The sequence below is a fragment of the Pseudomonas sp. PDM02 genome (assembly GCF_014852285.1).
In the GTDB taxonomy this organism is placed as follows: Bacteria; Pseudomonadota; Gammaproteobacteria; order Pseudomonadales; family Pseudomonadaceae; genus Aquipseudomonas; species Aquipseudomonas migulae.
In genome coordinates this window covers 112427-343112 of the sequence record NZ_JACVBL010000003.1, presented here as the reverse complement: position 1 = coordinate 343112, position 230686 = coordinate 112427, and the positions used below count along the sequence as shown (strand labels likewise).

At 59.1% G+C, this 230686-nt stretch carries 193 protein-coding genes and 4 pseudogenes (2 of these 197 cut by a window edge); 85 read left to right on the top strand and 112 right to left on the bottom strand.

Translation table 11 applies throughout. The features are described 5' to 3' along the window. Positions 1-184, bottom strand: partial view of an argininosuccinate lyase gene (gene argH / locus IB245_RS07900; protein WP_192227226.1) — the start only. 1244 nt of this gene lie to the left of the window's left edge; the window shows 184 of its 1428 coding nt (coding positions 1-184); the start codon lies at positions 182-184; its stop codon lies off the left edge, out of view. A gap of 296 nt (positions 185-480) precedes the next feature. On the opposite strand from argH, the gene IB245_RS07895 reads away from it, so the two are divergent. Continuing rightward, positions 481-1449, top strand: coding sequence for a LysR family transcriptional regulator (locus tag IB245_RS07895; RefSeq protein ID WP_192227225.1), 969 nt, complete (start codon positions 481-483; stop codon positions 1447-1449). Positions 1450-1582: 133 nt separating this feature from the next. On the opposite strand, the gene IB245_RS07890 is transcribed toward IB245_RS07895, so the two are convergent. The 8 genes from IB245_RS07890 to arnB are packed head-to-tail and all read right to left on the bottom strand — an operon-like array spanning position 1583 to position 10380. Continuing rightward, positions 1583-2962 (bottom strand): UDP-glucose dehydrogenase family protein, encoded by a 1380-nt coding sequence (locus tag IB245_RS07890; protein WP_008038398.1) that lies wholly within the window; start codon positions 2960-2962, stop codon positions 1583-1585. Then, on the bottom strand, positions 2959-3360 hold the full coding sequence (arnF, locus tag IB245_RS07885) for a 4-amino-4-deoxy-L-arabinose-phosphoundecaprenol flippase subunit ArnF (RefSeq protein ID WP_008026471.1): 402 nt from the start codon (positions 3358-3360) through the stop codon (positions 2959-2961). The genes IB245_RS07890 and arnF overlap by 4 nt, the downstream gene beginning before the upstream one ends. Next, complete coding sequence (gene arnE, locus IB245_RS07880) at positions 3357-3701, bottom strand: 4-amino-4-deoxy-L-arabinose-phosphoundecaprenol flippase subunit ArnE (protein WP_192227224.1); 345 nt, start codon at positions 3699-3701, stop codon at positions 3357-3359. Before arnE ends, arnF begins: the two co-directional genes overlap by 4 nt. Further along, on the bottom strand, positions 3698-5347 hold the full coding sequence (gene arnT / locus IB245_RS07875) for a lipid IV(A) 4-amino-4-deoxy-L-arabinosyltransferase (protein ID WP_192227223.1): 1650 nt from the start codon (positions 5345-5347) through the stop codon (positions 3698-3700). The genes arnE and arnT overlap by 4 nt, the downstream gene beginning before the upstream one ends. Next, positions 5344-6228 (bottom strand): 4-deoxy-4-formamido-L-arabinose-phosphoundecaprenol deformylase, encoded by an 885-nt coding sequence (gene arnD, locus IB245_RS07870; protein ID WP_192227222.1) that lies wholly within the window; start codon positions 6226-6228, stop codon positions 5344-5346. The genes arnT and arnD overlap by 4 nt, the downstream gene beginning before the upstream one ends. Then, positions 6228-8219, bottom strand: coding sequence for a bifunctional UDP-4-amino-4-deoxy-L-arabinose formyltransferase/UDP-glucuronic acid oxidase ArnA (gene arnA, locus IB245_RS07865; protein ID WP_192227221.1), 1992 nt, complete (start codon positions 8217-8219; stop codon positions 6228-6230). The genes arnD and arnA overlap by 1 nt, the downstream gene beginning before the upstream one ends. After that, positions 8216-9235 (bottom strand): undecaprenyl-phosphate 4-deoxy-4-formamido-L-arabinose transferase, encoded by a 1020-nt coding sequence (arnC, locus tag IB245_RS07860; protein WP_192227220.1) that lies wholly within the window; start codon positions 9233-9235, stop codon positions 8216-8218. Before arnC ends, arnA begins: the two co-directional genes overlap by 4 nt. Then, positions 9232-10380, bottom strand: coding sequence for a UDP-4-amino-4-deoxy-L-arabinose aminotransferase (gene arnB, locus IB245_RS07855; protein WP_192227219.1), 1149 nt, complete (start codon positions 10378-10380; stop codon positions 9232-9234). The genes arnC and arnB overlap by 4 nt, the downstream gene beginning before the upstream one ends. A 433-nt stretch (positions 10381-10813) precedes the next feature. Between arnB and xerC the strand changes: the two genes are divergently transcribed. Further along, entirely contained in the window at positions 10814-11704 is an 891-nt protein-coding gene (gene xerC, locus IB245_RS07850) for a tyrosine recombinase XerC (protein WP_008038408.1), read from the top strand. Here the strand turns inward: xerC and IB245_RS07845 are convergent. The 17 genes from IB245_RS07845 to IB245_RS07765 form a co-directional block, all read right to left on the bottom strand. Continuing rightward, the gene (locus tag IB245_RS07845) at positions 11701-12771 is read right to left on the bottom strand and encodes an ABC transporter ATP-binding protein (RefSeq protein WP_192227218.1); all 1071 of its coding nucleotides are present in this window, start codon (positions 12769-12771) and stop codon (positions 11701-11703) included. The genes xerC and IB245_RS07845 overlap by 4 nt on opposite strands. Then, positions 12768-14366 (bottom strand): ABC transporter permease, encoded by a 1599-nt coding sequence (locus IB245_RS07840; protein WP_192227298.1) that lies wholly within the window; start codon positions 14364-14366, stop codon positions 12768-12770. The genes IB245_RS07845 and IB245_RS07840 overlap by 4 nt, the downstream gene beginning before the upstream one ends. Positions 14367-14369: 3 nt before the next feature. Continuing rightward, entirely contained in the window at positions 14370-15383 is a 1014-nt protein-coding gene (locus IB245_RS07835; RefSeq protein ID WP_008026448.1) for an iron ABC transporter substrate-binding protein, read from the bottom strand. 192 nt (positions 15384-15575) lie between these two features. After that, entirely contained in the window at positions 15576-16331 is a 756-nt protein-coding gene (locus IB245_RS07830) for an ABC transporter ATP-binding protein (RefSeq protein WP_192227217.1), read from the bottom strand. Next, positions 16325-17386: a FecCD family ABC transporter permease gene (locus IB245_RS07825; RefSeq protein ID WP_192227216.1), complete on the bottom strand. Its 1062-nt coding sequence runs from the start codon at positions 17384-17386 to the stop codon at positions 16325-16327. Before IB245_RS07825 ends, IB245_RS07830 begins: the two co-directional genes overlap by 7 nt. Next, positions 17383-18570 (bottom strand): ABC transporter substrate-binding protein, encoded by a 1188-nt coding sequence (locus IB245_RS07820; RefSeq protein ID WP_192227215.1) that lies wholly within the window; start codon positions 18568-18570, stop codon positions 17383-17385. Before IB245_RS07820 ends, IB245_RS07825 begins: the two co-directional genes overlap by 4 nt. Before the next feature lie 65 nt (positions 18571-18635). Further along, positions 18636-21065 carry a TonB-dependent receptor gene (locus IB245_RS07815; protein ID WP_192227214.1) on the bottom strand — a complete coding sequence of 810 codons (2430 nt, stop codon included), beginning with the start codon at positions 21063-21065 and terminating at the stop codon, positions 18636-18638. A gap of 102 nt (positions 21066-21167) precedes the next feature. Continuing rightward, positions 21168-22145 carry a FecR domain-containing protein gene (locus IB245_RS07810; protein WP_192227213.1) on the bottom strand — a complete coding sequence of 326 codons (978 nt, stop codon included), beginning with the start codon at positions 22143-22145 and terminating at the stop codon, positions 21168-21170. Next, positions 22146-22661 (bottom strand): sigma-70 family RNA polymerase sigma factor, encoded by a 516-nt coding sequence (locus tag IB245_RS07805; protein WP_008026436.1) that lies wholly within the window; start codon positions 22659-22661, stop codon positions 22146-22148. Positions 22662-22738: 77 nt separating this feature from the next. Beyond that, positions 22739-23983, bottom strand: coding sequence for an MFS transporter (locus IB245_RS07800; protein WP_192227212.1), 1245 nt, complete (start codon positions 23981-23983; stop codon positions 22739-22741). Positions 23984-24062: 79 nt separating this feature from the next. Further along, positions 24063-24623, bottom strand: a complete 561-nt coding sequence (locus IB245_RS07795; RefSeq protein ID WP_192227211.1) for a membrane integrity-associated transporter subunit PqiC — start codon at positions 24621-24623, stop codon at positions 24063-24065. A 17-nt stretch (positions 24624-24640) separates the two neighbouring features. Beyond that, positions 24641-26296 (bottom strand): intermembrane transport protein PqiB, encoded by a 1656-nt coding sequence (locus IB245_RS07790; protein ID WP_008038427.1) that lies wholly within the window; start codon positions 26294-26296, stop codon positions 24641-24643. Then, positions 26277-26927, bottom strand: coding sequence for a paraquat-inducible protein A (locus IB245_RS07785; protein WP_192227210.1), 651 nt, complete (start codon positions 26925-26927; stop codon positions 26277-26279). The genes IB245_RS07790 and IB245_RS07785 overlap by 20 nt, the downstream gene beginning before the upstream one ends. Then, on the bottom strand, positions 26924-27520 hold the full coding sequence (locus tag IB245_RS07780; protein WP_192227209.1) for a paraquat-inducible protein A: 597 nt from the start codon (positions 27518-27520) through the stop codon (positions 26924-26926). The genes IB245_RS07785 and IB245_RS07780 overlap by 4 nt, the downstream gene beginning before the upstream one ends. A 413-nt stretch (positions 27521-27933) precedes the next feature. After that, a complete protein-coding gene (locus IB245_RS07775; RefSeq protein WP_192227208.1) occupies positions 27934-29235 on the bottom strand; it encodes an NAD(P)/FAD-dependent oxidoreductase in 1302 nt (433 codons plus the stop codon). Further along, positions 29232-30320, bottom strand: coding sequence for a polyamine ABC transporter substrate-binding protein (locus IB245_RS07770; RefSeq protein ID WP_008026423.1), 1089 nt, complete (start codon positions 30318-30320; stop codon positions 29232-29234). The genes IB245_RS07775 and IB245_RS07770 overlap by 4 nt, the downstream gene beginning before the upstream one ends. 144 nt (positions 30321-30464) lie before the next feature. Further along, positions 30465-31823, bottom strand: coding sequence for a glutamine synthetase family protein (locus tag IB245_RS07765; protein ID WP_192227207.1), 1359 nt, complete (start codon positions 31821-31823; stop codon positions 30465-30467). A gap of 161 nt (positions 31824-31984) precedes the next feature. Here IB245_RS07765 and IB245_RS07760 point away from each other — a divergent pair, with 161 nt between their 5' ends. After that, entirely contained in the window at positions 31985-32905 is a 921-nt protein-coding gene (locus IB245_RS07760) for a helix-turn-helix domain-containing protein (protein ID WP_192227206.1), read from the top strand. A 12-nt stretch (positions 32906-32917) separates the two neighbouring features. Here the strand turns inward: IB245_RS07760 and IB245_RS07755 are convergent, their stop codons facing one another. The 6 genes from IB245_RS07755 to IB245_RS07730 all read right to left on the bottom strand — a co-directional run bounded on the left by IB245_RS07755 (position 32918) and on the right by IB245_RS07730 (position 38134). Then, complete coding sequence (locus IB245_RS07755; protein ID WP_008041565.1) at positions 32918-33838, bottom strand: MurR/RpiR family transcriptional regulator; 921 nt, start codon at positions 33836-33838, stop codon at positions 32918-32920. A gap of 120 nt (positions 33839-33958) precedes the next feature. Then, a complete protein-coding gene (locus IB245_RS07750; protein WP_008026415.1) occupies positions 33959-34723 on the bottom strand; it encodes an ABC transporter ATP-binding protein in 765 nt (254 codons plus the stop codon). Positions 34724-34741: 18 nt separating this feature from the next. Then, positions 34742-35854, bottom strand: coding sequence for a succinylglutamate desuccinylase/aspartoacylase family protein (locus IB245_RS07745; protein WP_008026414.1), 1113 nt, complete (start codon positions 35852-35854; stop codon positions 34742-34744). Positions 35855-35863: 9 nt separating this feature from the next. Continuing rightward, positions 35864-36562 (bottom strand): ABC transporter permease, encoded by a 699-nt coding sequence (locus tag IB245_RS07740; RefSeq protein WP_008026413.1) that lies wholly within the window; start codon positions 36560-36562, stop codon positions 35864-35866. Between the two features lie 13 nt (positions 36563-36575). Next, complete coding sequence (locus tag IB245_RS07735; RefSeq protein WP_008041551.1) at positions 36576-37265, bottom strand: ABC transporter permease; 690 nt, start codon at positions 37263-37265, stop codon at positions 36576-36578. Positions 37266-37357: 92 nt separating this feature from the next. Further along, complete coding sequence (locus tag IB245_RS07730; protein WP_192227205.1) at positions 37358-38134, bottom strand: ABC transporter substrate-binding protein; 777 nt, start codon at positions 38132-38134, stop codon at positions 37358-37360. A 276-nt stretch (positions 38135-38410) separates the two neighbouring features. Between IB245_RS07730 and IB245_RS07725 the strand changes: the two genes are divergently transcribed. Then, positions 38411-38863 carry a YMGG-like glycine zipper-containing protein gene (locus tag IB245_RS07725; RefSeq protein WP_192227204.1) on the top strand — a complete coding sequence of 151 codons (453 nt, stop codon included), beginning with the start codon at positions 38411-38413 and terminating at the stop codon, positions 38861-38863. Here IB245_RS07725 and IB245_RS07720 read toward each other — a convergent pair. The 3 genes from IB245_RS07720 to IB245_RS07710 are packed head-to-tail and all read right to left on the bottom strand — an operon-like array spanning position 38848 to position 42516. Next, positions 38848-39873 carry a DUF2955 domain-containing protein gene (locus tag IB245_RS07720; RefSeq protein ID WP_192227203.1) on the bottom strand — a complete coding sequence of 342 codons (1026 nt, stop codon included), beginning with the start codon at positions 39871-39873 and terminating at the stop codon, positions 38848-38850. The two genes, IB245_RS07725 and IB245_RS07720, sit on opposite strands and share 16 nt — an antisense overlap. Then, entirely contained in the window at positions 39863-41002 is a 1140-nt protein-coding gene (locus IB245_RS07715) for an HlyD family secretion protein (RefSeq protein ID WP_192227202.1), read from the bottom strand. The genes IB245_RS07720 and IB245_RS07715 overlap by 11 nt, the downstream gene beginning before the upstream one ends. Beyond that, entirely contained in the window at positions 40999-42516 is a 1518-nt protein-coding gene (locus IB245_RS07710; protein WP_192227201.1) for an efflux transporter outer membrane subunit, read from the bottom strand. The genes IB245_RS07715 and IB245_RS07710 overlap by 4 nt, the downstream gene beginning before the upstream one ends. Positions 42517-42620: 104 nt before the next feature. Here IB245_RS07710 and IB245_RS07705 point away from each other — a divergent pair, with 104 nt between their 5' ends. From IB245_RS07705 to IB245_RS07695, 3 genes and pseudogenes are all read left to right on the top strand, one after another. Then, positions 42621-43127, top strand: a complete 507-nt coding sequence (locus tag IB245_RS07705; protein ID WP_008041543.1) for a transporter suffix domain-containing protein — start codon at positions 42621-42623, stop codon at positions 43125-43127. A 68-nt stretch (positions 43128-43195) separates the two neighbouring features. Beyond that, complete coding sequence (locus IB245_RS07700) at positions 43196-43696, top strand: cupin domain-containing protein (RefSeq protein ID WP_192227200.1); 501 nt, start codon at positions 43196-43198, stop codon at positions 43694-43696. A gap of 220 nt (positions 43697-43916) precedes the next feature. Continuing rightward, positions 43917-44834 (top strand): annotated as a pseudogene (locus IB245_RS07695) (site-specific integrase); the annotation flags it as partial. 806 nt (positions 44835-45640) lie between these two features. Here the strand turns inward: IB245_RS07695 and IB245_RS07690 are convergent. Beyond that, positions 45641-45919 carry a hypothetical protein gene (locus IB245_RS07690; RefSeq protein WP_192227199.1) on the bottom strand — a complete coding sequence of 93 codons (279 nt, stop codon included), beginning with the start codon at positions 45917-45919 and terminating at the stop codon, positions 45641-45643. A gap of 264 nt (positions 45920-46183) precedes the next feature. Here IB245_RS07690 and IB245_RS07685 point away from each other — a divergent pair, with 264 nt between their 5' ends. Further along, complete coding sequence (locus IB245_RS07685) at positions 46184-47083, top strand: DUF4238 domain-containing protein (protein WP_192227198.1); 900 nt, start codon at positions 46184-46186, stop codon at positions 47081-47083. A 309-nt stretch (positions 47084-47392) separates the two neighbouring features. On the opposite strand, the gene IB245_RS07680 is transcribed toward IB245_RS07685, so the two are convergent. Further along, positions 47393-48001 (bottom strand): dTMP kinase, encoded by a 609-nt coding sequence (locus tag IB245_RS07680; RefSeq protein ID WP_192227197.1) that lies wholly within the window; start codon positions 47999-48001, stop codon positions 47393-47395. A gap of 395 nt (positions 48002-48396) precedes the next feature. On the opposite strand from IB245_RS07680, the gene IB245_RS07675 reads away from it, so the two are divergent. After that, on the top strand, positions 48397-54012 hold the full coding sequence (locus IB245_RS07675; protein WP_192227196.1) for a putative Ig domain-containing protein: 5616 nt from the start codon (positions 48397-48399) through the stop codon (positions 54010-54012). Positions 54013-54223: 211 nt separating this feature from the next. Here the strand turns inward: IB245_RS07675 and IB245_RS07670 are convergent, their stop codons facing one another. Continuing rightward, positions 54224-55594, bottom strand: a complete 1371-nt coding sequence (locus IB245_RS07670) for an HlyD family type I secretion periplasmic adaptor subunit (protein WP_192227195.1) — start codon at positions 55592-55594, stop codon at positions 54224-54226. Then, positions 55587-57308 (bottom strand): type I secretion system permease/ATPase, encoded by a 1722-nt coding sequence (locus IB245_RS07665; protein WP_192227194.1) that lies wholly within the window; start codon positions 57306-57308, stop codon positions 55587-55589. Before IB245_RS07665 ends, IB245_RS07670 begins: the two co-directional genes overlap by 8 nt. 370 nt (positions 57309-57678) lie before the next feature. On the opposite strand from IB245_RS07665, the gene IB245_RS07660 reads away from it, so the two are divergent. The 7 genes from IB245_RS07660 (at position 57679) to IB245_RS07630 (ending at position 64080) form a co-directional block, all read left to right on the top strand. After that, on the top strand, positions 57679-58491 hold the full coding sequence (locus tag IB245_RS07660) for an AraC family transcriptional regulator (RefSeq protein ID WP_008041536.1): 813 nt from the start codon (positions 57679-57681) through the stop codon (positions 58489-58491). A 114-nt stretch (positions 58492-58605) separates the two neighbouring features. Further along, a complete protein-coding gene (locus IB245_RS07655) occupies positions 58606-59424 on the top strand; it encodes an ABC transporter ATP-binding protein (RefSeq protein WP_192227193.1) in 819 nt (272 codons plus the stop codon). Then, entirely contained in the window at positions 59421-60185 is a 765-nt protein-coding gene (locus IB245_RS07650; protein WP_192227192.1) for an ABC transporter permease, read from the top strand. Before IB245_RS07655 ends, IB245_RS07650 begins: the two co-directional genes overlap by 4 nt. Positions 60186-60219: 34 nt before the next feature. Then, the gene (locus IB245_RS07645; protein ID WP_192227191.1) at positions 60220-61266 is read left to right on the top strand and encodes an ABC transporter substrate-binding protein; all 1047 of its coding nucleotides are present in this window, start codon (positions 60220-60222) and stop codon (positions 61264-61266) included. Next, positions 61263-62147: a PhzF family phenazine biosynthesis protein gene (locus tag IB245_RS07640; protein ID WP_192227190.1), complete on the top strand. Its 885-nt coding sequence runs from the start codon at positions 61263-61265 to the stop codon at positions 62145-62147. The genes IB245_RS07645 and IB245_RS07640 overlap by 4 nt, the downstream gene beginning before the upstream one ends. Then, on the top strand, positions 62144-62599 hold the full coding sequence (locus tag IB245_RS07635; RefSeq protein WP_192227189.1) for a RidA family protein: 456 nt from the start codon (positions 62144-62146) through the stop codon (positions 62597-62599). The genes IB245_RS07640 and IB245_RS07635 overlap by 4 nt, the downstream gene beginning before the upstream one ends. A gap of 218 nt (positions 62600-62817) precedes the next feature. Next, complete coding sequence (locus IB245_RS07630) at positions 62818-64080, top strand: serine hydrolase domain-containing protein (protein ID WP_192227188.1); 1263 nt, start codon at positions 62818-62820, stop codon at positions 64078-64080. 72 nt (positions 64081-64152) lie between these two features. On the opposite strand, the gene IB245_RS07625 is transcribed toward IB245_RS07630, so the two are convergent. From IB245_RS07625 to gabP, 3 genes are all read right to left on the bottom strand, one after another. Next, positions 64153-64440, bottom strand: coding sequence for a hypothetical protein (locus IB245_RS07625; protein WP_192227187.1), 288 nt, complete (start codon positions 64438-64440; stop codon positions 64153-64155). Between the two features lie 94 nt (positions 64441-64534). After that, positions 64535-65620: a GlxA family transcriptional regulator gene (locus IB245_RS07620; RefSeq protein ID WP_192227186.1), complete on the bottom strand. Its 1086-nt coding sequence runs from the start codon at positions 65618-65620 to the stop codon at positions 64535-64537. A gap of 109 nt (positions 65621-65729) precedes the next feature. After that, positions 65730-67136, bottom strand: a complete 1407-nt coding sequence (gene gabP / locus IB245_RS07615) for a GABA permease (RefSeq protein ID WP_192227185.1) — start codon at positions 67134-67136, stop codon at positions 65730-65732. Positions 67137-67564: 428 nt separating this feature from the next. Between gabP and IB245_RS07610 the strand changes: the two are divergent. After that, a pseudogene (locus IB245_RS07610) lies at positions 67565-68432 on the top strand (patatin-like phospholipase family protein). Between the two features lie 55 nt (positions 68433-68487). Here the strand turns inward: IB245_RS07610 and IB245_RS29345 are convergent. The 6 genes and pseudogenes from IB245_RS29345 to IB245_RS07585 all read right to left on the bottom strand — a co-directional run bounded on the left by IB245_RS29345 (position 68488) and on the right by IB245_RS07585 (position 75493). Then, positions 68488-69243, bottom strand: a complete 756-nt coding sequence (locus IB245_RS29345; RefSeq protein ID WP_411737426.1) for a methyl-accepting chemotaxis protein — start codon at positions 69241-69243, stop codon at positions 68488-68490. Positions 69244-69345: 102 nt separating this feature from the next. After that, a pseudogene (locus IB245_RS29340) lies at positions 69346-70116 on the bottom strand (cache domain-containing protein); the annotation flags it as partial. 125 nt (positions 70117-70241) lie between these two features. Further along, positions 70242-71495, bottom strand: a complete 1254-nt coding sequence (locus IB245_RS07600; protein WP_192227182.1) for an OprD family porin — start codon at positions 71493-71495, stop codon at positions 70242-70244. A gap of 93 nt (positions 71496-71588) precedes the next feature. After that, positions 71589-72893, bottom strand: coding sequence for a CitMHS family transporter (locus tag IB245_RS07595; RefSeq protein WP_008041516.1), 1305 nt, complete (start codon positions 72891-72893; stop codon positions 71589-71591). 141 nt (positions 72894-73034) lie between these two features. Further along, positions 73035-74366 carry a dicarboxylate/amino acid:cation symporter gene (locus IB245_RS07590; protein WP_192227181.1) on the bottom strand — a complete coding sequence of 444 codons (1332 nt, stop codon included), beginning with the start codon at positions 74364-74366 and terminating at the stop codon, positions 73035-73037. A gap of 44 nt (positions 74367-74410) precedes the next feature. Further along, positions 74411-75493 (bottom strand): 4-oxalomesaconate tautomerase, encoded by a 1083-nt coding sequence (locus IB245_RS07585; RefSeq protein ID WP_008026398.1) that lies wholly within the window; start codon positions 75491-75493, stop codon positions 74411-74413. Between the two features lie 167 nt (positions 75494-75660). Between IB245_RS07585 and IB245_RS07580 the strand changes: the two genes are divergently transcribed. The 5 genes from IB245_RS07580 (at position 75661) to IB245_RS07560 (ending at position 81923) form a co-directional block, all read left to right on the top strand. Continuing rightward, the gene (locus IB245_RS07580; protein ID WP_032832639.1) at positions 75661-76551 is read left to right on the top strand and encodes a LysR family transcriptional regulator; all 891 of its coding nucleotides are present in this window, start codon (positions 75661-75663) and stop codon (positions 76549-76551) included. A 183-nt stretch (positions 76552-76734) separates the two neighbouring features. Then, the gene (locus tag IB245_RS07575; RefSeq protein ID WP_192227180.1) at positions 76735-77637 is read left to right on the top strand and encodes a universal stress protein; all 903 of its coding nucleotides are present in this window, start codon (positions 76735-76737) and stop codon (positions 77635-77637) included. Between the two features lie 307 nt (positions 77638-77944). Continuing rightward, positions 77945-79243, top strand: a complete 1299-nt coding sequence (locus IB245_RS07570) for a sialidase family protein (RefSeq protein ID WP_192227179.1) — start codon at positions 77945-77947, stop codon at positions 79241-79243. Next, positions 79240-79854, top strand: coding sequence for a hypothetical protein (locus IB245_RS07565; protein ID WP_192227178.1), 615 nt, complete (start codon positions 79240-79242; stop codon positions 79852-79854). The genes IB245_RS07570 and IB245_RS07565 overlap by 4 nt, the downstream gene beginning before the upstream one ends. Before the next feature lie 32 nt (positions 79855-79886). Beyond that, positions 79887-81923 (top strand): LTA synthase family protein, encoded by a 2037-nt coding sequence (locus IB245_RS07560; protein ID WP_192227177.1) that lies wholly within the window; start codon positions 79887-79889, stop codon positions 81921-81923. 54 nt (positions 81924-81977) lie between these two features. On the opposite strand, the gene IB245_RS07555 is transcribed toward IB245_RS07560, so the two are convergent. Continuing rightward, positions 81978-83765: a SulP family inorganic anion transporter gene (locus IB245_RS07555; RefSeq protein WP_192227176.1), complete on the bottom strand. Its 1788-nt coding sequence runs from the start codon at positions 83763-83765 to the stop codon at positions 81978-81980. A gap of 296 nt (positions 83766-84061) precedes the next feature. On the opposite strand from IB245_RS07555, the gene IB245_RS07550 reads away from it, so the two are divergent. Together IB245_RS07550 and gfa are read left to right on the top strand one after the other, a co-directional pair. Further along, positions 84062-85684, top strand: a complete 1623-nt coding sequence (locus IB245_RS07550) for a methyl-accepting chemotaxis protein (RefSeq protein ID WP_192227175.1) — start codon at positions 84062-84064, stop codon at positions 85682-85684. Between the two features lie 153 nt (positions 85685-85837). Then, positions 85838-86416, top strand: a complete 579-nt coding sequence (gfa, locus tag IB245_RS07545) for an S-(hydroxymethyl)glutathione synthase (protein WP_192227174.1) — start codon at positions 85838-85840, stop codon at positions 86414-86416. Positions 86417-86519: 103 nt separating this feature from the next. Here gfa and IB245_RS07540 read toward each other — a convergent pair whose 3' ends face one another. The 5 genes from IB245_RS07540 to IB245_RS07520 form a co-directional block, all read right to left on the bottom strand. Further along, positions 86520-86984 (bottom strand): MaoC family dehydratase, encoded by a 465-nt coding sequence (locus tag IB245_RS07540; protein WP_008026361.1) that lies wholly within the window; start codon positions 86982-86984, stop codon positions 86520-86522. Between the two features lie 21 nt (positions 86985-87005). Beyond that, entirely contained in the window at positions 87006-87737 is a 732-nt protein-coding gene (locus IB245_RS07535; RefSeq protein ID WP_192227173.1) for a hypothetical protein, read from the bottom strand. Next, entirely contained in the window at positions 87734-88828 is a 1095-nt protein-coding gene (locus IB245_RS07530) for an AI-2E family transporter (RefSeq protein ID WP_008041498.1), read from the bottom strand. The genes IB245_RS07535 and IB245_RS07530 overlap by 4 nt, the downstream gene beginning before the upstream one ends. Before the next feature lie 74 nt (positions 88829-88902). Then, positions 88903-89538, bottom strand: coding sequence for a response regulator transcription factor (locus tag IB245_RS07525; protein WP_008026356.1), 636 nt, complete (start codon positions 89536-89538; stop codon positions 88903-88905). A gap of 4 nt (positions 89539-89542) precedes the next feature. Then, complete coding sequence (locus tag IB245_RS07520) at positions 89543-91819, bottom strand: PAS domain S-box protein (RefSeq protein WP_192227172.1); 2277 nt, start codon at positions 91817-91819, stop codon at positions 89543-89545. 230 nt (positions 91820-92049) lie between these two features. On the opposite strand from IB245_RS07520, the gene IB245_RS07515 reads away from it, so the two are divergent. From IB245_RS07515 to IB245_RS07480, 8 genes are all read left to right on the top strand, one after another. Further along, a complete protein-coding gene (locus tag IB245_RS07515; protein WP_192227171.1) occupies positions 92050-93672 on the top strand; it encodes an acyl-CoA synthetase in 1623 nt (540 codons plus the stop codon). A gap of 122 nt (positions 93673-93794) precedes the next feature. Continuing rightward, entirely contained in the window at positions 93795-94121 is a 327-nt protein-coding gene (locus IB245_RS07510; protein WP_192227170.1) for a DUF485 domain-containing protein, read from the top strand. Further along, positions 94121-95782, top strand: a complete 1662-nt coding sequence (locus IB245_RS07505; protein ID WP_192227169.1) for a cation acetate symporter — start codon at positions 94121-94123, stop codon at positions 95780-95782. The genes IB245_RS07510 and IB245_RS07505 overlap by 1 nt, the downstream gene beginning before the upstream one ends. 60 nt (positions 95783-95842) lie before the next feature. Next, positions 95843-97615 carry an acyl-CoA dehydrogenase C-terminal domain-containing protein gene (locus IB245_RS07500; RefSeq protein ID WP_192227168.1) on the top strand — a complete coding sequence of 591 codons (1773 nt, stop codon included), beginning with the start codon at positions 95843-95845 and terminating at the stop codon, positions 97613-97615. A 127-nt stretch (positions 97616-97742) separates the two neighbouring features. Continuing rightward, positions 97743-99011, top strand: a complete 1269-nt coding sequence (locus IB245_RS07495; protein ID WP_008041484.1) for an OprD family porin — start codon at positions 97743-97745, stop codon at positions 99009-99011. Between the two features lie 186 nt (positions 99012-99197). Further along, positions 99198-99851: a hydrolase gene (locus IB245_RS07490; protein ID WP_008041483.1), complete on the top strand. Its 654-nt coding sequence runs from the start codon at positions 99198-99200 to the stop codon at positions 99849-99851. A 55-nt stretch (positions 99852-99906) separates the two neighbouring features. Continuing rightward, the gene (locus IB245_RS07485; protein ID WP_192227167.1) at positions 99907-101226 is read left to right on the top strand and encodes an OprD family porin; all 1320 of its coding nucleotides are present in this window, start codon (positions 99907-99909) and stop codon (positions 101224-101226) included. Between the two features lie 104 nt (positions 101227-101330). Further along, entirely contained in the window at positions 101331-102479 is a 1149-nt protein-coding gene (locus tag IB245_RS07480; protein ID WP_192227166.1) for a MalY/PatB family protein, read from the top strand. A gap of 503 nt (positions 102480-102982) precedes the next feature. Here IB245_RS07480 and IB245_RS07475 read toward each other — a convergent pair. The 4 genes from IB245_RS07475 to IB245_RS07460 form a co-directional block, all read right to left on the bottom strand. After that, a complete protein-coding gene (locus tag IB245_RS07475) occupies positions 102983-104902 on the bottom strand; it encodes a PAS domain-containing sensor histidine kinase (protein ID WP_192227165.1) in 1920 nt (639 codons plus the stop codon). A gap of 87 nt (positions 104903-104989) precedes the next feature. Next, on the bottom strand, positions 104990-105898 hold the full coding sequence (locus IB245_RS07470; RefSeq protein WP_192227164.1) for a zeta toxin family protein: 909 nt from the start codon (positions 105896-105898) through the stop codon (positions 104990-104992). Positions 105899-106026: 128 nt separating this feature from the next. Further along, the gene (locus tag IB245_RS07465) at positions 106027-108306 is read right to left on the bottom strand and encodes an ATP-dependent DNA helicase (protein WP_192227163.1); all 2280 of its coding nucleotides are present in this window, start codon (positions 108304-108306) and stop codon (positions 106027-106029) included. Beyond that, positions 108303-109955 (bottom strand): VRR-NUC domain-containing protein, encoded by a 1653-nt coding sequence (locus tag IB245_RS07460; protein WP_192227162.1) that lies wholly within the window; start codon positions 109953-109955, stop codon positions 108303-108305. The genes IB245_RS07465 and IB245_RS07460 overlap by 4 nt, the downstream gene beginning before the upstream one ends. A 221-nt stretch (positions 109956-110176) precedes the next feature. On the opposite strand from IB245_RS07460, the gene IB245_RS07455 reads away from it, so the two are divergent. After that, positions 110177-110401, top strand: a complete 225-nt coding sequence (locus IB245_RS07455) for a YgdI/YgdR family lipoprotein (RefSeq protein WP_008026328.1) — start codon at positions 110177-110179, stop codon at positions 110399-110401. Between the two features lie 126 nt (positions 110402-110527). Here the strand turns inward: IB245_RS07455 and IB245_RS07450 are convergent, their stop codons facing one another. The 6 genes from IB245_RS07450 to IB245_RS07425 form a co-directional block, all read right to left on the bottom strand. Then, positions 110528-112375 (bottom strand): polyurethanase, encoded by a 1848-nt coding sequence (locus IB245_RS07450; RefSeq protein WP_192227161.1) that lies wholly within the window; start codon positions 112373-112375, stop codon positions 110528-110530. Positions 112376-112402: 27 nt separating this feature from the next. Further along, a complete protein-coding gene (locus IB245_RS07445; RefSeq protein WP_192227160.1) occupies positions 112403-113779 on the bottom strand; it encodes a TolC family outer membrane protein in 1377 nt (458 codons plus the stop codon). Between the two features lie 2 nt (positions 113780-113781). Then, positions 113782-115116, bottom strand: a complete 1335-nt coding sequence (locus IB245_RS07440; RefSeq protein ID WP_192227159.1) for an HlyD family type I secretion periplasmic adaptor subunit — start codon at positions 115114-115116, stop codon at positions 113782-113784. Beyond that, positions 115113-116879 (bottom strand): type I secretion system permease/ATPase, encoded by a 1767-nt coding sequence (locus IB245_RS07435; protein ID WP_192227158.1) that lies wholly within the window; start codon positions 116877-116879, stop codon positions 115113-115115. Before IB245_RS07435 ends, IB245_RS07440 begins: the two co-directional genes overlap by 4 nt. An 80-nt stretch (positions 116880-116959) precedes the next feature. Next, complete coding sequence (locus IB245_RS07430) at positions 116960-117346, bottom strand: AprI/Inh family metalloprotease inhibitor (RefSeq protein ID WP_192227157.1); 387 nt, start codon at positions 117344-117346, stop codon at positions 116960-116962. A 73-nt stretch (positions 117347-117419) separates the two neighbouring features. Next, entirely contained in the window at positions 117420-118877 is a 1458-nt protein-coding gene (locus IB245_RS07425) for a serralysin family metalloprotease (RefSeq protein ID WP_192227156.1), read from the bottom strand. A 411-nt stretch (positions 118878-119288) separates the two neighbouring features. Here IB245_RS07425 and IB245_RS07420 point away from each other — a divergent pair, with 411 nt between their 5' ends. Beyond that, the gene (locus IB245_RS07420; RefSeq protein ID WP_192227155.1) at positions 119289-119945 is read left to right on the top strand and encodes a lysozyme inhibitor LprI family protein; all 657 of its coding nucleotides are present in this window, start codon (positions 119289-119291) and stop codon (positions 119943-119945) included. A gap of 43 nt (positions 119946-119988) precedes the next feature. On the opposite strand, the gene IB245_RS07415 is transcribed toward IB245_RS07420, so the two are convergent. Genes IB245_RS07415 through IB245_RS07400 form a run of 4 tightly spaced genes read right to left on the bottom strand, consistent with a single transcriptional unit; the run spans position 119989 to position 123763 of the window. After that, on the bottom strand, positions 119989-121074 hold the full coding sequence (locus tag IB245_RS07415) for a polyamine ABC transporter substrate-binding protein (RefSeq protein ID WP_192227154.1): 1086 nt from the start codon (positions 121072-121074) through the stop codon (positions 119989-119991). A 44-nt stretch (positions 121075-121118) separates the two neighbouring features. Next, complete coding sequence (locus tag IB245_RS07410) at positions 121119-121460, bottom strand: cupin domain-containing protein (protein WP_192227153.1); 342 nt, start codon at positions 121458-121460, stop codon at positions 121119-121121. Between the two features lie 30 nt (positions 121461-121490). Further along, complete coding sequence (locus IB245_RS07405; protein ID WP_192227152.1) at positions 121491-122897, bottom strand: NAD(P)/FAD-dependent oxidoreductase; 1407 nt, start codon at positions 122895-122897, stop codon at positions 121491-121493. A 50-nt stretch (positions 122898-122947) separates the two neighbouring features. Continuing rightward, positions 122948-123763, bottom strand: coding sequence for a helix-turn-helix transcriptional regulator (locus tag IB245_RS07400; protein ID WP_192227151.1), 816 nt, complete (start codon positions 123761-123763; stop codon positions 122948-122950). A gap of 262 nt (positions 123764-124025) precedes the next feature. Between IB245_RS07400 and IB245_RS07395 the strand changes: the two genes are divergently transcribed. Further along, on the top strand, positions 124026-124298 hold the full coding sequence (locus IB245_RS07395; protein ID WP_192227150.1) for a DUF1652 domain-containing protein: 273 nt from the start codon (positions 124026-124028) through the stop codon (positions 124296-124298). A 63-nt stretch (positions 124299-124361) separates the two neighbouring features. Here IB245_RS07395 and IB245_RS07390 read toward each other — a convergent pair whose 3' ends face one another. Continuing rightward, a complete protein-coding gene (locus IB245_RS07390; protein ID WP_192227149.1) occupies positions 124362-126833 on the bottom strand; it encodes a UvrD-helicase domain-containing protein in 2472 nt (823 codons plus the stop codon). Positions 126834-127071: 238 nt separating this feature from the next. Between IB245_RS07390 and IB245_RS07385 the strand changes: the two genes are divergently transcribed. Beyond that, on the top strand, positions 127072-127767 hold the full coding sequence (locus IB245_RS07385; protein ID WP_008044296.1) for a pirin family protein: 696 nt from the start codon (positions 127072-127074) through the stop codon (positions 127765-127767). Between the two features lie 162 nt (positions 127768-127929). Here IB245_RS07385 and pgm read toward each other — a convergent pair whose 3' ends face one another. The 4 genes from pgm to IB245_RS07365 form a co-directional block, all read right to left on the bottom strand. Further along, positions 127930-129576, bottom strand: a complete 1647-nt coding sequence (pgm, locus tag IB245_RS07380; RefSeq protein ID WP_192227148.1) for a phosphoglucomutase (alpha-D-glucose-1,6-bisphosphate-dependent) — start codon at positions 129574-129576, stop codon at positions 127930-127932. A 110-nt stretch (positions 129577-129686) separates the two neighbouring features. Beyond that, positions 129687-131087, bottom strand: a complete 1401-nt coding sequence (locus tag IB245_RS07375; protein WP_192227147.1) for a PLP-dependent aminotransferase family protein — start codon at positions 131085-131087, stop codon at positions 129687-129689. Further along, complete coding sequence (locus tag IB245_RS07370) at positions 131084-132574, bottom strand: hypothetical protein (RefSeq protein WP_192227146.1); 1491 nt, start codon at positions 132572-132574, stop codon at positions 131084-131086. Before IB245_RS07370 ends, IB245_RS07375 begins: the two co-directional genes overlap by 4 nt. A 563-nt stretch (positions 132575-133137) precedes the next feature. After that, complete coding sequence (locus IB245_RS07365; protein WP_008044290.1) at positions 133138-134160, bottom strand: zinc-dependent alcohol dehydrogenase family protein; 1023 nt, start codon at positions 134158-134160, stop codon at positions 133138-133140. A 269-nt stretch (positions 134161-134429) separates the two neighbouring features. Here IB245_RS07365 and IB245_RS07360 point away from each other — a divergent pair, with 269 nt between their 5' ends. Next, entirely contained in the window at positions 134430-135344 is a 915-nt protein-coding gene (locus IB245_RS07360) for a LysR family transcriptional regulator (RefSeq protein WP_223451505.1), read from the top strand. Between the two features lie 326 nt (positions 135345-135670). Here the strand turns inward: IB245_RS07360 and IB245_RS07355 are convergent, their stop codons facing one another. The 3 genes from IB245_RS07355 to IB245_RS07345 are packed head-to-tail and all read right to left on the bottom strand — an operon-like array spanning position 135671 to position 137330. Beyond that, positions 135671-136654, bottom strand: a complete 984-nt coding sequence (locus IB245_RS07355; RefSeq protein WP_225609822.1) for a Wadjet anti-phage system protein JetD domain-containing protein — start codon at positions 136652-136654, stop codon at positions 135671-135673. A 2-nt stretch (positions 136655-136656) separates the two neighbouring features. After that, positions 136657-136953 (bottom strand): hypothetical protein, encoded by a 297-nt coding sequence (locus IB245_RS07350; RefSeq protein WP_192227145.1) that lies wholly within the window; start codon positions 136951-136953, stop codon positions 136657-136659. Further along, positions 136929-137330 carry a hypothetical protein gene (locus tag IB245_RS07345; RefSeq protein ID WP_192227144.1) on the bottom strand — a complete coding sequence of 134 codons (402 nt, stop codon included), beginning with the start codon at positions 137328-137330 and terminating at the stop codon, positions 136929-136931. The genes IB245_RS07350 and IB245_RS07345 overlap by 25 nt, the downstream gene beginning before the upstream one ends. Positions 137331-137460: 130 nt before the next feature. Here IB245_RS07345 and IB245_RS07340 point away from each other — a divergent pair, with 130 nt between their 5' ends. Then, positions 137461-138351, top strand: coding sequence for a helix-turn-helix transcriptional regulator (locus tag IB245_RS07340; protein ID WP_192227143.1), 891 nt, complete (start codon positions 137461-137463; stop codon positions 138349-138351). A 248-nt stretch (positions 138352-138599) separates the two neighbouring features. Here the strand turns inward: IB245_RS07340 and IB245_RS07335 are convergent, their stop codons facing one another. From IB245_RS07335 to IB245_RS07325, 3 genes are all read right to left on the bottom strand, one after another. Continuing rightward, positions 138600-139457, bottom strand: coding sequence for an HNH endonuclease (locus IB245_RS07335; protein ID WP_224794831.1), 858 nt, complete (start codon positions 139455-139457; stop codon positions 138600-138602). Beyond that, complete coding sequence (locus tag IB245_RS07330) at positions 139454-141013, bottom strand: AAA family ATPase (protein ID WP_192227142.1); 1560 nt, start codon at positions 141011-141013, stop codon at positions 139454-139456. Before IB245_RS07330 ends, IB245_RS07335 begins: the two co-directional genes overlap by 4 nt. Before the next feature lie 147 nt (positions 141014-141160). Further along, positions 141161-141328 carry a hypothetical protein gene (locus IB245_RS07325; RefSeq protein ID WP_192227141.1) on the bottom strand — a complete coding sequence of 56 codons (168 nt, stop codon included), beginning with the start codon at positions 141326-141328 and terminating at the stop codon, positions 141161-141163. Between the two features lie 678 nt (positions 141329-142006). Here IB245_RS07325 and IB245_RS07320 point away from each other — a divergent pair. The 5 genes from IB245_RS07320 to IB245_RS07300 all read left to right on the top strand — a co-directional run bounded on the left by IB245_RS07320 (position 142007) and on the right by IB245_RS07300 (position 148945). After that, positions 142007-142177, top strand: a complete 171-nt coding sequence (locus IB245_RS07320) for a YhfG family protein (protein ID WP_192227140.1) — start codon at positions 142007-142009, stop codon at positions 142175-142177. Continuing rightward, positions 142174-142611 carry a Fic/DOC family protein gene (locus IB245_RS07315; protein WP_318652957.1) on the top strand — a complete coding sequence of 146 codons (438 nt, stop codon included), beginning with the start codon at positions 142174-142176 and terminating at the stop codon, positions 142609-142611. Before IB245_RS07320 ends, IB245_RS07315 begins: the two co-directional genes overlap by 4 nt. Before the next feature lie 467 nt (positions 142612-143078). Beyond that, a complete protein-coding gene (mexE, locus tag IB245_RS07310) occupies positions 143079-144332 on the top strand; it encodes a multidrug efflux RND transporter periplasmic adaptor subunit MexE (protein WP_008026285.1) in 1254 nt (417 codons plus the stop codon). A 15-nt stretch (positions 144333-144347) separates the two neighbouring features. Next, positions 144348-147527 (top strand): efflux RND transporter permease subunit, encoded by a 3180-nt coding sequence (locus tag IB245_RS07305; protein ID WP_192227139.1) that lies wholly within the window; start codon positions 144348-144350, stop codon positions 147525-147527. Then, positions 147524-148945: an efflux transporter outer membrane subunit gene (locus IB245_RS07300; RefSeq protein ID WP_192227138.1), complete on the top strand. Its 1422-nt coding sequence runs from the start codon at positions 147524-147526 to the stop codon at positions 148943-148945. The genes IB245_RS07305 and IB245_RS07300 overlap by 4 nt, the downstream gene beginning before the upstream one ends. A gap of 230 nt (positions 148946-149175) precedes the next feature. Here the strand turns inward: IB245_RS07300 and IB245_RS07295 are convergent, their stop codons facing one another. The 3 genes from IB245_RS07295 to IB245_RS07285 are packed head-to-tail and all read right to left on the bottom strand — an operon-like array spanning position 149176 to position 152483. After that, positions 149176-150141 (bottom strand): HlyD family secretion protein, encoded by a 966-nt coding sequence (locus IB245_RS07295; RefSeq protein WP_192227137.1) that lies wholly within the window; start codon positions 150139-150141, stop codon positions 149176-149178. 4 nt (positions 150142-150145) lie between these two features. After that, positions 150146-150346: a DUF1656 domain-containing protein gene (locus tag IB245_RS07290; RefSeq protein ID WP_008026537.1), complete on the bottom strand. Its 201-nt coding sequence runs from the start codon at positions 150344-150346 to the stop codon at positions 150146-150148. Continuing rightward, a complete protein-coding gene (locus IB245_RS07285) occupies positions 150336-152483 on the bottom strand; it encodes an FUSC family protein (RefSeq protein WP_192227136.1) in 2148 nt (715 codons plus the stop codon). The genes IB245_RS07290 and IB245_RS07285 overlap by 11 nt, the downstream gene beginning before the upstream one ends. A 179-nt stretch (positions 152484-152662) precedes the next feature. Here IB245_RS07285 and IB245_RS07280 point away from each other — a divergent pair, with 179 nt between their 5' ends. After that, positions 152663-153718, top strand: a complete 1056-nt coding sequence (locus IB245_RS07280) for a tetratricopeptide repeat protein (protein WP_192227135.1) — start codon at positions 152663-152665, stop codon at positions 153716-153718. A 181-nt stretch (positions 153719-153899) separates the two neighbouring features. Here the strand turns inward: IB245_RS07280 and IB245_RS07275 are convergent, their stop codons facing one another. From IB245_RS07275 to IB245_RS07255, 5 genes are all read right to left on the bottom strand, one after another. After that, positions 153900-154277 carry a response regulator gene (locus IB245_RS07275; RefSeq protein ID WP_008026542.1) on the bottom strand — a complete coding sequence of 126 codons (378 nt, stop codon included), beginning with the start codon at positions 154275-154277 and terminating at the stop codon, positions 153900-153902. Positions 154278-154354: 77 nt separating this feature from the next. Next, positions 154355-155536, bottom strand: a complete 1182-nt coding sequence (locus tag IB245_RS07270; RefSeq protein ID WP_192227134.1) for a hybrid sensor histidine kinase/response regulator — start codon at positions 155534-155536, stop codon at positions 154355-154357. Next, on the bottom strand, positions 155530-156123 hold the full coding sequence (locus IB245_RS07265; protein WP_192227133.1) for a chemotaxis protein CheB: 594 nt from the start codon (positions 156121-156123) through the stop codon (positions 155530-155532). Before IB245_RS07265 ends, IB245_RS07270 begins: the two co-directional genes overlap by 7 nt. Next, a complete protein-coding gene (locus tag IB245_RS07260; RefSeq protein WP_008044275.1) occupies positions 156120-156953 on the bottom strand; it encodes a CheR family methyltransferase in 834 nt (277 codons plus the stop codon). Before IB245_RS07260 ends, IB245_RS07265 begins: the two co-directional genes overlap by 4 nt. Beyond that, positions 156953-160444: a response regulator gene (locus IB245_RS07255; RefSeq protein ID WP_192227132.1), complete on the bottom strand. Its 3492-nt coding sequence runs from the start codon at positions 160442-160444 to the stop codon at positions 156953-156955. Before IB245_RS07255 ends, IB245_RS07260 begins: the two co-directional genes overlap by 1 nt. A 262-nt stretch (positions 160445-160706) precedes the next feature. Between IB245_RS07255 and IB245_RS07250 the strand changes: the two genes are divergently transcribed. The 12 genes from IB245_RS07250 (at position 160707) to IB245_RS07195 (ending at position 174353) form a co-directional block, all read left to right on the top strand. Beyond that, a complete protein-coding gene (locus IB245_RS07250; RefSeq protein WP_192227131.1) occupies positions 160707-161072 on the top strand; it encodes a response regulator in 366 nt (121 codons plus the stop codon). Between the two features lie 91 nt (positions 161073-161163). After that, positions 161164-162465 (top strand): glycosyltransferase, encoded by a 1302-nt coding sequence (locus tag IB245_RS07245; protein WP_192227130.1) that lies wholly within the window; start codon positions 161164-161166, stop codon positions 162463-162465. Positions 162466-162515: 50 nt separating this feature from the next. After that, positions 162516-163409, top strand: a complete 894-nt coding sequence (locus IB245_RS07240; RefSeq protein ID WP_192227129.1) for a phospholipase — start codon at positions 162516-162518, stop codon at positions 163407-163409. A gap of 119 nt (positions 163410-163528) precedes the next feature. Then, the gene (locus IB245_RS07235) at positions 163529-164404 is read left to right on the top strand and encodes a phospholipase (RefSeq protein ID WP_192227128.1); all 876 of its coding nucleotides are present in this window, start codon (positions 163529-163531) and stop codon (positions 164402-164404) included. Between the two features lie 95 nt (positions 164405-164499). Continuing rightward, positions 164500-165405 (top strand): AraC family transcriptional regulator, encoded by a 906-nt coding sequence (locus IB245_RS07230; protein ID WP_008026553.1) that lies wholly within the window; start codon positions 164500-164502, stop codon positions 165403-165405. A 328-nt stretch (positions 165406-165733) separates the two neighbouring features. Continuing rightward, the gene (locus tag IB245_RS07225; protein WP_192227127.1) at positions 165734-167044 is read left to right on the top strand and encodes an ABC transporter substrate-binding protein; all 1311 of its coding nucleotides are present in this window, start codon (positions 165734-165736) and stop codon (positions 167042-167044) included. A 165-nt stretch (positions 167045-167209) separates the two neighbouring features. Beyond that, positions 167210-168136, top strand: coding sequence for a carbohydrate ABC transporter permease (locus IB245_RS07220; protein ID WP_032828623.1), 927 nt, complete (start codon positions 167210-167212; stop codon positions 168134-168136). Between the two features lie 10 nt (positions 168137-168146). After that, entirely contained in the window at positions 168147-168977 is an 831-nt protein-coding gene (locus tag IB245_RS07215; RefSeq protein ID WP_008026557.1) for a carbohydrate ABC transporter permease, read from the top strand. A 169-nt stretch (positions 168978-169146) separates the two neighbouring features. Then, the gene (locus IB245_RS07210) at positions 169147-170250 is read left to right on the top strand and encodes an ABC transporter ATP-binding protein (protein WP_008044257.1); all 1104 of its coding nucleotides are present in this window, start codon (positions 169147-169149) and stop codon (positions 170248-170250) included. A 16-nt stretch (positions 170251-170266) separates the two neighbouring features. After that, complete coding sequence (locus tag IB245_RS07205) at positions 170267-171739, top strand: mannitol dehydrogenase family protein (RefSeq protein WP_192227126.1); 1473 nt, start codon at positions 170267-170269, stop codon at positions 171737-171739. Positions 171740-171898: 159 nt separating this feature from the next. Further along, on the top strand, positions 171899-173395 hold the full coding sequence (xylB, locus tag IB245_RS07200; protein WP_192227125.1) for a xylulokinase: 1497 nt from the start codon (positions 171899-171901) through the stop codon (positions 173393-173395). A 13-nt stretch (positions 173396-173408) separates the two neighbouring features. Next, the gene (locus IB245_RS07195; RefSeq protein ID WP_192227124.1) at positions 173409-174353 is read left to right on the top strand and encodes a carbohydrate kinase family protein; all 945 of its coding nucleotides are present in this window, start codon (positions 173409-173411) and stop codon (positions 174351-174353) included. 100 nt (positions 174354-174453) lie between these two features. Here the strand turns inward: IB245_RS07195 and IB245_RS07190 are convergent, their stop codons facing one another. Then, positions 174454-175755: an OprD family porin gene (locus IB245_RS07190; protein WP_192227123.1), complete on the bottom strand. Its 1302-nt coding sequence runs from the start codon at positions 175753-175755 to the stop codon at positions 174454-174456. Between the two features lie 372 nt (positions 175756-176127). On the opposite strand from IB245_RS07190, the gene IB245_RS07185 reads away from it, so the two are divergent. Beyond that, on the top strand, positions 176128-178104 hold the full coding sequence (locus IB245_RS07185) for a type VI secretion system tip protein VgrG (protein WP_192227122.1): 1977 nt from the start codon (positions 176128-176130) through the stop codon (positions 178102-178104). Positions 178105-178198: 94 nt separating this feature from the next. On the opposite strand, the gene IB245_RS07180 is transcribed toward IB245_RS07185, so the two are convergent. Further along, positions 178199-178495: a hypothetical protein gene (locus IB245_RS07180; RefSeq protein WP_192227121.1), complete on the bottom strand. Its 297-nt coding sequence runs from the start codon at positions 178493-178495 to the stop codon at positions 178199-178201. Positions 178496-179010: 515 nt separating this feature from the next. Here IB245_RS07180 and IB245_RS07175 point away from each other — a divergent pair. After that, complete coding sequence (locus tag IB245_RS07175) at positions 179011-179277, top strand: DUF2790 domain-containing protein (protein WP_008044241.1); 267 nt, start codon at positions 179011-179013, stop codon at positions 179275-179277. Between the two features lie 60 nt (positions 179278-179337). Here IB245_RS07175 and IB245_RS07170 read toward each other — a convergent pair whose 3' ends face one another. Continuing rightward, complete coding sequence (locus IB245_RS07170; protein ID WP_192227120.1) at positions 179338-179607, bottom strand: DUF1652 domain-containing protein; 270 nt, start codon at positions 179605-179607, stop codon at positions 179338-179340. A gap of 304 nt (positions 179608-179911) precedes the next feature. On the opposite strand from IB245_RS07170, the gene eco reads away from it, so the two are divergent. Next, entirely contained in the window at positions 179912-180394 is a 483-nt protein-coding gene (gene eco / locus IB245_RS07165; protein ID WP_192227119.1) for a serine protease inhibitor ecotin, read from the top strand. Positions 180395-180541: 147 nt separating this feature from the next. Here the strand turns inward: eco and ilvA are convergent. Further along, positions 180542-181543, bottom strand: a pseudogene (ilvA, locus tag IB245_RS07160) (threonine ammonia-lyase, biosynthetic); the annotation flags it as partial. Positions 181544-181790: 247 nt separating this feature from the next. On the opposite strand from ilvA, the gene IB245_RS07155 reads away from it, so the two are divergent. Beyond that, a complete protein-coding gene (locus tag IB245_RS07155) occupies positions 181791-182126 on the top strand; it encodes a DUF2834 domain-containing protein (RefSeq protein ID WP_192227117.1) in 336 nt (111 codons plus the stop codon). 143 nt (positions 182127-182269) lie between these two features. Here the strand turns inward: IB245_RS07155 and IB245_RS07150 are convergent, their stop codons facing one another. Both IB245_RS07150 and IB245_RS07145 read right to left on the bottom strand, forming a co-directional pair. Next, positions 182270-183193, bottom strand: coding sequence for a magnesium transporter CorA family protein (locus tag IB245_RS07150; RefSeq protein ID WP_008044231.1), 924 nt, complete (start codon positions 183191-183193; stop codon positions 182270-182272). A 7-nt stretch (positions 183194-183200) separates the two neighbouring features. Continuing rightward, positions 183201-184775, bottom strand: a complete 1575-nt coding sequence (locus IB245_RS07145; RefSeq protein ID WP_223434350.1) for a RimK family protein — start codon at positions 184773-184775, stop codon at positions 183201-183203. Between the two features lie 92 nt (positions 184776-184867). On the opposite strand from IB245_RS07145, the gene rimI reads away from it, so the two are divergent. Beyond that, the gene (rimI, locus tag IB245_RS07140; RefSeq protein WP_192227116.1) at positions 184868-185965 is read left to right on the top strand and encodes a ribosomal protein S18-alanine N-acetyltransferase; all 1098 of its coding nucleotides are present in this window, start codon (positions 184868-184870) and stop codon (positions 185963-185965) included. Positions 185966-186074: 109 nt separating this feature from the next. On the opposite strand, the gene IB245_RS07135 is transcribed toward rimI, so the two are convergent. The 3 genes from IB245_RS07135 to lpxO form a co-directional block, all read right to left on the bottom strand. Then, complete coding sequence (locus IB245_RS07135) at positions 186075-187226, bottom strand: PQQ-dependent sugar dehydrogenase (RefSeq protein ID WP_192227115.1); 1152 nt, start codon at positions 187224-187226, stop codon at positions 186075-186077. 51 nt (positions 187227-187277) lie between these two features. Further along, positions 187278-187634, bottom strand: a complete 357-nt coding sequence (locus IB245_RS07130) for a hypothetical protein (protein WP_192227114.1) — start codon at positions 187632-187634, stop codon at positions 187278-187280. Positions 187635-187794: 160 nt separating this feature from the next. Continuing rightward, the gene (gene lpxO / locus IB245_RS07125; RefSeq protein WP_192227113.1) at positions 187795-188694 is read right to left on the bottom strand and encodes a lipid A hydroxylase LpxO; all 900 of its coding nucleotides are present in this window, start codon (positions 188692-188694) and stop codon (positions 187795-187797) included. Between the two features lie 494 nt (positions 188695-189188). Here lpxO and IB245_RS07120 point away from each other — a divergent pair, with 494 nt between their 5' ends. Both IB245_RS07120 and IB245_RS07115 read left to right on the top strand, forming a co-directional pair. After that, positions 189189-190778, top strand: coding sequence for an ABC-F family ATPase (locus tag IB245_RS07120; RefSeq protein WP_008026595.1), 1590 nt, complete (start codon positions 189189-189191; stop codon positions 190776-190778). Positions 190779-191069: 291 nt separating this feature from the next. After that, on the top strand, positions 191070-192257 hold the full coding sequence (locus tag IB245_RS07115) for an MFS transporter (protein WP_192227112.1): 1188 nt from the start codon (positions 191070-191072) through the stop codon (positions 192255-192257). A 401-nt stretch (positions 192258-192658) separates the two neighbouring features. On the opposite strand, the gene IB245_RS07110 is transcribed toward IB245_RS07115, so the two are convergent. Then, complete coding sequence (locus IB245_RS07110) at positions 192659-193696, bottom strand: alpha/beta hydrolase family protein (RefSeq protein ID WP_192227111.1); 1038 nt, start codon at positions 193694-193696, stop codon at positions 192659-192661. Positions 193697-193953: 257 nt separating this feature from the next. Beyond that, positions 193954-194565 (bottom strand): FMN-dependent NADH-azoreductase, encoded by a 612-nt coding sequence (locus tag IB245_RS07105; RefSeq protein WP_192227110.1) that lies wholly within the window; start codon positions 194563-194565, stop codon positions 193954-193956. 129 nt (positions 194566-194694) lie between these two features. Between IB245_RS07105 and IB245_RS07100 the strand changes: the two genes are divergently transcribed. Next, on the top strand, positions 194695-195603 hold the full coding sequence (locus IB245_RS07100) for a LysR substrate-binding domain-containing protein (protein ID WP_008029879.1): 909 nt from the start codon (positions 194695-194697) through the stop codon (positions 195601-195603). Continuing rightward, positions 195600-195959, top strand: coding sequence for an MmcQ/YjbR family DNA-binding protein (locus IB245_RS07095; RefSeq protein WP_192227109.1), 360 nt, complete (start codon positions 195600-195602; stop codon positions 195957-195959). Before IB245_RS07100 ends, IB245_RS07095 begins: the two co-directional genes overlap by 4 nt. Here IB245_RS07095 and IB245_RS07090 read toward each other — a convergent pair. Both IB245_RS07090 and IB245_RS07085 read right to left on the bottom strand, forming a co-directional pair. Then, complete coding sequence (locus tag IB245_RS07090; protein ID WP_192227108.1) at positions 195956-196381, bottom strand: DUF1294 domain-containing protein; 426 nt, start codon at positions 196379-196381, stop codon at positions 195956-195958. The genes IB245_RS07095 and IB245_RS07090 overlap by 4 nt on opposite strands. Beyond that, the gene (locus IB245_RS07085; RefSeq protein WP_008043777.1) at positions 196378-197208 is read right to left on the bottom strand and encodes an undecaprenyl-diphosphate phosphatase; all 831 of its coding nucleotides are present in this window, start codon (positions 197206-197208) and stop codon (positions 196378-196380) included. The genes IB245_RS07090 and IB245_RS07085 overlap by 4 nt, the downstream gene beginning before the upstream one ends. A gap of 293 nt (positions 197209-197501) precedes the next feature. Here IB245_RS07085 and IB245_RS07080 point away from each other — a divergent pair, with 293 nt between their 5' ends. The 9 genes from IB245_RS07080 to IB245_RS07040 all read left to right on the top strand — a co-directional run bounded on the left by IB245_RS07080 (position 197502) and on the right by IB245_RS07040 (position 206163). After that, entirely contained in the window at positions 197502-199136 is a 1635-nt protein-coding gene (locus tag IB245_RS07080; protein WP_008043778.1) for a methyl-accepting chemotaxis protein, read from the top strand. Positions 199137-199506: 370 nt separating this feature from the next. After that, entirely contained in the window at positions 199507-200070 is a 564-nt protein-coding gene (gene pnuC / locus IB245_RS07075) for a nicotinamide riboside transporter PnuC (protein WP_192227107.1), read from the top strand. After that, positions 200067-200591 carry an AAA family ATPase gene (locus tag IB245_RS07070; protein ID WP_192227106.1) on the top strand — a complete coding sequence of 175 codons (525 nt, stop codon included), beginning with the start codon at positions 200067-200069 and terminating at the stop codon, positions 200589-200591. Before pnuC ends, IB245_RS07070 begins: the two co-directional genes overlap by 4 nt. A gap of 357 nt (positions 200592-200948) precedes the next feature. After that, positions 200949-201383: a hypothetical protein gene (locus tag IB245_RS07065; protein WP_008040279.1), complete on the top strand. Its 435-nt coding sequence runs from the start codon at positions 200949-200951 to the stop codon at positions 201381-201383. Between the two features lies 1 nt (position 201384). Further along, complete coding sequence (locus IB245_RS07060; RefSeq protein ID WP_192227105.1) at positions 201385-201957, top strand: adhesin; 573 nt, start codon at positions 201385-201387, stop codon at positions 201955-201957. A gap of 51 nt (positions 201958-202008) precedes the next feature. After that, positions 202009-203319 (top strand): hypothetical protein, encoded by a 1311-nt coding sequence (locus tag IB245_RS07055; protein WP_008040269.1) that lies wholly within the window; start codon positions 202009-202011, stop codon positions 203317-203319. A 62-nt stretch (positions 203320-203381) separates the two neighbouring features. Beyond that, on the top strand, positions 203382-204062 hold the full coding sequence (locus tag IB245_RS07050) for a C39 family peptidase (RefSeq protein WP_192227104.1): 681 nt from the start codon (positions 203382-203384) through the stop codon (positions 204060-204062). Between the two features lie 33 nt (positions 204063-204095). Beyond that, the gene (locus tag IB245_RS07045; RefSeq protein ID WP_008040265.1) at positions 204096-204836 is read left to right on the top strand and encodes a hypothetical protein; all 741 of its coding nucleotides are present in this window, start codon (positions 204096-204098) and stop codon (positions 204834-204836) included. Between the two features lie 46 nt (positions 204837-204882). Further along, entirely contained in the window at positions 204883-206163 is a 1281-nt protein-coding gene (locus tag IB245_RS07040) for a transporter (RefSeq protein WP_008040263.1), read from the top strand. Positions 206164-206232: 69 nt separating this feature from the next. Here the strand turns inward: IB245_RS07040 and IB245_RS07035 are convergent, their stop codons facing one another. Further along, positions 206233-207558: a sigma-54 dependent transcriptional regulator gene (locus IB245_RS07035; protein ID WP_008040261.1), complete on the bottom strand. Its 1326-nt coding sequence runs from the start codon at positions 207556-207558 to the stop codon at positions 206233-206235. 343 nt (positions 207559-207901) lie between these two features. Here IB245_RS07035 and IB245_RS07030 point away from each other — a divergent pair, with 343 nt between their 5' ends. The 3 genes from IB245_RS07030 (at position 207902) to nhaB (ending at position 211317) form a co-directional block, all read left to right on the top strand. Then, complete coding sequence (locus tag IB245_RS07030) at positions 207902-208165, top strand: hypothetical protein (RefSeq protein WP_008040259.1); 264 nt, start codon at positions 207902-207904, stop codon at positions 208163-208165. 281 nt (positions 208166-208446) lie between these two features. Next, positions 208447-209736 (top strand): hypothetical protein, encoded by a 1290-nt coding sequence (locus IB245_RS07025; RefSeq protein WP_192227103.1) that lies wholly within the window; start codon positions 208447-208449, stop codon positions 209734-209736. A gap of 78 nt (positions 209737-209814) precedes the next feature. Then, entirely contained in the window at positions 209815-211317 is a 1503-nt protein-coding gene (gene nhaB, locus IB245_RS07020; protein WP_008029909.1) for a sodium/proton antiporter NhaB, read from the top strand. A 97-nt stretch (positions 211318-211414) separates the two neighbouring features. On the opposite strand, the gene IB245_RS07015 is transcribed toward nhaB, so the two are convergent. The 3 genes from IB245_RS07015 to gnd are packed head-to-tail and all read right to left on the bottom strand — an operon-like array spanning position 211415 to position 214736. Beyond that, positions 211415-212239 carry an HAD family hydrolase gene (locus tag IB245_RS07015; RefSeq protein WP_192227102.1) on the bottom strand — a complete coding sequence of 275 codons (825 nt, stop codon included), beginning with the start codon at positions 212237-212239 and terminating at the stop codon, positions 211415-211417. Next, positions 212236-213759 carry a glucose-6-phosphate dehydrogenase gene (gene zwf, locus IB245_RS07010; protein WP_008029913.1) on the bottom strand — a complete coding sequence of 508 codons (1524 nt, stop codon included), beginning with the start codon at positions 213757-213759 and terminating at the stop codon, positions 212236-212238. The genes IB245_RS07015 and zwf overlap by 4 nt, the downstream gene beginning before the upstream one ends. After that, the gene (gnd, locus tag IB245_RS07005) at positions 213756-214736 is read right to left on the bottom strand and encodes a phosphogluconate dehydrogenase (NAD(+)-dependent, decarboxylating) (RefSeq protein WP_192227101.1); all 981 of its coding nucleotides are present in this window, start codon (positions 214734-214736) and stop codon (positions 213756-213758) included. Before gnd ends, zwf begins: the two co-directional genes overlap by 4 nt. 272 nt (positions 214737-215008) lie before the next feature. Between gnd and IB245_RS07000 the strand changes: the two genes are divergently transcribed. The 4 genes from IB245_RS07000 to IB245_RS06985 all read left to right on the top strand — a co-directional run bounded on the left by IB245_RS07000 (position 215009) and on the right by IB245_RS06985 (position 219870). Next, positions 215009-215191 carry a DUF6026 family protein gene (locus IB245_RS07000; RefSeq protein ID WP_008029917.1) on the top strand — a complete coding sequence of 61 codons (183 nt, stop codon included), beginning with the start codon at positions 215009-215011 and terminating at the stop codon, positions 215189-215191. A 200-nt stretch (positions 215192-215391) separates the two neighbouring features. After that, positions 215392-217134, top strand: coding sequence for a phosphoethanolamine transferase CptA (locus IB245_RS06995; RefSeq protein ID WP_192227100.1), 1743 nt, complete (start codon positions 215392-215394; stop codon positions 217132-217134). Positions 217135-217336: 202 nt separating this feature from the next. Further along, on the top strand, positions 217337-219571 hold the full coding sequence (locus IB245_RS06990) for a TonB-dependent siderophore receptor (RefSeq protein WP_192227099.1): 2235 nt from the start codon (positions 217337-217339) through the stop codon (positions 219569-219571). A 98-nt stretch (positions 219572-219669) separates the two neighbouring features. Continuing rightward, complete coding sequence (locus tag IB245_RS06985; protein ID WP_192227098.1) at positions 219670-219870, top strand: hypothetical protein; 201 nt, start codon at positions 219670-219672, stop codon at positions 219868-219870. Between the two features lie 81 nt (positions 219871-219951). Here IB245_RS06985 and IB245_RS06980 read toward each other — a convergent pair whose 3' ends face one another. The 5 genes from IB245_RS06980 to IB245_RS06960 all read right to left on the bottom strand — a co-directional run bounded on the left by IB245_RS06980 (position 219952) and on the right by IB245_RS06960 (position 223401). Then, positions 219952-220443 (bottom strand): GNAT family N-acetyltransferase, encoded by a 492-nt coding sequence (locus tag IB245_RS06980; protein WP_192227097.1) that lies wholly within the window; start codon positions 220441-220443, stop codon positions 219952-219954. 92 nt (positions 220444-220535) lie between these two features. Continuing rightward, positions 220536-221123 carry a DinB family protein gene (locus IB245_RS06975; RefSeq protein ID WP_192227096.1) on the bottom strand — a complete coding sequence of 196 codons (588 nt, stop codon included), beginning with the start codon at positions 221121-221123 and terminating at the stop codon, positions 220536-220538. 18 nt (positions 221124-221141) lie between these two features. Next, positions 221142-222260, bottom strand: a complete 1119-nt coding sequence (gene zapE / locus IB245_RS06970) for a cell division protein ZapE (protein WP_192227095.1) — start codon at positions 222258-222260, stop codon at positions 221142-221144. A gap of 30 nt (positions 222261-222290) precedes the next feature. Next, the gene (locus tag IB245_RS06965) at positions 222291-222632 is read right to left on the bottom strand and encodes a nuclear transport factor 2 family protein (RefSeq protein ID WP_008040238.1); all 342 of its coding nucleotides are present in this window, start codon (positions 222630-222632) and stop codon (positions 222291-222293) included. A gap of 52 nt (positions 222633-222684) precedes the next feature. Next, complete coding sequence (locus tag IB245_RS06960) at positions 222685-223401, bottom strand: helix-turn-helix transcriptional regulator (protein WP_192227094.1); 717 nt, start codon at positions 223399-223401, stop codon at positions 222685-222687. 191 nt (positions 223402-223592) lie between these two features. On the opposite strand from IB245_RS06960, the gene IB245_RS06955 reads away from it, so the two are divergent. Beyond that, the gene (locus IB245_RS06955; RefSeq protein ID WP_192227093.1) at positions 223593-224645 is read left to right on the top strand and encodes an aldo/keto reductase; all 1053 of its coding nucleotides are present in this window, start codon (positions 223593-223595) and stop codon (positions 224643-224645) included. Positions 224646-224742: 97 nt separating this feature from the next. On the opposite strand, the gene speB is transcribed toward IB245_RS06955, so the two are convergent. After that, positions 224743-225702: an agmatinase gene (gene speB / locus IB245_RS06950; RefSeq protein ID WP_192227092.1), complete on the bottom strand. Its 960-nt coding sequence runs from the start codon at positions 225700-225702 to the stop codon at positions 224743-224745. Between the two features lie 21 nt (positions 225703-225723). Beyond that, positions 225724-226815, bottom strand: coding sequence for a polyamine ABC transporter substrate-binding protein (locus IB245_RS06945; RefSeq protein WP_192227091.1), 1092 nt, complete (start codon positions 226813-226815; stop codon positions 225724-225726). 101 nt (positions 226816-226916) lie between these two features. Between IB245_RS06945 and IB245_RS06940 the strand changes: the two genes are divergently transcribed. Then, complete coding sequence (locus IB245_RS06940; RefSeq protein ID WP_192227090.1) at positions 226917-227810, top strand: LysR family transcriptional regulator; 894 nt, start codon at positions 226917-226919, stop codon at positions 227808-227810. 190 nt (positions 227811-228000) lie between these two features. Further along, a complete protein-coding gene (locus IB245_RS06935; RefSeq protein ID WP_192227089.1) occupies positions 228001-229434 on the top strand; it encodes a nucleobase:cation symporter-2 family protein in 1434 nt (477 codons plus the stop codon). A 102-nt stretch (positions 229435-229536) separates the two neighbouring features. Here IB245_RS06935 and IB245_RS06930 read toward each other — a convergent pair whose 3' ends face one another. After that, on the bottom strand, positions 229537-230457 hold the full coding sequence (locus tag IB245_RS06930) for a carbon-nitrogen hydrolase family protein (RefSeq protein ID WP_192227088.1): 921 nt from the start codon (positions 230455-230457) through the stop codon (positions 229537-229539). A gap of 84 nt (positions 230458-230541) precedes the next feature. On the opposite strand from IB245_RS06930, the gene IB245_RS06925 reads away from it, so the two are divergent. Then, positions 230542-230686, top strand: the beginning of a protein-coding gene (locus IB245_RS06925) for a LysR family transcriptional regulator (protein WP_192227087.1). Its footprint extends 764 nt past the window's final position; only the first 145 of its 909 coding nucleotides appear in the window; it begins with the start codon at positions 230542-230544; its stop codon lies off the right edge, out of view.

Sequence of the window (230686 nt, the reverse complement as noted above, 5' to 3'; positions counted from 1 at the left end):
TGTGGGTTTCCTGCTCGCTCAACAGCCCGGCGCGCTGCAGTTCTCGGGCATGGGCCTTGGAACCGGCGAGGTCATACGGGGTCAGGCGAAAGTAGCGCTCGGGGCAACGGGACAGGGCCGCCAGGGCTTCGGATGGGCCGCTTTTGAAGCGGGCACCCCAGAGACGGTCGGTGGTTTGAGACATTGTTGTTTTCCTCGTCGGTAAAGCGAACTGAAATTGATGCGCAGAGCCGGGAAGACCCGCCGGAAATAATTCGGGCGTGGTTCGGCCTAAGCAGTTTTCAAGAGGGCAGTTGCAGCGTTGCGAGAGCTGATCGAAGTGTCAGCTTTTAGTAGTTCGAAATCAGTGAGTTGGCACTGAAGTACGGGGATTATTAGCGGTTGCCAAGCCTGGTTTTCTGTGTTCATTATTATTGGCCAGCTATGTTTTTGTTGTTGGGCACAGGTTGTTGAATAGCGCGCCAGAGGTAAATAAGCATTATGGAAACCCCACTTTCCAATTCCGGAAACCCGGCGCCAAAAACGGCGCATCGGGCGCCACTGGCCCTCAGCGGGCTGGATTTCAAACTGCTCAAAGTGTTCAAGGCCGTGGTCGAGGCCGGTGGTTTCAGTGCGGCGCAGAACGAGCTGAATGTGGGGCTGGCGGCCATCAGCAAACAGATCTCCGACCTTGAAATTCGTATCGGTATGCGCTTGTGCACCCGAGGTCGCGAGGGCTTTCATCTGACCGAAGAAGGCCGGCTGGTGTATCAGGCGTCGATTGATTTATTTGCCTCGGTCGACAACTTTCGCGACCGGCTTAGTTCGGCGCAGAACGAACTTATTGGCGACTTGGGCGTGGGCGTTATTGATAACACTATTTCCGATCTTAATTCGCCGTTAGTTGCAGCGCTTAGAAGGATAAATGAAGAGTCGCCGAAAGTAAGGTTTCAACTTCAGGCGTCACAACTGGATGAGATTGAAAGAGGGGTCGTAGAGGGGCGCCTGGTGGCCGGTATCGTGCCGGTTTATCAGAAACGCGAAGAGTTCGACTATTACACGCTGTATGAAGAACGCTCGCAGGTTTACTGCGCGATCGGCCACCCGTTGTTCTCGGTGCCGGACGCAGAAATCGGCAGCAACGTACTCAAGGATTACGAGTGCATCAACCACCGCTACGCGATCCATCGCGACAAACTGAATTTTGCCCGGTACGACAGTTTTTCCGCCTCGGCGACCCAGGTGGAAGCCGTGGCGCTGCTGATCAAGACCGGGCGTTTCGTGGGTTTTCTACCGCAGCATTACGCCGCGTCAATGGTCGCCCAAGGGCAGTTTCGCGCGGTGCGGCCGGACCTCATTCACATCAGCACGCCGTTCAATCTGATCCTGCGTCACAACACCGTGCGCAGTCCGTTGGTGAAGGCGTTTGCCCAAGCGTTGGGCGTTGATTTGAAGGTGCCTGTTTGTTAATCAAACTTTACTGACACCATCAAACTGTAGGAGCTGGCTTGCCAGCGATAGCAATCAAAAGATCACCACAAAGTCCAAGGTCCTCATCGCCGGCAAGCCGGCTCCTACAGTGTTTTGAGTAGGCCTCTGTCAATCACGCAACAACTGAAGCCACTGGCCATTGTTGATGCGGAATCGGTAACTTGCGCGAGTCGCCTCGCCCCATCGGAAAGTACATAAACCCGCTGCGCGCCAACCGGTCTGCGTCATACAGATTGCGTCCATCGAATATCACCGGCGCTTTCAATCGTTGCTGGATCAGATTGAAATCCGGCGCCTTGAACTGCTGCCATTCGGTGCAGATGATCAACGCATCGGCGCCGGCCAGCACCGATTCCGGGGTGCCCATGAGCATCAGCTTCGCTTCGTCGGGATACAAATGCTGGGTTTCCTGCATCGCCTCCGGGTCGAACGCCCGCACGCTGGCACCGGCGGCCCACAGCGATTCCAGAAGTACCCGACTCGGCGCGTCGCGCATGTCGTCGGTGTTGGGCTTGAACGCCAGGCCCCACACAGCAAACGTCTTGCCGCGCAAATCGCCTTTGTAGAATGCGTTGATGCGCTCGAACAGTTTGTGTTTCTGCCGCTGGTTGATGGCTTCCACCGCTTGCAGCAGGTCGCTGGAGCAATGCGCTTCCTCGGCGCTGTGGATCAAGGCGCGCATGTCTTTGGGGAAACACGAACCGCCATAACCGCAGCCGGGGTAGATGAAGTGGTAGCCGATGCGCGAATCGGCGCCGATGCCCAGCCGCACAGATTCGATGTCGGCACCGAGGTGTTCGGCCAGTTCGGCGATCTGGTTGATGAAGCTGATCTTGGTCGCCAGCATGCAGTTGGCGGCGTACTTGGTCAGCTCGGCGCTGCGCAGGTCCATGAACATGATCCGGTCATGGTTGCGGTTGAACGGTGCGTAGAGGTCGCGCATGACATCGCGCACGTCATCGTTTTCGCAACCGATGATGATACGGTCCGGGCGCCGACAATCGGCGACAGCCGAACCTTCTTTCAAGAACTCCGGATTGGAGACGATATCGAACTGCAGTAACCGGCCGACCTTGATCAGGCACTTGTCGATGTGCGTGCGCAAGGTATCGCCGGTGCCCACGGGGACGGTGGATTTCTCCACCAGAATCACCGGCTGCTCGCGGTGGCGGGCCACCGCTTCACCCACCGACAGCACGTAGCGCAAATCCGCGGAACCATCGTCCCGGGACGGCGTGCCCACCGCAATGAACAACACCTGACCGTGTTGCACCGCGAATTTTTCATCAGTGGTGAACTGCAACCGCTTGGCCTCCAGGCTTTCGCGCACCAGGCTGGCCAGCCCCGGCTCGAAAATGCTCACGTGGCCTTGCTGCAGCAACTCGACTTTTTTCTCGTCGATGTCCATGCAAACCACGTCGTGGCCGACTTCAGCCAGGACAGCGGCCTGCACCAGGCCGACGTAACCGCTACCAAATACACTGATTTTCATAGGTCACTCCTGAGTGTGGACGCGTGAGCAGGTCGAGCGTTGATGGTGATGACGCCCAGAATGACCAGGGCCACCCCGAGGCTTTTGGAAAGGCTGAAGTCTTCGTTGAACACTGGCAGGACGGCGGCCAGCAGGTACACCAGCGCGTAGCTGATGCTCAGCAGCGAGTAAGCCCGGCCCAGCGGCACATCGCGCAGGGCCACGAGCCAGCTGAGCATCGACAGGGCGTAAGCGAGGATGGCGGCCAGCACCACGGCGACGGCGCTCGGGTCGAGGCTGGCGGTCAGCAAGTGCTCCGGTGACGGCAGGCGCGTCATGCTCCAGCGCATGCCCAACTGCGCGGCACTGCCGAGCAGCACGCTGCCCAGGGCGAAGGCGATGCCCCGGCGCAGGCTCATGCGTTCAACCCCAGCAAAATCACGCCGCCGATCACCAGCGCTACGCCCAACCAGTGGCGGCGGTCGATGGTTTCGTGGAAGACAAAGCGAGCGATCAGGGTGATCAGCACAAAATTCAGGCTCAACATCGGATAGGCGACGCCGACTTCAAGTCGCTGCAACACCAGCAGCCACACCAGCAAACCCGCGCCCAGCGCGGCGAGGGCCAGCCACAGCCATGGCGAGCGCAGTTTTTCGCCCCAGCCCGACGTCTTGCCGCGCCAGTTCTCCACGGCGTATTTCTGGGCGATCTGACCCAGGCAGGTCAGCAGGCAGGCCGCCAATACCAGCAACAGGCTCATGTCGCACCCTGAGGGAATATCAAAATCACAAGGTTGCCTTGTTCATAGCGTTTGCCATCCTTGGGCAAGCGGTCGATTTCACGCAGCTCGTCTTCACCCTTGACCCGCATCAGCACGCCTACCGAGCCACGCTGACGGGCGTCGTGCATCCACTGTTGCACGCGATCAGGGTCGACGCGTTGCGACGCGCCGTCAGGATAAGCGAGGCCATATTTCAGTTCGCCTATCGTGTTGTACAACGCCACGTCCGGGCGTTTCAGGCGCCAGGCCAGGGCCGAAGCGGCGCCCAGATCGTTGCTCAACAAACTGGCGGTCTCGCCGAGCTCCCGGGCATGCTCAAGGACAAACTGGTCGGGCATTTTGTTCGCCACCACCGATTCGGGTATGGCCGCCGGCAAGACCCCGACCAGCAGCAGGCTGCCGAAGGCCGGCGCCGCCCAGCATTGCAAGGGCCGGAACGCTTGCAGCAGGTTGGCCATGATCCAGCCGATCAGGCCGATGAACACCAGCACCAGGTTGTGCAACTCGTGGTCGTACAGCGGTTTTTTCAGTTGCAGGTACACCAGCGTGAAGAGGGTGGTCAGGCCCAGCATGAGATTGAGCAAACCATTGAGGCCCAGTACCCGGCCTTGCTCCAGCCGCAAGCGATCCGCCAGCGCATGCCCCAGCAGCAAGGCCAGTGGCAGCAGGCACGGCATGATGTAGGTGGGCAACTTGCCGTTGCTCAGGCTGAAAAACAGCAGCGGCATCAGCAACCACAACAGCAGGAAAGCGATGTTTGCCTGCCTGCGGGTTTGCCATGCCTGACGAAGTGCAGACGGCAGCAGCACCACCCACGGCAGACTGAACGCCACCAGCAACGGCAGATAAAACCACCACGGCGCGTCATGCTGCGCGTCCTCACTGGCGAACCGGCGGATGTGCTCGTGCCAGAAGAAAAACCGCCAGTAATCGGGCTCCTGCGCGTGCACCGCCAAGGCCCAGGGCAGGCTCACGGCGATGGCCACGGCAATTGCCAGCGGGCCGTAGATCAACAGTTCACGCCAGCGTTTTTGCCAGAGCATCCAGGGCAGGGCGATCAGCACCGGCAGCAGCCAGGCGAGAAAGCCCTTGGTCAGGAAGCCCATGCCACAGGCCAGGCCCAGTGTTGCCCAGGCAATCAGGCGTCGGGCGTGGGTGGCGCTATCCAACGCAAACCACAAGGCGACCAGGCTCAGGTTGACCCAGAAAGTGAACTGCGGATCGAGATTGGCGTAGCCGGCTTGCCCGGCGACCACGGTGAAACTCATGTACAGCAACGCGCAGGCAAAGCTTTTGCGTGGCTCGTTCCACAGCCGGCGAGCGATCAAGTAACACAGCATCACACTGAGCCCGGTACTGATGGCCGAAGCAATCCGCACCCCGAACAGATTGTCGCCAAACAGTGCCTGGCCAAGGGCGATCATCCAGTACCCGGCCACCGGTTTTTCGAAATAGCGCAGGCTCATGAAATGCGGCGAGATCCAATTGCCGCTCAAGAGCATGTCCTGGCTGATCTGCGCGTAACGGGTTTCATCGGGAATCCACAGACCGTGGGTGCCCATTGGCAGCAGGTAGCCCAGCAGGAAAAGTCCCAGCAGCAGCGGCAGTACCCAGCGTTTACTCATGCACCTTGCACTCCCAGCCAGCCTTCACGGCCGTCGAGCGTGCCGCGCAGTACGCGACCGGTCGGCAAGGTGCCTGGCGCCTTGGGCAGCCATTCGCCCAAGGGTTGAAAACGGATACCTCGCTGGCGCGCAGCGGCCAGCAGTTGACGAAAATCGTTGGCCATCAGAATCCCTTCTACTTCGGCGTGGATCGTATAGACGTTGAGTTTTTCCGGGGAGAATCGATCGAGAATGAACCCGTTGAAGTCCTTGGCCGCGAGCGTTGGGCCAACCACTTCATCGAAGGTCGGCAGGTCCACCGGAATCTGCGGCGCGCCCAGATCACCCTCGGCCAATATCGGGCGGAACAGACTGTGGCCACGGCAATCGCTGTTGTAGCGAAAGCCGAAAGCCTGCTTGGCCTCGATCACGCGCTCGTCCGCGCGCCAACCGGCGGCTGCCGAACATTCGATTTTTTGCCCGAGGATGTCGCCGAGCGTGTCCACGCCCTGGCGGATCTGCTCGATCAACTGCGCGTCGCTCCAGCGCCCGGCATTGGCCTGCCAGCCGTGGTGATCCCAGGCATGCAGGCCGACTTCATGACCTGCATCCCGGGCCTGGCGCATCAAGTGCCCGAGGTCGCGGCCAATGGGTTTGCCCGGCCATGCGGTGCCGGCCAGCAGGATGTCCCAGCCGTACAGCCCGGCGGCGTTGGAGCGCAGCATCTTCCACAGGAACTGCGGACGGATCAGGCGCCACAAGTGGCGCCCCATGTTGTCCGGCCCGACGCTGAAGAAAAAAGTCGCTTTGACCTGGGCTTCATCGAGCATCTCCAGCAGCCGGGGCACTCCTTCCCGAGTACCCCGGTAGGTGTCGACATCAATCCGGAGGCCTGCCTGCATCAGCGCTTGTCCGCGATTTCGAGCATCGCTTCACGCAAGAAGAAATCCAGGGTGTTGCCGATGGTTTCGCTCATCTGCACGGTCGGCGCCCAGTCCAAAAGACGCTTGGCGTTGTCGATGCTCGGTTTGCGGTGGGACACGTCCTGGTAACCGGTGCCGTAGAACGCCTTGCTTTCAACGTCGCGGAAGCCGGCGAACGGCGGGAAGTTGTCGCGCAGCGGGTGGGCTTCGAACTGGCGCAGCAGCTCTTCGCCCAACTGACGGATGCTGGCTTCGTTGTCCGGGTTGCCGATGTTGATGATCTGGCCGTTGCAGGCATCGTTGTCGTTATCGATGATCCGCGCCAACGCTTCGACGCCGTCTGCAATGTCGGTGAAGCAGCGTTTTTGCTCACCACCATCGAACAGGCGAATCGGCGTGCCTTCCACCAGGTTGAGGATCAGTTGCGTGATCGCCCGGGAGCTGCCGATGCGTGCCGAGTCCAGTCGATCGAGGCGCGGGCCCATCCAGTTGAAGGGGCGGAACAGGGTGAAGTTCAGGCCTTTCTGGCCGTAGGCCCAGATCACCCGATCGAGCAATTGCTTGGAGATCGAGTAGATCCAGCGTTGCTTGTTGATCGGCCCGACCACGAGGTTGGACGTGTCTTCGTCGAACTTGGCGTCCTGGCACATGCCGTAGACTTCCGAGGTCGACGGGAAGATCACGCGCTTGTTGTATTTGACGCAGTAGCGCACCAGTTTCAGGTTTTCTTCGAAGTCCAGTTCGAACACGCGCAGCGGGTTGCGGGTGTACTCGATCGGCGTGGCGATCGCCACCAGCGGCAGGACCACGTCGCACTTCTTGATGTGGTACTCGATCCACTCGGAGTGGATGCTGATGTCGCCTTCGACGAAGTGGAAATGCGGATGGCTGCGCAGGCGTTCGATGGCGTCCGAGCCGATATCCAGGCCGTAGACCTCGTAGCGGTCGTCACGCAGCAGACGCTCTGACAGGTGATTGCCGATGAAGCCGTTGACGCCGAGGATCAGCACGCGGGTGCGACGTGGCGCGCGCCCTGATTCGGCACCGCGCAGCACCGAACCGTCGACCAGCCCCAGTTCGTTGGCCAGTTGCGAGCCGCTCAGGTACAAACCGTTGTCGTTGCGTTGACCGGCAGTGATCACCAGCGAGTCTTCGCCGCAGGCAATGCGCAGCGGATCGACGCTGATGACCCGGCCCGGTGCCTGACCTTCGTTGCCCTGGGCGACTTCGGCGCTCCACACAATCAGTTTGTGCTCACCCACCGCGCAGAACGCGCCGGGATAAGGCTGGGTCACGGCGCGTACCAGATTGAACAGTTCTTCGGCCGGTTTTTGCCACATCAACTTGCCGTCGGCAGGCGTGCGGCGACCAAACACCGTGGCTTCCGATTCGTCCTGCGGGGTCTCGCTGACTTTCCCGGCGAGCAACGCTGGCAGCGTGTCGCGCAGCAGGTCGGTGGCGGCCACGCGCAACTTGCCGTGCAGGCTCAGCGCCGTGTCGCTGCGCTCTATCGCGACTTTTTTCTGGGCGAGAATCGCGCCGGCATCGGCCCGTTTGACCATGCGGTGCAGGGTCACGCCGGTTTCGCTTTCGCCATTGACCAGCACCCAGTTGGCCGGCGCACGACCGCGATAGCGCGGCAGCAACGAACCGTGCAGGTTGAACGCGCCCTTAGTGGCCGTGGCCAGCAACGGCTCGCTGAGCAGGTGGCGGTAATAAAACGAGAACAGGTAATCGGGGTTGAGCTTGGCGATGCGTTCGATCCACAGCGGATGATTGACGTCTTCCGGCGCGTGCACCGGGATCCCCTGACGGGCGCACAGTTGCGCAACCGAGCCGTAGAAGGCGTTTTCCTGCGGATCATCGGCATGGGTGAACACGGCGGCAATCTCGTAACCGCTGGCGAGCAGGGTTTCGAGGCCGGCACAGCCAATATCGTGATAGGCGAAGACAACAGCTTTTGCGCTCATGAGAGAACCTGATCTGAAGAGGTGGAAGTGAGGCCGTCGACGGTGACCACAGGCGCCGGGGTGGCCGGCTGGCCGCGCAGGACTTTTTCGATGAAGAACCGCGGACGGGCGCGAACGTCGCTGTACATGCGCCCGAGGTACTCGCCCAAAAGACCCATGCCGATGAACTGGCCGCCGGTGAACACGAACAGCACGGCGAACAGCACGAACGTACCGTCACCGGCCCAACTGGCGCCGAACACCAGTCGCAGGACGATCAGCGCCATGGCGAATGCCACGCCCAGTCCGGCCATGGCGAAGCCGACAATGCTCAGCAACCGCAGCGGCGTGGTGGTCATGCACGTGATCAGGTCGAACATCAGATTGATCAGGCGCATGGGGCTGTACTTCGATTCGCCGTGTTCGCGCTCGGCGTGGGTCACCAGGATTTCCGTGGTGTGCCGGGCAAAGCTGTTGGCCAGGATCGGAATGAACGTGCTGCGTTCACGGCAGGCGAGCATGGCGTCGACAATGGTCCGGCGGTAAGCCCGGAGCATGCAGCCGTAGTCGCTCATGGCGACGCCCGTGGAGCGCTGCACGGCGAGGTTGATCAGCTTCGACGGCCAACGGCGCAGGGCCGAGTCCTGGCGGTTGTTGCGCACCGTGGCGACCACGTCATAGCCGAGTTCGGCCTGAGCCACCAACCGTGGAATTTCTTCGGGCGGGTTTTGCAGATCGGCATCGAGGGTGATGACGACATCGCCCTTGCACTGCTCGAAACCGGCCATGATTGCCGCGTGCTGGCCGTAATTGCGGTTGAGAATGACCGCCACCACCGGGCTGCACTCGCGACTGGCGGCTTCTTCAAGTATCTGCGCCGAGTGGTCGCGGCTGCCGTCGTCGACCAATACGATTTCATAGTCATGGTGCAATTGCTGGCACGCCGCCTCGGTGCGCCTGAGCAGTTCGGGCAGGCTGTCCTGTTCGTTGTAGACCGGGATGACAATTGACACACAACGGATCGGATAAGGTTTCACAGGCGTCTGTCCACAGTGTTTTCGATGGCGCTGACCACACGGTCGACGTCGTCGTGGGTCATGTCGGGGAACAACGGGATCGAACACAGGCGCGCCGAGTTCCATTCGGTGTTGGGCAGGTAGATGTTGGGGAATCGCCGGCGGTAGTAGGTGTGCAGGTGAGTGGCGATGAAGTGAATGCCGGTGCCGATGTTTTGTTCCTGCAGGGCTTTCATGAACGCCTCACGGTCCAGCCCGCAGCGTTCGGTATCGATGCGCAGGATGAACAGGTGCCAGGCGTGCTGCTGCGGGTAGGCCGGAATCGCCAGTGGTTGCACCGGTGAGCCTTCCAGCCGTTGCAGGTAAGTCTTGGCCAGTTCGGTGCGCTTGGCGTTGATCTGGTCCAAGCGCTCCAGTTGCACCAAAGCAATGGCGGCATTGGTGTCGGCCAGGTTGTATTTGAACCCCGGCTCGATCACTTGGGCCTGGGGTTTGCGGCCGTGGGTCAGGCGGTCGTAGGCATCGACGCCGAGGCCGTGAAACTTGAGCATGCGCACTCGACTGGCCAGCGCTTCATCATCCGTGACGAACATCGCGCCCTCGGCGCAGGTCATGTTCTTGATCGCGTGGAACGAGAAGATCGCCGTGCCTTTCGCGCCGACGTGACGATTTCTGTAGAGGGTTCCGGCGGCGTGGGCGGCGTCTTCAATAACGGGGATGCCGTGTTTGTCGGCCAACGCATAGAGCGGGTCGAGATCGAACGCGGCGCCGGCATAATGCACCGGAATGATTGCCCGGGTGCGCGGGGTGATGGCCGCTTCAATGTGCTCCATGTTGCTCATCAGCGTGTCGCGGTCAACGTCGACGAACACCGGTGTCGCGCCCAGCAGGCAGATCATGTTGGCGGTGGAGACCCAGGTCTGGGACGGGGTGATCACTTCATCGCCGGGACCAATGCCCAAGGCCAGTAATGTGACGTGCATGGCGCCGGTCGCCGAGGAAAGTGCCACGGCATGACGGCAGCCCACGTAGTTGGCGAAGTGTTCTTCCAGTTGCTGGTTTTTCGGTCCGGTAGTGATCCAGCCGGAGCGCAATACTTGCTCTACGGCAGCCATTTCTTCATCGCCGATACTGGGGCGGGAGAAGGGGAGAAAAGCCTGACTCATGGGCACCTCAAGGCTGTTGGCTTAGTGGTGTGGCTCTAGATAGTTATTGGATCCAATTTCAGCGTAGCCGAATAATCTAAAGCTGCATCAATGAGTTGACTCATCATGCTGACAATCCGCTTTCATTGACTTTTCCTGCCTGGACCGGCAGGTTGGGAGCCCCTTGCGGCTCACCGTATTCATAAGAGGTTAGGCGCGTTTTTGTGAAAGGAACATGAAAAACCAGTCGGCGAATCGTTTTTCTGACAGCTATTAAGCCCGTGTTCAGACTACTGCCGTTCATCGCGTTTTTAGTAGAAAGGTCCTACAGAAGTGTTCCGCTTTATATGAAGGATGTTTCAATCCTTAGTTGTTTTAATGATCTGTTTCCACTCAAGGCCGTTTTGTTTTGATTGACTTACCTGTTGCTGATTCAACTGCTGCAAAGAGCCCGATGACCGTGTATCTGGCGCGACTGGCGCCGTCCAGCCAACTGACCATGCGTTATGTGTTGCAGGATGCCGCCGACCGTCTGGGCTTCGAAGACATGAACGTCGAGGAAATTCCCTGGCACGAGCTTCAGCCCGAGGATGTGATCGCGCTGGTCGCGGCACTGCGTGAGGATGGCTACGCGCCGAATACGTCGTCGCTGTACGTCAACGCTGTGCGCGGGGTGATGAACGAAGCGTGGCGCATGAGCCTGATCAGCCAGGAACACTTGCTGAAAATGCGTTCGGTCAAGGGGATTGCCGGAACGCGGCTGTCCCAAGGGCGCAACCTGCGACGCTCGCTGATTCAGGAAATGATGGCGGTCTGTGCCGCGGACCCACGGCCACAGGGCCTGCGAGACGCGGCGATCATCGGGATTCTGTATGGCTCGGGCATGCGTAAATCGGAATCGGTGAACCTGGACCTCGATCAGGTGGATTTCACCGAGCGCAGCCTGCGGGTGACCGCCAAAGGCAACAAGCAATTGATCAAATACGCACCGGCCTGGGCATTCGCCAAACTGGATGCCTGGCTGGAGCTGCGCCGTTCGCAGCTCAAGGAAGGCGAAGTGGACGATCCGTTCCTGTTCAATCGCATTCGCCGTGGCAGCCACATCACCCGTGAGCGCATCACCAAGCACGCGATCTATTACATCGCCCGCCAGCGCGGTGCGCAGGTCGGGGTGAAGATCATGCCCCACGATTTTCGCCGCTCGTTCATTACCCGGGTGATCGAGGAACACGACTTGTCGATCGCGCAGAAACTCGCCCATCACAGCAATATCCAGACAACCGCCAACTACGACGTGCGGGATGATAACGAGCGGCGACGGGCCGTGGATCGTTTCGACCTTTAAGCTTCGCTCAACACGTGGGCGTGACCGATGGTCGAGACGTGCACCGCACTGCCGGTGGGTGGCGCGTACAGGCCCGAACTGCGCACCATGAGCGTGCGACCGGGCTGTTCGGCGGATGGCGGCGACTCCAGTTCCACGGTCAAGGTGCAGGTATTGCCGCTGAAATCCCGTTCGGTCACCACCGCGCGGCACCCAGTGGCCTCCACCGCGCTCGGCACGATGCCGACCACTTGCAGCTGCTCGGGCCGCAGCATGATCTGCGCGCAACGGTTGTTGCGATGGTTGTTGACCGGGATCCGCCCCAGATCACAATGCGCCCAGCCAGCCTCGATCCTGGCGGGCATGACCACCGCATCGCCGAGGAACAGCGCGGTTTGTTCGTCACCGGGGTAGCGGTAGAGGTCCAGTGGATGACCTGACTGCACCAGTTGGCCATCGCGCATGACCGCCAGTTGATCGGCAAACGACAGCGCCTCACTTTGATCATGGGTCACCAGGATGGTGGTGACCCCGGCGTCTGCCAGCAACCGCGCGACCAGTTTGCGCATGGCCGCGCGCAAGCCGGTGTCGAGCGCGGAAAACGGCTCATCAAGCAACATCAGGCGTGGCTGTTGCGCCAGTGCCCGCGCCAGAGCCACACGTTGTTGCTGGCCGCCGGAAAGCTCGTGGGGCCAACGATTGGCCATGCTGGAATCCAGTGCCACGCTGTCCATCAGTTCAGCAATACGCTCCTGTTTTTGCGCACCCTTGATCGACAAGCCGAAACCGATGTTGGCGGCCACGGTCATGTGCGGGAACAGGGCGCCGTCCTGCGGGACATAACCTATCTGGCGTTGGTGCGCCGGGACCTCGAGGGTGTCGTCCACCAACGTCTGGCCGTTGAGTGTCAGGCGACCCCAGTCCGGAAACTCGAAACCGGCGATCATGCGCAACAAGGTGGTTTTGCCCGAACCGGAAGGCCCGACGATCACCGTACGGCTGCCCGTTGGCACCGACAGGCTGATGTTTTCCAGGGCGCGTTGCGAGCCATAGGATTTGCAGATCGAATGCAGTTCAAGAGCGTTCATCGGCCAGCCGTTTTTTTGGATTGGTGATAGAGGAGCCCGGTCAACGGAAGTGACAGCAGGATCATCAGCAAGGCATAAGGCGCGGCAGCGGCGTAGTCGATCTCGCTGGTCAACGCCCAGAACCCGGTCGCCAGCGTGCGCGTGCCGTTCGGTGCGAGCAGCAAGGTGGCGGTCAATTCATTGGTGATCGCCAGAAACACCAGCGCGGCACCCGCGGCTGCACCGGGCGCGGCGAGGCGCAGGGTGATCAGCCACAGTGCGCGGCCGGGCGAGCGACCGAGACTGCGCGCGATGTTCTCCAGCTCCACCGGCGCCTGGGCGATACCCGCCCGCAAGCTGACCAGCGCACGGGGTAAAAACATCAGCAGATACGCCAGCAGTACGGTGATCGTGGTCTGATAAATCGGCCGGGCGAAATGTACCGTGACGGTCACCAAGGCCAGGGCGACCACAATGCCCGGCAATGAGCTGGTGATGTAGTTGCAGCTTTCGAGGACCCGTTGTAGCCGCCCCGGCGAGCGGATCGACAGCCAGGCAATCGGAATCGCCGCGCAGGTGGTGAGAGCCGCACCCGCAATCCCCAGCAGCAGCGTCTGTTGCAGTGCCGGCATCAAATCGGCCATCTGCCAGACGTGCACACCACCGGCGATCAGCCACTTGCCCAAGGTGATCAACGGCACCCCGAGCGCGAGGGCGCAGGTCACGATTTGCAAGGTCAGCGCGAGTACCGTGGGCACCTTTTTCAGGCGCACGAGCTGCTGCTCCCGGGCGCTTCCGGAACCGACGCGGGCATAACGCGCATTGCCACGCGCTGTCGATTCAACGGTAAGCATCGCCAGGCAGCACAGCGCGAGAACACTGGCCAGCATGTTCGCGGCAGGTCCGTTGAAGGTGGATTTGAACTGATCGAAGATCGCCGTGGTGAAGGTGTCGAAGCGGATCATCGCGTACAGGCCATATTCGGCCAGCAGGTGCAGCCCCACCAACAAGGCGCCGCCGCAAATGGCCAGGCGCAACTGCGGCAGCACGACGCGAAAAAACACGGCCCAGGGCTTGAGCCCCATTGATTGCGCGACATCTTCAATGGCCGGATCGAGCCGACGCAAAGTCGCCGCAATCGGCAAGTAGAGGAAGGGGAAGTAGGCGATGACCGACACCAGAACCCCGGCAAACAGCCCGTGAATCGGCGGCACCAGGCTGACCCAGGCATAGCTGTGGACGAATGCCGGGACCGCCAGCGGCGCGGTCGCCAGTAACGACCACCAGCGTCGCCCCGGCAGATCGCTGCGCTCGGTCAGCCAGGCCAGTGTCACGCCCAGCGCGATGCACAAGGGGATCGTGATCAACACCAGCAACACCGTATTGATCAACAGCTCGCCAACCCGTGGCCGGAACACCAGTGCCAGCAAGGTCGACCAGCCAGTTTGCACGGACACGCCGATGACAAAGGCGATGGGCAGCAGCGCGAGCAGAGAAACCAGCACCGACAAACCGATCACCCACGCACCGCCGCGACCCACGAACAATCCGCGGGAGCGGCGGCGTAAAGTTGCGGGAATCGCCTCAGCGACGCCCGCCGGTAATGTTTCAGGTATCAATTAGAGCAGTCCGGCCTGAGTCATCAGCTCCACGGCTTTTTTACTGTCGAGTTTCGAGGCGTCGACTTTCGGCGCGTCGAGCTGCTGCAGCGGCACCAGTTTGGGGTTGGATTCAGCGTTCTTGCCTACAGCGTATTCATAGGAGTTGCCAGTCTTGAGGATCGCCTGGCCGTCTTTGCCGGTGACCCACTTCAGGAACGCCTGGGCTTGATCCTTGTGTTGGCTGGACGCCAGGACACCGCCACCGGAAATACTCACAAACGCGCCCGGGTCTTTGTGCTTGAAGTAGTGCAGGGCGGTGTTCTTGCTGTTCTCGCCGGTCTTGGCCTGATCACCGAAGCGGTAATAGTGATAAATCACGCCGCTGTCAATTTGCCCGGCGTTGACCGCTTTGAGCACCGAGCTGTTGCCCCGGTACGCGGTAAAGTTGTTTTTCATGCCCTTCAGCCACTCAAGCGTGGCGGCTTCGCCCTTGAGCTCCAGCACGGCGGCGACAATCGCCTGGAAGTCGGCACCAGCCGGGGAGGCCGCCCAACGGCCTTTCCACTTGGCGTCGGCGAGGTCCATCAGCGACTTCGGCAATTCGGCTTCGGGCAGTTTGCCCGGGTTATAGACAAACACCGTGGAGCGCGCCGCGATCCCGACCCATTTGCCATGGGCCGGACGGTAGGCTGCGTCGACTTGCTCCAGGGTGGTCGGCGCCACTGGCGCAAACAGCCCGGCGTTGTCCACCAGCACCATGGCCGGGGAGTTTTCGGTCAGGAACACGTCAGCCGGGGAGGCCGCGCCTTCCTGCACGATCTGATTGCCCATTTCCGTGTCGTCGCCATTGCGTATCGTGACCTTGATCCCGGTCTCCTTGGTAAAACCTTCGACCCAGGCTTTGGTCAGGCTTTCGTGCTGGGCGTTGTAGACCACGATACCGTCGGCATCGGCGGCGTAGACGTGGCCGGCGCTCAGCAGGGCAGTGGCCAGCAGGGCTTTTTTCAGGAAAGAGGGGATATGGCGATTCATGCTTCGGGCAGCTCCTGTTTTTTTGGGCGTCATGCGCAGGAATTCGCGGTTCAACCAATGCGAATCATTTGCATGTTTCGGATCGCTGGAATGTAGTGGGTACAATGAGAAAAAAACGTTAAATAAACCGTTAATACATGTCATTTTCATTCAGATTAGCAGTGACTCAGCGCCTTGCGCGGTCGATCTGATTCAAACGATGTCGTCGATCAGGATATGGCGCTGGCCACGGCTGCAAATCTCGATTCTGGCTTCGACCTCGTAGACCTCGCGCAGCATCTGTTCGGTGATCACTTCATCGCTGGGGCCGCTCCCCCGGGAGGTTCCATTGGCAATCACCAATACCTGATCGGCAAAGCGTAGCGCTTGATTCAGGTCATGGATGGCAATAAATACAATGACTTCGCGTTTGCGTGCCAGTGCGCGCATGAAGTTCAGCACTTGCACCTGCCGATGCATGTCCAGCGCGCTGGTCGGTTCGTCCATCAGCAGGATTTCCGGTTCGCGCACCAGCGTTTGTGCGATCGATACCAATTGCTGCTGCCCGCCACTGAGTTCACCGAGGTTGCGAAAGGATAGTTCGGTGATGCCGAGCGCGTCGAGAATCTGGTCCACGAGTTTCAGCTCGTCGTCGTGAACGACCCATCCCGGCGTCAGTTGTTTGCGGGCCAGCAGCACGGATTCGTAGACGGTCAGCCGGGCACTGGCATTCAAGCCCTGAGGCATGTAGCTGATGCCCTGTGGCCCCTTTTTCGAGCCCTGCAAGTTGACCTGTCCCGGGCCGTCAATCAGCCCGGCCATGCGTTTGAACAGGGTGGATTTACCCGCTGCATTGGGCCCGACCACTGCGACCACCTGGCCACCGATAAACGTTGCCGTGGTCACGCCGCTAATGATTTCGCGCTGGCCATAGCGGGCGCCAAGGTTTTCAAGCTGGAGCTTCACCATGTGTTTTTCTTCCCGCCAAGGATCAAAGAGATGAAGAACGGCACGCCGATCAGCGAAGTGACCACGCCAATAGGGAAAATCGCGCCGGGGATCAGGGTTTTGCTGACCACCGAACTGGCGGACAGAATCAGCGCACCGGTCAGCAATGACGCCGGCAAAAAGAACCGTTGATCTTCACCAATCAGCATCCGGGCAATGTGCGGGCCGACCAGCCCGATAAAACCGATGGTGCCGACGAAGGCCACCGGAAACGAGGCGAGCAGGCTGACCATGATCAGCGTCTGGAAGCGCAAGCTGCGCACGTTGATCCCGAAGCTCGCGGCTTTGTCATCGCCTAAGCGCAGGGCCGTCAGGGCCCAGGCCCGTTTGGCGAAAATCGGCAGGGTTATGAGGATCACCGCGCAAATCACCCCGAGTTTTGGCCAGGTGGCTTTGGTCAGGCTGCCCATGGTCCAGAACACTACGGCCGCCACCGCTTGCTCGGTGGCAAAAAACTGCACCAGTGCCAACAACGCGTTAAACGTAAACACCAGGGCAATGCCGAGCAACACGATGGTTTCGGCGGTTACGCCGCGACGCATGCTCAGAAAGTGGATCAGCAGCGCGCAAAGCATGGCCATGATGAACGCGTTCAGCGGCACCATGTACTGCGCCGCCAGCGGGAACAGCGCCACCCCGAAAGCCAGTCCCATTGCCGCGCCAAAACTGGCGGCAGCAGAAAGGCCCAGGGTGAACGGGCTGGCCAGCGGGTTGTTGAGGATTGTCTGCATCTGCGCACCGGCCAGCGACAGCGCCGCGCCGACCGCAACCGCCATCAGCGCGACCGGCAAGCGGATGTCCCACATCACCACCCGCACTTGCGCCGACGCCGTGTCCGGTGAAAACAGGGCGCCAAGCACTTCCTTCAGGCTGTAACTGGCCGGACCCAGCGCCAGATCGAGCAGCACGCTGAACACCAGCAACACCGCCAGCGCCACCAGGATCAGCCGTTTTCGCAGGACTCGTTGACGGTACGTCACGCTCTGCGCAATAGGCAGTTCACCTAGCGAACTCATGGCTTGCCCCCGGTTTTCTCAAGGCTGACGAAGTAGCCCGGCTGGTAGGGCACGGGCAGGAAGCGCTCGTGGAGTTCGCGAAACGCGGCGTCGGGATCCAGATCGGCAAACAGCGCCGGATGAAACCACTTGGCCAATTGCTGGATGGCCACAAACTGGTAGGGGCTGTTGTAGAACTGGTGCCAGATGGCATGAAACGCTTGATCGTTCTGCGCCTTGATACCGGCGTAGGCCGGGCGTTGGGTGTACCAGGCCAGTTTGTGTCGCGCTTGTGTCAGGTCCGCGCCCGGTCCGACGCCTACCCAGCGACCGCCGGGCGCAAAGGCTTCCCAGTTGGCGCTGGTGACGACCACTTGATCCGGGTTGGCGACGATCACCTGTTCGGGGTTCAACTGGCCAAAGGTGTTCGCAATGATGCTTTTGGCGATGTTGTTGCCTCCGGCCATGTCGACAAACAGGCCGAAATTCTCGTTGCCGAAACTCAGGCAACAATCGTCGGTGTACCCACCGATTCGCTCGATGAACACCGTGGGCCGCGCAGGGTGTTTGGCCTCGATGACGTCGGTGACACGACGGATCTGTTGATTGCGAAAATCGATAAACGCCTCGGCGCGCTCTTCCTTGCCAAACAACTGGCCGAACAGGCGCATGGTCGGCTCGGTGTTTTGCATCGGGTTGTTGCGAAAATCGACGTAGACCACCGGGATTCCCAGCGCGTCGAGCTTCTCGATGTAGCGCGCATCTTCGGTGGCGTGCTGCGCTTCGATGTTCAGGACGATGACGTCCGGTTGTTGCGAGATCGCTTGCTCGATGTCGAAGGTGCCGTCTTCAAAGCCGCCGAAGGTGGGAATCCTGGCGATGTCGGGGAACTTGCGCAGGTAGGCGCCGTAAGTATCCGGGTCGGACTGAATCAAGTCCTTGCGCCAACCGACGATGCGCTCGATGGGGTTTTGCGTATCCAGCGCGGCGACCAGGTACAACTGGCGCCCCTCGCCGAGAATCACCCGCCTGACCGGGAGGTGAACCTTGACCTTGCGGCCCAGCAGGTCAGTGACCGTGACGGCGGCGGGATCCGGATTCGCCGCGAGCGCGGTGCGCGGCGCCAGGGAAAACCACACCACGCCCAGCAGTCCCGCCAATAGCAGGGCCGCGAAGGCGTGGCGGCGTGGATGAACAGATGCCATGGTTGAAACCTTTACAGGTAGCCAGACCGGGCAACGGCTCAGGCCGTTGCCCGGGGCTGAACGTTTCAGAAGTCGACGGTGGCCGACAGTTGCAGGGTGCGCGGCGAACCTTGTGAGAAGGCGCCATAGGACGCGACACCGGACCAGTACTCACGGTCGAAAACGTTCTGCACCGTGGCCCGGAATGTGGTCGGACGCTCCGCGATGCGCGTGGCGTAACGTGCGCCAACATCGAAGCGGGTCCATGGGTCGAGTTCCTGGGTGTTGGCCTGGTTAACGTATTGGCTGCCGGTGTAGATCGCGCCGCTGGTCAGCGTCAAACCTTCGATCCACGGCGTATCCCACTCGGCCCACAAGTTGGCCTGGACCTCGGGCACGCCCACCGGTTTGTTGCCGCGATTGGCAACGGTTCCGGTCTTGGTCAGTTCAGCGTCGAGGACGGTGACGCCACCGAGCAGGCGAGTGCCTTGGGCGATCTCGCCAAACACGTTCAACTCCACGCCCCGGTTGCGCTGTTCACCTTGTACCGAGAACACGCCGGAGGCCAGCTCGCCGCTGGGTTTCTTGATCTGGAACAGGCTCAGCGTGGAGGTGAAGGTGCCGTAGTCGACCTTGACCCCGACTTCCTGCTGGCGGGAAATGTATGGCGCGAAGATCTCGCCGGAGTTCGACGCGGTGGCCGGGGCGATGTCGCCCTTGCTCAAGCCTTCGATGTAGTTGTAGTAGAACGACACGTGGTCCCAGGGCTTGACCACCACCCCGAACAGCGGCGTGGTCTCGCTTTCGTCATAAGACGTGGTGACGGCGCCGGCCGCGTTGAAGTTGTCGGATTCGATGTTCTGCTTGCGCAGGCCGACAGTGACCTGCAAGCGCTCATCCAGTACCGAAAGGGTGTCGGCCAACGCCACGCCCGACAGTTCTGTCTCGGAAACTTTGAGGGCATCCGGTTCGGCAATGGACGGTTTCGGACGGTCGATCGGGTGGTACATGTTCGACAGCACGGCCGGGCCGGAAATGATGCCGCGTTTCAGTTCGTCGCGGTAACGGGTGACCTGCAACGTGGTGCTGTGGCTGATCGGGCCGGTGTCGAAGCGCAGGCGGGCACCGGCGTCGACGGTGTAGCGCTCGACTTCGAATTTGTAGTAGCCCGGGATTGAAGAGGTGTCACCCGCGTTGTTGAGAATGGTCGGGGTCTGATCAGACATCCGCTTCACGTCCGACCGGCCGCCACCGGCGTGGGCGAACACGGTCAAGGTGTCGTTGAGGTCGTACTCGGCACCGAGCAGGGCCGATTTATCGCGGGTTTCGGCCCATCCCCAGTCCTGGCTCACGTTGGTGCGGCCGTTGGCGGCGGAGGGAATCTCCACGCCCGAGGCGATGAGAAACGGACGGGACGCGGCGTCGAATTGTTCTTTCTGGCTGATCAGGTCCAGGGTGGTTCGCAGGCGATCACCCTGATAGTCCAGGGAGATGGCACCGATGTCGACGTCCCGGGATTGATCGTCGATGGCCGTGTCACCTTGCTGGGTGCTGCCGTTGACGCGCACACCGAAGCGGCGTTCTTCGCCGAAGCGCCGGCTGACATCGACGTGGCCGCCGATCTGCGAATCCATGGCGTAGCTGGCGGTGAAACGGGTCAGGTCCTCATCGAGAGAACGCTTGGGGACTACGTTGATCACGCCACCGACACCGCTGTTGGGCGACATGCCGTACAGCAGGGCGCCGGGGCCCTTGATCACTTCGATACGCTCGGCGTATTCGGTGAAGACCCGGTAGTTGGGCGCAACGCCGTACACCCCGTCGAACGCCAGTTCGCCGAGGTTGCCTTCGCCCACCGGGAAGCCGCGAATGAAGAAGGAATCGACAATGCCGCCGGTCTGGCCAGTGGAGCGTACCGAGGAGTCGCGCTCCAGCACATCGGCCACTGTCACGGCCTGCTGATCTTTCATTAATGTCGAGGTGTAGTTGCTGACGCTGAACGGCGCGTCCATCACGTCCTTGTTGCCCAGCATGCCGAGACGCCCGCCACGGGCGACCTGACCGCCCGGGTAGGCTGGCGGCAAGCTGCCCTTGCGACCGTCGGTGCCGTTGATCGTGGTTTCGGCAAGGGTCAGATCCCCCTCGCTGTTGGCCGGGACCGGCGCCAGGGTGTAGCTGCCATCAGTGCGCGGCACTATTTGCAGGCCGCTGCCGGACAACAGTCGGGTGATCGCTTCCTGGGTCGAGTACGTGCCGGAAAGCCCCGGGCTCATCAGGCCCTCGGTCATCGATGGCTGGAATGACAGCGCAATGCCGGCGTCCACAGCGAACTTCGACAAGGTTGCCCCCAGCGGGCCGGGGGCAATGCTGTAGGCGCGGGTCGCAGTGGCATCCAGTGACGCTGGCGCGGCAAGGGCAACGGGGCAGGCGACGCCGGTCAGGGCAAGGCTTAGCAACGCGCTGCGGATAGCCAGCTTGAGTGAGCGATCCGAACGCAGAGGGCGTGCAACGAACATGGAGTGATGACCCTTTCGACGAGGTTGAGAAGTTCTTCCTTTCCTTGCCAGTCGAGATCAAAAAAAGTATCACCCGCTCAGCCATTTTTTTTTGCGCGAGGTTCAGGCGGGGGAGAGCGTCACCCAATAACCGCTCAAGTGGCCGGTTGCGAGCACCGGGTAGGTTTGCACCAGCATGTTCAAGGTGCGTTGGGTATCGCTGATGGGGAACGCGCCAGAAATGCGCAGATCGGCAATCGCCGGATCACAACGCACGAAGCCTTTGCGATAACGCGCCAGTTCCGCGATGAAGTCGGCCAGACGCATGTTGTCGGCCATCAGCATGCCTTGGGTCCAGGCGCTGACGGAGCGATCCACCGGGTTCAGCAGGCCGAAAGCCTGCGATGAAAAGTCGGTGCGTTGCCCGGCATTGACGATCAAGGGCGTTACGCCGTTGCCACCAGGCAGTTCAACCCTGACAGCGCCGTCCAGTACCGCGAGCTGAGTGCGGGTTTGCAGTTCGCGCACCGTAAACCGCGTGCCCAATGCCTGCATTCGCCCCTGACGGGTGGTCACCAGAAACGGTCGGGACTGGGGGGCTACATCCGGCGCGGTCTGCACCAGGATTTCACCTTCACGCAAATTGATCAGCCGTTGACGGGCGTCGAACAGCACATCGATTGCCGAGTCGGTATTGAGTGTAATGCGCGAGCCATCGGCCAGCGTCAACTCGCGTCGCTGGCCCACGGCAGTCCGGTAGTCGGCCGACCATTGTCGGGATTCGACCAGCTTCCAACTGCCCCAACCGGCGGGTAACACGGCCAGCATTATCGCCAGTTTGCCGAGGGCCACGCGGCGCTCGGGATTGCTCGGGCGATCCAGCGCCGACATCGCCAATGAAGGGGGCAGGCCGCCCAGTTTGCTTTGCAGCAGTTGGGCGCGGCCCCAGGCGCGGCTGCGTTCAGGGCTGCTGACACGCCAGCATTCCCACTCGGCGCGCTCGGCATCGTCAAGGTCGCCTTCGCTGATGCGCATCAGCCACTCGGCCGCTTCGTCGAGTACTTGCGGATCAATCTGAGTGGGCGTGGCGTAGGTCGACATTCATTCCACCAGCATCAGGCATTGAACGAAGGCCTGTTTCATGTAGCGCTTCACGGTGATCAGCGACACGTCCAGTTGCGTGGCGATGTCGTCGTATTTCAGCCCGCTGATCTGCGACAGCAGGAATGCGCGTTTGACCAGCGGCGGCAGGGCGTCGAGCATCGCGTCGATTTCGTGCAGGGTTTCCAGCACGATGAAACGCAATTCGGGCGAGGGCGCTTCAGGGGCAGGCAACAGCGCGAGGGCATCCAGATAGGCGCGTTCAAGCGCCTTGCGCTGATACCAATTGACCAGAATGCCCTTGGCCACACAGCTCAGGTAGGCCCGGGGTTGTTCAATGACCGCGACCCTGGAAGCCAGTATGCGTGTGAAGGTGTCTTGCGCCAGGTCCGCCGCATCCATGGCGTTGCCCAGTTTTTTGCGCAGCGTGGCGTACAACCAGCCGTGATGGCCGGTATAGAGGGCCTCGATCGCGCGCAGATGATTGTGATGAGTCGCGGGCAGGGTATCGCTCATGGATGATAATTTTTAGCGATTGAGAAGTATTCACAATCCTAAGTGACTGCGCCCCTGCGGCGCAAGGGGGAGGCTGATCAGTCGCAGCGTGGCGCTTCGTCCGGTTGCAACAGTACTGATCGATAACGCAAGGCGACAATGAGCACCAAGGCCATTGCGTAGGCGAGGCAAACGATCAGATAGGTGTATTGCAGGCCGTAGACCTGGCTGAGCAAACCGCCCAGGGAAATACCTGCGATGGAGGCCAGTTGCGCCGTGCTCTGAGCCACTCCCAGTACGTAACCCTGTTGTGAACTGTCGACCGTCTTGGAAATCAGCGCCATCAGCACCGGCGTCGTGGCGCCCAGCAGCACGCCCCACAGGAAGTAGGCCATGACAAACACGGCCGGGTTTCGGGTAAGGCCGGCGACGCCGGTCAGGCCGATGCAGCCAATGACAACCCAGGACATTCGCTGCAGGGTTTGCTGTTGCGTCCGGTGTTCGAAGTAGCGCGCCCAGCGTGTCGCCGAAAGGATGAAGCCCAGTGCCAGCAAGCCGTAACACAGGCCCGTGACCGAATTGCCGACCTCAAACACCGAGCTGACGTACAACGAAAACGATGTCTGCGGCAGCATCCGCGCCAACAGCAGAATGCCCATGACGCCCAGCAGCGACATCAGGGGCGAGCCCTGCCACACGCCGCGTGCCCGACCCGGCTGCGGCGCAGCATCCACCACCGGCGTTTTTTTCACGGGAGGCACATCCGGCAACGTCACGGCCGCCACCACGGTGCACACCGCGCAGAGCGCCGAAGCGATGAGATTGATCCAGAAAAAAGTCGCGTAATCGAGAATCAGACCGCCGACCACTGCGCCGAGCAACGAGCCGACGTTGGTGGAGATTTGCAGGATCGCAAACAGGCGGGCCCGCCGTGAGGGCGCCTCGATACTGACCCCGTAAGCCTGGGCTGGCGCGATATACCCGGCAAAGGCGCCTTGCAGGAAGCGCAGCAGCAGAATCACCCAGATATCACTGCACAGTGCCAACCCCAACTGAGTCAACGACAAACCGGCCAAGGCACGAATCATCATCAACTTGTGACCATAACGGTCGCCGATTCGGCCCCAGAAGGCGCTGGTCAGCATGATGCCCAGCATCGGGCCAACATACACGGCGATGCTGGCGAAACTGAACAGCGATTCCGACGTGGTCAGCCCGCGCAGGTAGACCGGCCAGAACGGGCCGCTCATTTCCATCGCACCCATGGAGATGAGCTGGATCGTGAACAGAAGATAAATCAGGATTCTGACGCTGGAACCCTGAAAAGTGCCTGAATGGAGCATCGGTCAGCCTCGGTGGTTGGCCGGCATCCTACGTGCTTTGCCATCGAGGGAAAACCATATCGGGCGTTCTGTATCGGTGTCAGTTGGCAGACGGACAGCCTCGCTGCGCAGTGGTTGCCGCCTGGCTGATCAACGCGGCCAGGCGTTTGACGTTGTTTTGCTGGGCCACCACCAAGTCATCAATGGAGGGGCCTGAAGGCGTCTGCAAGGTGCTGCGACAGGTAATCAGCGTGTTATCGCCTTCGCCGGGATTGCGCAGGCGCCATTTGACGTCGATCAAACCGTACTGCCCGGGAATCGAGTCAAAGCGTTGCACATCCAGACGTACCGATACTCTTCGCTGCGGACTGCTGTTGGCCAGTTGATCCACCAGAGCACTGCGCAACTCGTCCACCAGACTCGCAGCCCACCATTGGGTTTCGAGAATTGCCACACCGCTGTTGCCTTGGCGAATGACGATCTGCGGGCGATCGACCTGGGCCGGCACGCTGAGGCTTTCGATCTGGATTTCCCCGCCGTTGCCTCGTGCGGTGCCGCTCAATTGTGCCGGGGTCAGGGTGTGGAACTGAATCGGGTCACTGCGGCAGGCGGCGAGCAGTAGACACGCAGTGACCAAGGTAATCTTCAGCGGAAAAGCCATGGGTGTTGCTCCTGTGGTCAGTTGCGCGGTGGGCCCTGTAGGTCCGTCGGTGCTGCGTTATTGGGACGACCGCGAATCAGCGACTCTGGATGCCGGCCCAGGTAATCCGAGAGCTCACGCAGGGAGCGCGACATGCGCCCGAGTTCTTCCAGGGTCTGGGTCAATTGCTCGCGTTGCGGCGAGTCTTCGGCAAGGGTCGAGCTGGCCGATTGCAGGGTTTTGCTGACATCTGCCAGGGTGGTTTGCACGCCAGGCAGGGTCTTGGCGTTGAATTGCGCGAGGCCCTTGCGCAGCTCTACGAGGTTGCTGTCGAGGTTGCCGGCGATGCGCTCGATGGGCAGTTGGTTGATCTTGGTGACCATGCCTTCGAGTTTTTCCTGCAACTGTTCGAGGCTGCCAGGAATGGTGGGAATGCTGACAGGGCGGGCGGTCGGGTCGAACACGACTTTCTCCGCTTTGGGGTAGAAGTCGAGTGCGATGTACAACTGGCCGGTTAACAGATTGCCGCTGCGGGCCTGGGCCCGCAGGCCGTTTTCGATGAAGCTGCCCATCAACCGTACGCCGGCGGCTTCGTCATTGGGGTCATGCTTCAACGCTTCAAGCATTCTGGCGTGGGCCTGGCCGAGCCGTTGTGGGTAGATCACGATGCCGACGTTGACCGGAAAGCTGCGTTTTTTCGGGTCGAAATCCAGATTGACCGATACGACCCTGCCGAACTCGATGCCGAGGAATTCCACCGGTGCACCGACTTTCAGCCCGCGCAATGCCTGGTCGAAACGCAAACTCAGGAACTGCGCCTTGCCGCTGGGTGGGGCGAGGGCGGTTTGCTGGTCTTCGAACAGCTCGAAGCCTTTGTCCTCTAGCGCCGGTTTATCGTTGGGGCTGTATTCCGGAGCCCTGAACGCGATGCCGCCCACCAATATGGACGAGAGCGACTCGGTCTTCACCGAAAAACCGTTGGCGCCGACGTTGACATCAATGCCGCTGGCATTCCAGAACCGGGTGTTATCGGTGACGAAGGCATCGTTGGGCGAATGGATGAAGACTTCGAGATTCACCCCTTTGCCGTCGGCATCCAGGGCATAGGCGACCACTTGGCCGACCGGAATTTTGCGGTAGTAGACGGGGGAACCAATGTCGAGCGAGCCCAGGTCCTGGGTGTGCAGCGTAAAGCGCTTTCCGGGTTCGCCATAGGTAATGGGGGGTGGATTTTCCAGCCCGGTGAAATTCTTCGACCGGGCATTGGCCTGGCCGATATCGGCGCCAATGTAGTCCCCGGACAGCAGTGTATCGATGCCCGACACGCCGCCAGCACCGATGCGGGGCCGCACCACCCAGAATTGCGAGTCTTCGCGGGTGAAACTTTCCGCCTGCTTGGACAGTTTGATGGTGGCGTTGACGCTTTTCTGGTCGCCGCTCAGTTCCACGTCGGAGACATGCCCGATCACCACGTTGCGGTATTTGACTTCGGTCTTGTTGGCGGTCAGGCCGCTACCGGTCTTGAACGTGACGGTGATGGTCGGTCCTTCCTGCAAAATGCTGTGAACCACCAGCGAAATACCCACCAGCACCGCGACAATCGGCACGATCCACACCAATGAAACGCTGTAGCGGCGGGTCTTGATGGGGGCCTGCCCGGGAGCTTGCGGCCCGTCAGCGGCTTGAGACTTCATCCATGACCTCCTCGTTTTCGGAATGTTGCTGATCCCAGATCAGACGTGGGTCGAAACTCATCGCCGACAGCATGGTGAACACCACCACCAGACCAAAAAACAGAATGCCCGCGCGCGGTTCGATATCGGCCAGCGCCTGGAACTTCACCAACGAAGCCACCAGGGCGACCACGATCACGTCAAGCATCGACCAATAACCGATGAGCTCGACGAAACGGTACATTTTTGAGCGCTCCTTGCGCGCCCAATCACTGTTGCGCTGAACGGTCACCAGCAATAACGACAGGGCGACGAACTTGATGCCCGGCACCGCGATGCTGGCAATGAAAATGATCAGGGCGATGTCCCAGGCGCCGTGCTGCCAGAAATCCAGCACACCGCCCATGATTGTGCTGTCCGCGCCGCTGCCGACCATTTTGGTGTTCATCACCGGCAACACATTGGCCGGGATGTAAAACACCAATGACGTGATCAAGTAGGCCCAGGTTCGGGTCAGGGCGTTGGTTTTGCGCCGATGCAGCGGCGCACCGCAGCGTTCGCATTCGTGGGGGTCGCCGGTCATGTCACAGGCCAGGCCGCAGCTGTGGCAGAGACACAGGTTGAGTTCGCTGGCGACTGGTGGCGTGGTCATAAGACATCCCACAGTTCACGGACATCGCGCCCGGCGATGCGGATCATCATCAGGCTGAGAATGGCCAGTGCGAACAGGCCGATGCCGGGCAGGACGTCGAGCAACCCGGCAAGCTTGATCACCGCGACCATCGCCCCCAGCAGGCAGACTTCCAGCATGCTCCAGGGCCGCAGGGTTTCCAGCCAGCGCATACAGAATCTGAAACCCGGCGAACGACGGGAGGCGAGGGCAAAACTCAGGACCCAGATCAGCAGCAGCAACTGGAAAATCGGCGCGATGATCATGGCGATGGCCGCCACCATCGCGATGAAGGTAATCGGGCCCAGACTCAGGGCCTGTACCGAATCCCACAGCGTCGCGCTGTTTTTCAGGCCTTGCAGGCTGATGCTCATGACCGGGTAGAAATTGGCGAAAATCCACAGCATCAGCGCGGTGACGGTCAGCGCCAGCCGCTGCTCCACCGTCAGGCCGTTATAGCGCTGAAGCACGCCGCCGCAGCGCGTACAGAGGGTTTTCTGATGTTTGGCGAGCGTGACTTTTTGATACACGCAGTCGCAGTGCTCGCAGATGATCAGTTGGTCAGTCGTAGCCATAGGCCGCACTCGCCAGGAGGCAGGAAAGTCAGAGCACATCCTCAATATAGAAGTGCCTTGCGATTGAGCAAATTAAAAGGCGGACTTAAAGCTGACTTGCTGGTGATCGGGCCTCGAGTCCTGCACTGATCTTGCGGCCGCCATCGCCAGCAAGCCGGCTCCTACAGGGTTTAGTGTTTGCCCGGTGGATCGGCTGCGCACGGCCATTGTAGGAGCCGGCTTGCCGGCGATTGGGCCTTGAGGCTTGCGGTTATGTTGAGGACGCCATCGCCAGCAAGCTGGCTCCTACAGGGTTTGGTGTTGACCCGGTGGATCGGCTGCGCACGGTTATTGTAGGAGCCGGCTTGCTGGCGATTGGGCCTTGAGGTTTGCGGTTATCTTGGGGGCGCCATCGCCAGCAAGGGGTGGGTGTTTTAGCCTAGGACTTCGCGCAGGCGATACCAGAACATGCCGAGGGCCAGCAGCGGTGAGCGCAGCTTCGGGCCGCCGGGGAAGGTCATGTGGGGCACGGCGCTGAATACGTCAAAGCCTTGGCTGTGCCCGGCATGAATCGCTTCGCCCAGCAGTTTGGCGCACCAATGGGTCACGTTCAGGCCGTGACCGGAATAACCCTGTGCGTAGAACACGTTCGGATGCTGACTCAAGCGCCCGACCTGCGGGAAGCGATTGGCGGTGATACCAATCTTGCCGCCCCATTGATAATCAATGCGCACATCGGCCAGCTGCGGGAACACCTTGAGCATTTGCGGGCGCATGTAGGCGGCGATGTCTGCCGGATCACGCCCGGAATAATGGCAGGCACCGCCGAACAGCAAACGCCGGTCCGCCGAAAGCCGGTAGTAATCCAGGCCGACTTTCTGGTCGCACAGTGCCAGGTTCTGCGGGATCAACTGCGTTGCGACGTCAGGCGCCAACGGCTCGGTGGCGATGATGTAGCTGCCCGCCGGAAGCACCTTGCCGCTGAGCTTCGGTTCGAGTTCGTCCAGGTGCGCGTTACACGCCAGCACCAGGCTGCCGGCGCGCACCGTGCCCCCGGCACAACGCACCTGCACGGTATTGCCATGAATCAACTCCAGCACCGGGCTCTGTTCGAAGATCTGCACCCCAAGCGATCGCGCCAGTCGCGCTTCGCCGAGCACCAGATTGAGCGGGTGCAAATGCCCCGAACCCATGTCCACCAGGCCACCGGCATACACGCCTGAATTCACTACGTGTTCACGGATCTGCTCCGGCCCGACCAATCGCGTTTCATGGGCGTAACCCGACTCGACAAGGCCTTCCTGCTCAGCCTTGAACGCCGCGAACTGTGCCTTGGTGTTGGCCAGTTCGCAAAAACCCCAGCGCAGGTCGCAATCGATGCCGTGCTCGCGGATGCGCTTGCCCACCAGCTCGACCGATTCGGTCCCCGCGCGCTCCAGGTAACGCACGCCTTCTACACCGATGTGCCGGGCGAAACCGCTGACGTCATGGCCAATGCCGCGGATCAACTGGCCACCGTTGCGCCCGCTGGCGCCCCAGCCGATCCGCCGGGCTTCCAACAAAATCACCGAGAGCCCGCGCTGGGCCAGTTCGATGGCCGTGTTGACCCCGGTAAACCCGCCGCCGATCACGCAGACATCGGCGACAAGGTCCTCTTCCAGCGCAGGGAAGGGCGTCAGCGTATGGGCCGATGCCGCGTAATATGAACGTGCATGTTCGAGGTTGTACTGATTCATTTGTTGGACTTCACTTTGCTCCAGGAACGGGTCATCAGCCGCATGATCGCCTGGGGCGGGGTGGTCGAGATGTAGAGTTTGTCGAGCACTTCCTGAGGCGGGTAAACCTCGGGATTGTTCACCAACTCAGGGTCCATGAATTGCTTGGCGGCCGGGTTGGGGTTGGCGTAACCGACCGAGGCGCTGACCTTGGCGATCACTTGTGGGTCGAGCAGGTAGTTGATGAAGGCGTGCGCCTCTTTCGTGTTGCTGGCGTCGGCAGGAATCGCCAGCAAATCGAACCACAGGTTGCTGCCTTCCTTCGGAATCGCGTAGGCGATGTTCACGCCGTTCTTGGCTTCCTTGGCGCGGTTGGCAGCCTGGAACACGTCGCCGGAATAACCGAACGCCACGCAGATGTCGCCGTTGGCCAGGTCCGACACGTACTTGGATGAGTGGAAGTAAGTGATGTAAGGCCGGATGCTCAGCAACTTGGCTTCGGCCTTCTTGTAGTCCTCGGGATTTTCGCTGCGAGGGTCCATGCCCATGTAGTTGAGGATCGCGGGGAAGACTTCATCCGCCGAGTCCATCATCGACACGCCACACTGGCTGAGCTTCTTGATATTTTCCGGTTCGAACAGCACGGCCCAGGAGTCGATGTGATCGATGCCCAGCACTTGCTTGACCTTGTCGACGTTGTAGCCGATGCCATTGGTGCCCCACAGGTAAGGCACCGAATGCTCGTTGCCCGGATCGTTTTTCTCCAGTAGCGCCAGCAGTTTCGGGTCGAGGTTCTTGAAGTTTGGCAGCTGTGCGCGATCCAGCTTGAGGAACGCGCCGGCCTTCACCTGGCGCGCGAGGAAGTGGTTGGACGGCACCACCACGTCATACCCGGTACGACCGGCGAGCAGTTTGCCCTCCAGGGTTTCGTTGGAATCGAAAACGTCGTAGATCACCTTGATTCCGGATTTGGCCTGAAAGTCGGCGAGGGTAGTTTCGCCGATGTAATCGGTCCAGTTGTAGACGCTGACCTGTGGTTGAGCCTGGGCAACAGCGCTGAACAGCAGGGCCAGCGCGACCGGGACCACGGATTTCAATAGACGCATATCGACACCTTTGGAGTTGTTGGATTCTTGTAGGAGCGAGGCTTGCCCGCGAAGGCGGACTGCCAGCCAACGGCGATGTTGAATGTGCTGGACTCTTCGCGGGCAAGCCTCGCTCCTACACGAATGTGTGATCTCGTGTGGTTTTCAGACGCTAAGAAGCAAAAACTCCCGCTCCCAGGAGCTGATCACGCGCTTGAAGTTCTCGTGCTCCGCTCGCTTGACCGCGACATAACCGCGGACAAACTTGCTGCCCAGATAACGCTCGATGGTTTCGCATTCTTCCATCTGCGTCAGCGCGTCTTCGATGGTGATTGGCAGGCGCAGGTTGCGTCGTTCGTAGGCCCGGCCCTGTACCGCAGCGCTCGGCTCGATGCGTTCGACCATGCCGAGGTAACCGCACAACAGGCTGGCGGCGATGGCCAGATACGGGTTGGCATCGGCGCCGGGCAAGCGGTTTTCCACGCGCATCGCCTCGGGACTGGAGGTCGGCACACGCAGGCCTACGGTACGGTTTTCCTCACCCCACTCGACGTTCACCGGCGCCGAGGTGTCCGGCAGGAAACGGCGGAACGAGTTCACGTTGGGCGCAAACATCGGCAGCACTTTGGGGATGTATTTCTGCAGGCCGCCGATGTAATGCAGGAACAGCTCGCTCATCTGCCCGTCGGCATTGGCGAAGATCGGCTGGCCGGTGGCGATGTCCACCACACTCTGGTGGATGTGCATGGCGCTGCCCGGCTCGTCGCCAATCGGCTTGGCCATGAACGTCGCCGCAACATTGTGCTTGAGCGCTGCCTCGCGCATGGTGCGTTTGAACACGGTGATCTGGTCGGCCAGGTCCAGCGCGTCGCCATGACGGAAATTGATTTCCATCTGCGCCGGGCCGTCTTCGTGGATCAGCGTGTCGAGGTCCAGGCCTTGCAATTCGCACCAGTCGTAGACGTCTTCAAACAGCGGGTCGAACTCGTTGGCGGCGTCGATGGAAAACGACTGACGACCACTTTCCGCACGGCCCGAACGGCCCATCGGCGCCTTGAGCGGCAAGTCCGGGTCTTCGCAGCGCTGGGTCAGATAAAACTCCATTTCCGGCGCGACAATCGGCCTCCAGCCTTTGTCGGTGTACAACTGCAAGACTTTCTTCAGCACGTTGCGCGGCGACAGTTCAATCGGGTTGCCGAACTTGTCGAAGGTGTCGTGGATCACGATTGCGGTGGGCTCAATGGCCCATGGGATCACGTACACCGCATCGGAAACCGGCTTGCACACCATGTCGATGTCGGCCGGGTCGAGCAGGTCGTAGTAGATGTCGTCGTCGACAAAGTCCCCGGTTACCGTTTGCAACAGCACACTTTCCGGCAGGCGCATGCCTCGCTCATGCAGGAACTTGTTGGTGGGCGCAATTTTGCCGCGTGCAATGCCGGTCAGGTCGCTGACGACACACTCGACTTCGGTAATCTTGTGATCTTTCAGCCACGTGAGCAGCTGATCGAAAGGGACATTCATAAAGACCTCGTTATTGGTTTTATTAACGCCGGGGAGGGTGGTTTCATCCGCCACACACTTCCCCTGGGACGCGTTGACGACTATCTTGGGCGAGCCTTGACGTTCCATCTATCCACTTTCAGCAGCACCAAAACGCACCAAACGAGTGCGTAAGGTCACCCATGACAGCGTGCAATCCATTACAGGTCCAAGCGTTCGATACCGCCGATGTCGCCGAGCAAATCCGCGCCACCCCCGGCTGGGTCCAGCATTACCAGCAGATGTCGCCGGGGCATTTCGCCGGGCGGGTGCGTTACCTCGACCTGCAGGGCGTAGAGATTTACGAAGAACACATGAACACCCGGGTCGAGCAGAATTTCAGCGCACCCGAGGGTGCACTGGCGTTCTGTTTCGATCGCAGTGACAACGCGCTGTACGTGCTGAATGAAGAAAGCCGCAACATCTGGATCACGCCGGAGAACTACCAGGAAATCGCCGTGGTGTTCGGGCCGGAGTTCGTTCAGCGTCACGGTCTGAATGTCGCCAGGCTCGAAGGTTTGTTCATGGCGCCGCTGAATTCGGGGCAGAACGCGCTGTTCAGTCGCTGGCTGAGCGGGACTCTGACCCGGTTGGCGCAAACCCTCGATCCGCCGAGCAAAGAGGCCTTGACCGAGCAGTTGCTGGAAGACTGCCTGTACATCCTCGACAACGCCTCGGTCTGCCTGGATCGCGGCGGTTTGCAGCGCCGCGCTGAAGAGCGGGCGGTGATGAAGCGCATTGGTGAATGGGCGGCCGATTCCCCGGAAGAAACCCTGAACCTGCTGGAGCTTTCCCGGGTTGCCGGGGTGTCATTGCGTCAGTTGCAGCACGCGTTCAAGGCGTACACCGGCATGACGCCGACTCATTGGCTGCGTCTGCGCCGACTCAACAGCGCCCACCGCGAACTGCTCAATCGCTCGCCTATGGAAACCACCGTGGCCGAAGTGGCGATGCAGTGGTCGTTCTGGCATTTGGGGCGGTTTTCCAGCAGCTACCGAGCGTTGTTCAAAGAGCTTCCCAGTCAGACCCTTGCGCGTAAAACCGGCCGGGCATCAAGCCGCTGAGCCGATCACTGCTCAGCGTGGCTTGGTTGCTTTGGGTGATTTAGTGCTGCCGGGGATGTGCAGGTAAGCCATGACGCTTTCGGTCAACTCGGTCGCCAGTTTGACGGCTTCCTTGTTGCGCGCCATCACCCCTGCGACCAACCCTTCGATCAAGGCGAGTACGGCGATGTTGGAACTGGTCATGACCGGGTGATCGGCCGGGGCGAACAGAACGTGATCGGCAACGCTGGTCAGCGGCGATGCAGGCGAATCGGTGATTGCCAGCACCTTGGCCCCGCGTTCATGGGCGAAACGGGCGAGTTGCAGGGTGTCGAGCGAGTAACGCGGCAGGGCAATCGCCAGCAAGACGTCCTGGTCGGTAATGGCGGCCAGACGGTAAGCGGCGTTTTCGTTACCGCCCTCCATGCTGATGGCGGTGGCGTCCGCACAGAACGGCATCAGGGTCGAGGCGGCGAGGCCGGCAAAATAGACGCTGTTGCCAAACCCCAGAATGTAGATTTTGCGTGCGTTGATCAGGCTGGTGACGAACGCTTCAAACGTGTCTTCATGGTTGTTGGTCGCCGCCGTCGCCAGGTTACTGGTGGCGCTCTGGATTTGTTCCTGCAGCCCAAACGCGCCGTCGGGGCGATGCGCCAGTTCGTTGCGCAGCTTGTCGACGGGGGAGACCATTTGCTGCAACGTCGCCACCAGCTCGGCCTTCATGCCGGTGTAGCCGCCGAGGTTCAGGGCTTTGGCCAGGCGGTTTACCGCTGCGGGCGAGGTGGACGTGACGTGAGCCATCTCTTCAATGGTCAGCGTCGCCGCCTTCAGCGGGTGGCGCAGAATAAAGTCGGCCACCTTGCGCAGTGACGGCGGCAACTCGGAGACGGTTTCCGCCAGTTTGCGCATGACCGGCGCGGCATAGACCGTGGTGTCTTTCGATGGGGTCGGCATATCCGGCTCAACATTTCCTGAGAATTAGAGAAGGCCTGGCATGAGGTTGGCGCGAGTGTATCCGAAGCCGGCCCTCGGCGTGCAGCGCAAGGGCGAGGGTCGGTGACGCAAACGCGCGGATTACTTCAAGCTGCCGGCCAAAAACTGTTGCAGCCGTTCGGACTGTGGTTTTACCAGCACCTCACGCGGATCACCGCGCTCTTCGACCAGGCCCTTATGCAGGAACACCAGTTGATTGGAGACTTCCCGGGCAAAACCCATTTCGTGGGTCACCACCACCATGGTGCGGCCTTCCTGAGCGAGGTCCTGCATGACCTTCAGCACCTCGCCGACCAGCTCGGGGTCGAGTGCCGACGTCGGTTCATCAAACAGCATCACTTCCGGTTCCATGGCCAACGCACGTGCGATCGCCACGCGCTGCTGCTCGCCACCCGACATATGCGCCGGCCACGCGTTCATGCGGTGCGCCACGCCAACTTTGTTCAAGTAATGCTCGGCCTTTTCCCGCGCTTCTTTCTTGCCCAGCCCCTGCACATGCACCGGGGCTTCCATGACGTTTTCAAGGGCACTCATGTGCGACCAGAGATTGAAGTGCTGAAACACCATCGACAGTCGCGAACGCATGCGCTGCAACTGCCGGGGTTCGGCAGCCTTCAGGCCACCGAGTTTGTTGTTCACCAGTTTGAGCTGCTCGCCATTGAGCACGATATTGCCCGCGTTCGGCTGTTCCAGCAGGTTGATGCAGCGCAGGAAGGTGCTTTTGCCTGAGCCGCTGGAACCGATGATGCTGATGACGTCGCCCGCTTTCGCTTCCAGGGATACGCCCTTGAGCACTTCGTGGGTGCCGTAGCTTTTGTGCAGGTTCTGGATTTCAAGTTTGTACATTCTGTTCACTCTCTGGTGTCAGTCGCTGAGTAAGCGGCCCTGGCGAATCAGGCGGGTGCCGGCGACTTTGGCCAGCCACAAACCGGGCTGGGCAAAACGCAGACGTTCGCGGGCATAAAGGATGCCGTCGGTGCTGGCGCGCACGATGCTGTGGCGATCGTTCAGCGGGTCAAGCACTTCAAACAGTGGATCGCCAACCTTGACCCGGGCGCCCAGCGGTTGCAGGAAACTCACCACACCAGGGTGCGGCGCGTAGGCGTATTGCGTCCCGGCGAATGGCGTTGCTTCACAAGCGGATATCGGGGCCTGGGGCCAGTCACCGCTGATCAGGCCTTGTTCGGCGAGATAGCCGAGAATGGCCTCCGCGCTGTCGACACATTGCTCGCGCTCGGTGTCGGCCATGCCACGCAATTCGATGGTCGTGGCCACGCACGCCATCGGGATAGCCGCTTCGGGAAACAGCTCGGCCAGGCGTAACCAAGGGATCGCACAGGCTTCATCGAAGGCGCTGCCGCCAGCATCTTCGGCCAGCAGGGCGGCACCGGCGCCCAGGCGTGCGGCCAATGAGCGCAAGCGTGGCCAGTGTTGCGGCATGGCATAAAGCAGCATGATTGATTCGAAGTCGCAGTGCAGGTCCAGCACCACGTCGGCGTCACACGCATGCTGCAACAGCAGGCGACGCAGGCCATCGAGTTCCGAAGTGGCTGGCGGTATGTCGGCGAGGACATCGGCCATGGCGCGACGGATCAGCGCGGTGTTGACGTCAGCGTCGGCGCCCAGTTGGCCTTTCACCAATGCGGCCACGGCTTCGGTCAACTCGGGAAAATCACGATTGAAATTCTTGCCGCTGGAGAACTCGAAGCGACCTTGGTGGGTCGCCTGGAACATCTGGGCGATGCCGATGGGGTTGGACATCGGCACCAACTCGACGACCCCGTTCAGGCGACCTTGCTCTTCCAGGACCCGCAGACGACGTTTGAGTTCCACCGCCACGCGCATCCCCGGCAACTCGTCGGCATGCAGGGAGGCCTGGATGTAAGCCTTGCGCGGCCCGCTGCCAAAGCGAAACAGTGACAGGCGCCGCTCGGTGCCCGAAGCACTCCACGGCAACAGGTATTCAATGTGCTCCATAACAGCTCCTTAATGCTTGCGCGGTGCCAGGTATGCCAGCCAGCGGCGCTCGGCCAACTTGAACAGACGAACCAGGATGAAGGTCAGGGCCAGGTAGATAAGGCCGGCAGTGATGAACGCCTCGAACGGCAGGTAGAACCGCGAACTGACTGTTCGCGCGGCCCCAGTGATATCCACCAGCGTGACGATCGACGCCAGGCTGGTGGTTTGCAGCATCATCAGCACTTCGTTGCTGTACTGCGGCAGCGCCCGGCGCAAGGCCGACGGCAGCAGAATGCGGCGGTACAAGGTCACGCGCGACATGCCCATGGCTTTGGCCGCTTCGATCTCGCCGTGAGCCGTGGCCTTCAAACTGCCGGCCAGCAACTCCGCGCTGTAGGCACTGGTGTTGATCGCGAAGGCCAGGCACGCGCAAAAAGTGGCACTGGACAGGTAGGGCCAGAGCGCGCTTTGGCGTACCGATTCGAACTGCGCCAGGCCGTAATAAATCAGGAACAACTGCACCAGCATGGGCGTGCCGCGGATCACGTAGGTGTAAAGCCAGGCCGGAAAGTTGATCAGCGGCGATCGAGACACCCGCATCAACGCCAGCGGAACGGCCAGGACCAGGCCGAAGGCCAGGGAAATCAGCAGCACTTTCAGCGTCACCAGGATGCCGTTGAAATACAGCGGCAGGTTTTCCCAGATCAGGTTGTAGTCGAGCATCATTGGTTGCTCCCCCTCACAGTTCGGCGGCTTTGATGCCGACCGAGTAGTGTTTTTCCAGATAGCGCAGCACCAGCAATGACAGGCTGGTCAGCATCAGATAGAGCGCCGCCACCGCGAGGAAAAAGGTAAACGGCTGGTGGGTGGCGTCCGCAGCGTTCTTGGCTTTGAACATCATGTCCTGCAAGCCGATGACCGAGATCAGCGCGGTGGATTTGGTCAGCACCAGCCAGTTGTTGGTGAAGCCGGGAAGGGCGAATCGAATCATCTGCGGCACCAGAATTCGCCAGAACACTTGCGTGCCCCTCATGCCATAAGCGGCACCAGCCTCGGCCTGGCCTTTAGGGATCGCCATAAAGGCACCGCGAAAGGTCTCCGACAGGTAGGCACCAAAAATGAAACCCATGGTGCAGACACCGGCGATAAAGGGATTGATATCGATATAGCGGGTGTAACCGAGCGCAAGAGCGACGCGATTCACCAGATCCTGGCCGCCGTAGAAAATCAGCAGGATCAACACCAGGTCGGGAATGCCCCGAATCAGGGTGGTATAACTTTCGCCCAGCATCGCCAGCCATTTCAGTGGCGACAAACGAAAGGCCGCTCCCAGCAGACCCAATGCTATCGCCATGGCCATGGAAGTCAGGGCCAGGTTAACGGTCAGCCAGGCGCCATCGAGAATGCTCGATCCGTAGCCGTGAAGCATGATGAAGTTCCTCAAGCGAGCGCGGTGAGGCGCGCAAACAAGCCCAAAGCGACGCCTTCCCGGGGGCCGGCGCCAGAGTGGCGGGTGAAGGCTTATTCGCCGTAGATATCGAACGCGAAGTACTTGCTCATCACTTGCTGGTACTTGCCATTTTCGCGGATGGCGTCAATGGCGGCACTCAGGCGGGCAACGTTGGCACTGTCACCTTTACGCACCGCGATCCCGGCGCCCCGACCGAAGTATTTCGGGTCGTTGATGTCCGGCCCCACCAGGGTGAAATCCTTGCCCGCCGCGGTTTTGATAAAGCTTTCGTTGGTGTTGACGATGTCGGCCAGCGTCGCGTCCAGACGGCCCGATGCCAGGTCCAGGAACGCTTCATTCTGCGAGGAATAGCGCACCACCTCGATCCCGCGTTCCGCCAGTTGTTCGGTGGCGAAACGGTCGTAAGTCGAGGCGCGTTGCACGCCGACTTTCTTGCCTTTGAGATCAATCAGCGGGTCGTTGATCACGTTGCCGGCCTTCATCGCGAACTTGCCCGGCGTGTGGTAGTACTTTTTGCTGAAGTCGACCGACTTCATCCGGTCTTCGGTAATCGACATCGACGACAGCACGGCGTCGATCTTGCGCACTTTGAGTGACGGGATCATGCCGTCGAACTCCTGGATGACCCACTCGCATTTGATCTTCATTTCTTCGCACAGGGCATTGCCGATGTCGTAGTCGAAACCGCTGACGTTGCCCTCCGGTGTCTTGAAGGAGAAGGGAGGGTAAGCGGCTTCGATACCGATACGCAGGCTGTCTTCGTCGGCATGCGCCAGGAAGCTTGTTGCGCACAGTGCCATGGCGCCTAGAAGTGCTCTTTTGTTCATTTTGTTGACTCCTTGAAGGGGCGTTTGGGTGGTCCGGGTAGAAGCCGTCCGATCTGGCGATGTCGCAGTCCCTGAAATGTGTGCAGCTATAATTGACACGTTTTATTTCATAATGCAACTGCGTGAAAATAAACATATCATTACAGGGCGCACAAATTCTCGGCGTGCATGACTCCGAAACCGCTGTGTAGTGAGGGCCGTCAGTCACCCGTCGGAAGAGGGGGAGCGGGGGTGATCTACACTCTTGATGGCTGAGAAAAATGCCAGGAGGTTTTCATGAACAGGTTGTCTTGCATTGGCCTGTGTCTCGCGCTGTCGGTTGTCGCTACTCAGAGTCGGGCAGAAACGGTTGTGCCGATGAAAGGGCAGAACTCGCAACAGACACAGCTGGACATCAATGAGTGCCACAACGTGGCCGCCAGTCAGAGTTCATCGACGCAGCCAACATCCGGTGGCCGCCTGAAAGGCGCGGCGGTCGGTGCCGCTGCAGGAGCCGCTGGAGCTCAGGTTCGCGGGCGCCAGCACGACGAGTTTTATGACCGCGTCGATGATGATGTAACGCAGGATTATCGGCAGAATCGCGCCAAAGAGACGGCGGCGGCAGGCGCGGTGGTCGGTGGCTCGCGTCAACGCCAGGAGCGCCGGGCGCAGCAGAAAACCGCCGCTTCGACCAGCTCGACGGCCTATACCAGTTGCCTGCAAGGTAAGGGGTATCAGGTCAATCCCTGAGCGTGTTTTGGCGGTCGCTGATCCAGCAGATACACCATCAGGCAGGCATACAGCGTCACCAGAATGAACAGTCCCATGCGCACGGCGAACGCGGTGTAGACGTCCTTGCCTGCGATGCTGTCCTGCACCGACTGGCCCAGCAGAATGATCATCGTGATCAGGCTGTTGAGCCAGAACCCCGGGGTTAAACTTGTCGGGCTCAGCGCGTAGAGCTTGCGCGCAATGATCAGACCGAACAGCAGCATCCACAGGAAAAACATCCAGAGGTGCACAAACAGGCTGAGTGCACTCCAGAACAGCACCGCCAGCACACCGGCGAGCAGGGTCGAACCGACCAGTTCGCGACCGGCGTTGCGGGCTGTGGTGGAACTCTGCTGACCCAGGCCGACCGCCTTCAGGATGATCGGCAGATAGCTTGCCGGATCGATCAATGCCAGTAAAAACGCCGGCAGCACAATCAGGGTTGCACGCAGCGCCACGCGGCTGACTTCTTCGGCCGGCATCGGCGGCGCGACTGGCGGCGACGGCGCGTTGGCAGGCTCAGGAAACAGCCAATGACTCAGCCCGACCACCATCACGGCCAGCAGCAATCCTTTGACCAGCGCCCCGATGACCGTCGCCGCGAGGTCGAACTCGGCGACACCGGCCGAGGAAATCATGGTCAGGCCGATCACCAGGAACGTGACGATCAAATTGTTGCCGCCGCGCAGCCCAAAACGAAACACCATAAACAGGCACACGCCGATCAACAGTACGCCGCTGACCGGGTAATAACGCAGGATCGGAATCAGCAACAGGCCGACACCAGTGGTCAACATTGCGATCAGCGCAAGCGCCAGTCCAGCCTTAAACGGCAGCGGACGATTGACGCTGGCGAGCAGCAACAACGCCAGCACCGGCGCGATGAACGGAATCGGCAATCCCAAACCGAAACTGGCCGCCAGACACATCGCGGTGCCGGTGGCCAGGCGCAATGCGCGCTGCTCCCGGGGCGTGCGCTCAGTAGGCATACGACAGCCAGCTCATCAGGCCCACAAACAAGCGGCCGAGTGGATTCAACGGATTGCCCTCGGTGGGGAACGCCATGACTTCAGCCTGACCACCGGTACGAATGGCGCGACTGTCTTGCAGTTTGGCCATCGAGTCTTCGGAAAACTCGATGATCACCGGAAAGCGTTGCGCCGGGCGCAGCCAGTCACGGCTGTTTTGCACAGTGGGCAACGTACCGGGCGGCGGCGTCTGACCGACACTGACGCCGTAACCGACACTGCGCACGCGCCCGTCGAACACCTCGCCCGGCAGCGCATCCAGAACGATTGCCACCGGCGTATCGACCCTGACCCGGCCGAGGTTGTTTTCGGTCATGTCCGCGCTGATCCAGACATCGTGGATCGCGATCAGCGTCATCACCGGAGTGCCAACGGCAGCGAACTGCCCGGCGTCAGTGCGCAGGTCGGTGATCAAACCGGCCGAACGCGCACGAATCTGCGTATTGGCCAGATCCAGTTCGGCTTTCGACAACGCGGTGGCTGCGCTGCGCAGCAAGGCGTTCTCTTCCTCGCTGCCACCTTCCTGTTCACGCGCGCGCTGGACTTCGGCACGGGCAGCGGCGACCTGGCTGACCGCTTGTTCGCGGTTGGCCCGAGACACTTCGAGCAGGCGCACGGAAATGGTCCCGGGGTCATCGCGGTACAAACCTTCAAGGCGCTGATTGTCCTGGCGAGCCTTGAGTTCGTTGGCTTGTGCAGCGCGCAAATTGGCCTGGGCCGAGGCAATGCCGGCGGTACTGGCGCCGATCTGGCGACGTGTCGACTCAAGGTCTGCGCGCGCACGATCGACGGCGATCTGATAAGGCTGAGGATCGACCTCGAACAGCACGTCTCCCGCCTTCACGTCCTGATTGTTGCGCACGTTGACGCGAATGACCCGACCGGCCACTTCCGCGGCCACCGGAATGACGAAAGCACCGACCCGAGCCTGTTGCGTATAAGGCGTGTAGCGGTCGGCCAACAGGTACCAGGCCAGGCTCAGGAGGATCAATAGCAGCACCCACTTGAGCCCTTTTTTCGCCGGGTCGGCAGGCGGTTCCGGCGCCTTGGAGGAGGGCGCCTCAGGGGAGGGTTGCGCGGCATCACTCATGGTCCGTTACCTTTTTTGGCGGCTGCGGGCTCATCCAGTAAATCGCCCCAGTCCGTGCGTTTTTTCATGTCCTGGCGGGTGGCCGGATCAACGATCGGCTGGGCGCTGTACCAACCGCCGCCCAGCGCCTTATACAGCGCGATCACATTGCTCACGGCATTGCTGCGGCTGACCAGGTAATTGTCCTGTTGCTCCAGCAATGCGCGTTGCGCGTCCAGCACCCGCTGAAAGTCGGAATAGCCTTCGCGATACTGGGCGCTCGCCAGCACCAACGAACGTTTGGCGGCGACTTCAGCCTCACGCAGGATGCTTTCGCGCTCCAGGGATTTGATCAGCCCATTGGCGGCGTCATCTGCCTCGCGAGCCGCCTGGCGAACCTTGTCGCGGTAAGCCTCGATCAACTGCTGCAACCGCGCATCCTGCACGCGCACGTTGTTGCTGATCTGGCCATGGTCGAACAGGTTCCAGCGCAGGCTGGGGCCACCGATCAGGTCCAGACTTCTCGAGGTGCCATTGAGCGTGTCGGCCGACCAGACGATGCTGCCCAATAAGGTCAGCGACGGGTAGAAATCGCTTTCGGCCACACCGATCAAGGCCGACTGGGCCGCGACATTCAGTTCAGCAGCGCGTACATCGGGGCGTCGCAGCAGCAGATTGGCCGGGACGTCCTGCAGCACGGCGCGGTCGACCAGCGGGATCAGTCCTTCATTGTCGATGAGTTGCGGTAGCGCACCGGGCGGCTGGCCAATCAATACCGCCAACGCATTGCGCGTGCGCAGCAACTGATCCTCGAAGCTGGGGATGGTGCTCAGGGTGCCCAGGTATTGTGTCCTGGCTTGCTGCAAGTCGAGTTCGGCTTGTTGGCCGCTGTTGAACAGCTTTTCGGTGATCTCGAAATTACGCTTTTGCTGTTTGGCGTTTTCCCTTGCAACCCGCAAGCGTGCCTCGGTGGTGCGCAACAAGAAGTACGTATCCGCCAGCTGCGCGCGCAGCAGCACGAGCACGTCTTCATAGTTGGCATGGGCGGCGAAGTAACTGGCATCGGCCGACTCGATCGCTCGGCTGAAACGCCCCCAGAAATCCAGCTCCCAGCCAATGTCGAACCCGGCACTGTGCTGCCAGAAATGGCTGTCCTGAGGATTGTTCCCGCCGGATTGTCGGCGGTTGAAGTACAGACTGTCGGCGCTGGCTTGCTGCAGTTGCGGATAGCGTCCGCTTTGGGCAATCCCCAATTGCGCACGAGCCTCCATGACCCGTAGACCAGCGATTTTCAGATCCGAATTGTTCGTATCCGCTTCGGCAATCAGACGATCGAGGACGGGATCACCGAAGACTTGCCACCACTGACGCAAATCCGGGTTCAGGCTGCGTTGACTGGATTGCTCAAGGGCAGGGGAGCTCCAGTGCTCGATCCACGTGGGCTTTGGCGACTGAAAATCCGGCCCCAGACGTACGCAGCCACTCAAGCCGAGCACACCCAGCAGCAACAGTTGTCCCGATCGCGTCAGATGCATGCATGTTTTCCAGCCAAGGAAGTTCACAGGAGCATAGACGTCCAAATGATCAACTGACTGCTAAGCTGTCCAAACATCTGACCCTTTTAACAGGTACGACAGCCATGAATGCACCCCATACCGCTGGATGGCGATTCAAACTGGGCATCGCGATCATTTGTCTGATGCTCGGCTCCTGGCTGTTGGTGCCGATCATGGCGGCAACCGACATGCCGGGTTCCAAAATCGCCGCGCTGACCGGCGTCCTGTTTATCAGTAACAAAGTGCTGTTGATTATCGTCATTGCTGTCATGGGCAAGGCGGGGTTTCAGCAGCTTAAAAGCACTGTATTTGGTTACGTGTCTAAACTGGCACCGGCAACCGACACCGAAGTTGGGCCATGGCGTCATTGGATCGGTGTCGTGATGTTTTGTCTGCCGCTGATTTCGGCATTTCTGGAACCCTATGTAGACAGTATCTGGCCCGGACTCAGGCCCAACATCTGGCAGCTCCAGGCGTTGGGCGACTTGATGTTGATCGGCAGCTTTTTTGTACTGGGGGGAAACTTCTGGGAAAAAGTGCGCGCATTGTTCATTCGAACCGCGCGAGTGGTGAACACCAGTGCAGTGTGATTATTGATTAACTTAACTAAAGGGCTATTTAGTATAGCTATTTGCCATCATGGCATTCGGAGCAGCCATTGCAGCTAAACAGTGAAGCACTCGTGACCGCGCTTAACCTTGAACCGCATCTCGAAGGTGGCTACTACCGAAGAACCTATCAGGCTGATCAACAGCCTTTGGTCGAGACGATTGGTGGTCCACGTTACACGATGAGCTCCATCTATTACCTGTTGACCACAGATTCGCCCGTCGGCCAGTTTCACCTGAACCGATCCGACATCATGCATTACTACCACTTGGGCGACGCGATTGAGTACAGCCTGATTTTCCCGGACGGCACATTAAAAACTGTCGTGATGGGCAGCGACGTTTTGGCCGGAGAATGTTTGCAGCTGCTTGTACCAGGCGGCATCTGGAAAGCTTCGCGGTTGATGAAGGGATCGACGGGATTCGGTTTGATCAGTGAAGCGGTAACACCAGAGTTTCATTTTGCGGACATGGAAATGGGCGACAGGAAAAAGCTCAGCGAAGAATTTCCAGAGCATGGAGCGCTGATTGAGCAACTGACGAGAGATTGAGGATCGAGGGGGAATCGGTGCTTCAAAATCTGCGTGCAACCGGGCTGATCTCGAAACACATTGTTACGTGTAATGTATATTATGTTAAACCAGAGGCCATGTTAGAAATGTTCATGAGCCTCGTAAGGCACTGATTCGACAAACCCACTTCTGACGTCCACTCTTTAAACGGGCCATATCCTTTGTGTTCATGGTGAACCATTGAATGAGGTGGCTGCCGATGAAGCTGATTCAAGGTCGCTTCTCTTCAGGTCAGCGTGTACCGCTGCTCGTGCAAGCTGGTAATGCGGCTCCGTTGCCCATACTCGTTCCGTTCATCTACGTCCAACTCAAACTCAGGCACCGCGCTTACAATACGGCGGCAGCGCATCTGCGAGCGATCCAGGCTTTCTATAGCTATGTCAAAAGCCGAGATCTGGATATCGATGAGGCCATCTTGGCCTGCCACTTCGAGGCGATTCTGGCTTTACTGGACGGTTACGCCATCTCGCTCCAAAGCGGCCGTCTAGCCGACAACCTGGTCGCCCGTATCGTCAAAGCTGAAACGACACCTTTGCCGCAGATCGATCCGCGTACCCGTGACCAGTACCTGCGGTTGCTGAAGCAATACCTGTCCTGGTGCGTCACCCGTTACATTCCGCGCGCCCGTCAGAACTCAACCACCCTGGCTAACATCGAAGTTGTATTTGCAGATGTCGCCGACGTCATTGAGCGGCGCTTTGAGAGCCATATCATCTATGTTCGTCCCGGCCGCACTCGTTACCGCAGCCTGACAGATACGCAACTCCAGATCATTCGCACATTCATTGTCCCGGGCGCTGCGGAGAATCCGTTTCCGGAACGACTGCAGTTGCGCAATTGGCTAATGATTGAATTGCTGCTGGAGACTGGTATCCGCCGCGGAGAGCTTCTGAAGCTCTACACCACCGATATCAATCAGGGTTCTCAGCAAGCTTATCTCAGCATCAATGACCGCGAACATGACCCCGGAGATCCGCGCGCTGAAGAGCCTGCACTGAAAACACACGGGCGGACCGTAGGTATCTCGACACAGTTGTATGAGGTCTACGAGCGCTATATTCAGAGCGAGCGACGCCCAGTGCGTGACGGAAAACCGATGAAATTGCAGTACCGATATTGCCAGCTCTTAATTTGTCGAACCAGTCGAGCAAAATTTCCAGTTCCTCTCCAGTGACGCTTTCGTCCTCACTCAGTCGTTCGATGATTCCTTTAACTCGTCCTTCTAAGCCGCTAAAGTTATTGTTGCAGGTGTCACACGCTGGAAATGTGTAATTCTTACCGGGGAAGATAATCTCCTTCCCCGTGACCCAGTTCGTACCAACGCTCGTGTCCTTAGAGTGGAAGCCAGTCATTTTTAGCAGCCACTGCGGATAAATGTGCTCTTTTGTCCTTGATTCTGGCGAGTTCCCACAGAAAATACATTGCGCTGCCACTCTATGCACCTTATAAGAGCTGATGAATAAAAACTTTAGACCGGGTAAAGGCCTGCAGCTAAAATCATAACAAATTTATATGCCCGCAGGTAGTGCTCGCGGATAATATTGCCTTTAAATTTTGTTATGCTAGCCGGGTCTTGATGTGGTTTTAATTTCGTTTCGCGAAATGTCTCGATGGTTTAATTTTTTGCCAGAGGGTGGGTAGGCGCTTCGCCAGATGCTCTGGATTTAGGTGCGAGCAAGGCGAAATTAAAAAGTCATCGGGTTTCCGGCATTAAGCTCTTCAGCGTTATATGCGTGAGTCCACATCAATATTAAATTCTAGCTGGCGTAATCAACTGCAAGCGCCTCGGCTTGTTGGACTTGCTCAGAAATTGTAGGTAAGTAGATACCAAAAAGCCGCACTCATTAAGCTGCGACTTTTAATTTTAGCACGTTCTGATTGCTAAATTCTGAAACTTGCCAAGATTTGCATGGGCGCTGAACTCTACTTTTGAACTTTGTAAGCTCTGTCAGCCTTGGCATACTCTTCCTCGCGAGCGCTCATCGCTTCGAGGCTACTTTTCACCGTCGTTTGTTGGGCAGCTTCGTATTTCTCAAACTCCTTAACGGCTACCACCTGGCTGAAGCCTAAAGCGATAACGCTATGAATTATTGCGGTCGCGTTTTGCTTTAATAGGCCAAGCCCTGAAATCGACAGTGCGTGAGTGATCCTAGCTTCTTCCCATAGAGCTTTGGCGACTTCTACTTCTTCTCTAGTGATCATACAAATTTCCTTTTGAGTCACGAAAACTTTGATATCCTACGCCCCGGCGCTGGAGCCGTTGGGACGACTTGGAGTGGCGAAAACACAAGCGCTGCATACCAGGAAGGCATCTAAGCTGTAGGCTGCAAGGTCCGCGCTGATTACTATGAGCTTTTCCCTCGATCTCGCGCAACTGGTTCGCTACTTGAAAATCTTTCAAGTAGCCTGAATGATCTCGTGGCTTATAATAGACGATTATTCTTCTAACTCAGTTTAGGTGATGACATGGATGTAATCAAAACGAACGAAGCTGGTAAGCCTGCTAAGCGACGCAATCATACAGTGCCCAAAGCCATTCTTAAAAACTGGCTACTTGATGAAGAAGGTGATCCCCATCACTTATTGCTTGCGTGCAGTAGCGCGGAGGTGAGGAAGCATGTGGGCAGAGAAGCCGGATTCGCAATCACTGATTGGCGATACGTTCCGGTGGATGATCGGGAGAATGCTGGCGGTCACCGTGATGAGTCGTTGGAGGACTGGTTTTCTAAAGGAGAGAACTATTTGGCCAGCGTAACCCAGAAAATCAGAAGTGGAGACTCAGCTATCAGCCAAGGTGAGTTTTCAGGGTTGATTGGTGCTGCAGTCGCCCTCGGATTCCGTAGCAGCTATGAGTATGGGTTAAAGGAAAAGCTGTTCTTAAAGCTGAAACCTGACCTTACTGCAAACGAAGCTTGCTATGAGGTTGTGCAGTATTTCAAAACGCTCTATGAGAAAAAAATTTCTCAGTTTGAAGGGTGGGACTTCAGTTTTTTAATAAACTCTGAAGTAAAGTTGATTATAGGCGACAGGCCGCTTTTTGATATGACCTTACACAGAACCAACACCCAACTTTTGACAATACCATTGGCGCCTAATCTTCTAATGGTGGGCATCCCTCCGAAAACACCTGGCAAGCAGTCCTTTGAAGTCATAAGCGGCACCCGGAGTTTATTTGAGCAAACAAATGCCATGACAACCAAGCTGGCCCGAGAATTTATCGTGGGGTCTTCAGTTGAGGAATTGTCAGCTTTACTACCAATGTTTGAACCTGAAGCCTTCAATTCGCGAAAAGCAGAGGATTCACTGGTAGCATTCTCTGATGAAGGCGAGGTTGCTCGCCGCAAAATCTACAATATCAATCAATAGAGTCTCGATTCAGCATGACTTTTGTTGACGAGTGTTCTCTCAAGAGAGCTTAAGTCGAGCTCCTCTAAACAGAAGTTAAACTGCGGGTTCAAGGTTTTCAACCAAATTCCCGGAATCACTGGGAGACTGGCAGAAACCCTGAGCCCCGCACAGAACCCTTACGTGCGGTTTCTATTCTAGACGACTTTTGATAGCACCCAGCTCTACCCCGATCTCATGCAATGGCCGTCCGTGTCCCGCTGAGCAGGCGAATGACCGCTAATAGTCCAGTCGATGCAGCTTTGGCGCTGCAACAAAATCTAATAGAGGCTAAAGGACTCTATAGATCTCAGAAACTACCTGCATCGTTGCGTCTTCGATCGTTCCTTCATTACGGCATAAAACCCAGCCGTGATCTGCAATCGCTCGCTCGAACGCCTCGGTACAAGCGACATGTTCTTCCAGCTTATGGATCACAGTACTGCTCAGTCCACGCCGTCGTGCCGCTGCTCTCGCCCATGAAATATCAGGCGCGGTGACAACCCCGACATGCAGGTCTGGCACTCGCACGTTTCGATCAATGTTCAACTGTAGAATCTCTGCAAACGGGACTGTCCGGCGAAACGCGGCATCTGACGGGTACCAGCGATCGATCAAGATGATGCTGTCTGGTGGCTGTTTAGCCAGCACGTGCCGGGAAATCCAGGTACGGCTATCAGCAAAGCGCTCACAAACCGCCAACTCCAAATCCCTGCTGGAATTTCTGACGAGTTTGTTAACGAGGGTCATTGTTTCACCCCTGAAGGGATCGCTTTTTTTCTCGCAAAGTCGGATCACCTTCTTGTTGTCTGCCCTCAGTACTTTCGTAACGGCCTCCAACAGTGTGGTTTTGCCGGTTCCCTTGGGCCCATCTAGAGAAACAAATAGCGAACGATTCATTCTTCACATAACGATTGATATACGGTTTTTTGGCCCGGCTCGTTCGCTGGAACCGCTTGGCGCGACTAGCGAATCGAGTGGAGGGTCCTTATGAACAGAGATTGATGAACACTTTAACCCGGTTTCCGGCTAACGGGTCTCAGAATCCAGGGGGCCAGCCGCTTATGAACACCGCAAGCAAGTCGCTCCCAAAAGGCATCGCTCGCAATCTGTGCAAGCGTCAACAAAGCGTTACTTTTTTGAAACACTTCACAACCGCAGATCAGTAAAACCTGATTTTTGACACTCTCCCGATATGCGGTCACAACTTTTGCACTCCGCTGGGTCCTAACACGGTGGTCGTCGATGGAATATTGGCGTCTAGCGAGGTTCTTACCCGATACGGAGATAAGCTGATGATTTTCAATGTGCAAAATTATGGCGCCAAAGGAGATGGCATCACAGACGACACGGCAGCGATACAAAGTGCGATTGATGCGGCGGCCGCTGCAGGCGGTGGGCAGGTGTATATGCCGACCGGGACATATATTGTTTCGGGAGGTGAAGAACCCTCCGACGGCTGCCTGATGCTCAAGAGCAACGTCTATCTGTACGGCGACGGCATGGGCGATACGACCGTTAAGGTGGCTGACGGCTCCGACACCAAAATCACGGGGGTCATCCGCTCGGCCTATGGCGAAGAAACCCATGACTTTGGCGTCAGCAACCTCACTATCGACGGTAACCGCGACAACACCACCGGCAAGATCGACGGCTGGTTCAATGGCTACATTCCCGGTCAGGAAGGTTACGACTCCAACGTCACCCTCGACAGCGTCGAGATCAAGGATTGCTCCGGGTACGGTTTCGACCCCCACGAGCAGACCGTCAACATGGTCATCAAGAACAGTGTGTCCCACGGCAATGGCCTGGACGGCTTCGTTGCGGACTTTCTCAGCGACAGCACCTTCGAAAACAACGTCGCCTACGACAATGACCGCCACGGTTTCAACGTCGTCACCAGCACCCACGACTTTACCCTCAGCAACAACGTTGCCTACAACAATGGCGGAAGTGGCATCGTGGTGCAGCGCGGCAGCGAGGACATCCCCTCCCCCAGCAACATCACCATCACCGGTGGCGAGGTGTACGGCAACGGCGCTGAAGGCGTGCTGGTCAAGCTGTCCAGCGATGTAACCGTCAGTGGTGTCGATATTCACGACAACGCCAGCGCCGGGATCCGCATCTACGGCAGTAACCATGTCGAGATCATCGACAACACACTCAACAACAACTCTCTGGGCGCCCCCGTACCGGAAATCATCATCCAGTCCTACGACGACACGCTGGGCGTGTCCGGCAAGTACTTCAACGGCAGCGACAACACAATCCAGGGCAATATCATCAGCGGCAGCAACCTGTCGACCTACGGTGTTGCAGAGCGCAATGAAGACGGCACCGATCGCAACGCCATCATCGGCAACACCATCAGCCATACCAGCAAAGGCGCCACACTGGTCTATGGTGACGGCAGTTACGTCAGCGCCACGGTGCCAATGACTACCGTGCAGGGCACGGCTGGCAACGACACTCTGCTGGGCAGCGCGGCCAGCGAAATTTTCTATGGCGCAGCCGGCAACGACACTATCAATGGTGGGGCCGGTGGCGACACTCTAGTGGGCGGTGCGGGCATCGACAAACTCACCGGCGGCACGGGTGCCGATACGTTTCGTTTCGTCGCCCAGTCCGACAGTTACCGCAACGCAACCGCAAGCTTCGATGACACCATCACCGACTTCGACGTCACCCAGGACAAGATCGACCTCGCTGGCCTCGGTTTCACCGGCCTGGGCAATGGCCGTGGTGGCACCTTGCAGGTCAGCTACAGCGCCGGCAACGACCGCACCTACATCAAGGACTACGATGCCGACGTCAGCGGCAATCGCTTCGAGTTGATTCTGTCCGGCAACCTGGCGAGCACCCTTACCGCCAGCAACTTCATTTTCAATCGGGTGGTCACCGGCACCAGCGGCAGCGATTCGCTGGTGGGTAGCGATTCGGCTGACACCCTGCTCGGTCTGGCGGGCAACGACAGCCTCAGCGGCGGTGCAGGCGACGACAAAATTGACGGCGGCGCCGGCATGGATACCCTAACCGGTGGCGCCGGGGCGGACACCTTTGTGTTCTCCAACCGCCTGGACAGTTACCGCAACTACAACACCGGCGGCGCCAACCTTGGCGACCTGATCACTGACTTCAATATCGCCGCCGATAAGATCGATCTCTCGGCCATGGGTTTCACCGGCCTGGGTGACGGCAAAAACAACACCGTGTACCTGGTGCTCAACACTGCCGGTACCAAGACTTACATCAAAACCCTGACCGCCGACGCCAATGGCAACCGTTTCGAGGTAGCGCTGGACGGCAATTATCTCGACAAGCTGACCAGCGCCAATTTTGTCTTTGCCACTTCGCCAACAGTCAATCACGCGCCGGTGGTGGCAACGGCGTTGCTGGATCAGAGCGCCACCGAAAACACCCCGTTCAGCTACGTCGTGCCGGCCACCAGTTTTACCGATGCGGATAACGACAGCCTCAGCTACACCGCCCAACTGGCCGATGGCAGCGCCCTGCCCGGTTGGCTGACCTTCGACACCGCTACCCGTAGTTTCAGCGGCACGCCCAACGACACGGCATCGGGCAATTACTCCATCAAGGTCACTGCATCCGATGGCAGCAACGCAACCGTCAGCGACAGTTTTACGCTGGCTGTACAGGACGTACCCGCTGCACCCACTGTGATTAATGGCACACCGAACAACGACACGCTGACGGGCACCGCTGCCAACGAACAACTGTTCGGTGGCGCTGGTAACGACACCCTTAATGGCGGCGCCGGCAACGATATTCTGGTCGGCGGCACCGGCGCGGACAAACTCACCGGCGGCGCGGGCGCCGATGTATTCCGCTACACCTCAAAACTCGACAGCTACCGCACCGCTTCCACCAGCGCCAGTGACCAGATCCTCGATTTCGACGTGACCACCGACAAAATCGATGTCTCGGCGCTCGGCTACACGGCCTTGGGCAATGGCCTGAACGGCACGCTGCAAGTGACCTACAGCGCTTCGAGCAACCGCACCTACCTCAAGGATCTCACCGCCGACGCCAATGGCAACCGTTTCGAAGTGTCTCTGGCGGGCAACCTGGTGAACAGCCTGACGGCCAATCATTTTGTCTTCGCGGACCAGAACACTCCCAGCAATGTTGCGCCGGTGGTGGCCATCCCCCTTCTCGACCAGAACGCCACCGAAAGTTCTCCGTTCAACTACACCGTCACCCACGACAGTTTCACCGACGCCAACCAGGATGTGCTGACCTACACTGCGACCCTCGCCGACGGCAGCGCCCTGCCCGCTTGGCTGAGTTTCAACGCCACCAGCCTGGCGTTCTCCGGCACGCCGATCAGCACGGCGTCGGGCAATTACAACGTCCTGGTCAAGGCCACCGATCCTTCTGGTGCGTCGGTCAGCGACAGCTTCGCCCTGGTGGTAGCCGATGCGCCCGCCAACACCATCACTGGCAGCAACAACGCCGAAAGCCTCAACGGCACGGCGGGCGCCGACCTGATCCTCGGCCTCGGTGGCAACGACACCATCAAGGCCGGCACAGGCGCGGACATCGTCGACGGCGGCGGCGGACGCGATTCGCTGTACGGAGGCGACGGGGCCGACGCCTTCCGCTACACCGACGTACTCGACAGTTACCGCGACTACGACGCCGGTGGTGTCACGGCGACCGACACGGTCTACGACTTCACCGCGGGCGTCGACAAGATCGACGTTTCAGCGCTGGGTATTCTCGGCCTCGGCGATGGCAGCAATGGCACGCTGTACATGACTCTCAACGCGGCCGGCGACAAGACCTACATCAAATCCACCGAGGCCGACGCCGATGGCAATCGCTTTGAAATCGCCCTCAACGGCAACTACCTCAACACCCTGACCGCCAGTGATTTCGTGTTCGGCGAGCGCGCCCAGCAAGACATCCTCTACCTGCCCACTCTCGGCCAATCCAATGCGCGCCTTTTGCGCATGACGGAGGACGACGATCAATCCGGCACCTCGATGCTGGTAAAAGACCTGGACCGCTACACCCCCTATGACGTGCGCAGCCAGTTCACCGACGCCGATGGCAATGGCATCGACATCGCGGTGGGTGGCAGCACGGTCAATGGCCTGTCGACCTTGGGCGCCGAGGAACTCAAGTTGTGCTGGTGGCTGACCGACACTAACCAACCCGGGCCTGCACTGTTGCGTGCCGTGGCGTTGCTGCAGGACCAGCTCACCGAACTCAAATCCATCGATAACGTCACCATGGGCATCATCTGGGGCCAGGGCGAGGAAGCCGCTCAGGAGATTGGCCGCTCCACGGACAAAGCCGCAGCAGCATCGGCCTACAAGGCCGCGACCCTGAATGTGTTTGATTACCTGCATGCCCAGTTCGGCAACTTCAGCGTGTACATGATGGAAACCGGTCACTACGAGCAGGACGCTGCGCGTGCCCGTGGTTATTCGGAAGAGAAGATTGCCTCAATCGTTGCGGGGGTTGGCTATGTCCGCGCCACCCAGGAGGCCATCGCCGCCGAGCGCGCCGACGTCAAGCTGGCGGTGGACTACACCGACCTGCCCTTGCGCTACGAAGTCGATCCGCTGGTCTATCCCGATGACGTCTGGCACCTGCACGAGGAATCAGCGGAAATCGTTGGCCAACGCCTGGCCGATTACATTGCCAATGACCTGGGCTTCCAGGGCGATCCCACCGACAACAACAGCGTGCAGGCCATTTTCGACAACGCTCAGAACCAGGGCGGGATGATTGCCGGCACTGATCAAGCGGACACCTTGGTGGGCAGCTCGGGCAACGACACACTGGATGGCGACTTGGGCGCCGACACAATGACCGGTGGCGATGGCAACGACATCTACGTGGTCGATAACGCGTTCGACAGTGTGGAGGAAACCAACACCTCGACCGCGCAGATCGATACCGTGCAGGCCTCGGTCAGCTGGACGCTGGGCGCCAATCTCGAGAATCTGGTGCTCACCGGCGTATCGGAAATCGACGGCACCGGCAATGAGCGGCGTAACTTCATCACCGGCAATGCTGCCGACAACGTGCTCGATGGTGCCGCAGGGGCCGACAGCATGAGCGGTGGCGATGGTGACGACACCTACTATGTCGACAATGTCGACGACACCGCGATCGAGACCAACAGCAATGCGGTGCCTGGAGGAGTCGACAACGTACACAGCAGCCTGGCGGCATATACCCTCGGCAGCAACGTCGAGAATCTGTATGTCGATAGCGCTGGAGCCGCCAATGGGACAGGCAATGCGCTGGACAACACGCTGTTCGCCGGTGCCGGCAACAATGTGCTGGACGGACGCGATGGCAACGACACAGTGTCCTTCGAGCGGGCCCTGGCGGGCGTTACTGTAAACCTGTCGACGTCCGCACAACAAAACACCGCGGGGTCGGGGCTCGACACCTTGAAATTCCTCGAAAACGTGACGGGAAGCGCCAACGCCGACAGTCTGTCAGGCAACAGCGCCGCGAATATCCTGAACGGTGGTGCCGGTAACGACACCCTGGTGGGTGGTTCGGGCGATGACCGACTGATCGGCGGCGCAGGCACCGACAACCTCACCGGCGGCACCGGCGCGGACACCTACGCGTTTGGAGCGCTGTCGGACATGGGCGTCGGGGCTTTACGCGATGTGATTAGCGGTTTCAAGACCACTGAGGGTGATCATCTGGATTTCACCAGCCTGGACGCCAACCCGCTGACCGCCACCGTCGACGCATTCATGTTCATTGGCAGCAACGCCTTCGACCCCACCAACGCCACTGGCCAACTACGCTTTGCCGACGGCATCCTCTCCGGCAGCGTCAACGCCGACGTCACCCCCGAGTTCGAATTCGAGATGGTGGGCGTCAAGGAGCTGCAGGCCAGCGATTTCACAGCCTGACCTGATGTGAGGGAGCCTGCTCGCGATAGCGGTCGGTCAATCAGCTTCCATGCTGAACGTACCGCCGTCATCGCGAGCAGGCTCGCTCCCGCAGGGTTTTTTCGGTGCCTGAAAATCAAAGACCCACACAGACTAATGTGGCGAGGGGATTTATCCCTCGCCACAATTCACCACGGCCAGTCGCGCTGCCAGCGCAGGACTGGCTTCACGCTCATTCTTCTTTGAAGGCCGCAAGCAAGCGCTCACGCAAAGGTTTCATCAGGTAATTCATCAAGGTGCGTTCCCCCGTCACCACCGTGACATCGGCGAGCATGCCGGGGCGCACCAGCAGACCAGCGGCCTGCAGCGAGGCGACGGTGTCGGCGGGAATTTCAACCTTGACGGAAAAGTACGGCTGGTGCGTCTGTTCATTGATCAACTGGTCCGCCGACACCGTAGTCACAGTGCCGGTGACCGTCGGCGTATCCACCCGTTGCAGGGCAGTGAAATGCACATGCACCGGCAAACCCGGGCGTAGCTTATTGGCCATCAGCGGCTCGAAACGCGCGGTGATCGCCATCGGCGCATCCAGCGGTACCACCTGCATCAGGGTTTGGCCAGCCTGCGCAACGCCCCCGACCGTGTGAATGCTCACGTCCATGACCTGTCCGGATACCGGCGCACGGATCGCGCCGTTGTCGACTTCAAACTGCAAGGCATGAATCTGATCGGCATAACCGGCCGCCTCGGCAGAGACTTCGCTGAGCTGCGTTTCGGCATCGCGGCGAAATTCCTGCTGCGCCTGCAAGGCCTTGAGCCGGCTTTCGCTGATCGCCTGGCGGGTCCTGCCAACATCGCCCACTCCGGAGGAAATCTGTCCAGCCAATTGGGCTGCATTGCGCTCGGCCTCGAGCAGTTTGTTACGCGGAATGTAACCTTCACGGGCAAGATTGCGCAGGCCTTCCAGCTCCTGCTGCTGGAAGTGCATCTGCGCGTCGTAGTTGCGCTTGACGCCCTCGTAGCCGAGCAATTGCTGCTGCAAGGCCGCGGCTTCGTGTTCGATGATCTGCAAACGGCTGCCCAGTTCTGCACGGCGGGTCAGAAACAGCTGGCGCTGTAAGGCCATGGCGGCCTTGACCCGCGGCTCGTCGGCACGCTCCAGCAGTTCAACGGGCCATTGGATCTCGGCTGAACCCAGGCGCTCGGCGATCAACCGCGCCTCGACGCTACGATCATTGAGCAACTTGCCCAAAGTCACGTCCCGTTGCGCCTGCGCCTGCACCGTATTGAGCTGGACCAGCAACTGTCCCTGGGTGACGCGCTCGCCTTCGCTGACCAGCAGCTTTTCTACCACCCCACCGACCAACGACTGCACAGCCTTGCGTTCGCCCGCCACCACCACGGTGCCGCTGCCCACGACACCCTGGTCGAGTGGCGCCAGACAGGCCCAGAGCAGGAAACCGCCCAGTGTCAGGACCAGGAAACCCACACCATAGCGTGCCGCGCCCCCGGCGTCGGTGCTGGCGCGTGGCTGCACTGTGGTGCCGCGCGCACTCAGCCCATGCTCACTGTACGTTTGTGCCTCTGGGGTCAGATCACGCATCTCCGCCAGCCTCCCTGACCGCGGCCGGTCTTGACCCCGGTCTCAATGCCTTGAGCAACCGATCCCTTGGACCGAATGCATGTTGAGTACCGTCCTTGAGCACCAGGATGTGATCAACCACTGCCAGCACATTTGGCCGGTGGGTAATCAGCACCACGGTGCTGCCAGTAGCCTTGAGCGCATTGATGGCCTGCACCAGCGCCACCTCTCCGGCTTCATCGAGATTGGAGTTGGGTTCATCGAGCACGATCAGCGAAGGGTGCCCATAGAGCGCGCGAGCCAGGCCGAGGCGTTGCTTTTGTCCACCGGACAAGCCAAGCCCTCCGGGGCCCAGCGGCGTATCGTAACCCTTGGGGAATTTGAGGATCATCTCGTGAATGCCGGCGTGACACCCTGCGGCGATGATCTTGTCGGCGTCCTGCTCGCCGAAGCGGGCAATGTTGTCGGCCACACTGCCGTCGAACAGTTCGATGTCCTGCGGCAGGTATCCAAGGTGCGGGCCCAGGGCGTCGTGGGACCATTGACTGATCTCGGCGTCGTCCAGGCGCACCGACCCGCCCATGGCCGGCCATACCCCGACCAGCGCCTTGGCCAGCGTTGATTTACCACTGGCGCTGGGGCCAACGACGGCAAGCACATCACCTTTGGTCAGGCTGAAATTGATGCCCCTCAGGATCGGTTGCGAGGCGCCGGGCGGGCCGACATACACCTGATCCAGGCGCAGCGCGCCGGTGGGCGGTGGCAACGGCATGCGCAGGCGCTCGCGCGGTTGCTGAGCAAGCAGTTGGCTCAGGCGCTGGTAACTCTGACGTCCAGAGTTGAATTGCTTCCACGAACCAATGGCGATTTCCACGGGAGCCAGGGCACGCCCCAGCAGCAGCGACATCGCAATCATCATGCCCGCAGACAATTGGCCTTCCAGTACCAGCAGCGCCCCCAGGCCCAGGGCCAGCGACTGTCCGGAGATGCGCACGAAGCGGGTCGTCGCGGTGATACGCGCGCCGCGGTCGCTGGCATGGGACTGGGCGGCAATGATGCGTTGCTGCAGCAGGCTCCAGCGCTGGCGCAACGGCCCGAGCATGCCCAGAGCCCGGATGACTTCGGCATTTTGTAGCGTGCTGTTTACATAGATCGACGACTGCACGCCCAGGCGATTGGCTTCGTCCAGGCGTGTGCGAGTCGCTAACTCGCCCCACAGCGCCAGGCCGATCAGTACCAGCGCGAGAACCAGCGTCAGCACGCCGAACCAAGGATGAAAGATGAACGCCACCAGCACGAAGATGGGCAACCACGGTGCATCCAGCAAGGCGATCAGGCCCTGGCCGGTGATTAACTGCCGTAGTGTCGCCAGATCGGTGAGCACCTGCGCCGGGTTCGCGTTGTGCTCACGCAGGCTGCGGGCGAAGGCGGCATCGAAAATCCGCTCGCCCAGGGCCTCGTCCAGCCCGGCGCTCATGCGAATCATCACCTCGCCGCGTGCCCACTCGATCAGGGCGCTGAACATGAACAGTCCCAGGGCGATCAAGGTGAGCATGAATAAGGTGGTTTCGTTGCGACTGGTCAGGACCCGGTCGTACACCTGCATCATGTAGAGCGACGGCACCAGCACCAGCAGGTTGATCACACCACTGAACAGCGCCAACGACCAGAACACACGGCGATAGCTTAATAACGCGGCATCAATGTCATGCCGTGGATCGAGAAGCAAACCCATAGAGTGTCGCCCGCAAAAGGAAGAGTCGGTCCAAGACGCAATCCATCGCGAGCTTTTTGCCCTCAGGCATTGGAAAAAAATAGACGTAGTCTGACGTGCCGCTAATCAGAAACGATCCTCGTCGCTAGGCGTGAAATACTGACAACGCAACCTCGGGTTAGTGCGGGCCGGGTTGTTGGGGGTGACGGGCGGGTATGTTGCACAGCGCCACGAGTGAGAAAGCATGGAAGACCGCGACCTTTTCGTTGCAGGGGATCGCAAATCCTTCTGAGACGGGCGGGTAGTAATTGCTGGTTTTTTCCAATCTTGAGATTTCTCCCTCCGCCGCGTATTAGTATTTGCACCTGACTGACGCGATCCGGTGCGGCCAATGCGTGAAATCTACAGCGTCTTCAACTCCAATGGAGCCTATGAAACCGCTGCCCATGAGCATGATGAATTCATGATCATGGTGCCGGAACATGGTTTGTTGCGATTCAAGGACGAACAAAGCGGCCGTTCGACGTCGATAGTTGACCGACAGTTCGTATTGGTCCCCCCCCAGTGGAGCCATTCCTCATCGTCAATGACAGTGAGCCAGGGACATGTTGCGTTCTATGTCGACCCGGATTACATGAGCTATGCCCTGCGTGATCTGTCCGGTGATGCCAATCGTTTGTTGCGAGTACCGACGTTGGGTATCTGGCACGCCTCGGCACCGTTTCATCATCTATTACTGGCGAAAAAGGCCTTCAGTCAACCGGATCGCTACGTGGATCGGCGTCGGCAAATCACCCAGACCGACCACTTGCTGCTCCTGGAATGCCTGGCGATTTCCCTGAGCCAGCCAAGCCTGCAACGTTCTTCGACCGAACGTCATGGTGCGGCATTGGTGCGTGATGTTCAGCGCTATCTGGATGGCAACCTTGAACAGTCTCCGGGATTGGACGAGATCGCTGAAGCCTTTCATGTTTCACGACGCCACCTCACCCGCTTGTTTGCCCAACACACTGGCGAATCCGTGTTGGCCTGCGTTCAGCGCATGCGCCTGGAGCGAGTGAAGAACCTGCTGCAGCACACGCGCATGTCGGTGCTGGAGATTGCCAACAGTGTCGGCTACGAGTCCCCTTCCCACCTGGCCCAGGTTTTCCGACGCGCGCAGGGCTGCTCGCCTGACGAGTTTCGCCGTAACACCAACCGGTAAACCCTCCCGATTATCCATGGCCCGATCTCGCGCATGATGAGGCCCGATCCCGTGCGCCCGGAATTCATCCGCCCTGCATCCTGAGCCCTGATAAAACAACAAGAGGATGGGGCCGTGAGGCAAGAACCCTTTATCATTTTCGCTGATGTGCAGAAGAGTTTTAAGGTCGATGGCCGCCAGTTTGTGGCCGTGCGCAATGTATCGCTTGAGATCCAGCGCGGCGAAATCATTACGTTGGTCGGCCCGTCCGGGTGCGGCAAATCGACGTTGTTGAACATGACCGCGGGGCTGTTCGGTCCTACCGAAGGTCGGGTTCATTACGACGGCGCCGAAGTCAAAGGCGTGAACACCCGCGTCGGCTACATGACCCAAGCTGACCACTTGCTGCCGTGGCGCACAGTCGCCGGCAACATCGCCGTACCGTTGCAGATCCGGCGCCTGGGCAAGCGTGAAATCGACGTGCGCGTCGAGGAACTGTTGGCGCTGGTTGGGCTGACGGGTTTCGGTGCCAGCTACCCGAACCAACTGTCCGGTGGCATGCGAAAACGTGCTGCGATGGCCCGATTGCTGGCCAGCGATCCTGAGACTTTGCTGATGGACGAACCGTTTGGAGCCCTCGACGCGCAGATGCGCCTCACGCTGCAAACCGAACTGTTGCGACTGTGCAAGAAACTGAAAAAAACCGTGCTGTTCGTCACCCACGATGTTGACGAAGCCATCGCCCTCGCCGATCGCTGCGTGGTCTTTGCCGGACGTCCCGGCACCATCGATCACATCCTTGAGGTGTCACTGGCGCAGCCACGCAATCTGGTGCAACTGCGTTCCGATCCGCACTACGTCGAACTCTGCGCCGCCCTTTGGCAGCGCCTGGCCCCAGACATCGCCGGTGCCGCCGATCCTTCCTCGCTGGCTCACTCTCTGGAGGCCCTATGATTCAGGTCTATCGCTTGCTGTTCCTGGTGTTTCTGCTGGTGCTGTGGGAAGGCATTTCCCGTTGGTTCGGCGTCGAGTTTTTCATCAGCCGGCCTTCTGCCGTGGCGGCCAGTTTGTGGAAGATCCTGCTCAACGGCGTGTTTTTCTACCACGCAGGGATTACCACGCTGGAAGCCGTACTCGGATTCTTCTTCGGCTCGGTCGCCGGTCTCGCTGCTGGTCTGCTGTTAGGACGGGCCAAAGTCCTGGCCGACATCCTCGACCCCTTCTTCACCGCGTTCTACAGCTTGCCGAAGGTCGCTCTCGCGCCATTGTTTATCCTCTGGTTCGGCATCGGCTTGCCAATGAAAGTCATACTGACCGCAGCAGTGGTGTTCTTCCTGGTGTTCCTCAATACCTACAGCGGTGTGCGCAACGTGTCCCGCGAGCAGTTGACCATCCTGCGCCTGATGGGCGCCCGCGAACGTGATTTGTTGAGCATGGTGGTCATCCCCTCCGCGTTCACCTGGGTGTTTACCGGATTGCGCCTGTCGGTGCCGTACGCACTGATCGGCGCACTGGTGGGTGAAATCATCGCCGCCAATCGCGGGCTCGGCTACTTGCTCTCCGATGCGGCTTCGCAGTTTGACACCGCCGGTGTGTTCGCTGCGCTGGTGGGCATCATTGCCCTGGCGCTGATCCTCAATACCGCGGTCAAGCTGGCCGAACGCCGTTTGATGCCGTGGAAAGCCAACGACGCCGAACGTGAAGTGGCGGTTTGAGCACACCTACGATTTGATTATCCGGAGTTCCATCATGTTCAAACGTCTAGTAACGGCGACCGCGTTCGCCAGCGTATTGCTCTGTGGGTTCGCGACTCAGGCCGCCGAGTTGACCAAGGTCAAACTGGCGTTTCCCAGTGAAGGCTTCTTGTATGTGCCGATCTATGTCGCGCAGAAGCTCGGCTATTTCGCCGAAGAAGGGCTCGACATCGAAGTCATCGTCTTCCAAAAAGGCGGTTCTGCGGCGCTTACCGCTGTGCTCGGACGTGATGCCGACGCCTATGTCGGCCTGCCTGCCGTGGCGATTCGTGCCCGCACCAAGGGCCAGAATGTCCAGGCATTCGCCTCAGTGCAAACCCAGTTCGGCAGCACGGTGGTGATCGATGCGGCATCTGCCAAGAATGCGGGCGTATCCGCGGCGTCACCGCTGACTGCCCGGGCACAAGCCTTGAAAGGATTGAAAATCGGTGTCACCGGTCCCGGCAGCACCACCGATATGCTGGTTCGCTATCTGGCCAAGGACGCAGGCCTGAGTCCGGACAAAGACCTGACCATCATGCCGATTGGCGGCGCGCCGAACATGCTGGCGGCGTTTTCCCAGGGCAGCATCAATGGTTTTTCGCTGTCACCACCGACTATCACCACCGCCGAACAGCAAGGGGGATTTGTGCTGATGGACCTGGCCAAGGGTGAATATCCGCCGCTCAACGGTTTCCTCTTTACAGCGATGATTGCTCGGGAAGACTGGCTGGCCAGTAACACCGACACCGCACGAAAAATGGTGAAGGCTCTGTGGCGCGCCGAGCAACTGATCGCCACCGATCCGGACAAGGCTCGGGAAGCCGTGCGGCCGTACTTCGCTCACACCGCCGCGCCGATTTTCGATTCGGCATGGGCAGCGTCACTGCCCTCTTACCCGGCCACGCCAAGGGTCGAGTTGTCGGGCGTCCAGAAGAACATCAGTTTCATGAACGCTGTTGAAGCGGAACCGGTCAGCCTTGATCCGCACACAGTATTTACCAATGCCATCGTCGATGCAGTTGCACCCGTTTTATCGGACGCTCAAGGAGCGCAGAAATGACCCCGCAAGTTCATCTGGTCAATGTATTCCCTGCTGCGGAAAACGGCGGCAACCCGGCACCAACCGTTGCTCGCGCCGACGGTATGAGCGCTGCCGACATGCAGGCAGTGGCCCAGGCTTATGGTCACGAATGCGGCTTCGTCTGTTCGCCACCGGCCGGAACCGACTATGACTTCAGCTTCCGTTTCTGGGTGCCGAACCACGAAATGGAGATGTGTGGACATGCCTCGGTCGGCGCCGTCTGGCTGCTGGACCGACTGGGGATGTTGCCTAAGGATCAACTGTCGATCTGGACCTTGAGTGGACGCGTGGACGCGCGGGTCACGCGCGATGGGGATGGTGGCGTACAGATCGAAATCACCCAGCCCATAGGTCAGGTCGAAACGCTCTCGTCCCCGGACATCGAAGCGGAAATCCTCTCGGTGCTAGGCATCAGCTCCAATGAGTTGGCTCCGCTACCCATCCAGAACGCGGCCACCAGCCGGGTGAAAACCCTGATCCCGCTCAAGAGCGTAGCGGTGCTGGATGGACTGAAACCCGACTTCCGACGGGTTGAGCAATTGTGCGAGCGCATCGGCTCAACCGGTTTGTACCCCTACGCAGCACTGGACCTCGCCACTCGACAATTCGACGCACGACAGTTTCCAAAATCCTCCGGCTATCCCGAAGATGCGGCCACCGGTATTGCGGCCGCTGCCTTGGCCTTTGGGTTGCTGGAAAACGGCCTGGTGAGTGCTGATGAGCGCCCGGTGCGTGTTCGTCAGGGCCGGGCTATGGGCCGCCCTTCGGAGATATCGTTGCGCTTTCGCCGGGATGCTCAGGAGCAGATCCAGGGATTGTGGCTCGGCGGGCCGGTGAGTTTTGCGCAGGTGAACCCATGAGCATTCGAGAGAGACTGACGCTGTTGGGCCTGCAATTGCCCGATGCCCCTGCCCCCAAAGGTGACTACGTGCCGGTGGTGATCCACAGTGGTGTGGCCTATGTCAGCGGGCAGGTGTGTCGACTGGCCGACAGTGTAATCAAAGGTCCGGCTCGGGCAGACATGCCTGCAGAAACCTTGATCCTGGCTGCTCGCACCTGTGTGTTGCGGGCTTTGAGTGCGCTTGAGCAAGCGATCGGTGATCTGGAATGCGTCGAGCGGATTCTGTTCGTACGCGGATTTGTCTATGCCGAGGACGGTTACCAGGAATACTCAAAAATTCTCGACGAAGCTTCGCGTTTGCTGATCGAGTTGTTTGGCGAGCGCGGGCAACACGCGCGCTCTGCACTGGGCGTCGCCGGGCTTCCAGGCAGCGGATTGCTGGAGTTGGAACTGGTGGCGGCAGTGCGTTAGAGCGCTTTCTCACCAGGCCAATCAATCAACCATGAAAGCTCTCGCGTTGAGGTGGCACATTCCTCAGCGCGACTGCGGCCTGGGAGCCAATGTCGACGCTTGCCTCTTATCCATGGCCCGATTCTGCGCGTGATCAGGCCCGATCCCACGCGCCCAAAAAATTTCCACCTTGCAAACTTCCCCCTGACAAAACAACAAGAAACAATAGGAAGGTGTTTATGCCAATGCTCCCTCGCCATCCATCGCTCGTTAAGCGCAGCCATCTTCAAGTGGTGGTGTGTGTTTCGACACTCGCGCTATCGTTGACCGCCTGGGCGGCCACTCCTGGTCCCACGAAGTCCTACCAACAACCTGCGCTGGAGCCGATTGGCGAAGTGCAGGCCATTTATGACGGCAATCTCAGCGAGGACCTGGCCGTCACTACCTTTCGCAATACTGATCGTTTGTTTCCTGTGCGGGCCATCAAGGCGGGCAGCCACCCTTTCCCGTTACCGTGCAGCGGCACGCCACTCGGCCCGGTTGCCTTTGACTATAAAGGCAAGCGCTACAGTCTCGATGACTACGTTGCGCTGAATCGGGTAACAGGCCTGTTGGTGCTCAAGGACGGTAAAATCGTGACTGAGCGATACGAAAAAGGTAATACCGCCGACACCCGCTGGATGTCGATGTCGGTGGCGAAATCTATCACCTCTACCCTCGTGGGCGCTGCATTGCAGGACGGCGCCATCAAAAGCCTTGATGACAAAGTCACCCACTATTTACCCGCGCTGGCCGGTAGCGGATACGACCAGGTCACCGTACGTCAAATTCTGTCCATGCGCTCCGGAATCAAATGGAACGAGAAATACACTGATCCAACATCAGACGAACGACAGTTGATCAAGCAGCGAATCGAACAAGTGCCTGGATCGCTCCTCAAGTTCATGGCAAGCCTGCCTACCGCTGCACCTCCTGGCACTCGCACCAACTACAGCACCGGTGAAACGCAAGTCTTGGGACAACTGGTCAGCGCCGCCGTGGGCAAGCCACTGACGCAATACCTGAGCGAAAAGATCTGGGTTCCCTATGGCATGCAAACCGATGCCAAATGGTGGCTCGACGGCCCCAATGGCAATGAAGTGGGCGGTAGCGGCATCAGTGCAACCCTTGAAGATTACGGGCGTTTTGGCCAGTTTTTCCTCAGCGGCGGCAAGGCCGGTGCACAGCAAGTGCTGCCTGAAGACTGGATGAGCTTCGCCAGCGCGACCACTGGCACAGATGCGGCCTACGGTGACTTTGCCAACATGTGGTGGCCAGGCTGGACCGATGCATCCAAGGCCGATAAAGCCTTTACTGCTGCAGGCACTTTTGGTCAGTACTTCTACATCAACCCGACCAAAAATGTGGTGATTGTAGTGTGGCAAGCACAGACCAAACCCACCGGTGGTGAGGTTATCGACGACATGGTCGCCTTTGACGCCATCAGCAATACCCTTCAGTAACCGGTTTCTCGGGTTCATGTATAGGCGTTGGAAAAACGCCTATACATGAAGAAGGCAGCCAGAATTTGTTCTCTAATGTTGTTCTAGCGTGTCGGCATGGGCGTCCTGATTGACAGGCGCGTGGATCGAGATGCCATACGCAATCAGGCAGCCAACCCCGCAGCTTCCCACCACCAGGCACATGGGCCATGAAGTGCCATCAGCCAGGTGACTGACCCACAGACTGGCCAGCGCCCCGGTGGCGAATTGCACCGAAGTACCCAGGGCGACACTCGCCCCCGCCTGCCTCGGGAACATGCTCATCAGGCTTGCCGTGCAATTGGCTCCGAGCAACTCGGTGACGCCCGTGTACAGCACCATACAAAGTACGATGCTCCACAGCCCGCCCCACTGTGCTTAAGGAAATGGGAGGTATTTAATTTGCGGGTGTCTGGAATGACGCCAGCTCGCTTGTTCAGGGTTTCATAATCTTGATACTTGCGAACGTTGACTCATCACGCGCCTGATCCAGCAAATTCATCGGCCTTGTCGGCGGAAGTACTTGCAGAGTCGGACTTGCTGCCACTTGCGGTTGCGCCACCAGGCGCTCATCGCTGGGTGGAATGCCGAAACACTCGCGATAGCACTTTGAGAAATGGGGGGTGGACACAAAGCCGCACACCACCGACAACTCTACGATGGAGATCGGCGTTTGCTTGAGCAACTGACGTGCGCGGATCAGGCGCAATTTGAGGTAATACCGCGACGGCGAGGAATGTAGATATTTCTGAAACAACCGCTCGAGCTGTCGACGGGACAAGCCAACATAACTCGCCAGTTCGTCGAGCTCGATCGGCTCTTCCAGATTGGCCTCCATCAAGGCGACGATTTCCTGCAACTTCGGTTGATGGGTGCCGAGCATGTGCTTGAGGGGCACTCGTTGGTGATCCTGCTCGGTGCGGATTCGCTCGTAGACGAACATCTCGGAAATGGCCGCTGACAGTTCATGACCATGATCGCGACTGATCAGGTGCAGCATCATGTCCATTGGCGCGGTTCCACCGGAGCTGGTGAAGCGGTCCCGGTCGAGAGTGAATAAACTGGAGCTGAGGTTCACGCGCGGAAAAGCTTCCTGCATGGCGGCCAGAAATTCCCAGTGCACGCTGCAATCGAACCCGTCGAGCAAGCCTGCCTGGGCCAAGGCCCAACTGCCTGTGCACACGCCCCCGATCCGCTTCGAGCGTCGCGCCTGGGCTCGCAACCAGACAACGTGCTCCCGGGTCACGGCGCTTTGAATGCCGATGCCTCCGCAGACAATCACGGTATCAAGCATCGGTGCGTTATTGATCGATGCATCCGGAGTGATCGGCATGCCGTCGCTTGCCCATACCTGCTCGCCTCCCAAACTGAAAGTGTGCCAGCGATACAGCTCCTGACCGGTCAGCTGGTTGGCCATTCGTAGCGGCTCTACAGCAGAGGCCAGAGAAATCAAAGTGAATTGGTCCAGCAGCAAAAAACCAATGGTTTGGGGAGAAACGGCCCTGGGGGTGTCATATGCCATCGAAGATTATTCTCCCAGTGAGCGGTAATGGCCCGTGGCGCGGGCGGTTTTACCGCCCCACCACTGCTCGCGTACTTATAAGATCGCAAGCAGGTTTACGCTGAAGCGGCTATGCACTTTCCGCCGCCGCCACCCTCTGCGGCTGCCCGTGGTGACGCGTGGTCACAAGGCCGATAAAGGAAATCACCAGCGCCAGGACGATGGTCGAAGAAACCTCCATACGGTGTTCGGGCGTCACCATCATCACCGCCAACGCTGCGCTGATGAAGGCGATGACGAACCAGGTGAGCCAGGGAAACAACCACATCTTGAAGGTCAGCGTGACGTTCTGCCGACGCAGAATCCTGCGCATGCGCAATTGCGACACGGCGATAACCAGGTACACCAGCAACGCAATGGCGCCAGAGCTGGCGAGCAGAAACTGGAATAAACCAGCGGGCATGAAGTAGCTGAACAAGGTCACTCCGGCACCCAGCACGGTGCTGGCGATCACCGCTGCCCTCGGCACACCCGCCGACGACGTCACCTTCAATGGTTTCGGTGCATCACCGCGCTTGCCCAGCGAAAACAACATGCGCGAGGAAATATAGATCGACGAGTTCATGCAGCTGGCCACGGCAATCAACACCACCACATCCACCAGCAACTTGGCATGGGGAATGTTCATCAGCTCCAGTGCCCGCTGGTAAGAGCCGACAGACGCCAACAACGGATCATTCCAGGGCACCACGGAAATGACCACGAAAATGGACAGCAAGTAGAACACCCCGATCCGCCAGATCACCGAGCGTGTGGCTTTGGCGATGTTCTGCGCAGGGTTGCTGGATTCGGCGGCCGCAATGGTCACCGCTTCCGTACCGATGAAGCTGAACATGATGGTGATGAATGCGCCGACGACCGCTGACAAACCGTTGGGCGCAAACCCGCCATATTCGTCCATGAGTCGACTCAACCCGCTGGCTTCCCGCTCGGGAATCCACCCCATCAGCACCGCAAAACCAAGGCCGATAAACCCGATGATCGCCACGACCTTGGCCATCGCAAACCAGAATTCGAACTCGCCGTATTTGGACACGCTGAAGAGATTGGTCACGACCAGCAGGATGATCGACAGCAAGGCAAACAACCAGGTATCGATCTGTGGGAACCATTGGTTCAATACATGCCCGGCCGCGAGCGCCTCGATGGGGATCACCAGCACCCAGAACCACCAATACAGCCAGCCGATGGTGAAGCCCGCCCAACGCCCGATTGCCTGGTCTGCATAGGTGGAAAAGGATCCGGTGTCCGGGTTGGCAACCGCCATTTCGCCCAGCATGCGCATGACCAGAACGACTAAAAGGCCGGAGAACAGATACGCCAGCAATACCGCCGGACCGGCGGCAGCGATGGCATGTCCCGACCCGACAAACAAACCTGCTCCGATAATCCCCGCGATGGAAAGCATAGTGACATGGCGCGGCTTGAAACCCTGTGCCAACTGACCGTTCGAATCTTTAGAGTTCAGGCTATTCATTGTTTTTTTTTGTTCTCTGGTGATCGACGTTAGAGCGTGCTGACTGAGGGTCAGGCGATCATCATTTCTTCCTGTTGCCCCTTATCGAAAGCGGCGAACCTCAACGCTTCTGAGCATTTCCCATCAGTCATCGTGACTGCACAGCCATTAAATGACGCGACACCTTACGCGTCCAGTCTTCAACGCAAGTAGCCCGAGCGCGCCACCTGTGAGTCTGATATCGACATGCGCCAGCGTGACAATCCATTACCGGTTTACTACCTCGACGAAGGTAGCCAACAGCTGATCCCTCTTCTATAGGCACGTTCCATCCAACCGGTGCAGGCGCATCGGTTGGAGAAGATGACTCCGTAGTCTGCCTTCACGGAATTCAGCGCCACCCCGTCAGCTACACTCATTCGATACATCTCCGCACAGAGACTTCGACCATGGTCACCAAAACCGCAATCGTATTCGCTGGCGGCGGCAGTTTGGGTGCGGTGCAGGTGGGAATGTTGCGGGCCCTGGTCGAGGCCGATGTTCGATTCGACATGGTCGTCGGCGCTTCGGTAGGCGCTATCAACGGTGCCTACTTTGCCGCAAGGCCCGACTCCGAGGGCGTCGAGGCGCTCGCCGGATTTTGGCGTGGGCTGAGTAAAACTGACATCTTTCCCCTTTCCTGGATCGACACCTGCAAAGGACTGATCAAACGGCGTGGCTTTTTGTTGCAGCCAGCGGCGTTACACCGATTGCTGGGGCAGGCACTTCCCATTCATCGCATCGAAGAAGCGACGCTGCCTCTGCACATCGTCACCACCGATCTGCTCAGTGGTGCCGAGACGGTTCTGTCCAGTGGCAACCTCGAGCAGGCGTTGCTGGCCAGCGCTGCCATTCCGCTGGTGTTCCCCTGCGTGCAAATCGCCGATCAGTTCCTGGTTGATGGCGGCGTGGCAAGCAATACACCTATTTCGACGGCCGTATCCTTGGGAGCCACCAACGTCGTGGTCATCCCCACCGGCGTGAGTTGCGCCCTGACACAACCGCCCCGGGGCCTGGTCGCCTTGGCCCTGCACACCGTCAACCTGATGAGCATGCGTCAACTGGTGAGCGACATCGAACACTTCCGCGCTGTCACCAGCCTGCACATCGTCCCGCCGTTGTGCCCTGTGGATGTCTCGGTGTTCAACTTTGACCAGACCGAGTCTTTGCTGCAGCGTGCCTATGTGCAGACTCTTCGGTGGCTGGAACGTGGGGGGGCTCGAGCGCACCAAGGTACCGGGCGCCCTGACCCTCCATTCACATGCCCATGAGCATTGAGTGATGTGAAAGACCTGTAGAACCGCCCTGCTCCCCCGTCGCCTGCAACACGGCATCAAATCTTGAATTGCCCCAGCAAGCTTTGCAGACGATTGCCGATCATATACAGCTCATCGACGGTCTTGACCCCGCTCTTGGTCTGGTTGGCAACGGAATCAATGGCCCGCGCGATCTGATGCACCCCGCGGTTGATTTCTTCAGCCACTGAGGTCTGTTCCTCCGCAGCGCTCGCGATTTGTGCGTTCATCGCGTTGATGGTCGCGATCAGTTCGACAGTGTTGCCCAGGAACTCACCCGCCTGATCGGCCTGAGCGTTAGCGCCTTGAGCCGCTTTGGTGGATTGATGCATCGCACTGACCACGCCATCAGTCGTGCCCTTGAGTCGCTCAACCATCGCCTGGATTTCCTGGGTGCTGCGCTGAGTACGACTGGCCAACGCGCGTACTTCATCGGCAACCACCGCAAACCCTCGCCCGGCAGCACCGGCACGAGCGGCTTCGATAGCCGCATTGAGTGCCAGGAGATTGGTCTGCTCGGCAATCGAGCGGATCACATCCAGCACGGTGACGATAGAAGTCACATCGCTTTGAAGGCTCTTCATGGAGATACCACTCTCATCAAGCTCCACGGTGAGTGCCTGAATTCGAGTCATGCTGCCATTGACTATTTGCCTCGCATGTCGGGACTGCCTGTCAGTTTCGACGGCTGCGTCGGCAGCGTTTTGTGCGCTGGCCGATACTTCTTGTGCCGCCGATGACATCTCATTTATCGCCGCGGCCACCTGGTCGGTTTCCTGGCGCTGCTTATCCATGGCACGGTCAATATGCCTGCTCTGCTCGGCCACATGGCTCACAGATCCATTCAACTGCTCGCTCATGGCGACGATCTGGCTGACGAGGCTGTGAATCTGATCGATAAACGCATTGAACGAACCGGCAAGTTGCCCCAGCTCATCTCGACTGACCACCGGCAGACGCCGCGTCAGATCGCCCTCGCCCGCAGCGATTTCATCAAGGTGGGCCCGGATCAGGGTCAAGGGACGTAAGCTGCGCTTGACCAGCAGTAAAGCCAACACACCGATAATGCCAACCAGCACACAAGCAATGATGGCGATGCTGAACATCAAGCTGTGCACCCGCGCATCAACATCAGCCCGCACCTTGGCGACCTGAACGTCGATACTGTCCAGATTGATCGCCGTGACCACGACCATGTCCCACTTGGGCAAATAAAAACTGTACGCGAGCTTCGCCACCACCTTATCGGTGTTGACCAGCCCTCCTGAATAGGTGACGAAGTGAGTCTCATTTTTTGCCGCAGCGACCATTTCGCGGTTCAAGTATTTCCCGTTGATGTCTTTGCGATCACTCATGTTGGTGCCGACGCCTTCGCTGCTGTCACCGCGAAACAGGCGTACAACCTGGCTGTCATAACCGATGAAATAGCCGTCATCGCCATACTTCATTTTCGACAAGCGGCTGATCGCCAAGGCTCGGCTGGACGGATCCCCGGCAGCAGCCCGATCATAAAGTTCGGCTATGGAAGTGCGAGCGATGCTCGCGTAATCCTTGAGCCGAGTGCGGCTCTCTTCAAGCAGTCGCTCGCGGGTCTGAGCGACTTCTTGTTCGGCCTGGGACTGCAAAGTGCCGCGGGTGCTCAACCCTGAAACCAGGGCAAACAGCATCACGGGAAACAACGTCAGCAACAGTATTTTGGTTTTAAACGACATCGTTGAAATCCTTCACCCAATCCTGTGAGGCCGAGGCTGAAAAGGCGGCCTGCGAATATCGCGAGGCCGCGATCAGGGAATCACCAGAGCGCGATGTCGTAGGTAAAGTAGATCCGGTTGCTGTCTCGGCCACGGGAATAATCAGAGCGATAAACATAGTTGCGCAACCGCACACCCAAGCCCTTGAAGGTGCCTTGTTGCACGACATAAGCCAGTTCGGCGTCACGTTCCCACTCTTTTACCGTGGTGTTGGACTTGCCGTCGTTGCCGCTCAGATAGCGAGTAGAGAACGTCAGGCCCGGCACGCCGAGGGCGGCAAAGTTATAGCCGTAATTAAGCATCCAGGTTTTTTCATCTTCCTCGATGAACTTGCCTATCCCGGCGTTGCTGAACGAGTACACCGTTGCGCCACTGATAAAGGGCAATCCAGCGTCACCACTGAGGGTCTGATAGCCGCCGCCGAATGTATGGCCGGAAATGGCGTAGGACAGTTGCCCGCTCAGCATGTTGTTGTCGATCTTGCCACCGTAGGCCGAGCCGGTATCGACACTGTTGAAGTAGCGCAAGTCACTGGTCAGCACGCCGCCGCCCAAGGGTAGATCGTGCTGGATACCTGCAAAATTCTGACGGTAAAAGTTTTCCAGCTCGCCATAGAAGTAACTCAAACGAACGCTCTTCCCCAGCTTGTATTCGGCCCCGGCATAGCTGAAGTCCCCTGATTTATCTCCGCCGTAACCGTCGGGCACAATCGGCATGCTGTCGGTGGAATCGCGCAGTTTGAATCGATCCAGATAGCCCCCGGTGAGGGTGAGGTTTTCGATGTCGACGCTACTGATCTGCGTGCCTTGGTACGTTTGCGGCAACAGACGCGCGTCGTTGTAGATCAGCACCGGAGTCTTGGGTAACAAGGTGCCGTATTTGACCGTGGTCTTGGCCAGTTGGGCCTTGGCAGTCAAACCCAGGCTTGCAAACTCGTCTGCCGCACGACCGTCATCATGGACGGGCAGCAAACCCGTACCGCTGCGGCCACGGCCGGAATCGAGCTTGACCCCGACCAGGCCAAGGGCATCAACACCAAACCCGAGGGTGCCGGGGGTAAATCCCGACTGGTAATCCAACAGGAATCCCTGGGCCCATTCGGTTCGTTCGCTCTTCGCCGTCCTTGCCGACTTGGCACTCAAGCCATGCTCGTCGCGGAAGTTTTCATTGAAATAGACGTTGCGCAATTGCAGCTTGAGCTTGCTGTCATCGATAAATCCTTCTGCGCTGGCACTGGCCAGCGGCAACAAACCAAGAAGTGAAAACAGCGCCCGTTGGGTATGCAAAGTGGTCATGGAAAACTACTCATTGTTGTTATTTGGAGTGCAGAACAGCGCGACAGCCTCGCTGGCGAGGCGCCTTGGGAGTAAACAGGTGGCTTGGGTGAATCAGGTGAAGAGACTGATCGCCCCTGTCAGCAGGGCTAGCGCGGTGATGACCAGTGAAGTGAGCACCGCCCATTTGACGGTGGCTTTCTGGAAGTCGCCGATATCGCGATCGACCATCCCCACCAGCAACAGGGTTGAGGCGACCAGCGGACTCATCAGGTGTACTGGCTGCCCGAGAATCGACGCGCGGGCGATTTCCACCGGATCAATGCCATACGCCGCAGCGGCATTCGCCAGAATGGGCACCACGCCAAAGTAATAAGCATCGTTGGACAGAACGAATGTCAGCGGCATGCTAGTAATCGCCACCACCAGCGGGAACAGATGCCCCCAGGACGGCGGAATCCAGTCAACCAGGGTTTGCGCCAGGGAGTCGACCATCTTGGTGCCGGAGAAAATCCCGGCAAAGATGCCGGCGGCAAACACCAACAGTACGACAGTCATGGCGTTGCCCGAATGGGCGAGGATGCGTTCCTTCTGAATATCCAGTTGCGGGTAGTTGATCATCAGCGCCAGTACGAAGCCGATCAGGAACAGGATCGCGGAATGCATGATCCCCATCACCAGTGCGACCATCACCGCGATCACCAACAGCAGATTGACGTAGGCCAGTTTCGGTCGCTTGTGTGGCGTGTCTTCAAGAATCGCCTTGATGTAGCAATCTCCCCCGCCGCTTTCCAACTGGATATTGCCGATCCGTTTGCGCTCGGCACGGCCCAGCAGAAACGCGGTGAACACCACCCACATGGCGCCGCCAATCATGGTCGGCAGCAACGGTACGAAGTATTCACCGGCATCCAGGCCCAGCGCCGCGATCGCTCGGGTCGCCGGCCCTCCCCAAGGCGTCATGCCACTCATGATGCTCAGAGAAAGCATGGCGATGGTCGCCAGAATCATCGGATTCATCCCGATACGTTTGTACAGGGGAAGCATTGCCGCACAGGTGATCATGTAGGTGGTGGTGCCATCACCGTCCAGGGCCACCAGCAGCGACAGCAACGCTGTGCCGACAGCGATTTTCATCGGGTCGCCGTTGACGCGTTTGAGGATCTTGCGAATCAGCGGGTCAAACAGACCGGCGTCGATCATCAAGCCGAAAAACAAGATCGCGAACAGCAGGAGCGCGGCCGAAGGAGCGACCATTTTCAAGCCGTCGAGCATCATCTTGCCGGTAGTGCCACCGAAACCGCCAATGACGGCAAACACAATCGGCACCACCGTCAGCGCGACAATCGGCGATAACCGTTTGGTCATTATCAGGACGGTGAAGACCACCACCATGGCCAATCCAAGCAATGCGAGCATAGGTCAGTTCTCTTGTTCTTATGAGTAGCGTGGCCGACGCACAGGCGCGCGACCCCGTCCCCGCCAGACGGCACGATCAACGGTGCCTGGCGGGAGTTATTCATTGAGGTATTTAAGGGGGCTGGATTCAGCCGCGAACGGTCAAGCGTGTTCGGTGACCTTCAGGCCATCCCAGTCGGGGTTCTGGACTTGGGCTGGGGGTGCGGCAGGCGAAGGTTTGCCGTCCAGAGTCCGCATCAGTGTTTCGCGATCACAGGCGTTCTCCGAGATGGACATCACCACGGTAGCCACGGCGTTGCTTGCCAGACTGGTCAAAGCCCGGGCTTCCGACATGAAACGGTCGATACCGATCAGCAAGGCAAGGCCGGCCAAGGGAATGTCATGGATCACTGTCAGCGTCGATGCCAGTGCGACAAAGCCGGCGCCGGTGACGCCCGCTGCCCCCTTGGAGGACAACAGCATGATTGCCAGCATGGTCACGGTCTGCGTCAGGCTCAGTTCGATGTTGCAGGCCTGAGCAATGAACACCGCTGCCAGCGAGAGGTAGATGGCCGTACCGTCGAGGTTGAACGAGTACCCCGTTGGCAACACCAGCCCCACCACGCCTTTCTTGCAACCCAGGGCTTGCAGCTTTTCCAGCATCCGCGGCATCACCGGCTCGGTGGAAGAAGTCCCGAGCACCACCAGAAATTCTTCGCGGAAGTAGCGCAGCAACTTCCACAGACTGAAACCATTCGCCCGGCAGATGCTCCCCAGCACCACAAAGACGAAGAAGGCGCAGGCGACGTACAGCGTCATGATCAGCTTGGCCAACGAGCCCAGCGATGTAATACCGTACTGGCCCACGGTGAACGCCAAGGCGCCAAAGGCACCGATCGGAGCGAAGCGCATCAGGTAGGAGAATATCTTGAACACCATATGCGAGGCGGATTCCAGTACATCCAGCACCGGCTTGCCACGCTCGCCTATGGCCGACAGCGCAAAACCGCAAAGCACCGCGATGAACAACACCGGCAGTACTTCACCTTTATTGAAGGCACCGATGAACGTGTCGGGGATGATGTGCATGAAAAACTCGACCACTCCCAGCTTCGCGGCCGAATCGGTGTACTGCGACAAGCCCTTGGTGCTCAACTGGGTGGGGTCGATGTTCATGCCCACACCGGGTTTGAACAGGTAGACCGACACCAGGCCAATAATCAGGCTGATCACGGTCAACGCCAGGAACAGCAGCATGGTCTTGCTCAACAGGCGTCCGAGGGAGCGTTTATCGCTCATACCCGCGATACCCGTGACGATGGTGCAGAACACCACCGGAGCGATCATCATCTTGATCAGTTTGATGAAGGCATCACCCAGCGGCTTCAAGGCGATGGCCTGCTGCGACCAAAAATGTCCGACCAGTACGCCCAACAGCACGGCGCAGAGAATCTGAAAGTAGAGCGATTTTACAACTTTCATGGCATCACCCATTTTTAGAATTGTGCTGATGCAAAAACGGCAATGACTAGGGGACGTTATCCGGCGAGTCGTTGGGAAGCCGCGGCGTAGACAAAACCGGAGAACAGCCTGCGCGATGTACGCACTACCGAAGCACGAATGGTCTCACCCTGAGCGCCGGTGTAGGACAATACGACATCTATTCCACCACTTGGGTGTTCAATGCGTACTTGCTGCAAGCGTGGCTCGCTAACCCCGCCGAGCAATTGCGCGACCACGCTGCCTTCAGTGACACAAGCAGTGGCCAGGCCGATGGAACCGGTGATCGCCAAGGCCCGGTGGCAATTGTGTGGCATGAAGTAGCGCACCTGGATTGTGCCGCCAGCCTTGGCCGGTGAAACCAGTACAGGCTTGGGGATCACTTTGTCGCTGACATCACCCAGGCCCATTGCCAGGCCAGCTTGCAGTCGCAAGGCCTCCAGGCGACGCAGAAATTCTTTGTCGGCATCCAGCTCTGCAGGACTTTCATCACCGCGCTTACCCAACTGGCCAGCTTCGACGATCATCATCGGCATCGCCATGTCGATGCAGGTCACTGCAATACCGTCGATCAGATCCTGCGTTTGCCCGGTCGGGAAAAGCTTGCCCGTCTTGCTGCCCGCCGCATCCAGGAAGGTCAGTTGCACAGGAGCGGCGGTACCCGGCACACCATCGATGGCAGTGTCGCCTTCATAGCTGACCTTGCCACCCGGGGTCTGTACCTCGGCGTTCACAAAAGTCCCCGTGTTGAGGTTGCGAATACGCACACGGGTCAGGTCTTTGGTGCCTTTTACCAACCCCTGCTCGATGGCGAACGGGCCAACGGCGCAAAGCATGTTGCCGCAATTGGGCGCAGTGTCGACTCGACGCTGGGAGACCATGACTTGAACGAACAGATAGTCGACATCCGCGTCAGGATGCAGCGACGGGCTGACGATCGCCACCTTGCTGGTTTGTGGACTACCGCCACCGATGCCGTCAATTTCCAGCTCATGGCCAGAACCCATAAGGTTGAGCAGCAGCTCATCACGGTCTTCGATCGCAACAGGTAAATCCCAGGCGAGAAATACCGGGCCCTTGGAAGTACCACCGCGCATTAGCACACAGGGAATTCGTTGCATGAATACTGACTCTTGTTGATCAATGGGGGTTATTGATGTCTTGTGAGCAAGAGTCGCAGGCTTTAAAAATTGTTTCCAATGCAAATATCAGCCTGATTATTGCGTTTGACGCATGATGAATCTAGGATGAATTGGCTGAATAACGCTCGTCTGCCGAGATAAAAAAAGTGAATTATGAGCTCAATGACATCCGATCTTTCGTGAAAATCGCGGAACTTGGAAGCTTCCACGAAGCTGCCGATGCCTTGCATCTTTCTCAACCCGCGTTGAGTCGGAGAATGAAAAAGCTTGAAGAGGGATTGGGAACAGCGCTTCTTGATCGCACGACAAGAAGGGTAAGCCTCACCAGCGTTGGGCGAGACTTCCTGCCCAAGGCACGACGCTTACTGGATGACTTCGACGACTCGATACTTAACATCCGCGAGCTGGCGGAGCGGCAGAGCGGCCGTGTGACCCTCGCCTGCATCCCCACCGCAGCCTTCTACTTCCTCCCTTCGGTCATCCGCCTCTACAACGAGCGCTATCCGCAAATCCGCATTCGTTTGCTTGATCTCAGTGCGAACGAAGGACTGGAGGCTGTTCTGCGTGGCGAAGCCGACTTTGGCATCAACATGATGAGCGGCCAGCACCCCGACATTGAGTTTGTGCCGTTGGTCAACGAGCCTTTTGTTTTGGCGTGTCGACGCGATCATGAGCTGGCCGGGCGCAGTTCGGTCACCTGGTCTGAACTGAGCAATTACCGCCTTATCGGGGTCGGTCGCCTGAGCGGCAACCGCATGTTGCTGGACCACGCGTTGTCGGGCTTGAGCTGGCGTCCACAGTGGTTCTATGAGGTGCAACACCTGTCTACATCGCTGGGCCTGGTAGAAGCTGGCCTAGGCGTTTCGGCAATGCCGAGCCTCGCAATGCCGGCGGTGGATCATCCAACCTTGGTGAGCGTCCCCTTGATAGAGCCTGTCGTGAACCGATCGCTGGGACTGGTTTACCGAAGAGGCGCCTCACTCTCTCCGGCAGCGGAAAAATTCGTCTCGATACTGCTGGAACAGTGGGAGCAATGACCCCTCTCGTCCTGCCTGCTTTAATAAGTGCATAGGGCAACTCGTCCCGCGCGCGCTCACTGAATGCAGGCGTATATTGGTATTGGCGACCCAGGAAGTTGAGGCCGTAGAGGTCGCCAATGGTATGGCGGACGAAAGTGCTGGCAAAAACCAACGGATAACCCGGAATGCTGGAGGTGCGACATGAGCCAATATCAACGCCTCTTTCTGATTGTCGGTCCAACCATGCGTCACACGCCGGCGATGGAGCGGGCAGTCGCACTTGCCAAAGCCACTGACGCAGTGCTGCATATCGCGGTGTTCATTGAAGACGTCGACATCTTGGGGTTGATGAGCGGGAATGAGCAATTTCGCGAAATCTGTCAGCAAGAGAACCAGAAGTGGCTGCAAGATGAAGCCCAACTGATACGTGGCAATGGCATTGCGGTGACCACCGAAGTTGTATTGGCTCGGGACGTACTTCAAGAAATCCTTCAGCATGTGAAAGACTTGCAACCGGACCTGGTTATCAAGGACGTACACCACGAATCAGCACTCAAACGCGTATTCGTCACGCCGCTGGATTGGCATCTGCTGCGCGATTGCCCGGTTGCTGTTCATCTGGTCAGCGAAGTCAGGTGTCCACTTCCGCGGGTGATTGTGGCGGCAGTGGATTTGTCGCATCCAGAGCACCAGATTAACGACCTCAATGACCGGATCATCGTGGCTGCGCAGCGGATGGCCATGCAGTGCGATGCAGAGCTGCACCTGCTGCACGCCTTCGACCCATCGCTGACACATATCTCTGACGCCGGTGCCGGCGCCGTGACGATGCCGGGCTTCAGTACCGATGTACGCCGGTCACTGAACAAGTCCTTCATTACGCTGGCTGAAAACTACCGCGTGCCCTCTGAACGACAACACTTCATTGAAGGGCCGCCCACCAAAGTGATGTCCGACTTCGCGGCCCACACCCGAGCCGATGTGATCATCATGGGCGATACGCACCGTAAAGGGCTGCACAAGCTGATTGGCAGTACTACAGAGCACGTGTTGTATAAGGTGCCCTGCAATGTTTTGGCAATTAAGGCGCAGGTAGATCAATAACGGATCCGCTTTTAGTGCGCGAAGGCAGCGTTGGCGGCCGAACAGGCCGCGACGCTCGGCTCGCTGAATGGGTTTTTGTGAATTTCAGTCTATTCTTCCGCCTTCGAGAGCAGTTTTTCGATTAACGGCCTGGCGCCCAGCAGCATCTTTAAACCATTGATAAATAATATTTATTTATAATTTCAAGGTCCGAATATCGCGCTACAAACATTTGCTTACAAAGCAGCGGCTCGCTAAAGCCCGAGTCTGCTACTACAAGTGATAGGTTGAGCTGCCTGAATCGGCCATAAGATGCACAGCCTCGATTATGCGCATCCACCTACCCTCCCTCCCTGCCTTCTTGGCTTATGTTGCGCTTTCCTGCCTGTTTGCGGCCGCATGGTTCACCCACCCTGCCCCTGTGCATTCTTCCTTTGCCCTGATGAACCCGGTGAGGGCTGTGGCTGAGCAAGTGGCCAAACCCATTTATACCAGCCGTTTTGCCTCATCCGGGCTGGTGGACTTCGTGCATTCCTCTGCGGTAACCGCCTTGCCTGACGGTAGCCTGATGACCGTCTGGTTCGCGGGTACGCGTGAAGGCGCAGCCGATGTGCAGGTGCGCTCTGCCCGCTTCGACGCGCAAACCGGCGAATGGGGTGCGGAACAGGTATTGGCGACTCGGCAGTCGACCCAACTGGGCACTGGTAAATACATTCGAAAACTGGGTAACCCGGTCGTTGCGCTCGCACCGGATAACCGGCTCTGGTTGTTCTACGTGTCCGTGTCCATGGGGGGCTGGGCCGGTAGTGCGGTCAATGTAATGGTCTCTGAAGACTATGGACGCCAATGGTCGGCGCCGCGCCAATTGATCACCTCGCCCTTCTTGAATATCAGCACCCTGGTACGGTCGGCTCCGGTGTTTCATGCCGACGGTTCCATCGGCTTACCGGTCTACCACGAATTTCTGGGCAAGTTTTCCGAGTACCTGTACTTGAGCGCAGACGGTGAGGTGATCGATAAATTCCGCATCAGCCATGGCAATAACTCATTGCAACCCACGGTCGTTCCGCTGGATGGACAGCGCGGCATCGCCTTGCTGCGCTATGCCGGCAACACCCACCATCGAGTACTGGCGACCCGCACTGAAGACGCCGGGCAAACCTGGAGCGAGCCTTATCCGCTCGATCCCTCGAACCCCAATTCTTCGTTGGCGGCCATAGCGACGCCCGAACATGGGCTGCTGGTGGCACTCAATGACCTGCAAGAGGGGCGCTTCAAACTGAGTCTTTATGGCACCGACGCAAAAATGGACGATTGGCGCTCGCTGCGCGACCTCGACAAATCGCCTGATCCAGAGGGCGATACGTTTTCACCCGAGGCCTACAAGGAAATCATCGGCAGAGAGTTTCGCGGATCCAGTGGCGCACTTCGCCAACCGCTGGAAGCGCAGTTCCTGAACAACCTGGACAGCCGGGTCTGCAAGGAACAAGCCTGCAGTTTCGAATATGAATACCCGTACTTCATCCGCAGTCCCGACGGGATGTATCACCTGGTTTATTCCTGGAACAACACCTTCATCAAGCACGTCACCTTCAACGATGCATGGCTGTCGGAGCATGCCAAATGATCAACCTTTGGCAAGCGCATCTCAGTTTCACAATGATCATCTTTCTGTTGCTGCCTTCTTTCGGCTTAAAGCGGGCTGCGCAGATCGTGCTGCTGGTTGCATTGCTGGCCGCCAGCTTTATACCGCTGGACGGCTTGTCCTTGGCGGCTTACCTGCGCAGCCACATTGATGACCTTGCGATGACGACCTTGGTGTTCATGGCGTGGGGCTGTTTGCGTCGACTGGGTTTCCTGCCGGCTGCTCAGCAGGATAAAACCCGCGTGTTGATTATCTTCGCTGCGCTGGCACTGGCGTTGTATCCGGCAACACTGGGGTTGAGTCATCTGGACCCTTACCGGTTTGGCTTCAGCCCGCGCCCGATGCTGATCTTCTTCGCTCTGCTCACGGCAGGTCTGTTTTACCTGCGCAGCTACCTGGCCGTCGTGATGCTGGCCAGTGCGACCCTGGCCTTCATCGCCGGGGTAAAACCTTCGCATAACTATTGGGATTACCTGGTTGATCCGCTGCTGGGGCTGTATTGCTGCGCGGCATTGCTGATGCTCGCGGCGCGCTGGACGTACGGCTGGCTGAACACACGGCGTGGCGCAGTGAAAGACTCCGGATCCATTTGAGATTCAACGACATTTTTAACAGGGGTACATGGATGGGTTGGCTGCAATCGAGACGTTTGCATTATTGGCTAGGCGCGACAGCGATTGTGTTTGTGCTGTTTGCATTGCTGCGGGTGGTGTTCTTTTTCGGCTTCTCCGGTTTCGACGCCCGAGCATTGAGCGACGATCATGCCGTCCTGGAAACCCTGGGCATCGGCTTTCGTTTCGATCTGCGTTTGGCCATCCTGGTGATGTTGCCACTGGCGTTGCTGGCCTGGATTCCTCGTTGGAATCTTGTCAGCAGCCGCCTGCTTCGCCGATTGGCACGCGTGTATCTGTCAGTCGCCCTGGGCGCCCTGCTGCTGATCTATATCGTCGATTTTGGCCATTACGCCTATCTGGGCGTACGAATCAACGCCACCGTGCTGCGCTTCATAGACGACGCGCAAATATCCCGTGACATGGTTTGGCAAACCTACCCGGTTATCTGGATTTCACTGGGGTGGCTGGCAACGGTCGCCATGGTGATGCTGGCCCTGGTGCGCCTGGAGCGCGTGACGCTGGACCGCCCCCGTAAAGCCATTCACCCGCTCTCCGTTACATGGGGTAGCGCGTTGATGGTCGTGTTGGTGCTGTTGGGTATTTTGGGTCGTGTCGAGAACATGAACCTGGAAAACCCTGTCCCATTGCGCTGGAGCGATGCGTTCTTCTCCGGCAATAACCAGGTCGCTGCGCTGGGCTTGAACCCGGTGATTTTCCTCTACGACACGGTCAAGGTCGGCCAGTCGCGCTATGACGAAGCGCAAGTGCGTGAACACTATGCCGTGATTGCCAAGTACCTGGGCGTGGATCAGCCCGATCCGCAAACCCTGAATTTCGTCCGTCACCAGGCGCCACAACCCTACAAAGTATCGAGCACACGGGCGCCGAACGTGATGTTTGTCATGCTCGAATCGTTGGGTACCAGTGCCGTCGGTGCCTACGGCAACCCGATCAATCCGACACCCAATATCGATCGCCTGGCCACACAGAGCTGGTTCTTCGAGCACTTCTATGTTCCGGTCACCGGGACCGCAAAAACCGTTTGGGCCAGCATTAGCGGGGTTCCAGACGTCACTCGACAGGAAACAGCAACGCGTAATCCGCTGATCACCAAGCAGCACACATTGATCAATGCCTTCACCGGTTACGAGAAGATCTACACCATTGGCGGCAACTCCGGTTGGGCCAACATGAATGCCTTGATCCGGCAAAGTATCGACGGGGTTCGTTTGTTCGAAGAGCGGGACTGGAAATCCCCGGTGGTGGATGTCTGGGGGATTTCAGATCTGGATCTGTTCAAGGAAACCGACAAGATCCTGCAAGCGCTGCCCAAGGACAAACCGTTCTTTGCCTATGTGCAGACGGCCGGTAACCATCGTCCCTTCACGATTCCCAAGAGCAATGACGGATTCGAGGTCAAGAATCCTACCCTCGCTGAAGTTCAGGCTGCGGGATCGCGCAGTGTCGAGCAGTACAACGCCGTGCGCCTGCTGGACTTCAACATCGGACGCTTGATGGAAATTGCCAAAGCAGGCGGTTACTACGACAACACCATTTTCGTGCTGTTTGGCGACCACAACACCCGTATCGCCCAGATCCCTTTCCTGGCACCGGCTTATGAGCAACTGGGCCTGGAAAGCAACGCGGTGCCCATGATCATCCATGCACCGGGCCTGCTCGGCACGCGGACCGTCAAGGAAGCTGTCGGCCTGGTGGACTTGCTGCCAACCGTGGCGGGCATGGCCGGCCTTGAGTTTCGTAACAGCGGCCTGGGGCGTGACATCCAGCAGCCTGCGCCCGAGGGTGAACGCGTAGTGCCGTTGGTGTTGCGTGAAGGTACGTTCCCGTTGATTGCGGGCGTCACTCAACACTACATGGTGCAGATGGAGCACGACGGCAGCTCGCCGACGCTGCACGATCTGGCCTCAGCGACGCCGCTGGACAACGTAGCCGGGCAAAACCCTGAAGAGTTCAAGCGCCTGGTGCAACTGACCCGCGGCATGCATGAAACGTCCAGGTTGATGTTGTACCAGAACGTGCGCAAGTAACCGGGATCGGGGTCGGCTACCGCGCCGACCCCGATAGCGAGCCCGCACTATTGTCTAATCGCGATCCTCATCCTGCCCTTCCCTCCATTCCTCGGGATGGACCTTGAGATAGCTGCTGACGGCGACGCCTAAAGTCGGAAAAAACGCAGCTTCGCCAAACCGCTCGAAAAGTCCGAAGCGCTTCAACTTGTCTTTGACAGGGTCCTTCATCTCGGCCACGCACAACGTGATGCCAGCCTCGTTCAAGGTTTGGTCCAGTTCAGCCAGCATGTCGGCGGAAGTCACGTCCACGCTGGTGACCGGTTCGGCTGCTACCACCAGCCAACGAACCGGCGTGGGTGATGTCGCCACGGCGTCCAGCACTCGGTCATGGAACAGTTCTGCGTTGGCAAAAAACAACGGCGCATCCCAGCGAAACAGCACCAGGCCGGGAATAAGGCGCGCATCCGGATAACGCGTGATGTCGTGATAGCCCTGGACACCTTTGGCGCGACCCAACACCGCAGAATACGGCCGCCAGCCATCCCATAGAAACTCGATCACCGCGACAACGATGGCCAGGCCAATGCCCTCGATGGCGCCGAATACGGCCACACCGAGCGTACAAACGATCGATAACCAGAATTCCCAGCGCTGAATACGATAAATCCGTCGCAGGTCGGCGACCTCGATCAGGCCGATAGCCGAAGCGATGACCACCGCCGCCAGTGCGCTGGTGGGCAGGTTTTTCAGCAAATCCGGGGCATACACCAGCAATAAGGCAACAGACAGCGCTCCAACCACGCCGGCAAGTTGGGTTTGGGCCCCCGCCGCCTCGGCCACAGGCGTGCGTGACGAACTGCTGCTGATTGGAAACCCCTGGAACAAACCGCCGGCAAGGTTGGCGATGCCGAGCCCTACCATCTCCTGGTTTGGGTCGACATAGGTCTTGGTCCGCGCCGCATAAACGCGCGAGAGCACGCTGGTGTCGGCGAACGAGACAAGCGCAACGGCGCAACCTCCGATCACTACAGGAACGATATCGGCGCGACTGATCCAAGGGATGGCAAACGCCGGCAAGCCTTGGGGCAGCGAACCGAGGACCGCGACATTGTGGGTTGTAAGGTCAAGCACGCCAACGGCGACGGTGGCGCCTGCCACGGCGATCAGAATCCCCGGCACGCGCTTTTTGTCCTTGAGCAACAAGATGACCGCCACGGTGGCTGCACCGATCATGAAGGTGGTCCAGTTGGTTTTTCCATCCATCACCGAGGTGGCAATGGCCCACAGGTTGCGCAGCGGTCCGTCGGATTCAATCGAAAAGCCGAAAAACTTGGGTAGTTGACTGATCAATACCGTCAGCGCGATGCCGTTCATGTAGCCATAGCGGATCGGTTTGGATAGCAGCTCGGTGACAAAACCCAGCCGCGCGACACCCGCCAGGATGCACACCACCCCCGAGACGATCGCCATCATGCCGGCAAGGGCGATCGCCCGATGCGGGTCACCGCCGGACAGCGGCAAGACTACGGCGAGAATGATGGCTGCCAATGAGGAATCCGGCCCCAGCACCAGGATTCGGCTGGGGCCGAACAACGCATAAGCGAGCAATGGAACGATGGTCGCGTAAAGGCCATAAATGCCGGGCACCCCCGACGCCACCGCGTAGGCGATGCCGACGGGCACCAGCATGGTGGTGAGCACGAGTCCGGCCACAATATCGCGCCGCAACCATGCCATCTTGTAGCGGCTCAACGTCCGCAGCCCCGGCAGCCAACGGCTCAAGTGGGTTTGATCGCCAGTATGCCTGTGCGTAATCCGGCCCGGTTCGGGAGCGGGTGGCGGAGCATCCGAATCGCTCATGGGACTTTAGCCCTCAGAGATAACAAACAGCGTGCAGTAGATTCATTCTGGGTCAAGTCTGCGATCTTGCTCAGTAGTGAGTGAAAAATTCAAAGATGGACCAGGCAACCTGCACACTCATCGTCGACCGCACCGACTCCAATAGCGTGCCTCCCCGTGTCGCAAATTCATAAATTCTCGCCGATCACACGATGTTTTTTCTCCTGGGTCTCAGCCAATGATGCCAATGTGCCTTTATTGCACCTAACGCTGACCTCTTGATCGCCATCTATTAGCTGACTCAGGAATTACGGACTATGGGAAGCTGGAAAATCAGGACTCATCTGCTTGTGCTTACCAGCACTTTGCTCCTGGGTTTGTTGTGTGTCGGCGGGCTTGGACTCTTGGGAATGCAATCCGCTGTACGCAGTCTGGAGACTGTGTACCTCGATCGGGTCGTGCCGCTGCGGGACTTGAAAAAAATCGCCGACCTGTACGCCGTGGACATCGTCGATGCCACCCACAAGGCACGCAATGGCAACTTCACCAACGCTGAATCATTGACCCGGATAGAGCAAGCGCAGAGGGAAATCGATCAGACGTGGCGCGCGTACAAATCAACAGAGCTGATCCCCGCAGAAACCCGTTTGATCGGGCAAATCGACCCGCTGATGGAAGCGACCCACGGTCCATTGCAAAACTTGCAGGGCCTGCTGCGCCAGAACGACGCTGCTGGTCTCGCGCGTTTCGCGACAGATCAGCTGTATCCACTGATCGATCCCTTGTCAGCCAAGTTTTCCGAGTTGATCGAAGTTCAACTGGTGGAGGCCAAGAACCAGTTCGAGCAAAACCAGAGCGCCTATACCTCCAGTCTCCAGCTCAGCCTGTTGATTCTGGCATTGGCCCTGATCGCGGGCGTGGCCTACACGGTCTTGTTCTCCCGCCTGTTGAGCCGTCAACTCGGTGCCGAACCGGCAGAACTGGCGGCCATCAGTTCGAACATCGCCCAAGGGAAACTCGCCGCTACACAGTTTGATCAGCAACAGTCGACGGGGGTGCTGCACTCCGTCCAGGCGATGCGCCACAGCCTGAGCGAGATGATCGGCAAGATCAGCCAGGCCTCCGGGCAGATCGAAGGGGCCACACTGCAATTGTCTGCGTCCTCCGAACAAGGATTGAGCAGCGCCGCACTGCAAAGCGAGACAGCCTCCTCCATGGCGGCCACGGTAGAAGAGCTATCCGTCAGCATCACTCACATCGCCGACAATGCTCGACAGGCTCAGAGCACCGCACAGAAAGCAGGCGAAATCACCAGCGAAGGCATGGAGGTCATGCAGGCCTCCATCCAGGAAATGGGCCAGATTGCCGATCTGGTGACACAAAGTTCATCGGACATCGATCAACTGGCGATTCAGTCCAACGACATCAGCCTGATTGTCGGTGTGATTCGCGGCATCGCCGAACAGACCAATCTCCTGGCCCTCAATGCCGCCATTGAAGCGGCACGCGCGGGCGAGCAAGGTCGCGGCTTCGCCGTGGTCGCCGATGAAGTGCGCAGCCTGGCCGCCCGCACAGCCCAATCCACCACGGAAATCGTTGCCTTGGTCAATGCCATACAAAGCGGCATGGTCAAAGCCAAAGACAGCATGGCCGCCGGCTGTGAACGCGTGACTCATGGTCAGAAACTGGTCGAAAGCGCGGGCCATTCCATGGGCAGGATCAAGGGTGTGCTGGACGAATCCCTTGCGGCCGTCAGTTTCATTTCGGTGTCGCTCCAGGAACAACGCGCCGCCAGTGAACAGGTCGCCTGCAACGTCGAGAAAGTAGCGCAAAGTGTGGAAGAGAACGCCACCGCCCAAAGCGGGATCGTGCGCACAACCCAGGAACTCAAGGCAATGTCCGACGGACTGGGCGTCATGCTGCAGCGGTTCAGCTTCTAAAGTGCATGCCCCCCGTCAAACCAGCCAACGGAGTTTGAAGGTTATGACGGGGGCGCACCCGGTTACCGAAGATAGTCTAGGATTTAAATGGCGAGCTTTCGTCACTCACACCCTGCCGCTGTTTGTCTGGCCCACTCAAAGGGAGACGCCAACGTGAGTACCTTGAAACTTCATCCTGCCCTGGACAATGGTATCCAACCCGCCGACGCGAATTTCACCGGAGGCACCCTGCAATGCCTGTGTGCGAACGACAAAGTCGAGGTCCGGATCGACGCGCAAACCCTGCATAACCACGCGTGCGGCTGCAGCAAATGCTGGAAACCGCAAAACGCGATATTCGCCGTCATTGCCGTGGTGCCTCGGGACAAGGTCAGCGTCACTGCCCACGGCGAAAAACTGGCCATTGTCGACGAAAAAGCCACCATCCAGCGCCATGCCTGCAAGCAGTGCCACGCCCATCTCTTTGGGCGCATCGAGAACAAGGACCATCCGTTTTATGGCCTGGACTTCGTCCACACCGAGCTCTCTCCCCAACGAGGATGGGCTGCGCCAGGCTTCGCGGCGTTCGTGTCCTCCATCATCGAAACCGGCACACCACCAGCGCAAATGAAAGCCATCCGTGAGCGCCTGCGCTCTATCGGCCTGGAGCCCTATGACTGCCTGTCCCCGGATTTGATGGACGCAATGGCGACTCATGTCGCCAAACAGAAAGGCCTGCTGCCTGCCGCCTGATTGATCGGTCGCCGCGGTTCCTTTGCCGGACCGCGACCCCCGGGCAGCTTGTTTGGGGATCTGTCGTCAGCGACGTCGAGAAATGGCGAACGCCGGCAGCGCTTCAATCCTCTGGGGGTTTTCTGAACACCAGCAGCTTCCCGGTTGCACGCTGCACCACCTTGTCATTCTGATTCAGCGTTTCCATGAACAGCGTCACCACGCCCCGATCCGGTTTGGAGGCCGACGGTTCGATGGCCTGCACCTTGCTGAACAGGCGTAACACGTCATCCGGATAAGTCGGTGTCGGCCAGCTCAGCTCGATGCCCAGGCCAATGATGCCGTCCGCCAGGGGGACGCTGGCCACCAGCATCTTCATGGTCAGGGCCGCAGTGTTCCAGCCGCTGGCCGCCAGACCGCCGAACAGACTCAACTCGGCCTCTTCGGCACTCAAATGGAAAGGTTGCGGGTCGTATTCGCGAGCAAACGCCAACATCGCTTCCTGATGGACGCGAACAGGGTCGCTTTCAAACTCCTGACCCAGACTCAGGTCATCGAGATAGAGTTTTTCCCAGGCATGCAGGGTCATGATTCATTCCTCCGCAGTGCATTACGAATAGCCGATGTCGCTGAGATCGATCGCCACCAGCAAGGCGTGCTCATCCGCCTGACTGTCGGCCTTGCGTCGATAGGCGCGCCGCTTGCCGGGCATGCGCAAGCCGTCGGTTTCAACATAGCCATGAACGTACTGCGCGGCAGCCAGGCCACCGCTGACATCCACGTTGTAGTCGTGACGACGTAACAGAAAGTCTGCACCGAAGTAGAAATCCTGCACCGCGCAGTGCGTGGCGATTGTCTCGGGGAAGGTCACCCGCAAACGACGCCAGCGCTCCGAGCCCTCGTGCCAGGGCTCGACTTCCTCGGTCACGACACCCGGCCAGGTAAACTGGAAAGGCATGGTCAGGTACGACCAAAGCGCGTAACCGTTGAAGTACGCTCGGTGCAAGGGATCCCAGGGACTGTTTTCCCCATGGTCGCGGAAGGACTCTCTGGGTTTCGATCGCTCGGCGATTACCTTGCCGGCGGTATTTTCGATGGCGATTCGATCCGGGGTGTAGGCGGTGAATTGATCGGCCCCACCAAAGGGCGTCACTGAGGCCCGCTGCTCATGCAGCCAGACGGTCATCTGCCGTGGCGCGCTGTCCTGGGTCAGCCCTTTCATGGCCCAGAGCGAGCCCCCGGTCACGATAGTGGCGCGTACCTGGTTGAAACTGCTCCAGCGCTCCAGACCACCATGGGCGATCAGTACGCGATTGAGCAGTTCATCGCCCGGCGCATTCATAGTGGCGGCCCTCCTCCCTCCGAAGGCTGATCCCGAACCCATTGCCAGAATAATTGATACCCGACCGCCAGCACCACCGGACCGATGAACAACCCGATGATGCCGCTGGTGACCATCCCGCCAAGCGCGCCGATCAGCACCACCGGCATCGGCACATCGACACCGCGCCCCAGCAGCAGCGGTTTGAGCACGTTGTCCACCAGGCCGGCGACAAAGACGAAGATGGCGAACACGATCGTCACGGTGTTGGCGCCTTCGGTGGCGAACACAAAGGCAATCACCGGAACCGTGATCAGCGTCGCCGGCAATTGCATGATGCCGAGCAACAGCACCCCAAGGGCCAGCAAACCGGCGCCGGGAATGCCCTTGAAGACAAACCCGAGCCCCACCAACAGCATCTGGATGAACGCGATCCCGACCACGCCCAGCGCGACCGCACGGATCGTTGCGGTGCACAGCGCGGCAATTTTCGGTCCTTTGGCCGGGTCGCTGACCCGCGAGGCAATCTGCACCGCGCTGCGACTGCCGCTCTCGCCATAGGCCATGAAAATACCGGCGATGATCAAGGCGAAAATGAAGGTCAGGAAACCCATGCCGACGCCGGCCAATTTGCTCAAAAGGGACAGGCTGAAGTGCTTGATCTGCGGGAGGTATTTGGCGGTCAGGTCGGGAAGATTGGTTGAGGCTTCAAGCCACAAGTCAAACAGCGGCTGCCCCACCAATGGCCAACTGGCAATGGATTCGGCGGGTGGTGGCAGGTGAAAGTCGCCGCCCTTGACCACTTCCATCACACGGTCGACCGAGTCGGCTATCGAGGTGCCCAGAAAGTAAATCGGCAACACCAGGATGACGATGGCGATCAGGATAATCAGCGTCGCAATGCGCCCGTCATTCTGCCCCAAGGGCCCTTTCAGACGCGCCTGCAACGGGTAAAGGGTAATCGCCAGGATCAGCGACCACAGCATCAGGTCACGGAACGGGCTGAAGATTTCAAAGCAGAACAGCACCAGAACCGCGATCAACCCAGCCCGGATAAGGACATCGAGCAGCGTGCGCGTCAGCGTTTTTTCGGAGAACGAAGTGGGCTCCATGGAGGCCTCCTGATCACTGCAACGGTACGGGATCGGTTAGCCCAGCATAGTCGTTCGGCGGAAAACGCGTGGATTCAACGCAACTTCAATGGATCAACCATTCCGGCGGCAATGGCCATGCCGACCAGGTCCGGCAGGGTATTGGCCTGCATGCGTTTCATCACGCGTGAGCGGTAGAGGTCGACGGTTTTTGCGCTCACCCCCAGTTGCTCGGCGATTTCGCGGGTGGTGTAACCCTGCACCAGCGGCAACAAGACGTCGCGTTCCCGTGGGGTCAGCGTGAGCAAACGCGCCTGCAACGCTTCATGCCCCTGATTACCCGAACGGTGGGTCGCGCAAGTGCTCAGGGCCTGTTGCACGCTGTCCAGCAGCAGTTGTTCGTTGTAGGGCTTTTCAATGAAGTCGTGAGCGCCGGCCTTGAACGCACGCACCACGATCGGCACATCGGCGTGACCGCTGACGAAGATGATTGGCAGGTTCAGTTCGCGCAATCGCATTTCTTCCTGCACGTTCAAGCCGCCCATGCCGGGCATGCGTACATCCAGCAGCACACAGGCTGCCAGGCTGGCATCGCAGGCATTGAGGAACTCAACACCGCTGGTAAACGGCAACGCCTTGAGGCCGACTGATTCCAGTAACCAGACCGTTGAATCGAGCATGCCTTGATCGTCATCGACCACATACACCACGTGCTCCGTCACACCCGCCATTGCATTATTCCTGTTGTTGTTTTGTTGGACCGGCAAGCGGCAAGCGACAGCACATCAGCAGCCCGACCGGTTGGCGGCGGGCCTGCAATTCTCCGCCGAAGCCTTCGATGATGCTGCGGCTCATGGACAAACCGAGCCCCAGGCCATCGGCCTTGCTGGTATAGAACGGGGTAAAAATCTGCTCCAGTTCGGGCTCGCTCACGCCGGGCCCCTGGTCCTGCACCGTGATGTCCACGGTGGCGGCACTGCCCTGCCCGGCAGTCATCACAATCAGCGAGGGCTGGCCGGGATGTTGTTCGCGGTTGGCATCGATGGCATTGCGCAACAGATTGAGCAGGACTTGTTCCAGCAACACTCGATCGGCATAAACGGGCGGCAGATTATCCGGCAGACGATCCTCGATTGTCACTTGGCAATTACTCGCTTCCCAGGCGCACAAACGCACGGCTTCGCGGGCGACATCGGTGACGTTCAGCGCCTGCATGCGGCGCTGGCCTTTGCGCAGAAACGCGCGCAAACGGCGGATCACTTCCGAAGCGTGCGTGGCGTGATGGGTGATGCGTTCCAGCCCTTGCGCAACCCGGGCGGCCGCCTGGGGGTTGGAATCCACGGTCTGCAAATAACGCTGGCTGGCGTTGGCGTAATTGACCACCGCGGCCAGCGGCTGATTGATTTCGTGGGCGATGCCCGAGGCCAGTTCACCGAGGGTGACCAGGCGCGCGGTGTGCGCCAGTTCATCCTGATGGCGGCGCTGCTGCACTTCGCGCAGTTCACGTTCGGTCATGTCCCGCGCCACCAGTGAATAGTAGCGCTCGCCACCGGCCGAACGATGCGCCAACAGCACCAGCGACACCGGCACCGACGCGCCACCGCCCGGTGGATGCAAGCGCGCATCGGTGCTCCAGACGCCGTCGCGCTCGGCGCCGCTCCAGCCGTCACGTTGCAGACGCGTCAGGTCTGCGCTGGCGAACAGTTGTGCCAGGACCGGCATCGGCTGTTGCTCGCCTATGCCGAGGATGCGGCGTGCCGCCGGGTTGAGGTAAGTAACTTGCCCCTCGGGGTCGATGAACAGCACCGGATCGGTGTTGACCTCGACGACTTCGGCCAGGCGCCGCTTGTTCTCTTCGGCCTGCACTCTGGCAGTAATGTCCCGGGAGACGCTGACCACCTCGACCACCGTGCCGGTATAGGTTTCACGAATCGCCCGACTGGCGGTTTCGAACCACAGGTAATGCCCGTTCCGATGGCGAATGCGATAGGTCATGGTGTGATAACCGTCCTGCTCCAGCGCATCGCGGGCACGCTGCACCAGGCTTGCCAGGTCCTGGCCATGGAACAGGCCCTGGGCCATTTGCCCGCGCAGTTCTTCCGGCCAATAGCCGAGCAACGTCCATGACGCAGGGGAGGCATCGAGAAAACAGCCGTCGGGTGTGTGACGGGAAATCAAGTCTGTGGTGTTCTCGATGATCAGCCGGTACAACCGCCGCGCCTGGGCCGCTTCGCGCTCGGCCAGCACTTGCGCGGTGGCGTCGCGGCAACGGGCGAGCACACGGTTGTCCTGGGGATCGGGAATGAATGTCCAGATCAGAATCTGCGTTTCGAGCTGGGCTTCGACCCCTTCAATGGCGCGCTGCTGGTCCAGGCAAGCGCGCACCAGTACCCGATGGTTGACCGGCAGAAAACCGAATACGTCGCTCAGCGGCTTTTCCGCCAGCAACGCCAGCAACGCCGCGTTGAACTCCTGCGGCCGTCCCTGCGCATCGAGCAACAGGCTCGGTTGCGGATCGTGGCCCAACAGTGGCGAGCCACGCAGCATGCCGTTGACGCTGCTGAGCAAAGTCGTGAGCAAATCCTGCACCCACCCCAGCCAATCGAAACTCACGCCTTCGCAGACTTCCACCAGCAACAACCCGGCTTGCCCAGGCGTCAACGCCAGATCGAACACTTGGCCATGGCTGATGGCGGCGCGGCGCAGTCGGCCGGCCAACCAGCAATCCAGTTGCCGCACTTGCGCCAGGTCGAGGCGCCCGGCTTCCAGCAAACGCTCGAACAGCAACTGATCGCTGGCCAGCGAAGGATCGCCCTGGCCCGGGGGAAAATGCTGGGCGGCACCTTCATGGCTGTAGATCCGCGCCTGGGGTTGCCAGCTCAGGTAAACCGCGCGACGCACCTCGGGGCAATCCTGCAAGGCCCGGCACAACGCATCGGCCCGGGCGGCCAGAGGCACGGCCTCACGCTGCAGGCGCAACCAGCTGTGCAATCGAACGGGAGTCAGGGTCATCACGGGTCCGCTTCGTTGGGGAAGCCAAGGATATACCGGCCTTGGCGATTTGACGGTAGTCATTTAGTTCAGCACGAATCAAATATAGTACTTATACCATACGCCATAGGTTGTACTTCCATATCGATGGAGGATTGTTATATAAAGCACACCGGACATATAAAGGTGACCTCAGCGGCGACGCTGAAAGGCCACCGATAGAGCTAACAATCAGCCACCGAGTACCGCACATGTCGATCTATGAACAAGGGCTAGTCCCTTCGGCTGTCAATCACATCGCCTTGTCTCCGCTCAGCTTCCTCGAGCGCACGGCCAATGTTTACCCCGACTACCCCGCCGTCATCCACGGCTCCATTCGCCGTACCTGGGCGCAGACCTACACCCGTTGCCGACGCCTGGCCTCGGCGCTGGCTGGTCGCGGCATCGGCAAAGACGACACCGTGGCGGTGATGCTGCCCAATATCCCGGAAATGCTGGAAGTGCATTTTGGCGTGCCGATGATCGGCGCCGTGCTCAACCCGCTCAACGTGCGCCTGGATGCTGAAGCCATTGCGTTCATGCTCCAGCATGGCGAGGCCAAGGTGCTGATCACCGACCGCGAGTTCCATGACGTGATTCACGCCGCCATCGGCATGCTTGATCACCCGCCTCTGGTCATCGACGTCAACGACCCGGAATACGGTGAAGGCCAGGCCGTCAGCGATCTGGACTATGAAGCGTTGCTGGCCGAAGGCGACCCGGCGTTCGCCTGGCAATGGCCAGCCAACGAGTGGCAAGCCATCTCGCTGAACTACACCTCCGGCACCACCGGCAATCCGAAAGGCGTGGTCTATCACCATCGCGGCGCTTATTTGAATGCCTTGGGCAACCAGATGACCTGGGCCATGGGCAACCATCCGGTGTACCTCTGGACCCTGCCGATGTTCCATTGCAACGGCTGGTGCTACCCGTGGACCATCACCGCGCTCGCCGGCGTTCACGTGTTCCTGCGCCGGGTCGATCCGCAGAAAATCCTCACGCTGATTCGCGAACATCAGGTCACGCACCTGTGCGGCGCGCCGATCGTGCTCAACGCGCTGGTCAACATGCCGGAATCGGCGAAGGCGGCCATCGATCACCCGGTCAACGCCATGGTCGCCGGTGCTGCGCCGCCAGCCAAAGTCATTGGCGCCGTGGAGGAAATGGGCATCAAGGTCACCCACGTGTACGGCCTGACGGAAACCTATGGTCCGGTGACCCTCTGCGCCTGGCATGCCGAATGGGACGAACTGCCGCTGGAAGAACGGGCGCAGATCAAATCCCGTCAGGGCGTGCGCTACCCGACGCTCGAAGGTGTGATGGTCGGCGATTCGAAGACGCTGGAACCGACCCCGCGCGATGGCCAGACCATCGGTGAAGTGTTCATGCGCGGCAACACCGTGATGAAGGGCTACCTGAAAAACCCGACGGCCACCGCCGAAGCATTCGAGGGTGGCTGGTTTCACACTGGCGACCTGGCGGTGTGTCACCCCGACGGTTATGTCGAGATCAAAGACCGCCTCAAAGACATCATCATTTCCGGTGGCGAGAACATTTCCACCATCGAACTCGAAGGCGTGCTCTATCGCCATCCGGGGGTGATGGAAGCCGCCGTGGTCGCCCGCCCCGATGAAAAATGGGGTGAAACGCCCTGCGCCTTCATCACCTTGAAGGCTGATCACCAGGACGTTCGCGAGGCCGACATCATCAGTTTCTGCCGCGAGCATCTGGCCGGTTTCAAAGTCCCGCGCACGGTGATTTTCACCCTGCTGCCGAAGACTTCCACCGGCAAGATCCAGAAGTACGTGCTGCGCGACAGGGCCAAGGCCCTCTAACCCTCACCGACGTTTCACCTATCAGGCGGCAGGTGTCCTACCTGCCGCCTCGGGCTCGTGCAGGCCGAATTCGGCCTGCCCTGCCCCCACACACCGATAACAACAACAATGTGGAGCGCATCATGATCGACATCCATGCAACCGATACCCAACGCTGTGAACGTATTCGGACCAACCCGAAATTCCTGCAACTGGTCAGCAGTCGCTCGCGCCTGGCCTGGTCGTTGAGTGCTGCGGTGCTGGGCACTTATTACCTGTTCATGTTCGTGGTGGCGTTTGCCCCGCAATGGCTGCACGCGCCGCTCGGCGAGCACCGGATGTTGACCCTCAGCATGCCGGTTGGCGCGGCGATCATTGTTTTTTCCTGGTTGCTGACCGGTTGGTACGTCTACAGCGCCAACACGCGCTTCGATGCGCTGGGTTCGGCCATTCTTGAGGAGAGCAAGTGATGCGTAAACTCATCCTCGCCGCAGCCTGCCTGTTGCCGACCTCCGCTGTATTCGCTGCACCCGCGTTGGGTGCCATCGAAAAACAACCGCTGAACCTGCATGCGATCGGCATGTTCTTCGTGTTCGTCCTCGGCACGCTGGCCATCACCTGGTGGGCCGCGCGCCAGACCAAATCCACCTCGGACTTCTACACTGCCGGCGGTGGCATTACCGGGTTTCAGAACGGCTTGGCGATTGCCGGCGACTACATGTCCGCCGCTACGCTGCTGGGGCTGTCCAGCCTGGTGTTCGCCAAGGGTTACGACGGTTTCATCTACACCATCGGCTTCTTTGTCGGTTGGCCGATCATCACCTTCCTGATGGCCGAGCGGCTGCGCAATCTGGGGCGCTACACCTTTGCCGACATCGTCTCCTACCGACTGGACCAGAACAAAGTGCGGATCTTCGCTGCATTCGGTTCGTTGACGGTGGTGTGTTGCTACCTGATCGTGCAGATGGTCGGTGCCGGCCAGTTAATCAAATTGCTGTTCGGCCTCGACTACCCGGTAGCGGTGGTGATCGTCGGCGCGTTGATGCTGGTGTATGTGATCTTCGGCGGCATGATCGCAACGACCTGGGTGCAAATCATCAAGGCTGTGTTGCTGCTGTCCGGCGGCACGACTCTCGCGGGCATGGCCATGTCGCAGTTCGGTTTCAGCTACGAAACCCTGGCCACCAAAGCGGTCGAAGCGCATGCCAGCGGCTGGAATATCATGGGCCCCGGCTCAATGCTCGCCGACCCGATCAACACCGCGTCAATGTCTCTCGGCCTGGTATTCGGCATTGCCGGTCTGCCGCACATTCTGATGCGCTTCTTCACCGTACCCAACGCCAGGGAAGCGCGTAAATCGGTGTTCTACGCCACCGGTTTCATCGGTTTCTTCTTCCTCGTGGTCTGCACCCTGGGCTTCGCCGCGATGGTGATCATCGGCACCGATCCGCAGTACTACGTCAACGGTGAAGTTGGCGGCGCCTTGATTGGCGGCGGCAACATGGTCGCGATGCACTTGGCCAAAGCGGTAGGCGGCAACCTGTTCCTCGGGTTCCTCTCGGCCGTGGCGTTCGCCACCATCCTTGCGGTGGTCTCCGGGCTGGCCCTGGCCGGTGCGTCGGCGATTTCCCACGACCTCTACGCCACCGTCTTCAAGAAAGGCAACGCCACCCAGAAACAGGAAATGCGCGTCACCCGCATGGCCACCGTAGGCCTGGGCATCATCGCGATTCTGCTGGGCATTCTGTTCGAGAAGATGAACGTCGCGTTCCTGGTCGGCCTGACCTTCGGCATCGCCGCCTCGACCAACTTCCCGGTACTGATCATGGCCATGTACTGGAAAGGCCTGACCACCAAAGGCGCGATCATCGGCGGTTTTGCCGGCCTGATCTGCGCGCTGGTGCTAGTGATCCTGTCCCCGGCCGTGTGGGTGACCGTGCTCGGTCATGCTCACGCCATCTTCCCGTACGACCACCCGGCGCTGTTTTCCATGCCGCTGGCGTTCCTGGTGATTGTCGTCGTGTCCCGACTCGACCGCAGTGTGCGGGCCGACAAGGAACGTGACGCCTACGCCGACCAGTTCGTGCGCGCCCAGACCGGTCTCGGTGCTGCCAGCGCTTCCAGTCATTGATTGAAAGGCACGGCACCCGGTTGCGGCGCCGTGCACAACCGTCCTGTCGAGGTTCACGTTATGCCCGAATTCAAAGCCCCCCTGCGCGATCTGCGCTTCGTCCTGCATGAGGTGTTCGACGCCCCAGCCCTGTGGGCACGCCTGCCTGCCCTGGCTGACAACATCGATGCCGGCATCGCCGACGCGATCCTTGAGGAAGCGGGGAAAGTCACCGCGCACCTGATCGCACCCTTGAACCGCAGCGGCGACGAAGAAGGCGCACAGTGGCATGAAGGTCAGGTGACCACGCCCATCGGCTTCAAACAGGCTTATGCCACGTACATCGAGGGTGGCTGGGTCGGCCTGTCCGGTAATCCCGAGTACGGCGGCATGGGCATGCCGAAAATGCTCGCCGTGCAGTTTGAAGAAATGCTCTACGGCGCCAATTCCAGTTTCGCACTGTATTCGGCATTGAGTTCCGGTGCGTGCCTGGCGCTGGATGCCCACGCCAGCGAGACCTTGAAAGACCTGTACCTGCCGCCGATGTATGAAGGTCGCTGGGCCGGCTCCATGTGCCTGACCGAAGCCCATGCCGGCACCGATCTGGGGATCATCCGCACCCGCGCAGAACCTCGGGCGGATGGCAGTTTCAGCATCACCGGCAGCAAGATATTCATCACCGGCGGCGATCAGGACCTGACCGAAAACATCGTCCATCTGGTGTTGGCAAAACTGCCCGACGCGCCGGCCGGACCGAAAGGCATCTCGCTGTTTGTGGTGCCCAAAGTGCTGGTCAATGCCGACGGTTCCCTTGGCGAGGCCAACGCCGTAAGTTGCGGTTCGATCGAACACAAGATGGGCATCAAGGCCTCGGCCACCTGCGTGATGAATTTCGACGGTGCCAGCGGCTGGCTGGTGGGCGAAGCCAACAAAGGCCTCGCAGCGATGTTCACCATGATGAACTACGAACGCCTGTCCATCGGTATTCAGGGCATTGGCTGCGCCGAAGCGTCCTATCAGAGTGCGGTGGCCTACGCCCGTGAACGCATTCAGAGCCGCGCCCCGACCGGCACCGTGGCCGCGGACAAAGTCGCCGATCCGATCATCGTCCACCCCGATGTGCGCCGCATGCTGCTCAGCATGAAAGCCATGACTGAAGGTGGCCGCGCGTTCGCCAGTTATGTCGGGCAGCAGCTCGATCTGGCGAAGTTCTCCGACGATGCGCAAGAACGCGAGAGCGCCCAGAGCCTGGTCGCGCTGCTGACGCCGATTGCCAAGGCCTTCTTCACCGACACCGGCCTGGAGAGCTGCATCAACGGCCAGCAAGTGTTCGGTGGCCATGGCTACATCCGCGAATGGGGCCAGGAACAATTGGTCCGCGATGTGCGCATCGCGCAGATCTACGAAGGCACCAACGGTATTCAGGCGCTGGACCTGCTCGGGCGCAAAGTGCTGGCCGATAACGGTTTCGCGTTGCGTCAGTTCACCGGCCAGATTCGGCATTTCGCCCACCAGCCTGACGCGCCCTACAGCGCGCAACTGTTCGATGCCGTGCAGCGCCTGGAAGACCTGAGCGACTGGTTGCAGGACCGGGCAGCGACCAACCGCAACGAAATCGGCGCCGCTTCCGTGGAGTATTTGCACCTGTTCGGGTATGTGGCCTACGCCTGGCTGTGGGCGCGCATGGCGCAGGTTGCCCGGCAAAAGCGAACCGACGACGAAGACTTTTACGGTGCGAAGATCGCCACCGCCGACTTCTACTTCCATCGCCTGCTGCCGCGCATTTTGAGCCTCGAACAATCGATTCGCGCCGGCAGTGCCTCGTTGTTCGGTCTGAGCGCCGAGCAGTTCTAACGATTGAACCGCACGCGGCGCCACGCTCCTCTCTTTTCGGCGCTCGCGTTTTTTCTTGGTAAGCCCTCGCCCGGTTGGCGAGGGTCGCGCAAGCCGTCATTTCATAATAAAAACAAAGGGGCTTCACATGGATCGCAACACCCGCACTCTCGCTACCCGACTGTTGCTGGCCGGCGGCGTCATCAGCCTCTCGGCCCCCGCCGCTGCTGACTTTATCAAGGACAGCAAGGCCAGCCTTGAGCTACGCAACTTCTACTTCAACCGTGACTATCGTCAGACCAACGCGGCGCAATCGAAACAGGAGGAATGGGCGCAAGGCTTCCTGTTGCGCTACGAATCCGGCTTTACCGAGGGGCTGATCGGGGTCGGTTTCGATGCGATCGGCCTGGTAGGCGTCAAACTCGACTCCAGCCCGGATCGCGCCGGCTCCGGCCTGCTCCAGCGCCATCGCGACACGCGCAAAGGCGCGCAGGACGAATACGGTGAACTGGGCCTGACCGCCAAACTGCGCGCATCCAAGAGCACATTGAAACTGGGCACATTGCTGCCCAAGCTGCCGACGGTATTGGCCAACGATTCACGGCTGTTGCCGCAAACCTTCAAGGGCGGCCAACTGACTTCGCTGGAAGTCGAAGGCCTGACCGTGGATGCCGGACGGCTGACGCAGGTCAACCAGCGCGACTCCTCGGACTATGAGGACATGGGCATCACCCGAACCGGCGCCAAGGGCATCACCAGCCGCCATTTGGACAGCGACAGCTTCGATTTCGCCAGCCTGAACTACAAATGGACCAGCAACCTCGCCACTGGTTATAGCTACGGCCACCTCGACAATTTCTACAGCCAGCACCTGGTCAACCTGACCTACGTGTTGCCGGTCACCGTCGGTCAATCGTTGAAGACTGATCTGCGGTTCGCACGCTCCATCGATGATGGCGGCAGTAATGTCGACAACAAGGCAATTGGCGCCATGTTCACCTACAACCTCGGTGGGCATGCATTCGGCCTGGGCTATCAAGGCATGAGCGGCGACACTGGGTATGCCTACATCAATGGCACCGATGCGTTCCTGGTGAACTTCGTACAGATCGGCGACTTTGCCAGCAAGGACGAAAAATCCTGGCAGGCCCGTTACGACTACAACTTTGCCGCCCTCGGCATTCCCGGCCTGACGTTCATGACCCGCTACATCAACGGTACCGATATAGACCTGGGTAACAACCGCCCTGAAGGCAAGGAATGGGAGCGCGATACCGATATCGGGTATGTCGTGCAGAGCGGGCCGCTGAAAAACGTCGGAGTGAAATGGCGCAATGCGACAGTGCGCTCGACAAATTTTGGCAGTGATCTGGATGAAAACCGGTTGATCGTCAGTTACACGTTGCCGATCTGGTAAGGCGGTATAACGGCCACCATTGTTTCGCCAGCAAGCCGGCTCCTACAGGGGGGGGCGTACACCCCGATCCTGTAGGAACTGGCTAGCCTCCCCCGCAAGAAAGTCAAAACACAGCACATCGGTTCAATATCCCCGTCCGACTCTACGCCACCATGGCCTCCTCACTCACCCCGTAAGGACATCGCCATGGCTATCGCAAAAGCAGTACCCGGCAAAACCCTGCTGACCCCAACCGACCACACGCTGATCATGATCGATCACCAGTCGCAAATGTCCTTTGCGACCAAGTCGATCGACGCCGTGACCCTGCGCAACAATGCCGCGCTGGTGGCCAAGGCGGCGCGCGGCTTCAAGGTCTCGACCATCCTCACCACCGTTGCCGAAAAGAGCTTCTCCGGCCCGATCTTCGACGAAATCAAATCGGTGTTCCCGGAACACAACGTCATTGACCGCACCAGCATGAACACCTGGGAAGACGAGCGCATTGCCGTTGAAGTGAATAAGTTCGGCAAACAGAAAATCGTCCTCGCCGGCCTGTGGACCTCCGTTTGCATCGTCGGCCCGGCGCTGTCGGCCATCGACCAGGGTTTTGAGGTGTACGTGATTGCCGACGCCTGTGGCGACGTCACCACCGAAGCCCATGAAATGGCGATGCAGCGCATGATCCAGATCGGCGCGCGGCCGATGACTTCGTTGCAATACCTGCTTGAATTGCAACGCGACTGGGCACGTACCGAGACCTACGACGAAACCGTGAAAACCTCGATTGCCAACGGTGGTTCTTACGGTCTGGGCCTGATCTACGCCAAGACCATGTTCGGCGCCTCCGAAGGTCATTAAGTAACAACGCGGCTCCGGGGTTCCGGAGCCGCTTCCCTTCGCGGTGGACTGATCGATGACGTTTTCCTCACGAGACCTCAGTCGCGGGTTGTGCCTGTGTCTGCCGGCGCTGTTATCAGGCACGGTCCTGGCAGATGAGTCGCAGGGCTTGCTGGCCGGTGCGAAGCTTGAAGTGCTGAGCCGAAATTTCTATCTCAACAACGACTATCGATCCCCGACGCCGGCAGGCAAAAGCTACAAAGCCGAATGGACTCAGGGCTTTATCAGCTCTTTTGAATCCGGTTTCACCCCCGGCACCCTCGGATTCGGACTCGATGCCCACGGGTTTCTAGGATTGAAACTGGACGGTGGCAAGGGCCATTCCGGGACAGGATTATTGCCGCTGGACAGTGACGGTCGCAGCGAAGACAACTATTCCAGTGCTGGCGGCGCGTTGAAAATCAAGGCATCGAAAACCACGTTGGCCTTCGGTGAAATGATGGTCGAAACCCCGGTGTTCGACACCGCGGATAAACGCCTGCAACCCGAGTACGCCAGCGGTTTTCTGGTAAACAGCCACGAGATTGAGGGAGTGAATCTGGTCGCCGGCCACTTCACGGCGTTCAAGAATCAGGACGGTGCTTCGGGCAAGGACAACTTTTACGGCTACGGCGCCAACACTGAAGCGGGCGGCATTTCTATTCTGGGTGCCGACCTGTTTACGCAAAGTCCGTTCGGCGCGGCCCTCTATGCTTCAGAGCTGACCGACACTTGGCATCAGTACTACGCCAATCTGCACCTGAAACAGTCCGGCTGGTTCCTCGACGCCAATCTCTATCGCACGCAGGACACAGGCCAGGCGCTGGCCGGTGCTATCGACAACACAGCGTTCAGCCTGTCAGGCAAATACACCGTCGATGCCCACGCCTTCACGTTGGCCTATCAAAAGGTCAACGGCGATACCCCGTTCGATTTCGTCGGTGGCGACTCGATCTACCTCGCCAACTCGATCAAATACGCCGACTTCAACGGTGCCCACGAGCAGTCCTGGCAAGCTCGCTACGACCTTGATCTGGGCCTCTATGGCGTTCCCGGGCTGAAATTCATGACCCGTTATGTCACAGGCAGCCAGATCGACGGTACGCACGCACCCAAGGGCGGCGCCTACAACCCGTTCGATGAGTCGGTCGGTGCGTACAGGCCGCTGCAAGGTGATGGTGGACGGCATTGGGAGCGAGACATCGATTTGCGCTACATCGTGCAGTCTGGATCGGCCAAGGGCTTGTCGCTGCAACTGTCCCATGTCTCGCACCGGGCCAACAGCGCCCAGGCGGGCGATGATATCGACAGGGTTTATGTCGTTATCGAGTACCCGCTGAGTTTCGGCCGTTTCTGATAATCGTCAGCCGGCGCGCTCGCACTCTCAAGCAGGCTCGCTCCCACAGGGGTTGGCGTTTATCATGACCGCCGAAAACAACCCTGCCTTGTATGAGAATGAGCATGACCTTCGATTTTGATCAGGTGTTCGACCGCCACAACACCGGCAGTACCAAGTGGAGCCGCTACCCGGCCGACGTATTGCCGATGTGGGTTGCCGACATGGATTTTGCCGCGCCACCGGTGATCATCCAGGCCCTGCAAAAACGTCTGGAACACCCGTTGCTCGGCTACAGCGTGGCGCAAGATGACTTGCGCAATGCCATCGTGACCGACCTCTGGAACAAGTACGCCTGGCGCGTCGAGCCGCAGGAGCTGGTTTTCCTGCCGGGCGTGGAATCGGGTTTCAACATGGCCCTGAATGCGCTGGTCCAGCCGCAACAGAATGTCGTGGTGCAAACGCCCAACTACCCACCGCTGCGTCATGCACCGGGGCATTGGGAGCTGAACAAGGTTGAACTGAATTTCGAGGCGATGGCTGATGGCACGTACGCCACGCCGCTTCAGGCCTTGCGCCAGTCGCTGGAAGGCGGCGGTGCACTGCTGCTGAGCAACCCGCACAACCCGCTGGGCAAGGCGTTCCCAAGGGAAGAACTGCAAGCCGTGGCCGATATCTGCGTGACTCAAGGCGCCTGGATCATTTCCGACGAAATCCATGCCGAACTGTGCTTCGACGGCCGCCAACACATCCCCACCGCGTCGTTGAGCCCGGAAATCGCCCGGCGCACCATCACGCTGATGTCGGCGAGCAAGGCCTACAACATCGCTGGCCTGAAGACTTCGTTCATGATCATTCAGGACCGCGCCCTGCGCGAACGCGTCAACCATGCGCGCTGCGGCATGGTCGACAGCGTCAATCCGCTGGGCATGGAAGCGACACGCGTTGCCTACACCGAAGGTGCGCCGTGGCTGGCCGCGCTCAAGGACTACCTGCAAAGTAACCGCGATTATCTGGTGGAAGCCGTTCGCACGCGCTTGCCCGGCATCAGCATGAATGTGCCTCAGAGTACCTACCTGGCCTGGCTCGACTGCTCGGCGCTGGGGTTGGAGAACCCGCAGCAGTTCTTCCTTGAAAAGGCGAAGGTCGGGCTTAGTCCTGGCCTGGATTTCGGCGATGACAGCCAACAGTTCGTACGCCTGAACTTCGGCTGCCCGCGCGCGTTGCTGGAGGAAGGCATTGCACGGATGGAGCGCAGTTTGCGCGACCGCTAACAAGCCCCCCTTGCCGGCGATGACATCCGCAAGGTAAGCGCAGGACTCAGGGGCCAATCGCCAGCAAGCCGGCTCCTACAGGAATTTGTTCCGGCACACATCACTGCCAGCCACATCGCACCTTGTAGGAGCTGGCTTGCTGGCGATGACGTCCGCAAGGTCAGCGCAGGGCTCAGGGGCCAATCGCCAGCAAGCCGGCTCCTACAGGAATTTGTTGCGGCACAAATCACTGCCAGCCACCTCGCACCTTGTAGGAGCTGGCTTGCCGGCGATGGCGTCCGCAAGGTAAGCGCAGGACTCAGGGGCCAATCGCCGGCAAGCCGGCTCCTACAGGGATTTGTCGCGACACACATCCCTGCCAGTCACCTCGTACCTTGTAGGAGCTGGCTTGCCGGCGATGGCGTCCGCAAGGTCACTGCAGGGCTCAGGGGCCAATCGCCAGCAAGCCGGCTCCTACGGGCGCGGGAGAATAAGAGCGGGCGCTTGAAGAGCCGGACGGTTTGTTACCGTAATGTCGAGGCGATGATTTCCACCAGGTTGAGTTGCGTGAATGGTTTGGACAGGCGTGGGAGCCTAGTCGCAAAGCCTTCCAGCCGCTCGGCGTAACCGGTGGCGAGGATGATCGGCAGGTCTGGCCTGATGCTTCGGATCGCCTGCGCCAGTTGCGCACCGTTCATTTGCGGCATGGCCATGTCGGTAATGACCAGGTCGATGACCTGTTCGCTGTCGAGCACTGTCAGCGCTTGAGCCCCGGATACCGCACTGATCACCTGATGGCCCAGATCTTCGAGCAACAGGCAGGTACTGGTCAGCACCAGGCTGTCGTCATCCACCACCAGCACGCACAGACGAGGCACCGGCGGTGCGGCTTCCTCCTGGGCAGGCTTGGCGATCGAGCCTTGCGTGGCGACGGGAATCCACAGTTCGGCCGTGGTGCCCTTGCCCTTCTGGCACTTTAGAATGAATCGCCCGCCCAATTGTTCGATGAAGCCATGCACCATCGACAATCCCAGCCCCGTACCTTTGCCGACCCCTTTGGTGGTGAAGAATGGGTCCATCGCCACGGCGAGTGTGGCGTCGTCCATGCCCTCCCCGGTGTCATTGATGCTCAGGCAAACATAACGACCTGTCATTGGCCTGAGCGAGGAATGATCGCCGGCGTCTTCAGACCGGGCGCTGATCAGGAGCTTGCCGCCATGGGGCATGGCGTCGCGGGCATTGGTCGCCAGGTTCAGGACTGCCAGTTCGAGCTGGTTTTTGTCGGCCCAAACGGGCTCGATTGTTTCCGTAAAACGGGTTTCGAGCGCTACGGAAGGCCCGAGGGAACTGCGCAACAGGCCGGTGATGCCCTCCACCAGCGTCGGTATCTCGACGGACTCGGTCTTCAGTTCCTGTCGCCTGGCAAAGGCCAGCATGCGCTGGGTCAGCGCCACTCCGCGCAAGGCGCCTTGAGTGGCGTTGTCCAGCAATCGGGTGATCTTCGAATCGTCCCCGATTCGCTTGCGCACGATTTCCAGATTGCCAAGGATCACCGTCAACAAATTGTTGAAGTCATGGGCAATCCCCCCGCTCAATTGCCCGATGGCTTGCATTTTCTGCGCCTGGAAAAGCGCCTCACGGGTTTGTTCGAGCGCCTGCTGAGCGCGGGTCGCTTCAGTAATATCCCGGGTGATCTTGGCGAAACCGAGCAACGTCCCGGTATCGCCCCAGATCGGATCGACCACGACATGCGCCAGGAACCGCGTGCCGTCCTTGCGCACTCGCCAGCCTTTGTTCTCGAATCGCCCCTCACGGATGGCAATGTCCAGCGTGCGCTTCGGTTCGCCGGCTGCGCGGTCTTCCGGGGTGTAAAACATCGAAAAATGCTGACCGATCACTTCTTCGGGCAAGTAACCCTTGATGCGCTGGGCACCAGGGTTCCAGTTGGTCAGCCGTCCGTCAGCGTCGAGCATGTAGATAGCGTAGTCCGTGACACTTTGCACCAGCAGCCGGAACTGCTGTTCGCTTTGCTTGAGCACTTCTTCAGCCATTTTGCGGTCAGTCAGGTCCCGGGTGATCTTGGCAAACCCCAGCAACTTGCCCGTCGAATCGAGGATCGGATCGATCACCACATGGCACCAGAAATGCGTACCGTCCTTGCGCACCCGCCAGCCTTCTCCCTCGAATCGCCCTTCCCGAATGGCGGTGTCCAGGGCTCGTTGGGGCATCCCCTTGAGACGGTCCTCCTCGGTGTAGAACCGCGAAAAATGCTGGCCGAGGATTTCCGCTTCTTCATACCCTTTGAAACGTCGAGCGCCGGCATTCCAACTGGTGATGATGCCGTCGGGATCAATCATGTAGATCGCGTAGTCAATCACCGCATCGATCAACAGGCGAAAGCGCCCGTCCTCGATGGTGCTGGCTTTGCCTCTATCTTCGTTCATTGAGCCCTCACGTCGTGATTGTTTTTTGAGGAGTATGCGACAAACCCGGGGTTTGGAAAGCCGAAATGCCCCGCTCGACGCAAAGTCTTATCGGTTTGCGTATCTGACAATGCAGGCATACAAATCGTTGTATACGAAACTCGGAACATGCTGGGTATGACCCGCGATCTTGAGCAGCGCCAGATGGCACTCCTTGATGATTTCGTGGTGACCATTCACCGCAAAAACAGGGTTATCAATAATCCGCGAGTAAACGCTGTGCTCAAATTGCCTCAGGGTTGTCGTTTTGATCAGTGAGCCGTTGGCATCCAGGGTGTAAGTACTCTGAGCCCGTAGCGCTCGTTCTTTCAACACGCCGAATCCGCGTTCGTACACGGTGATTTGTGAACCGCTGATCGCTTTTGAGGCCGTCTCGATGGCCAGGATGATCGCTTGTGCATACCTCATGCTGGCAGCCAGTGTTGATCCCGTCAGAAATCTTTCCATTTCCTGGTTTTCGAGGCTGTTGAGTGCTCTCTTGATGCTCGACACATGAGCGAACTCTTGGGTGCAGCCAACGATATGAGTCTCGAAGTGATAACCGGCGGCTGTTGCCGTCAGCGGAAAAGCCGCGAAATCGAGGCTGTCGAACGCGCACTCCATGACGATGTTGTATTTGCCGACGAATGCCTGCGTAAAGATCATCGCGCTGACTTCACGCACAAACGCCTCTGTATGCTCATACGCATGCAGAACGCCAAGCTTGATCATCTCAGCGTAGTGAGGGTGTTTTTTTCGGTATTCGGGCAGGTACAGGCGCACGTAATTTTTGTAGCGGCCCGAAGGCAGAAGACTTTTTTCAAGCAGATACGTTTTGCCAGATCCCTGCAGGCCGGCAACGATCAGCATTTTCGGGGTTGCCTCGGCCGTAATGCCGCTGAACAGCGTCGTTTTTATTTCATCGAATGCGGCCGTGACCTGCTCTTGGGTGTACGTATAGTTCGGTGCTGCTGACATACCTTGATTTCCTTATCAAAGACTGGCTTGAAAGTGATGATTGCCTCTATGAATAAAGCGGGCATTCGCCACTTGTTCAAATGTCTGTGTTTTTCAAGGTATGTCGATGTTTTTTAAGGTAAAAAATCCTACTCAGCCGAGAGCGAAATCGCCGGAGCAACCGACCACCAGCGCGGCAGCAGTTGCTTGACCTTGCTGTCGCCAAACCGGTCATCGATCAACATCACCACCCCCTCATCCTGCTGGGTGCGGATCACTCGCCCTGCAGCCTGCACCACCTTCTGCACGCCGGGAAACAGGTAGGTGTAGTCGTAACCGGCACCGAAAATCGCGGCCATGCGATGTTTCAACTGTTCATTGACCGGGTTGAGTTGCGCCAGGCCCAAGGTGGCGATGAATGCACCGATCAACCGCGCGCCGGGCAAGTCGATGCCTTCGCCAAATGCCCCGCCCAGCACTGCGAAGCCAACTCCTTGGCTGTCCGCGGTGAATTGATCGAGAAAGTCCTGGCGCCGGGTTTCTCCCATACCCCGCGATTGCGCCCACACGGTGATGTGTGGGTGTTTTTCGGCGAGCAACTGCGCCACTTGCTGCAAATAATCGAAGCTGCTGAAAAACGCCAGGTAGTTGCCGGGGCGTTGACTGAACTGCCGGGCAATCAGCTCGACGATCGGCGCCAGCGACGATTGCCGATGAACGAACCGTGTAGAGATCTGATTGACGATATGGACCTTCAACTGGTCAGCGTGAAACGGTGATTCAACATCGATCCACACCGTGTTCGCCGGCGTCCCGAGGAGATCCCCATAGTAATGACGCGGGCTCAACGTCGCGGAAAACAACACGGTACTGCGTGCGGCCGTCAGGCGCGGGCGGATGAAACCGGCAGGCACCACGTTGCGCAGGCACAGTTGCGAAAGCGGTTTTTTACGCTCGAGGTCCCGCTTGCTGATGTCGAACAGAAACTGTTCATCGAAGAGTTCGGCAACGCGGCAGAATTGCAGCATGTCGAAATAAAACGTCTGCAATGCACTGTCCAGGCCCTGCGGGTGATCATTGAGGTAATCGCCAATGCTCGCACTGCACGAGGACAGCGCCTGAAGCAGTTTTTCCGGAGGCTTGTCGTAGGCCTGATACGCACCAAGTTGCAGGTTATGCAGGGCGTTCCACTCACGATTGACCCGTTGCAGGGATTTTTTCAACGGCTCGGGCGCGGTTTTACGCACGCCGTTGAGGGCCGACTGGTCGAGACCGGCGCTGTACATCTGCCGGCCGCGCTCCACCAGGTTGTGGGCTTCGTCCACCAGCACCGCGACTTTCCAGTTATTGGCCTGGGCCAGCCCGAACAGCAGCGCACTGAAATCGAAATAATAGTTGTAGTCGGCGACCACCACGTCTGACCAGCGGGCCATTTCCTGGCTCAGGTAGTACGGGCACACCGCATGTTTCACGGCCACCTCGCGCAAGGCATTCTGGTTCAACAGTGACAGCTCGCTGGCGGCCTGGCGCGCAGCCGGCAAGCGATCATAGAAGCCTTGGGCCAATGGGCAGGATTCGCCGTGGCAGGCTTTGTCCGAATGTTCGCAGGCCTTGTCCCGGGCGATCATCTCCAGAACCCGCAGCGGCGGCGCATCCGCGCTGTCGAGGATCACCTGCGCAGCATCGAGCGCCAGTTTGCGCCCCGGCGTTTTTGCCGTAAGAAAGAACACCTTGTCCAGTTGCTGCGGCGCCAGCGCCTTGAGCATCGGAAACAGCGTGCCAAGCGTCTTGCCGATGCCGGTCGGCGCCTGCGCCATCAGGCACCGGCCAGTGCTGACCGCCTTGAACACCGACTCGGCCAGATGCCGTTGGCCCGGACGAAAACCGGCATGGGGAAACGAAAGTTGCTGCGCCGCGCCGTTGCGCGCCTCGCGATGGGCCATTTCCTGTTCGGCCCAATGCAGGAACAGTCGGCAATGCTGCTCGAAGAACCTCTGCAATTCTCCAGCGCTGAAGGCTTCGACCAGACAGGTTTCCTTTTCGCTGACGATGTCGAAATACACCAGCGCCAGGTTGATCTGCGCCAGGCCCAGTTTCTGGCACATCAACCAGCCATAGACCTTGGCCTGCGCCCAATGCAGTAGACGATGGTTGGCCGGTTGTTTGCTCAAGTCCCCGCGATAGGTTTTGACTTCTTCCAGGCAGTTTTGCGCCGGGTCGTAGCCGTCCGCCCTGCCCTTGACCTTCAACGTCTGGTACAGACCTTCAAGCGCGACCTCACTCTGGTAACCCTCGCTGCGCCGGGACGCCACCGTACGGTGGCCGACGATACCTTCCAGTGCCGTCGGCGAAGGCGTGAAACGCAGGTCGAGGTCCCCGACCTTGGCGGTGAATTCACACAACGCCCGCACCGCAATGCTGTAGCTCAAGCGCCCTGCTCCGCCCACTGCACGTAGCAAACAGCAATCGGCATCTGGTGTTCATGGCAGAACTCGAGCCAGCGCAACTGGTTGTCCTGCAGGCGATCACCGGGGCCTTTGACTTCGATCATGCGGTAGGTCTTGTGCTGCGGCCAGAACTGGATCAGGTCCGGCATGCCGGCGCGGTTGGCCTTGATGTCCAGCAGCAGGCGGTTGAACCAGTGTTTGAGGTGCTCGGCGGGCAGGCAGTCCAGGGCCTGCTCAAGCAGTGGTTCGCTCAACGCGCCCCAGAACACGAAAGGCGACTGCACGCCCCACTTGGCGGCATATCGCTCACGGATGGTCTGGCGGTAACGCCCGTCATCCAGCTCGGCGAGGCAAGCCTGAAACAGATCGGCCCGGCGCGCCTGGAAGTCTTCATTGAGCAAGTCCGCCGGCCCGCGCTGGAACGGGTGGAAAAACGCCCCCGGTAACGGCGCAAAGATTGCCGGCCAGCACAGCAACCCGAACAATGAATTGATCAGGCTGTTTTCGACGTAATGCACCGGCGCCGAATCCTCCGCCAGATGCGCCTGAACGTAAAACTCCACCGACAGCGTCGGGTCGGTTCTGGGCAGTTGCAGATCGAGACGCTGCATTTCCCGTGGAGAGGATCGTTTCACTGCCGGCCCGCCGAGTTTGCGCCGCAGCCTGGGCACCACTCGCAGTAATTGCTGTTGTTCGGCGGCGCTTTCCGACGTTTGCCCGGCAGCAACGGCCAGGTCCATGGCCAACTGATACTCGCCGCAGCGCTCCAGCACACGAATCAATCGCGACCGTGCGCCAGGCCAGGCGCACTCGCGGTAAATGCCCAGGGCATTGGCGAAATCCGCCACGCGTTCGCAGTGCTGACCGATCTGGAACAGCAATTTGCTGCGCCGTTTTTGCAGCCAGGGATTGCTCAGCGCCAGCCCGTTGATCTGCTCGACAACCGCCTCCACCGCTTCACCGGCCTCGAACTGCTGCTGACAGTCATGGAGAAACAGGCAGGCGTCCACGTCCTCGCGACTGCGCAAGCCGCGGGATTCGGCGCAGAACTCGACTTTTTCATAGGTAAAAATGCCAAGGTCGGCAAGCACGAACTCCGACCAGTCCTGGTAAAGGTTGCCGAAAAACATCAGGCGCAGGCGATCACACAAGCCCATGATAGTCAGGCTGAACAACCGATCATTCAGTGGCGCGCACCACTGATTGAAGGGTTGTACCTCGGGAAACCGTTCGCTCAATGCAGGCAGCCAGTCGGACTTTTTCCCTTTGGGCTGATCGATGGCGGCACCAAAACATTGAAGGATTTCGGCCTTGAGCAACGCCTCGAACACCACGTCGAGCGGCAGCGGCGCCTGCTCATCGATCCAACCCTGGGCCAACAACGGCTCAGCGGCCATGGCAATGTCGCCGATCTCGACGTAATGCAGTTTGCTCGCCCGGAAGTGAACGCCCTTGCGCATGACCATCCGGACCAGGAGCGCACGGGGTTCCCGGGGCAGTCGATTGAACTCACGGATGAAGCATTGCTCCTCGACACTCAATACATCGGCATAACGATGTTCAAGCCAATCAAGCACTTGCATGAAGTTGTTCAAGTAATAGAACGGATCGTCGAGGGGATTTGTGGTCACAGGAAAACAGGGCCGTGGCGTACGAGTACTGGTTATGCGTACAGATACCAGCTACGACCCGTCCGGTGCAAACGGAAAAGGATAAGCGGCGGCGCGATCCGTTTTTTTTGGGTGGCCCATCGAACTTTCCGGGGATCCGTCGCACCAACGGCGGTAGAAGTGCAGCGGCGATTGAAGGATTTGAAGCAGTCGCGCTGATTTTAGGAGGATGAGAGGTGGTTATGAATATCAAGACACTGGGTTTGCCACTGGTAGCGGCAGCCCTTCTGGCCCTGGCCGGTTGCTCGACGCCAACGGTGGTGACGCTGCAGAACGGCACTCAATATTTGACCAAGGACATGCCAAAAGCCAATACCAAAGAAGGCTTTTACGAGTTCGAAGATATTTCCGGGGCGAAAGTGAAGGTCAAGGTTAATGACGTGGCCACGGTTCGCAAGGAAGACTGAACACCGCGTTATCGTTCTTCGCGAGCAAGCCCGCTCCCACATTCGACCGCATTCTTATGGGAGAACTCGGTTAAATGTGGGAGCGGGCTTGCTCGCGAAGAGGCCCTTACAGGCGCCACATCACCTTCAGGCGATGACGACATTGGCCAGGCTATCCAGCCCAACCCCGACCAGCGTCACCGAATCACCGCCAAACGTCAGCACCGTGTCTTGCCCCACAACCGTGGCATGGGCGCGTACGTCATCATTCGGCGCCACCCCCTGAACCCCGAGAAACACCAGTTTGTCGTTCGCCTGATAACCCACGATCCGATCCTGGCCAAACGCGCCACTGAACAGGAACGTATCGATCCCGCCACCCGCCTCCATCAGGTCATTTCCGGCCCCGCCCACCAACACGTCGTTGCCTTGGCCGCCCACCAGATGGTCGTTGCCGTCCAGACCAAACAACCAATCACCGCCGGGATGCGCCTTCAACGTATCGGCTCCCGCTCCGCCCTTCAGCGTGGACGCGTACTGCGTCAGGTCGTTGCCCACCGCAAGGCCGTTGGCGGTGACCTTGTGGGTCACGTCATCCTTGAACAGCCCCCAGAGAAACCCCGGCTCCTTCGTGACAATGCTGCCGATGTCGCGGGTGATGCTGATGCCGCCCTGCGCATCGCGGATGTACAGGTTCCCCGCGCCGTCATTGGCGAAATCGAAGTTTTTCACTGACTGCTGCAGATCCAGCACGTTACTGCCCTTGCCCCCCAGCACGATGTTGTAGCCGCCGCCGTCGCGGAAGGTGTCGTTGCCGTCGCGGCCTTCCAGGTAATCGTTGCCCTTGCCGCCCTGGATCAGGTCGTTGCCGTCGCTGCCAATGATGAAGGTGCTGCCCTTGTGGGTTTCGGCGTTGCGGTTGAGGTCCTGAACCCAGGTGCTGCTGCGCGCCGGGTCAGACAGGTTGGCAACAATGACGGTCGAATCCTTGCTGGTGAGGTCGTAGAACTTCGACTCCAGCACCCGCGTCATGCCATCGCCATACCCCGTGGGCAGGTGGGAAATCCAGGTCGGAATATTGAGGATGGAATACGGCAGCACATTCCACGCGGTCGAGGCGTAATGATCGTTGAAGCTGACAATGTTGTTGGTTGCCGAATCCTGATGCGCATCGTGCACGCCCAGCGACGACAAGTTGAAGGACGAGCCGTCGAGTGCGCGGAACACCGGGTCATTCTCATAACCGACGTTCAGCACTTTATCGGTGCTGCTTTGCGTCGGTGAGGCGTAGGCGATGTAGTTGGCATCCTTGTAGAACCCGGCCCACTTGTCGTTGCTCAGGTCCGCCAGGCTATTGACCGCCAGGCCGCCAAGGCTGTGGCCACTGACCAGCACGTCCTTGCCCGACAAGCCATTGGCCCGGGCAAACGCGGCAACATCGGCAAGCAAGTCGCCGAAGGCCTCGCCCACGTAGTTCTTCGCGTAATCCTTGGGCCCCAACGCGGCCAGCACGTCGTTGATCACGTCGGCGATCGAATCGCTGATCAGGCTTTCCCGAGGGCCACTGGTGCCGCGAAAGGCCACGCCGATTTCGCTTAGATGGCCCTGCGCATCGTACTTGCCGAGGATTTCCACTTGGGCGCTGGTATACCCGGCCTTTTCGCCGAAGAACGTACCGCGCGCATCAACCTTGTCGTCGTAACCCAGCTGCGCAGCGGTGATCGGCGTCCAACCGGCTTTCTGCACCGCCGCCAGCGCGGCTTTTTCCGAATCCGGGTTCCACGGCACGCCGGGAATCACACCCTGGGAGTCAGTACCGCCAATCAACGCGGTCACCAGCGTCGCCGGCAATCCCAGGCCGAAGCCATTGTGCTGATAACCGGTGGCAAAGCCGTTATCGAGGTTGTGATAGGAGTACAGCGTGATTGCCATAGCGTCGGTGAACAACGCCTTTGAATCTGCTGTGCCGAAGTTTTTGTAGTCGTACACACCCATGGTAAAGCCTCTCTTTTGTTGGAATTGTCAGAGATCTTTCCGGCGTTCCTTCGGGCCTTGCCCAAATGCTTCGTCAACCTTGGCCAGGTCTTGCTCGTTCAAGGTGCCGGCGTAGTAATGCAACTTGGTCCATGCCATCAAATAGTCGTAGCGGCTCTGCGCGAGATCGCGGCGTGTGGTGTAGAGCTGCTGCTCGGCGTTCAGCGCGTCGAGGTTGACCCGCTCACCACCGAGAATGCTTTGCCGGGTCGACACCACCAGCGCTTCGGCGGACGTCAGTGCTTTCTGATAGGCCCGCAGCTTGTTCACCCCCGACAGGCACGCGCTGAACTGGCGACGCAACTCGATCAGGGTTTCCCGCGTCTTGCCGTCCAGTTCGTATTCGGCCTGTTCCATGGCGCGGCTGGCCTGACGGGTCGACGCCGAGACACCGCCACCGGCGTACAGCGGGACGTTGACCTCGATGCCGATGGTGTTGGTGTCGTAGCGCTGGTTGTAGGTGTTGCCGCTTTCCGATTCGTTCTGGCGCACCGTTGCGTAGGCGCTGACTTTGGGCAGGTGCCCGGCGCGATTGCGCTCCACCTCGTAGCGCGCCACTTCCAGTGCCTGACGTTGCGAGGCCAGGGCCGGATTGTTGGCGACCGCCATCTCATGCCAGGTGTCGTAATTGGCCGGTTGCAGGGTGAAAGTCTGGAACTGCTGATCCAGCGGCGCGAGATCGCTGATGTCGACGGCCGGCACGCCGATCAGCGCGCCCAGTTCTCGCAGGGACGCGTCCTGTTCGTTGCGGGCTTCGATTTCTTCGGCGATTGCCAGCTCGTAGCGTGACTCGGCTTCGAGGATGTCGGTGCGCGTGCCCTCGCCCTGACGGAACAATTGCTCGTTCTGCCTGAACTGTTGCTCGAAGGCTTTCTTCCTGGCCTGGGCGATGTCGATCTGGTCCTGGGCGAACAGCGCCTGGGTGTAGTTCTCCAGCACCCGCACCAGCAATTGCTGGCTCTTGCCGCGAAAGTTCTCATCGGCGAACAGCGACTGCGCCACGCCTTTGCGGTACGTCGCGTAGGCCTCGTAATCCAGCAGCGGTTGTTGCAGGGTCAACGACGAACCGTAACTGCTGTAGTTGCGGTCATCGCTCTGGTTTTGCCCGCGCTCGTTGAGGTAAGTGACCTTGGAGGTGTTGCGGCCCTTGTTGTAGTTGTAACCCAGTTTCGGCAGCAGCCCGGCGCGGCCGATCGCGCGGTTTTCAAGGCCGGCGTCGCGCTCCTTGATCGCGCCGAGGAACACCGGATCATTGCGCAACGCTTGCTCGTAAAGGTCGAACGGTCCCATGGCCATGGTCGGGTTGCAGGTCAGCAGCACAAGGCTCGCCGCAAACACAGACAGCTTATTCATACAGCGCAACATCCTTATTCCTCGGTCAACGCGGAACCTGCCCGATCGAGCAGCGGCTTGAACAGATAGTTGAGGAGCGAACGCTCGCCAGTGCGCACGAACATTTCCGCGGGCATGCCGGGCTTGATCACCAGGCCGTTGAGTTTTTCCATGGCGTGTTCGCTGACGCTGCTGCGCAGTACGTAATACGGAGCGCCGGTTTTCTCATCGACCATCTGGTCGGCGGAAATCAGGCTGACTTCGCCGGGAACCCGTGGCGTGCGGCTCTGGTTGAACGCGGTGAACAAAATGTCCACCGGCAAGTGCGTACCGACCTTGTCGATCAGGTTGATCGGCAGATGCCCTTCGACTTCCAGGCGAGTGCCCTGCGGAACGATTTCCAGCAGGGTTTCGCCCTGGCGCACCACCGCGCCTTCGGTATGCACCCCGAGGTTGACCGCGATGCCGTCGGCGGTGGCGATGATTTCGCTGTGCTGCAAGTCGAAACCGGCGGAGGTCAGTTGCTCCTCCAGCGTCACGCTTTTGAGCTGTGCGTCGGCCAGCTGAGTGCGGACTTCTTTCTGGTACTCCTCGACGTGTTGTTGCAGTTTCAGCCGCGATTCGAGGATGCCCTGCTCCACCCGGCCGCTTTCGCCGGTGTTTTCTGCCAATTGTTGTTGCACCTGCGACAGTTGGCGCTGGTACTCCATCAACCGATTGCGCGGGATGTAGCCGTTGTCCGCCAGCGGCTGAAGGTTGCTCAGTTGCTGTTGCAGGGAACTGGCCTGGGCGGTCAAGTCCGAGCGTGCGCGGCGCATGCCGGCCAGTTGCGCGCCAGCGCCTTCGATGCTCGCGCGCAAGGCAGCCTGCTCGCGGGAAAACGCTTCACGGCGGCTGCTGAACAACTGCCGCTGGCCTTCCAGTACCAATGCCAGACGCGGGTCGGGATCGTTGCTCAGTTCGGCCGGAAAACTCACCTGCTTGAGGTTGTCCCGTTCGCTTTGCCAACGCGCCAGGCTGGCCCAGGCCATGCGGTATTGCGCTTGTAGGGATTGCACGTCGGCGGCGACTTGGGTCTGGTCGAGTTGAAACAGCGGCTGACCCTGCTTCACCGCTTGACCTTCGCGCACCAGAATCCGGCTGACCACCCCGCTGCTCATCGATTGCACCGCTTTGCGCTTGCCCGAGACCACCACGGTGCCTTGCACCGGAATACCTTGGTCGAGCGGCGCCAGGCTGGCCCAAGTGAAGAAACTGCCGGCGCCGACGATGGCCAGAATCCAGCCCATGCGCGCAAAAAACCGCGCATCGCGCTCGGGGCGTTCGGCGATGTAGTCGTGTTCCATGCTGGCTTCGCTGAGGTTGCTCATACACCCGAACTCCTTGTCGAGGGCTGATACTGCCGGCTCATGCTCAACCCGCCCGGTGCCTGCGCGGGCTTTTGTTCCTGAGCACCGGAAAGCGCCTTGAGTACGTCCTGGCTCGGGCCGAACGCTTGCAAACGACCGTCGTTGAGCACCAGCAACTTGTCGGCCTGGGCCAGCGCCGAAGAGCGGTGAGTCACCAGGATCACGCTGGTGCCCTGGGCTTTCATGTGCGCGATGGCACTGGCCAATGCTGCTTCGCCGACGGTGTCGAGGTTGGAGTTCGGTTCGTCCAGCACCACCAGGCTCGGCTTGCCGTACAAGGCACGTGCCAGTGCCACGCGCTGCTTCTGACCGCCGGACAAACCACTGCCGTCCTCGCCGAGCAGCGTGTCGTAACCCTGCGGCATGCGCAGGATCAGTTCATGCACACCCGCCTGTTGCGCAGCTGCGACGACGGTTTGCGGATCGGCCTCACGGAACCGGGCGATGTTTTGCGCGATGCTGCCGCTGAACAGTTCGATGTCTTGCGGCAGATAACCGATGAAGGGTCCGAGTTCGTCGCGATTCCAGCGATGGATATCGGCACCGTCGAGGCGCACCGTGCCACCAAGGGTCGGCCAGACGCCGACCAGCACTCGGGCCAGGGTCGATTTGCCGGAACCGGAAGCGCCCAGCACGCCGAGCACTTCGCCGGCATCCAGGCTGAAATTGACCAGGTGCAACGTCGCACCACGCTGCCCCGGAGGACCGGCGCTGACCTGTTCAAAACGGATGTGGCCCTTCGGCGCCGGCAGCGCCATGACGTCGTCGGCCGGCGGGAAGGCTTGCAGCAAAGCATCGAGACGGCGGTAAGCGAGTTTGGCGCCGCTCCACTGTTTCCAGACCGCGATCAGTTGATCGATGGGGCTCAGGACGCGGCCCATCAGGATCGAACCGGCAATCATCATCCCGGCGGTCATGTCGCCCTTGATCACCAGCAGCGCGCCCAGACCCAATACCAGGGATTGCAGGCACAGACGCAAGGTTTTGCTCAGGGAGCTGATGACCGCGCCGGTGTCGCTGGCCTTGTTTTGCTGGCCGAGGAAACGCGAATGCACCCGGAACCAGCGATGACGCAAGGCGCCGAGCATGCCCATGGCTTGAATGGTTTCAGCGTTATGCAGGTGACTGGTGGCCATCTGGCTGGACTTCTGGGAGAAAACCGCCGCTTCTCCCAAAGGCTTTTTGGTCATGGCCTCATTGAGGCACGCCAGCCCGATCAGCACTACCGCGCCCGCCGTGGCAAACACGCCGAGCCAGACGTTGAACAGATAGATCACGAGCAGGTACACCGGGAACCAGGGGGCATCGAAGAAGGCGAACAGCGCCGGGCCGGTCACGAACTGGCGAATGTGAGTCAAATCCCCCAGCGACTGCCCGGCGTTGCCTTCGCCCCTGAACAAATTGCGCTCGAAAGCGGCCTGATAAACCCGCAGGTTGAAGCGGCGTTCCAGTTGGCTGCCGATACGAATGACGATAAAACTGCGAATAATCTCCAGCAAGCCGATAAACGCAAAGAACCCCACGACCATCAGCGACAACATGGCCAGCGTGGTTTCATTTTGCGATGACAGCACCCGGTCATAGACCTGGAGCATATAAATAGAAGGCACTAACATCAGAATGTTGATTAGCGCCGTAAAACAACCGACGCTGATCAGAATGCTCTTGTAATCACCCAGCGCCCTTATTAACGGCGTGGAAACCGGGTTATTCGCCATCTTCATGGGCTCTTCCTGAGGTGTTATCCCGCGCCTGCCTGACGAGGTCGTTACTTACACTTTAATAACAACTTGGCACATCTCGATTAATCAAGCGGGTGCTCAAGTATTATGATCAGCCCGGACTTTGAAGTGCCTCGATACAGCCCGTCGCGCTGACGACTGAAAAACACAATCTTCGACCCTTCCTTACCGGTGAGCGCGATGCCGTCGGGCTCAGGGAACCAGCCGATCGGTTGTTCCTCCAGCCATTCGACGAGGCACTCTGTGCCGTCGCCCAACGTCTGGTTGGCTTTGAATTCGAGGGGGCAAACGATCGACGGGTTGTCTTGCTGCGTCACCCGCCATTTTCCCGCCAGCTCCGACGGGTCTGCCAACTTCAGGCTGCTTGCCATGGCTACATCTCCAAAAAACATCATGAGCGCGGCTAACAGCCACACGTTTGTTTTGCAGGTAAAAGCGTTACAAATCATAGGCGTTTCACTCAGGGTCGTGGCTCAAGTGACAAAGGGCGGCGCATCGGCGCCGCCCTCCTTCTGCCTTGAATCAGGCCACGATGTCCGAGTACGCCGCCTGGCCGACGGTGCTGACCAGGAAGTCCGCCACGCCATGCCCGGAGAAGTCCACTGACAGCAGGCTGTTACCACCTGAGGTAGTCAGCACGGCATCGCCCGCCGCACCCGTGAATGCGCTCACGAAATGCAGGCCTGCACCGTTGGTGATGCCGGTCAGGTCGATCTTGTCGAGGCCGCTGACAAAATCGAGGATCTGGTCGACTGCACCCGGTTTGGAGTCGCTGCTGGCGGCGAACACGAAGGTGTCCGAACCGGTGCCGCCCCACAACTTGTCCGCACCGCCCGCGCCGTAAAGGATGTCGTTGCCGGCACCACCCTTCAGCTCGTTGGAGACGCCGTTACCGATCAGCAAATCATTGCCCGAACCGCCAATGGCGTTTTCGACGGTGACGCCCTTGGCGATGGACACGTTACCCACCAGGCCGCCAACGTCGGAGAACGAGGTCTCATTGAGGTTGATCTTCTGGTTTTGGGTAAACCCGGAGAAATCCAGGGTGTCCTTGCCGCCCGCGTCCCACACCGAAAACACGACCTTGTCCACCGACGAAGACGCGCTCAGGAAATCGCGACCGGTGTTGGAGTTGAAGCCGTAAGTGGTGTCACCGGTGCGAGTGGTGGTGTTGGCGCCGTAGAGTTTCTGGATGGCTGCGATATCGTCGATCAACGGGCCCGACGCATAAGCTTCGACGCCGCCCTTGCTGAAGTTCTGGCTGGTGTTGCTTTCACTCCAGTAACTCATGACGCTGTAGCCGCGGGTGTCTTGCCCGTAGGACGCGTCGTTGTAGGTCGGTGCGCCTTCACCGGCGTTGTAGTCGCCGGGGTGAGCCAGACCAAGGGTGTGCCCAATTTCGTGGGTCAGGGTTTGCCGGCCGTAGTTGTTCAGGTCCGGGGTCTTGTTGGGCGTGTAGCTGCTGTTGATCAGGTACCAGGAAGTCCCGTCGTAACCTGCGCCCGTGCCAGGCAAATAAGCGAATGCCGCTGCGCCGTCCTGGCCGCCGCTGTAGTTGCCGAAGGTCATGTGACCGTCGCCGCCGGTGGCCTTTTCCGTGAAGGTGACATTGGCGACGTCGGCCCAGGATTGCAGGGCGAGCACGGTCTGGCCTTTCTGCTGGGCACTGAACTGACTGAACCCGGTAATCCCGTGCTTGTTCATGGTGCTCGACGAGGCCGAGGTCAGGAACGTGTAGGTCAGTTCAATTTTGCCGCTGCCGTCCTTGTCTTGGTAGGCAGCTCCGTCGCGCAGCAATTGGGTGGCTGCCTGATCGACGGAAAACGAGGGTTTGCCATTGACCGTCAGATTGCCGCCACGGTCATACTGATGGCTGAAACTATTGATCTGGTTGAACGCAGAACTGGGAGCCGCCAAGGCTTGAAATGGCTGGAATGCCTGTTCAGCGGAATCAATAGCGCTGTCTTTTACTTTAGACATAAACACACTTCCTTGTTTTGCTATGGAACAGTTTTTTTAGATAGCAACAATCTCTGGCGAGATCGTCCTATCACTCGCCCAATGAAGGCGAAAGAAAACTGACACAATTTGAAATCAATCGTCCACTACTTTTTTGGCGTCAAGTTTGCGCACTTCAGAATATGCCCGAAAACAATAGGCGCGATTAGAAGTCGGCGTATTTAAAATAGTGAGCCAGCGTTATTGTCGGACAATCTACAATTTAAATATTAAATAAAAGTAAGTTGCCGGGATCAAAATCGTCCGACTATTGGCGTTTTTGATTCGCGCACTTCCATGGGTAAAAATTAGACTTTTCGAAGAATGAGACCACACTGAATACCGGGTTAACTTTCTTCGCGGACCTCATGAAATGATCCGGGTGAAGTCGAGATGAAAAGGGTCACGCCCTGGTGGGTCAGGCTCATTACCGCCGGTGCGTGTGCGGCAACAAGCCTGTGCGCGAATGCCGGGACTTCTACGGTTCTGGCAACCAGCTTCGACTGCGCCAGGGCCAGCGCAGCCATCGAGAAGCTGATCTGCCGCACCCCACAACTGAAGCAGATGGACATTGAACTGACGCGCCTTTATCGCCTCGCGCTCACAGACGATCATTCCGTGCCGCGGCCTGACAAAGTCGAGATCGAACAACGGTTCTGGGTAGACGCCCGCAATCGCTGCTCTGCCGAGGCGGAACCCAAGGCCTGCACGATCCGCAGTTATGCCGAGCGTGCGCATCAGCTTCGCCAAGGCTCGGTGATTGCACGAACCAAGGATCCGAGCAGGCTCACCGACGGCCCGGTAGCCTTTCGTTGCACCGGGCTCAACGCGTTGATCGCCGTCACTTACTTCAATGTCGAGCCGCGTGTCGTGTACCTGAAATGGGCGAATACCTCTGCCACCCTTATCCAGGTGCCAAATGATTCCGCTACCCAATTCAACGGCAAGGATTACCGGGGGAGCTACAGCTTCTTGCAGAACGGCAGCGATGCCTTGTTCCAGATACCCGGCTCGGGGCAAATGAGTTGCACGGTCGAGCCGGTCGGCTGATTGCGCAACGGGACATCCTGTCCCGATGCGTTGGTGCAACCTGTCAGCTGCCCGTGCGAATCTTGTTCCACACCCGCGTCCGAATCCGGTCGATGTTCAGCGGCATCGCTTCCAGCGCGAACAGTTTCCCCATCATTTCCGGGCTCGGATAAACCTTGGTGTCGTTCTTGATTGCCGGGTCGATCAGGCTGTCAGCCTGTTCGTTGCCATTGGCGTAGTGCACGTAGTTGCTGATGCTGGCCATGACGGCCGGGCGCAACAGGTAGTCCATGAAGGCATAGCCGGCTTTTTCGTCCGGGGCGTCGGCGGGCATGGCGACCATGTCGAACCAGATGGCGGCGCCTTCCTTGGGAATCGCATAGCCGATGTCGACACCGTTCTTGGCTTCCCTGGCGCGGTTTTCGGCCTGCAGGATGTCGCCGGAGAAACCGACCGCCACGCAGATGTCGCCGTTGGCGAGGTCGCTGGTGTACTTGGACGAGTGGAAATAGCTGACGTAAGGCCGGACTTTCATCAGCAGCGCTTCAGCCTTCTTGTAGTCTTCCGGGTTCTTGCTGTGATGCGGCAACCCCAGGTAGTTCAGCGCGGCCGGCAGCAGTTCAGGCCCGTTGTCGAGGATGGCCACGCCGCACTTCTGCAGTTTTGCCATGTTTTCGGGTTTGAAGATCAGGTCCCAGGAGTCCACCGGCGCGTTATCGCCCAGCACCGCTTTGACCTTGGCAATGTTGTAGCCGATGCCGGTGCTGCCCCACAGGTACGGGAAGCCGTGCTCGTTGCCCGGGTCGTTGGTTTGCAGGGCTTTGAGCAGTACCGGGTTGAGGTTTTTCCAGTTCGGCAACTGGCTCTTGTCGAGCTTCTTCAGCGCCCCACCCTCGATCTGCCGGGCCATGAAGTGGTTGGACGGGAACACCACGTCGTAACCGGATTTGCCGGTCATCAACTTGCCGTCGAGGGTTTCGTTGCTGTCGTACACGTCATAGCTAAAGCCGATGCCGGTTTCTTTCTGGAAGTCTTTGGTGGTGTCCGGGGCGATGTAGTCCGACCAGTTGTAGATCTTCACGGTGTCGGCGGCGTGACTGAGGCTCACGAAGAGCGCCAAGGGAGCGAGTGCCAGGGTCTTTCGGATCATGAGTGGATTCCTGTGTGAGTTTTTGTTGGCAGGCAATCAGAGGATCAAAAAATCAAAACGTAGGTCTTGCGTACGGTTTCCTGGATGTCCCAGTTACCGAGGCTGTTGGCTGGCAACATCAGTGCGTCGCCGGCTTCTATGTGGAGGGCTTCACCGTCATCTGGAGTGAAGGTGCAGCGTCCCTGGATGAAATGACAGAATTCCTGGGCCACGATCTGCCGACGCCAACGGCCGGGGGTGCATTCCCAGACGCCGGTTTCGACACCGTCGTCGCGTTCGACGCTGGTGGTGGAGGCCACCGCCACGGGAGTTCCCAACGGCACGGCGACCGGGTTTGATTCGTCCAGCTTCAGTGTTGCGGTGTTCTTGAACTGCGTGATGCCCATGGGAGTACCTGTCTATGGAGAAAGCGTCGATTACTGCATGAAACCTTCCATGAACCCGGCGACCCCGCTGGCCAGCTTGCGTCGCCAAGGCGCGGTAGCCGGGTTGGCCAGGGTCTGGTCTTCATGGACGAAGCTGCGGATGATCGCGTTGTAGCCGAGCCAGCGGCAGGGCTCCGGTTCCCAGGGCTTCAGTGCATCGAGACCGCCCTGAGGGATGACCCATGGCTGGCGAACCAGCTCGGTATCGCGTTGCAGGATCAAGTCAGCCAAGGTCCGTCCACCCAGGTTGCTGGCACCAACGCCCTCCCCGCCATAACCGCCGGAAATCGCAATGCCGCTCGCTTGATCGCACAGCATGTGCGGCTTGAACCGCCGGGACATGCCGAGGTTGCCGCCCCAGCCATGGGTAATACGTACGTTCTTGAGTTGCGGGAAGAGTTCGCCGAACAGGTAACGCCGCAAGTCGACTTCACTGGCGGTCAGGTCGAAGTCATGGCGCAGCTTGCCGGCAAACTGATAGCCGCCCCGCGCGCCGAACACCAGGCGGTTATCCGCCGTACGCTGACCGTAAGTCACCTGGCGACTGCTTTCGCCGAACGCCTGCCCGTGGCTCAGGCCGATTTCGTCCCAAGTGGCGGCGGACAGCGGTTCGGTGGCGACGATCAGGCTTTGCACCGGCAACTGATAGCGCCCCAGCGGAGGCAGCGTGGTCGCGTACCCTTCTACCGCCGGAACGATCCAGCGGCTGCGCACCATGGCCTTCGCCGTGCGCAGGCTGCCTGATTGCCAGTGGGTGACCGGACTGTTTTCGTAAATCCTGACGCCCATGCGTTCGACCGTCCGGGCCAGACCTCGCACCAACTTTGCCGGGTGCAGGGTCGCCACGTGCGGTGCATAGATACCGCCATAAGGCTTGGCGATTCTGATCTGTTGCGCCAACTGCTCGGGGCTGAGCCAGCGGTAATGGCTTTCCGTCAGGCCCTGGCGATACAGCTTGTCCAGATACTGTCGAAGACTGGCTTCCTGCTCCGGATACCGCGCCGCGCAATACAGCGCCCCGCCTTTACGGTAATCGCAGGCGATGCCTTCACGTTCGAGGACAACTTCTACTTCATCGGGAATGCTGTGCAGCAGGTCATACGACGCCCGCCGCTGCCCGGCCGGTAAATCGGCGAGCAAACGGTCTTCCCCCAGGAGGTTGCCCATCAACCAGCCGCCATTACGCCCGGAGGCGCCAAAACCGGCGGTCTGCGCTTCAACGATGGCAATATTCAGGCCCGGCGCCAGGCGCTTGAGGTAGTACGCAGTCCAGAGCCCGGTGTACCCCGCGCCGATGATGGCGACGTCGACGTCAAGATCGTGTTCCAGCGCCGGACGCGCCAGCAGCGGCTCGTCGAGTTGATCCATCCACAAACTGATAGTGCGCCACGCCGGCATGCAAGACTCCGCCACTCAAACTTCGATGGCGTTGATCCTAGTGCGTGGGCTCAGAGGCTGTCTTGCGCGCGTGCACGCAAAGAAATTTGTTTGACGTAGGCCTTGGGCGACAGACCGGTGTGCTGGCGGAAACAGCTATAGAACGCCGAGAGCGAATTGAAGCCGGCGGCAAACGCCAGATCGTCGATACGCAGTGGCGGCGCGGCGTTTTCCAGCGCGGCGAGCACATGCTGCAAGCGCGCCTGGTTAACGTAGCGGTAGAAACTCTGGCCCAGCACCTGGTTCAGCAGATAGGACATCTGATTGCGGCTGTACCCGCACGCCTTCGCCACCCGTTGCAGGTCGAGCTCCGGGTCCAGATAGGGTTGCTGGCGCTGGAAGTACTGTTGCAGGTCCTGCGCCATGAAACTCAGCTGACGCGGCGACAACCCGAGCCGACTGACGGCCGGGCGCGCACTGTTTGCGGTTTTGCTGACGGGCTGCTCATGCACCAGCGAGGCGTACTCGTTAACCCGCCAGATCAGACCGTCACGGACAGTAATCGCCTCGCTGGCCCGAAATGACACCAACCCTTCACCGCCGCGCAGGGTAATGCGGTACTGAATGAACGCGGTGTTGCCGTCCAGACGGATGCGGTCCGAGTGTTCCAGCGCTTCATCCGGATCGCGCGGCATGCTGCTGCGCACGTACTCGCGCAATTCGTCCAGCCCCATCACGCGGTTCTGGAAGAAGTCGCTGTACTGGATGTCCGGGTGATACAGCGCCATGACGCCGTCCAGGTCGCGGTGCTTCCAGCGCAGGTGATAGCGCATGACCGTCTCGCTCGTGGCCTGGGTTTGCAGCGGACCATCATCATCGGCATGCATAAAGGACTCGACGAGAAAAAGGCGAGCTTGCCGAAATTCCGCACCGGCTTCAATGAGCAAGCAGTACCGGCCTTTTGCTGAAAGGTCACAGCGCTTTGACCCGAATCAAAAAAAAGCAACCAATTGCCAATCGGCCTGAAAAATCCACATTATTTTCACATGCGGATGCTACTTTTAAAGACAGTCAACGGTTGAGCCAATGAAGGCTCTTCCCTCCTAACATGAGCTAATGGAAGCGCTCGATGAATCAGGCGGGCAACATATGAATAAAGGGTTCAGTAAAGTCACCTTTCCAAACGCCTGCCAGCTGATGCGCTGGCATTTTCATCCCATGGGTTTTGAGGCGAGCATGGACGCACCGGGCAGCATGATTGCCCGTCTTTTTGACCGTGCCACGGGCGAGACCATGATCGCCATTGCCGGCATTCCATGCGCCACTGTCATGAACGCAGCGGACGTAGAACGAATCATTGAAGCGGTGGAGGATGAGCTTGAGTCTTTCATTCCTCCGGTGGCCCTCAAGAGTTATGCCTGAAGGTTGAAGCGCAGCTGCCATAAAAAAAGCCCACATCTTGTGGGCTTTTTTTTGAGTACGGGTTTACGCCGATGTCTTGCTCCGGTGATCGGCAAAAAACGCCTTGCCCTTGCCGATCCGGTCGGAAGCCTTGGGCATGTTCGCCGCCTGGGTGTCCTGGCCATCGACATACCAGTAGCAATGGCTGACCGCCCGGGTGATGCCGACATAGGCCAACCGCAGAATCTCGTCTTTTTGCGCGTTATCGTAAGCTTCGTTGTCGCCAGCCTTGCCCAGACCCGCCATGCGGTAGACCTGATTCTTGTAGGGCGAACTGGTCAGGTGCTGGCAGTCTCCCAGCAGAAACACCGCGTCGGCCTGAAGGCCTTTGGCGCTGTGATAGGTCAACTGCTTCAGTCGTCGTGACTCGTACGGCAAGCTAGAATCTACATTAACTACAGACTGAATATGCTCTTCTATCAATGACTTATCGCTACTTTTTCGATAAAGCATCAAGATGGTATCGCCCTGCCTGTAGTGTTCCATCAACCTCTTGGCCAAGCCTTGATCATCCCGATCGAGCACGTTGACCGGCAGCAGCGCTTTCGACTCGCCACTGGCCTTGGCCTTCTTGCCGGCGATGGCCGGCGCGGCGCGCACGATGTGTTCGGCGGCATCAATGATGTGTTGATGGCTGCGATAGTTGTCGCTGAGCATGACCTTGGTCGTGCTCGGCGAAGGGAACTCCTTGTTGAACTCCATGAAATACGTCGGCGAACTGCCGCGCCATCCATAAATGGACTGCCAGTCATCGCCCACGCACAACAGCGACGAACGCTGAGCGCCGCGCCCCACGTGCATGGCCGGGCCGCGACTGCGAATCTCGGCGAGGCTGGCACGAATCCAGGAAACAATCTGCGGCGATACGTCCTGAAACTCGTCGATCATCAGGTGCGACAACGGTCGCAGCAGTTCATCGCTCAACAGCTTCTGGTTTTCCGGGGAATGCTCGCTGAACAAGGCGAACATGCGATTGTAGGTCATCACCGGTGGCTTCTGATCCAGCAGATGATCTTCCAGGGCTCGCCAGAACAGGCTCAAGGCCTCGAAGAAAAACCGGTCCGGGTCGTCCTTGGCGAAGCTCATCTGGCCCACGGCATTCGGGACATCCAGGCCAAGGTTTTCGATGAACCCGGCCGCCGCGACAAAACAGTCCAGCAACGGCGCGGAACCGAGCTCGCCCTTGACCTTGTAATCAAACCCCGGCCCGGCGCTGGCATCGCCCGCAAGGGAGGCCAAAACACGCTTTGAAGTTTCATAACTATCTAGCCATATCAAAGGCTTACGACAGAAAGCTTGAAACAGGGTTCGCTTTACCGCCCATTCCGCACGGACGCTGAGCTTGGCATTCGGGCGGCTGACCTGCGGGTTTTCCCGAGGATCGAAACCCAGCACGACCCACGCGTCCAGGCTCGGGATATAGCCATGACAATGAAAGGTCGAGCCATTGATATCAAACGACTGGCGATTGGGCTCGATGCCTTTGATGGGCCAGGCACCCGCGCGAAACCACAAATCTTCAATCAAGTCGCACAGTTCTTCATCACGCTTGGCGGCCAGTTCGGTCACGGCCATGCGTTTTTGCACGTCCGGGTGATCGCGCTCCAGCTCCTTGAGCTGCAAGGCATGGCGCGACAACGGCTTGATCAGTTCGCGAAAGCGCTCATCACGCGTGTGCAGGTTGTGATAGCAGGCGTTGAGCTGCTGACGCTGGGCGTCGTTGATGCGCAAGTCGAAAGGATTGCTATCGGCCTCATCATCAGCGCCTTGCACACGGTTGCTGAGGTTTTCGAACGCTTGCAGCCGCTCGAAGCCCGGCAGGCTGCGCACCATGGGCAGGATTCGCGAATGGAAGGTGCGCACCAGGTCCCGCGCCTCCTTGAAACCGAGCGGCCGCCCCCAGAGCGCAAACATCTCGATCAGTTTGTTGATGAAGTCCTTGCGTGACTCCCGTGTAAAGGTCACGACGGTCATTGAGCTCAGCTCGAAGCCCAGATAGTGGGTCAGCAGCAAAATACGCAGCACCAGGGTGGTCGACTTGCCCGCCCCCGCGCCGGCGATGACCGACGTCGATGGCGTATCGCTGAAGATCATTTTCCACTGCGCGGCGCTGGGTTGAGCGTGCGGCGCGAGCAAACGAGCGACATCGGCCTTCATACGCTTCTTCAGCTCTGCGCTCAATGGCAGGCGCCAGTCGTCGAACAGGTTGTCATCGACGTTAGGGGGCCGGTGTTCGGTGGAGCGCGAGTCACGAATCAGCAACACCTGCCGACCTTCCTCCAACCCTTCGAGCTTGCCTTCCTTATAGCCGTAATCCACCCCGGCGCTGTGACCGCTGCGAAAACCGTCGGCCTGGCCATGCAGCCATGACGCCCGATGTTGTGCGCGCAGACGCGTCAGCCCATGGCCAAAGAATCGGGCGGCCAGGCGCTTGAGCAGCGGCATCTCGGCCAAGGGACGAAGTTCAGGAGGAAGATCGGGGGTGTGTTGCGGCACGCGGGCTGACTCCAGGGTGTGAGGCTGTTGAGGGCTATGGTGTCTGCATTTGCCGTTCAGTTCTAGTGAAATGCTTACAGGTCATTGGCTTATGCGATGAAGTGAAGGCTGGATGAGAATGTTTCGAGGTGATTTGATATCAGTTTATTCGATTGTATTGAGGCATTTTTTACGCTTTTTATCGATCAGTGCCTGATAGATGATGCTCGCCATTCACCACCCTTTTCAGGAGACGATCATGCTCGAACTCAGACCCTTCAACTCCCTGGGCGGCGCCCACCATGGCTGGCTGGATGCTCATCACCACTTTTCGTTCGCCGAATACTACGACCCTAAACGCATGAACTGGGGCAACCTTCGGGTGTGGAACGACGACGTGATCGCCTCGGGTACCGGTTTCCCGAAACACCCGCACCGAGACATGGAAATCATCACGTATGTCCGTGAAGGTGCGATTACCCACGAGGACAACCTCGGCAACAAGGGCCGCACCGAAGCGGGCGATGTGCAGGTCATGAGCGCCGGCACCGGGATCGCTCACAGTGAGTACAACCTGGAAGCGACTGAAACCAGGATCTTCCAGATCTGGATCATCCCGAACGAAACAGGCCTGGCACCGTCCTGGGGTGCGAAACCGTTCCCTAAAGGCCAGCGCGAAGGCTTCGTGACCCTGGCCAGTGGCAAGGCCGGCGACGATCAAAGCCTGCGGATCCGTGCGGATGCGCGCCTGGTTGCGGCGAACCTGAAGGCTGGCGAGTCTGCGGAGTATCGACTGGACAATGGTCGCCGTGCTTACCTTGTTCCGGCGACGGGCGTGATTGAAGTCAATGGCTTGCGAGCACAAGCTCGAGATGGTGTTGCGGTGGCTGATGAGCAGGTGTTGCGCGTGACGGCCATTGAAGACAGTGAGATTGTTTTGGTGGACCTGGCTTGATTGGGTAAATGCCGGGCAAAAAAAGGGGCGACTGTCATAGTCGCCCCTTTTTTTGCTTCGGGATTTGCTGCGTATCTGATGCCGCCATCGCCGGCAAGCCGGCTCCTACAGAGATTGCGCGAGCCCTGTAGGAGCGAGGCTTGCCCGCGAAGGGGCCCTCACTTATTTCGCAGAAATAGCGCCATCCACCAATGTTTGAGCTTCGGCAACCAACTGCTTGAGGTGTTCGTCACTGACGAAACTCTCGGCGTAGATCTTGTAGATGTCTTCGGTACCCGACGGACGCGCCGCGAACCAGCCGTTTTCGGTCATGACTTTCAAACCACCGATCGCCTGGTCATTACCCGGCGCGTGGCTGAGGATGCTCTGGATCGCTTCGCCCGCAAGCTGGGTCGACGTGACCTGCTCCGGTGACAACTTGCTCAGCAAGGCTTTCTGTTGCGGATTGGCCTTGGCATCGACCCGCACCGAGAACGGTTCACCCAGTTCATCGGTCAACGCGCGATACGCCTGGCTCGGGTCGCGACCAGTGCGGGCGGTCATTTCCGCAGCCAGCAGGGCCGGGATCAAACCGTCCTTGTCAGTGCTCCACACGCCACCGTCCTTGCGCAGGAACGAGGCGCCGGCGCTTTCTTCGCCGCCAAAACCCAGCGAGCCATCGAACAGACCGTCCGCAAACCATTTGAAACCGACCGGCACTTCGTACAAGCGACGGCCCAAACGCTTGGCCACGCGATCGATCAAGCCACTGCTGACCACGGTTTTACCCACGGCTGCATCGGCGCGCCATTGCGGGCGGTTCTGGAACAGGTAGTCGATGGACACTGCCAGATAGCTGTTCGGCGCGAGCAAACCACCGGACGGCGTCACGATGCCATGGCGATCGTGATCCGGGTCGCAGGCGAACGCGACGTCAAAACGCTCTTTCAGGCCGATCAGGCCTTGCATGGCATGGCTGGACGAAGGGTCCATGCGGATCTGGCCATCCCAGTCGACCGTCATGAAGCGGAAGGTCGGATCGACCTGCGTGTTCACCACGTCCAGATCCAGCTTGTAATGCTCGGCAATCGCCGACCAGTAACGCACCCCTGCGCCGCCCAGCGGATCGACGCCCAGACGCAGTTTGGCGTCGCGGATGGCGTCAAAGTCGATCACGTTGATCAGGTCGGCGACATAGGTGTTGAGGTAATCGTGACGGTGCGTGGTGCTGGCCTTCAGCGCCTGCTCGTAGCTGATGCGCTTGACGCCGGCGAGCTTGTTGCCCAGCAGCTCGTTGGCCTTGGCTTCGATCCACTTGGTGATGTGGGTGTCGGCCGGGCCACCGTTGGTGGGGTTGTATTTGTAGCCACCGCATTGCGGCGGGTTATGGGACGGCGTGATGACGATGCCGTCTGCCAGGCCCGAGGTGCGGCCACGGTTGTAGCAGAGAATCGCGTGGGAAATCGCTGGTGTCGGGGTGTACTCGTCACCCTCGGCAATCATCACCGTCACGCCGTTGGCGGCCAGCACTTCGAGGGCGCTGGCGCCCGCCGGGGTCGACAGCGCGTGGGTGTCGATGCCGACGAACAGCGGACCATCGATGCCCTGGGCTTCGCGGTACAGGCAGATCGCCTGGCTGATCGCCAGAACGTGCCATTCGTTGAAACTCAAGTCGAACGAGCTACCTCGGTGCCCGGACGTGCCGAAAGCGACACGCTGGGTGGAGATCGCGGCATCGGGCTGGCCGGTGTAATAAGCCGTTACCAGTCGCGGGATGTCGACCAACAACTCTGCCGGTGCCGGTTTGCCCGCAAAAGGACTGAGTGTCATGCAAAACCTCTGAATAGAGTGGTTCAGGAATAGGGACGCAGTTTACTGGCAGTTTGACCGCAACGCGATGGGATCGATCCACGGACGCAAAGGATGTTTTGCGAACATGCTCAGTCTACCGATTCCAGGCGCAAGGCATCGCCGAGCAGGCTCAGTGCAGCGGCCAGATCATGATCACCGCCAAAGCTATGACTGAGGCGCAAGTGTTGCGTGTGCAGGCCCTGCAAACTGAACAGCTCGCCCGGCGCAATCACCACCTGATGCTTGAGCAGGCGCTGAAACACCCGCCGCACATCAACCTGACGCAGGGAGCGCACCCAAATCGTTGCCCCACCCTGAGGCTCGACAAAATGCAAGGCATCGCCCAGGCGCTCCTGCAACAACTGCGTCATCTGCACCTTGCGGTCCTTGAGCAACCTGCGCAGCACATGAAGGTGCTGGTCGATCCGTCCGTTACCGTACAAACGGGCGATGGCTTTCTGGCGAATCGGCGACAGGCGAAAGGCACGCAGTAAAAAGTGCCGCTGCAATTCGGCGCTGAAATGCCGTGACAACAGAAAGCCGTAGGGCGCTTCCGGGCCGATGATTTTCTCGAACGTGGAAAACACGATCAGCCGGTCAGGGTCGAGCAGATCACGAAACCGCAAGCCGCCCGGTTCGAATTCGAGTTCGCCGTAGCAATCGTTTTCCAGCACCCAGCTGCCATGCCGTTCGAGGAGCTGCGCAATAGCTCGTCGGTTGTCGTCATCTGCGAGGCTGCCTTGCGGCATGTTCAAAGCGGATGACAGCACGACCAACCGCACCGGGTGGGTCTCCAGCAGCTTCTTGAGCTGTTCGACGTCTAGCCCGCCATCGGTTTGCAGCGGCAATTCGATCACCTGGACATCGGCGGCCTGGAGCAAGCGCAGAATCGCCCAGTCACACGGAGACTCAAGGACCACCGCAGCGTCTTTGAGGCTCAACACGGCGATCAGTATTTCCAGGACACCGCGCAAGTCGGCGCCAATGTAAACGTCATCGGCATGCCAGCAGCGTACCGGCGTTGTGGTGTAACGCGCGGCCAGGGCGGTACGCAGTTCCAGTTCGCCACAGGGCTGCGAAGGCGGTTGCGGCTGGCGCGGATACTGGCGCAGCAGTTCCCGTTCCAGCAGCAATAACGGACTGTCGAGGGGCTGCAACAATGCCGGTTCGTCGGCGCTCAACACCAGCATGCCCGGGCACCTGGCACTGAAATAAACGCTTTCGAGCAGGTCATTGCCATTGCCGGGCGCATTGATGGCGGACACCGGCAACGCGTAATAGCCGGATTTGGCGACCGAATACACGCGCCCTTCTTTCTCCAGCAACGAATACGCGTACTGAATCGTCGAGATCGACACGCTCAAACGATCCGCCAACTGACGCAACGACGGCAGGCGCACGTGCGTGTCGCTGACTGGCTCATTGATCAGGTGCGTCAGGTATCGGTACACCGCCTGATAAGCAAAGTCAGTCTCGCGTGGTCCTTTCAATGTCCCGCTGACCCTTCACCCGCCACCGCGGCATCATCGCCAAAGTTGGCGCCTTCCGATGGCAGGTCCACGCCATCAGCATCCGGGTCAGCCACCCTGCCCTCGGCCCCTGGCACCGGCCCCATCCGGTAAAGTGTGCCGAGCAGGCCGACGGGCAGCCCGCTGACGTCGACCATCCATTGCAGAATCTGCTCCGACACCGGATTGCCCTGCATTGCCCGGTGCAAATCAGGCATCGCCACCAGCATTCCGGGATGACACTGACGCAGAAAGCGCTCAAGGGCAGCACCGTTTTCGACAAAGGGTGCGAAGAGCAGGCACACCAGCTGAGCCTCGGTCAAACCGAGGTTTTTTTGCGCCTCGGCCGCGGCCAGCCCACGCTGCTCGGACAGCCTCGCCGGGTTACCGAAGACCGCCACTGCCTGCTCGCACAAACGCTCCGGCAGTCGCTTGCGGCGCATCATCACCAACGCCCGTTGCAAGTATTCGGCGACACCCGCCTCATAGCTGCGACCGTGCACAAAGCACGCTTGCAGCCCTCGCACGTGTGCGGATATCGAAAGGCTGACGAATTCGTTGTCGCTGATCTGAGCCGCCAGTTCGTCAGGTTGAAAACCGAGAAATTCGGTGAGCAGCGGCCAGCGCTCTTCGAGGTTGCTGACCAGCATGTCTTGAATGTCGATGAACGTGGTACGGCGACAGGCCTCGAAGCGCTCGGCCGGCCGCCATGCCGCCTGCCCCTGTTCGGCATAAAACGCGCGATAGCAGTCACTGCCGATCTCATCGAGCAAGGCGAACAGTTCATCGAAGCCTGTTTCAACCGGACTTGAGGTCTTGAGCCCGGCCTTGGCCGCCGCCCGCTTCAAGCCTTCGAGAAACTGCTTTTGCTGACGTGACGTGTCACTGCTGACCAAGGCATCGACGCCACCGTCCCAACGCGCGATCTGCCCATAGAACTCGCCGGTCGCCAGATAGCCGTCGTCCCACAGATCGATTGGCCCGTTCCAGGTTCGACGGTGGCCCACCATCAGCACATTGAGCCGATTGGCTTCTCGACCGGCATCGGAGATCGGTGCCGGGTGGCTGAACGGCAACACTTCGCGGTTATCCACCATCAGCACTTCGACCCGTGGATCGTCGTAGAGAAACAACGAACTGTAGCTGCGATGGATGTTTTCCTGGGCCATCGAGCTGGCACCGTTCATTCGCAGGGAGGCTACGCGCAACTGGAACGTGGCTGGCGCCCGACCGGCAATGCTCAGTTGTGCGGCGCGCAGCAGCGCCAGGGTGTAGCAACTGTCCCGCGAGCCGGACTGGATCGCCAGCACCTTGTAATCGCCAATGCGCTCCATGCCCCCCGCGGCGACCACCAGACGCTGGATCATCAGTTGCAATGCCGTGCGTTCGGCCCGAGAGAAAAAACTCAGCAAGCGTTGCAGCATTTGCTGATAGACATAGTTCATCGCCTGATCATGGATATGGGTCATCTTTATTTACCTGATGCTCGTAAGTTCAGTACTGCATAAACAGCGATATGCACTGCACAGCGGATTGTCTGACACGGATGAAGTGCTGGACATTATTGTCAAAGGCTAGCACTTATACTTTTGGTAATTATTTGAAATAGTTGATCGCCGACGCTGCATGCGCCGAAGCCGGATGGCACAAAAGCCCCGTACCACCGGCATCTGGCGACTTAACAAAACATCCTAGGAAATGTCCGACAACGTCCCACATATAGGTAGTACAAGAAATAAAGATAGAAGCCGCACATGTCTTTTTGAAAGCTGCGCAAAGAATTACTGTTGGTCGGATATCTATTAACAATGTGCATTGAAAAGTATCAGCCTGACACCCAGACATGACTCATTCCTTGAGATGAAAGTAATCATTCAATTATCAAGGCTTAGATGCTGATTAGAAGATACAGATCGAGAGCAAAAACCAGTTCAGTTGCTGAACTGACCCATCGACAGATCGATGAGACGTCTCAATGTTTTGCGAGGGGCAATAAAAAAGTCCGTGCAGGCACGGACTTTTTCAGGGGCTGTTACGCAGGTTCGACCTGAAGGGCGACCCGCTCGCGGCATGGGCATTCATCCATGTAGCGGTGTGCTTCGACAAACTCGGAAAACGGGAAGACCCGAGTCTTGAGCGGCAGCAGTACACGATCGGCGGTCATCTGGTTGATGTCGCGCAAGGCTCGTTGCAGTGCAACCTGATCCTGAATGATGCCCAACTCCGGCTTGCCGGTGAAATTGCCGATGCAGTGTACAAAGAACTGAATGTTCTTCTGGAACGCTGCGCAGGCCGGGAATGGCGTCTGGTTACCCCCTTGCAGGCCATACAGCACCAGGCTGCCGCGAGGCGCGAGCACATCGCCGAGCAGCGACATCTGCGGGCCGCCCAGGCCATCGAACACCACATCGACACCGCGGTTATCGGTGATCTTGTTGATCCGCATGAGCAGATCTTCTTCCTCGGTGACGATGACTTTCTCGGCACCCAGCGACAGCAGGTATTCACGCTCTTCGGCCGTTTTCGTGGCGGCAATCACCCGTACACCCAAGGCTTTACCCAATTGGACGAATGAAGGCCCGGCGCAGTGGCTCGCGTCAGTCACCAGGGCAAATTGCCCAGGCTTGACCCGTGCCAGATCGGCATAACCAAAGTAAGCAATCAACAGCGGCGTGTAATGCACCGCCGCTTCAATCGGGCTCAGCACGTCCGGATAACGGGTCAGTGCCGAGCGCGGCAGAACGATTTGCTCGCCATAGACGGGATAGTCGTTCGGACTTTCAGCCGGGAAACTGGCGACCTTGTCGCCAACTGCCAGGTCATCGACGCCATCGCCAACCGCCGTCACGACGCCGGACATTTCATGACCAAGGCCTGAAGGCAAGCGAGCATGGGAGGACGCCAGGTTCTGGCGCCAGAGTATGTCGTACCAGCTGATGCCAATCGCCTCGACGCGCACCTGCACTTCGCCCGGTGCAGGGAGAGCGGCCGCATGCTCTTCGCATTTGAGCACCTCGGCTGGACCAAACTTGTGAAAACGGATCGTGCGGGACATCGCAAACCTCGTCAAAGAAACCTCTAATGCCCTGAACTCTATCTGGGCTTTCTACCCAAGACTATCAGTGGCTATTAATAGTCGACATGCCTGTCATTGATTCCGCAGCGCCGGCGACATCTTCAAATGTCGTAAGAAACCGAAGCAGCCTTTGTAGGAAAACTGAATTACTCGGTGCAGAGTAGCAGCCTTTCCCCGTAATATTCATGCCGGCCATTGTTCTCATATGGCTGCTCCCGTCAAGCTTGATGACTCTGCCAGGACTCCAGATGAATCGTAATGACCTGCGTCGTGTCGACCTGAACCTGTTGATCGTTTTCGAAACACTGATGCACGAACGCAGTGTGACCCGCGCTGCGGAGAAATTGTTCCTCGGTCAGCCGGCGATCAGTGCGGCGCTCTCGCGCCTGCGCGGGCTGTTCGATGATCCATTGTTCGTGCGAACCGGGCGCAGCATGGAACCGTCCGCGCGGGCGGTGGAGATCTTCGCCCTGCTCTCCCCGGCCCTGGATTCGATTTCCACGGCTGTCAGCCGCGCAGCAGAGTTCGACCCGGCGACCAGTACGGCGGTGTTCCGCATCGGCCTGTCGGACGATGTCGAGTTCGCGTTGCTGCCAATGCTGCTCAAGCGCCTGCGCGCCGAATCGCCCGGGATTGTGCTGGTGGTGCGGCGGGCCAACTACATCCTGATGCCAAGCCTGCTGGCCTCGGGCGAGATTTCAATCGGCGTCAGCTACACCGCCGACTTGCCGGCCAACGCCAAGCGTAAAGTGCTGCGCCGCAGCATGCCCAAACTGTTGCGTGCCGATACAGTGCCGGGCCCGTTGAGCCTGGATGATTTCTGCGCCCGCCCCCATGCGCTGGTGTCGTTCGCCGGTGACTTGAGCGGCTTTATCGACGAGGAACTGGAAAAGCTCGGGCGCAAACGTCACGTGGTACTCGCGGTGCCGCAGTTCAACGGACTCAGCACGCTCCTCAGCGGGACGGATATCGTCGCGACGGTGCCGGATTACACGGCTGACGCGTTGACGGCAGCAGGCGGTGTGCGGGCGGAAGATCCGCCGTTGCCGGTGCGCAGTTTTGAATTGCACATGGCGTGGCGTGGCTCGCAGGACAATGACCCGGGTGAGCGTTGGTTGAGGTCGCGGATTCAGATGTTCTTTGGGGATCCTGAGAGTCTTTAGACGTCGTCTGGCAGGCTGTTCGGCTGATCATTTCTGCCTTTCCACAAACCATGGAGTTCCATTCACTTCCGGTGGATTGCTACATTGGGGGCACATCTGAGGGCATGCTTTGGATGGTTTGAAAAGGATGCCCCCAGCCTAAGGTCCAACAGTCTCCTTCATCGAAAACTCACCCGTTGTCAATGAGATCAGCAATGTTCACAGCGAGGTTCCCTATCATTTGCGATCCGGGAGGATAGCGAAACAATGGCTGAGGTCGAGTCTCGGATTCCCCGTCCTAGAACCTTCATTACGTTATTTCCAGCGTTACGCGTTGGCGTTGAGTATCAGCTTTCCATCAGTTGTTCCAGCCCTACACCTTCTTGAGGTAACCAGTACCCCTCCTCCCAGAGCTCAGTTATCTGCCCAGCGAAATCCGGCAACCAAGATTTCACTAAATGTCGGTGTTCAGCGTTCAGTGACACAGAATCCCGGCGCCGCCCCACTTCTAGCAATAGGCGGTAAAAGCCAATGCTCGGCGTCAATTGAAGTTGATGCAACCGATTGAATTTTAAGGGAATATTCAGGCCTTCAGGATCGATGTCACCGAAGTACTCTGCACTTTGGGCATCTCTCTCTCTCATGACCTCCAGCAAAGCCAGACCGGACGCGCAAATCGTATTTCCACCACCATAGACGATGGCGCTGTAGCGCTTGGCCTGCTCGTTCCACTCTCCCAGGCTCCAGAACGTGTGGTGGTTTTCGACCACGAGCACAGGTGCTCCAACGGCGTCTGAAGGTCGGTAAGCAAGCGGGTGCTCAACCCGCATCGCTCCGATGACACTTAAGGGCATGCGACCACCAAAGAGCGCTCCATTGCGCACCCGGGCGTCGAGAAATTTCTCATCCCCGAAAATTTCCAGCGACCGCTCACGCAACGGCACCTGCAGGAATCGACCGCGGCGCTTGATCAGCCACTCGTTAACCATAAAAGCTGTTGCTTGCTCGCTCAGTGACAGGCTAGGCCAGAACCCAATCTCCGGCAGCCATGAAACGCTGTTGTAGTCGAATGTTGACTTCTGCTTTTCTTCTCGCAACAAGGTAATGGCCTTGGGCATTGGAGGGTGGCCAAGCTTTTCGAAGCCCCCCGCGCCGGGTAGTTTCAGCAAACCCTCCGACTCTCCTAGCCGCAACGCTTCGAGCAATTGAGCATCCCGGTTCGGCGTCTCGACCTGCTCCGGATAAGCTGCAAGCCAGAGGGTTCTGAGCGTCGGTAGCGTCACGCGCTTCCCTGCTTCCAGCCTAAGCGTTTTCAAAAATGCAGCGCTCATGGTTATACCGCCGCCTCAGCAAAGGTCGCCCTGGCCATCTCGATATGCGTGCGTTTTGTCTTGCTATTAACGCCGGCCTTACGAAGCCGGATGATCCGCCTGAACCCTTCGAGGATGTTGGCATCCGCATTGGCGGTAAAGCAGATCAGCTGGATACCGAGGCTGGTTGCCAGCTTTCTCTGCGCATCGATGAGGGCTCTGGTCTGAACGTTTGCGAAGGGGTTGTCCAGAAGCAAGGGCCCGCCACCGCCGCGTTTTGCTTGTGTCTGTGTGCTCACACGCATATGACTGACCAGCATGTAGAGGAACGTCGCGATGACAGTCCCTTGGCCAACGTATCCAGCACGACTTCCGCCACACGCAATCTGGCGGGCTCGCTGAGCTCGGCGCGCATACTGCCGGCGGTGACCATCAAGTGCTCACGTACCTCGGTGAGGGTGTACCCCTGATTAATTGCAGCACCTTCCATCATGTAAAAAAGCGAGGCAAGGCAGAGGTAATTGGTATCCAGCCCCTCCAACACCTTGGAATCATCGTCACCGCGGTGCATCGACTTATTGACGTCAAGGCGCAAAATCGGGCGCAAGAGCAGCAAGTTGCGTTGGTGGGCTGTCAGATCGACCAGGTCACCATTCCTCGTGTCAGGAGGCTCTGCCATGTTAGAAAGGTCGTTCATATTCAGCCCACGAATTCCTTGTCGAGCCGTCGGCACCGGCCAAGCCAGAACCGAATCATTATGAGGTGGTATGACGGATACTAGCTTTATGCCTCTAAGCATCGCAACCAGAAAATAGAACGTAGACGATTTGATGACCAAAGACATTGCAGATCACTCGCAGGCGCAGCAGGAGCGCCTTGCCTACATCGAGCTGAACCTGTGGTTTCTAGGGGAAGTGCGACGGCAGATGCTGGTGAGGCGTTTCCAGATAAAGGCTGCGTCAGCGACCCGGGATCTGGCCCTGTATACCAGCTTGAATCCAGGCAACTTGAGCTACGACGTCAGCGCCAAGACCTTTTTCATAACCCCGAGCTTCAAGCCCATGTACAGCTTCAGCTCGCAACGGGTAATGACTTGGCTGTCTCAGGGGTTTGCGGACGGTTTTCCTGGTGTGTGGGCCGCAGGGGTGCCTGCTCTGCAGCCCGCACGCCTGGGTAATCCAAGCCTTGAAACGCTGGGCGTAGTGACGCGGGCCATCTTTCAACGGCAGCCCATACTCATCCGTTACGAGTCTTTAAGCGGTGCAAGCGACCGCGTAATTGTGCCGCATGTGCTGGTAGACAACGGGCTGCGATGGCATGTACGTGGCTTTGATCGAAAAACGCAAGAGTTCCGGGACTTTGTTGTCACCCGGATCATCGAGCCGCGGATTCTCGATAACGACGTGCCACTGGACTATGAAACGCGGGAATCCGATAACCAATGGAACCATCAGGTGACGCTGGAAATGGTGCATCATCCTGACCAACCTCGACCTGAAGTAACTCACTTGGACTACGAGATGCAGGAGGGCGTGCTGAGGATGACTGTTCAAGCGCTGACTGCCGGCTACACCCTGCGCCAGTGGAGTGTTGACTGCTCACCTGATCACAGCCTCAGAGGCCCAGAGTACCGACTGTGGCTCAGGAATCATGAGGTGCTTGTAGGCGTGGATAACGCACTGCTTGCCCCAGGATTTTCAGAGTCAACTGCGGTCTAGTATCGCCCGCAGGTTGACATGCAGACCTGCTCTGAAAAGACGGTGGATGCTCCATCGTCCTCCGACTCATGTGCGTCCGTCATGAGTTGCGGCGCGGTACCAAGTGGTAGGCGCCTCAACTCAAACTGGACAAAAGCATCGAGTGCTGGCTTGGCGCCCTGCCACTCATTCACTTGTTCACGACCACCTTGGTGGTCAAAGCTTACGCTCCCGGGCCATCAGTCCTGCTGCGATAACTACGGCTCGATTCATAACTCAGCACTGCAGAACCATTCATCATCCACCAAAGCCCTATACATAACCTTTCTCCAATGATTAGCGGGTAGGCTTTGGCTTTGCGCAACGGAACGCAGTTGTTCACGGAACACCTCAGGCGCCAGGTTTTTCATATGGCCTCTTCGCTGATCAACCAGGGTTCCCAAGTCTTCGGCAGCGCGCACCCGATAACGCCGCGCGATGTTGAAAAAATCGAAGTGATTCGAAGCTCGCTTTTTATTCACCTCCAGCCACTCATCAGGCGGGCACACTTTATACTGAATAGCGCAGGGCGTTTCGTGAGTGACCTCGGCTTTGATCCATGTGTCCTCGTGGAAGCACGCCTGATCGTAATAAGGGTGGATATGCTGTTGCGCAGGATCGGTGATGATCGGATTGCCCTTATCAGTATTGCAGTCCCTACAGGCAGGCACGAGATTGTAAGGCAGCACGGAAAGCTGCGGGTAGTTTGCCTTTGGCAGATAATGATCGAGTGTCTTAACATCCGTAGCCAGCCCACAAAGAGGGCAAACATCATGAGCAGATACTAGAATGGCGTTATAAAGGGAGCGTCCAGGCTCTCGTTTCACCATGTAGTATTCATACAGTTTGACAAGCTCGGACTTTTTTATGTCAGCGACGACAATTGGATCCTCCCCTCTCGCTGTTCGTAAAGGAGGAATCGTACAGGCTGAGCCTGCTTTTGCATGCTCAAGGTAAGCCAGCGCCGCGGTCTTGAAAAATTCTATCTCGCTCAGCATCCGATCTCTGTCAGATACTTCGTTAATTGCCGATACACATTGGCGGAAGGAGAAGTCAGGCTCGTAGTCCTGAATATTCATTCTCTTCATGGGGTCGCCTTCGAATGACTGTCGTTCGCCTTCGAGTCACGGTCTGCAATAAGCGCTCGCAGGATAGCTTGGGCCTCGAAGCCTAATCTCCCATCAAATTTCCGAAGAATTTTGTCAAACGTCTCGCCTTCGTCTACCGCAGCCTGAAGAATGGTGTGAAAACCGGACAGCTGAACTTCCAAGCCGAAGACTTCGCGCGTCAGTACGCCAACATTTTCTCCAAATGTCTCAATTTGCGGGCGTTTGGCGGCGGCAGAGAGCCCCTTTCGATTGACTTTCCAGGCACAGGAGGACGGAATTTCCTGAAGCACGACGGGCGAATGTGTGGCAATGATTGCCACGCCATTGCGATCGAGCATCAAATCGTTCAGGGCCCTGATGAAAGCGGACAGCAAAGGCGGATGAAGGTGGCTTTCGGGCTCGTCCAGCAGAACCAGTGTTTTTTCCTCTACCCGCTCAACCAACTTGGCAATGGTCAGGAGGACGATGGCATGCCCCGAGCTGAGCGTGGAAAAAAGCAATTCGGCTGCATCAATGTACTTGGCACTCGACAGCTCCACCTGGGTCAGCATTTCCATCTGGGCAAAATTGTCATCCGACTGCAGGCTCTTTACGGCTTTTTCCCACATGCGCCTTTTATAATCATCTCTGAAGCACGCTTGCAGTGCCTTTACATATTCGCTTTTAAGCTCCGAAGATCCCTTCAGTTCGTAACCATGCTCAGTGGGTCGTTTCAAGCCCACGTAATAAAAGCATGTGCCCTTTGATGGGTCAGGTTGATCTGGCGGCGGACTGAATGGGTCGAAGGCACTAAAGGACACAGAGACGACGCTGCTGAAATATTCACGCGTGATGGGAATACGCTCCATGTGCCACTGCCCAGTATGGTACAGCCTATCTTGATTACTCCCCTGGCCGAGAGCTGCCTTTACGATCCCGTTGAGAATCGTTGTTTTACCAATGCCATTTCGCCCAATGAGTGCATGGACATTGCTGGAAGGTGCCGAGTCGGCTTCCACACTGAATTTCAGCTCAATGCCTGCCGTATCCTCCCCTCCTGATTTCTCATAAATGAAGTCATAGTTCGTACGTACCGCACCACCGCTCAAGACGCGCACGAATTGCTGCTTGATGCTCGGCAGACTCACGTCTCGCAGCAGTGATATAGAAAGAACTTCCTCATCGATCACGCTTTCAAGCAATTCAGGGTTTGCCGCGAGATCTCTCATGCCCGCTACGTACTCTTTTGCGAGCGGCTCAGGTACGCTGTTGGCAAGCTTGTTGTAGTACTCAACGTTATTGCCAAGAGAAAAGAACTCATCCGACAGTTCAGGAAAGTGACGCTGCAGCTTCGACATGGTACTGGTGTCTTTGGTCTGCCCGCGAAAACCGATCTTCACATTCCCTAAGTCATGCTCGACGCCGCTTTGGTCGTAGATGATGACGTAAAACATCGTCACGAAATCATAGTCGTTCCATCGGTCATATTTTAAATATGCGCAGTTTCTGGCGGTCGAGGGAAATCGATCATCTCGACCAACAACGTAAAAGTCCATTTAAGTCCTTATAAACATCAACATGAATTCGAATGCAGGGTGCGTGGTCGCAGGCGCCATCAAGCGCGTCTGGAGATTGGACTGATTAACCAGCCCAGCTCGATAGAGGCATATTGCCATGCCTTGCAATGCCGTGTAGATGGCTTTTTATAGCTGTGACTGACCCATTGCCATTTCCAGAGCGTCGGCCAGCTGGTCGAGAGCGTCTGTGAGACGCTGCTTCTCTCGCGCATCATCCATTTCGGGGTGAAATCCTCGCGCTTGCCTGAGCAGGGTTTCGAGGTCATTTGTATTCAGGTCAAGCTTCACCAACATGCCGTCCACTCCTGGTTGCTGGGCAGCGCCAATGATTACTGTCAGGACTTAGCGCTGCGTAGAGGGTAAGAAGGAGCTTCCAGTGTCGCTCGTGCCGGTCATTGCAGTGTAGGAGACGGCAACCCCATCACTCTGAGTTTGTAATCCGAGACAGCCTGGAACAGCATTTCGGCTTTTGCCTTCAGACGCTCAATCTCCTCCGCTGCCAGACCTGCCGCGAGCCCTTCGTGATAGCAACCTCACCGCCAGGATACACGTGGGGCGAGGCCACGCTTGGTTCGAAGTCAATGCGCGCCTAGATCACCTCACGGCTGGTACTCCTCAGGTCGCAGATCGGTGCGGCTCAGATTTCCACGAGTCTTCTGAGATCACAAAGCCTACCCCTCCGGACTTCCGGCTAATCAAGTCGGCATTGGGAGTGAAGGACTTACGACACGCGCGCTACAAGGACGATATCTACAGCCTCCTTCAACAGAGCCTGAAGATCAACTGGGGGCAAAACTGGGGGCATATTTGAAATTTTTCTGCCTGAAATCACTGTTCTAGAGCCAAGTCAAAATGTTCTTCGGGGATCCGGATAGTCTGGTGTAATCGGGGCAATGTGATACTGGACCATCAACCCCTATCAAGGGATTCGGTCAGCTATAATTGCCAAACATCGATATCAGGACGCCGAATATGGAAAAGCTGAGTTTGCAGACCAAGAAAGCCTGGTTCGCCAAGCACCGTAAAGCCAACTTCGCAGCCAGTCTGCGCTTGGAAGGCTTCGTGCCGTCTCCTGGCGACGGCGAGATCACTCTACCCACTCGAGAGGCGGCTCTCAAAGCCGTCCGGCATGTCAAAGCTTGAGCGACGACAAGTACGGTACCGATCAAGCCCCGGATTGCTATCCGGATACGGATGTCCTGATAAATCTGCTTGACCTGCGTGATGCCGACGACCTCGAGGAAGCTGAACGCTACCTCAATGAGATTGCTTCGGCGCGGATGGAGTTCATCCCGCCGCCCTACAGCCTCGACACCTTGAAACAAGTGCACCACTCCTTGTTTGATGAAGTTTATAGCTGGGCTGGCGAAATCCGGACGCTAGGGATCAGCAAAGGCGCCACAAGGTTCTGTAGTCCCGAGTTTATTGAAACGGAAGTAGAAAAGGAGTTTTCAAGAATTGCCAAAACGGGTTGGTTCGAGGGATACCCCCGCGACCTGCTCGTCTCATCTATCGCAGAATCCTACGGCACCCTGAACGTTGCGCATCCCTTCAGAGAAGGTAATGGCCGGACCTAACGCTTCCTGTTCGAATGCATCATCTTCAATGCTGGCTATTCGATTGATTGGGGGATGGCTGATCGTCAGGAATGGATCGACGCGTGTATTGCCTCTTACTTTGGTGATGACAAGCCGCTGGCCACGATATTCGACCGGTGTATCGGATCGGAAATTGAAGAGGTGGACTTTTAAGATCGGTGTAAAAAGGAGCGCTCTTTCTCAACGCCTTGTCGTTTGTGCTCACAACGATCCGGACAATCTGGCCTCTTCGCGGGCAAGTCGGTCCCATGCCGATTCCTTGCATTCCCCGCAACACAGAATTGCCGTCAAACACATTGATCGCGTTCCAGCCCGAGGTGCATGCTAGAGAGCTCGCCCGGCGCTTATATCATTCCGAATGATAGTTACCTTCGCTTCATTCGATTCGTGCGACACCAACCCGCCGAGCATCATCCGCCCATCTCAATACATTGGCGGATGCATCCATGGAACAGTCACTCAAACATTTGCGCTTCCCGTTGGCCCTGCTGGCCGTAGTGGTGATGAGCGCTTGCGGCAAGGCTCCGGAGTCTGCCGCGACCATGCCTGCGGCGAAAGTCAGTGTCGCCAAGGTGCTGGAACAACCGGTCAATGAGTGGGACGAATTCACCGGGCGCCTTGAAGCGCCGGAAACGGTAGAGATTCGTCCACGGGTCTCCGGTCAGATCGATGACGTTGCCTTCACCGAAGGCGCACTGGTCAAGAAAGGCGACTTGCTGTTCCAGATCGACCCGCGTCCCTTCCAGGCCGAGGTCCGCCGTCTCGAAGCGCTGGTCGCTCAGTCGCGCGCCAATGCGACCCGCAGCGAAAACGAAGCCCAGCGCGGTGAGCGTCTGCGTACCAGCAATGCGATTTCCGCCGAGCTGGCCGATTCGCGCACGAGTGCTGCACAAGAAGCCCGCGCTGCAGTCGGTGCCCTTCAGGCACAACTGGACCTGGCGAAACTGAACCTGAGCTTCACCCGCGTCACCGCACCGATCAGCGGCCGTGTCAGCCGTGCCGAAATCACCGCCGGCAACCTGGTGACCGCCGATACCACTGCGCTGACCAGCGTCGTGTCTACCGACAAGGTCTACGCCTACTTCGACGCTGACGAGCGTGTGTTCCTCAAATACACCCAACTCGCTCGCCAGGGCAAACGTGGTGCAACCACTCCCGTTTACCTCGGCCTGTCCAACGAAGACGGCAACCCGCACCAGGGCGTGATGAACTTCGTCGACAACCAGGTCAACCCGAAAACCGGCACCATCCGTGGCCGCGCCGTGTTCGACAACAGCGACGGCGCTTACACCCCGGGCCTTTATGCGCGTCTGAAACTGGTCGGCAGCGGCACCTACTCCGCCGTTTTGATCAACGATGAAGCGGTCGGTACCGACCTCGGTAAAAAGTTCGTGCTGGTGATGGATGCCGACAACAAAACCGCCTACCGCGCGGTCGAGCTGGGTCCGAAAATCGAAGGGCTGCGCATCGTGCGCAACGGCCTGAACAAGGACGACACGATCATCGTCAAGGGCCTGCAACGGGTACGTCCCGGGTCGCCAGTCACCCCTGAAGTGATCCCGATGGCCAGCGAGCAAACCCTCGCGGCACTCGCACAACAACGACAAGCGCTGGAAGCCAGCAACCTGCCCCAAGTCGCACCTGCCAAGGTCGCGCCGGGTTCGGTTGTGAAACTGGCTGCTGCAACCCCACGCGGTTAAGGGATAACGACTCCGATGAATTTTTCCCAATTCTTCATTTCACGGCCGATCTTTGCAGCGGTGCTGTCGCTGCTGATCCTGATCGCCGGTGCCATCTCGCTGTTCCAGTTGCCGATCAGCGAATACCCGGAAGTCGTGCCGCCGACCGTTGTGGTCCGTGCCAACTTCCCGGGCGCCAACCCAAAAGTCATCGGTGAAACCGTGGCCGCTCCTCTGGAGCAAGCCATCACCGGCGTCGAGAACATGTTGTACATGTCCTCGCAGTCCACCGCTGACGGCAAGATCACCCTGACCATCACCTTCGCGCTGGGCACCGACCTGGACAACGCCCAGGTGCAGGTGCAGAACCGCGTGACCCGGACCGAGCCGAAACTTCCAGAAGAAGTGACGCGCATTGGTATCACCGTGGACAAGGCATCGCCCGACCTGACCATGGTCGTGCACTTGACCTCGCCGGACAAACGCTACGACATGCTCTACCTGTCCAACTACGCCTTGCTCAACATCAAGGATGAGCTGGCGCGTCTGGGCGGTGTCGGTGATGTGCAGCTGTTTGGTATGGGCGACTACTCGCTGCGGGTATGGCTCGATCCGAACAAGACCGCTTCGCGCAATCTGACCGCGACCGATGTCGTAACCGCGATCCGCGAACAAAACCGTCAAGTTGCTGCCGGTGCCTTGGGTGCTCCGCCTGCGCCGAATGCCACCGCGTTCCAGCTGTCGGTCAACACTCAGGGTCGTCTGGTTTCGGAAGAAGAGTTCGAGAACATCATCATTCGCTCCGGCGACAACGGTGAAATCACCCGTCTGAAAGACATCGCGCGCGTCGAGCTGGGTTCCAGCCAATACGCCCTGCGTTCCTTGCTGAACAACCAGCCGGCGGTGGCGATCCCGATCTTCCAGCGTCCTGGTTCCAACGCGATCGAAATCTCCAACGAAGTGCGCGACAAGATGGCGGAGCTGAAGAAGAGCTTCCCGGAAGGCATGGACTTCAGCATCGTCTATGACCCGACGATCTTCGTGCGCGGTTCCATCGAAGCGGTGGTTCACACCCTCTTCGAAGCACTGATCCTCGTGGTTCTTGTCGTGATCCTGTTCCTGCAAACCTGGCGTGCCTCGATCATTCCGCTGGTGGCGGTTCCGGTTTCGTTGATCGGTACGTTTGCGGTGATGCACTTGTTCGGCTTCTCGCTGAACGCCTTGTCACTGTTCGGCCTGGTATTGGCCATCGGTATCGTGGTGGACGACGCCATCGTGGTGGTGGAAAACGTCGAGCGAAACATCGGACTCGGGCTGACGCCGGTCGAAGCGACCAAGCGCGCCATGCGTGAAGTAACGGGCCCGATCATCGCCACGGCGCTGGTGCTGTGTGCGGTGTTTATCCCGGCGGCGTTCATCTCCGGGTTGACCGGGCAGTTCTACAAACAGTTCGCCCTGACCATCGCGATCTCGACAGTGATCTCGGCCTTCAACTCGCTGACCCTGTCGCCGGCATTGGCCGCCGCGTTGCTCAAAAGCCATGACGCGCCGAAAGACCGTTTCTCCAAGGTGCTGGACAAGATCTTCGGTGGCTGGTTGTTCCGTCCGTTCAACCGCTTCTTCGACAAGGCCAGCCACAGTTATGTCGGCACCGTCGGCCGGGTTATCCGCAGCAGCGGTATTGCCCTGCTGTTGTATGCGGGCTTGATGGTACTGACGTTCTTCGGTTTCTCCAGCACCCCGACCGGTTTCGTACCTGGCCAGGACAAGCAATACCTGGTGGCCTTCGCGCAATTGCCGGACGCATCGAGCCTGGACCGTACCGAAGACGTGATCAAACGCATGTCCGACCTGGCCCTGAAACAGCCTGGCGTGGAAAGTGCGGTAGCGTTCCCGGGCCTGTCGATCAACGGTTTCACCAACAGCCCTAACGCCGGCATCGTGTTCGTGACCCTGAAACCGTTCGACGAGCGTAAAGACCCGAGCATGTCCGCCGGTGCGATTGCCGGTGCATTGAACGGCCAGTTCGCCGGGATTCAGGAAGCCTACATGGCGATCTTCCCGCCGCCGCCGGTACAAGGCCTGGGCACCATCGGTGGTTTCCGCCTGCAGATCGAAGACCGGGGCAACCTGGGCTACGACGAGCTGTACAAAGAAACCATGAACATCATCACCAAGAGCCACGGTGTGCCGGAACTGGCAGGCCTGTTCACCAGCTACACGGTGAACGTGCCGCAAGTCGATGCTGCAATCGACCGGGAAAAAGCCAAGACTCACGGCGTGGCCGTCAGCGACATCTTCGACACCCTGCAGATCTACTTGGGTTCGCTGTATGCCAACGACTTCAACCGCTTCGGCCGTACCTATCAGGTCAACGTCCAGGCCGAGCAGCAGTTCCGCCTCGAACCGGACCAGATCGGTCAGCTGAAAGTGCGTAACAACAAAGGCGAGATGATCCCGCTGGCGACCTTCATCAAGGTCAGCGACACCTCGGGCCCGGACCGCGTGATGCACTACAACGGCTTCATCACCGCTGAAATCAACGGTGCGGCAGCCCCAGGCTACAGCTCCGGCCAGGCCGAAAAAGCCATCGAGAAACTGCTCAAGGAAGAACTTCCGAACGGCATGACCTACGAATGGACCGACCTGACTTACCAGCAGATTCTGTCCGGCAACACCGCACTGTTCGTGTTCCCGCTCTGCGTATTGCTGGCGTTCCTGGTACTCGCGGCGCAGTACGAAAGCTGGAGCCTGCCACTGGCGGTAATCCTGATCGTACCGATGACCCTGCTGTCGGCCATCACCGGTGTGATTGCTTCGGGAGGCGACAACAACATCTTCACCCAGATCGGCTTGATCGTACTGGTGGGACTTGCCTGTAAGAACGCGATTCTGATCGTCGAGTTTGCCAAGGACAAACAGGAAGAAGGCATGAACCCGCTGGCTGCGGTGCTTGAAGCTTGCCGCCTGCGTCTGCGGCCGATCCTGATGACCTCTTTCGCGTTCATCATGGGTGTGGTGCCACTGGTGTTCTCCAGCGGTGCCGGTGCCGAAATGCGTCACGCCATGGGTGTGGCCGTGTTCTCCGGGATGCTCGGGGTGACCTTCTTCGGTCTGTTGCTGACGCCAGTGTTCTACGTGTTGATTCGTAACTTTGTGGAGCGCGGTGAACAACGCAAAGCGGCCAAGGCCCTGAAACTGGAGGCGCAACAATGAGCCTGAAAGCCTTCCTGCCGAGCCTGCTGGTACTGGCCCTGAGTGCCTGTGCCGTCGGCCCGGACTACAAGACCCCGGCCACCGAACCGGCGAACATCACCACCGCCACCGATGGCGCTGCCGGTCAGAAAAACTTCGACCGCTCGCGTTTCGAAGGCATCTGGTGGCAGCAGTTTGAAGACCCGACCCTCAACCAGTTGGTGACGCAATCGCTGCAAGGCAACCGTGACTTGCGCGTCGCCTTCGCTCGCTGGAAAGCGGCCCGGGCAATCCGCGATGACGCCAGCAATGACGCCATGCCGACCATCACCAGCCGCGTCAGCAGTGATCTGGGCAAAGGCCAGATTCCGGGCCAGACCACCAAACGGGTCAATAGCGAACGCTATGACCTGGGTCTGGACATGGCCTGGGAACTGGACCTGTTTGGTCGCATCCAGCGCAACCTGGAATCCAGCGACGCCGAGCAGCAAGCGGCCGAAGCGGATCTGTACCAGCTGCAAGTCACCATGATTGCCGAACTGGTGGACGCCTACGGTCAGCTGCGCGGTGCGCAACTGCGGGAAAAAATTGCCCTGGCCAACCTGAACAACCAGCAGGAGTCGCGCAAGATCACCGAAAGCCTGCGCGATGCCGGCGTCGGCGATCAGCTCGATGTGGTCCGCGCCGATGCACGCCTGGCGTCTGTCGAAGCCAGCGTGCCGCAATTGCAGGCCGAACAGGTTCGGCAGAAAAACCGTATCGCCACCTTGTTGGGTGAACGTCCGGACAAACTGACCGTCGACTTGAGCCCGAAAGACTTGCCGGCGATTGCCAAGGCACTGCCGATCGGTAATCCGGGCGAACTGCTGCAACGTCGTCCGGACGTTCTCAGCGCCGAGCGCAAACTGGCTTCGGCCACGGCGCGTATCGGCGTGGCCAAGGCGGATCTGTTCCCGCGGGTCAGCCTCAGCGGCTTCCTCGGCTGGACCGCCGGACGTGGTTCGCAGATCGGATCCTCGGCGGCCAACGCCTGGGCACTGGGCCCAAGTATCACTTGGGCGGCGTTTGACCTGGGCAGTGTTCGAGCCCGTATCCGCGGTGCCGACGCAGATGCCGAAGGCGCCTTGGCGACCTACGAGCAACAAGTGCTGCTGGCCCTTGAAGAATCGGAAAACGCCTTCAGTGATTACGGCAAACGCCAGCAACGCCTGATTTCGCTGATTCGTCAGAGTGAATCAAGCCGCGCGGCAGCCGACCTGGCTGAAATTCGCTACCGCGAAGGCACGGCGGACTTCCTTGTCCTGCTCGATGCCCAACGCGAACGTCTGGCGGCGGAAGACACTCAGGCCCAGGCCGAAGTCGATCTGTATCGCGGCATCGTCGCGATCTACAAGGCCCTGGGTGGCGGTTGGCAACCAGAGACGATCGCCAGCAAGTAACACGTTATAGAGCTCTTTTGGCTGGTCGCAACCAACCAATTTTTTAGCCCTGCGCCTCATTCGGTCGCGGGGCTTTTTTTTGGGGTCTTAAGGATTACTTCATTTTCAGCCTCAACACGGTCCATTGTGGGAGCCGGCTTGCTGGCGATGGTCTCAAGTGCGCCGCAGTGAAACAATCAGTACGCATTATCGTTAACGTCCATCGCCAGCAAGCCGGCTCCTACGGGGGATCAGGGGTGATTTTGGGAGGTTCGGGTTTCCTGCACGGTCACGGTGGCCGTTGTCCCCGCCCTCAGTTTGTCCTTGCCGGCATAGTCGGGGTCAATCCTGATCCGCACCGGCACCCGTTGCGCCAGTTTGACCCAGGTGTAACTGGGGTTGATGTTGGCCAGCAGACGGCCGCCGGGCAAGTTCTCGCGGTCGGCGATGGCGAAGGCAATGCTTTGTACCGTGCCGCCGAAGGTTTCGCCGCTCATCAATTCGATCCTGACCCGATCCCCCTCCCCGATTCTTGGCAGCTTGGTTTCTTCGAAATAACCGCTGACATAAAACGAATCGCTGTCCACCAACGCCAACAATGCGCCCCCGGCCGCGGCATAGTCGCCCTGTCGGGTCAGCAGGTTGGTGACGTAACCGCTGACGGGTGCTTCGACCCGGGTACGCTGCAAATCCAGTTCCGCCTGGGTCAAGGCCGCGACAGCCAATTGCACATTGGCCTGCGCCAGCCCCAGGTTGGCCTGGTTACGCAGCAACTCGGCCTGTGCTACCGCCACCTCTGTGCTGGACTTTTCCCATTCTTCGCCCGAAATCGCGAAGCGTTGCTTGAGCGTGCGCCGCCGGCGCTCTTCACTCTGACGCTGGCGCAGCAGTGCTTCGCTGGCGACAATCGTTGCTTCGGATTGGCCGAGAGTGGCCTTCGAAACCTCCACCGAACGCTTGGCATGCTCCACTGCGAGGACGTAGCGAGCCGGGTCGATCTCCAGCAGTAACTGGCCCTTGTCGACATGCTGATTGTCCTGAACCCTCAGCGCGACAATGCGCCCCGAGACATCGGCGGACAAGGTCACCACATCAGCCCGCACCCGTGCATCGCGAGTCCAGGGTGCGCGGGTGTAATGCTCCCAGGCGAACCAGCCGAGCACAAAGGCCAGCAGCACCACCGCCACCGTTGTGAGCCGGGCAAGGATCTTCTTCAAGGCATCAGGCTCCCATCACCAGAATCAGCGTCGCGCAAACGCAGGCGTACAACGCACCTTCAAACAAGGCTTCGTGCCAGACGAACCGCAACACACCGAGGCGGCGCAAGGTCCAGTCCAGTAGCAGGAAAATCGGCAAAGCCAGCAACAGCGCCTGCGCGATCGGCGGCAAATAGACGCCGCCTACTTCCAGGTCAATGGGCAAGGATGGGGTCTCCTTCCTGTTCGGCGGGTTGAAACCAGGCGCGATATCGCTCCAGAAACGACACCACAATCAATAGCGCCACGCGCATCCTGAAGACCGACCACAGGTGTTCATGAACGTCCAGATGCAAGTCGTCCATTTCATCACCCAGGACATGCAGGTTCTCCAGCAACCGTTCAAGGTCGATCCCGGCGCGCCCGGCAATCAATCGCCCTGTTTCGCGGACCGCCGCCAGCAAACGGTTCAATTGATCGGTACTGAGCAACGTGTTGCCTTGCGCCTGTTGCCTGAGCTGATTCAACGCCACACCCAGTGCCATGCACCCGAGGCTGACTTCAAACAGGTCTCTGGAATGCTTGTCACTGATCGCCGGCAACAACCCCAACATCATGGTCAGGCGGTCGACCATGCGGCTTTCAAACGCAAATTGTTGCTCGTCGGTGGCCGGGGTCTTCAGCAAAGCGTAGACCTGCTGGCAGTTCTCATTGAACAGCCGACGCATCCGCAAGACGGGTCGGAACGGGAAGATCAGGGCATAGACACTGAGTGCGAGCGCGGCGGCGCTGATATAGGCGCCGGCAAACTCGAACCACTGAATCGCGGTGTTTTGACCGACACCGACGTTTTGCGGGCCCAGCAACAACATTGTCGTCAATCCGAGGCCGATGCCGGTGCCCGTGGTTGGCGGGCTCGACAGCCCCACCGCGACGGCATACAGCAACGGAGCGAGCAGCAAGGCCAGCAGCTCGAAGCCATTGATCATCGGAATCAGCAAGAACAGGTAGAGCGCCGACACCACCAACGCGAGCCCAAGCCCCCTGGCAAAGCTCTGGCTGGCCAGTAATGGCCGGGGAAAAGTTGCCATCAGCGAACAGAGAATCCCCACCACAATCATCCCGCCCCGGGCCCCATCCCAACCGGTCTCGATCCAGATGAACCCGGCCACCACCAATGCAGTAAAGGCGCGGATTGCGTTCATTGCCGCCAACGTATAGTCCAGATGCAACGGATTCTCCTGGCCGCGGAATACGCTACTGGCCGCCCGCTCTTCCTGGATTGCGTCACTCAGTTCCAGCATCTGTCCCAGTTGCTCCAACATCCGGGCCTGCTCCCAACGCAGTGCCCAGGCCAGGGAGCGCAACGTGGCAGGCATCGTCTCGGTGAGTTGTTCAGCCTTGTAGGCTTGATCATCGAAACGTTGTTGCAGCGCCGCGAAATGGTGCCGCGCCTCGCTCGACAGCGAGCGCCCTTGCAGGGCCAGTTGATCGAGGAAGGCCAGCTCTTCGGCGCGCAAACGCTGGATTTCCTCGGGTAATGCCCCTTGCCAACGCTCGGTCAGCAGTTCTCGCTGGTGACGCAGCGCCGTCAGCCGCGAGGTCAGCAACACGAGCTGATTGCCCAGTAACTGCACGAGACCATTGGCGCTGCGTAACCGTGGCGCATCGAAATACAAATGCCTGCGCACGCCTTCGAGGGCGCTGATTTCCCCCAGCAGTTGCATCTGCCGACGGTGAAAGTCAGCCTCGCTTTCTTCGGTACGAATGACCGCAGCCGCATGGGTTGCCAGCAGCTTGATGACTTGATCGATTTTGGCGAAATAGTCCCGGGCCACGGTTTCCGGGCGCGCGGTGAGCAGGCTGACCACACACACGCAGGCCACCGCCAACAAGGTTTCGGTGACGCGGGTCACGGCCAACAGGAACGTGCCGTCCTGATCAGGTACTGCCAGCAGTGCCACCACCACCGCCGTGTAGCCGCTCAAGACAAATGCCTGAGAACTGGTGTAGCGCAACAAGGTGCCGCCGGCGGTACACAACGCCAGCCACAAGGCCAGGGTCACGATGAAAGGCAACGGCGCCTGGGGGAAAATGGCCATGATCACCACCGCGACGACGGCCCCGAGTGTGGTGCCGATGACCTGGCCGAAACTGCGGGCCAGGGCCATTCCGCCCAATGGTTGACTGACGATGACCACCGCCATGATCGACCACTTGGGTTGGTCGAGGTCGAACAGGAACGCCAGGTACAGCGTCAACAGCCCGGCTGCGATGGTTCTCAAGGCGAACAACACCACCCCCGGCCCGGGGTTGAGTATTGCCTTGAAGTATTGAAGCAGCGGTTGCATGGGAACGCTCATCGAGTCATCTCCAGCAAGCGTAGTCACTGCTTCGGCGGCTCGACAGGGTTTCAGTGTCGACAGCACTTGTAGGAAAAATACTGACTATTCGCTGCGCAATGGCCTCAGGGTTTGACTCACAGCCCGGCCTGACCGAAGCTGGCAACCTTGCAAAAGCTTGCCTGCTACCGGATTCCTGCATGCCCCAGTCCCGCCGTTACCTGATCATCAGCCTCTGTGTCCTGTTTGCCATCGGCCTTGCGTGGCTGTTGCTGCGCAGTACAACGCCCGTGGTGCCGGAGGCGATCAAGCGCGGTTTCAGCGAAGCGCTGGCCCAGGCGCGGGCCGGGCAACCGGGCGCAGCGCGGGTTTTGTACCAGCAATTGGGTCGCCCTGACATTTCGCCCAAACGCCGTGTCTGGCTGCATGCCGAACTGCCCAATTATCCCAGCCCGCTCGCCCTGAAACTGGCAGACGCAGACCTGCAACACCCGGCGGCCGAGGTGCGCATCGCTGCGATCAAAAGCATCAGCGGTTTAGTCCCCAGCGGGCAGCGCAGCCTGCTGTTGGGCCCGTTGCTCGATGACAGCGAACAAAGCGTGCGGTTTGCCGCCGTGAACGCATTGCTGGGACTGTCGCCGGACGACCTTGGTTTGTACTTTGGGCCGTTGCAGCAGGCGATCGACGCGTGGGAGCAAGTGCTCACGAGTGCGCCCGACAGCGCGGACAACCAGTACCAACTGGCCCGGCTGCATCTGCACAACGGCGAATTCAAGGCGGCGCAACAGGCGCTGGAGAACACGTTGCGCCTTGCGCCTGACAATCTGCCGGCACTGGTGATGCAGATCGAGGTGCTGGACAAACAGGGCCAAGGCGAAGCCGCCCGGTTGCTATTGGCCAAACAATTGAAGGCTCAACCCGATTCCGCCTACCTGCAACATGCCCTGGGGCTCTGGCTGCTGCATCACGGGCAGAGTGAGTTCGCCCTGCTCGGCCTGTCCAAAGCCGTGGAGCTGGAACCGGACAACAAGGATTACCGCTACGACCTCGCCACCACGCTGCATGGCGAACAAGAGCTGGAAGCGGCGCAGAAACAGTTGCAGGAAATCGTCCAGCGCCATCCGGCCGACCGCAAGGCACGGGTGTTGTTGATCAACTACTGGAAAGAAAGCGGACAACTGCAAAACGTGCAGATTCTGTTGGCGCAACTCGAACAGCTCAATCCGGACGATCCCGCCCTGCAGCAAGGGCTTTAAATCATCGCTGATCTTGCGGTCGCCATCGCCAGCAAGCTGGCTCCTACAGGATCGGGGCAACACGACGCAGCATTGTAGGAGCGAGGCTCGCCCGCGAAGAACGATAACGCGCAGTGTCAGAACTTACGCCATCGCCAGCAAGCCGGCTCCTACAGGTCTGGGACAACCTGTCGAGCCATGCTCAGGACAGCATGTCCTGCATTATTTCCTGCAACACATCCAGATCAAACGGCTTACCCAGAATCGGCGCCGTGCGCGTGATCGGACTGTCAGTCTCGCGGATTTCCTGCGGGTAGCCGCTGATGAAAATCACCTTGAGCTCCGGTCGCAGTTTCACGGCGGGCTCGGCGATCTGCACGCCAGAGATCCCGCCCGGCAGGCGGAAGTCGGTGATCATCATGTCCAGATGCGGCTTGCTCGCCAGAATCTCGAAGGCCTGCTCGCCGTTTTCGGCCTGCAATACCCGGTAACCCTCACCCGACAGGTAGGCCGACAGCACCATCAGGATCGAAGGGTCATCCTCGACGATCAGTACGACATCTTGTGCATCTTCACTCATGGGTAGCCTTTGTTCGGTCAATAGCTGCTGATACGACCGTGAGGTCGATCAGAGGTTGCGTTTAAATGGCTGTTTTCCTACAGCGGCAGACAAACGCGAAACAAGGCGCCTTCGCCAATCCGGCTCTCGACGGTAATGGTACCGCCATGGGCGGTCACAATCTGTTCTGAAATAAACAACCCCAGGCCCAGCCCGGCGACGGCGTGTTTGGCCGAAACCCGTTCGAACTGCTGAAAAATACGCTTCTGGTTTTCTTCACCAATGCCGATCCCCTGATCGCGTACGTCCACCCGCGCCTGACCGCTCTCACTGTACACCTTCACGGTGATCGGACTCTTCGCGCCGTATCGCAAGGCGTTGGTCAGCAGGTTGGAAATCACCTGTTCTATGCGAAATTCGTCCCAATTGCCCTCCACCGGATGCTCGGCGTCCAGGGTGACCGAGGATTCGGCGGCATCGATCTGCGGGGCGAAATTTTGTAACAAGTTGCGCACCAGTGCCGACAGATCGAAGCGTGTCGGTCGGATCGACAGCTTGCCAGTGCGAATGCGCGACACATCGAGCATGTCTTCGATCAGGCGAATCAGGCTTTTGATCTGCCGCTCGTCGCGGTCGACCATCGCGTGCATCTTTTCCAGGGTGAACGCTGCGGCGTTGTCGCGCGCCAGGTGCATCTTGCGCAGCTGGGTTTCGAGGATCAGGCCGTTGAGCGGCGTACGCACTTCGTGGGCGACGATGGACATGAAGTCATCGCGCATGCGCACCGCCTGCTCCAGTTCCTGCTGGGTGCTCTGCAACTGTTTAAGCAGCGCTTCCTGCTCGCGGCGGCTCTGCTCCAGCGCTTCGACCTGCTGCTTCATGGCCTTGCTCTGGCGGAACAGATCGACGAACACGTTGACCTTGCTCTTGACCGCGTGGATATCCAGCGGCTTGTGCAGGAAGTCCACGGCGCCGCTTTCGTAGCCCTTGAACGCATAGTTCAGCTCACGGCCGGCGGCACTGACGAACACAATCGGGATGTTCTTGGTTTTTTCCGTGCCGCGCATCAACTCGGCCAGTTCGAAGCCGTTCATGCCGGGCATCTGCACGTCGAGAATGGCCATGGCGAATTCGTGTTGCAGCAGCAGCGACAAGGCTTCGTCGGCGGACAAGGCTTTGTAGACGATGCGGTCTTCGCGTTTGATCAGCGCTTCGAGCGCCAACAGGTTCTCCGGCAGATCGTCGACAATCAGCAGTTTGGCCTGGATGTTACTTAGCATGCTATTCGTTCCAGCTCGACAAGCAGACGGCCGATGTCGTTGATAGGGAGAACATGGTCTGGCTGGTGAACATCCAGCGCCGCCAGGGGCATGGTCGCGACTTGGGCTTCTTTCGGATCCTGGACGATGGTCAGGCCACCACGCTGTTTGACCTCGGCCAGGCCGCTGGCACCATCGCGGTTGGCGCCGGTCAACAGCACGGCGGCCAGGGCGGGACCGTAGGCATCCGCCGCCGACGAGAACAGAAAATCGATGGCGGGCCGCGAATAATGCACGCGGTCTTCCAGGCTCAGGGAAAAGCTGCGGTCCTGCTCTACCGACAAGTGATAGCCCGGCGTGGCGAAATACAGCGTGCCCGCTTCAATCAGCGTCTTGTCATGGGCCTCGACAACGCGCATGGCGACTCTTCGGGAAAACACGTCGGCGAGATGGCTGCGACGCTCGTCCGGCAGGTGCAGCACCACGATGATCGGCAGCACGAAGCCTTCGCGCAGAGGGCTGAGGATGCTCAGCAACGCCTCCACGCCACCGGCCGAAGCCCCGATCACGATAGCCTCCACAGAAGGCAAATCCGCTGCACTGTTCATGATTTACGGTAGATCCGTTCTTGTTTGACCAACGGCTCGAACTGGTTGCCGAAGGCCGAAAAATCCGGGGTTTCCTTGCTGCCCAGCACCAGAAAACCGCGATGACAAAGGGATTCGTGGAACAACCCGAACGCCCTGTCCTGGAGCTTTTTATTGAAGTAAATCAAAACATTACGGCACGAAATTAATTGAGTTTCTGAAAAGACACTGTCGGTCGCCAGGCTGTGGTCGGCGAAGGTCACGTTCTCACACAAACTCTTGTCGAATATCGCGTAGCCATACGCCGCCGTGTAGTAGTCGGCGAATGAACGCTGGCCACCTGCCTGCTGGTAGTTATGAGTGTAGGCCCGGACATTCTCCATGGAGAAAATCCCCTGCTTGGCCTTGTCCAGGGAGCGCGGATTGATGTCGGTGGCATAGATGATGGTGCGATCGAGCAAACCTTCCTCGCGCAGCAGAATCGCCATCGAGTACACCTCTTCTCCGGTGCTGCAACCGGCGATCCAGATCTTGATCGAGGGGTAGGTCTTGAGCAGCGGCACCACTTCCTGGCGAATGGCGAGGAAGTGCGAAGGGTCGCGGAACATCTCGCTGACCGGGATCGTCAGCAATTGCAGCAACTGCATGAACGCGGTTGGATCGTGCAGCACCTTTTCCTGCAGCGCCGAAATGGTCGCGCACTCGAACTGGCTCAACGCATGCTGGACGCGGCGTTTGATCGACGCGCCGGAATAATCACGAAAGTCGTAGCTGTATTTGAGGTAGATCGCCTCGATCAACAACCGCAATTCGATTTCGCTACTTCGCTCCACTGAATAATTGCGTTCCACTAAATGCGTTCCATCTTCGGTAACCACACGCGAATCAGCGAGAACAGGCGATCCAGGTCGATGGGCTTGGCCAGGTAATCGTTGGAGCCGGCCTGCAGGCAGCGCTCCTGATCGTCCTTCATGGCCTTGGCCGTCACCGCAATGATCGGCAGCTTGCGCCAGCGCGGGTCCTGACGGATCAGGCTCGTCGCCTCGAAACCGTCCATCTCCGGCATCATCACGTCCATCAACACCAGATCGATGTCCTCCACTTCATTCAGTCTTTCAATCGCTTCACGACCGTTCCGGCCGATGACCACGATTGCGCCCTTTTGCTCCAGCGCGCTGGTGAGGGCGAAGATGTTGCGCACATCGTCGTCCACCAACAGCACTTTGCGACCCTCGAAGACCTTATCGCGGCTGCGCGCGGTCTTGAGCATCGTTTGCCGTTCATGGGACAACCGCGATTCGACTTTGTGCAAAAAGAGTGTGACCTCATCCAGCAGACGCTCCGGCGAGCGCGCACCCTTGATGATGATCGAGCGCGAATACTTGCGCAGTTCGGTCTCTTCATCGCGAGTGAGGTTGCGCCCGGTGTAGACGATCACCGGCGGGAACGAACAGATGTCCTCGGTGGACATGCGCTTGAGCAGATCATTGCCCAACATGTCGGGCAGTTTCAGGTCGATGATCATGCAGTCGAAAACGGTGGTGCGCAGCAGGTCCAGTGCATCCTGCGCGAGGCCGACAGCAGTGATCTCGATGTCATCGTCGCCGATCAACCGGGCAATGCTGTCGCGCTGCAAGTCGTCGTCTTCCACCAACAGCACGCGTTTGACCTTCTGGGTCAGCTTGGCTTCGAGGCGGGCAAACACGTCCTTGAGCTCTTCACGGGTGGTCGGCTTGACCGCGTAACCAATGGCGCCCATGTGCATCGCGGCTTCGACCCGGTCTTCGACCGAGATGACGTGCACCGGGATGTGTCGGGTTTCCGCGTGTTCCTTCAGGCGCTGCAACACGGTCAGGCCAGAGTGGTCCGGCAGGCGCATGTCCAGCAGGATGGCGTCGGGAATGTATTCCTTCGCCAGGTCATAACCTTCGTCGGCGCCGTGGGCCACCAGGCACTGATAACCCAGTTCGTGGGCCAGATCGTAGAGGATGTGCGCGAAGTTCGGCTCATCTTCCACCACCAGAATGCAGCGAGTGGTGAAAGGTGCCTTGCCTCGATCATCGTCGAAACGCGGGATATCGACTTCGGCGATCAGCGGCACCAGGGCAGGCGCCGGTGCTCTCGGCGTCAGCGCAACCGGTGAGGCCTGCATCGGCTCGAGCGGCGTCTCGCCCGGTTCAACGTATTGCTGCGGCAAGACCAGGGTGAACACACTGCCCTGCCCCGGTTCGCTGGTGACGCTGATGGAACCGCCGAGCAGTGCCGCCAGATCACGGGAAATCGACAGGCCCAGCCCGGTGCCGCCGTAACGGCGATTGGTGGTGCCGTCGGCCTGGCGGAACGCTTCGAAAATGCTTTCCTGCTGCTCTTGTGCGATACCGATCCCGGAATCGCGGACAATAAAGGCAATGCCGTCGCCGGGCTGGCTGGCGACGGTCAGGCTGACCGTGCCTTTCTCGGTGAACTTCACCGCGTTGGACAGCAGATTCTTCACCACCTGCTCCAGACGCTGGCGGTCGGTGAAAATCATCATCGGTGCGCCGGGCTGCACATCGACCTGGAAATCCAGCTGTTTATCCGTCGCCAATGGTTGGAACATCCCGCGCAAACCGTCCACCAGGCGGGCGACGCTGGTGTTTTCCGGACGCATATCCAGCTTGCCGGCCTCGACCTTGGAGATGTCGAGAATGTCGTTGATCAGGTTCAGCAAATCATTACCGGCCGAATAGATCGACTCGGCGAATTTGACCTGTTCGGCGCTGAGGTTTTCCTGCGGGTTTTCCGCCAGCAACTTGGCCAGGATCAACGAACTGTTCAGCGGCGTGCGCAATTCGTGGGACATATTGGCGAGAAATTCGGACTTGTACTTGCTGGAGCGCTGCAACTCTTCGGCGCGCTCTTCGAGCTGGGCCTGGGCCTGATTGAGTTCGGTGTTCTTCAGGTCCATGGCATCGCGTTGCTCGGCCAGAGTCTGGGCCTGTTCGGCAAGTTGTTCGTTGGTCTGCTCCAGCTCAACCTGCTGGGTTTCCAGATGCGCCTGGGACTCCTTGAGAACCCTTGATTGCTCTTCAAGCTCTTCGTTGGCGGTCTTGAGTTCTTCTTGCTGAACTTGCAGTTCTTCGTTGAGTTGCTGGGTTTCGGCCAGCACTTCCTGCAAGCGTTGACGATAGCGCGCGGCCTCGATGGAAGTGCCGATGTTGCCGGCAATCAGTTCGAGCAGTTCGATGTCGCGGTCGTTCAACGGGCGCAGGAAGCCGAGTTCGATGACCCCGTTGACCCGATCGTCATCACTGGTCGGCACCACCAGCACACTGTGCGGCAAACCTTCACCGAGGCCGGAACTGACCTTGAAATAGTTGCTTGGCACGTTGTCGAGGCGTATCAGCTTCGCCTGTTGCGCCACTTGCCCGACAATCCCTTCGTCGCTGTAAATCTGTTGTTCAAGGGCTTCCTGCTCACGGGAAAAACCGTAAGAGGCAATGCGCTTGAGGCCGCCATGTTCTTCACGTACATAAATAGCCGCCACCGCCGTGCCGAGGTATTGCGCGCAAAACTGCAGAATGTTGCGCCCCAACAGATTGAGCGACAGTTGCCCCAGCACTTGCTCGGCCAGCTCGGTCTGGCCATTGCGCAGCCAGGCCTGCTGTTCCAGTCGATGAGCACTGGCCTGCTGCGCGGCCAGGTTGGCGCTGTAGCTTTGCGAAAGGTTGAGCAGATCCCGCCTGCCAATGTAGGCGAGCAACCCGCTGATGCCGACAATGAACAGCAGATAAAGGCTGATGCTCCAGATCGTGCTGCGGCGCACTTCTTCGTTACGCGTGGCGCGCAACTGCTGCTCCATGTCGATCACGTCTTCGAATTGCTTGCGGATTTCATCAGTCAGGCGTTTGCCGCGCCCGGCCTTGATGGCGCTGCGGTAGTCACCGCCCGCATGCTGCAAGTCGATCATGTTCTGCGCGTAAGTCGCCCATTCATCCTGCAGGGCCTGGAGCCGTTGCAGGCGGTCGGTTTGCACCGGGTTGTCCGCCGTCAGTTCGAGCAAGGTCTTGACCGCTACCGCGACTCTCGGCTTGGCGGTTTCGTAGGGTTCAAGAAATCTCTCGTCGCCACTGAGCAGGAAACCGCGCATGCCGGTCTCCAGATCGACGGTCAGCTTGACCGCTTCATTGGCGTTATTGATCACCCGGTCGGTGTGCTGGACCCATTGGATCACCGACAGCAGATAGGTGATCAGCGAGACAAAGAACACCGCACTGAGCACACCGACACCCAACGGCAGGCTGACGTTGCGGCTCAGGAGTTTACGAAATCGTTGCTCGTCAACCGAAGACGCAGTGGTCATGGGAGGGCCTTGTCGAACTGTTGGAATCCAGGGAGTCTGCCTCAAATCTGCCGCATTGATCCAATTTTCTGACGTGATTGTGCGCTAAATCCTACATTCAACTGCCCCAGCGCAAAGGAGCGGTTATCCTTGTCCACCCTGGTACAGCTATTCTTTTTCCAGTGGGGTCGGGAACTTGTCGGGGTCCGTTACTTACTCATGCTAGAGCCCGGCGTTTTTGATCGGCCGGTCACTGCGAATTCAACTGTTGAGAACCCCCATTATGTCCGCTGAAACATCCATCATCCTGGTCGTTGAAGACGACGACATTGTGCGCATGCTGATCGTCGATGTGCTGGAGGAGCTGGAATTCAAGGTTCTGGAGGCGAACGGATGCGAGCAGGCGCTGGCATTTCTCAATGATGAAGATCAATACATCGATCTGATGATGACCGACGTCGGTTTGCCGGTCATGGATGGCCGCGAACTGGCCACGCAGGCGCGCATGGTACGCCCGGAACTGCCCGTCCTGTTTGCCAGCGGCTACGCAGAAAATATTGAGGTGCCCGCCGGAATGCATGTGATCGGCAAACCGTTTTCCATTGATCAATTGCGCGACAAGGTCAAAGGCATTCTCGCTATTACCTAGCCTTCGTTGAGCGGGCTGAGGAATCGTCCTCGGCTGTGGTTTAATTGCGCCCCGCTTTTATTCCCCTGCCCGCTTCAAGGAATCTCCCTGCATGAGTCTGCCCCGCGCCACCAAAGTCCTGGTTATCGGCTACGTCTGGCCCGAGCCACGCTCTTCCGCGGCGGGTGGGTATGTGATGCAACTGCTCGGGACGTTTCTGCAACAAGGCTGGGACGTGACCTTCAGCAGCCCCGCCGGCGCTGGCGAACATCAGGAAGACCTGACGGCGCTGGGCATTCGTGAAGTGCCGATTGAACTGAACAACAGCAGTTTCGATGTGTTTGTCCGCGAACTGGCGCCGGACATCGTGCTGTTCGAGCAATTCATGATGGAAGAACAGTTCGGCTGGCGTGTCGAGAAGCACTGCCCCGATGCCTTGCGCGTGCTCGGAACGCAGGATTTGCAAAGCCTGCGCCATGCCCGGCATCAACGGCTCAAGGACCGGTTGAAGGCCAGCGACGATGACAATGACTTCAGCGGGCTGTTCGCACCGGCCTTGCGTGAAGAATTCGAACTGATGGCCGACACCGACCTGGCGAAGCGGGAAATCGCTGCGTTGTATCGCTGCGACTTGAACCTGATGATTTCCGAAACGGAAATCGAGTTGCTGGTCGAGCAGTTCAAGGTGCCACGCAGCCTGCTGCACTGGTGCCCGTTGATGGTCGATCCACCGAGCGCGCCGCTGGCGGGTTTTGAGGAGCGCGCGGACTTCCTCAGTATTGGCAACTTCCGTCACGCGCCCAACTGGGATGCGGTGCTCTGGATGAAAACCACCATTTGGCCACTGATCCGCGAGCAATTGCCCACCGCTCGTTTGCTCATCTACGGAGCCTACACTCCACCCAAGGCGACCGCGCTGCACAATGCGGCGCAAGGTTTCCATGTAATGAACTGGGCAGAAGACGCGTTGCAAGTGATGTCGGCCGCTCGCGTGTGCCTGGCGCCGTTGCGTTTCGGTGCGGGCATAAAGGGCAAAATCGTCGATGCGATGATTTGCGGTACACCGAATGTCACCACGCCGATCGGTGCCGAAGCGATGTATGGCCAAGGCCCCTGGCCGGGCGCCGTGACCCGCACGGCACGCGAGTTTGCCGATAGCGCGGTGCAACTCTATAAAGACCAGGCCCAATGGTCGAACGCCCAGGCTGTTGGCCTGGAACTGCTGGCCGAACGTTACCAACTGCACACCCACGGCCCGGCGTTGATTGCAAAACTCGAGTATTGCCAACAGCACTTGCCGACACTAAGACGGGACAACTTTACCGGCAGCATGTTGCGCCACCATCAACATAAAAGCACTCAATACATGGCGCAATGGATTGAAGCGAAAAACCGAACTAAAGATGACACTTGATCGTTAGAATCGTCTCCTCTGACGATTAACCTACTGTGCAAGGACGCACAATGAATAACGATCTAACAGCAACTAAGCTTGATTTCCTCTACAACAACCAATCATTTACAACCAATAGCTGGATGACCCAACTTCCGGCCATTGATTCACTCTCGCTTGCGGAACTTGTTTTACCTGGCGCGCATAATGCCGGCGTGGACAAAAAGGCCTCGTATGCGGCGCCGGGCATCAGTCACTGGGCCGCTTGCCAGACCCATACGTTCTACTATCAATTGACCCAAGGCGCCCGCGCGCTCGATATCAGGCTGGAGTATGTAATCGGCAGCAATGGCGTCGGAACATTCTGGTGCCAGCACAACGGTTTTCGCTCCTCCCGCTCCCTGGAAGACCTGATCACGAGCGTGATCCGGTTTCTGCAGGAAAACCCCGATGAGTTCATCGTGCTGGATTTTCATCAGTTGAATGCAGGCAACCAGGCCTTTGACCATCGGGAGTTCAACCGCCTGCTGATGACTCATTTGGGTGACCGGATAATTCCTTACAGGAATGCGGACCTGACACTCGGTCAATTGAAACGGGCCAGTCATGCCCGGCGTGTGCTGGTTGCCGCCGAATATCACCCGAGCTTCGATGCCACCTTGTTTTGCCGGTACATTCCGCACGAATGGAGCGGAATCGGGACGACCAGCATCAGTGATCTCAACGCGCATATCACGCAGGTCATGCGATACCCGCCAACCAGCGACATGCCATGGTCGCTCTCCGCCACCAGTTACCACGCCGTAGGCGGTCCGGTGAACATCGGCGAAGAGCTTGATCAATGGTTTGACCCGGCCGTCAGCGAGTGGATTCTAAGGTGCAGCATTATCAATGCAGACTTTTTTGAAACATCGAATCTGGTCAGCCATTGCCGGATGGCCAATCTGATCAAAGCCAACGCCTGACACTATTAATTTGTGCAGATGTTTCCGTCACTGGCAATGCTGGAACGCCCCCCTATGCTTGAAACTACATATATCCACTTCATCCCACGGATGGGCTGAAGCCACTATCAGGAATGACAATGACCCAATCTTTACAAGGTACGCTCGACAAAAATAAATGGATGAGTAATGTGCCCGACATCGACCGACTGAAGTTGACCGAGTTGATCTGGCCAGGCACTCACAACAGCGGCATGGACAAAAAAGCCCCCAACTTTGATGTTGTCATTGGTAACTGGACCACGTGTCAGAACGATTCATTTGCGTGGCAACTGGCCAATGGTGCACGGGCATTTGATATCCGTCTCGGTTACACCGAGGGGCACGACCAATCGATCTTCTACTTTCATCACAATGGCTTTCAGTCTCATCGTGTCCTTGATGAGCTGATCGACGCGACAACCGCGTTCCTTGATCAAAACCCGGACGAGTTCATCGTCTTCGACTTCCACCAAATGGGCGACGGTGCCAAGCGTTTTGACCACAAGAAACTCAATGACCTGCTGGTGAGTCGACTCGGGCACCGAGTCATACCGTCCTACGACGCGTCGAAAACGGTGGGTCAACTCAAACGCATGAGCACCCGCCGCAGGCTGGTGCTGGCAGCGCACGTTGTGCGGGGGCTGGACGATGATTACTTCTGGCCGCGCATCCCGCACAAATGGAGCGGCGAAACCTTCACCGACACGGCGGAACTGGAACGCCACATAGCCAACGAGCTGCAAGACGCACCGTTCGAGAGCTTTCTCTGGTCGTTATCGGCCACCAGCTACGGTTTTCTGGGCGGGCCTCAGGACATCAAGAACCAGATCAACGCCTGGTTCAACCCGACCCGGGACTGGGTGACGCGATGCAGCATTGTCAGCACCGACTTTTTCGATGAGTCAGACATCGTGCGTTACTGCTGGAGCGCGTCGAGCATGAAGGCGGTTTATGGCAGCGCCCTGCATCCGTAACCGGGCGCATGACGTCGGTCGACATGCCCCAGGCTGGCAATGTCGGCCGGTAAAGAGGCATGATCAGGGCGCAATAACAATAAAAGCGCCCTGATATGACCCGGACTGCCAGAGTCACCGATCCTTCCTACGAACTGATGGACGACCATAACGGGTTGTCGATCATCTATCGCCAGCACGGTTTCCCCTGCCCCTTGGTGCGCTGGCATTTTCACAAGGAATACGAACTGCACCTGATCGTCGCCAGCTCCGGCAAGGTGTTCATTGGCGACTACATCGGCAACTTCTATCCGGAAACACTCTTCCTCACCGGCCCCAACCTGCCCCACAACTGGATCAGCCAGGTCGCCGAGGACGAAGTGGTGCCCAAGCGGGACATGCTGGTCAACTTCACCGACGAGCTGTTCGAGAGCGGCCACCAGGTGTTTGCCGAACTCAAGACACTGGCGCCCTTGCTGGAGCGCGCGCAGTACGGCATCGAGTTTCGCTGCAAGCACACCATCCGCCAGGCGATGACCTTGATGCAGCGAATCGCCGACACCAAAGGCATGACCCGCCTCGGGCACTTTTTCATTTTGCTGGAGCTGCTCGCAGCCACCGACGACTACCAACTGCTGTCCGGTGCCACAACGCCGCAACTGGCGGATGAACACAATATCGATCGCACCAACCGCGCGGTGGATTACATCTTTGCCCACTACGCCCGTGAACTGCCGCTGGAGGAAGTCGCCGAGCACCTGGGCATGAAGCCGACCTATTTCAGTCGAGTGTTCAAGCAAGCCACCGGGCGCTGCTTCATCGAGTTCGTCAACCGGCTGCGCATCAGCAAATCCTGTGAACTGCTGGCCGACGGCGACAAACCGGTGACCGATGTGTGCTTCGAGTCGGGCTTCAACAATATCTCCAATTTCAATCGGCGTTTTCAGCAGTTGAAAGGCATGACGCCATCGCACTATCGGCGGTTAGCGGTGCAGCGGTTGACTGAACAAAACCTGGGTTAATCCATTCGCGTCATGCGTTGATTTCCAGATCGCCTTCGCGGGCAAGCCTCGCTCCTACAGGAATTGCGCCCCCCCCTGTAGGAGCGAGGCTTGCCCGCGAAGGCGCCCTAAAACCTGTACAAATTCTATCCCCGCACACCGCTGCAACGCCTATCCCTGCATCCCCCACCCCTGACAGCAGTGCAAAATAGTATCAATTCAAGTGCGATGGATGATTTGTCTCATCCTCAATTGAAGGCTGTAATCAGTGCACATTCTTCCTGCCCCGGAAGACACAAAAACAATAACTGTCCTTCTGTCCCCTCCGGGTGCAGAAAAGGAGTGCACGATGCAACCTTCTGTAAAAGCTCTGCTAGCCCTCACCTGCATGACCCTCAGCAGCGTCAGCCTCGGCGCTCAGACCCTGACCATCGCCACCGTCAACAACAGCGACATGATCCGCATGCAAAAGCTCTCGAAAACCTTCGAAGCCGAGCACCCGGACATCAAGCTCAATTGGGTGGTGCTCGAAGAAAACGTCCTGCGTCAGCGCCTGACCACCGACATCGCCACTCAGGGCGGGCAGTTCGACGTGCTGACCATCGGCATGTACGAAGCTGCACTCTGGGGCGCCAAGGGCTGGCTGGAACCGATGAAGGATTTGCCGGCCACTTATGACCTCGACGACGTGTTCCCTTCGGTGCGTGAAGGCCTGTCAGTCAAGGGTTCGCTGTATGCCTTGCCGTTCTACGCCGAAAGCTCCATCACCTATTACCGCACCGACCTGTTCAAGGACGCCGGGCTGACCATGCCGGAACATCCGACCTGGGAACAGATCGGCGAATTCGCCGGCAAACTCACCAACAAGGATAAAGAGCAGTACGGCATCTGCCTGCGCGGCAAGGCCGGCTGGGGCGAGAACATGGCGCTGATCACCACCGTCGCCAATGCTTATGGCGCGCGCTGGTTCGATGAGAAGTGGCAACCGGAATTCACCGGCCCCGAGTGGAAAAACGCCCTGAATTTCTACGTCGACACCATGAAGAAGTCAGGCCCGCCGGGCGCGTCGAGCAACGGTTTCAACGAAAACCTGGCGCTGTTCAACAGCGGCAAATGCGCGATCTGGGTCGATGCCAGCGTCGCCGGTTCGTTCGTCACCGACAAAACCCAGAGCAAGGTCAGCGAGCACGTCGGCTTCACCTACGCACCGCACCAGACCACCGACAAAGGCTCGGCCTGGCTCTATTCCTGGGCGCTGGCGATTCCGACCAGCTCCAAAGCCAAGGACGCGGCGAAGACCTTCAGTGCCTGGGCAACCTCCAAGGAATACGGCGCACTGGTCGCGGAAAAAGACGGCATTGCCAACGTACCGCCAGGCACGCGGGCCTCGACTTACAGCGAGGCGTACATGAGCGCCGCGCCATTTGCCAAGGTCACGCTTGAGTCGCTGAAAACGGCGGACCCAAGCAAGCCGACGCTCAAGCCTGTGCCTTACATCGGCATTCAGCTGGTGACCATCCCCGAGTTCCAGGGCATTGGCACTCAGGTAGGCAAGTCGTTCTCGGCGGCGCTGATCGGTCAGACCACGGTCGACCAGGCCCTGACCGCCGCCCAGCAAACCACCGAGCGTGAGATGAAGCGCGCGGGTTACCCCAAGTAACCCCGCAAAGCCCCCTGTAGGAGCGAGGCTTGCCCGCGAAAGCGTCGGTACATCCGACAAATATCTTTCGCCAGAACCATCGCTTTCGCGGGCAAGTCGGATCGCCGCACCGCTCGCTCCTACAGTTGATCTTCGTTCGCCTATCGCTAATCGGTTTTGATCGCCATGAATATTTCAACTGCCAAAGCTCACATGGACATTCCCCAGCCGGTGCGTAAAAGCCGGTTGGCCAACCCCGGCTGGTTTCTGGTCAGCCCCTCGGTGGCCTTGTTGCTGCTGTGGATGATCGTGCCGCTGGGCATGACTGTTTACTTCTCGATGATCCGCTACAACCTGCTCAACCCGGGCGAAAACGAGTTCGTGGGGCTTGAGAACTTCACCTACTTCCTGACGGACTCCGGGTTCATGCCCGGCGCCACCAACACCTTGTTGCTGGTGGGCAGCGTATTGCTGATCAGCGTAGTGCTCGGGGTGTTGATCAGTGCGTTGCTGGAGGCCAGTGATTTTCTCGGTCGCGGCGTCGTGCGGGTGATGTTGATCTCGCCGTTTTTCATCATGCCCACCGTCGGTGCGCTGATCTGGAAGAACCTGATTTTCCACCCGGTGTCGGGGATTCTCGCCTACGTCTGGAAACTGTTCGGCGCGCAACCGGTGGACTGGCTGGCGCACTACCCGCTGCTGTCGATCATCATCATTGTGTCCTGGCAATGGCTGCCCTTCGCGATCCTGATCCTGATGACCGCCATGCAGTCCCTAGACCAGGAGCAGAAAGAAGCCGCGCGACTCGACGGTGCCGGGCCGATTGCGATCTTCTGGCACCTGACCCTGCCGCACTTGGCACGACCGATTGCCGTCGTGGTGATGATCGAAACGATCTTCCTGCTCTCGGTGTTCGCCGAAATCTTCACCACCACCAACGGCGGCCCCGGCTACGCCTCGACCAACCTCGCCTACCTGATCTACAACCAGGCGCTGGTGCAGTTCGACGTCGGCATGGCGTCCGCCGGCGGTTTGATTGCGGTGGTGATCGCCAACATCGCGGCCATCGTGCTGGTGCGCATGATCGGCAAAAACCTGACAGACAAAGCCTGAGGCCCGCGCCATGACCCTTCAACAATCCCGTCGTCTGCAAAGTGTGCTGCTCGGCACGCTGGCCTGGGCCATCGCGATCCTGATCTTCTTCCCGATTTTCTGGATGGTGCTGACCAGTTTCAAAACCGAAATCGATGCGTTCGCCACGCCGCCGCAATTCATCTTCACACCGACGCTGGAGAACTACCTGCACATCAACGAGCGCAGCGATTACTTCAGTTTTGCCTGGAACTCGGTGGTGATTTCCTTCAGCGCCACGGCGCTGTGCCTGCTGATCGCGGTGCCGGCGGCCTACTCGATGGCGTTCTACGAAACCCAGCGCACCAAAGGCACGCTGCTGTGGATGCTCTCGACCAAGATGCTGCCACCAGTGGGCGTGCTGATGCCGATCTACCTGTTGGCCAAGAGCTTTGGCCTGCTCGACACGCGCATCGCACTGATCGTGATCTACACGCTGATCAACCTGCCCATCGTGGTCTGGATGATTTACACCTACTTCAAGGACATCCCCAAAGACATCCTCGAAGCCGCACGTCTGGACGGTGCCACGCTGTGGCAGGAAATGGTTCGCGTGTTGTTGCCAATCGCCAAGGGCGGCCTGGCTTCCACAGTGCTGCTGTCGCTGATCCTGTGCTGGAACGAAGCCTTCTGGTCGCTGAACCTGACTTCGTCGAAAGCCGCGCCACTGACCGCGTTGATCGCTTCGTACTCAAGCCCCGAGGGGCTGTTCTGGGCCAAGTTGTCGGCGGTGTCGACCCTGGCCTGCGCGCCGATCCTGATCTTCGGCTGGATCAGCCAGAAACAACTGGTCCGCGGCCTGTCGTTTGGCGCGGTGAAATGAATCGACTCCTTGGATCTCTGACTCAACCCGATCCCCTGTAGGAGCCGGCTTGCTGGCGATGACGGCCTTGAGAGCGATGCAATATTGAAGGGCCTCATCGCCAGCAAGCCGGCTCCTACAAAAAGCTAATCCGGCTCAACTGAATAAAAACAAGCGGAGGCCCATCACCATGGCCAACCTGAAAATCAAGAATCTGCAAAAAGGCTTCGAAGGCTTTTCCATCATCAAAGGCATCGATCTGGAAGTGAACGACAAGGAATTCGTGGTCTTCGTCGGCCCGTCCGGCTGCGGCAAATCCACCCTGCTGCGCCTGATCGCAGGCCTGGAAGAAGTCAGCGGCGGCAGCATCGAACTCGACGGCCGCGACATCACCGAAGTCAGCCCGGCCAAGCGTGACCTGGCGATGGTGTTCCAGACCTACGCCCTGTACCCGCACATGAGCGTGCGCAAAAACATGTCGTTTGCCCTCGACCTGGCCGGTGTACCGAAAGCCGAAGTCGAGAAGAAAGTCGGCGAGGCGGCGCGCATCCTTGAGCTCGGGCCGATGCTGGAGCGCAAACCGAAGCAACTGTCGGGCGGCCAGCGTCAACGCGTGGCCATCGGCCGCGCCATCGTGCGCAACCCGAAAATTTTCCTGTTCGACGAACCGCTATCGAACCTCGACGCCGCCCTGCGCGTACAGATGCGTCTGGAACTGTTGCGCCTGCACAAAGAACTGCAAGCGACGATGATCTACGTGACCCACGACCAGGTGGAAGCCATGACCATGGCCGACAAAGTCGTCGTGCTCAATGGTGGCAAGATCGAGCAGGTCGGCTCGCCGCTGGACCTGTATCACCAGCCCGCCAACCTGTTTGTCGCAGGCTTTCTCGGCACACCAAAGATGGGCTTCCTCAAAGGCAAAGTCACCCGTGTCGACAGCCAAAGCTGCGAAGTGGCGCTCGATGCCGGCACCCGCATCACGTTGCCGCTGAGCGGCGCCAGCCTGAGCGTCGGTGGCGCGGTGACGCTGGGTATTCGCCCGGAACATCTGGAGCTGGCAAAAACCGGCGATTGCACCTTGCAGGTCACCGCCGACGTCAGCGAACGACTGGGCAGCGACACCTTCTGCCACGTCCGGACCGCCTCCGGTGAAGCGCTGACCATGCGGGTTCGCGGCGATCTGGCCAGCCGTTATGGCGAGGCGCTGAGCCTGCACCTGGACGCCGAACACTGCCATTTATTCGATGCCGACGGCGTGGCGCTGACCCGCCCGTTGCGCGCAGCGGCCTGATTTCAGAGAGCCTGTGATGAAACTGAATAAACAGAACCTGCACCACCTCGCACCCGAAGTGGTCTTGCCCGCCTACGCCCTGAGCGACGCCCGCCAAGGCATCGCGCACATTGGCGTCGGCGGTTTCCACCGCGCCCATCAGGCGTATTACACCGACGCCTTGATGAACACGGGCGAAGGTCTGGACTGGGCGATTTGCGGCGTCGGCCTGCGCGCCGAAGACCGCCGCGCCCGGGACGACCTGAAGGAGCAGGATTACCTGTTCACCCTGTTTGAACTCGGCGACACCGATGACACCGAAGTCCGGGTCATCGGCGCGATCCGCGACATGCTGCTGGCCGAGGACGGCGCGCAAGCGTTGATCGACAAACTGTCGAGTCCCGAGATCCGCATCGTCTCGCTGACCATCACCGAGGGCGGTTACTGCATCGACGACAGCAACGGCGAATTCATGGCCCACCTGCCGCAGATCCAGCACGACCTCGCGCACCCGGATTCGCCGAAAACCGTATTCGGTTTTCTCTGCGCCGCGCTGGCCAAACGCCGGGCTGCGGGCACGCCGGCGTTCACCTTGATGTCCTGCGATAACCTGCCGCACAACGGCGCGGTCACCCGCAAAGCGCTGCTGGCCTTCGCCGCGCTGCGCGATGCAGACCTGCACGACTGGATCGCCGAGAACGTCAGCTTCCCGAATGCGATGGTCGACCGCATCACGCCGATGACCAGCACCGAACATCGCCTGCAACTGGCCGACAAACACGCGGTCGACGATGCCTGGCCGGTGGTCTGCGAACCGTTTGTGCAGTGGGTACTGGAGGACAAGTTCGTCAACGGTCGCCCGGCCTGGGAAAAGGTCGGCGTACAGTTCACCGACGACGTCACGCCGTACGAAGAGATGAAAATCAAACTGCTCAACGGCAGTCACCTGGCGCTGACGTACCTGGGGTTTTTGAAGGGTTACCGCTTCGTTCACGAAACCATGAACGACCCGCTGTTTGTTCGATACATGCGCGCCTACATGGACCTGGACGTGACGCCGCAACTGTCGCCCGTGCCGGGGATTGATCTGACTGATTACAAGAACACCCTGGTGGAGCGCTTTTCCAATCAGGCGATTGCCGATCAGCTGGAGCGTGTGTGCTCGGACGGTTCGTCGAAGTTTCCCAAGTTCACCATTCCGACCATCAACCGCTTGATTGCCGATGGCCGGGAGACCAAGCGTACGGCGCTGGTGGTGGCGGCTTGGGCGTTGTATTTGAAGGGTGTGGACGAGAATGGTGATACCTACGCCATTCCCGATCCGCGGGCTGCGTTTTGTCAGGCGCTGGTGGCCGATGATGCGTTGATGACCCAGCGGCTGCTGGGGGTGGAGGAGATTTTTGGTACGGCGATTGCGCATTCGCCGGAGTTTGTCGCGGCGTTTGAGTGGTGCTGTAACAGTTTGCGCGAAGTGGGTGTGACGCGGACGCTGGAGCGGGTGTTGGCGTAAAAGCGGCGGTGACATCACCGCCGTCATCGCGAGCAGGCTCGCTCCCACATTGGATCGGTGTCGTACACAAAATCCGCGTCCACTAAATTTCCCCTGTAGGAGCGAGGCTTGCCCGCGAATGGCTTCACCCCGATAGACCTGACACACCAAGGACCTCCCATGCCAAACCAACAATTATTCCTCGGCATCGACTGCGGCACCCAAGGCACCAAGGCCATCATCCTAGATGCCCGCAACGGTCAGGTCCTCGGCCAGGGCGCCGCCGCGCACACGTTGATCAGCGGCGCCAATGGCCGTCGCGAGCAGGACACCTCGCAATGGCTGGAAGCATTCACTGCTGCCACGCGTCGTGCGCTGATCGCGGCAAACGTCGACGGTCAGGACATCCTCGGCATCGGCGTTTCCGGTCAGCAACACGGCCTGGTCCTGCTCGACGATCAAGGCCAGGTACTGCGCCCCGCCAAGCTCTGGTGCGACACCGAATCCACTCCGGAGAACGACCGTCTACTGGCGCACATTGGCGGTGAAAAAGGCTCGCTCGAACGCCTCGGCGTGGTCATCGCACCGGGCTACACCGTTTCAAAACTGCTCTGGACCAAAGAACAGCACCCGGAGGTTTTTTCCCGGATCGCACGCATCCTGCTGCCCCACGACTACCTCAACTACTGGCTGACCGGCCGCAGCTGCAGCGAATACGGCGATGCCTCGGGCACCGGTTATTTCAACGTGCGCACCCGCCAGTGGGACTTGCAGCTGCTGCGCGACATTGACCCCAGCGGTCGCTTGCAAGCGGCGCTGCCGGAGCTGATCGACGCCCATCAAGCGGTGGGCACGATCCTGCCGGGCATCGCCGAGCACCTGGGCATCAACCCCAAGGCGCTGGTGTCCAGCGGCGGTGGCGACAACATGATGGGCGCTATCGGCACCGGCAACATCCGGCCCGGCGCGATCACCATGAGCCTCGGTTCCTCGGGCACGGTGTACGCCTATGCCGATCAACCGACCGTCAGCGCTGACGCGTCGGTCGCGACGTTCTGTTCCTCCAGCGGTGGCTGGTTGCCGCTGATCTGCACCATGAACCTGACCAACGCCACCGGGGTGATTCGCGACCTGTTCGAGCTGGATATCGAGCAGTTCAACGCCCTCGTCGCGCAAGCACCGATCGGCGCCGAAGGTGTGAGCATGCTGCCGTTTCTCAACGGCGAGCGCGTCCCCGCCCTGCCCCACGCCACCGGCAGCCTGCTGGGCTTGAGCATGACCAACCTGACGCAAGCCAATTTGTGCCGCGCCGTGGTCGAAGGCACGACCTTCGGTTTGCGTTATGGGCTGGACCTGCTGCGCCACAATGGCTTACAAAGCCGCACCATCTGCCTGATCGGCGGCGGCTCGAAAAGCCAGGTGTGGCGCCAGATTGTCGCCGATATCATGAACACCAAGGTGATCTGCACCGAACAAAGCGAAGCCGCCGCCCTCGGCGCGGCGATTCAGGCGGCATGGTGCAAATCCTGGGCAAACGGCCACGAAGACAGCCTCGCGGACTTGTGCGAGCGTTGCGTGAAGCTCGATCCGGCCAGCGAATCCCTGCCGATTGCAGAAAATGTAACGGCCTGTCAGCAGGCCTATGAACGCTATCAACAGCATGTCGCAACCCTTTAAAGAGTGAACAACTATGTATCTGGTGTGTGGCGAAGCGCTGTTCGATTTCTTCAGTGAAGACGACGCCAGCGGCCTGGCTTCAAAAGTGAATTTCAAGGCGATTGCCGGCGGCTCGCCCTTCAACGTGGCGGTCGGTTTGCGCCGCTTGGGCGTGGACGCGGCGCTGTTTGCCGGGTTGTCGACGGACTATCTGGGCCGGCGTTTGCAACAAGTGCTGCAAGATGAAGGCGTACGCCCGGATTATCTGGTGGATTTCGCCGCACCGACCACCCTGGCGATGGTCGCGGTCGGTGCCAATGGTTCACCGCAGTACAGTTTTCGGGGCGAAGGTTGCGCGGATCGGCAGTTGAAACCGGAGCATTTGCCGGAACTGGGGCCAGAGGTGCGCGGCTTGCACATTGGCTCGTTCTCGCTGGTGGTGCAGCCGATTGCCGACACGCTGCTGGCCCTGGTGCAGCGGGAAAGTGGCAAGCGCCTGATCAGCCTTGATCCGAACGTACGGCTCAACCCTGAACCGAACATCGAGCTATGGCGTTCGCGGGTTGCGACGCTGGTGGAGCTGGCCGACCTGATCAAAGTCAGTGATGAGGACCTGAGCCTGTTGTATCCCGGGCAGGATCCGCAGCAGGTGATTGAAGCCTGGTTGCAGCATCGCAGTCAGGTGGTGTTCCTGACCCGTGGCGGCGAAGGGGCGACGGTGTTTAGCCGCAATCACGGCTCGTGGTCGGTGCCGGCCTGTCCGGTGAAGATTGCCGACACCGTTGGGGCTGGCGATACGTTCCAGGCGGCGTTGATTACCTGGCTGACCGAGCAGCAGCTGGATTCGGTCGAGGGCGTGCAATCGCTGGCGCGCGAGCAGATCGACGAGATGTTGAAGTTTGCGGTGCGGGCAGCGGCGCTGACGTGCAGCAAGACCGGGCCGGATTTGCCGTATCGGCAGCAGTTGGATCTTGGCTGAATCAGAGGGCCCCATCGCGGGCAAGCCTCGCTCCTACAGGTTCTATGGCGCGACGCCAACCTTGTAGGAGCGAGGCTTGCCCGCGAAGGCGGCCTCCCTGTCACAACACCGAAAAGTTGTAACTCACAATCAACCGCGTCTCATCCACATCCCGCGCAAACTTCTCGTAGTTGGTCCGATACGTCGCATTACGCAGCCGCAGGCTGACATCCTTGAACGTCCCGCTTTGCACCACGTACTTGAGCTCGCTGTCGCGCTCCCATTCCTTGCCCTCCTGATCGCTGCCAAGCACCTTGATGTGGTCGCCGTTCACATAACGGGTCAGGAAACTCAGGCCGTTGATGCCGATCGACTTGAAGTCATAGTCATAACGCAGTTGCCACGAACGCTCCTGCGCGGCGGCGAAGTCATTGACCTGCACGTAGTTCACCAGGTACGGATTGGTGCCATCCAGGTACGGCATCGAGTTGTCGCCGTTCATGCGCTGCCAACCGGCGCTGAAGGTGTGGCCGCTGATGGCGTACGCGAGCATGCCGCTCAGTGCGCGGTTGTCGATGGAACCGGCACGCTCGGCGCCGCTGTCGGCACTCTTGAGCACGCGCAGATCAGCCTTGAGCACGCCCTCACCCAACGGCTGACTGGCCAGCAAACCCACGAAGTGCTGGCGATAGATGTCTTCCAGCTCGGCGTAGTGATACTGCGCAGTCAGGCGCTCATTGATCTTGTAGTCGAAACCATACATGTCGAAGTGATCGGCGGTGACGTTGCAGGCGTAGCGCTTGTTCTTGCAGTGCACGCGGATGTCCTGGGCGTCGGTCGAGTCCCGGGCGGTGTACTGGTCCAGGCGCGCGGCCATGAACGTCAGGTCCTTGATCTCTTTAGAGGTGAGCTGCGCGCCGTTGAACATGGTCGGCAGCAAACGCCCGTCGTTGTACTTGAGCAGCGGCACGTCCGGCAGCAGCGCGCCGTACTTCAATACGCTATCGGAGACGCGCACCTTGGCGGTCAGGCCAAGTTTGGCGTACTGGTCTTTCGAGCCACGCGGGTTTTCACCCGACGATGGCAGCAAGCCGCTGTTGCTGCTGTCGGCGCTGGAATCGAGCTTGAACCCGAGCATGCCCAGCGCATCGATACCGAAGCCGACGGTGCCTTCGGTGTACCCCGATTGCAGGTTGAGAATGAAGCCCTGCGCCGACTCTTCGCGCTTGGACGCGCCCTGTTCGGTGGACGTATGACCATCACGAAAATCACGGTTGAAATACACCGTGCGCGATTCGATCTTCGCCGTGGTGTCATCGAGAAAACCGCTCGCCTGAGCCTGGACGGTAAAACCGGCGCACAGGACTAAAGCGCCGAAGCCAAGTGACTGGCGCGCGGTGATGAGTTGAAAAGGGGGACGCATGAAAAAGCTCCAACAGTGCAGCGTTTGCGCAAGGCGCAATAAGCCAGAAAATAGCTTCGCCCCGGACCAGGAACTGGCCAGGATGAAGGCGACACACGGGGGTGAGCGGCAATGATGGCAGAAGGCTTTTACCGGCTACAGACGACTTTAGTCGGAAAATGACTCCCTGTTCTGGCACGGCGCTGACCAGCGGGGGGCAATTGGTCGATGAACCCGCAGGCGAAGAGCCCCCGTGTTTATTGGTCGAAACCGTGCCATTAGGGGTTTTCCCGATGCCGGGGTACGCCCTCATCTACGGCATTTGCGCCTTGAACGAGGCGGTTTAATCCTGCACCATCCGCTCCTGCTTATCCAAAGGACGGAATTCAAGGCATGCTGGACGCAAACGCAATCCATATTTCCCTCACGCTGGAAGGCGTTTCCGCTGACCTTCAGGTACTCAGTTTCGTCGGTCGCGAAGCCCTCAATCAGCCCTTCTGTTTTGACATCGAACTGGTCAGCGCACGCCCCGACCTGAAACTCGAAGAATTGCTGCACAAGCCCGGCTGCCTGACCTTCGGCGCCACCGGCGAAGGCATCATTCACGGCCTGGTCTATCGCATCGAGCAAGGCGACTCCGGCAAAAGCCTGACCCGCTACAGCATCAGCCTGGTGCCGCAACTGGCCTACCTGCGCCACAACCATGACCAGCAGATTTTCCAGCATTTGACGGTGCCGAAGATCATCGCCCAAGTCCTTGAGGCCCGCGGCATTCTGGCCGACGCCTATGACTTCCAGCTCGGCGCGATCTACCCCGAGCGTGTCTACTGCGTGCAGTACGACGAATCCGACCTGCATTTCATCCAGCGCCTGTGCGAAGAAGAAGGCATTCACTTCCACTTCCAGCACAGCAGCAGCGGCCACAAACTGGTGTTCGGCGATGACCAGACGGTGTTCCGCAAACTCGCGCCCGTGGCCTATCAGCAAGACTCCGGCATGGCCGCCGAGAAACCGGTGATCAAGCGCTTCAACCTGCGCCTGGAAACCCGCACCAGCCGTGTCAGCCGCCGCGATTACGACTTCGAAAAACCGCGCATCCTGCCTGAAAGCGCCGCTTCCAGTGCGTTCGCTCCGGACCTGGAAGACTACGACTACCCCGGCCGTTTCACCGACCGTGCCCGTGGCAAGCAACTGGCAACCCGCGCCCTCGAACGCCACCGCAGCGACTACAAACTCGCGGAAGGCAAAGGCGACCAGCCGACGCTGGTCAGCGGTCACTTCATGGCCCTTAGCGAACACCCGCGCGCCGAATGGAACGACCTGTGGCTGCTGCTGGAAGTGGTCCACGAAGGCAAGCAACCGCAAGTGCTCGGCGCCAACGTCACCAGCGACGTCACCCACAACAAAGACGATTTCCACCAGGGCTACCGCAACCGCTTCCTCGCCACTCCGTGGGACGCGCACTACCGCCCTGCCCTCGAACACCCGAAACCGCAAGTCCTCGGCAGCCAGACCGCCATCGTCACCGGCCCACCCGGCTCGGAAATCCACTGCGACGAGTACGGCCGCGTCAAAGTGCAATTCCACTGGGACCGCGACGGCCAGGCCAACGACAACACCAGTTGCTGGCTGCGCGTCGCCACCGGCTGGGCCGGCAGCGCCTATGGCGGCATCGCTATCCCGCGTGTCGGCATGGAAGTGCTCGTCACCTTCCTCGAAGGCGACCCCGACCAACCGCTGGTCACCGGCTGCCTGTACCACAAGGAAAACGTCGTCCCCTACGACCTGCCGGCGAACAAAACCCGCAGCACCTTCAAGACCCTCAGCTCACCGGGCGGCAAGGGCTACAACGAATTTCGCATCGAAGACAAAAAAGGCGCGGAACAGATCTACCTGCATGCCCAGCGCGACTGGGACGAAAACATCGAACACGACCAGAAAATCCGCATCGGCAACGAGCGGCACGACACGGTTGAGGCGAAGGTGTTTAGCGAGTTCAAGGTTGAGGAGCATCGGATCACGCATCTGGATCGCAAGACTGAAGCGCGGGCGGATGATCACCTTACGGTGGGTGTAACCCAGCATGTGAAGGTCGGGACGGCGCAGTTTGTTGAGGCGGGTGAAGAGATTCACTACCACGCGGGTAATAAAGTGGTGGTTGAAGGCGGGATGGAACTGACGGCGAAGGCTGGCGGGAGTTTCGTCAAGGTGGATGCGGGTGGTGTGACGATTAGCGGGGCGGAGGTGAAGGCCAACTCGGGCGGTGCGCCGGGTGCGGGCACGGGGATTGCTCAGTTGCCGCCGGTGGTGCCGACGCCTGCCGATCAGGATCGTGCGGGGAATGTGGTGCAGGCGAAGACGGTTCACTGACAACTTGAAAGCCGCAAGAAGCCATTCAAGTTGCGTCGCCCCCATAAAAAATCCAGCGCCTACGGGCGCTGGATTTGTCAGTACAGATCAAACGTCAGGCTGGTGCCTTCCAGCCCAGCATCCGTTGCTGCGCAACCTTGAGCAAGTCGCAACCGTCCTGCGTCAGCAGGTAAAGGGCGTGCGTGATGTGCGGAATGTCCTGCACGTCGCCGTCCTTGAAACATTGGAGGTGGAGTGTTTCAAGTAGCTCGCTGGAGGCGCGGATGCGCTGGAGGGCGGCTTCGAGGATGTCTTGGGGGTTGGCTTCGGTGTCGATGACCAGAGGAGATGTTTCGGTGACGCTGCTTTTGATTGAACGGTGACGATCGGGGAACGGATTAATCGTTGTCATAGTTAGTTACTCGCCTGTTTTGAAGTAACCGCCAGCACCGTGACCAAACGATGGGAGGCGGACCGTGTACAGGTTTGGTCAACTGAGAACAGTAACTCAGCTCGCCCGAAGGCGTCCTGCACACAGCCGCCACAGCATTGCGCCATGCGAACAGAGATGTCCGCAAAGCGAATGATGTCACACTTGTATGCACTGTTTAATTTTCAGGTGACCAAACCTGTTCGCTGATTTTGCAGCGAGCCCAAACAGTAATCGCTACGCCCCATCAGCCGAAAGTCGACAAAGCGTCCATCCTTGTAGGACGAAGCCGAAGCTACCGAAGATTTTCACCCCAACGAAACGCCTGACAGAAACGCCCCTCACGACAGGCGGCATTCAGCCGGGTTAACCATTGCTTAACCCTGCGGTCCAAAACTTTACTGGACCGCACGCCCTCAGGTTCCTCTGACGCCCAGTGCGGCAGGTTCGACGTTCTTTACGTCGAACTCTCGTTCCGTCCGCACCGGAGATTGCTCATGAATACGCGCATTTTGCTGGTTACCGCTGCCCTCGCCTGCACCGGGTTTACCGGGCTTGCCCAGGCCGACGACACCACTTCCTCACAAGCCGTGCCCTACGAATACGGGATGCCGCTGCACGTGGCCAAGGTGGTTGCGCTGACCGAACCTACGACGCTGGACTGCAAAGTCATTACGGCTGAGATGAAGTACATCGATACGTCGGGAAAACCCGCAGAGATCTCGTATCGCAAATGGTCGGATGCGTGCAGTTATCAGAATTGATCGGAAACAACAAACACGGGTCTGGCTTCCTGGCCAGACCCGTGATGTGACGACGGCGAATTAAAGCGCTTGCCGATCGGGGTGCAGCGTCTGGAGTTCTGCCCGATGCTGGATTTCGGTGCGCAGCCCGGCAATCAGGTCATTGATTTCACGACACCCATTGAGCGACTTGGCATTGATGCCAGTCTTCAATAGATCCACTTGATCGGTTTCAAGATCTGAATACACCTTGATCGTCATCGACAGGTCGGGCGTCAGCGTGCATTGACAACGTTTCGGCAGAAAACTGCTTTCGATGATGTTGCGAAGTTCCAAGGCAGAAAGAAACATGGCGACCCTCTCCTTATGTGAGATTGCCAATCAGCTATCAATGCCGACTCAACTCATTCGCGGCCAGCTTCAGGACCAGATGAAGCATAAAACATGCCCCGGATTTCGCCGTGCAGCTCATCGGTAATTCAAAGGTTTAATGTGTCTTCAAGTAAATGCACTCATGCAGTCTGCATGAACGCAGGTTCTCGCCCCTGCAAATTGCAACCTGATGAGTCCGGGTTTGCATTGGCCGCCCATGGCAGTAAAAATGCGGCCACTCCCTTTAACATCCGCTGACCCTACTCACACGCAAGGAGGCATCATGGGTTCATTGACCCGAATCACTACCGTCGGCCTGATTGTTGCCGGGCTATCGACCGTTGTTCACGCAGCCAAACTCGAAGACGTTGCACCGTTTCCCAAAGCCGAAAACGGCTTCACCCGCCAGGTCATTCACCTAGCCCCGCAAGCCGGTGAAGACAACTACCAGGTCGAAATTCTCGCCGGAAAGACCTTGACCGTTGACTGCAATCGCCAACGCCTGGGCGGCATGCTCGAGGAGAAAAACCTCGAAGGCTGGGGCTACCCGTTCTACCGACTGGAAAAAGTGATCGGCCCGATGAGCACGCTGATGGCCTGCCCGGATGGGAAAAGCAAACAGGACTTCGTCCCGGTGGTCGGTGACGGCTTCAGGTTGCGTTACAACAGCAAGCTGCCGATCGTGCTGTATGTGCCCAAGGATGTTGAAGTGCGTTATCGGATCTGGTCGGCGTCGAGCACGGTTGAAAAAGCTGTTCAGGAATAACTTCGATCCAGAACCTGTGGGAGCGGGCTTGCTCGCGAAAGCGGTCTATCAGTCAACATTAATGTTGAATTTGAAGACGCCTTCGCGAGCAAGCCCGCTCCCACAGGGGATTGGGCGGCGGCATTTCAAGCGTGCTCACGCCGGGGCTTCGCTCAGCGCAGCGCGCTCGGCGACATGGCGCAAGCTGTCGAAGTTGATGTTGGCGCCGGAGTCGATGGCCACCAGCGTCTGACCACGCACGCCAGTCTGCGCCACGTACTTCTTGATTCCCGCCACGGCCAACGCACCGGAAGGTTCGGTGATCGAGCGGGTATCGTCGTAGATGTTCTTGATGGCGGCGCAGAGTTCGTCATTGCTGACGGTCAGCACCTCATCCACGCAAAATCGGCAGACCTCGAAACCATAAGCGCCGATCTGAGCGACGGCGACGCCATCGGCGAACGTACCGACGTTGGGCAGGACAACACGCTCGTCTGCCTGTAAGGCGGCGCGCAGACACGCGGAATGTTCCGACTCGACGCCAATGATGCGGATTTCAGGTCGCAGGTATTTGACGTACGCGGCGATGCCCGCGATCAGGCCGCCACCGCCCACCGGCACGAAGATCGCGTCGAGCGATCCTTGGTGCTGACGGAGGATTTCCATGGCGACGGTGCCCTGCCCCGCGATCACGTCCGGGTCGTCGAAGGGCGAAACGAAGGTGCGGCCGGTTTGTTCTGCCAGGTTCAAGGCGTACGCCAGGGCAAACGGAAAACTCTCCCCATGCAGCACGGCATCGGCACCGCGGCTGCGCACTCCAAGCACCTTCAATTCCGGTGTGGTGGCGGGCATGACGATGGTCGCGGCAATCCCCAATTCACGCGCCGCCAGCGCCACGCCCTGGGCATGGTTGCCTGCCGAGGCGGTGATCACACCGCGCGCCTTCTGCTCATCGCTGAGCTGTACCAACTTGTTGTAGGCGCCACGGATCTTGAAGGAAAAGGTCGGCTGCAAGTCTTCGCGTTTCAGCAGGATCTGGTTGCCGAGGGCTTCGGACAGCGCCGGCGCTACTTGCAACGGCGTGCGTACCGCCAGTTCGTACACCGGCGCGGCGAGGATCTTTTTGACGTAGTGCTCAAGCAAGGTCTGCTGGGCGGGTGTGCTGTTCATGGTCGTCTCCTGACGTTGATCAGAACCCAAGAGACAGAAAGTAAAAACCCGCCTCTAGGGCGGGTTGGGTGCTGCAGTCGTGAGCTAGCCCGCCAAATAAGGAATGGCGGTAATAATGCTTGGCTGGCAGCGCAATACGGTGGAAGTCATGGCTGGAAATTAGCCGGGCATGACAGGCAAGTCAATGGCCAAATTTTCCCGGCCTGTGTAGGCTCGCTGTTCTGCTCATCGTCCAAGGAAGGAAACCATGAAGTCCATCGCCCTGCCCCTGATTGCCCTGCTCGCCTTCGCTGGCTACACCGTTGCGGTGATGCTCCAGGCGGAACAATCGTTGATCGAATTTGGCATCAGCCTGATGTCGCGACCTGATACGGCGCAGGTGGTGATTGATCTTTACCTGCTGGCGACGCTGGCCGGGGTGTGGATGTACAGCGATGCGCGCAAGCGTGGGCTGTCGGCATTGTCCGTCATTCCCTATCTATTGCTCACCGCGATTTTTGTGTCGATTGGGCCGTTGTTGTATCTGGTGGTTCGCGGGTTGCAGGAGCGGAAGAGGTCTGTGGGTGCCACGCAAGAAGTCTGATCCTGAGTGTGTGGTGGTGTTGAGGCCGCCATCGCCAGCAAGCCGGCTCCTACAGGAGATTTGTGTTGAACAGGAAACCTGAGTTCAACCCGGACCATTGTGGGAGCGAGCCTGCTCGCGATTACGGCCTGACATTCACCACATCATTTGGCCAACCGCCTGAGCCCCAACACCATCACTCCCGCCCCTAGCATCATCGCCGTCAAAAACAATGGATACGACACCCACCACGGCGTCCCCGCCGTCATCATGCTGAACTCGGACATGCCGCCGATGCTCGCAATCAGGTTCAGCGGCAGGAACACCACGTTGATCAGCGTCAGTTTGCGCAGCAGGTTGTTCATGCTGTTGTTCATCAGATTGCCCCGGGCGTCGATCAGCCCGGAGAACACCGTGGAATAGATTTCCGCCTGTTTGTAGCACTGGTTGTTTTCAATGATCAGGTCGTCGATCAGGCCGATGGCCTCGGCGCCGAAGTGCTCCTTTTCCGCGTGGTTGCGCAGCCGGGTCAGGACCGCGCCGTTGCTGTGTATCGCGTTGATGTAATAGATCAGGCTTTCGCTGAGGTTGAACATCTGGATGAGGTGCTGGTTCTGCATCGACGCGTTGAATTTCTGCTGCAACTCCCGCGCAACCAGCTTGATCACCTTGAGGTGGCCCAGGTAGTGATGGATGTTGTTGAACAGCAGATCCAGCAACACATCCAACGGCGTGTTCAGTTTCTGCCGGGTGCCGAGCCCATGCAGCGGCGAGTCGTCGGTGGCGATCACCAGCAAACGCTGGGTAGAAAACAGCAAGCCGCAGGACGACACTTCAAAAGCCAGGCTGCCGGCGCCGGAGTAGTTCTCCGGGCGCTTCCAGATCAGAAACAGGTTGTCGGGGTGAAACTCGATGCGCGATACCTCGTCCGGGTCCAGCGCCGACGCCAGGGCGTGTTCATCGAGTTTGAAATGGCTGTGCAGCAAGTCGCGCTCGGCCGCATCGGGGTTGCTGAACAGCATCACTTCGGCGTCCAGCCGTTCGACCGCATGCAGCACGCCGTGGGTCAGTTGAAAGCTCTTGATCATCGGCCGCTCACCAGGCCTGGCCGCGGCGTTTGAGTTCCAGTCGGCGGACGAATTCTTCCAGCACCAACGAGTACAAATCGTCCTGCAGATACGCGTCTTCGATGCCGGCGTCCATGTTCGGGTTGTCGTTGACCTCGATGACCACCACCTTGTCGCCGGACTGCTTGAGGTCGACGCCGTAGAGGCCGTCACCGATGAGGTTCGCGGTTTTCACCGCCAGTTCCACCACCGCACGCGGTGCTTCGTGAACCGCCAGGGTACGGCATTCGCCGTTGATGTCTTGCCCCTTGGCCTTGTGGTTGTAGATCTGCCAATGGCCCTTGGACATGAAGTACTGGCAGGCAAAGATCGGTTTGCGGTTGAGCACGCCGATGCGCCAGTCGTACTCGGTGTAGAAGAACTCCTGAGCCAGCAACAGCACCGAGTGTTCGAACAGTTCGGCGGTCGCTTCGAGCAAGGCTTGCTGGCTCTCGACTTTGATCACTCCACGGGAGAAACAGCCGTCGGGAATCTTCAACACCAGCGGAAAGCCCAGGCGCTCGCCGACCCGTTCGAAGTCTTCCGGTCGTTCCTTGTAGAGGATTTCGGTGGCGGGCATGCCCAATTGATGGCTATTGAGCAGGTCGGTCAGGTAGACCTTGTTGGTGCAACGCAGGATCGATGCCGGGTCGTCCATCACCACCAACCCTTCGCTCTCGGCCTTTTTCGCGAAACGGTAGGTGTGGTTGTCGACGCTTGTAGTCTCGCGGATCAGCAGCCCGTCGTATTCGGCGATGCGTGCGTAGTCCTTGCGCTCGATCAGCTCCACATCAATGCCCAAGGTCTTGCCCACGCGTACGAAATTTTCCAGCGCCTTGGGGTTGGACGGCGGCAACGCTTCCTGCGGATCGTGCAGGATCGCCAGGTCATAACGGGCCAGGCGCCGCGACCGTGGCACGCGCCAGATCTTGCGACTGAACGTATCGAGTGAGTGGGCGAACTGATCTTCCTGATCTTCGCGCAACTTGTGCAAGGCGCCAGACTTTATCCCTTCGATGTGCCAGCCGTTAGTTCGACGAAACTCAACTAACAATATCGGACACGGAAATACTTCAAACAACTGTCGCGCCAAATCCTGCAACGGCTCTATATGCGTTTTTCCAAAATACAGGGTCAGGGTAAAACCTTCGGTGTCACTGTAAAGGTGATGACTGAGGGCTTTTTCCAGGGTTTTATCCAGGTCATCCAGCGCCAGGCCGTACAGGGCTTTGCGCGTCAGTTCGCTGATGGTGCGCACCGATGGAATAACCTTGTGCCCCCGCGCCTCGGCCAGCAGCGAGCAGTAATAACCGTGCCCCAGGTACTTGTAGCTGCGGCACAGGTTGATCACCTGGACCCGTTTGCCCTGCTCGTTGTCGCGGGTCTGCTCGAGGTATTCCTGAGCCGTGACGATGTCTTCGCTGGGAAAGTAGGACGCCCAGTCTTCCTTGCGTTCGACGATGATAATCAACTGACTTGAAGTTCTAACCGTGTCATTTAAATAAGTTGCTGCCGGCAAACTTTGCTCGGATACTTCGCGCCAATGACCTTGTACCGCTGACATAGTGATTGATCCGTTGGAGAACAAGACCTTTCCTATTAAGCACGAACTTTTTCGAAAGTCCCGTTTCGTTACGCAACTTTTACGGCGGTCATATGAATCCTGTCTTTCGCTTGGCGGTAGTTGAAGACTTACCCGCGTTGCTGGCACTCGAACAGCAATGTTTCACCACGGACCGGCTCACCAGCCGCAGCTTTCAATGGATGATCACCCGCGCTCACGGACGACTGCTGGTGGCCCAGCGTGGCGAGCAATTGCTGGGTTATGCGGTGGTGTTGTTTCACCGGGGCACATCGCTGGCGCGGCTCTACTCGATTGCCATCGCCGAACAGGCTCGCGGCAGTGGGCTCGGCAAGCAATTGCTGGAACGCATCGAGGCCTGCGCCCTGGAACACGACTGCGCGTACCTGCGGCTGGAAGTGCGCATCGACAACCCCGCCGCCATCGCCCTGTATGAGCGCAACGGTTACCGGCGCTTCGCGCTGATCCATGATTATTACCAGGACCATGCCGATGCGCTGCGCCTGGAAAAACGCATCCTTCAGCACCATGACTCGCGCAACATCAACGTGCCCTGGTACGCCCAGACCACCGAATTCACCTGCGGCCCCGCGTGCCTGTTGATGGCCATGGGCGCACTGCAAACCGGTCGAGTGCTGGAGCGCCGCGAAGAACTGCAGATCTGGCGCGAAGCAACCACCGTGTTCATGACCTCTGGCCACGGCGGGTGCAGCCCTCAAGGTCTGGCATTGGCGGCGGCGCGACGCGGGTTTCGTGTGCGCCTGCAAGTGAGCATGGCCGGGCCGTTGTTTCTCGATGGCGTGCGCGATGAGCATAAAAAAGACGTCATGCGCCTGGTGCACGAGGAGTTCATGGCTCAGTTGGGAACGACTGACGTCGAACAGGTGCTCGGTGGTCCGCTGGACCTGCCTCGGTTACTGAACGACGGCGGACAGCCGCTGGTGCTGATCAGCAGTTATCGGCTGACCCGCTCCAAGTCGCCGCACTGGGTGATCGTCACCGATTGCGATGAGGAATTTGTGTACCTGCACGACCCGGATGTCGACCATAGCCAGCATCGTCAGCCCATGGACTGCCAGCATTTGCCGGTCAGCCATGGGGAGTTCGAAAAGATGTGCAGTTTCGGGCGCGGCAAGTTGCGGGCGGCGGTGATTCTTTATCGCCGGGGGTAATCAATGCATTTATGTTGTGTCTACCGCCGCCTTCGCGAGCAAGCCCGCTCCCACATTTGATCGCGGTCAGTGTGGGAGCGGGCTTGCTCGCGAAGGCGGCGTAAGACTTTTACTTCAGCCCGACCTTGTACAACACGCCATCATCTTCATCGGTGAGCACATACAAATACCCGTCCGGCCCCTGCCGCACGTCGCGGATGCGTTTGTTCAGCTCGCCCATCAAACGCTCTTCGTGAACCACCCGGTCGCCGTCCAACTGCAGGCGTATCAACTCCTGACTGACCAGCGCACCGATGAACACGTTGTGCTGCCACGCCTTGAAGCGGTCAGCGTCGTAAAACGCCATGCCGCTCAGGCCGGGAGATTTTTCCCAGACGTGGCGTGGCGCAACAGTGCCCACGGCGGTCTTGCCCGTGGCTTCCGGGATCGGTTGACCGGAGTAGTTGATGCCATGGGTCGCCAGAGGCCAGCCGTAATTCTTGCCACGCTCGATGATGTTGATTTCGTCACCGCCGCGCGGGCCGTGTTCGTTTTCCCAGAGCACGCCGGTCCAGGGATTGAGCGCCGCGCCTTGTGGATTGCGCTGGCCGTACGACCAGATTTCCGGACGCACGCCCGCCTGGCCGACAAAGGGGTTGTCGTCGGGCACCGTGCCGTCCGGGTAGATCCGCACGACCTTGCCTTGCAGCTTGTCCAGATCCTGCGCGGTTGGCCGGTCATTGTTCTCGCCGAGGGTGATGAACAGGTAGCCGTCACGGTCGAACACCAGTCGCGAACCAAAGTGATTGCCGACCGAGAGTTTGGGCTCCTGACGGAAGATCACTTTGAAATTCCTGATCGCCGTCAGGTCTTGCGACAGTTGCCCGCGACCGACCGCCGTGCCGGCCTTGTTTCCCTCGCCGCCACCTTCGGCGTAGGACAGATAGACCGTGCGGTCCTGTTTGAAATCGGGCGACAGCACCACATCGAGCAGACCACCCTGCCCTTTGGCCCAGACCTTCGGCACGCCACTGAGCGGTGCCGAAAGTTTGCCGTGGACGCTGACCACGCGCAGGTTGCCGGGCCGTTCGGTCACCAGCATCCCTTGGCGATCCGGCAGAAACGCCAAGGCCCACGGATGATCCAGCCCCTTGGCGATGGGCGTGACCTCAAGGGTGCCCTGTTCACTTTTCAGCGCTTGCACGGACGCCGCGAAAACCGGCGCGGCGGTGCTGATCAGGGCGCTGGCGCAAACGGTAGCCAGGAGGGTTTTACGCAACATGCACGATTCCTTTTGTCGTCTGAATGGCTGGCAAGACGTGCGTCCTGCTGCTCAACGGTTGCTGGTGCCTGCGTCCCGAGGGGGTGGATTAGGGATGAATTTCGGTGGGCTGACAGGCGCCGACCGATCCTGGGGATAGCGGTTGCCAATGCCGCCGTTGTCCAGCGTCGGTGGCCGCGGAACGGGAACCGTGTTCGGCCCGCGGATGGCCGGCGCACTGGGTTGTGTGCCTTGCATGCTATTGGGGTTGGCCCGGCGAATCGGGCTGTTGTAAGGATTGCTGGTTGCGCCCGTCGGGCTCTGGGCGAACAGCATCGGGAATGCGGGTAACCGGGTGTCGGCCTGGGCCAGATGGCTCAGCACGCCCGTCAATGTCATCGTGATGATGCCAAACGCTAATCGGTTCATGGCCAGCCTCTCGAGGTGATACAGCCTTCGATAGCACGCTACGCCGAGGGTTCGGATTTGTTAACCAAAACCATGTAACACGAAGTTGATCCCCTGCCAGGACTGGCTTGTACGCCGCTGAAAACTTTGCGCCGGGCCATGGGCAGCCGCGACGCCTCAATCAGATCCAGACAAAAATCGCCAGCAACCCGGCAAAAATCGCCCACTTTTCCAGGTAATAGAGTGTGCGGTTGCGCTTCTTCAACGCTTTGCCGCGCAGGCGAATCTTGTAGATTCTGGTGAACAGTCGATTGATGCCACCCGTCTTGTCGCCCACTTCGTTCGGTGCACCGGCCGCCGACATCACGTTGCGGCTGAACCAGCCATTGAACGCCGCTGCCCAGCGATACTTCATGGGGCGCTCGATGTCGCAGAACAAAATGATGCGGTTCTGCTGCGTAGTGTTTTCGGCGTAATGAATGAAGGTCTCGTCGAACATCACCGCTTCACCGTCACGCCAGTGATAGTTCTCGCCATCGACGTTGATGTAGCAACCGGCGTCGTTCGGAGTCTCCAGGCCCAGGTGATAACGGTAGGAACCGGCATACGGGTCGCGGTGACGTACCAGTTTCGAACCGGGCGGCAGTTCGGCGAACATCGCCGCCTTGATCGAACCGATGCTCTGTACCAGTTCGGTGGTGCGCGGGCAAAGCTTCATTGCCGAAGGATGACTGTCGCCGTACCACTTCAAGTAGAAGCGCTTCCAGCCGGTTTTGAAGAACGAGTTGAAGCCGACGTCGTCGTACTGGTTCGAGCGCTTGATCTCACCCGCCTTGAGCAGGTTCTGACCTTCGGCGCGGATTTCTTCCCAATGGGTCTGCAACGGGCTCAGGTCCGGGAAGTCGGCCGGATCGAGATACGGTTTGTTGGGAATTTTCGAGAACAGGTACAGGAAGCAATTGATCGGCGCGAGAAACGTCGAGTGATCGCTCAGTTGGCGGCCCAGCTTGTGGCGCACCCGACCGCGCAGGTGGACGTACGCAATCGATACAACATAAATAGCGGCAATGATGAGTTTCACGGAAATCGTCACACGTCAGAAGTGAACAAACTGCGTCCCCTGACAGGCCCGACGGCCCAAGGGTCTTGTGCAGCGTCTGAATACGAAACAGCGTCCCTGAGGCGCGTCCTTGAGCATGCCGGCGGTCGGCATCCGGTTGAAAGATGGCATTTTAGCCACGAGTTGTAACAAATGGTTAGCGTTCAACTGTGAAAATCTGTCCACTTGTACCGCCAAAGCACCCGTGCGGCCTCAACGCCCTATCGTTTAAAGAGCCAGACCAGTACAATCGCCGCCAAACATTACGCGCCCCCCTTGGTTGATGACGGGACTGAACCCCGTCTCAGCGCACTTCGACTCGGGCCAAGCGCTCCAACTGCTGCTGTCCACTTATTGCCAGATGGACCTTCCGCTTCTGATCGGGATGTATTTCCCGTGGTTTGAATACCGGAAACGGGTACTGAATCGGTACTGCCGCAACCCTAGCTACTCTGAATGCTTCGCAGGAAAAACCTTTGATCTCTACAGCTAACATCACGATGCAGTTCGGCGCCAAGCCGCTATTCGAAAACGTTTCGGTCAAATTCGGCGCGGGCAACCGCTACGGCTTGATCGGCGCCAACGGCTGCGGCAAGTCGACTTTCATGAAAATCCTCGGTGGCGACCTCGAGCCTTCCGGCGGTCAGGTCATGCTCGAGCCGAACGTGCGTCTGGGTAAATTGCGCCAGGACCAGTTCGCCTACGAAGAATTCACCGTGATCGACACCGTGATCATGGGTCACGAAGAACTGTGGAAGGTTAAAGCCGAGCGCGACCGCATCTACTCGCTGCCGGAAATGACCGAAGAAGACGGCATGGCCGTGGCCGAGCTGGAAACCGAGTTCGCCGAAATGGACGGCTACACCGCCGAGTCCCGTGCCGGCGAACTGTTGCTGGGCCTGGGTATCGGCATCGAGCAGCACTTTGGCCCGATGAGCGAGGTTTCCCCAGGCTGGAAACTCCGTGTATTGCTGGCGCAGGCGCTGTTCTCCGATCCTGAAGTGCTGTTGCTCGACGAACCGACCAACCACCTGGACATCAACACCATCCGCTGGCTGGAAAACGTGCTGACCCAGCGCTCCAGCCTGATGATCATCATCTCTCACGACCGTCACTTCCTGAACAGCGTGTGCACCCACATGGCTGACCTGGATTACGGCGAGCTGCGCCTGTTCCCGGGCAACTACGACGAGTACATGACCGTGGCGACCCAGTCCCGCGAGCAACTGCTGTCGGACAACGCCAAGAAGAAGGCTCAGATTTCCGAGCTGCAATCGTTCGTCAGCCGCTTCTCGGCCAACGCCTCGAAAGCCAAGCAGGCCACGTCCCGCGCCAAGGCGATCGACAAGATCCAGCTGGCCGAGGTCAAGCCTTCGAGCCGTGTGAGCCCGTTCATCCGCTTCGAACAAACCAAGAAGCTGCACCGTCAAGCGGTCATCGTCGAGGGCATGGCCAAAGGCTTCGACGGCAAGACACTCTTCAAGGACTTCAGCTTCCAGGTTGAAGCTGGCGAGCGCGTTGCGATCATCGGCCCGAACGGTATCGGTAAAACCACCCTGCTGCGCACCCTGGTCAACGAACTGACCCCGGATGCCGGCACCGTGAAGTGGACCGACGCCGCGGAACTGGGCTACTACGCCCAGGACCACGCGCACGACTTCGAAGACGACTGCAACCTGTTCGACTGGATGGGCCAGTGGACCCAGGGCGGCGAGCAACTGGTTCGCGGCACCCTCGGCCGCATGCTGTTCTCCAACGACGAGATTCTGAAGTCGGTCAAAGTCATCTCCGGTGGTGAGCAAGGTCGCATGCTGTTCGGCAAGCTGATCCTGCAAAAACCGAACGTGCTGATCATGGACGAACCGACCAACCACTTGGACATGGAATCCATCGAGGCGCTGAACCTGGCGCTGGAGAACTATCCGGGCACGCTGATCTTCGTCAGCCACGACCGTGAGTTCGTATCGTCGCTGGCCACCCGCATCATCGAGTTGAGCCCTAGCGGCGTGATCGACTTCAGCGGTACTTATGATGATTACCTGCGTAGTCAGGGCGTTGTGTTCTAAGCGTTCGCTATAAATGAAAAGCCCTGTCCATGTGACGGGGCTTTTTGCATTTCATGGCCAATGAAATTGCTGGTGCACAAGACCTCTTCGCGGGCAAGCCTCGCTCCTACAGTATCGAGTCGTACGCGAATTTCGGGATCGACAAAAAACACTGTAGGAGCGAGCGGTGCGGCGATCCGACTTGCCCGCGAAGAGGCCCTCGGGCTCAACGAATATAGTTAGCCTGCTTTCTTTTATTCCACACCCGCGCCATGATGGACCTCTCCCACCGCCGCCCGCGAACGAGCCCTCATGTCTGCGCAGCAACTGCCACCGCAAAGCTCCATGGCGATCACCCTGCAGATCGTCTCCATCGTTTTCTATACCTTTATTGCCTTCCTTTGCATCGGCCTGCCGATTGCTGTGTTGCCGGGTTATGTCCACGAACAACTCGGGTTCAGCGCTGTCGTCGCAGGGCTGACCATCGGTTCGCAATACCTCGCCACCCTGCTCAGCCGCCCGATGGCCGGGCGCATGTCGGACAGCATCGGCACGAAACGATCGATTGTTTACGGGTTGGCGGGGATTGTCTTGAGCGGCGCGCTGACGTTGCTGTCGACGTTGCTGCAAAGCTTTCCGCTGACGAGCCTGTTGATCCTGATCGCCGGCCGTTTGTTGCTGGGCATCGCGCAGGGCTTGATCGGCGTCGGCACCATCAGTTGGTGCATGGGCCAGGTCGGCGCGGAACACACCGCGCGCTCGATCTCGTGGAATGGCATCGCGTCCTACGGCGCCATCGCGATCGGTGCGCCATTGGGCGTCGTGATGGTGGCCGCGTATGGTTTTGCCAGCCTGGGCATCGCGCTGTCATTGCTGGCTGCGTTGGCGCTGCTGCTGATCCGCAATAAACCGTCGGTGCCAGTGGTTCGCGGTGAACGCCTGCCGTTCTGGGCGGTGTTCGGGCGTATTGCGCCGTTCGGCGCGAGTTTGAGCCTGGCGTCGATCGGCTACGGCACGTTGACCACCTTTATTACCCTGTATTACGTCAACCGTGGCTGGACCGGCGCCGCGTACTGCCTGACGGTGTTCGGTGTCTGCTTCATTCTTGCGCGACTGCTGTTCATTTCCAGCATCAGTCGTTTTGGTGGATTCACCTCGGCGATTGTCTGCATGAGCATTGAAACAGTGGGCCTGGTGCTGCTGTGGCTCGCGCCGTCGACCGGTTTCGCCCTGATTGGCGCGGGTCTGGCCGGGTTTGGCCTGTCGCTGGTGTACCCGGCGCTGGGGGTAGAAGCCATTAAACAGGTGCCCAATTCCAGTCGCGGCGCGGGTTTGAGTGCTTACGCGGTGTTTTTCGATCTGGCGCTGGCGATTGCCGGACCGCTGATGGGCGCGGTGGCGTTGAACATGGGGTACTCGTGGATTTTCTTCAGTGCGGCAATGTTGTCGATCACCGGCCTGGCCCTGACTCTGCTACTGAAACGCCGCGCTACAGCCTGATCAACACAAACCTTGCTGGCGATGGCGATTTTAAGGGCGCCATCGCCGGCAAGCCGGCTCCTACGGATTTGGGGATGACTGGGTTTGTGGGTGCACCACAAGACCTGTAGGAGCCCGGCTTGCGGGCGATGGCGATTTCATGGACGCCATCGCCAGCAAGCCGGCTCCTACAGATTCGGGGGATGCTGGGGTTTGTAGGTGCGCCGCAAGACCTGTAGGAGCCCGGCTTGCTGGCGATGGCGATTTTAAGGGCGCCATCGCCAGCAAGCCGGCTCCTACGGATTCGGGGATGTTGGGGTTTGTGGGTGCACCGCAGGACCTGTAGGAGCCCGGCTTGCTGGCGATGGCGATTTCATGGGCGCCATCGCCGGCAAGCCGGCTCCTACAGTGGTGTGTGGGTCCTATTGATCGGCGGTTTGCATGCCGGCGCGGGTCGGTTTGCCCAGTGCGTGGGAGAAGAAGCGCCCCGCTTCGGAGATCATGTTGCGATGGATGTCCTCGCGGTCGACGCCGTCGGCATCGGTGCACAGCGCCGGCATCGCCTTGATCTGTTCTTCGTTGCAGGGGGCCATGAACACGAAGTGCCCTGCCCCCGCCAGTAGCTTGAAGTCCGGTGCGGTCGGCAGTTTGCGCGCCAGCGCGGCGGCGTTTTTGTCGAAGGCCACCAGTTTGTCGCCGTCACCGCTGTACAGCAGCACCGGCACATGCACGTCGGCCAGGGTATGACGGCCGAATTTCAGGCTCAACGGCGCCATCAGCAGCAGCGCGTGCACCCGTGGATCCGCCACCGGTTGCAGGTCATCACGGTCGACAATCAGTTCACCCTGGGTGTTGCAGGCATCGTGGTCGTCCGGACGTTCCTGGCAATAGCGACGCAGACGATCCAGATCCGGCGTCGCCCCCGACAGAATCAGCGCCGTCTCCCCGCCGGCCGAATAACCGATCACCCCCACCTGATCGGCATTGACGAACGGCGCGAGCATGCGGTCGCCCAAGGTCGCGGTAATGGCTTCGGAAATCTGGATCGGCCGCCCATACAAGTTGCTCAAGGTACCGAGGCGGCTGTGGTCTTTCGAGTTGTCGCCGGGATGAATCACCGCCACCACCACAAAACCCTTGCGTGCCAGCGATGTGGCGAGGTCGTGCAGGGCCATCGGGGTTCCGGTGTTCCCGTGGGACAGCATCAGCATCGGGAAGCGGCCAATGGCGACGCGGGTGTCTTCGCCCGCTTCGACCGTGTAGCCCTCGAGTTTACTGGAGTGTTCACGGTCGCTGGAGGGATAGAACGCGATGGCGCGCATCGGTTGCAGGTCCAGTGGGTCGAGAAAACTCATCTCATGGAAACCGACGCTCCAGTGAGGATGTGGCGCAGGCGCGGCGTGCACTGAATTCAGGCTGCTAAGCAGGCAAATCAGTAACGTTGCCCAAAGACGCACCATGGGATGCCCCACCTTTGTTACTTGACCGGGAAGCCCGTTCTCCATCGATTACCGAGGAAGCGGCCTTGTACCAGCAATTGCGGCCACCAAGGTCGTTACAGAACGGGGACGTTAAACCCTCGACTGCATAACCTGGGCCACAACATGAAAGATTACGCAATGATCAGAAACAAAAAACTCCGTATCTGACCTTGCGGGATCAGAATACAGAGTTTTTTGGGGTGTTGCCCGAGCTGATTTACAACTTTACGCAAGCCTTACGCGGCGGCGAACAGTTGCTCGCTGATTTGCGTGCGAGCAGCGCTCATGGCTTTGGTGCGGACTTCATCACCGTACGCCAGGCCTTCGGCACGGACGAATTCAATGTCGGTGATGCCGAGGAAGCCGAACAGCAACTTCAAATACTCTTCGTGCGCAACGCCACTCGCTTGACCTGCGTGCAAACCGCCGGCAGTCGACACGATCACGACTTTCTTGCCACCGCACAGGCCTTCAGGGCCGGCTTCGGTGTAGCGGAAGGTCTGACCGGCAACGGCGACGCGGTCGATCCAGGCCTTGAGTTGGGTCGGGATGGTGAAGTTGTACATCGGTGCTGCGATGACGACGGCATCGGCGGCGAGGAATTCGGCCAGTGTCGAGGCACTCAGTTCGGCTTCGTGCTGCTGGGCGGCGTTGCGCAGTTCAGCGGAGGTGCCGGCGGCGACCAGGGTCGTGGCGGAGAAGTGGCTGATGGCATCGCTGGCCAGGTCGCGGTAGGTCACGACGGCGGTCGGCTCGGCCGCTTGCCAGGCGCTGACGACTTCGCGGCTCAGCTGACGGGAAGCCGAGTTGTCACCAAGAATGCTCGAATCGATATGCAGCAGTTTCATATGGGATCTCCAGGTGAGGACCGCCACGAGGCGATCTGATGGAGACAATCCTACAGACGAAACCAATAGCTGATTAGACCGCAACAATGCGATAGTTCGTCTCACTGATAGAACAATCGAGTTAAAACCATGCAAGACCTCAATGACCTCTACTACTTCGCCAAAGTGGTCGAAGCTGGCGGTTTCGCGGCAGCCGGGCGTTTGCTGGGGATTCCCAAATCACGATTGTCGCGCCGCATCGCCGAACTGGAAGAACGCCTGGGTGCGCGCCTGCTGCAACGCACCACCCGGCAGCTTAAGTTAACCGCTGTGGGCGAGCGCTATTTGCGCCACTGTCAGGCCATGTTGCTGGAAGCCGAGATGGCCGATGAGGCCGTGGCCAGCATGTCCAGCGAACCGCGCGGACGCTTGCGGGTGTCCGCACCCGTCGGGCTGGCTCACGAAATGTTGCCAACGGTGATCAGCAAATTCCTCGAGAAATACCCTCATGTCCAGCTGGAGGTCATGCTGGTAAACCGCCGGGTCGATCTGGTGACCGAGGGCGTCGACGTCGCGTTGCGAGTTCGCGAACCGGGTGATGAAGACCCGCTGCTGGTGACCCGGCGCCTGCGTCAGGCACAGATGCTGATGGTGGCCAGTCCGGGTTTTCTTCATGGACGAGCAATCAATCATCCCGAAGACCTCAAGGGCTTGCCGGTGCTCGGCGCTCTGGAAGCGGACCGCATGGTGCACATCCGCATGCTCGACCAACAGGGTAAAAGTCATGAACTCGCGCTCGAAGCGCGACTGGGCATCGATGACTTTATCGTGCGCAGGGCCTGCACCCTCGCCGGCCAGGGTTTTACCATGCTGCCGATGATGTATTGCGAGCAGGAACTGGAAAGCGGCGCGCTGGTGCAGTTACTGCCCGACTGGTCTTTGCCTGGCGGCTGGCTGCAAGCGGTCTACCCTCATCGGCGCGGAGTGATGCCGGCCGTTCGCGCCTGGCTCGACCATTTGATCGAATCATTCAATGCCTGTGGGGACCGACTGATATGAAGGCTGGGCGTATGAGCGAAGAGGATGTCGCGCAATTCTGTCTCGCGCTGCCGGGGGCGCGGGAAGATTACAAGTGGGGTGGCGTGCGGGTGTTTTCGATTGCCGGAAACAAGATGTTCGCCCTGCAGAACCTGCGGGGCGACTCTTTGGCGTTCAAGGTCGACAAGGACTTGTTTCTGGGGCATTGCGACCGCCCGGGCATTCATCCGGCGCCGTATCTGGCCCGGGCCCAGTGGATCATCATGCAAGCACCTTACCCGCTGGGCAGCGAAGAACTGCAAGGGCTGCTGCAACGTTCCCATCAACTGGTGGTGAGCAAACTGCCCAAACGCACGCAGGTCGGGCTGCTGCTTTAGAGCAGCGCCAGATTGGCGCCCAGGAACAGTTGATCGATCCAGAACACCTGATGCAGCAGCACGATCACCCAGAACAGCAACTGAAACGACACTTTGCGGGTCTTGTGCCGAAACACCTGCTGGGCCAGCAACGCGCCCGGCCAGCCGCCGGCGAGTTCCACCGCATGCAACACGTTTTCCGGCGTGCGCCAGCTATCGGTCCGGGCCTTGCGCTTGTCGCTCCAATAAAGGAAGAACGCCAGCACACTGACGATGCCATAGGCCGCCAGGGGAATCAGCGAAACCCCTCGCAGCCAGAACGACATCGAGCCGAACAACGGCAGCGCACACACCATCGCGAACACCAGCAGTTTCAGCCGTGGGTTCTGGATTCCGCCCCCGGACTGGCGCCCGGGATTGTTGCGTGCGCGAGTGTCATTCATGGCTTGACCGCTGTCCAGTCAACCCAGCCAAACTGCCAGGTGGCGAGAATGACCAGGCCAAATGCAATACGGTACCAGGCGAACACCGCGTAGCTGTGGCTGGCGATGAACTTGAGCAAGCCCCGGACCGCAATCATTGCGAAAATGAACGCGGTGACGAAGCCGATGGCGAACACCGGGAAATCGGCCGGGACGAACAGGTCGCGGTATTTGTAGCCCGAGTACACCGCCGCAGCGACCATGGTCGGCATTGCCAGGAAGAAGGAGAACTCGGTAGCGGTCTTGCGCGACAGGCCAAACAGCAACCCGCCAATGATGGTCGAGCCGGAACGCGATGTACCGGGAATCATTGCCAGGCACTGGGCGAAACCGACTTTAAGCGCATCTTGCCAGGTGATTTCATCGACCGTTTCAGCATGCACTTCATGCTGACGCTTTTCAGCCCACAACATAATGATCCCGCCCACCACCAACGCCGACGCAACCGTAATCGGGTTGAACAGGTAATGGTGAATCAAGTCGGAAAAAATCACCCCCAACACCACGGCCGGCATGAAGGCAATCAGCAGGTTGGCGGTAAAACGTCGGGCGCCGGGCTGCGTTGGCAAACCGGTCACCACATCGAGAATCTTGCGACGAAACTCCCACACCACCGCCAGAATCGCACCCAGTTGAATAATGATGTTGAAGGCAATGGCCCGTTCACCACCGAAATTGAGCAAGTCGGCCACGATGATCTGGTGTCCGGTACTGGAAATGGGCAAAAACTCCGTCAGCCCTTCTATAACGCCAAGTATCAATGCCTGAAAGGCGGTCCAAAGATCCATCAATCCCCCAAGAAGCGATGCGCCACGGCATGCCCCGTTAATATTTTTCAAAACATTGACTGCGATCAGCGCAGCTGCAGCCAGACGCGCACAGAATCCAGACGAAACCGTAAAAATTCCGTGAAAAATCAACTTGGATTCAGGTTTTTCCGTGCGGGGCCGAAATCCTATCAGACAAGGCTGAATAACGCTGCCACGTTATTGGACTTGGGTCGGATATGCCCGATCGGCAAAATGTGGTTGGATGCTGGCGGTCGTTTATTACAAGAAAAAGAAACAGGAGTGACAGCGTTATGAACAGCTTGCGCAATATGTCGATCAGCCGGCGTTTGTGGTTGATTTTGATCGTGGCCGTCATGATGCTTTTGACGTTGGGCGTGTTGATGCTCAAGCAGATTCACGAGGACCTGTATCACGCCAAGGCGCAGAAAACCCAGCACGTAGTGCAGACGGCCAGCGGCATTCTGACCTATTACCACGGGCTCGAAACCGCCGGCACGCTGACCCGCGAAGCTGCGCAGAAACAGGCGCTGACCGCCGTTCGCGGCCTGCGCTATGACCAGAACGACTACTTCTGGATCAACGACCTGACGCCGGTGATGATCATGCACCCGGCCAACCCCAAACTCGATGGCCAGAACCTCTCGGCGATCCGCGACCCGGACGGGTTTGCGGTGTTCAATGAAATGGTTGCCCTCGCCAAGGCCAAGGGCGCCGGCCCGATCGACTATCGCTGGCCGAAACCGGGCGCCAGCGAGCCAGTCGCAAAAACTTCCTACGTCAAACTCTTCGAACCGTGGGGCTGGGTGATCGGCTCGGGCGTGTATATAGATGACATGCAAGCCGAGTTCATGGGCCAGGTCTGGAAAGCGACAGTGGTCGGGTTGGTGATCGCCGCCTTCATGGCGCTGCTGGTGATCCTGATTGCCCGCAGCATCGTCCGTCCGCTGCAGGACACCGTGAACGCCATGGCCAACATTGCCAGCGGCGAGAGCGATCTGACTCGCAGCCTCGACACCCACGGTCAGGACGAAGTCACGCAGTTGGCACACCACTTCAATGCGTTCACCGCCAAGCTAAGACTGGTGATCAGCGAATTACAGGTGTCCGCCAGCGCCCTGGGCCAGTCGTCCAGCGAACTGGGCAACGACGCCGTCCAGGCCCAGCAACGCAGCCAGCAGCAATCGCAACAGATGGAACTGGTGGCCACGGCCATCAATGAAGTGACCTATGGCGTGCAGGACGTGGCGAAGAACGCCGAGCACGCCGCCAGCGAGATGCGCGATGCCGAGTCTCAGGCGCAGCAGGGCCAGGTCAACATCGACAGCAGCCTGCAACAAATCGACAAGCTGTCTTCAACGATTGATCAGGCCGTGGAAGTCATCCGCACCCTCGCCGCCGAAAGCACTCAGATCGGCAGCGTGCTGGAAGTGATCCGCTCAATCGCCGAGCAAACCAACCTGCTGGCCCTCAACGCGGCCATCGAAGCCGCTCGTGCCGGTGAACAAGGTCGCGGGTTTGCCGTCGTCGCCGATGAGGTGCGCCTGCTGGCCCAGCGCACGCAGAAGTCCACCGCCGAGATCCAGGCAATGATCGAACGCCTGCAAAGCCATTCCGAAGCGGCGGTCAAGGTCATCGGCGACAGCAGCCGCGCCTCGCAACTGACCATCGAACAGGCCGGCCTCGCCGGTGCAAGCCTGAATGCCATTGGCCAGGCACTGCGCAACCTCAACGGGTTGAACGCTTCCATTGCCAGCGCCACCCTGCAACAGGCCCATGTGGTCGAAGACATCAACCAGAACGTGACCCAGGCAGCCGGTTTGTCCCACAGCACGGCGCTGGCGGCGGAACAGTCGAGCGTGGCCAGCGTCCACCTCAAGGAACTGAGTGAGCAGTTGAACGGGTTGCTCAAACAATTCCGCGTGTAGGCGCCTGGCTTGTAGGCGATGGCACCCACGACATCGCCATCGCCAGCAAGCCGGCTCCTACAAGTTTTGGGTGAACCCACAATCCCCAACACCCACGCGATCCGTAGGAGCCGGCTTGCTGGCGATAGCGCCCATGAAATCGCCATCGCCGGCAAGCCGGGCTCCCACAGGTTTGGGGTGAACCCACAATCCCCAACACCCCCGCGATCCGTAGGAGCCGGCTTGCTGGCGATAGCGCCCGTGAAATCGCCATCGCCGGCAAGCCGGGCTCCTACAGGTCAACGGGTGTTTTCTCCCTCGCCAGCACAGCCTCATCCGCTGCAATCCGGGTACAATTCGCTCCCCTCTTCGTCTGCTCCAAGGAACCTCCATGTCCGGGCTTGAACTGTTTGCCGCCGCCCTCGGTGTCATTGCCGTCTGGTTGACGGTCAAACAGAACCCCTGGTGCTGGCCGATCGGTCTGGTCATGGTGTCGCTGTACAGTTGGGTCTTTTTTGAAGTGAAGCTGTATTCGGACATGCTGTTGCAGGTGATCTACGCCGCGTTGCAGCTCTATGGCTGGTGGCAGTGGACCCGCGCGGGGGTTGCGCGGCAAGGGCGGCAGGTTAGCCAACTCAAGGGCAAATCGATCGCGACAGGTCTGGCCATCGGTGCCCTCGGCAGTCTGATGCTCGGCGCGGCCATGGCGCACTGGACCGATGCCGCGCAGCCCTGGCTAGATGCGGCGCTGACGGGGTTCAGCCTGGTGGCGCAGGTCTGGATGGCGCAAAAGCGCGTTCAATGCTGGCCTCTGTGGATCACCCTGGATGTGATTTTCGTCGGGCTCTTCGTCTACAAGGGCATGTACTTGACCGCCGGGCTCTATGCGTTGTTTGCCGTGATCGCCGTTCAAGGCTGGCGGGAATGGCGCACCGACCCGGCATTGCGCACATGAAAGTCCTGGTACTCACCGGCCCTGAATCCAGTGGCAAGAGCTGGCTCGCGGCCGAGTTGCAAGCGCATTTCGGCGGAGTGCTGGTCGACGAATATGTCCGCTGGTTTATCGAACAAAACCCGCGTGATACCTGCCTGGCAGACATTCCGGAGATCGCCCGCGGGCAATTGCAATGGGAAGACGAGGCACGCGCCCGGCAGCCATCGTTGCTGATTCTCGACACCCACCTGCTGAGTAACATCCTCTGGAGCCAGACCCTGTTTGGCGATTGCCCCGCGTGGCTCGAGCAGGCGCTGCTGGCTCGCCAGTACGACTTGCATCTGTTGCTGTCTCCCGAACAGGTCGACTGGAAGGATGATGGCCAACGCTGCCAACCCGATTTGAGCGAGCGCCGGGCATTTTTCGACGCAACCCTGACATGGCTTGAAACCCATCAACAGCCTTTTCAAATTCTGCAGGGAAACTGGGCGGAACGGCGATTTCAGGCACTGCAAGCCGTCACCCTGCTGCTGAACCCCTGACCCGTTTTTAGGGGTTTTCACCCAGTAATTCCCCTGTTTTGGGGGCAAAAGTGTCCATACCTGTTACACCCACCCCACCCCAAACAGGCCGTTTCAGCGGTCTGCACCCTCTTCGCCCGTCAGCTGTTAAGCCACCAATACACCTCGGCGCAAAGCATTGATCTAGAGCACTGCAACCGCTTTTGTTGGACAAAAGCGCCCGCGCCCGTCTCAGACGTGAAACAGCACCGACATCGGCCTCCCGGACAAAATTTTTAACCCGTTGAATTAAAACAAAATTCAAAAAACGGCACAGCATTCGCTCTCTCCTTCACATCGCTGACTAGGGCCAGCCCACAAAAAGAAGGAATTGCCACTGTGGGGACTTTCAATACTTTCAATAAAGGCTTTACCTGCCTCCTCCTGATCGGATGCGCATTGGGCTCAAGTGTCCAGGCTGACGACGGCATCATCATTATCAAGCGTGATGTCCAGACACGAAACGCCGTGCAAGCGCCGGTGGCTCCCGACCCCAACCCCACGACCGCAAATGCCAACCCGAGCCAACAAATCCTCAGGCAAACGAACGAGTTGAACGACGGCGACTTTGCCAACGTCGCCAGTGGTGCCGGGATCTCCCGCCTCGTCACGTTAGGCAACACAAACCTGGGCGGCAACATCACCACCCAAAATCAGCTTTCCAACCTTCCCGCCGGACGCTCGGGAGGTTCGGGCAACGGTATTTCCAACCTGGTCAATTCAAGCGTCCAGCGTGGCCTGAGCGGTCTGAACGTCATTACGGGAGGCCGTTGAGATGAATCGTAAGCTGCTGATTATCGCTATGTTTTGCAGCGCATCGAGCTTTGCTCAACCCCCCGTTATCAATAATGCCGACATCAGTAATTCGGGCGCGCAGTACCAAGGTAACTTCGCGGTCAACCAGGCTGCCGGCGATCAGCAGCAACAGGCTAATGCCCGGGCCATCGCCATGGGCCATGGCGCCAGCGCGACCACGCAGATTCGCCAACGATTGCATACCGAAGTCGACCCCAGGATGGATGCTCGAGCCAGCATTCAGGGCGACTCCTTCAGCCGCGGCTACGGCGTACTGGGTGTCAACCAGAGCGCCGGTGCCAGCACTCAGCAAGCCAATGCCCTGCGGATAAGCATCAGCAATCAACCGCAAAGTATCGACGACAGCGTCCTCATGCAACAGAACGTGGCGCTGATCAAAAACTCCGATCCGACTGACTCTGCACCAGGCTATCGCCAGGTCTCTACCAGTGACCAGGCATTCACCGGTAGCCGTGGGGTGATTCAGTTGAATCAGAGCGCCGGGGTGGGAAACCGAATGGCCAACACCCTGAACGTACGGGTCGCGGATTGACCCAAACAGTTAGGAACAACACTTAACCTAAAATAAGTACGGAGAATCACCATGAAACCTTCGACGGCACTCAAGCCTCTGGTTTTCGCAATTGCTGCGGTCATGGCTGTTGCTGTACAAGCTGGGCAAAACGATCGGCGTCACGATGACCACCACAATGGCCATCATAACAACGGTCACCACAATCCTCCTCCAATGAAGATCCCTGTTTACGCGACTGCCAATGCCTACGACAAACAAAGCAGCACCAACAATCGCATCCGTAACGAAGGGACTATTAACAAGGCAGAGATGACCGACTCTGCCACAGGCGCCGACGGCAACGTCGGTATCAACGTGGCGGCAGGCGACGGCAACCAACAAGACAACGCTGCCGCCATCGCGAACGCTGGCGCCACTTCCGCTCTGGATAACTCCTTCGTGTTCGGGGTTGCCACTGCCACTGCCAGCGTCAAGCAGTACAGCAACCACAACAAGGTCGACAACTACAACACCACAGCCTCTGCCGTGATGAGCGGATCGGGCAATGGTGGCAACGGCAATATGGGGATCAACATTGCCGGTGGCGACCTGAACCAACAGAAAAACACCATGGCGATTGCCAACTCCAATTCGCCGCTGGGTAACGCAACAGCCACCGCCTCCGCCGATCAGAATGGTCCTGGTCTGGTAGTGAATAACAACGCCGATCGGAACTTCGCCCTGACGACGGTGACGCTAACCACAACCAAAAGCGGTAATTCCTCTTTCAGTCATAACTCCGAGTTGAACATTGATAAGAGCGCGTCCAGCAACTGGACCAAGAAAGGTGCTAGCAGTTTTGACGTCAGTGGCACCAAGCACTTTGAAGCAATCGGATCAAAAAGCACCGACAAGAGCTCCACCAGCCATGCTGCTGTGGAAGCTATGTTGACCGCAGATGCGAATGTTACCAAAACCGTTACTCATAATAACGGCTATGGCGATCGCACTCGCAGCAAGTCTGTCGACCTATCGGTTGACGCATCGCTTAAAGCATCTATCGATACAGAGCACTCAAAATCGACCGACTCTTCGTTCGAGAAGAAGTTCGATTCTTCGTTCTCAAAATCGTTTGACTCTTCGTTCGAGAAATCAGGCGAGAAATCGTCCGCTTCTACCAAACACGAAGAGAAGGGCTACAGCGAAAGCAATGCATGGGAATTGAGCAACACTGTTTCCTATCAAATCCTGACCCCAAATGGCTGGGCTAACCCTGTCACCAACACTGCAACCCTTAGCGGTTCGGTGAATGGCGGCAGTGGCAACCTCGGCGTCAACGTGGCTGCCGGTGTGGGTAACCAACAAAGCAACTCGTTGGCCATTTCCAACCAATCGTTCTGATGGCTGTCTCTGGAGGCCCCCTCACGGGGGCCTTTTTCAACACAACCAGAGGGCGTCCCACCATGCGCATTATCGCCTTGGTACTTTTGCTTTGTGTGTCCAGTGTGATCGAGGCTGCACAAATGCCGCTTTCCGTCCTGCCGGGCGGCGCGGTGGTGTACAAGCCGATCCAGAGCATACGCGAGCGTAAATTTGCCGACCTGGTGCAACAGAAAACCGACTTCAGTTGCGGCGCAGCTGCGCTGGCGACCATATTGCGCCAGGCCTATTGGCTGGACGTGAACGAAGAACAGATCATCGAAGGCATGCTGGCACACGCCGATCAAGACCTTGTCCGCGTTCAGGGCTTCTCCATGCTCGACATGAAGCGTTACGTGGAAAGTATCGGCATGCGGGCCCGTGGCTACCGGGTGGCGCCGGAAACGCTGAACGACATCAGAATTCCGGTCGTGGTCCTCATGGATATCCGTGGCTACAAACATTTTGTGGTCCTGCAAAAAGTCCACAAGGGCTGGGTATACATCGGAGATCCGGTACTCGGTCATAAACGCTACCAAGTCGACGACTTTGTCAAAGGCTGGAACGGCATCATCTTTGCTGTCATTGGCCAGGGCTACGACAAAACCAACGCGCTGCTCGACCCTCCCGTGCCACTGACCGCCAAGAACCGCCTCGACACCTTCAGCCCGGTGCAAGACGCAGAGTTGTTGGACTTCGGATTTATCCGAAGCGACTTCTTCTAATAACAAGGGAGCATGACGCTCCGGGAGCATCTAATGAAGACTCCAATCTGGCTGGCCGTGGCTTGCCTGGCCGCCAGCCTGCCAACCCAGGCACAGACGTTCAAACCTATTGAACTGAGCGATCAGGAACTGGCGAACCTGCGAGGCCGCTATGTCATGCCGGGGCGCGTCATCAGTTTCGGGATTGTCATGACCAGCACCTGGCAAAATGCCAACGGTCAGGTGATCGGGGCAACCTCCTCGATGCAAATTCAACAAACGACCATCAAGCCACAGTTCTATGTGTCGATGATCGATCGGAATGGCGATGGCTCGGCGGTTTCTCAGGGCACCGGGACCGTCAGCGGCGGTAATGGTTTGAGCACTACCCAGGGCGTCACTCAGGTTGTGCGCGCTGCCGGCGACAACAACAGCGCTTACAACAACGTTGATCTCAACGTCAGCAGAGGTAGCCAGGCACCACAGATGGACAACCAGGGGCAAGCGTTGGCCTCGGGCTCAACCCTGAACCACACCAACGGTGCCGGCGCGATGAGTATTTCCGCCACCGGCACGGGCGTGCAGCTCAACATCATCGCCAACAACAACCAGGGCAACACCGTGCAGCGCCTTGCCCAAGGCGGGCTGATGCAAAACGCGACCCTGCTTGGCGGTGGTAACCAGGTCAGAAACATGATGTCGATCAACGTTGTGCTGCGCGACAACCTGCCATCAACCGGTTCAATGAACGGCAATCTGGACCAACTCAAAGGAGTTCGCACTCTAGGATTCTGATCTACGCTCAGTCTCATTAGATGCAGTCAGAAGGGACGGCTAACCCATGCACCGATCTATAACGCTCAGAGCTATCGTTTGTTTGAGTAGCCTGGCCCCGGCCACATTGCTGTACGCAGCACCGGACCCCCAGGTCGAAGCATTAAAACAAGAACTCATGGAGTTGAAACAGCGTTACGAAGCACAACAGAACGCGCTGATGGTACTTGAACAGCGCGTTCGCCAAGTAGAAGAAGCACCTGCGACACCGGCCCCCAAACGCCTGACCAAATCCCCTGCCGAGCCGACCAGGGGTGGCCAGACGGTGGCCGCCGGTGCGCCGGGCACCACGGGCAGTTCATACGGCCAATCGCTCAAAGAAGATGCCGAGCCTGCGCAAAGCGTGTCCAACCTGTATGACGAAGCCAGCGGGTTCTTCGGCGGCGGCAAGTTCAGTGTCGAAACCGGCCTCACCTACACGCACTTCGATACACGCGCGCTGACGCTCAATGGTTTTCTGGCACTGGACTCGATTTTCCTCGGCAACATCAACCTCGACCGCATCAAGGCCGACAACTGGACACTGGACCTGACCGCCCGCTACAACGTGGCGCAACGCTGGCAGTTCGACATTAACGTCCCCGTGGTGTATCGCGAGTCGACGTATTCCTCCGGTGGCGCCGGTGGCGCTGGCCCCGTGACGTCGGACGCAACCGTCACCCGCGACCCGACCATCGGCGATGTGAACGTTGGCGTTGCTTACAAGTTTCTGGATGAGTCGGTCAGTCTGCCAGACGCGGTCTTTACACTGCGCGTCAAGGCACCGACCGGCAAGGACCCTTACGGCATCAAACTGGTCGAAGACCCGAACAACGACAACCTCGCGGTCCCCGAGGACTTGCCTACCGGCAATGGTGTCTGGTCGATCACCCCGGGTATCTCGCTGGTCAAGACCTTCGACCCGGCCGTGCTGTTCGGCACCCTGGCCTACACCTACAATATGGAGGACTCTTTCAGCGACATCAGCCCTCAGGTCGGCTCCAAGGTGAAAGGGGACGTGAAACTGGGCGATTCCTGGCAAGTAGGCGCCGGCATTGCATTCGCCTTGAACGAGAAGATGAGTATGTCGTTCTCGTTCACCGATCAGTTCGCCCGCAAGAGCAAAATCAAGCCCGACGGCGGCGATTGGCAATCAATTTCCAACAGCGATTACAACGCGGCCAACTTCAACATCGGCATGACCATGGCAGCCACCGACAACCTGACGATCGTCCCCAACCTGGCCATCGGCCTGACCGACGACGCGCCAGACTTTTCCTTCAGCCTGAAATTCCCGTACTACTTCTAACCGCTACACCTGAATGAAAAAGGCCCGCTGCGAGGTTCATCGCAGCGGGCCTTTTCGTTTAGCCCCGCCCTAACGGATCTGGTGCTTGTGCAGCAGTCGGTAGAAGGTTGGCCGCGACACGCCCAGCACTCGGGCGGCGACACTCAGGTTGTCGCTGTGGCGGTTCAATACATCGCACAACGCCTGCCGTTCGGCGCGGGTCTTGTAGTCTTCGAGGGTGCCCATCGGTGCGGCGATTGTATGCTGGCTGATCAGCCCGAGGTCACGCGCCTCGATCTGCCGGCCTTCCGCCAGAACCAGCCCGCGACGTACACGGTTGGCCAGCTCCCGCACGTTGCCCGGCCAGTCGTGCTTGCCCATGGCGATCAGTGCGTCCTCGCTGAAACTGCGCGGACGGCGACCGGTTTCATGGCTGTAGAAATGGGAGAAATGGTTGGCCAGCATCGACAGATCGCCATGCCGCTCACGCAGCGGTGCGGTGACCACTTGCAGCACGTTGAGACGGTAATACAAATCCTCGCGGAAGCGTTTCTTCTCGATGGCCGCTTCAAGGTCGACGTGGGTCGCCGCCAACACCCGCACATCGACCGGAATCGGCTGGCTGCCGCCCACGCGTTCGATGTGTTTTTCCTGGAGAAAACGCAGCAGGTTGGCTTGCAGCTCCAGCGGCAGGTCACCGATCTCGTCGAGAAACAGAGTGCCGCCATTGGCCGCTTCGATCCGCCCGACCTTACGCTGATGGGCGCCGGTAAAGGCGCCTTTCTCGTGGCCGAACAATTCGGACTGGATCAGGTGTTCGGGAATTGCGCCGCAATTGATCGCGACAAAGGGTTTGCTGTGGCGCTGGGATTGCCGATGGAGGGTGCGGGCGACCAGTTCTTTACCGGTCCCGCTTTCGCCGCGAATCAACACCGGAGATTCGGTTGGCGCCAGTTTGCTCAGCAGTTTGCGCAGTTCGCGAATCGGTTTGCTGTCACCGAGCAGCTCGTGTTCCGGCTGATCGATGTGAACCGTGCCTTGACCGCGCAAGCGCGCCATACCGAACGCCCGACCCAGCGTCACCTGAACCCGGGAGACATCGAACGGCAAGGTGTGGAAATCGAAAAACCATTCGCAGACGAAGTCCCCGACGTTTTGCAGCCGCAGGACTTCCTGGTTGAGCACAGCGATCCATTCGGTGCCGCTGCGGCTGATCAGTTCCTTGACCGCATCGGGGTGCTCCAGATGAAAAGGCTGGAGCCGCAACAGGCCGACGTCGCAGGTTCGGTCAGCGGCATTTTCCAGCGTACAGCTATCAACGTCCCAACCTACAGAACGCAGACCTGGCAGCAGGCGATGACAGTCGTCGCAAGGGTCCACTACTAACAGACGTCGTAACGCAGGCGCTTCGATCATGACTGTTCCTTGACGCCAAATTTTATGAAATTTTATTAAAAACAATCATTTGGCGGATCTGGCTGTAACACTAGCAAGAATTTGACACTGTCTTGTATCGATTGACTATAGGAAGTGCGCGCAAGCAGTTATAAGAAGCAACTTTATTAGTTACCTAACGACTCGAACCTTTCACCCAGCTTTCAAAAGCCGTCGAAACCTCGAACCGATGAAAGAAAGTTGAAAATTCTTTTAATTGTATGTGACCCACCCACCGGTTGCGGGCATCAGTACAAGTAACCAGCCGAACGGTAAGCCCAACCGACGGCACATCACTTGATTGGGCATACAGAGAGAAGACCCCATGACCGCCCCGCTCCGTATCAACGAAGCTCTTTTGATTGCCGACCGCGCGTTCAAGCCATTTCAATGCGTGGCCTGGGCCCCACAAGACGGCAACGGCGAACTCAGCCTGACCGTCATCGACCGCACCAACACCTGCATTCGCAAGCAGATCCCAAGCAGTGCCTATACCGACCCGGCACAATTGGAACATGTTCTGGAAGAAGCCCGTAAAGAGCTGAGCCAGGAAGGTTACACGCTGCAATCGTGGTCGATGCCGCACTAATCTTTTTGCGGATTACTTATCGGTAATCCGCACCCTCCTCCATGATCGTTAGTTTGCCGGCCTTGCCAGCAGACAACACGCGCAACATTTATTTGTACCTGAACGCGGCCAAATACTTGGCAGGCTTGTCAGTGGGTCGAAAAGACACTGTTCTGGCACAAAACGACCCTCCGTCTGTTAGTTATTACAGTTGTGCAACCAATCATTCAGGGATTGAATGTTTCTACTATAAGTCGCCCCCCCAACTCCTGGATCAAGACGACTCGCAAGGAGATGCGTGCATGTCAACCCAGACCGCTGTGGTCCTGCCTGCGACGCTGAGCGCCGCCGGGGAGCTCGACAAAACCTTTGCCAGCGCCGGCAAAACCCAGGTGTATTTCGCCGGCAGCACGTCGAGCATGGCCACCGGCGTCGCGATTGATTCACAAGGCCGGCTGCTCGTCGCGGCCAAGGTCGGAACCCCGAGCGGCAGCCGCTTCGGTGTGGCCCGCCTGCTTGCGGATGGCTCGGCGGATCTGGCGTTCGGCAAACAAGGCAGTGTCATCAGCCAGTTCGAACCCGGCTTCGAGTCCATGGGTGGCAAAGTGCTGATCCGGCCCGACGGGTGCATTCTGTTGGCCGGCCTGCACTATGAAAATGAGCACCAGACACTGCCTGCCCTCGCCTTGTTCGATCAGCAAGGCAAACCGGCCCCCGACTTTGGCGACAACGGACGCCTTGTCGTACGCCTGCCGGGCAATCTTTCCCGGGGCGTGCGGGATGCCTGGCTTCCCCCCGGCGTACCGGGCGCCGAAGCCTGTGATGTGTGCGTGCAGGAAGACGGCCGGATGGTCCTGCTGGCCAATCATCATTTTGAACTGGCCGATCACGTCGGCCTGCTGGTGCGACTAAACCCCGACGGTTCGCTGGACGACACCTTCAACGGTCGTGGCTTCGTCCTGGTCAGACACCTGCTGATGAACACCTGGCTCAGCAGCCTGCTGGTGCAACGCGACGGCCGGATTCTGGTGGGCGGCTCGATCAACTTCCCTGAAGAAGGCCTGCTTGCGCGCTATCTAAGCGACGGCAGCCTGGACGACCGTTTCGCCGTGGATGGCTTCATGAGTTTCTTGGCACAAGGGCGTCACGCCCAGGTCAGCCAGGTCGTCCAGCAGGCCAACGGCGACCTGCACTGTTTTGGCAGCAGCCGCGACCCGATGCATTGCATGGCCTTGAAAGTACACAGCAACGGTCGCCCGGACATCCATTGCAACGGTGGCCAGCCGCATTTGCTGGGGATCGGCCACAGTGGCTGCCAGTGGACCGCCGCCCACGCCCTTGCAGACGGGCGTGTGCTGACCGTTGGCGCGACCATCGGTGGTGTCGAAGCCGACTTCATCCTGGCCCGGCATCGTCCTGACGGACAACTCGACGAGCTGTTCGGCAAAGGCATCGGCTGGGTCCGTACCCGCCTGGGTCGCAGCCTGGATACCGCAACGTCGCTGGCCGTGCAGGACGACGGCAACATTGTCGTAGGCGGCTATTCGCTGGATGGCAACTACCGGGCAATCGTCGCTCGCTATCTGGGATAGGCCTGCCGAGCTTTCCTGCGCTTGATCTTCCGTACCGCTTGCGGCAAGTTGCGCGCTTCTTAATACAAGGAGCAGCCGATGTCCGGCTCAATGGCCCAGGCGTTCGCGCATAATTTTCTCGGGCACTCACCTCGCTGGTACAAGGCCAGTATTGTCGGTTTCCTGATTCTCAATGCCCTGGTGCTGTGGACCGTGGGTCCGGTAGCGGCCGGTTGGCTGCTGGTGCTGGAATTCATCTTCACCCTGGCCATGGCGCTCAAGTGCTATCCGCTGATGCCGGGCGGCTTGCTGCTGGTCGAAGCGCTGTTGCTGAAGATGACCACGCCCCAGGCGCTGTATGACGAACTGCTGCACAACTTCCCGGTGATTCTGCTGCTGATGTTCATGGTGGCCGGCATCTACTTCATGAAAGACCTGCTGCTGTTTCTGTTTTCGCGCCTGCTGCTCGGCGTTCGCTCCAAAGCCATGCTGGCGTTGATGTTCTGCTTTCTTTCGGCGTTCCTCTCGGCTTTTCTCGATGCCTTGACCGTGACCGCCGTGATCATCAGTGCCGCCGTGGGGTTTTACTCGGTGTATCACCGTGTCGCTTCGGGTAATGATCCGCGCCAGGACAGCGAATTCAACGATGACCAGCACCTGCCAACGCTGCATCACGGGGATCTCGAACAGTTCCGCGCCTTCCTGCGCAGCTTGCTGATGCACGGCGCCGTGGGCACTGCACTGGGTGGCGTTTGCACGCTGGTCGGTGAGCCGCAGAACCTGCTGATCGGCCACGAAATGGGTTGGCACTTCTCTGAGTTCTTCCTGAAAGTCGCCCCGGTTTCCATGCCGGTGCTGGTGGCGGGCCTGGTGACCTGCGTGCTGCTGGAGAAACTGCGCTGGTTCGGTTACGGCACGCTCCTGCCAGACAACGTGCGCGCGGTGCTGGCCAATTACGCCGCCGAAGACAACGCCCAACGCACCTCACACCAACGCGCTGCGCTGATCGTTCAGGGGCTGGCGGCACTGATACTGATTGCCGCCCTGGCGTTCCATATTGCCGAAGTCGGTTTGATCGGCTTGATGGTGATCGTGCTGATTACCGCATTCACGGGCATCACTGACGAGCACCGCATCGGCAACGCCTTCAAGGACGCCATGCCGTTCACGGCGCTGTTGGTGGTGTTTTTCGCGGTAGTGGCGGTGATTCACGACCAGCAGTTGTTCACGCCGCTGATCCAGTGGGTGCTGGCGCTGCCGGCGAATCAGCAACCGGGCATGCTGTTTATTGCCAACGGTTTGCTCTCGGCGATCAGCGACAACGTGTTCGTCGCGACCATTTACATCACCGAAGTGAAACAGGCGTTCATCTCCGGCCACATGAGCCGTGAGCATTTCGAGACACTGGCGATTGCGATCAACACCGGCACCAACCTGCCGAGCGTGGCGACGCCGAATGGCCAGGCAGCGTTTCTGTTTCTGCTGACGTCGGCGATTGCCCCGCTGATTCGCCTGTCGTATGGGCGGATGGTGTGGATGGCGTTGCCGTATACGGTGGTGATGGGTGTGCTGGGGTGGTATGCGGTGAGTTTCTGGCTTTGAGTTGGCAGGTTTGACGCCTTCGCGGGCAAGCCTCGCTCCTACAGATTCACCGCTAACTTGTAGGAGCGAGGCTTGCCCGCGAAGAACGATAACGCGGTTAACCTGCGTTGAGGATGTACCGCTCGATCGCCTGCGCTGCGCCGTCTTCGGTATTGGCCCCGGTCACTACGTCGGCCTGACGCTTCACCGCCTCCTCCGCCTGCCCCATGGCAATCGACAATCCGGCGCGATGAAACATCGCCGGGTCATTGCCGCCATCGCCCATGGCGGCGGTCTGCCCGAGCGACACGCCGAGAAACTCCGCCAGTGTCGCCAGTGCGTCCCCCTTGTTTGCCTGCATCGCGGTCACGTCGAGGTACACCGGCTGCGAGCGTGACACCTGCGCCTGGCCCTCGACCCTGGGCAGCAACTGCGCCTCAAGCTCAATCAACAACTGCGTGTTGTTGCTCGCCGCGACGATCTTGTCGATGTATTCCAGATAGGGCTCGAAACTCTCCACCACCACGGGCGGATACCCCAGGCCGTGCTGTTCCCGCGGCACCATGGGGCCATTCGAGTCTTTCACCAGCCAGTCGCCGCCGCTGAACACCCACACCTCGATGTCCGGCAGATCGGCAAACTGTGTCAACGTGGTCAGCGCGGCCGTTGCCGGCAAATAATGCGCGACCAGCAAACTGCCGTCGGGGTTTACGATGGTGCCGCCATTGAACGCCGCCGTCGGCAGATCGACGCCCAAGGCTTCGATCTGCTGCAGCATGGCTTTCGGCGGCCGGCCGGTGGCCAGGCTGAACAGCACGCCCGACTCACGCAACGAACGGACCGCATCGATGGTGCGCTGACTGAGGCTGTGATCGGGCAGCAACAATGTGCCGTCCATGTCACTGAGCAAAAAGCGGATGGGTTGTTGCGTTTCGTCACTCATCCGAGGCTATGCCAGACGCGACCATCGCGAGTCAGCAGGTCTTCTGCCGCCGCCGGCCCGTCTTCGCCCGCCGCGTAAGTCTGCACGCTCGCATCCTGCTGCCAGGCATCGAGAAACGGTTGCACGGCACGCCAGCCGTTCTCGATGTTGTCGGCGCGCTGGAACAGCGTCTGATCGCCGGTCAGGCAATCGTAGATCAGGGTTTCGTAGCCGGTGGACGGCTGCATTTCGAAGAAATCCTTGTAGGCAAAACCCAGTTCGATATTGGCCATTTTCAACGCGGGGCCGGGGCGTTTGGCCAACAGGTCGAACCACATGCCTTCGTTGGGTTGAATCTGAATCCGCAGATAAGTCGGTTGCAGCTCATCGACCTCGGTATCACGGAACTGCGCGTAAGGCGCCGGTTTGAAGCAGATGACAATCTCGGTGTCGCGCACGCTCATGCGCTTGCCAGTGCGCAGGTAGAACGGCACGCCGACCCAACGCCAGTTGTCGATCATGACTTTGAGCGCGACATAGGTTTCCGTCGTGCTGTCAGGCGCTACGTTGTTTTCCTGGCGATAACCCGCCAACGGCTTGCCGTCGATTTCGCCGGCGGCGTATTGGCCGCGCACCGAATTGGCCCGTGCCTCTTCGGTGGACCAGGGACGGATCGCCCCCACCACTTTGGCTTTCTCGCCGCGAACCGCATCGGCGCCAAAGGCAGCCGGCGGTTCCATGGCCACCATCGCCAATAGCTGGAACAGGTGATTGGGCACCATGTCCCGCAGGGCGCCGGTGTGTTCATAAAAACTGCCACGGGTTTCCACGCCGACGGTTTCCGCGGCGGTGATCTGTACGTGGTCGATGTAATGGTTGTTCCAGAACGCTTCGAACAGGCTGTTGGAGAACCGGCTTATCAGAATGTTCTGCACGGTTTCCTTGCCCAGATAGTGATCGATCCGGTAGATCTGGTTTTCCGTCATGACCTTGAGCAAGCATGCGTTCAAGGCTTCGGCGGTATGCAGGTCAGAGCCGAACGGCTTTTCGATGACTACCCTTCTGAACGCTTCCGGCGTCTCTTGCAGCAAACCGGCAGCGCCGAGACGACGCACCACTTCGCTGAAGAAACGAGGCGCGGTGGCCAGGTAGAACACCGCGTTGCCGGTGCCGCTGGCGGCGATTTTCGCCGCCAGCGCCTGATACGTGCTGTCGTCCAGGAAGTCGCCCTGGACGTAGCTGATGCCTTTGGCCAGTTTGGCCCACAACGCTGGGTCAAGGGCTTGATCGCCCTTGCCGACCTTGCTTGCCACTTCGGCCCGAATGAAGTCTTCGAGCTTCTGGGCAAACGCTTCGTCGGTGATGGCGTTGTGGTCGACGCCGATGATCCGCAGTCCATCGCCAAGCAGACCGTCGCGACTCAGGTTGTACAGCGCCGGCATCAGCAAGCGCTTGACCAGGTCACCGTGGGCACCGAACAGGAACAGCGTGGTCGGTGGTGCGGGTTCTGCCTTGGATTTATTGCGGATCAAACGGGTCATTTTTTCGCAGTCTCCACGTGGCCGCCGAAGCCGAAGCGCTGGGCCGAGAGGATCTTGTCGCCAAAAGTGCCTTGGCCGCGCGAGCGATAGCGGGCGAACAGCGAGTTCGACAGCACCGGCACCGGTACCGCTTGTTCCATGGCCGCTTCAATGGTCCATTGACCTTCCCCGCTGTCCGCAACGGAACCGGAGAAATTATCGAGCTGCGGATCGGCAGCCAGGGCATCGGCGGTCAGGTCGAGCAGCCACGACGAGACCACGCTGCCACGACGCCAGACTTCGGCGATGTCGCCGACGTTCAGGTTGAAGCGCTGGTCTTCCGGCAGGTTGGTGCTGGCCTTCGTCTTGAGGATGTCGAAGCCTTCGGCGAAGGCCTGCATCATTCCGTACTCGATGCCGTTGTGGATCATTTTCACGAAATGGCCGGAACCCGCGGGGCCGGCGTGGATATAACCGCGTTCGGCGCGATCGTCGTCCGACTTGCGGTCCTTGGTGCGCGGGATGTCACCCATGCCAGGCGCCAGGCTGTCGAACAGTGGATCGAGGCGTTTAACCACTTCGGCTTCGCCACCGATCATCATGCAGTAACCGCGCTCCAGGCCCCAGACGCCGCCGGAGGTGCCGACGTCGATGTAGTGCAGGCCTTTTTCCGAGAGGTTTTTTGCCCGGCGAATATCGTCCTTATAGAAGGTGTTGCCGCCGTCGATGATGGTGTCGCCGGCTTCAAGCAAGGTGCTCAGGGTGTCGATGGTGTCTTCGGTCGGTGCGCCTGCCGGCAGCATGATCCAGACCGCTCGTGGTTTGGCCAGGCCGGCGACCAGGGCCGGCAGGTCGGTGACGCCCTTGGCGCCTTCGGCGGCCAGGGTGTCGACGAAGGCGGTATTGCGGTCGTAAACAACGGTGGTGTGCCCGTTGAGCATCAGGCGCCGCGCAATATTGCCGCCCATGCGGCCCAGTCCAATAATCCCGAGTTGCATGTGCTGATGCTCCCTACTACAAATAAATGTGTGTCAAAGGTTATAGCCCAACGCGACTAATGAGGGTTAGTCCAGAGCGTTGGCATGAAGTTTCCGGGCATTGTGCCCGATCCTGATTGATAACGTCGGGAATCGTGCCGAAGACACAACGACCACGAAAAATAAAAAAGTTCCCTTCCGGGACAAAAGAAATCAAAATCAGCGCCGATAGTAAATCAGCACCGATGTCGGGGCGGATTTACAGTTGAGGCAAGCCATTTGCGAGGTGAGCAATGGGCACAGTACAAGCAGCACGGCCAGCACAAACCCTTTACGTCACGATCCGTCGTGATGAATTGCGCCAGTTGAAAGACGAACGCGACCAGCTCAAACAGGAAGTCGAGCAATTGCGCCTGCTGACGCAAGGTATCCAGGCTCAGCCGATGCCTGTCACTTTGCGCGCCCCCCACGCCTGATCCCCTCGCCTGAATCGGAAGCAGCCAATCGCTGTTTCCGATACGCCATCACGATTTACCCGCGCTCAGCAGCTCACAAAACTTTCACACGCCCTTGTTGATACTCCGGTCCTTTATGGCCGCCCGGTATCTGCGCGGCGCCTGTTCGTCGGCGACCTTCCCGTCCCGGCGGTGGAAGTGATTTCTGGCTGGAGCACGCAATGGCTTTGTATGAACGCAGCAATTCGACTGCGGACAAGTTTGATTGGGCAGGGTTTCTCTGGCTGTTTCTGTTCTTCTGGTATTTCTCCGGCATTACCCAACTGCTGATCCAATTGACGGGCACCTCCGGGTTCAGCGGTTTCCGCCAAGCCTTCACCATGAGCGCCATCTGGCTGGCGCCGATGCTGCTGTTTCCCCGCAAGACGCGTGTATTGGCGGCGCTGATCGGCGTGGTGCTGTGGGCCTGTTCCATGGCCAGTCTCGGTTACTTCTTCATCTATCAGCAGGAATTTTCCCAGAGCGTCATCTTCATCATGTTCGAGTCGAACATCTCTGAAGCCGGCGAGTACATGACCCAGTATTTTGCCTGGTGGATGGTGGCGGCATTTGTTGCCCACACGCTGTTCGCCTATTTCCTGTGGACCCGCTTGCGCCCGGTGTACATGCCCCGTGGTCGCGCATTGGTCGCCGCGACCGCCATTCTGGTGGCCGTGGTGGGTTATCCGCTGGCCAAGCAGACCGTTCACACCGGCAGTTTCGCCAGTGGTTTCGAGAAGTTCGAAACCCGTATCGAACCGGCAGTGCCGTGGCAGATGGCCGTGGCCTATCACCGCTACCTCGACACCCTGGCCGACATGCAGGGCATGCTCGACAGCGCGAGCAAGATTCCACCGCTGCACAATTTCAAGGATTCGATGGCCAATCAGCCCGCCACCCTGGTGTTGGTGATCGGCGAATCCACCAACCGTCAGCGCATGAGTCTCTACGGCTACCCGCGTGAAACCACGCCGGAACTGGACAAGCTCAAGGACCAACTGGCGGTCTTCGACAACGTCATCACCCCGCGCCCTTACACCATCGAGGCATTGCAGCAGGTCCTGACGTTCGCCGACGAAGAAAACCCGGACCTGTTCCTGTCGACGCCGTCGCTGGTCAGCATGATGAAACAGGCGGGCTACAAGACCTTCTGGATCACCAACCAGCAAACCATGACCAAGCGCAACACCATGCTCACGACCTTCTCCGAGCAGGCCGACGAGCAGGTGTACCTGAACAACAACCGCAACCAGAACGCCGCCCAGTACGATGGCGACGTGATCGAGCCGTTCAACAAGGCCCTGGCCGACGCGGCGCCACGCAAGTTGATCGTTGTGCATTTGCTCGGCACACACATGAGCTATCAGTACCGCTACCCATCGACCTTCGACAAGTTCAAGGACCGCAACGGCGTTCCGGCTGGCGTGCGTGACGATCAGTTGCCGACCTACAACAGCTATGACAACGCGGTGCTGTACAACGACTTCGTGGTTTCAAGCCTGATCAAGGATTACGCCAAGACCGATCCTAACGGCTTTCTGCTGTACCTTTCCGACCACGGCGAAGACGTTTTCGACTCTGCTGGTCACAACACGCTGGGTCGCAATGAGGCCAAGCCGACGGCACCGATGTACACCATTCCATTCATGGCCTGGGCCTCGCCGAAATGGCGCGAAAGCCATGACTGGAGCTTCGCCGGTGATTTGGGGCGGCCGTACAGCAGCTCGCACCTGATCCATACCTGGGCCGATCTGGCGGGGCTGAGCTTCGATGAACTGGATCGCAGCAAGAGCGTGGTCAGCGACAGTTTCAAGCCGCGCCCACTGCTGATCGGCAATCCTTATGAGCGCGAGCAGAAAGCGCTGATCGACTTCAGCCTGATCAAACCCAAGGTGAAGCCGACCCCGGCAGTCGCTCAGCAGTAGATCTGTAGGAGCGATGCTTGCTCGCGAAGGGGTTGGCCCAGTCAGCATAGATGTTGAATCTGCCGACCTCTTCGCGAGCAAGCTTCGCTCCTACAATTTCTCCGAAAGATAATAATAATTCTCGTTTATAACTAAATACCCCCGCCCTCCTTCGTCTTTGAACAAACGGAATTTTTTCATTGACGACAAGGAGTCGGCTGCGATGTTCGCGCCTATCACCCGTTCCATGACCTTTACCCTTGGGTTTTGCAGTGCCGTACTAAGCCCGGACCTGCTGGCTGAAACCGACCCGGACAAACAACCCTCCGCCCTGGTACTCGGTGCCACCAGCGTCACGGCCCAAGGCTTGGGCAGCACCACCGAAAACACCGGGTCGTACACCACCGGCGCCATGAGCACCGCCACCCGCCTGAACCTGTCGATCAAGGAGACGCCACAATCGGTGTCCGTGATCACGCGCCAGCAAATGGACGACTTCAAACTCGACACGCTCTCCGACGCCATGCGCCAGACCACGGGCGTGGTGGTTCAGCACAACGACTCGGACCGGGTCGTCTTTTCCTCCCGCGGCTACACGATCAACAATTTCCAGATCGACGGGATGCTCAACACCTTCAACTACATGAAGTCCGATTCCGACACCATCATCTATGACCGCATCGAAGTCGTGCGCGGTGCAACCGGCCTGACCACGGGCGCAGGCGACCCTTCGGCCACCATCAACATGGTGCGCAAGCGTCCGACGTCGCAGTGGGAAGCCAAAACCGGTGTCAGCGGTGGCAGTTATGACGATTACTACAGTTACGTCGATGTCGGCGGGCCGCTGGCGTTCGACGGACGCTTGCGCGGGCGCAGCGTGCTGGCCTATCGCGACAGTCATTCGGTGCGCGACAAGTATCAGCTGCAACGGGAAGTCGGCTACGGGATTCTCGAAGCCGACCTGACCGACGATACGCTGCTCGCCGTGGGTTATGACTATCAGGACAAACAGGTGCAGGGCACCTCCTGGGGAACCGTGCCCTACTGGAACGCAGACGGCAGCAAAGCCAACCTCGGCCGCTCCACCAACATGGCCACCCCCTGGAGTTCCTGGCCGCTGAAAGACAAGACCGCGTTCGCCACGCTGGATCAGCAACTGGGGATGGGCTGGCACCTCAAGGCGGCTTACACCCATCGCGAAAGCGACACCGACGGCAAGATTTACTACGGCGGTGGCGGCTTCCCCGAGGCGGATCGCAGCGGCATGATCGCCAACGTCAGCCACATGATCGGCACGCAAAAAATGAAGGCTTATGACTTCAACGTGTCCGGACCCTATTCATTGTTCGGGCGTGAGCACGAAATGATGCTCGGGTATGGCGAAGCCGAACGCAGCGACGAAAGCCCACACACCGTCGATGGCGCCCGCGCGAAGGACTACGAAAACGTACCCGACTGGAAGTACATGGGCGGCATCCCCAAATTCCCCGACACCGTCACCAGCCTGCGTGGCTCCAGCGACAACACCCGCCAAAAGGCCGGTTACCTGGCCACTCGCCTGACGTTGACCGACGATCTGCACGCCGTCCTCGGCAGCCGCTATGGCAGCTGGAAAGCGTCGAAAACGGCTAACAGTTACACCGACAATCTGCAGTTGAGCGAGTCCGAAGTTACCCGCCAGCAACACAACGACCTATGGACGCCATACGCCGGACTGCTTTACGACCTGACGCCCGAATACACGGCTTACATCAGCTACACCGATATCTTCAAGCCACAAACCAACCGCGACAGCAGCCGCAAGTACCTCGAACCGGTGGTGGGCAGCAACTATGAACTTGGCCTCAAGGGCAGCCTGCTGGAAGAGCGACTGAACCTCGCCACCGCTGTGTTCTGGAGCAAACAGGACAATGTCGCCGAACGCGACGATTCGGTGCCGCCGGACCCGGTTACTGGCGAGGAGTTCTACACCTCCAGCGGTAAGGGCAACAAGGTTCAGGGGTTCGAAGCCGAGCTCTCCGGCGAGGTCATGCCGCACTGGAACATGACCGCCGGTTACACCTACACCCACTCGGTCAATGGCGAGGAAAAACGCACCAATACCAGTCAGCCGCTGAACCTGCTTCGGGTGTCGACTTCGTATCGCTTGCCTGGCGACTGGCAGGCCCTGACCGTGGGCGGTGCAGTGAACTGGCAAAGTGACGTTTACCGCGCCGCCAATCGCCCGGTCGGACGCAACGCCGCTGGCAATGTGATAACTGAACGCACAAACATCCGGCAAGGCGCCTACACCGTGGTCAACCTGATGTCACGTTACGAGTTCGACCCGCACCTGTCCGCCTCGCTCAACGTCGAGAACCTGTTCGACAAGAAGTATTACGACAACGTCGGTTTCTATAACGGTGTGTATTGGGGTGATCCGCGTACGGTGACACTGAGCCTGGACTGGAAACTCTAGGCGCAGTTAATTCCCAATCGACGAAATCGGCAGATAATGTTCTCGCGACATTGCTTCATGGATGAAAAGCACCCGATATCCGTTTTGGGAGGCGAACCATGAAATGTACACCCTTGATCGTTGCCGGCCTGATGACGTTCGTTTCGGTCAGCGCATTTGCCGAAGGTGGCGCAGAACGCATGCGCTATTACTACGAAAGCCTGCGGCTCAGCCAACAGGAGAATCAAAGCCAGCAAACCGCTGAGGTCCGGGTTCCGGACGATCAAACGGCGCAAGTGACTGAGCATTACAAACGCTAGATGTAGGAGCCAGGCTTGCCGGCGAAGGCGATTTCAAATACGCCTTCGCCGGCAAGCCTGGCTCCTACGAAGAGCGCGATGCTACAACGCCTTGGTCCAGAACAGCATCCGGCCGTGCTCCGGATCGAACATGCCGGCGCTGAAGCCGAATTTAGCGTAGGACGACTGCGCCACGGCATTGCCTTCCAGCACCTCCAGCGTGATTTTGCAGCAGCCGCGCTGACGGGCGATTTCCTCGACCTTTTGCAGCATCTTCTGGCTCAGGCCCAATCCGCGAAACTGTTTCACCACCACTACGTCATGCACGTTGACCAATGGCCGACACGCAAACGTCGAAAAACCTTCAAAGCAATTGACCAGCCCTGCCGGTTCACCCCCGACGAACGCCAGCACGCTGTACGCATGGGGACGTTTGGCGAGTTCCCCCGGAAGGTGCTCCAGCACCTCGGCCGGCAAAGAATGACCGATACCCATCGGGTCCTCGGCGTAATGATTCAACACCTGACCTATCGCCTCGGCATGCACCGGATTGGTGTAACTGGCCTGAAGCACTAGAATTTCTGCGGATTCCATTTCCACCTCGATTACACATGAATTGCCCCGGCGCGCAGATCGCGCCGCAGGGCACAGCGACCCTATCGCGAGTCCCGTTCATCGCGCAATCTTTAAACAGAGGTGCCCCAGATCAATGCTTCGGTCCACCCCAGTTCGGCGAAATCCGCCGCCCTCAGGCCCGACTCCCCGGCGCAGAAAAACTCGTCCAGTTGTGGTGGCGCAACCGACGTGCCGCTGAGCATGGCGTGTACCTGCCCGCGATGATGGATCTGATGCTCGAGCAGATGAGACAGCAGGCGCAAACGGCTGTCGTATTGCGGCGTGTCTCGGGCGATTGTCACGATCTTGCCCAGGTCGGCGTCGCGCATTTGCTCGCAGTAGGCGATCAAGCGGCGGTCAACCTGGGCCTGTTCGCGCTGCAGGTCTGCGGCAGCGGTGAACGGCTCGTCTTTGTTGAAGAACACTGTGCATTCAGGATGCGGAACATCGCCACGCAACTCCCGCTCCAGCGCATCCATGTAAAACCAGTCGCAGGTCAGGATGTGGTTGAGGGTCGCACGCAGGCTGGGGAAGAAACTGACGCGCGGCGCCGCCAGCTCCTCTGCGCTCAACTGGCTCCAGGCCTTGGCCAGTCGATGATTGGCCCAGGCGTTCTGATAAGCCATGGTCAGCAAATGGTGGGACAAGGGCTGATTCATGTTCGCGGCTCCTTGGGTTCAAGCGTCGGCGAAACGTTGCAGCTGCATTTCCTGTAGGCGACTGAGTGTGCGGCGGAACGGGAATTCCAGATAGCCTTCGGTGTAGAGCGATTCCATCGGCACCTGGGCTTCGAGGTACAGCGGCACTTTGCGGTCATAGCATTCGTCCACCAACGCGATGAAGCGCCGCACACCGTCGTCGTGCACCGACAATTGCGGCAACTCGCGATCACCCGCCACCACCCGCTCGACCCCGTCTTCGGTGCCACGGGCAATGCGGCCGGCGCGTTTTTGCGCGCTGAGGTTGGGCACGTCACTCAACAGAATAGCCCTGAAGGTGTCGCACAGGGCCATGAAATCCATGGCGGCAAAGGGTTGTTCACAGAGGTCGGCGTATCGGCTCCAGAGCACGGTTTCACTGGCCTGCACCACATTCAGCGAGCGGTAACCGACCTTGATCGGTTCACTGGAGACTGACTGCCCGGCGGTCAGCGCCTTGAACACATCCTCCAACGCGCCGGGTTGCCCTGGCGCGGCGACCCAATAGCGTTGCAAACCAGCGCCGGGATGCAGGCGATGATCTTCGCCGCCATCCACCGCGATCACCTGCATGTGCTGCTTGATCGCCTCGATCGCGGGCACGAAGCGGTCGCGGTTGAAGCCATCGGCGTACAGCATGTCCGGCGGCTGATTGGACGTGCAAACCACCACCACGCCCTCCTCGAACATCACCTGAAACAAGCGCCCGAGAATGATTGCGTCGCCAATGTCGTTGACGAACAGCTCATCGAAACACAACACGCGGACTTCTTCGCTCAGCTCGCGGGCCAGGGCTTTGAGTGGATCAGCGGTGCCGGTCAGCTGAAACGAGCGTTGATGCACCCACCCCATAAAATGGTGAAAGTGCTGGCGCCGGGCCGGGACCTGCAGGCTTTGGTAAAACTGATCCATCAGCCAGGTCTTGCCACGCCCGACGGGGCCCCACAGGTACACGCCCGTGACCGGTTTCTGACCTTCATGCAACGCTTCATAGCATTTTTGCAGCGCCCAGACGGCATGTTCCTGGGCTTCGTCCTGGACGAAGCCCTTCTGTTCGATGGCGTGTTGCCAGGCGCTTAACGGGGAGTCGGCATTCATGCGCGGCAGTATGCCATCGTGACGCGACGTCTACAGTGAAATGTCCAGCCGGGCGATCTTGCCCTGCTCGTTCAGGCGAAACATGTAGCGCAATTCCAGCGGGCTGCCGGGAAACGTCCCGGAGATCAGGTTGTGCACCAGCACCTTGCCGGTGCGCTGTTGCACGTCGAGCACTTCGACCTTTGGCTGGTAACGCCGGGCGGTGTCTTGCATCCATTGGGCGATGGCCTGGGTGCCAATCCGGTGTTGACCTTCATCGAACACATTGGCGTCCTCAGCGAAAAAACTGGCGACCGTCGAGGTGTCGCGGGCATTGGCGGCAGCAATGTAAGCGGCGATGGCGGGCGCCAGTGCAGAGGCAGGATGGGACATGGTGACAGCTCCTTGTTGGTTGATTCTGACACCATGCTAGAACACGCCTGTGTCAGTTCTTGTCAGGAGTGAAACGCCCGGCTTCATCCAGTTGCATCTGCTTGCGCCAGGTGCGCAGCAGATCGCTGCGCCGCCCCGGATAACGCTCGCCCTGCTCGCTCGCCGCCGAAATCCGGTCGGTACGAAAAGTCCGATAGGCGCCGCGCAACTCACACCAGGCGACGATGATCCGCACTTCATTGAGAAACCCCAGCGCCAGCGGCCAGATCAGCCGCTGACTCGGCACTTGCTGTGCGTCCGCATAGTCGATGTGCAGCTTGGCCTGATCGCGAATCGCCTGGCGAAACGCATTCAGCGGCACGGCATTTGGCGCGAAGCCATAACCGGGCGGGCCCGGCATCACCGTCGGGTTGCGCAGAGCGTCCAGCGCTTCGGGGGCGAGTACCGCAGCAATCTTGGCCAGCGCATCGGCCGCCGCTTTGCTCAACACTTCATCGCCGCGCTGATCCACGTAACGCAGCCCCAGCACGATGGCTTCGGTTTCATCGGCATTGAGCATCAACGGCGGCAGGAACAAACCGCTGCGCAACACGTAACCGATCCCCGCCTCACCGTAGATCGGCGCGCCCAGTGCGGTGAGTTCCGCGATGTCGCGATAGAGCGTACGCTCGGAAATCTCAAGCTCGCTGGCGAGTGTCGCCGCCGTGACCGGACGACTTTTGCCGCGCAGCACTTGCAACAAAGTAAGTAAACGCGTGGTGCGAGACACGATCGGCAGGCTCTTTTCGGAAAGGATGTCGCAGATTAGCAGAGCCTCCTGTCAGAAAGTGGCAGTAACCACGGGCCCGTTTTGCCACTCATGAAAAAGCACCTTGACTGAATACATGACTGGCATCATCTTTAATACATGTCTTACGACATCTATATTGATCCGTAGCGTCTTCCTTCAGGAGTCATCCCATGCATTACAAGGTGTTCGGCCGAAAAACCGGCCTGCGTGTCGCGGAACTGGCGCTGGGTGCCGGTAACTTTGGTACCGGTTGGGGTCATGGCGCCGAGCGCGATGAAGCCAAGCGCATCTTTGATGGCTACCTGGAGGCCGGCGGTAATTTCATCGACACCGCCAATGGCTATCAGGGTGGCCAGTCGGAAGCCATGCTCAGCGAGTTTATCGCCGCAGAGCGCGATCGCCTGGTCATCGCCACCAAATACACGTTGGGGACTACACCGGCCGCAGGCATTTCCCACACCGGCAACAACCGCAAGAACATGGTCCGCGCCGTGGAAGAAAGCCTGACACGGCTCAAGACCGACCACATCGACCTGTTCTGGGCGCACATGAGCGACGGTGTCACGCCCATGGAAGAAATCCTCCGTGGTTTTGATGATCTGGTGCGCGCCGGCAAGATTCATTATGCCGGGCTGTCGAACTTCCCGGCCTGGCGCATCGCCCGCGCCGATCTGCTGGCTGAAGTTCGCGGTTTTGCGCCGATTGCCGCCATTCAGGTCGAGTACAGCCTCGCCGAGCGCACAGCTGAACGTGAACAACTGCCGATGGCCGAAGCGTTGGGGCTGGCCGCGACCTTATGGTCGCCGCTGGGTGGCGGGTTCCTGACCGGCAAATACCGCACCAACGACGAGAACAGCCGTGCCGCCAAACTGGGCATGCTGGTACACGCCGAGAAAAGTGCCCGCGAAACCGCCCTGCTCGACACCTTGCTCGCGGTCGCGGCGGAGCTGGACGCCAGCCCGACGCACGTGGCCATTGCCTGGCTGCGGGAAAAAGCCAAACGCTCGACCACGGCGCTGATTCCGATTCTGGGTTCGCGTACGCGTGAGCAGCTGGATGCGACGTTGGGCGCGTTGGATGTGCAGTTGAGTGCCGATCAGTTGTCGCGGCTGGATGGCATCAGCGAAGTGGCGAAGGGCGTGCCGCATGAGTCCATTGCCGGTTCTTTTGCACGGTTCAGCGGGGGCGAAACCCTGGACCTGCCAATAATCCCGGTCGCCTGAAAAAGCTTCGCGGGCAAGCCTCGCTCCTACAGGTCATGCGCTATGTAGGAGCGAGGCTTGCCCGCGAAAGCGTCATCACGAACACCGCAAATCCGTGCTACCGATCCACCTTATGCTTCGCCGCATACAAACACAGCATCTCCATCGCCAACGTCGCCGCCGCCAGTGAGGTAATGTCCGCACTGTCGTAGGCCGGCGCAACTTCCACCACGTCCATCCCCACCAGATTGATCCCGCGCAAGCCGCCGAGGATTTCCAGCGCCTGGACCGTGCTCAAACCGCCACACACCGGTGTGCCGGTGCCGGGTGCAAACGCCGGGTCGAGGCAATCGATGTCGAACGTCAGGTACACCGGGTTGTCGCCGACCCGTGCGCGAATCGCTTCGACAATCGCGTCCACCCCACGCCGATGCACTTGCCGCGCATCCAGCACTTGAAAGCCCTGATGATCGTCATTGGTGGTGCGCAAACCGATCTGCACCGAGCGCGACGGGTCCACCAGACCTTCCTTGGCCGCGTGCCAGAACATCGTGCCGTGATCGACGCGCTTGCCCTCTTCATCCGGCCAGGTGTCGCTGTGCGCGTCGAAGTGAATCAACGACAGCGCCCCATGTTTACGGGCATGCGCCTTGAGCAGCGGGTAACTGATGAAGTGATCGCCGCCGAATGTCAGCATCGCGCAACCGGCATTCAGAATGTGCTCGGCGTGGGCTTCAATGCTTTCCGGCACCGAATGCGGCGAACCGTAGTCGAAGTCGCAATCACCGTAGTCGATCACCGCCAGATGATCGAACGGGTCGAACGTCCATGGCCAATGCCGCTCCCAGGCGATCCCGGTGGACGCCGCACGAATGCCGCGCGGTCCAAAACGCGCGCCGGGACGGTTGCTGGTGGCGGTATCGAACGGCACGCCGCTGACGGCCACGTCGACACCGCGCAAGTCGCGGCTGTACCGGCGACGCATGAAACTGGTGATACCGGCGTAGGTACTTTCGGCGGCAGTCCCGTAGAGACTGTCGCGGGTCATGGCCTGATCGTTTTGCACTGGGACGTCCATCAGGTGCTCCTTCTTGTTTATTTACTGGCGGCTACGGAAAGTGGTCCACAAACGGGTGCGCTGACGCATGTCCTTGAGGCTCATGCTGCGGTCGGCGTACAACCGCTCGCGCACATCGGCGAGGGGGTAAATGTCGGGATCGCTGCGTACCGCCTCATCCACCAGCGGTGTGGCGGCCTGGTTGGCGGTGGCAAAGAACAGCGTGTTGGTCAGCGCCGCCACGGATTCGGGACGCAACATGAACTCGATAAAGGCGCGGGCGGCTTCGGGGTGCGGCGCGTCCTTGGGGATCGCCAGGTTGTCCTGCCAGACCAGCGTGCCTTCCTTGGGGATCCGGTACGCCACTTCATACGGTTTGTTGGCCTTGCGCGCCTGATCGGCGGCCATGCTCGCATCACCGTTGTAGGTCAAGGCCAGGCAGACGCTGCCGTTGGCCAGGTCGTTGATTTGCCGGCCACTGGCGACGTACAGCACATTCGGCTGCAACTGACGCAACAACGCCTCGGCGGCTGACAGATCGGACTTGTCGGTGCTGTAGGGATCTTTACCGAGGTAGTGCAGCGCCAGGCCGATCACTTCCTGCGGCGAATCGATGATCGCCACGCCGCAATCTTTCAGCTTGCTGGCATATTCGGGTTTGAACAGCAAGTCGAGGCTGTTGAGCGGCACATCCGGCAAGCGCTTTTTCACCGCCTCCACATTCATCCCGAGCCCGAGCGTGCCCCAGGTATACGGCACGCCGTAGCGGTTGCCGGGATCGACCGCGGCGAGTTTTTCCAGCAAGTCCGGATCGAGGTTGGCGTAGCCCTTGAGGCCTTCATGGGGTATCGCCTTCAACGCACCGGCTGCCAAACCCCGCGCCAGCACGCTGGACGACGGCACCACCACGTCATATCCGCTGCCGCCGGTGAGCAACTTGGTTTCCAGGACTTCCGAGGAATCGAACGTGTCGTAGCGCACGTGAATGCCGGTTTCCTGCTCGAAGCGCTGCAAGGTTTCCGGGGCCACGTAATCGGCCCAACTGTAAAGATTGACGACCTTCTCCTCGGCATGGGCCGACACGGAGGCGGCAAGGAACAGCGCGGGTAAACACAGCTTGAATAGAGGAGCCATGACGAACACCTGACCAGAGGAAGTGGCCCCAGCATGCGTCGTCGGATACATTGGAAAAATACCAAGTCAGTTACCCTGACTTTATTGCGGAGTAATGTTTGATGCTCGGCCAGCTTCACGATGTGGATCTGCAATTGCTGCGCCTGTTCGTCAGCGTGGTGGAATGCGGTGGTTTCAGCGCAGCCCAGGGTGAACTGGGCCTGAGCCAGTCGAGCATCAGCCAGCAAATGGCCAGGCTTGAAACCCGGCTCGGCTATCGGCTGTGCAGTCGCGGCAAGGGCGGATTCAGGATCACCCCCAAAGGCGAACAACTGTTGGCCGCGACACGCGGACTGTTCGAATCCATTGAAGCGTTCCGTCATCAATCCAATGGCGTGGCTGGTCGGCTGATCGGCGAGGTGCGCCTGGGGCTGTCCGAAGCCGTGGATCAATCCGTGCTGCAACGGGTGGCCGAGGCGATCCGGCGCTTTCGCGAACGCGATGAGTCGGTGCGTATCGAATTGATCAGCGCCATGCCCGGCGAGATGGAGCGCTTGCTGCTGCAACAACGGCTGGACCTGGCGATCGGCTATTTCTCACAGGTGCAGAGCGCGTTTGACTACCGCGAACTGTTCACGGAAACCCAGCACTTGTATTGCGCCGCCGGCCACCCGCTGTTCACCGACGAGGCGCCGGACGATCAAGCGTTGCAGGCGTGCGACCGGGTGGATCACCCTTACCGCTTTTTGCGCAGCGACGAGCCCTTTCAGGGCAAACGGTGCTCGGCGCGCTCGGAACAGGTCGAAGGCACCCTCGCCTTTATTTTGTCCGGCAAGCATGTCGGTTACCTGCCCAGCCACTTTGCCCGCAGTTGGGAAGACAAAGGATTACTCAGGGCCGTACGCCGCAGCGACATGAGTTTCGACGTGGCATTCCACCTCGCCCGCCACCGTGCGCAGGTGCCGGGGGATGCGCAGAAAGCCTTTGAAGAAGATCTGCTCGCCGCGTTCACCTGAAACCACCGCCCCCCCCTGTAGGAGCGAGCCTGCTCGCGATGACGGTGGATCAGTCGACATTTATATTGACTGATCCACCGTCATCGCGAGCAGGCTCGCTCCCACAAGGGTTTTGTGTAAGTCGATGAATTTTCTGGCATCCTGCGCCTCCATTTTCTGACCCGGCCCGCCTTTCGGCACGCAAACCACCATGACCGCCTCTGAAAAAGCCCCTGCCCCGCGCCACAACGACCTGATCTACGGCCTCGACGACCGCCCTCATTTGACCGCCACCGTCTTCGCCGCCCTGCAACACGTACTCGCCAGTTTCGTCGGCATCATCACCCCGACCCTGATCATGGGCAGCGCCCTCGGTCTGCAAAGCGAAATCCCCTATCTGATCAGCATGGCGCTGTTTGTCTCGGGGCTGGGCACCTTCGTCCAGGCGCGCAAGTTCGGCCCGATAGGTTCCGGTTTGCTGTGTCTGCAAGGCACCAGTTTCTCGTTTATCAGCGTGATCCTCAGCGCCGGTTTCATGGTCAAGGCCCGCGGCGGCGGCACTGATGAGATCCTTTCGACAATCTTTGGCGTGTGTTTTTTCGCCGCGTTCATCGAAGTGGTGTTGAGCCAGTTCATCGGCAAACTGCGGATGCTGATCACGCCGGTGGTGACCGGGACGATCATCACGTTGATGGGGTTGTCGCTGATCAAAGTCGCCATGACCGACATCGCCGGCGGCTTCGGCGCGACGGATCTCGGCGCCGCCAGTCATCTGGCGTTGGCTGCGTTGGTGCTGGGCACCATCGTTGTGCTGAACCGTATTGATGTGCCGTTCCTGCGCCTGGGCGCCATCGTGATCGGCCTGACCCTCGGTTATCTCGTGGCATGGCTCATGGGCCACGTGGATTTCGGCAGCATGCCCGACGTACCGCTGATGAGCGTGCCGGTGCCGTTCAAGTACGGTTTCAACTTCGACTGGGTGGCGTTCGTGCCGGTGGCGGTGATTTTCCTCGTGTCGCCGCTGGAGGCGGCCGGCGACCTGACGGCCAACTCGATGATTTCCCGGCAGCCGGTCAAAGGCCCGATCTACATACGCCGGATCAAATCCGGCCTGCTCGCCGACGGTCTCAATTCGGCCATGGCGGCGGTGTTCAACAGCATGCCGATGGTGACCTTCGCGCAGAACAACGGCGTGATTCAACTGACCGGCGTGGCCAGCCGCTACGTGGCGTTTTTCATTGCCGGCCTGCTGGTGGTGCTGGGGCTGTTCCCGATGATCGGCGCGGTGCTGCAACTGATGCCGAAACCGGTACTCGGCGGCGCTGAACTGGTGATGTTCGGCACCGTTGCAGTGGCCGGGATCAAGATCCTCGCCGAAGCCGGCCTGCATCGGCGCAACATGCTGATCGTGGCGATTTCCCTCGGCATGGGCCTGGGGGTGGCGGCCGTGCCGGAGGTGTTGCGCGAGTTGCCCAAGGCGCTGCATAACATCTTTGAATCGCCGATTACCGTCGGCGCGTTGTGCGCTATCGTGCTGAACATCTTCCTGCCCGAAGAATTCATCGAGCTGGAAGAAGACGATTTCGACCCGGAAGCCTCGATCCTCCAGGTCATGGAAAACCCGGATGTCCCGGCCAAAGGTTAACCCGCCGTTCTGTAGGAGCCGGCTTGCTGGCGAAAGCGGCCTAATAATCAACGCAAGTCTCAAGGCCGCCATCGCCAGCAAGCCGGCTCCTACAGGGGGGTGTCAGAGGAAGCGGACACCGGGTTTGGCGCGTTCATCCACGGTCAACTCAAACACATCCGGGCGCGCGTAGTGGCCGACGACGTCGTAGTCGTAACGCGCGCGGATCAGGTCGTCGGTGTCGATTTCGGCGGTGAGCAGGCCGCGCTCACCGCGCAGCGGCCCGGCCAGAATGTCGCCCATTGGGCCAACGATTACGCTGCCGCCGGCAATCAACGGCCGGTCCGCCGGCCAGTTGGCGATCTCCACGCCCAGGGCTTGCGGCGAGTCCTGAACCTGACAGGCACTGACCACAAAGCAGCGCCCTTCATGGGCGATATGGCGCATGCTCACCTGCCACATCTCCCGCTCGTCCACCGTGGGTGCGCACCACACCTCCACACCTTTGGCGTACATGGCGGTGCGCAGCAGCGGCATCATGTTTTCCCAGCACACCACCGCGCCGATCCGGCCGACCTGGCTGTCGATCACCGGTAACGTCGAGCCATCGCCCTTGCCCCAGATCAGCCGTTCGGTGCCCGTGGGCATCAGTTTTCGGTGTTTGGCGACCAGTCCGGCCTGCGGCTCGAAATACAACGCGGTGCAATACAAGGTGCTGCCGGCGCGCTCGATGACGCCAATCACCAGATTGGCCCCGGTGCGCGCCGACAACCCGGCCAGCGCTTCGGTTTCTACGCCTGGCACGTCGATGGCATTGGCGAAATACCGGGCAAATGCTTCTCGACCTTCCGGCAGGCGATAACCCAGTTGCGTGCCGAACCCCTCGCCTTTCGGGTAACCACCAAGCAACGCCTCGGGCATGACCACCAGCGCCGCACCGGCTTCAAGGATGGCGTTTTCGTACGAGAGAATTTGTTCCAGGGTCTCGGCTTTGCCGCCAGGCAGTGCGCCGATTTGCAGTGCAGCAACGATTGACTTGGGCATCGCGGTCACTCCGTTCATATCAGGTGTTGCTCATTCTCAGGCGCTACCGGATCATGAATAAAGCCCCGTTCGCTGCTGAATGATATGAACACCATGAATATCGCCACCGTCGATCTCAACCTGCTCAAAGTCTTCGAAGCCTTGCATGAGGAGTCCAGCGCCAGCCGTGCAGCGTTGCGTCTGGGCGTCACGCAGTCGGCGGTCAGCGCGGCGTTGCGCCGACTGCGCG

Bases quoted from the DNA above. Each gene is read 5' to 3' on its own strand.
- IB245_RS07845 (WP_192227218.1), bottom strand. From the start codon at position 12,771: ATGAACGCTCTTGAACTGCATTCGATCTGCAAATCCTATGGCTCGCAA.
- IB245_RS07515 (WP_192227171.1), top strand. From the start codon at position 92,050: ATGTCGATCTATGAACAAGGGCTAGTCCCTTCGGCTGTCAATCACATC.
- IB245_RS07450 (WP_192227161.1), bottom strand. From the start codon at position 112,375: ATGGGTGTGTACGACTACAAAAACTTCGGCACAGCAGATTCAAAGGCG.
- IB245_RS06975 (WP_192227096.1), bottom strand. From the start codon at position 221,123: ATGAATCAGCCCTTGTCCCACCATTTGCTGACCATGGCTTATCAGAAC.
- IB245_RS07740 (WP_008026413.1), bottom strand. From the start codon at position 36,562: ATGATGCTCGACTACAACCTGATCTGGGAAAACCTGCCGCTGTATTTC.
- IB245_RS07820 (WP_192227215.1), bottom strand. From the start codon at position 18,570: ATGGCATCTGTTCATCCACGCCGCCACGCCTTCGCGGCCCTGCTATTG.
- IB245_RS07070 (WP_192227106.1), top strand. From the start codon at position 200,067: ATGAAAGTCCTGGTACTCACCGGCCCTGAATCCAGTGGCAAGAGCTGG.
- IB245_RS07690 (WP_192227199.1), bottom strand. From the start codon at position 45,919: ATGATCACTAGAGAAGAAGTAGAAGTCGCCAAAGCTCTATGGGAAGAA.
- IB245_RS07445 (WP_192227160.1), bottom strand. From the start codon at position 113,779: ATGTTGCGCTGTATGAATAAGCTGTCTGTGTTTGCGGCGAGCCTTGTG.
- IB245_RS07275 (WP_008026542.1), bottom strand. From the start codon at position 154,277: ATGAGTGAAGATGCACAAGATGTCGTACTGATCGTCGAGGATGACCCT.
- IB245_RS07335 (WP_224794831.1), bottom strand. From the start codon at position 139,457: ATGAAGAGAATGAATATTCAGGACTACGAGCCTGACTTCTCCTTCCGC.
- IB245_RS07630 (WP_192227188.1), top strand. From the start codon at position 62,818: ATGCCAATGCTCCCTCGCCATCCATCGCTCGTTAAGCGCAGCCATCTT.
- IB245_RS07300 (WP_192227138.1), top strand. From the start codon at position 147,524: ATGAGCCTGAAAGCCTTCCTGCCGAGCCTGCTGGTACTGGCCCTGAGT.
- IB245_RS07680 (WP_192227197.1), bottom strand. From the start codon at position 48,001: ATGAATCGTTCGCTATTTGTTTCTCTAGATGGGCCCAAGGGAACCGGC.
- IB245_RS07530 (WP_008041498.1), bottom strand. From the start codon at position 88,828: ATGGAGCCCACTTCGTTCTCCGAAAAAACGCTGACGCGCACGCTGCTC.
- IB245_RS07895 (WP_192227225.1), top strand. From the start codon at position 481: ATGGAAACCCCACTTTCCAATTCCGGAAACCCGGCGCCAAAAACGGCG.
- IB245_RS07395 (WP_192227150.1), top strand. From the start codon at position 124,026: ATGAATAAAGGGTTCAGTAAAGTCACCTTTCCAAACGCCTGCCAGCTG.
- IB245_RS07890 (WP_008038398.1), bottom strand. From the start codon at position 2,962: ATGAAAATCAGTGTATTTGGTAGCGGTTACGTCGGCCTGGTGCAGGCC.
- gnd (WP_192227101.1), bottom strand. From the start codon at position 214,736: ATGCAACTCGGGATTATTGGACTGGGCCGCATGGGCGGCAATATTGCG.
- IB245_RS07285 (WP_192227136.1), bottom strand. From the start codon at position 152,483: ATGAGCGTTCCCATGCAACCGCTGCTTCAATACTTCAAGGCAATACTC.
- IB245_RS07480 (WP_192227166.1), top strand. From the start codon at position 101,331: ATGACCTTCGATTTTGATCAGGTGTTCGACCGCCACAACACCGGCAGT.
- IB245_RS07110 (WP_192227111.1), bottom strand. From the start codon at position 193,696: ATGGTGCGTCTTTGGGCAACGTTACTGATTTGCCTGCTTAGCAGCCTG.
- IB245_RS07350 (WP_192227145.1), bottom strand. From the start codon at position 136,953: ATGCTGGTCAGTCATATGCGTGTGAGCACACAGACACAAGCAAAACGC.
- IB245_RS07135 (WP_192227115.1), bottom strand. From the start codon at position 187,226: ATGTTGCGTAAAACCCTCCTGGCTACCGTTTGCGCCAGCGCCCTGATC.
- IB245_RS07115 (WP_192227112.1), top strand. From the start codon at position 191,070: ATGTCTGCGCAGCAACTGCCACCGCAAAGCTCCATGGCGATCACCCTG.
- zwf (WP_008029913.1), bottom strand. From the start codon at position 213,759: ATGACCCGTTTGATCCGCAATAAATCCAAGGCAGAACCCGCACCACCG.
- IB245_RS07050 (WP_192227104.1), top strand. From the start codon at position 203,382: ATGCGCATTATCGCCTTGGTACTTTTGCTTTGTGTGTCCAGTGTGATC.
- IB245_RS07190 (WP_192227123.1), bottom strand. From the start codon at position 175,755: ATGCGTCCCCCTTTTCAACTCATCACCGCGCGCCAGTCACTTGGCTTC.
- IB245_RS06945 (WP_192227091.1), bottom strand. From the start codon at position 226,815: ATGGCTCCTCTATTCAAGCTGTGTTTACCCGCGCTGTTCCTTGCCGCC.
- IB245_RS07490 (WP_008041483.1), top strand. From the start codon at position 99,198: ATGGCTATCGCAAAAGCAGTACCCGGCAAAACCCTGCTGACCCCAACC.
- IB245_RS07415 (WP_192227154.1), bottom strand. From the start codon at position 121,074: ATGATCCGAAAGACCCTGGCACTCGCTCCCTTGGCGCTCTTCGTGAGC.
- IB245_RS07585 (WP_008026398.1), bottom strand. From the start codon at position 75,493: ATGCAACGAATTCCCTGTGTGCTAATGCGCGGTGGTACTTCCAAGGGC.
- IB245_RS07505 (WP_192227169.1), top strand. From the start codon at position 94,121: ATGCGTAAACTCATCCTCGCCGCAGCCTGCCTGTTGCCGACCTCCGCT.
- IB245_RS07595 (WP_008041516.1), bottom strand. From the start codon at position 72,893: ATGCTCGCATTGCTTGGATTGGCCATGGTGGTGGTCTTCACCGTCCTG.
- IB245_RS07745 (WP_008026414.1), bottom strand. From the start codon at position 35,854: ATGGAGCACATTGAATACCTGTTGCCGTGGAGTGCTTCGGGCACCGAG.
- IB245_RS06930 (WP_192227088.1), bottom strand. From the start codon at position 230,457: ATGCCCAAGTCAATCGTTGCTGCACTGCAAATCGGCGCACTGCCTGGC.
- IB245_RS07370 (WP_192227146.1), bottom strand. From the start codon at position 132,574: ATGACCCATATCCATGATCAGGCGATGAACTATGTCTATCAGCAAATG.
- IB245_RS07635 (WP_192227189.1), top strand. From the start codon at position 62,144: ATGAGCATTCGAGAGAGACTGACGCTGTTGGGCCTGCAATTGCCCGAT.
- IB245_RS07685 (WP_192227198.1), top strand. From the start codon at position 46,184: ATGGATGTAATCAAAACGAACGAAGCTGGTAAGCCTGCTAAGCGACGC.
- IB245_RS07470 (WP_192227164.1), bottom strand. From the start codon at position 105,898: ATGTCAGCAGCACCGAACTATACGTACACCCAAGAGCAGGTCACGGCC.
- IB245_RS07170 (WP_192227120.1), bottom strand. From the start codon at position 179,607: ATGTTTCTTTCTGCCTTGGAACTTCGCAACATCATCGAAAGCAGTTTT.
- IB245_RS07090 (WP_192227108.1), bottom strand. From the start codon at position 196,381: ATGAATGACACTCGCGCACGCAACAATCCCGGGCGCCAGTCCGGGGGC.
- IB245_RS06940 (WP_192227090.1), top strand. From the start codon at position 226,917: ATGCTCGGCCAGCTTCACGATGTGGATCTGCAATTGCTGCGCCTGTTC.
- IB245_RS06980 (WP_192227097.1), bottom strand. From the start codon at position 220,443: ATGGAATCCGCAGAAATTCTAGTGCTTCAGGCCAGTTACACCAATCCG.
- IB245_RS07560 (WP_192227177.1), top strand. From the start codon at position 79,887: ATGGGTTGGCTGCAATCGAGACGTTTGCATTATTGGCTAGGCGCGACA.
- IB245_RS07150 (WP_008044231.1), bottom strand. From the start codon at position 183,193: ATGATCAAGAGCTTTCAACTGACCCACGGCGTGCTGCATGCGGTCGAA.
- IB245_RS07720 (WP_192227203.1), bottom strand. From the start codon at position 39,873: ATGCCTACTGAGCGCACGCCCCGGGAGCAGCGCGCATTGCGCCTGGCC.
- IB245_RS07775 (WP_192227208.1), bottom strand. From the start codon at position 29,235: ATGAATCAGTACAACCTCGAACATGCACGTTCATATTACGCGGCATCG.
- zapE (WP_192227095.1), bottom strand. From the start codon at position 222,260: ATGAATGCCGACTCCCCGTTAAGCGCCTGGCAACACGCCATCGAACAG.
- IB245_RS07650 (WP_192227192.1), top strand. From the start codon at position 59,421: ATGATTCAGGTCTATCGCTTGCTGTTCCTGGTGTTTCTGCTGGTGCTG.
- arnF (WP_008026471.1), bottom strand. From the start codon at position 3,360: ATGAGCCTGCGCCGGGGCATCGCCTTCGCCCTGGGCAGCGTGCTGCTC.
- IB245_RS07710 (WP_192227201.1), bottom strand. From the start codon at position 42,516: ATGCATCTGACGCGATCGGGACAACTGTTGCTGCTGGGTGTGCTCGGC.
- mexE (WP_008026285.1), top strand. From the start codon at position 143,079: ATGGAACAGTCACTCAAACATTTGCGCTTCCCGTTGGCCCTGCTGGCC.
- IB245_RS07025 (WP_192227103.1), top strand. From the start codon at position 208,447: ATGTCAACCCAGACCGCTGTGGTCCTGCCTGCGACGCTGAGCGCCGCC.
- IB245_RS07750 (WP_008026415.1), bottom strand. From the start codon at position 34,723: ATGTACAAACTTGAAATCCAGAACCTGCACAAAAGCTACGGCACCCAC.
- arnA (WP_192227221.1), bottom strand. From the start codon at position 8,219: ATGAGCGCAAAAGCTGTTGTCTTCGCCTATCACGATATTGGCTGTGCC.
- IB245_RS07550 (WP_192227175.1), top strand. From the start codon at position 84,062: ATGGGAAGCTGGAAAATCAGGACTCATCTGCTTGTGCTTACCAGCACT.
- rimI (WP_192227116.1), top strand. From the start codon at position 184,868: ATGAATCCTGTCTTTCGCTTGGCGGTAGTTGAAGACTTACCCGCGTTG.
- IB245_RS06995 (WP_192227100.1), top strand. From the start codon at position 215,392: ATGGCTTTGTATGAACGCAGCAATTCGACTGCGGACAAGTTTGATTGG.
- IB245_RS07420 (WP_192227155.1), top strand. From the start codon at position 119,289: ATGAAAAGGGTCACGCCCTGGTGGGTCAGGCTCATTACCGCCGGTGCG.
- IB245_RS07180 (WP_192227121.1), bottom strand. From the start codon at position 178,495: ATGACAACGATTAATCCGTTCCCCGATCGTCACCGTTCAATCAAAAGC.
- IB245_RS07225 (WP_192227127.1), top strand. From the start codon at position 165,734: ATGCAACCTTCTGTAAAAGCTCTGCTAGCCCTCACCTGCATGACCCTC.
- IB245_RS07660 (WP_008041536.1), top strand. From the start codon at position 57,679: ATGCGTGAAATCTACAGCGTCTTCAACTCCAATGGAGCCTATGAAACC.
- IB245_RS07045 (WP_008040265.1), top strand. From the start codon at position 204,096: ATGAAGACTCCAATCTGGCTGGCCGTGGCTTGCCTGGCCGCCAGCCTG.
- IB245_RS07565 (WP_192227178.1), top strand. From the start codon at position 79,240: ATGATCAACCTTTGGCAAGCGCATCTCAGTTTCACAATGATCATCTTT.
- IB245_RS07665 (WP_192227194.1), bottom strand. From the start codon at position 57,308: ATGGGTTTGCTTCTCGATCCACGGCATGACATTGATGCCGCGTTATTA.
- IB245_RS07030 (WP_008040259.1), top strand. From the start codon at position 207,902: ATGACCGCCCCGCTCCGTATCAACGAAGCTCTTTTGATTGCCGACCGC.
- IB245_RS07790 (WP_008038427.1), bottom strand. From the start codon at position 26,296: ATGAAGTCTCAAGCCGCTGACGGGCCGCAAGCTCCCGGGCAGGCCCCC.
- IB245_RS07835 (WP_008026448.1), bottom strand. From the start codon at position 15,383: ATGAATCGCCATATCCCCTCTTTCCTGAAAAAAGCCCTGCTGGCCACT.
- IB245_RS07725 (WP_192227204.1), top strand. From the start codon at position 38,411: ATGAACAGGTTGTCTTGCATTGGCCTGTGTCTCGCGCTGTCGGTTGTC.
- IB245_RS07425 (WP_192227156.1), bottom strand. From the start codon at position 118,877: ATGTCTAAAGTAAAAGACAGCGCTATTGATTCCGCTGAACAGGCATTC.
- IB245_RS07175 (WP_008044241.1), top strand. From the start codon at position 179,011: ATGAATACGCGCATTTTGCTGGTTACCGCTGCCCTCGCCTGCACCGGG.
- IB245_RS07430 (WP_192227157.1), bottom strand. From the start codon at position 117,346: ATGATTTGTAACGCTTTTACCTGCAAAACAAACGTGTGGCTGTTAGCC.
- IB245_RS07100 (WP_008029879.1), top strand. From the start codon at position 194,695: ATGCAAGACCTCAATGACCTCTACTACTTCGCCAAAGTGGTCGAAGCT.
- IB245_RS07525 (WP_008026356.1), bottom strand. From the start codon at position 89,538: ATGGCGGGTGTGACGGAGCACGTGGTGTATGTGGTCGATGACGATCAA.
- IB245_RS07670 (WP_192227195.1), bottom strand. From the start codon at position 55,594: ATGCGTGATCTGACCCCAGAGGCACAAACGTACAGTGAGCATGGGCTG.
- IB245_RS07400 (WP_192227151.1), bottom strand. From the start codon at position 123,763: ATGCATGCCGATGATGATGGTCCGCTGCAAACCCAGGCCACGAGCGAG.
- IB245_RS07235 (WP_192227128.1), top strand. From the start codon at position 163,529: ATGACCCAATCTTTACAAGGTACGCTCGACAAAAATAAATGGATGAGT.
- IB245_RS07185 (WP_192227122.1), top strand. From the start codon at position 176,128: ATGCTGGACGCAAACGCAATCCATATTTCCCTCACGCTGGAAGGCGTT.
- IB245_RS07830 (WP_192227217.1), bottom strand. From the start codon at position 16,331: ATGGTGAAGCTCCAGCTTGAAAACCTTGGCGCCCGCTATGGCCAGCGC.
- IB245_RS07040 (WP_008040263.1), top strand. From the start codon at position 204,883: ATGCACCGATCTATAACGCTCAGAGCTATCGTTTGTTTGAGTAGCCTG.
- IB245_RS07060 (WP_192227105.1), top strand. From the start codon at position 201,385: ATGAATCGTAAGCTGCTGATTATCGCTATGTTTTGCAGCGCATCGAGC.
- IB245_RS07455 (WP_008026328.1), top strand. From the start codon at position 110,177: ATGAATATCAAGACACTGGGTTTGCCACTGGTAGCGGCAGCCCTTCTG.
- arnT (WP_192227223.1), bottom strand. From the start codon at position 5,347: ATGAGTAAACGCTGGGTACTGCCGCTGCTGCTGGGACTTTTCCTGCTG.
- IB245_RS07105 (WP_192227110.1), bottom strand. From the start codon at position 194,565: ATGAAACTGCTGCATATCGATTCGAGCATTCTTGGTGACAACTCGGCT.
- IB245_RS07085 (WP_008043777.1), bottom strand. From the start codon at position 197,208: ATGGATCTTTGGACCGCCTTTCAGGCATTGATACTTGGCGTTATAGAA.
- IB245_RS07735 (WP_008041551.1), bottom strand. From the start codon at position 37,265: ATGCTTCACGGCTACGGATCGAGCATTCTCGATGGCGCCTGGCTGACC.
- IB245_RS07330 (WP_192227142.1), bottom strand. From the start codon at position 141,013: ATGGACTTTTACGTTGTTGGTCGAGATGATCGATTTCCCTCGACCGCC.
- IB245_RS07555 (WP_192227176.1), bottom strand. From the start codon at position 83,765: ATGAGCGATTCGGATGCTCCGCCACCCGCTCCCGAACCGGGCCGGATT.
- IB245_RS07215 (WP_008026557.1), top strand. From the start codon at position 168,147: ATGACCCTTCAACAATCCCGTCGTCTGCAAAGTGTGCTGCTCGGCACG.
- IB245_RS07080 (WP_008043778.1), top strand. From the start codon at position 197,502: ATGAACAGCTTGCGCAATATGTCGATCAGCCGGCGTTTGTGGTTGATT.
- IB245_RS07540 (WP_008026361.1), bottom strand. From the start codon at position 86,984: ATGACCCTGCATGCCTGGGAAAAACTCTATCTCGATGACCTGAGTCTG.
- IB245_RS07320 (WP_192227140.1), top strand. From the start codon at position 142,007: ATGGAAAAGCTGAGTTTGCAGACCAAGAAAGCCTGGTTCGCCAAGCAC.
- arnE (WP_192227224.1), bottom strand. From the start codon at position 3,701: ATGAGCCTGTTGCTGGTATTGGCGGCCTGCCTGCTGACCTGCCTGGGT.
- IB245_RS07000 (WP_008029917.1), top strand. From the start codon at position 215,009: ATGGGCACAGTACAAGCAGCACGGCCAGCACAAACCCTTTACGTCACG.
- IB245_RS07195 (WP_192227124.1), top strand. From the start codon at position 173,409: ATGTATCTGGTGTGTGGCGAAGCGCTGTTCGATTTCTTCAGTGAAGAC.
- IB245_RS07785 (WP_192227210.1), bottom strand. From the start codon at position 26,927: ATGACCACGCCACCAGTCGCCAGCGAACTCAACCTGTGTCTCTGCCAC.
- IB245_RS07220 (WP_032828623.1), top strand. From the start codon at position 167,210: ATGAATATTTCAACTGCCAAAGCTCACATGGACATTCCCCAGCCGGTG.
- IB245_RS07410 (WP_192227153.1), bottom strand. From the start codon at position 121,460: ATGGGCATCACGCAGTTCAAGAACACCGCAACACTGAAGCTGGACGAA.
- IB245_RS07355 (WP_225609822.1), bottom strand. From the start codon at position 136,654: ATGAGCGCTGCATTTTTGAAAACGCTTAGGCTGGAAGCAGGGAAGCGC.
- IB245_RS07475 (WP_192227165.1), bottom strand. From the start codon at position 104,902: ATGAACGAAGATAGAGGCAAAGCCAGCACCATCGAGGACGGGCGCTTT.
- IB245_RS07095 (WP_192227109.1), top strand. From the start codon at position 195,600: ATGAAGGCTGGGCGTATGAGCGAAGAGGATGTCGCGCAATTCTGTCTC.
- IB245_RS07760 (WP_192227206.1), top strand. From the start codon at position 31,985: ATGACAGCGTGCAATCCATTACAGGTCCAAGCGTTCGATACCGCCGAT.
- IB245_RS07265 (WP_192227133.1), bottom strand. From the start codon at position 156,123: ATGAACAGTGCAGCGGATTTGCCTTCTGTGGAGGCTATCGTGATCGGG.
- arnD (WP_192227222.1), bottom strand. From the start codon at position 6,228: ATGCAGGCAGGCCTCCGGATTGATGTCGACACCTACCGGGGTACTCGG.
- IB245_RS07825 (WP_192227216.1), bottom strand. From the start codon at position 17,386: ATGAGTTCGCTAGGTGAACTGCCTATTGCGCAGAGCGTGACGTACCGT.
- IB245_RS07270 (WP_192227134.1), bottom strand. From the start codon at position 155,536: ATGCTAAGTAACATCCAGGCCAAACTGCTGATTGTCGACGATCTGCCG.
- IB245_RS07805 (WP_008026436.1), bottom strand. From the start codon at position 22,661: ATGAGCGATACCCTGCCCGCGACTCATCACAATCATCTGCGCGCGATC.
- gabP (WP_192227185.1), bottom strand. From the start codon at position 67,136: ATGAATAGCCTGAACTCTAAAGATTCGAACGGTCAGTTGGCACAGGGT.
- pnuC (WP_192227107.1), top strand. From the start codon at position 199,507: ATGTCCGGGCTTGAACTGTTTGCCGCCGCCCTCGGTGTCATTGCCGTC.
- IB245_RS07130 (WP_192227114.1), bottom strand. From the start codon at position 187,634: ATGAACCGATTAGCGTTTGGCATCATCACGATGACATTGACGGGCGTG.
- IB245_RS07365 (WP_008044290.1), bottom strand. From the start codon at position 134,160: ATGTCCCGCACGATCCGTTTTCACAAGTTTGGTCCAGCCGAGGTGCTC.
- IB245_RS06965 (WP_008040238.1), bottom strand. From the start codon at position 222,632: ATGTCCCATCCTGCCTCTGCACTGGCGCCCGCCATCGCCGCTTACATT.
- IB245_RS06955 (WP_192227093.1), top strand. From the start codon at position 223,593: ATGCATTACAAGGTGTTCGGCCGAAAAACCGGCCTGCGTGTCGCGGAA.
- IB245_RS07250 (WP_192227131.1), top strand. From the start codon at position 160,707: ATGTCCGCTGAAACATCCATCATCCTGGTCGTTGAAGACGACGACATT.
- IB245_RS07510 (WP_192227170.1), top strand. From the start codon at position 93,795: ATGATCGACATCCATGCAACCGATACCCAACGCTGTGAACGTATTCGG.
- IB245_RS07255 (WP_192227132.1), bottom strand. From the start codon at position 160,444: ATGACCACTGCGTCTTCGGTTGACGAGCAACGATTTCGTAAACTCCTG.
- nhaB (WP_008029909.1), top strand. From the start codon at position 209,815: ATGTCCGGCTCAATGGCCCAGGCGTTCGCGCATAATTTTCTCGGGCAC.
- IB245_RS07405 (WP_192227152.1), bottom strand. From the start codon at position 122,897: ATGCCGGCGTGGCGCACTATCAGTTTGTGGATGGATCAACTCGACGAG.
- IB245_RS07715 (WP_192227202.1), bottom strand. From the start codon at position 41,002: ATGAGTGATGCCGCGCAACCCTCCCCTGAGGCGCCCTCCTCCAAGGCG.
- IB245_RS07210 (WP_008044257.1), top strand. From the start codon at position 169,147: ATGGCCAACCTGAAAATCAAGAATCTGCAAAAAGGCTTCGAAGGCTTT.
- eco (WP_192227119.1), top strand. From the start codon at position 179,912: ATGGGTTCATTGACCCGAATCACTACCGTCGGCCTGATTGTTGCCGGG.
- IB245_RS07780 (WP_192227209.1), bottom strand. From the start codon at position 27,520: ATGGCTACGACTGACCAACTGATCATCTGCGAGCACTGCGACTGCGTG.
- pgm (WP_192227148.1), bottom strand. From the start codon at position 129,576: ATGACACTCAGTCCTTTTGCGGGCAAACCGGCACCGGCAGAGTTGTTG.
- IB245_RS07245 (WP_192227130.1), top strand. From the start codon at position 161,164: ATGAGTCTGCCCCGCGCCACCAAAGTCCTGGTTATCGGCTACGTCTGG.
- IB245_RS07770 (WP_008026423.1), bottom strand. From the start codon at position 30,320: ATGCGTCTATTGAAATCCGTGGTCCCGGTCGCGCTGGCCCTGCTGTTC.
- IB245_RS07435 (WP_192227158.1), bottom strand. From the start codon at position 116,879: ATGAAGATGGCGAATAACCCGGTTTCCACGCCGTTAATAAGGGCGCTG.
- IB245_RS07810 (WP_192227213.1), bottom strand. From the start codon at position 22,145: ATGTCGACCTACGCCACGCCCACTCAGATTGATCCGCAAGTACTCGAC.
- IB245_RS07625 (WP_192227187.1), bottom strand. From the start codon at position 64,440: ATGGTGCTGTACACGGGCGTCACCGAGTTGCTCGGAGCCAATTGCACG.
- IB245_RS07155 (WP_192227117.1), top strand. From the start codon at position 181,791: ATGAAGTCCATCGCCCTGCCCCTGATTGCCCTGCTCGCCTTCGCTGGC.
- IB245_RS07675 (WP_192227196.1), top strand. From the start codon at position 48,397: ATGATTTTCAATGTGCAAAATTATGGCGCCAAAGGAGATGGCATCACA.
- IB245_RS07360 (WP_223451505.1), top strand. From the start codon at position 134,430: ATGAATCGTAATGACCTGCGTCGTGTCGACCTGAACCTGTTGATCGTT.
- IB245_RS07570 (WP_192227179.1), top strand. From the start codon at position 77,945: ATGCGCATCCACCTACCCTCCCTCCCTGCCTTCTTGGCTTATGTTGCG.
- IB245_RS07305 (WP_192227139.1), top strand. From the start codon at position 144,348: ATGAATTTTTCCCAATTCTTCATTTCACGGCCGATCTTTGCAGCGGTG.
- IB245_RS07620 (WP_192227186.1), bottom strand. From the start codon at position 65,620: ATGGCATATGACACCCCCAGGGCCGTTTCTCCCCAAACCATTGGTTTT.
- IB245_RS07640 (WP_192227190.1), top strand. From the start codon at position 61,263: ATGACCCCGCAAGTTCATCTGGTCAATGTATTCCCTGCTGCGGAAAAC.
- IB245_RS07645 (WP_192227191.1), top strand. From the start codon at position 60,220: ATGTTCAAACGTCTAGTAACGGCGACCGCGTTCGCCAGCGTATTGCTC.
- IB245_RS29345 (WP_411737426.1), bottom strand. From the start codon at position 69,243: ATGGATAAGCAGCGCCAGGAAACCGACCAGGTGGCCGCGGCGATAAAT.
- IB245_RS07240 (WP_192227129.1), top strand. From the start codon at position 162,516: ATGAATAACGATCTAACAGCAACTAAGCTTGATTTCCTCTACAACAAC.
- IB245_RS07495 (WP_008041484.1), top strand. From the start codon at position 97,743: ATGGATCGCAACACCCGCACTCTCGCTACCCGACTGTTGCTGGCCGGC.
- IB245_RS07440 (WP_192227159.1), bottom strand. From the start codon at position 115,116: ATGAGCAACCTCAGCGAAGCCAGCATGGAACACGACTACATCGCCGAA.
- IB245_RS07795 (WP_192227211.1), bottom strand. From the start codon at position 24,623: ATGGCTTTTCCGCTGAAGATTACCTTGGTCACTGCGTGTCTACTGCTC.
- IB245_RS07815 (WP_192227214.1), bottom strand. From the start codon at position 21,065: ATGTTCGTTGCACGCCCTCTGCGTTCGGATCGCTCACTCAAGCTGGCT.
- IB245_RS07520 (WP_192227172.1), bottom strand. From the start codon at position 91,819: ATGACCCTGACTCCCGTTCGATTGCACAGCTGGTTGCGCCTGCAGCGT.
- arnB (WP_192227219.1), bottom strand. From the start codon at position 10,380: ATGAGTCAGGCTTTTCTCCCCTTCTCCCGCCCCAGTATCGGCGATGAA.
- xerC (WP_008038408.1), top strand. From the start codon at position 10,814: ATGACCGTGTATCTGGCGCGACTGGCGCCGTCCAGCCAACTGACCATG.
- IB245_RS07015 (WP_192227102.1), bottom strand. From the start codon at position 212,239: ATGAGTGACGAAACGCAACAACCCATCCGCTTTTTGCTCAGTGACATG.
- IB245_RS06935 (WP_192227089.1), top strand. From the start codon at position 228,001: ATGACCGCCTCTGAAAAAGCCCCTGCCCCGCGCCACAACGACCTGATC.
- IB245_RS07500 (WP_192227168.1), top strand. From the start codon at position 95,843: ATGCCCGAATTCAAAGCCCCCCTGCGCGATCTGCGCTTCGTCCTGCAT.
- IB245_RS07230 (WP_008026553.1), top strand. From the start codon at position 164,500: ATGACCCGGACTGCCAGAGTCACCGATCCTTCCTACGAACTGATGGAC.
- IB245_RS07345 (WP_192227144.1), bottom strand. From the start codon at position 137,330: ATGAACGACCTTTCTAACATGGCAGAGCCTCCTGACACGAGGAATGGT.
- IB245_RS07590 (WP_192227181.1), bottom strand. From the start codon at position 74,366: ATGGGTGATGCCATGAAAGTTGTAAAATCGCTCTACTTTCAGATTCTC.
- IB245_RS07730 (WP_192227205.1), bottom strand. From the start codon at position 38,134: ATGAACAAAAGAGCACTTCTAGGCGCCATGGCACTGTGCGCAACAAGC.
- IB245_RS07385 (WP_008044296.1), top strand. From the start codon at position 127,072: ATGCTCGAACTCAGACCCTTCAACTCCCTGGGCGGCGCCCACCATGGC.
- IB245_RS07205 (WP_192227126.1), top strand. From the start codon at position 170,267: ATGAAACTGAATAAACAGAACCTGCACCACCTCGCACCCGAAGTGGTC.
- IB245_RS07600 (WP_192227182.1), bottom strand. From the start codon at position 71,495: ATGACCACTTTGCATACCCAACGGGCGCTGTTTTCACTTCTTGGTTTG.
- IB245_RS07325 (WP_192227141.1), bottom strand. From the start codon at position 141,328: ATGTTGGTGAAGCTTGACCTGAATACAAATGACCTCGAAACCCTGCTC.
- IB245_RS07535 (WP_192227173.1), bottom strand. From the start codon at position 87,737: ATGAATGCGCCGGGCGATGAACTGCTCAATCGCGTACTGATCGCCCAT.
- speB (WP_192227092.1), bottom strand. From the start codon at position 225,702: ATGGACGTCCCAGTGCAAAACGATCAGGCCATGACCCGCGACAGTCTC.
- xylB (WP_192227125.1), top strand. From the start codon at position 171,899: ATGCCAAACCAACAATTATTCCTCGGCATCGACTGCGGCACCCAAGGC.
- IB245_RS07035 (WP_008040261.1), bottom strand. From the start codon at position 207,558: ATGATCGAAGCGCCTGCGTTACGACGTCTGTTAGTAGTGGACCCTTGC.
- IB245_RS07280 (WP_192227135.1), top strand. From the start codon at position 152,663: ATGCCCCAGTCCCGCCGTTACCTGATCATCAGCCTCTGTGTCCTGTTT.
- IB245_RS07485 (WP_192227167.1), top strand. From the start codon at position 99,907: ATGACGTTTTCCTCACGAGACCTCAGTCGCGGGTTGTGCCTGTGTCTG.
- IB245_RS07705 (WP_008041543.1), top strand. From the start codon at position 42,621: ATGAATGCACCCCATACCGCTGGATGGCGATTCAAACTGGGCATCGCG.
- IB245_RS06985 (WP_192227098.1), top strand. From the start codon at position 219,670: ATGAAATGTACACCCTTGATCGTTGCCGGCCTGATGACGTTCGTTTCG.
- IB245_RS07055 (WP_008040269.1), top strand. From the start codon at position 202,009: ATGAAACCTTCGACGGCACTCAAGCCTCTGGTTTTCGCAATTGCTGCG.
- IB245_RS07800 (WP_192227212.1), bottom strand. From the start codon at position 23,983: ATGCTCCATTCAGGCACTTTTCAGGGTTCCAGCGTCAGAATCCTGATT.
- IB245_RS07575 (WP_192227180.1), top strand. From the start codon at position 76,735: ATGAGCCAATATCAACGCCTCTTTCTGATTGTCGGTCCAACCATGCGT.
- IB245_RS06990 (WP_192227099.1), top strand. From the start codon at position 217,337: ATGTTCGCGCCTATCACCCGTTCCATGACCTTTACCCTTGGGTTTTGC.
- IB245_RS07765 (WP_192227207.1), bottom strand. From the start codon at position 31,823: ATGAATGTCCCTTTCGATCAGCTGCTCACGTGGCTGAAAGATCACAAG.
- IB245_RS07145 (WP_223434350.1), bottom strand. From the start codon at position 184,775: ATGTCAGCGGTACAAGGTCATTGGCGCGAAGTATCCGAGCAAAGTTTG.
- IB245_RS07755 (WP_008041565.1), bottom strand. From the start codon at position 33,838: ATGCCGACCCCATCGAAAGACACCACGGTCTATGCCGCGCCGGTCATG.